Genomic DNA, 227,964 nt, shown 5'->3' with positions numbered 1-227,964 from the left:
GATGCCGAGGATCTCGCCCTTCTTCACCGTCAGCGAGACGCCGTCGAGCGCAGGCGTCGCGCCAAAGCGGCGCTTGAGGTCGACGAGGCGTACGACATCTTCTTGCCCGGCCGATATATTGACCGGACCGGATGCCTCGGCCGTGACGTGCTGGTTCATCTCACTGTCCGTTTCAACGCTCGACAAATGCGACAGCGGCCCGCTCAACAGCGGGCCGCCTGCTCCTGACAACCAGGCGCCAATCAATAGGCGCTGATCCCGGTGCCCTTGTAGACCTTGTCGAACTCGGCCTTGACCGCCTCGTTCTGGTAGGACGCGACCAGCGTCTTCACCCACGCCTCGTTCTCGTTGCCGGATTTCACGGCGATGAAGTTGCGGTAGGGGTTGTCGGCCACTGGCTCCTGGGCGATGCGGTTGTCCGGGCCGAGACCGCTCTTCAGCGCCCAGTCGGTGTTGACGACAGCCGCGTCGAGATCCTCGACCGAGCGGCCGACAATGCCGGCGTCCAGTTCCTTGATGACGACCTTCTTAGGGTTCTCGGCAATGTCGGCGGTGGTCGCCAGGATGCCGGTGCCGTCCTTCAGCTTGATCACGCCTTCGTTCTGCAGAACGCGCAACGCGCGGCCCTCATTCGAGGGGTCGTTGGGCAAGCCGATGACGGCGCCTTCGGGCAGGTCGGCAACCTTGGTGTATTTCTTGGAGTAGAGGCCGATCGGCCAGACGCCGGTGTAGCCGACGCGCACGATGTGGTACCCTTGGGTCTTGATCTGGTTGTCGAGATAGGGCTGGTGCTGGAAGGCGTTGGCGTCGATCTCGCCGCGCTCGAGCGCCTCGTTGGGCTGGGTGTAGTCGTTGAACACCACGGTCTCGACGGTCAGGCCTTTTTCGGCGGCCTGGGCGACGACGACGCGCCAGACATCCTCATCCTCGCCGCTGATGATGCCGACCTTGATAGACTTCTTGTCCTCGGCGAAGGACGGCGTCGGCTGAGCCAGACCGGCAAGCGTGACGGCCGAGGCAAAAAGTGCCGCAAGGGCAGCTCGCCGGCTGATGGCTGAAAAAAGAAGAGAGCTGGAAGCGTTTCCGCGTTCGGACATTGTCGATCCCTCGTAATCCTGAAGTCATTGCGGCGAGGTGGAATACCAAGCCTTGACGACATCATCGGCAATGCTGCTTGCCGGATCAAAGAACCGCATTTCTTCTCAAACACGAAGCCGGGAATATTCTCTCAAAGATTTCGCAATTGCGAGAACGGTCACGCCGGACCGGTCAGAATGTCTCGACAAAGGGCCGCAGCTCGACCTCGAAGCTCCAGGCGCTGCGATGCTGGCGATGGGTCGCGAGATAGGTCTGCGCGATCGCATCGGGCGACAGCTGGCTGTCCGGTCGCTCGGGCTTCGTCCCGACCGGCTCGATCTGGCCGTCGATAATGAAATGGGCGACATGGATGTTCTTCGGGAAGAGTTCGCGCGCCATCGACTGAGCCAGACCGCGCAGGCCGAATTTCGGCATGGCAAAGCCGGCGGAGTTGGGAAAGCCCTTGATGCTGGCGGAGGCGCCGGTGAAAAGAATCGAACCGGAGCCGCGCGCAAGCAGCCGCCGCGCCGCTTGCTGGCCGACCAGGAAGCCGCCATAGGCGCCGACAAGCAAGGCTTGTTTGACCGCATCGGGATCGACCTCGGCGATCGGGCCGCGCGTGCGGCCGCTGGCATTGAAGACGGCAAGGGCCAGCGGGCCTTGCTTGTCGGCGGCGTCAAACAGGCCGGCGACGGAGGCCGGATCGGCGACGTCGGTTTCGACGGCCAGCGCGCCGGTTTCCCCGACCAGCGCCGCGAGTTTGGCCGTGTTGCGGGCGGCCAGCACCACACGATAGCCTTCCGTGGTGAGAAGGCGTGCCAAAGAGGCGCTCAGGCCCGCACCCGCGCCGGCGATCACTGCGACTTCGGATGCCATGTCGTTTCTCCTTGGCGATGACGTGTTCGTCTCATAGCTGGCGTCTTGAGCGGCGAGACGCAAGAACGGCGTTGCTCGATTTTCGCTGTTCGGTGAAAAACTCTGCCGGCAGGTTCGGAGCAATCGACCGCGGCCAGGGTCTTGCCTGGCGAGACAATCCGTCCGACAGGTGATTGCGTTGGAATCGCAAACGGTGTCGCAAGGGAGTCGACCGTGGAACCAATCTGGGCCGTCGGCCTGATGACCGGCACCGTGCTTGACGGCAATATCGACGTGGCGCTGATCAAGACCGATGGCGAGCGGATCGCCGATTTCGGCACCTATACGCTGGCCCCCTACCCCGCAGCGATCCGTGCCTTGCTGGAGGAGACGCTGCGTCAGGCCCGGGTGTGGAATTTCGACGGGCCCGAGCCGGCGATCTTTGCCGAAGCCGAGGAGGCGCTGACGCGGGCGCAGTCGGCGGCGGTGAAGGACCTTGTCGAAAGCTACGGCCTAACCATAGGCGATATCGGCGTGGTCGGTTTTCACGGCCAAACCGTGCTGCATCGTGCCCCGCAACCCGGGCGGCGCGGCGATACGCGCCAGTTGGGCGATGGCGCGCTGATGCATTCCATTTTGGGCGCCAAGGTCGCCTATGATTTCCGCTCGGACGATGTGCGCGCTGGCGGCCAGGGCGCACCACTGGCGGCTGCCTACCACGCGGCGCTTTTGAGGGAAGCCGACGCCAGCGGGGACACCGCTGTGCTCAATCTCGGCGGTGTCGGCAACGTCACTTGGTGGGACGGCAAGGACAACATCGTCGCCTTCGACACTGGCCCGGCCAACGCGCCGCTCAACGATTTCATCAAGGCAAACGGCCTCGGCGAGATGGACCGCGACGGCGCACTGGGCGCGGCCGGCACCGTCGATGAAGTGCGGCTGGCCAAATTGCTCCAGCATCCGTATCTGACCAAGCCCTATCCGAAATCGCTCGACCGTTTCGACTTCGGCGCCGCCATGGCCGACGGCCTCAGCGCAGAGGATGGGGCGGCGACGCTGACGGCCTTCACCGTCTCGGCCGTCGGCAAGGCGCTCGATTTGTTGCCGCGCCGGCCGAAGCGCCTAGCGGTCAGTGGCGGCGGCCGCCGCAACCCGACGATGATGGCGATGCTGGCGAGGCGCGCCAACGTCGAGGTGGTGCAGGCCGAGACACTGGGCTGGAAAGGCGATGCGGTGGAGGCCGAATGCTTTGCCTTCCTTGCCGTGCGCGTGCTGCGCGGCCTGCCGATCAGCTTTCCCAGCACCACCGGCGTGCCGCGGCCGATGCAAGGCGGGCGGCTGGCAGGTTAGAGCTTCTTCTGCAGGAAGATGCGGCTGCGGCCGATGGGAAAGTCAGGCAGCTCGCCGAAACGCCGGTAGCCTTGCCGCTCATAGACTTTGGCCGCTGTCGGATTGAACGTGTCGATCCAGGCGGTCTGGCAGCCCCGGGCGACTGCTTCGCGCTCGGCAGCGTCCAGCATGTCGCCGGCCATATGCTGGCCGCGCAGGCGTTCGTCGACCCACAGCCATTGCACATAGAGCCAGCCCCAGGCGGTGTATCCCGAAATGCCGGCGACGACAGCGCCGTGCTCGTCACGAACGAAGACCGCGATCGGCTTGCGGCCGGAGGGGCCGACATCGCCGTCATTGAACGCCGTCAGCCGCTCGGCCAGGAAGGCGAGGTCGTCTGACGAGGGGTCGGCAGTGGTTTCAAGCGTCGTCTTCATCCGGGCGGGGCTCGCATGGCAAGCCAAGCTCTAGCGAAGGACGGGATGAGGACGCAAGCTTTACGGCTTGATGGGCGGCGGCGACCGCCATGACCCCGCTGCTGCCGCAACCAGCATCAGCACGGCGGCAACGATCGCGCAGATGGCAAAGCCGAATGTCGAATAAAGCGGCCCGAAGCTGGTGGTGCCGATGAAGACGGCGAGGTAGGTGACCGAGCTGTTCAGGCCCATGATGGTGCCGCGGCGCGACGGATCGAGCGCGGTAAGGCGCATCACCAGCACGTTCAGGCCGAAATGATTGGCAAGGCCCCAGATGGCGATCATAGCCAGGATCAGCACGAAATTGCTGCTTGCGAGCGCGATCGCGACATAGACGACGGCGACCAGCAGATAGGCGAAAGGCATGACGCGCCGTGCGCCGATGCGGTCGATGACGCCGTCGAGGAAGGCCGCGGCGCCGAAGCCGGCGCCATAGGCGAGCGCGGCCAGCGCATTGGCGCTGACGGGCTCGCCCAGATCCTGGTGCAGATGATCGCCGAGATAGCCGTAGACGCCGTAAAAAGCGGTCATGAAGGCGGTGCAGGCGATGAGCAGCGGCACGATCCCCGGAATGGCCAGCGCAACGAACGGCGACGGCGCCGGGCCGCCCTTCCTGACGTCGCTGAGCGAGGTCATCGACAAGGCAGCAAGCGCAATGGCGGAAAGCACCGCGACGGCGGCGAAGACGGCGCGCCAGTGCACGAGATCGGCAAGCACGGCCGACAGCGACACGCCGGCCACCATGGAGACCGTCCAGCCGGTCAGCACGACGCCGATCGTGCCGCTTTCACGGCCGGGCGGCGCAATTGCCGCTGCACTGGTATAGATGGCCGGCATGGCGACGCCCGCGGCGATGCCGGCGACGGCCTGGGCCGCGACCAGCATGATCACCGTCGGCGCCAGCGCGCTGGCGAGAAGGCCGACCGCCAGCAACAGCAGAGCGCCCTGCAGCATGCGGCGGGCGCCGACGCCGTCGATATAGCGGGCGAGGAACAAAGCGCTGGCGGAAGTGCCGAGACCGAAGGCAGCCGACGCGGCCATCACCGCCGGCACGCTGGTGCCGAAGGATGCGGCGACTGCCGGAGCAATTGGACCCAGGACCAGCGAGTTCGAGCCGATGACGGCGATGCAGCCGGTCAGGAGGTAGGCCAGCGCCGGAATCGGCTGATGGAGCGTTGCAGCTTGATGCGCGTTCGTCATCGGGTCATAATGGCCGAACTGAATTCCGCGACAACAAGGAATTTCGATATGGACGAAGAAACAGATGGGGTTCTGCAGAACAAGGTAGCTCCCCGCGAGCTCGACGCAATCGACCGAAAAATATTAGGCGTGCTGGTCGAGGATGCGACGATCAGCTACGCCGAACTTGGCGAACGCGTCTGCCTTTCGCCGCCTGCGGCGCATGAGCGGGTCAAGCGCCTGCGGCGCAGCGGCGCCATCCGCGGCACCGCTGTGATCATCGACCCGAAGGCGGTGAAGAAGCCGCTGCTCACCTTCGTGCATATCGATACCAAGGGCTGGGGCAAGACACCGGAGCTGATGGCCGTCTCCCAATATCCTGAGGTCGAGGAAATCCATTCGGTGGCCGGCGACACCTGCATGCTTCTCAAGGTCCGCACCGAGGACACCAGGGCGCTCGAAGGCCTGCTGGCGCGTCTCTACGAAACGCCCGGCGTCACCTCGACGCGAAGCTATGTCGTGCTGTCGACCTATCTCGAGCGCCCGGTGCAGCCCGAGATCACGGCGCAATGGCCGACGCCCCGGCATATGGCCACGCCGTTGTACTGATCTGCGCTATCTTCGTCTTGCCGGGGCCACAACAATCCTTCACAAACGGCACCCTATATTGATGCCAGGCATTGATTTGGGGTGACGAGAGGCGCGGCTTGGAATTCGAACTGAAAACCATCGAGGCGCTGGCCCCCGATCAGGCGTCGCTAAGCGCCGCCTCGAAGCTCACCAAGCGCTCGAACTGGCCGCGGCTGGAGAAGAACGAGCAGCAGGCGCTGATCTGGGGCGAATGCCAGGGCTCGGGATCCAACCCCTATCGCACCGTCGTCGACACCGGCGACCACGGCTACAAATGCACCTGCCCGTCGCGAAAATTTCCCTGCAAGCACACGCTGGCGCTGATGTGGATCGCCGCCACGGCGCCGGCCAGCTTCACATCAGCCGAAACAACGCCGGAATGGGTCAATGACTGGCTTGGCCGGCGCAGGAAGACTGCGCCCCCGCCGGTCGACGCAAAGCCTGGCAGGGGCGCGTCTGGCAAGAGCATTGGCGAGGCCTCGCAGGCGGAGGAAAGCACCGTCGATGACGCCGCCGCGACGGAGCGCCGCGAGACGGCGCAGCGCAAGCGGGCGGAAGATACGCGCACCGTGGTGGCAGGCGCGCTGGACGAACTCGACCAGTGGATTGCCGACCAGCTGCGGCTCGGCCTTTCCGCCTTTGCCGACGCCAGCAGCGAGCGCTGCCGCCGCATTGCGGCGCGGCTTGTCGACATGAAGGCGACGGCGCTTGCCGGACGCATCGACGAAATCCCGGCCCGGCTAATGGCGCTGCGCAGCGAGGAACGGCCGGACGCGGCGATCCGCGAACTCGGCAAGCTGGTGCTGCTGGCCAAAGCCTGGCGCTCGGCGCCCGACGATCCCGAGCTGAAGCGACTGGTGTCGGCGTCCGAAACCCGCGACCAGGTTCTGTCCAGTCCCGACGTGAAGCAGGTCGACAGCCATTGGGAGGTCGTCGGCGAGAAGATCGAGACTCGCCGCGACGGTCTCGTCAGCCATTCGACCTGGCTGCTCGATCTGAAAAGCCCGACGCCGCAGTTTGGGCTGCTGCTCGATTTCTTTCCGGCTTCGGCCGGCCGCCGCTCGGCGGCGTTCACGCCCGGTGACCGGTTCCACGCCCGCCTGGTATTCTACCCGTCGCGCCAGCCACTGCGGGCCTTGGTGGCGGAGCGCAAGAGCGACGTCGTGTCGGGCGCCTGGCCGGATTTCGGCCTCGACGCTGTCAAGGACCCGCTCGCGGCGCATGCGGCGCACCAGGACGCAGCGCCCTGGTCGACCGATAGCCCGCTGATGCTGCCTGCCGGCGCGATCCTGCTCGATGAGCGCGGCACCGCCTGGTGGCAAGCGGCGCACGACCCGCAAGGGATCGCCCTGCCTGTTAGCGGGACCGTCGATCAGACCGTGCTTGGCCTCGACCTCGCGGCCACGGCAGCGCTTTGGAACGGCGCGCGGCTCGATCTGCTGGCCGCGCAAAGCGGCTTCGGGAGGCTCGATCTGTCATGAACGAGCTCGAACTAACCGGCCTGGCGACGATGCGCGACTGCTGGATCACCGGCGGAACCGCGTTCGATCTGGCGCCAACCGCCTGGAAGGAGATCGCGGGTGGCGCAAGCCCAGACGAACGGGAGCGACGTCTGCTGGCGATCGCGGCGCAGGCGCTCGATGTCGGCCTGCGGCCGTCGGCGCCGAAGACGCTGAAGCAGCGCCCGCCGCTGCCGAGGCTTGGCCTGCCGCTGCTGCCGGAGCGGTTGCGGCGGCTGTTGCGGGCGGCCCTGAAGAACGCCGCCGATGCGCAGCGCAAGTCGCGTGTCGCGACGCTCGTCGCCAGCCGCGGCTATGTGCTGCATCCGATGGACTGGATGCCGTCGGCATCAGACCAGAACAGCCCTGACATTTATGCGCCGTGGATCGACTGGCAGGCCAGCGTCGAGGGGCTGAAAATTGCCCCGCAGGAGCAGCTGACGGCGCAGAACTGGGATGACTTTTACCCCGCCGCGCGCCGTATCGCGTTGGCTGAGATGCGCCGTCGCGATCCGGCCACGGCCCGCAGCCTGATGGAAGCCAAGGCGACGGGCGAGCCGGCTGAAGTCCGGCTGGCGCTCATCGAACTCATGCATTTCAACCTGACGCCCACGGACGCGCCATTCCTGAAAAGCCTGGCCACCGACCGCTCCGGCAAGGTGCGGGAGCTGGCGGGCCGGCTGCTGGCAAGGCTGGGCGAGCATGGCCGGCCGGGCAACGACGGAGCCGACGACCCCGTTGCCGAACTCGCCGCCTTCATCACAGAAGGCAAATCCGGCTTCATCCGCCGCCGCACCACCTACACGCCGGCAAAGCTCAAATCGCCGGCGCAGGAAAAGCGCCGCGCCGAATTGTTCGAGACCTGCAACCTGGTCGACCTCGCTTCCCGATTTGGGGTCAGCGAACCCGATTTCATTGCAGCCTGGCAATTCGGTGCCGACAAAAATGCGGACATCCAGATCTCACGAATGGTCGCAGCGTCGGGCAGCGACGCTGCCGTAACGCAGATGGCCGACACACTAGTCGCCGGGGGAGGCAAGCCGGCACTATTCGTGCTGCACCTGACACCGCGCCTGGATAGCCGCAGGAAGCGTGTCCTGGTCAGACTGATCCTGAAAGATACGCCGCAGTATATTAGCGCGCTCACCCTTGCCGAGGGCTTCGAAGCCAACTGGCTGGAATGGCCCGACATGACGAACGGCCAGGGCTTGGCGGCATTGCGTTCGGCTGTCGCCGGCGATGATGACGCTATGAAGCGAACCGCCGACGACCTGCTGGAAACGATGGGCTTTCTGGCCACTGCGGCGACAGCGGAAAAATTGATCGAGCATGTCGTTGCGGCTGGCATGCCGCCGGCGGCAGCCTCGCTCGCTTTCCTGCGCCTCAACGCGGCCCTGACGGGAACCAACACATGACAATCCGGAGAACAGCACCATGAACGCAGCCATCCGCCTCCCTGTCGAGCAGGCCTATGCCGCTGAACTGCAGGCGCTGGCGCGCAATGACGAACGCCAGAAGCCGGCCGGATGGAGCCTGTCGCCGAAGGCCGTGCTGACCTATCTGCTCGGCGGCAAGGCAAGCGACGGCACCGTGATATCGCCGAAATATGTTGGCCGCCGCCGGCTGATGGAAACCGCGGTGGCGACACTCGCTACCGACCGCGCGCTGCTGTTGCTCGGCGTTCCCGGCACCGCCAAGTCCTGGGTGTCGGAACATCTCGCCGCCGCCATCATGGGCAACTCGACGCTAATCGTGCAGTGCACGGCCGGCACCGACGAGAACCAGGTCCGCTACGGCTGGAACTATGCGCAGCTTTTAGCCAAAGGGCCGAGCCAGGAGGCGCTGGTGCCGACGCCGCTCTACCGCGCCATGGAGAGCGGCAAGCTATGCCGCCTGGAAGAGTTGACGCGCATGGGCTCCGATGTACAGGATACGCTGATCACCGTGCTGTCGGAAAAGATGATGCCGATCCCGGAACTCAACACGTCGCTCTATGCCCAGCGCGGCTTCAACATCATCGCCACCGCAAACAACCGCGACAAGGGCGTCAACGAGCTGTCCTCGGCGCTGAAACGCCGCTTCAATGTGGTGGTGCTGCCGCTGCCCGAGGACATGGCGGAAGAGGTGGCGATCGTCTCCAAGCGGGTCGACGAGATGGCCGGCGGGCTCGACCTGCCGGTGCCGAAAAATGTCGGCGAGGAGATCGCTCGCGTGTTGACCATTTTCCGCGAGCTGCGCTCGGGCGCAACCGCCGACGGCAAGGTGACGCTGAAGACGCCTTCGGGTTCGCTCTCGACCGCCGAGGCGATCGCCACCATGGTCGGCGGCCTCAGCCAGGCGGCGTGGTTCGACAGCGGCAAGCTCGGCGCCGAAGGCCTCGCCGCCAGCCTTGTCGGCGCCATCGTCAAGGACCCGGTGCAGGACAAGGTGGTGCTGGAGGAATATCTCGAAACGGTGCTCAAGAAGCGGCCGGACTATGCCGGCTATTACGCGGCGCTGAACGCAGCGATCTGAGGTCATGAGCGACGTCGCCTATTTCGGCATCCGCCATCACGGGCCGGGCTCCGCCGACAGCCTGGTGCAGGCGCTGCGGGACTTGCAGCCGGTCGCGGTGCTGATCGAAGGGCCGAGCGACGCGTCCGCCCTGCTGCCATTGCTGGCGCGCCCGCAGATGCAGCCGCCGGTGGCGCTGCTCTGCTACCCCGAGGACGATCCGGCCGCGACAAGTTTCTGGCCGTTCGCCGAGTTCTCGCCGGAATACCAGGCGGCGGTGTGGGCGGTGGAGAACAAGGCGGCATTGCGGTTCATCGACCTGCCGTCATCGGCACGGTTCGCGGCACCGGCAACCGACGACACCGACAAAACGGCTGACGCCGACAAGCCCGAACCCAAGGACGAAACCGGTGAGGATGGCGAGCCCGCATCGCATCGCGACCCGATCGGCACGCTGGCTGCGGCCGCCGGCTATGAAGATGGCGAAAGCTGGTGGGCCGACATTATCGAGCAGAATCCGCAGCCGGGTCCAATCTTCGCTGCCATCACCGATGCGATGACGACGCTGCGCGACGGCGAAGGTGCGATCGCGCCGTTCGAGGCCAAGCGTGAAGCGCATATGCGATTGGAAATCGCCGCCGCGCGCAAGGAATTCGCCGGACCGATCGCCGTCGTCTGCGGCGCATGGCATGTGCCGGCCCTGCAGGCCGCGCACACGCAGAAGAACGACCAGGCGCTGATCAAGGGAATTGCCCGGCGCAAAAGCATCATGACATGGGCGCCATGGACCGGGCCGCGTCTTGCGCTGGGCTATGGTTATGGCGCTGGCGTCGTCGCGCCCGGCTGGTGCAAGCATCTATGGCGCACACGAGGGCGGCGCGACGCCGCGACGCTGTGGCTGGCGACGATCGCGGCGGTGCTGCGGGCGAAGGGCCATCTGGTGTCGACCGCGTCGCTGATCGAGGCCGAGCGGCTTGCGCGCACACTGGCTGCCATTCGCGAGCGGCCGAAGCCCGGCTTCGAGGAATTGCGCGATGCCGCGATCGCGGCGCTGTTCAACGGCGAAGCGGTGCTGTGGGCGCTGGTCGAGGCCGAGCTGCTTTTGGGCGCGGATGTCGGCGAGATTCCGCCCGACACGCCGCTGGCGCCGCTGATCGAGGACCTGCAGCGCAACCAGAAGGCGGCGCGGCTGAAGCCGGAGGCGCTGGAACGCGAGCTGTCGGTCGATCTGCGCAGCGAAAGCGGACTGTTTCGTTCGACATTGCTGCACCGGCTGGACGTGCTTGGCGTGCAATGGGGCAGGCTGGCCGACGCCGGCCGCAGCCGCGGCACCTTTCGCGAAAAATGGACGCTGGCCTGGGAGCCGGAATATGCCGTGCGCCTGGTCGAGAACCTGATCTACGGCCCGACTATCAAAAAGGCCGCCAATGGCCGCCTGATCCAGATGCTCGGTGCGGCCGCGAGCCTCGACACGCTTGCCGCCCTTGTCCAGAGCGCCATTACGGCGGATCTGTCGGAGGCCGCGAGCGCCGGCCTTGTAGCGTTGGAGGCGCGCGCAGCGCACAGCAGCGAATGCCTGGAGATGCTGGCCTCGGTGCCGCCGCTTGCCGACATCATCCGTTACGGCGAGGCGCGCAAGACCGAAACCAACCGGCTGTCCGGTTTGTTGGAACGGTTGATCGTCGAAGGCGCGATCGCGCTGCCCTATGCGGTGCGCGACCTGGACGAGCAGGCCGCCACCACGCTGGTCGGTGCTGTGCGCAAGGCCGACACGGCCATCCGGCTGGTCGAGCCCGGCGAAGGCGTGCTCGATGCATGGCGCAACGGCCTGACCGGCGTGCTGGAAGGTCCGGGCTCGACGGCGCTGCTCGCCGGCTGCGCCGCGCATCTGCTCTATGAAGCCGGCCAACTGTCGGCAGAGGACGCCGCCGGGCTGCTCGGACGCAGGCTGTCGCCGGGGACGCCGGTCGCCCAGGCAGCGGGGTTCTTCGAAGGTTTCTTCAGCACTGCCGGCCAGCGGCTGATCTACGACGAGGGCCTGCGCGGCGCCGTCGATGGGTGGCTGAAATCGCTCGGCGAGGACGCTTTCATCGCGCATCTGCCATTGCTGCGCCGCGTCTTCTCCAATCTGGACTCGATGGAGCGGCAGCGGTTGATCGAGGCCGTGCTCGGCCGCACCGCAAGGTTGCCGGCCGGCCTGACGCCGGCGCCGGATGGCGGCGAGGGCTGGCGCCGTCACCTGGAGCGGCTTGGGCCATTGCTGGCGGGCGGAGTGTGACAATGGATGACGAAGCCGAAGTGCCCGAACCCGGCCCAGCATCCTCCGATAGCGGGCGCGAGCGCCGCTGGCGGCTGGCGATCGGCGCCGATGACGAGGCTTCCTCCGCCCTTTCCAGTGATGACAAAAAACTGTCTTCGGCGCTCGATGCGCTTTACGGCGACGGCGCCAATGCCGATGCCGACCCGCGCAAGCGGCGCGGCGGGCTCGGCCGCTCGGCGCCACGCGTGGCGCAATGGATGGGCGATATCCGCTCCTTCTTTCCCGCCCAGGTGGTCCAGATCGTCCAGAAGGATGCCTTTGAGCGGCTGAACCTGAAGCAGATGCTGATGGAGCCGGAATTCCTCAAGGCGATCGAGGCCGACGTCAACCTCGTCGCCGACCTGATCTCGCTGCGTTCGGTGATGCCGGCCAAGACCAAGGACATCGCCCGCACCATCATCGCCGACATCGTTGCCAAGCTGATGCAGCGGCTGGAGCAGAAGACCGCCGAGGCGATCCGTGGCGCGCTCGACAAGTCGCGACGCACCAACCGGCCGCGCCAACGCGACATCGACTGGCCGCGCACCATCTCGGCCAATCTTCGCCACTACCAGCCTGAGCACAAAACCGTCGTGCCGGAAAAACTGGTCGGCTTCATGCGCAAGCAACGCCGGCTGGTCGATCTCGACGAAGTGGTGCTGTGCGTCGACCAGTCCGGCTCGATGGCGAGCTCGGTGATCTACGCCTCGATTTTCGCCGCGGTGATGGCGTCGCTGCCGGTCGTGCGCACCAAGCTGGTCTGTTTCGACACGGCCATCGTCGACCTGACCGAAGAGCTCAGCGACCCGGTCGAGGTGCTGTTTGGCGTGCAGCTCGGCGGCGGCACCGACATCAACCAGGCGGTCGCCTATTGCGCCGACCGCATCGAGCGGCCGACCAAATCCCACTTCGTGCTGATCACCGACCTCTATGAGGGCGGCAACGGCCAGGACTTGCTGCGGCGGCTTGCGGCGCTGGTCCGGTCCGGCGTCAATGTCATCGTGCTGCTGGCGCTGACCGATCAGGGCCGGCCGGGCTATGATCCGGCGATGTCGGCTTCGGTCGCGGCACTGGGCATACCGGTCTTCGCCTGCACGCCGGACCTGTTTCCCGACATGATGGCGGCGGCGTTGCGGCGCGAGGATATCGGCGCCTGGGCAGCCGGCGCCGACATCAAGCTGATCCGCGCCGAGACGGAGCCGAGCAGTCAGGCCTGACTATTCGAACGAATAGGCAAACCCGTCAGTGGAAGCGCTGACGGTCACCTTGGTCATCTTCTCGCCGTCGAGCGACCGGTTCAGCACGCCGCGGCTGAGTTCCGGCAACAGCGTGTTGGTGAGGATGGCGTCGATCATGCGGCCACCGGACTCGATTTCGGTGCAGCGCGCCTTGACCAGCGCCATGACGCCGTCGCCGATCACCAGTTCGGCGTCGTGGCTGGCGCGCAGCCGCCGCGCGATCTTGCCGAACTGATGGCGGGTGATGGCCTCGATCATCGAATCCGAAAGCGGATAGTAAGGGATGGTCACGACGCGGCCGAGGAAGGCCGCTGGAAACACCTTCAGCAGTGGAGCGCGCAGGGCAGCATCGAGGCCGTCGAGCCCTGCCCTCACCGTGCCGTTGCCGGTCCGCTCCATGATGACTTCGGAGCCGACATTGGACGTCAGCAGGATCAGCGTGTTCTTGAAGTCGATGCGCCTTCCCTCGCTGTCATCCATCATGCCCTTGTCGAAGACCTGGAAAAAGATCTCGTGGACGTCGGGATGCGCCTTCTCGACCTCGTCGAGCAGGATCACCGAATAGGGTTTTCGGCGCACGGCCTCGGTGAGAATGCCACCCTTGCCGTAGCCGACATAGCCGGGCGGTGCGCCCTTGAGCGTCGAGACGGTGTGCGCCTCCTGGAATTCGGACATGTTGATCGAGATCAGGTTCTGCTCGCCGCCATAGAGCGTCTCGGCCAGCGCCAGGGCCGTCTCGGTCTTGCCGACTCCCGAGGGGCCGCAGAGCAGGAACACGCCGACCGGCTTTTCCGGCGCTCCGAGCCCGGCGCGGCTGGTCTGCACGCGCTTGGCGATCATCTCCATGGCGTGATCCTGGCCGACGACTCGTTCGGACAAAGTGTCGGCGAGCTTGAGCGCCTTTTCGGTCTGGCTGGACAGCATCCTGCCCGTCGGGATGCCGGTCCAGTCCTGGACCACGGCAGCGACCGCATTGCGGTCGACCGACGGCAGGATCAGCGGCGTCTCGCCTTGCGCGGTGGCAAGCTCGGCCATGAGTTCACGCAGCCGCGCCAGATCGGCGGCAGGATCTGGCGCAGCTTCGGCAGCCGGCGCTTCGGTCTCGAACGCTTTGGCCTTCGGCTTTTCAGGCTTGGACGTTTCGGCCTTGGGCGGTTCAGCCTTGGGCACCTTGGTCTTTTCTTCGTCCGGCGCTGCTGGTTCGGCATCGGCCTCGGTTGTCGCCACCGCATCGAGCGGCACGCCGTCGCCGCGCAGCCGCGCGCGCAGTTCGAGGATCTCGGCAACCAGCGCCTTTTCGCGCTCCCAGCGCTCCTCGGCGGCGGCGAGCATGGTCCCGGCCTCAGTGAGCCCGGCCTCGACCCGCGCCTGCCGGTCAGTTACTTCGATGCCGATCGCGGCCTCGCGGCCGATGATGCCGCTTTCGACTTCCAGCGCCTGGCGGCGCCGCAAAATGTCCTCGACCTCGGCCGGCGTCGCATGCTGCGAGATCGCGACCCTGGCGCAAGCGGTGTCGAGCAGGCTGACCGCCTTGTCGGGCAATTGCCGCGCCGGGATGTAGCGATGCGACAGGCCGACCGCCGCCTCGATCGCCTCGTCCAGGATCTGCACTTCGTGATGCTGTTCGAGCACGCCGGCTACGCCGCGCAGCATGAGCACGGCGACCGCTTCCGACGGCTCGTCGATCTTGACCACCTGGAAACGGCGGGTCAGCGCCGGGTCCTTTTCGATGTGCTGCTTGTATTCGGCCCAGGTGGTTGCAGCGATGGTGCGCAATTCGCCGCGCGCCAGCGCCGGCTTCAAGAGATTGGCGGCGTCGCCGGTTCCGGCGGCACCACCGGCGCCGATCAGCGTGTGCGCCTCGTCGATGAACAGGATGACCGGCGTCTCGGAGGATTGGACCTCGTCGATGACCGCCTTCAGGCGCTTCTCGAACTCGCCCTTGACGCTTGCCCCGGCCTGCATCAGGCCGACGTCGAGCATGCGCACGCTGATGCCTTGCAGCGGCGGCGGCACGTCGCCCTGGGCGATGCGCAGGGCAAAGCCCTCGACCACCGCGGTCTTGCCGACACCGGCCTCGCCGGTCAGGATCGGGTTGTTCTGCCGGCGCCGCATCAGGATATCGATGATCTGCCGGATCTCCGGGTCTCGGCCGACGACCGGGTCGATCTTGCCGTCATGGGCGCGCTGGGTGAGGTCTGTGGCGTATTTGGCCAGCGCGGAATCCCCGCCCGGAGCTCGCCGCGGCGCCTCCGCGGTGGGAGCCACTGCTGCCGTGGCGCCGGCTTCGAGCGAACCGTCCACCACCTCGGCAAAGCGGGCGATGACCCCGTCGGCGTCGATCTTGTCGAATTCGCCGCTGATCTTCGCCACCAGGCCTTCCAGCACCGGCGTCTTCAGGCAGGCGAGCACGACATGGGCGCTGCGGACCTCCTCCATGCCGAATTCCAGCGTCGCCAGGTTCCAGGCCTCCTGGATGGCGTGAAAGATGTGGTCGGAAAATTCCTCGATCGAGGTGGCGCCGTAGGGCAGCTTGTCGACGGCGCGGGTCATTTCGCTGGTAAGCCGGCTGGCATCGACGCCGGCATCGGCAATGATCATCTGCACATCCGAACGCTCGGACAGCACCAGTTGTTCTATGAAATGGACGAGTTCGACGTAAGGATTGCCGCGCAGCTTGGCGCTGTCGGCGGCGGCCTTGAAGGCGCGCAGGCAGACCGGATTGAGCTTGCCAACCAGTTCCTTGCGTTTGAACCCCTGCGACGACCGGCGCTGTTCCATCGAACGTGCTCCTGCAATCTGCCCGTCGACAGCCTGCCACATAAGCAGCCGCTTGACAAAGCGCTTGATGCAGCCGGCCTTTTCCCTTTGTGGAGAGTCCCGCGCCGCCAAATGCAGACAACCACGATTTTTTCTAATCCTATGCGATGCGCTTCACATACGAGGTTGGCCAAGCACGCCATGAATTGCGCCATCCGAGACGCAGTTGCACCGACATTCATTAGCGCTCGTTAACTTTTGAGCGGATGGCGAATTGTGGGAATATGCAACCGTGTGCTAACGTTGGGTCACGTACGGTTTTAGAGCCGGTCGCCGGGGGTATCTGTGATCGATCTCGCACTCTGGCTTGCTCCGCTGGACGGTGAAAATCCGTCAGGCGAAGACTTGCGCAACGATCCGGCTTTTCATGAGCTGGAGCGGCTCACGGAGCCGCAGGTCAAGGTCGTCCATGACGGGCGCAACAAGCCAGCCGCGCAATCGACCATTCCGGTCGACTGGCCTGCCGTGCTCGGCAAGGCCGAGGAGTTGCGTTCGCATGGCCGCGACCTGCGCCTGCTTGTCATTGTCGCCCGGGCGCTGGCCAATGAAGAGGGGCTGGCCGGACTGGCACAGGGCCTGACCCTGATTGCAAGGACCTTCGAGACGCATTGGGAGACGATGCACCCGGCGCTGCGGGCCAGCCCCCAACCACGCGAGGCCGCCCTGCGCCGCCTCAACGCGCTGGCCGACCTGCAGAACGGCCAGGAAGGCCTGCTGGCGAACCTCAGGCAGATGGTCTTCTTCGCGCCGCGTCCCATCGGGCCGATCAGCGGACGCGATCTCGAACAGGGTGCGCTCGACGATCGCGTCATGCTTCAGGAAGCGGCGTCGGGATTGAATGCCACGGAGAAGGCAGCGCTGGTCAGCGCGCACGGACAGCTCCTGAACCGGGTGGGCAGCGGTTGTGCCGCCCATCAGGACCAGGCCGGTGAACAGATGACAGCGCTCATCGCCGGGGCGCACGCAGCGATCGAGGCGCTCGACGCGGTCGATGCGGCCCTGAATGCCCGTCTTGACAGCAACGGGGCCGCCGTCCCGGACCTGAAACGATTTTTGCAGCGCGTGCTGACGACGCTGGAACGCAATACGGCGGTCGAGACCACGGAAGAGGCAGCGACGAAGGGGGCTGCCAGCCCGGCTGCTCCCCCGGCAAGCCCGGCCGCGCCGGTCAGAAACGGTCATGGAGCCGAGACGATGGCAAGCTACGCGGAGACCGGTGCGGGGCTCCCGGACAGGATTTCCTCGCGCGACGATGTGGTGAAGTGCCTCGACCTTGTGGTCGCGTTCTACGACCGCACCGAGCCGTCGAGTCCGATCCCGCATCTCGCCCGCCGGGTGCGCAGGATGGTGCACATGGATTTCGTTGAACTGATGGAAGACCTCGCCCCGTCGGGGCTCAAGGAATTCCGGCTGCTCGCCGGCGTTCCCGACGCCAAGAAGACTGCCCAGAAGGATGAAAGGTAGCAACACATGCCAGCCGAAAGCAAAGCGAAGGTCATCGAGCGAAATCGCGCCCCGCGCGTGCAGATCGCCTACGATGTCGAAACCTACGGCAGCCCGACGACGATCGAACTGCCGTTCGTCATGGGCGTGATGGCCGACCTGTCGGGCGCATCGCAGACCAGGGAAGCGTCCAAGACGGTGCTCGAGCGTTCCTTTGTCGAGACCGATGCCAACCGCTTCCCCAAATTCATGGAAGCGCTGGGACCCAGGGTCAAGGCGCGGGTGAAGAACACGCTGCCGCAGGCCGAGGGACAGGAGCGCGACGAAGAACTGGCGCTTGACCTGACCTTCACCAAGATGGGCGATTTCGCCCCCGACAAGATCGCCGAACAGGTCCCGCAACTGGCCGAAATCCTCAAGATGCGGCGCCAGCTCGAGGAGCTGCTCGGCTTCATGGACGGCCGCGTCGATGCCGAAAAGCGCATCGCCCAATTGCTGAACAATCAGCCGCTGCTTGGCCAGATCGCCGCCCAGGCGCTGTCCGACGACAAGGGTGAGGAATAGATCATGGCCGAACAGCAAAAGACCGCAGCATCCGTCGCCGAGGCCGAGGCCGTCGATCTCGGCGAATTCAGCCAGCTCTTGGAGAAGGACTTCAAGGTCAAGAAGGACGACAGCGAGAAGCTGCAGCAGCTGGTTCGCAACCTGGCTCTGGCGGCGCAGTCGCGCTCCGAGACGACGACGATTTCGTCCAACTCGATCAAGTCGATCAAGTCGTTGATCGCCGGCATCGACAAGATGCTGACGACCCAGGTCAACGAAATCCTGCACGCGCCGGAAGTGCGGCAGATGGAAGGCACCTGGCGCGGCCTCTGGTACCTCATCAACAACACCGAGACGGATCAGAAGCTGAAGATCCGGGTGATGAACATTTCCAAGGAGCAGCTGGCCGATACGCTCGAAGACTATGAAGGCCAGATGTGGGACCAGAGCCCGATCTTCAAGAAGGTCTACACCGACGAGTATTCGATGCTCGGCGGCGAACCGATCGGCTGCGTCATCGGCGCCTACGAGTTCTCCAACCACCCGCGCGACGTCGGCCTGTTGCGCAACATCTCCGGCATCTGCGCCTCGGCGCACACGCCGTTCATCGCCGCCGCCTCGCCACGGCTGTTCCGCATGGACAGCTGGCAGGAACTGCCCAACCCACAGGACCTGCAGCAGATCGTCTCCAACCCGGCCTACGCCTCGTGGCAATCGCTGCGCGAGAGCGAGGATGCGCGCTATATCGGGCTGACCATGCCGCGCGTGCTGGCGCGGCTGCCCTACGGCTCGGAGACAGTCCCGGTCAAGGGCTTCTCCTTCGAGGAGGAAGTGCAGGGCGATCACAACAAATATGTCTGGATGAACGCTGCCTTCCCGATGGGCGTCAACATCAACCGCAGCCACAAGCTCTATGGCTGGGGCACCCAGATCCGCGGCGTCGAAAATGGCGGCACTGTGCTTAACCTGCCGGTGCACTCCTTCCCGACCGATGACGGCTCGATCGCGATGAAATGCCCGACGGAAGTCGCCATCGACGACCGGCGCGAGGCGGAACTGGCCAAGCTCGGGCTGATGCCGATCCTGCATCGCAAGAACACCGATCTCGCGGCCTTTATCGGCGCCCATTCGCTGCAAGATGACGAGACGCGGGCGGGCCGCCTGGTCGACCCCGACGCCCAGTCCAATGAGCGGCTCTCCGCCAACCTGCCCTATCTGTTCCCGGTCTCGCGCTTTGCGCACTACCTCAAGGCGATTGCGCGCGACAAGGTCGGATCGTTCAAGGAACGCACCGACATGCAGATCTGGTTGACCGAATGGATCAACCGGTACGTGCTGGCCAACCCGGCCTTCGCCGACGACAAGGCGCGCGCCAAGCGTCCGCTTGCCGCCGCCGAGGTGCAGGTCGACAGCGTGGAGGGCCGGCCGGGCTACTACAACGCCCGCTTCTATCTGCGCCCGCACTACCAGCTGGAGGGCATCAACGCCTCACTCAGGCTGGTGTCGGAATTGCCGTCCGTGAAGACCTGATTGCAGCAACCAAACCTTTGTTTGAAAGCGGTGGAGAACGAAAATGCCCACAATGAAGATCGACGGTTTTCTGAAAGTTCCGGATATCAAGGGGCCCAGCACACGCGACGGCCATGACGACGAGATCGAAATCCATGGCGTCGATTACAAGATGGTCGCGCCCTACGACCCCAATTCCCTCTCGCGCCGAGGCCGCGTGTCGATGGGCATGATCAAGTTCACCAAGCACTATGACAAGGCCTCACCCTATCTGGCCAAGGCCCTGTTCGAAAACAAGGCGCTGGACGAGGTCAAATTCTCCGCGCGGCGGACCATCGACGGCGAGAGCAAGGACTATCTGGTCGTTACCCTGACCGACGCCTCGATCATGGAATACGACATGTCGCAGGCCGATGATGAAGCCGACCTGATCCAGGAGGAAGTCTCCTTCGCCTACAAGAAGATCAAGTTCGTCTATGACGACAATGACGAAGCCGAAATGGATGTCTATGTCGGCAAGTGAGGGGCGAGCAAAGCGCCCTGCCGCCGACAAGGTACAGGCGGGCGGTTCACGGGCCAAGCGCGAGGCGGTACAGCCTTCGCTGTGGGACCGCCTCGTCAACGATCTGCCGGGCCTGAGCTCGGAGATAGACGGGCTCAGGCAGGCTCTGCAGGAGGAGCTTGGCGCAGAGCGCCTGGACGAGCTGCTGGCAGACGGACCGAGGCGCATCGACGCCGATGACGCATTGAACCCCGATCAGAAGCGCCGGCTGCACCGGCTGGCGTTTCAGAACCGGCACCGTGGCGAGCTTGAAAGCCGAGGCATCGTGGTGTCGCCCGATGTGCTGCGCGAGGCCGTGCGGCGCGACATCGAGGCGCTGTTCAACACCGAGCGTTTCGAATCCGCGCCGCTGCTATCCGATCTCGAGGCCGAGCAGATGACCGACCGTCCGACATCGCTGGCCGACTTTCCGGAGGTGCGCCGCAGCGTTGTCAATTATGGCGTGCCGTCCTTCTCCGGCCGGTCGTCGCGCGACTTCGATCGCGATGTTCTGGCACGCGAGATCCGCGCCGTGCTCGCCGCATTCGAGCCGCGGCTGAAGGAGAGCGCGACGAAAGTCACGGTCAACCTCGGCGACAAGACCGGCCTGAAGATCGAGATCGACGCCGTGCTGATCATGACGCCGACGCCCGAGCGCATGCGCCTGCGCACGACGATCAATCTCGACAACGGACTGGCGCGCACCGAGTTCAGGGAAGCCTGAGAGATGGACCGGGTCTTCGTAGAATATTACGAGGAGGAACTGTCCCACATACGCGGGCTGGCGGCGGAGTTCGCCGACATGCATCCGGCGGTTGCCCGCAATTTGTCGCTGGATACGGTGCCGTGTCCCGACCCCTATGTGGAGCGGCTGCTCGACGGCGTCGCCTTCCTCGCCGCGCGCACGCGCCTGAAGGTGGATGCCGAGCGCTCGCGGTTTTCGCGCAGCATCCTCGACGTGCTTTATCCCGATCTCGTCACGCCGGCGCCGGCAACCGCCATGGTGGTGCTGAAGCCCGGCCAGCAGGTGCAGACAATGCTTGCCGGCCACGTCGTCAAGCGCGGCACGCGGCTGGTCTCCAGCCTGCAGGCCGGCCTGTCGACACGCTGCACCTTCACCACCGCGCAGGACATGACGCTGTTTCCGATCGCGATCAGTTCGGTCGGCTATTTCCAGGACCGCAGCGCGCTTGCCGCCGCCGGCATCGGCCCGATCGCCGGCAAGGCCGGCGAAGCGGCACTTCGCATCACGCTGGCGCGGACCGGCAAAGGCAAGCTCGACGAACTGGCGCTCGACCGGCTCGACTTCTATTTCGCCAACCGCACCAAGGCGCCGCTGATCTTCGACGCCATCTTCGGAGTCTGCTCTGGTGTCGGCGCTCGACCGGAAGGCAAGACCAATCCATTGTCGCCGCTACCGCCGCCGGAGATGGTCGGCATTGCCGATGCCGAGGCGCTGATGCCGCGCACGCGGCCGACCTTCGAAGGCTACCGCCTGCTGCGCGAATATTTCATGATGCCCGAGCGCTTCCATTATGGGCGCGTCACCGGCTTGCTGCCGGTCGTGCGCAAATGCCAGGCCGGGCTCGAAATCATCTTCCTGTTCCGGCGTCCGGTGCCCGAACTCGCCGATCTGACGCCGGCGGATTTCGATCTCTTCGCCACCCCGATCATCAATCTCTTCGAGCGCGAGTGCAACATCGTCGAGCTCGACCAGCGCAAGACGCGCCAGGTGCTGCATGCCGACCGCACGCGGGCGCGCGACTTTGAAATCTACCGCGTCATCCGCGTCGAAGACGCCGATGCCGAGGGACCCGACGCGGAGATACCGGAACTCTTCAGCCTTGGGCAAAATCGCGGCAGCGGCTGGGTCTATTCGACGGAGCGGCGGCCGCGCCGGCCGACCGAGGACGAGCGGCGCCAGGGCGTGACGCGGACCTCCTATGCCGGCGACGACGTCTTCCTGGCGGTGTCGCGCCCAGTCAACAGTCAGGCCAACCGGCCGCTCAAGCGCGTCGATATCATGGCGCTTTGCACCAATCGCGACCTGGCCATCCTCGACGACACGCCGACCCTGACGCTGGAAGCCGGCGACCCTGTGGAGACGGTCCGGCTGCTCGGCGCGCTGCGTTCGCCGCAGCCGGCCATCCCGGCAGCGCTGCCGACCGGCGCCGACAGCGAGTCGCGCGCCGACGACCTGGCCTGGCGGCTGGTCTCGCAGCTGGCGCTGAACTTCCTCAGCCTGGCCAAGGAAGGCCGCGGCGTCGATCCGCTGCATGCGCTGCTCGATCTCTATGCCGAACGCGGCGATCCCGGGCTTGCCCGCAATGTACGCTCGATCGTGCGCATCGATTCGCGCGCGGTGATCGAAAGGCTGGCGATCGAAGGACCAATGTGTTTTGGGCGCGGCACGGAGGTGACGCTGCATGTCGACCAGTCGGTGCTGGCGGGACAGAGCACTCTGCTGCTGTCGGGCCTGCTGTCGCGGCTGTTTGCCCGCCATGCCGGCATTAACGGGTTCGTGCGCACGCGCACGCGGTTGCTCCAGAAACAGGAGGATGTGCCATGGCCGATGACGCCCGGCAATCGCTACCTGATCTAGAGCGAGCCGCAACCCTGTCCGAGAGTTTCGACTTTTTCGAACTGCTGCGCCGGCTCGAACGGCAAGGCGGCCTGTTCGGCCATTCCGGCCGGCCGGACCGCGAGCCGGCAAGGCTCGGCCAGAATGTGCGGCTGTCCTTCGCAGTGCAGGACGTGGTGGATTTCCGCGAGCCGACCGACAAGTCGCCGGCGCGGGTGACGGTCAACAATCTCGGCCTGCTCGGGCCTGAAGGGCCGATGCCGCTGCATCTGACGCGCTGGGTGCTCGATCGGCTTTCGCAGCGCTGGTATGCAGGCGCCGAGGCGCGGCAAACGAGCGACACGACCTTCGTCGATTTCGTCAACATCCTGCAGCACCGGATGATCGCGCTTTATTATCGCGCCTGGGCGGATGCGCATCCGGCCGTGCAGGTCGAACGCGGTGTCGGCGGCCGCGTCCGTTCCATGCTGGAAGCGATGGCCGGCATCGGGCTGCCGGGCACGCAGGATGCCGAACTCGATACAGTAAAACTTCGCCAGGCCGCCTCGCTCGCCAGCCAGGTCGACGGTCCCGAGCGACTGACGCTGTTCCTGGCCGAAGCCTTCAAAGTGCCGGTGGTGCTGAAGGAGTTCGTCGCGGCCTGGATGACCATCCCCAAGGCGCTGCAGACGCGGCTTGCCGGCAGCTATGCCACGCTCGGCCGCAGCGCCACCATCGGCCCGCGCAGCTTCAGCCGGCAGAGCCGCATCGAGCTGCGCATCGGCGCGCTCAGCTATATCGATTACAAGGCCTTCCTGCCGGGCGGCGAGCGGCTGAAGCTGTTGAAGCAGGCGGTGCGCGACCTGATCGGCGAGACCATCGATGTCGATCTCAGGATCGTGCTTGCGGCAAAGGCAGTGCCGCCGGCGAAGCTCGGCACCGTCCAGCTTGCCCGCACCACCTGGCTGGCGCGACCGGTCGAAAAGGGGGACGCCGACGACATGCGGTTGCGGACCATCGTCGGCTGGCGGGAAGAGGTTGCCTGATGAGCCTGCTGCTGACGCTCGAACAGGGACCCCGCGCGCAAGTCACGCGGCAGGCACGGCTGGACGAGGGTGAGCTGGTGATCGGCCGCAGCGCCGACGCCGACTGGCAGATCAACGATCCCGACATGTTCGTCTCGCGCGCCCACTGCAAGATCACCAGCAAGCAGGGCGGCTATTTCGTCACCGATACCTCCAGCAGTGGGTTGTTCATCGACGATGCCGCCAGCCCGCTCGGCGCGGGAAATACCGCGCGCCTGCAAAGCGGCATGCGACTGCGACTGGGCGACTATGTGGTGTGGGTCGATTTGCAGACGGCGAAGACCGAGGCGCCGGCCTCCAGGCCTTCAGCGCCTGCCAGTAAGCCGGCGGCGTCGCGGGCGCCGGTCAGCCTCGGCGGCGACGATTTCTTTTCGTCCACCACGGAAGAAGAGCCGGGACGGCCACGCCCTGCCAACCTGCCCGATCCATTCGAAAAGCCGGTGCCCGGCGCATTCGCGCGTGCGCGGTCCGATGAACGCAGCTCGCAGGCGTTCGACGATCCGTTCAGCCTCGACCCTGTGGCAACGCCGGTGGCCGAGACCGCCCCCGACAAGGGTGTTGGCAAGCCGCTGTTCGACGATCCCTTCGGCCTCGATTCCGCACCGCTGTCGAGAGAGCCTAGCAGATCCAATCCTGAGAAGCCGCCGGCCTTCGATGACGGGTTTGGTTTCGGCCCTGCCGAGTCCACCAGCCTCGACGCCGGCGTGACGGATGGCGGCGCAGTGGATGCGCCCTCGCCTGCCCCGGCGCCCTGGGATCTGCCGGTCCGCGCGGCCGAGCCATCGCCACAGCGGCCACCGCCAGCCCCGCCTCCACCGCCACCACGCGCGCCTGTCCGGCAAGCTGCGGCGCGGCCGTCGGCCGGACAGGCGGACGCGGAATTGCGCGCCGCTTTCCTGCGCGGCATGGGCATGGACGAGGCCGGTTTTCCCGGCAGCGATCCGGTGGCCGACATGGAGAAGTTCGGCCGCGAGTACCGGCTGATGATGGATGGGCTGATGCAGCTTTTGCGCAAGCGCGCCGAAGAGAAGGGCAACGCTCGCGTCGCGCAGACCGTGGTTGGCGCGTCCGAGGTCAACCCGCTCAAATTCCTGCCCTCGGTCGACGATGCGCTGGTGACCATGCTGGCCGAGCGCAGCCCCGGTTTCCTCGGCGCCGAAGCGGCGATCAAGGACGCGGTGCGCGATCTGGCGCAGCATCACGTTCGCGCCTGGCGCGGCGTGCAAGGCGCGCTCAAGCGCATGATCGACCGCTTTGATCCGGCGGCGATCGAGCAGGAACTGAAGTCGAGCTCGGCGATCGGCAATCTGCTGACCGGCGGGCGCGGCGCCAAGCTCTGGGAATTGTACCAGAAACGCCACCGTGAAATCGCTCACAGCGCCGAGACGCGCTTTCTGGGCGAGATCGGCGCTGATTTTCGTGATGCATATGAGGAGGACTGAGACATGATCGACAGACGCGAATTTATCCTTGCCATCGGGGCGACGGGACTGCTGACGGCTTGCCAGAGCGGCCCGCCCAAACCATCCGTCATCACAGTGAATCTTGCCGGCGGCGCCGGCATGAACCCGGGACCGGGCGGCGGCGACAGGCCGGTGACGGTGATGATCTTGCGGCTGAAAAGCACCGGCGCCTTCAATTCGGCCGATTATTTCGCCCTGCAGGGCGGTGCCGGCTCCGCACTTGGCGGCGATCTCATCGGCTCCGACACGATTTCCGTCGGACCCGGCAAGACCGCATCGAAGACCATCACGGTCGAACCGGAAGTGGCCGCACTCGGCTTCGTCGCGCTGATCAGGGAACCCACCGGACGCAACTGGCGCACGACCAAGTCGGTGTCGCCGGGATCGAAGTTCACCGTCAATGTGAAGCTCGGCAGCGGCGGCATTTCCGCCTAGCGGCGGCGGGTCCGCAAAGCCGCGCCAAGGTGACGAGCAGGAAGCAGAGAGTGCCGGCATGAACGATGCAAACAGGGTGCTGTGGTCGGAGGGACTGTTCCTCCGCACCCAGCATTTCCAGCAACAGGACCGCTTCTTCGAAGCGACGGTGCGCGGCGCCTTGCAGGCCGGGCATCTGCATACGTTCGGCTTTCGAACGCTGACGCTCGATCAGGCACAGCTCGATGCCGGCCAGATTTCGGTGCTCTCGGCACGCGGCATCTTTCCAGACGGGACGCCGTTCGCGATCCCCGAGACGATGGATGCGCCGCGGCCGCTGGCGGTGACGCCGGAAATGGGCGCGGGACCGGTGCTGATCGCGCTGCCGCTCGAACCGCCCGGCGGCGTCGGCTTCGACCCCGCTCATGCCGAGCCGTCCGGCGCGCGCTATCGCGGCCGGATCGTCTCGGTGCGCGACGCCGTGCATGGCGGCTCCGATCCCGAGGAAATCGAGATTGCGCGGCCGCAGGCGCTGTTGCTGGCGCCGGGCACGGCCGTCGGCGGCTACACCGCGCTGCCGGTGGCCGAGCTCAAGGGCGTGCGCGCCGATGGCGGCGTGGCGCTCGACGACACCTTCCTGCCGCCGACCTTGGTCATCGGCGCGGCCTCCTGGTACAGCCGCCTGCTGCAGGAAGTGGTCACCGGCCTCGACCAGATCGCCGAGGCGCATGGCAAGATGGTGCTGGGCGGCCCCGGGCGCAGCGTCGAGGATCTTCTGATCCTGAACCTGGTCAACGCCGCGCGGCCGCGGCTGGCGCACATGCTGGCGCAGGACGTGTTCCATCCGGCCGAGGTCTACATGGAACTTGCCGGCCTTGCCGGCTCGATGGCGACCTACGGCTCGAGCGCAAGGCGGCTCGGCGAACTGCCCGTCTATGACCACATGGCACCGGGCCCCGCCTATTCGGCGCTGGCCGACGCGCTGCGTTCGCTGATCCTCAGCCTGCGCTACATCGAGCCGAAATCGCGCGCGCTGCCGGTCATGCGCCATGCCACCAATGTGTGGAAGATCCGCATCGACAACCCGAAACTTCTGGTGGCGAGCCGCATCGTGGTGCGGATCGGCTCCGAACTGTCGGAGGATGCCTTGCGCAAGATTTTCGTCAACCAGGCGACCGTCGGCTCGGCCAGCGAATTCGAAGGGCTGTGGAAATCACGCCTGCCCGGCATTCCGCTAAAGCCACTGCATTCGCAGCCGCGCGAAATTCCCTATGACGGCGACCGGCTGTGCCTCGAACTCGACCAGAAAAGCGAGCACTGGGCTTCGCTTCTCGAAGCGCCCGGTTTTGTGATCGGCGTTTCGGGCGTGCTGCCCAGCGAACCGCAGGTCGACTGCTACTCGGTCAACAGGTGAGATGATGAGCAGGGACGATCCATTCGGACTGTCCGAGGATCGGGAGCGGACGCGCATTCGGCTGAGCGGAGCGCCAACGCCGCGCGCCATGCCGCTGCCGGCGTCGGGCGTCACCGCGAAGCGCTCCGCGCGCGCGCATCCGAACGTGCTCGTCAATGCGTTCTCGCCGCTGCTGGAGTTTGCACCCGAACTGGAAAACGCGCAGCCGCCGGAGAACCCGGAAGCCCTGCGCACCAGGCTGCTGGAGGAACTCGTGCGCTGCCGCGACGCCACGATGGTGCAGGGCTCCTCGCTCGAGCGAGCCGACCAGGCGGCATGGCTGGTGGCTGCGTTGCTCGACGATCTGGCGCTGAATACGCCGTGGGGCGGAGCCAGCGCATGGCCACGCCAGCCGCTGGTGGTGATGCTGCGCGGCGACGTCGATGCCGGCGCGCAGTTCTTCGCCCGGCTCGAAGAGCTTGAACGCCATCCCAATCGCGACCGCGAAATGCTGGAGTTGCAATATCATTGCATGGCGCTCGGCTTCCGCGGCAAATATCGCGTGCCTGGCCGCTCCGGCGACCGTTCGCTCAATGCGGTGCGGGTGGCCGCGGCGCGTTTCCTGCGCGACAGCGACGCCGAAGGCGCACCGCTTTCGCCCAACTGGAAAGGCGTGATCGCCTCCGACGAACCGCAGCGCTTCATCGTGCCGATCTGGGTGATGGTTGCGGCGGCGGCGGTGATCGCGACAGCCATCCATATCGGCCTGTCGATGAGCCTGAGCAGCCAGGCGGTCGAGCTTTCGGCGCTGGTGCGCGCACTGCCGCCGCCGACGCGTACGGATGTCACCCGCGCTTCGCCGAAGGTCGACGCGCCGCCGCCGGTGGCGGTCGATTTCGCGCTGCTGCCGGAATTCCAGGCGGCGGCGCCGGATGAGCTCAAGAGAGCGCTGAGCGGCACGGAGAGCGTGTCGCTGGCGCGGCTGGTCATCCAGGCCTCCAATCCCGAACTCTTCCAGTCGTCGCGAGCACAGCTGACAGACGGCTTCGATCCGCTCATCGCCTCGGTCGCCAAGGTGATCCTCGAGAATCAGGATCTGATCGGCGATATCACCGTGGTCGGCCACACCGACGGCGTTCCCTTGCAAAAGACCAACCCACTGTCCACCAACCAGCGGCTGTCTGAAGCCCGCGCCGCGGAAATTGCCGATATCCTAGTTCAGAACGGCGTGCCTAAGGAGCGCGTGCGCTCCGAAGGCCGGGCCGCCACCGATCCGGTGGCCGACGACGGCACACGCGAAGGGCGGGCCTTGAACCGCCGCGTCGAAGTGCTGGTCGAAAAGAGGCTGTGACATGTTCATCCTGCGCTTCCTCTGGGCGGTCCTGACTTCGCGTTTCCTGTGGACGCTGATCGGCCTGGCGCTGCTGTCGCTGATCATCTGGGTATTCGGCCCGATCGTACGGGTCGGCGACTATGTGCCGATGGCGTCGGAGACGGTGCGCATCGTCATCATCGCGCTTTTGGTGATCTTCTGGCTGATCTGGCTGATCGTCGCGCAGCGCCGCGCGATCCGCGCCAACCGCATGTTCGTCGCCGAGATTTCCGCCCCGGTCGAGGAAAAGCGGCTCAGCCCGGGCGAGGAAAACGTCGCCGCGGTCGGCGCCAAGTTCCAGGACGTCATGGTCGAGTTGAAGCGCCGCAAGCTCGGCGGCCGCAAGTTCCTGCGCGAGATGCCGTGGTATGTGATCGTCGGCCCCCCGGCGACCGGCAAGACGACGGCCTTGCGCCAATCCGGCCTCAACTTTCCGATCGACCTCACCGACGATCTGCAGGGCATCGGCGGTACCCGCAACTGCGACTGGTTCTTCTCCGAAAACGCAGTGATGATCGACACCGCCGGGCGCTATGTCCAGCAGGAAAGCCAGCCCGATGTCGACGCCGTGGAATGGCTGGGTTTCCTCGATCTGTTGAAGAAGCATCGTGGCCGTCGTGCGCTCAACGGCGTCATCGTTGCGCTTGGGATCGACGCGCTGTCCGAGGGCGACGAAGCCGTCAAGGCGCATGGCCGCAAGATCCGCAGGCGCTTGGCCGAGCTCGAGGAGCGGCTGGAAATCCGCTTGCCGGTCTATCTCATGCTGACCAAGGCCGATCTGATCAGAGGCTTCGAGGCCTTCTTCAGCGGCCTGTCGACACAGGCGCGCGAACAGGTATGGGGGACGACCTTCCCGCTCGATGCACGCGTCGACGCCAAGACGATCGCGGGCGAAATCACGACGCTGTCGAGGGAGCTGGAAAAGCGGTTGGTGCCGCGGCTGGAAGACGAGGACAAGCTGGCCGAACGGGCCGAGATCTTCCGCTTTCCCGCACAGCTGCAAAGCCTGTCCGAGCCGATCCAGGTGCTGGTCGAGGCGATGTTCGGCGAGAGCCGCTACGAGGAGGCGGCCTGGCTGCGCGGCCTCTATCTGACCTCGGCGACCCAGGAAGGCGCGCCGATCGACCGGCTGACCGCGGCGCTCGCCTCCTCCTTCGGCCTGCCGGCACGACGCACGATGCCGGCGCAGCGCTTCGAGAAGCGCAGCTTCTTCCTCAAGAACCTTTTGGCCGAGGTGATCTTCAAGGAGGCCGGACTCGGCACTTTCGATCCGCTGGCGCAGCGCCGCCGCAGCTGGATCTGGCGCGGTGCCGCCGCTGCCAGCGCGGCTGCGGCCATACTCGCCGGCGGCCTGTTCACCTGGTCCTACTACGACAATCGCAACGCCATCGCCGCGCAAGCCGGCCAGTTCGAAGCGCTGCAGGCGCCGCTGACGTCGACCGCGGCGACGCCCGCCTCGGTGCTGCAGCCGGCGATGGACGTTGCCCTGACCGCCATGGACGAAGTCGTCAATGCCAGGACTGCGCCTCCGAACAAGGCACAGGACCTGCTCGGACCATCGGCTTCGGCCGAGATGATGCGGGCGCAGACCGACACCTATGACCACGCTCTGCGCAACGTGCTGGAGCCGCGGATGGTGGCGCTGCTCGAAGCGACCATGTGGCGGCAGATCCGCGATCCGGACTTCATGCTGGGCGCACTCAAGACCTACCGCATGATGACCGGCCTGTCTCAGATGGACTCCGACTTCGTCGAGAATTGGTGGGTGAACGACCTGCCCGAATTCGCGCCGGCCGCGCCCTTCCCGACCGCCGATGCGGAAGAACACCAGTTGGCCGCGATCCGGCGCATGGCGGTTGACGACAGCTACATCGCGCCCGACCAGGCGCTGGTCGCCGAAGCGCTGAAAACGGTCTGCACGATCTCGCTGCCGGCGCGGGCCTACAAGCAATTGCTGGCCGATCCGGCGGTGGCCGGATTGAAGGAATGGATCCCCGCCAATTTCGCCGGGCCGAACGGCGCCAAGGTGTTTTCGCGACGCTCCGACAAGACGCTGCGCGTCGGCATATCAGGCGCCTTCACCTATGACGGCTTCCACGACGCGATCCTCGACCGGGTCGAGGATGTGGCCGCCCAGGCGGCACTCGACCGCGCGGTGTTTGCCGGCGGTTGCTCGGAAAATTCCGAGACCTCGGTGTCGGCGCTATCGGAAGATATCCTGAAGCTCTACTATGACGATTACATCGCGCAGTGGGACAGTTTTTTGCGCGACATGCGGCTGGCGCCGCTCAGCGACCTCAACATTGCCAGCGAGAATCTGAAAGACCTTTCCAGCGCCGATTCCGCGCTGAAGCGGCTGCTGACGGCGGTGGTCCAGGAGGTCGACCTCACCCGCTCGGACGAGGCGCCGACCGACGACAAGGCGGCGGCGAAGGGCGGCTCGAAACTGCTGGGCAAACTCGGCAAACTGGGCAAGATCGTCAAGACTGGCGCCAAGCTGCTGCCGCGCGCAGGATCGGCCAGCGAAGTCGACCTGACCGGCACGCTGGTGGCCGAACACTTCAAGCCGCTCAAGAGCACGATTGCCGAGGTCGACGGCCAGCCGCCGGCGCTCGATGCCGCGGTCGTTGCGCTGACGGCGCTGTCCAATGTGCTGCAAACGGTGACCGCCAATCCCGACCCGCAGGACGCGATCAAGAAACAGGGCGGGCTGGCCGAACTGACCGGCGCCGTCGCCCGCCAGGCACAGATCCTGCCCGACCCGGTCAACACCTGGCTGAGCGGCATTGCCGGCGACACCAGCGGGTTGACGCAGAAGGCCGTGGCCTCCGAGCTCAACGCCATCTGGCGCGCCGATATCCTGCCCTTCTGCCAGGCCGCGCTCAACGACCGCTATCCGTTCAGCCCAGACAGCGCCGTCGACGTCAATGTGCGCGACTTCGCCCGCCTGTTCGGACCGGCGGGCATGATCGACGGCTTCATCAACGACCATCTGCTCGGCTATGTCGACACATCGGCGCAGCCATGGAAATGGCGCGCCGATTTCGGACTCGATCCGTCGGCGCTTGCCGCCTTCGAGCAGGCGCGGCGCATTCGCGACGATCTCTTCCCTGGCGGCCAGGGCCCGGTGATGGCCTTTACGCTGGAGCCGACAGACCTGTCGCCCAACGTCACCCGTGTCACGCTCAATCTCGACGGCCAGAACCTGGTCTATTTCAACAATGCGACGCGGCCGCAACCGATGACCTGGCCCGGCAAGGACGGCACCGGCGTCATCTCGCTCGCCTTCCAGCCGATCGACGGCTCGCCCGAAATCATGCTCAACGAGACGGGTAGCTGGGCGTGGCTGAGGATGCTGCGCGGCGGCCGCTTTACCGGCACCTCGCTGTCCGACGTCTACAGCCTGCGGCTGGGGACGAAAGGCATGTACGCCGACTTCAAGCTGAAGGCGGCCAGTGTCGAGAACCCCTACAACCTCCAGATGTTCAAGAAATTCTCATGTCCGCCGCAGATATGACCCTGCCCGGCTACTACGGCAAAATGCCCGCCACCGGCGATTTCGTGACACGTCGGCTGACGGGCGACTTCGTGCGCGTGTGGGACCGCTGGCTGGCGCAGCATCTGGTGCCGCTGTTTGGCCAGGATATCTGGCCGCCCGCCATGGCGCTGCGGTTTGTGGCAGGCCCGAATGCCTTCGGCGCGTCGGCCGGCATCATCCTGCAGAGCGCCGACAAGGTCGGCCGGCAGTTCCCGCTGAGCGTCGTTGCGCAGCTGCCTGAAGCATCTGCCATGCTGACGCATGCCGAAGCCTGGTTTGCGGGAATCGAAGAAGCGGCGATCAGCGCCCAGCAGGGCGCGCTGACGCCCGATGAACTGGATATTGCACTGGCGGCCCTGCCAATGCCGCCGATCGAGCCGGGCGAAGAGCTGATCGCCGACATGGTGATGTGGACCAAGCACTCCGACATTTTCGACATCGATCCGCAGTCACCGCAAGCGACGCTGGAGCAGATGCTCGCCGCCAGTTGGGAGACCAGCTGATGGGGGAGCAACTCTGATGTTCGTCAGCCAGAACACCACTCCGTTTCTCGCCGAGACTTTTCCATATCAGGACAAGCATTGCGTGAAGCATTGCGTGGCCGTGATCAGGGCGACGTACGACGTCGATGAACAAGGCAACTGCACTCCCAGCAAGGAACAGTCACCTTTCGTCTACGCCGATACCCACTACGGCGATCCGGAAGTCACCTCCATCCGCGTCGAGACCGACTTTGCCCCTGTCAAACCGAAATGCGAGGTTCTGCTCGATGCCATGGCGGTCGCGCCGAAGGGGCGGCAGGTGGAAGCGATCGAAGTGCGCCTGGTTGGGCCGGGACTGGACAAGCGCGCGGTGGTCACTGGCCAAAGGCGCTGGTTCAGAGGTGGCTTAGGTATCCAGCCCTCGCGCCCGACCCCCTTTGTTTCAATGCCGTTGGCGTGGCATCTCGCATTTGGCGGCACTGACCGATCCGATCCTGATCCTGCTAAGCATCGTGGCGACGCCGTCAACCCGATCGGCAGCGGCTACCTTGTCGGCCAGGGTAATATTGACGGCACGCCGCTGCCTTGTGTCGAGCACCCGCAATCGCGCATGGCGATCTGGAACGACAGGCCCAGGCCGATCGGCTTTGGTCCTGTACCACGCTTCGCCAAGGAGCGGGCGAGATATGCCGGCACCTATGACAAGCATTGGATGGACAACGTGCTGCCCTTCCTGCCGCAGGATTTCGACGACCGCTACTTCCAGGCGGCGCCCCAGGACCAATGGCTCGACAGATTGGACGAGGGCATGGTCTTCGGCTGCATCGGCATGAACGAAAGAGGTCGGTTCGGGGTAAAACTGCCGAGACTGTCCGTGCCGGTGCGCTTCGTGTTCGACGACCATTTGGAACGAAAAACGATGGTGCCTGATACGCTCATCATCGTTCCGCACGAGAGCAGAATCGTGCTGGTGGGCCGGGTAAGCACGAAGCTGCCGCGCAAGTTCGTGAGACTTGAGGAGGTTCAAGTCGGCAACGACCTCATCCCCCGCGACGGCGAGAAGCCGCACTATGCGGGGCTGAAAGTCGCAGTTGCCGCCCTGAAGGAAATAAGGCGGCTAAAATGACGGTCATTTCCTGCCTCAGCCTCGTGTCGCCGGTCGGCTATTCGGCGGGGAGTACGGCGGCCGCGATGCGGGCAAATATAGCGGCGTTCGCCGAACTCTCCTATCGCGACGCCGACGGCGAGCCAATACGTGGCGCGTCAGTGGATGCCCTGCCGGCGACGATGCGCGGCCGCGATCGCGTTGCCGCCCTGACGCGTCTGGCCGCCGATCAGGTGGACCCAAAACAGGCGGACCGGCTGCCCTGGGGCGAGATGCCGATCATCTTGTGTACGCGTGAACCGCAGTTTCCGGGCGCGCGCCTCAACGGCATTGTGGGCGGGCTGGCGCTGCCCAATGGGGCATCTCTTGTCGGACCGCATTCCGTGCATGTGACGGAAGGGGCAGTGTCCACCTTCGTCGGCATCTGGCACGCGCGCAAACTGCTCGCCGAACGCAAAGTTCCCGCCTGTATCATCGTGGCCGTGGATACGCTCATCGATTCGCGCACCCTCGGCTGGCTCGACAAGGCGGGCCGTCTAAAAACGAGCATCGTCACGGATGGCCTCATTCCTGGCGAGGCGGCGAGCATCTCCGTCGTCAGCGCTCGTCCGCTGCTCGAATCACATGTGACGGTGCATGGCCTCGGCTTGGCGCGCGAGACCGCGACAGTGCTCAACGAGGAGCCGTTTCGCGCAGATGGCCTGGCCTCTGCGCTGCGGACGGCCCTGGCGGAAGCCAGGGTGGAGATTCACGATGTTGCCTTCCGCCTGTCCGACGTCGCCGGCGAATCCTATGCTTTCGAGGAGTTGGTGGTGGCGCAAATGCGGGTGATGCGCACAGTCAGGCCGCAACAACTGGTCTGGCTGGCGGCGGGCTGCATCGGCGACTGCGGAGCGGCCGCGGGTTCCATCCAGTTCGCATGGGCCGAGCAAGCCTTCAGGCGCGGCTATGCACCCGGGCCTTCCGCGGTGCTTTACGGCAGTTCGACGTTTGGTGGCCGGGCAGCGGCGATCGTTACTGCATAGGCCGAGAGAGATGACCAAGAACGTCTTCGCGGAAAAATGGGAGATTGCTGGAGAGAACGGCATGAACAAGTCGATCGCGCGGTTTCCGGATGTCTGCCTGTCGCCGCCATCCCCACCGGCCGGGCCTATCCCAATTCCCTACCCGGACACGTCGTTCTCCAACAATCTGAAGGAAGGCTCCGAGACCGTGCTGATCGGCGGCAAGCCCGCCGCGCTGGCGCAGAAATCCTACTACAAGGAGCCGGTGCTCGGAAACGAGGCCGCAACCCGCACGTTCGGATCTTCGGTCGTGACCCACCAGATCACCGGCAAAACCTACTTTCAGGCCTGGTGCATGTCGGTGAAGTTCGAAGGCAAGAACGTCTGCCGGCATTTTGACATCACGACAAGCAACCATACGTCCTACGTTGGCGCGACGCCGCCGGCGCCGGCGCTCGAGTCGCTGAATGCAAAGGCTGCCAAGGCGGCCGTGAAGGCCGGGAACTGCCCGTGCTGCGGTGGCCCGCTGCACGAATGGCAGAAGGATGCTTCCGGCAAGCCATATCCCGTGGTTAAGGAAAAGACGTTCTGGACGAACAAGATCAAGAAAATGAGGACTGGGGACGCCGCGCAGATTGCCAAAAAGGCTGATTTCGAGGTCAAGCTAAAAAAGATGCTCAAGCTGAAGGCGAAGCATCGGCGCTTGCGAAAGGCTGGCAAGCCGGCGTGCCCAAACGTCCACAACAATGACAATCAGGGCTGCGCCATGTATTTCGACATTCCGAAGGGCGCGAGAACCTCTGGGGGTGTCAATACACCGGCGCAGGAAGCCAAGATGGCCTTCGACTCTGGAGTGAAGGCCGGCTGTATTCTGGCCTGGGAAACTGCAAAGGGTTCACCCATCAGAAGAGGGACAAACGCTGACCCCGCCAAGAAGCCCTACCATTCCTTGAACCACACAACGCCTCACATGGCCGGTGGGTGCAATAACCCGTCAAATGTAGTCCCCCAAGACATTATGGATTCGGGCGATTGCCAGGAGATCGAAGATTTGCAAAGCGACCTCGAGAAGGTCAATGACTCAATCCCGTAAGGTCCTGCTATGGCAAAGTACACATCGATTCCCGATACGAAACTCAAACAGCTCTCACTGGGATTCTTTGTTCCTGGTGTAGACTTGGCCTCTTATGATCCGACGCGTCTTCTTCAAAGCGACGAGGTATGGGAACAGATCGCTGGCCTTTTTTTGGCCTGCGAATTGGGCAACTTTTCCGCGCTGCACCACATTCCCTCAATCATGAAGGACAGCGATGCCTATCTCGTCTGGCAGGCGGGTACCAATCTGGCTGGCCTGGCTGGCAACCTCGGTGTTGTGAAGGACGTCTTCAAGCCGTTCGAAAAAGACGGCTCTGGCGCGGAATATTTCATGACAATTGCGTTGGGCCAGACGCTGAACCCTGACGCGATCGAGATGTTGCTGACGTTACACAATGATGCATCGGACGAAGAGACCCGCTATCAGATCGAAAGGGAGTTGTCGTATCTGCTCGAGGACACCAACGGACCGATAATCAGCGGTGCCGACGAGTCCATCGAATCCGAGGATGAAGATACTGTTCACATCATCAATCGGCAGGACTACTTTCCCAAGGTGACGGCGGCGTTGTCGCTGGTGCGAGAGCAACTCCCGGTCCCCAATACCCCCATCCTCGGCGGCAAGGTTTTCGACGTGGTCAAGTTCGCAAGGCGGCTGCTTGAACGGGTGGGCAGCGCAGCACCGGAGATAGGCCGCATCCACCGTCACCGTCTCATCTTCGAGGCCGCCACCGGCGTGAATTGTGCCGCCTTCTTTGACGACCCGGTCAAACTCAATTCGCTTCAGGCGACGGCAATTCTGGAGGCATTCCTCGATAGCGACGACGTCAGAAGATTTGTCCCGGGGCAGAGGTATTTCTTCGGCCATCCCATTGGCGCCTGATCCGACTGGAGATGACAGCTGTAACGTCGCTTCAGTCGCGTAGGACGCCGGCCGCTTTGCCCCATTCAGCTACCTTATCGGCGAGCGGCACGCGTACGATGCTGTCGCTGAAGTAGTCGATGAAGTCCGGGCCAACCTCTCCCATGTCGGCGGAAGACAGCTCACCCCAAGGAGCTTCTGGGAACAATTCCACAAATGACGCGCCCGCTGCGATCGATACCGGCGGCTCGCGCATCCTCTCAACAAGCCAGGCAAGCCGGCCGCGATCGCCCAACATGCCGATGCTGCGAACCGCGATTGAGGCGGTCTGGGGCGACTGCATTAATCCGCCGAGCCATGCCCGAACTTCCGTTTCAGGCCCGCCCTTGATCGCGGCGCGGAGCGCTATCAGCCTGTCCTTCCCCGGCGTTTCAACCGCTGCTCTCAATGCGTTTTGCGCCAACCCGGCATGACCCAGTTCAACCAGCGACCAAGCCGACCAGAATCGCGCATCTTCGTCGGAATCGTTGAGCGCAGCGTTCGCCTCGCCGGCAAGATCGGTTCGTTTGAGAACGCCCACCAGCCGTAAGCCCGCCACACGAACGCGGGGATCGGGATCGCGAGCTAGCCGCGGCAGCAGGTTCTTTGGATCGACCGAATGCACCAGACATGCCGAAACGCCGAGAAAGCGTTTGAAGGCGTCGGCATCGGTGATCCAGTCCCTCACATGCGGTCCGATTCGGTCGGCCGCATGCCACCGCAGCGCGCCGATGAACCCGTCCGGGCTCGGTGTCAGTTCGCGGGCATGCCCCACCGCTTCTGAAAGCCTGACTGGATCGTTGAACTCGATCGCGGTCCAGGCAAAGGCAAACAGTTCCCCACTGTCAGGATAGTCTTGCAGTTGCTGAAGCAGGCTCGGCCACGCGGCCTGGTCCGCGATGCGCAGTCCGTCCATGTTGGCTTCGATACGGTCGTCGATATCCTTAGCCGCCACCAACGCGGGCGGCTCTTGCGCAAGAAGGCTCTCGCGCTGCACCCAAAGAAAGGCAACCAGTTCCGCGTGCTGCCTGACCACAAGGCTGGCGATGCGCGGGCGATGGAAGCTTTCGACGGGCGACATCAGTTCAGATTGATCGAGCCGCCACGGATATAATTCGGCCCGCTGGAGTGGCTGACCAAGTATGTACCGCGGATGACGATCTGCCCATCACTATCCATCACGATGGATGCCTTGCCGCAACGCAGTTCGAGCCGGTCATTGGCGCGGATGCGTACACGCTTGCCGTCGCGGATAACCTCTACGCCGGGCCTGCGCGCCGGCTCGACGATGCGACCGACGATCAGCGGCTTGCGCGGATCGCCCTCCTGGAAAAGCAACGCCACTTCCTTGCCGACCATATCGGAAGACAATTCGCTGAGGCTGCGCGCAGGCTGCGCCGTTTCCTCGGGATTGCCGGCAAAGACCACGAGGGGCACGCCTTCTTCGCCGAACCCCATGAAAACTCCGATCACAACGCCATCGATTGCACTCTTGACTCTGGCCATCGCGTCCCTCAATTCTCGTTGATCTTCGAGCCTTTGATAATGACATCGCTCGACGCCTTGACGTTAATTTTCCCTGAACCCGTCACCGTGATGTCCTTGCCGTCGATGATGATGGTACCGTCCTTCTTCATCACGATCTTGGAGCTGCCGCACTTGAGGGTAATGTCGTCGGCTGCTTCCACTGACAGGCTCTTACCGACCTTGATGCCGGTATTCTCCTTTACGTCGGTAAGGCTGCCCTTCGCTACCTTCAGGATGTAACCGCCGCCAACGTCGGTGCTGTCGTTCGACTTGATGTTGGCAGCGCGGGAGGCGCCTACGTCCGTCGTCTGGGATGCGGCGATCGCAACCGACTGTCCGGCACCGATACTGATGTTCTGTCCCGCGCCTATGGTCCATGTATCACTGGTGCCTATGCTGTGCGTCTGGCTGATGCCCACGCTGACAGACCTCGTCGCGCCGATCGTGTTGCTCTGGAGTCCGCCGACGGTGCGCTGTTCCGCTGCTCCGACAGTATCGACGCGCGCCGCCCCGACCGTGACCGTCTGCACAATTCCGACGGTCTGCGAATGGTTGGCGTCGATGTTCTCCGTCGAATTCGACATGACGTGAATCGTCTCATTCGCCCCCACCGTCAGCGCGCGGTTGACCCCCACCGTCTCGGTGTCGTTCGACCCGATATTGGTGGTCTGGTCGACACCGACCTTGACCGTCTTGTTGTTGCCGACGTCCTCGTCGAGGTTGTGGCCGACGGAGTGCTTGGCGTCGTGGTCTATGCGGTCGGACTGGTCGTGCTGGACCAGCTTCTGGCGATCATTCTTGATCAGAAGGTGATGGTCCTTCTGCGCCTGGAAATTGACCAGTTCGGAGCCGGCCTTGTCCTCGAACATCAGCTCGTTGTAGCCGCCACCGCCCTTCGACGAGTTGGATTTCCAGCCCGACTGCGTGGCGTTGCCGGGCAGCCCGTAGGGCGGCATCTGCGAGGCGTTGTAGACCCGGCCGGTGATGATCGGCAGATCCGGATTGCCTTCGATGAAATCGACGATGACTTCCTGCCCGATGCGCGGGATCTGGATGAAGCCCCAGCCGCTGCCGGCCCAGGTCTGCGACACCCGCACGAAGCAGGAGCTCTTCTGGTCCTTCTTGCCGAGGCGGTCCCAGTGGAACTGCACCTTCACCCTGGCATATTTGTCGGTGAAGATCTCCTCGCCGGACGGACCGACCACGGTCGCCGTCTGCGGCCCGCGCATGATCGGCCTTGGCGTGATGCGCGGCGGCCGATAAGCAACTGAGGTCGGCGCCACACCGAGCACCACCTTGAAATTCTCGCCATCGGTGTCGACGCCGGCGCGATAGCCCGGATCGAACAGCCGGTACTCGGCGCTGATCACCAGATACTCCTTGTTCTGGTCGTCGCGCGGAAAGCCGTCGAGCTTGAAGGTGCAGCCGGAGAACAGGCCGCGCACGGTGCCGACAGCGGCAATGCGCATATGCGGCGCCTGGATTTCTTCGCGCCTGATCGCCGCCAGGCTGTCGCCGCGCCCGACTTCCAGATGCGCGCCGGGGTGGCGATAGTTCTCGCCCGCGGCCTGCTTGTGGCCGAAGGGCTGCGCCGACTTCGCCATCAAATCGGCGGCGGGTTTTTCGAAGTCATAATCGGTGTGGGCATAGGCGCCGGGGCGCACCGCGCTGCCTGGAATCCAGTCGGTGATGTACTCGACGTCGCGGCGCGAGCCCTGCCCTTCGAACTGATAGAGCACCGTCTCATAGCCCGGCGCTGGCTTCAGCTTGCTCATGGCGTCGGCCAGGATCAGTGTGTGCTCACCCTCGGCATGCTCGAAGAAGTACATTATGCCTTCATGCTCGAGCAGCCGCTGCACGAAATCGAGGTCGCTCTCGTCGTACTGCACGCAATATTCGCGCGGCGGATAGGAGCCCTGCAAGCGCTTCTCGAACTTGGCGATGCCGCCATATTTGGAGAAAATCTCCTCCACGATCTCGACGGCAGTCTTGTCCTGGAAGATGCGGCAGTCGGTGGTATTGCCGAGGAACCACAGCCACGGCCTGACGACCGCCTCATAGTGAGCCAGCCGATCTTCGATGCGGGTAAGGCGAAACTCGGCGATGAGGCCGCTGAACCAGCGCTTGGGGTCGGCCTCGCCTTCGATCGAAACGGTGCCGCCCAGCATCTTCAGCGGGTCGACATCGGCATTGGTCGAGACAAATCCAACGGTGTAGGCAAGGCAGCGGCTGATCTCGTCGCGGCCGACGAGATGCGTAAAGGTCAACAGCTCGGCGCCGACCGGCGTCTGCACAAGCGCGGCGCGTTGTTCACTCGGCATGGGTCGTGCCCCTCCTGAGCGCTAGTGTGGCAGGTTCGAAGCCCTTCTTGTGTTAACGACCTCACGTTCAGGGATATTTCGCAACTTGCCACCCAAGCCATGTTGAGCCTACCACATGTTCAATGGCAGACCAAAGAGGACAAGCGGCAGGCCGTTGCTGTTTGCGCCGCTTTCGCCAGTGTGAAACGCCGCTCTCCCGCTGTGCCCGCAAGCTGCTAGACTGTGGCACATCGGATCAATGGAAACGGCAGCGGTCGACGGTCCATAGCGCATGTTCATCAGTCTGCAGATCAGCAATGTCGATGTCCTGCCTGCCGGGCTGCCGCCCGGCTACGCATCGCGCGACCGCGGCTTCGAGATCGGGCGGGAGAACTGCGCCTGGACCTTGCCCGATCCGGACAAGTTCATCTCCGGCCGACATTGCGAAATCCGCTACGAAGGCGGCGCCTTTTTTCTCCACGACGTCTCGCGCAACGGCACATTCGTCAACGGGTCGAGCCAGCGCCTGACCGGCCCGCATCGGTTGGCGCAAGGTGACCGGCTCCGGATCGGCCGCTATATCGTCTCGGTGTCGATCGATGACGGGAACCCAGCCTTCGGTGGCCATGGTTCGACGCAACGGCAGATGCCCGTTGCCGGATCCTTTCCAGACCATGTCGCATCGCCACGGTCACCGACCGCGCCACCCGCTTCGGTCTCCAGCCGGCCGCAGCAAGCCGACGAGATCCTGCGCGCGATTGCCGCCGGCGCCGGCATTCCGCCAGAGGTGCTTTTGCTGCGCCAACCGCAGGAGGTAGCCGGCGAGATCGGCGCGGTGCTGCGCATCCTCGTCGACGAGCTGGTGTTGCTGTTGAAGGCGCGCGCCGCTGCAAAAGTCCTGGCCAAGACCAGCGACCGGACCATGATCAATTCCGCCGACAACAATCCGCTAAAGTTCGTGCCCGGGACAGACGAAATCCTCGACATCATGTTCGCGCGGCGCAGGGCCGGCTATCTCGATGCCAGGCACAGCATCGAAGACGCTTTCCACGACCTCAAAACACATGAATTCGCCACCTTCGCCGCCATGCAGGCAGCGCTGTCGCGGTTGCTTGACGATCTGTCGCCCGAGGCGATTGCGAAAAAACTGCCGCCATCCTCCTTTGCCTCGAAGAAAACGCGCGCCTGGGACGCGCTGGTCGCGACCTGGCGGGCCAAGGAGGAAGCGCACGAGAACGGCATGCTGGACATATTCCTCACCTATTTCAGTGAAGCCTATGCCAAGGCCGCCAAACAGAAGACCGGCAAGGGCTAAGCCCGCGCACCGCTGAAGACACCGTGAAGGCGACCCGAGCACGGGCCGGCCACCAAAATTGCGCCGGGTTTCCATCGCAACCTTCTGAGACTACGATCACATACGACGATTGAGCACGCGGGTACGGTTGGTCGACCTCGGGGGTCTGCGGCACATGTCATGTCACGGCGAGATAGCGTCCTGCGGTCCGCGTTTGCGCGGACATGGCGCTGTGCGTCGCGGCGCGCGGGCGTAGAGGCAGGGATCGGCGATGAGCTCGAAGGATGATCCTTTCGATCCGACCGGCAAAACCGTCATCCGCCCCAGCCGCCCCAATCCCGGCCGCAAGCAAAAGACGGTTCTCGCCCGCGATGCGCCGGCCCCCGGCAGTACGGTGATCGCCCCTGCCAGCGTCCCGGAACCCACGGTTTTCGATCCCAACGCCGGCCGCCAGCCGCCGTCCGACGTCACGGGGACGGTGATCTATCAGGGAACGCCACTCGCCAACGCGCCGGCCGATCCGCCCGTTCACGGCTCAGCCGGGACGGCGGGGAAAACGCCATGGGATGCGCTGCTCGGCGCCAGCGATGCCGTCGATTATGGCGCGGCCAACCCGATCGTCGCTGCCGCGGCGCCCTTGCTGATACTGCTTGGGCATCTGCGGCTGATGGCTGTCGAAAGACCGGCCGAGCCGCTGGCGCAGCATGTCGCCGGCCTGATCGAGGATTTCGACCGCAAGATCGCCAGGACCGATACCTCGGAAGAGGATGCGCGCATCGCCAGCTATGTGCTTTGCGAAACCGCCGACGATATCGTCGCCAATCTGCCCGGTTCCAGCCGGGATGCGTGGGCGCAGCACGCCATGCTGCAGCGCTTCTTCCAGGTCAAACCCACCGGCGCCGGTTTTTTCCAGGCGCTGAACACGGTGCTGGCGACGCCGGAACCTCATCGCAATCTCATCGAGCTGATGCATGTCTGCCTGTCGCTTGGCTTCGAAGGCCAGTATCGCGGCCAGCCGCGCGAGAGCCTCGAACGGGTCCGCCGCGACGTCTACGAGACATCAGCCTATTTCCGCGTCCTCGGTGACGACGACATCTCGCCGCGCTGGCAAGGCTTGTCGGTCACATCGGCGCAAGGCTCCAGGCGGGTTCCGCTCTGGGCCATAGCCGCTGCAACCGCGGCAGTTTTGACCGCAGCCTTTTTCACGCTGCGCGTGCTCATCACCAATGATGGCGAGGCTGTTGCCGGCGAGTTGCTGGCGCTCAATCCGGCGACGCCGGTCACCATCGAGCGCACCGGTTTCGTGCCGCTGACCGAGGAGGTGAAAGTCGTCGCAGCGCCAACGACGATTGCGCAGGTCGATCGCATCCGCACTGCCTTGGCCAAGGAGATCGAAGGCGGCGGCGTCAGCGTCGGCACCAAGGGTGATTTCATCATCGTGGAAATCAGCAACGCCCTGCTGTTCCAGTCGGGACGAGCCGAGGTCAAGCCGGAGTTCGAGCCGGTGGCCGCCAGCATCGCGGCGGCTCTCGACGCGGAGCGCGGGCCGATCCGGATCGTCGGCCACACCGACAACGTCAAACCGAAGAAGACCAGCGCCTTCAAATCGAATTTCGACCTCTCCGTCGCACGTGCCCAGTCAGTGGAAAAGATGATCGCAGCGCATTTCAGCGATCCGTCGCGGACAAAGGTCGAGGGCAAGGGCGAGGACGAGCCCATCGCCGACAATGCAACGCCGGACGGCCGCGCCAAAAACCGCCGTGTCGATGTAATGATCCCGCGGGAGGAGATGCTGTGACCGGCTGGCTGCTGCGCATCTTCAGCGCGCTCGCGCTCGCCGGCTTTGCCGCCGCGGTCTGGTACGCCGGCCCGTTAATCCGCTTTGCCGGCGCCCGGCCGTTGGATCCCATCTGGCTGCGGGCAGCGATCATCGGCATCGTCGTCGGAACGGTGGCGATCATCTATGCAATCCGGTTCTGGCGCAGGCGCAAGGCGCAGAAGGCGCTGGAGGCCGCCATGGCCAGCGCCGAGGATGACGGCAGCGATGCAAAGGTGCTGGAAGCTCGCATGAACGAAGCAGTCGCGACGCTCAGGCAGTCGAGCGGCAAGCGCAACTTCCTCTACGACGTCCCCTGGTACATCGTCATCGGCCCGCCGGGCGCCGGCAAGACCACCGCGCTGGTCAATTCCGGCCTGAACTTTCCGCTTGCCGGGTCGGGCCAGGCGCAGCCGGTGGCGGGTGTCGGCGGTACGCGCAATTGCGACTGGTGGTTCACCGACGAGGCGGTGCTGATCGACACGGCCGGGCGCTACACGACGCAGGATTCCCATGCACGGACCGACAGCAAAAGCTGGCTGGCGTTCCTGTCGCTGCTCAAGCGGCACCGGACGCGTCAGCCGATCAATGGCGTCATCCTGGCGATCAGCCTTGCCGATCTGATGGCGGACGGAGAGCAGGCGGCCCGTGTCGCCGAGATCCGCAGCCGCCTGCAGGAAATCCACGAGGTCCTGAAGGTCCGCTTTCCCGTCTACGTGCTGTTCACCAAGGCCGACCTGGTCTCCGGATTCATGGAATATTTCGGCGGTTTCGACGAAGCACGCCGGCGCAAGGTGTGGGGCGCGACCTTCCAGACCGCCGAGCGCGGCCTGAACATGGTCGCAGAAGCGCCAGCCGAATTCGACGCGCTGGTGAAGCGCCTGACCGAAGAGATGAGCGAGCGGCTGCAGGCGGAGACCGATCCGGTCGCGCGCATCGCCATTTTCGGCTTCGCCGCGCAGCTCGGTGCGCTGAAAGGCCGGATCGTGAATTTCCTCGAGGGCGTTTTCGAGCCGACGCGCAAGCAGCTGAACGCCCCCCTGCGCGGCCTGTATTTTTCTTCCGGCACGCAGGAAGGCACGCCGATCGACCAGTTGCTGGGCAGCATAGGCCGCAGTTTCGGCAGGAATGCCCAGGCGCATCTTTCCGGCACCGGCAAAAGCTTCTTCCTGCACGATCTGTTGAGCCGCGTCATTTTCGCCGAGTCCGGCTGGGTGTCCTATGACAGGGCGGCCGACAGGCGCGTTGCGATCGCCCGCTACGCCGGCCTGACAGCGATCGCGGCCATAGCGATCGCCGCGCTTGGCGTTCTCGGCCTGAGCTTTACGACCAACAAATCGCTGGTCGCCGCGACCGGCCAGGCGGCAGGCCAATACCGCGCGACAGCCGCGCCGCTGCTGGCCAGCACGACGGTGTCGGATGCCGACCTCGAAACCGTCATCGGCGCGCTCGATGCGCTGCGCGGCCTGCCGGCCGGCTACGATACGAGAGACCAGCCCACCCCGGCCACGGCGACGTTCGGCCTCAGCCAGCGTGAGCGTATCCTTTCGGCCTCCGAGACCGCCTACCGGCAGGGGCTGGAGCGGATGTTCCGCTCGCGCCTGCTGTTCCAGCTCGAACGCACGATCGAGGCCAGGATGGCCGATCCGATGGCGCTGTACGAGCCGCTGAAGATTTACCTGATGCTGGGCGGCAAGGCGCCGAAAGTGGATGACGAGCTGGTCGTCACCTGGCTGAAACGGGACTGGGAACAGAACCGCTATCCCGGCGCCCACAATCGCGACGGCCGGGCGCAATTGGAGAAGCATTTGCGCGCCATGCTGGCGCTCGACAACGACCAGGATCCCTCGTTCGAACTCAACCGCACGCTGGTCGAATCCGCCCAGCGCTCGCTCGGCCGCATGAGCCTTGCCGATCGCGCCACCGCTCTCATCCAGTCGGCCACCTATGCGGCGGCGCTGGACGATTTTTCGGTGGCCTCGCAAGCCGGCCCGGAAGCGCCGATGCTGTTCGAGCGCAATGACGGAAACGATCTCGCCGGCCTTCGCGTCCCCGGTCTCTACACCCATGCCGGCTTCGACTTCTATCTGGCGCAACTTGCCAGGAGCGCGCAGGCGCTTGTCGACGATCAATGGGTGATCGGCTCGAGCGGCGAGCAAGGCGGCTTCGACCAGGAATTGCTCAAGCTCGGCCCGGAACTTCTCGACCGCTATGGCAAGAGTTTTGCGGCGGCGTGGAACGAGGTGCTCGACAGGTTGAAGTTCAAGGCAATGGCCGCCGACAAACCGCAATATCTGGCGCTGTCCGCAGCGGGATCACCGAGTTCGCCGCTGATGCAGCTGTTCGAGGCGATCGCGCGCGAAACAGCTTTGACGCAAGAGCGCAATCCGGCTGCGCCGTCTCAAGACAGCGACCAGGAAATCGCCGCGCGCGCCAAGGGCCTCGCCCGCATCGGCATCGAGATTGCGGCGCGCAAATCGCAGAGCCGGGCCGGGACCGCCTTTGTCAGCACCCAGAACCAGGATCCCGGCGCCAACATCGAAGCCCAGTTCCGGTCTTTCCAGGCTTTGGTGGCCGGGGCGCCGGGGCAGCGGCCGCTCGACGCCCTGACCCAGAATTTCCGCGAAATCTATCAGAGCGTGCGGCTGGCCGCCGATGTCCCCGCCCAGACGGACCAGGCCAACGCCAATCTGCAGCTGCAGATATCGACTCTACGCGCCAACGCCTCGCGGCTGCCGAAGGCGCTGGCCAGGATGGTGAGCGCGGCGGCGGACGATTTCGAGGGCACCGTCGCCGAAACATCGACCACGCATCTCAACGAGATGCTGGAGGAGACCGTCGGCCGTCCGTGCGAAGAGGTGATTGCCGGGCGCTTTCCATTCGCCCCCGCCGGTACCGACGATGTCGCCATGGCGGATTTTGCCAGATTGTTTTCTCCAGGCGGGGTTCTCGACCGGTTCTTCGCGCAGAACCTGGCGTCGCTGGTCGACATGAGCGGCCAGGACTGGGACTGGAAGCAGGACACCAGGTTCGGCCGCAATCTGGCGAAGTCGACGCTGAAGAACTTTCAGCTCGCGGCACAAATCCGCGCGGCTTTCTTTCCGCTCGGCGGGCCGGTGCCGTCGATCAACATCACCTTCACGCCGCTGTCGCTGCATGGCGATGCCGACATGGCGCTGCTCAATATCGACGGCCAGGTGCTGCAGGCCACCCAGGCCGGCAACACGCCGGGCCTGATTCCGTGGCCGGGCAAGACCGGTTCGGCCAGTCTCAGCCTGACGCCGGAGCTGCCCGGCCGCGAGTCCGCAATCAAGTTCGACGGTCCCTGGGCTTTGAAACGATTGCTGGACAAGGGGCAGGTCACCGCCAATGGCGACAGTCTCGAAGCGCATTTCGTCATCGGCGGACGGGATGTCGCCTACACGATCAAGACCGGGGAGGACGGCAACCCATTCACGCTGCCGGCGCTTTCCGCGTTCAGCTGTCCGAAGGCTTTCTGATGGGGAATTGCATGGCAGGACCAGCGATTGGAGGACGCAGAGACAGCGGCGGCACCACACGGTCCGTCATCAGCGGCTTAGATTTCGATACTCTAATGAATGGGGCTGTGGCAGACTGGCCAGGCACGTCGGCCAAGGCGTTGCGGAGCGTAGGCAAGTGAACGATGCCGCCTTTGAGAGCTACGGCGTGAGCCACAAGGGCTGCGTGCGTGACCACAATGAGGACAGCTTCCTGGTCGAGCCGCGGATCGGCCTCTGGGTGGTGGCCGACGGCATGGGCGGGCACGAGGCCGGAGAAGTCGCTTCGGCAAGCATTGTCGAGCATCTGGCGACGATCGGCATCGCCAGTTCGGCGCCGGATCTGCGCGCCCGCTTTGAGGATCGGCTGAACCGGGCGCATGCCGAGATCCGCCGGATTTCGCGCTCGCGCGGCGTGACCATCGGCTCCACCGTTGCCGCACTGCTGGCCATGGACGGCAGGTTCGCCTGCCTGTGGTCGGGCGACAGCCGCGTCTATCTCGTGCGCAACGCCGCGATCGCGCAGATTTCGCGCGACCACACCGAGGTCCAGGAACTGCTCGACAGCGGCGCGATCAGCGCGGCCGAAGCGGAGAACTGGCCGCGCCGCAACGTCATCACCCGCGCCATCGGCGTCAACGACGTAATCGCCATCGACTTCCAGCAGGGAGAGACCCTTGCCGGCGACATTTTCATCCTCAGCACGGACGGCCTGACGGCGCATGTCAGTGACGCGGAGATTGCGGCTGCAGTGCTCTCGGCAGCGCCGCAGGCTGCCTGCGAAAAGCTGCTTTCCATGGTGCTTGAGCGCGGCGGCACGGACAACGTCACCATCGTTCTGGTCAAGATCAGAGACAAAGGCAATGGCCTGTCCCGAGCAGAAGGCCGCGACCGATGAGCTCCGACGACAAGACCCGGCTATTGCCCAACATGGCGGATACCAGCGTCGGCACGCAGCTCAGCGGCATCTACGAGCTCGACGAACGCATCGCGTCGGGCGGCATGGGCGAAGTCTATCGCGGCCACAACATCCAGACCGGCGATCATGTCGCGATCAAGATCGTGCTGCCGGAATTCGCCCGCGATCAGACGATCCTGTCGCTGTTTCGCAAGGAAGCCTCGATCCTCAACCATCTGTCGCATGACGCGGTCGTGCGCTACCACGTCTTCACCATAGATCCCGGCATCGGGCGGCCCTATCTGGCGATGGAATTCGTCGACGGCCAGTCGCTGTACGACGTCATGCGCGGCGGGGCGATGGCGACTCCGGATGTGCGCAAACTGTGCCACCGGCTGGCCTCGGGCCTGAGCGCCGTGCACCAGGCCGGCGCCATCCACCGCGATCTGTCGCCCGACAACATCATCCTGCCGGGCGGCCGGGTCGAGCGGGCAAAGATCATCGATTTCGGCATTGCGCGATCGGCCGCGGTCGGTGGCGAGACGCTGATCGGCGGCAAGTTTGCCGGAAAATACAATTACGTCTCCCCCGAGCAGCTCGGGCTCTATGGCGGCGAGGTCAGCGAACAGTCCGACATCTACAGCCTGGGGCTGGTGCTGGCGGCGGCGCTGCGCGGCAAGCCGATCGATATGGGCGGCTCGCAATACGAGATCGTCGAAAAACGGCGGACCGTCCCTGATCTCTCCGGCATCGATGCCGATTTCAGGGACATTGTCGAAGCGATGCTGCAGCCTGACCCGGATGATCGACCGGCCAGCATGGCCGAAATCGCCCGGTCAACGCGCGACGACAGCGACGCGACCTTGCCGCCGGCATCGCTCGCGCCCCGGCCCGGTCTGCCGCGAACCGGGCAGACCGCAGGGCCTGTCTCGAAGGTCGGGGACTCGCCGGCCCAAGGCTTCGGTTCGGCCCCGCCAAGCGGCACGGCGGAGCCGTCTTTCGTGCCGCACGTGCGCCCGGCGCACCTGTCGCAGCCGAAACCGGCTGCTGAAACTCCCAAGCGAGCAAGCACACCACCGAAGCGTGCTACTACAGGCAGAAATCTGACGATCGCGGTGCTGTCGGCGGTGGCCGTGGTATCGCTTGGAGGGCTCTATGCATCGGGTATCGTGGGATTCGGAGACCGGCCTCGCGTCACCGACACCGGCAAGCCGCTCCAACCCGAACTGACAAAGCCGATCGTCGCTGACAAGCCCGTTCCGGACACTGCGCCGGTCGAGAAGACGGTGCCAAAGCCGCAACCAGCGGAGACTCCGGCTGAAGATCAGGCCAAAGCGCCGGTCGAGCCGCAGCCGACGCCGCCAGTCGCGTCGAGCGCTACGGCCCCGCTGCCGGCCGCACCAACCGACAAGACCGTCGCGCTGCAACCGCCATCCGGCCCGTCACAGTCCGATGCCGCGAAGAACCCCGAGCCTGTCAGTCCGCCGGTAGAGCCCAAGGCGACAGCGCCGGCCACGCAAACACCTGAACCAACGGCCGAGGCACCCACGCCCACAGCACCGGCGCCGGAACCCACCGCTCAAGCGCCCGAGCCCAAGGCGCAGGCGCCTGAACCGACCGCGGAGCCTAAGCCGAGCCAGCCCGATATCGCCAGCGGTGAGCAGGCCGACAAGCCGGCAGAGCCCGACATTGCCATGAACGTGCCCAAGCCGGAGGTGCCGCCACCGGCCGATGCGGCCGCGGAGCGGGTCACCTGGGTACGCGCCTTCAATGGTGGTGATTGTTTTTTTGCGACGGTGACGTCGGCCGCCGACAAGGGTGTCGCGATCGAGGGCTTCGGCACGTCGGTGCCACCCTTCGAACAGTTGCTTGGGGAATTCCAGGCGAAGTTCCATGTCGAGCCGGATATCAGCGTCCGCCTTATCCAGCCCCCGCAATGCGGGATCACCGGCTTCCTGCGTTTCATGGGCGCGAGCACGGCCGACAGGCCGCAGCTTGTCCTCGACCAGACATCGGTGCCGGACGGCTCGCCGATCGACGGCACGCTGGTGACGCATGGCGGGCTGGTGTCGAGCGTGTTCCTGATCGACCACAGGGGCATCGCCTTCAACCTCGACGACCATGTTGTCGTACAAGCTGACAAGGCGACCTTCTCGATCCCGATCGGGCTCGGCACCGCCGACAAGGCGGCTGGCAAGGCGTTGCCGCAGATCATCATGGTGATCACCGGGCCGCAGGACATTAAGGCGGCGGACTTCACAACGCCGACGCCGGCCTCGGTGCTGTTGCCCAGGATACTCGACGAGATCGGCGCCAGGAGTTCGGCATTTTCGGCGACCGCCAAATATTTCCGCCTCGGCGGCTAGCACCGACGCCGATGCAACGTCGTCGCCGAGATCCCGTCCTGCTTGCCCGGAACGTGCGGGTGAAGCTCGCCGCGAGCGCGGTCGCGACGCTGTTGCTGGCGCTTCTTTCCACCGGGCAAGCGCGCGCCGAATTCACCGTCTGCAACCAGACGCTCGACGTCGTCAATCTTGCCGTCGGTCAGAAGGTCGACGATGCCGACCAGACCGATGGCTGGTGGACCATCGGCGCCAATCAATGCGTCAACGTCATTCGCGAGGAGCTGACCAACCGCTACATCTACATCTACGCGACGGATGTCTTCGGCCACGCCATCCTGGCAGGCTCCACCGACATGTGCATCGAGCGGCGGCGGTTCTCGATCCGCGGCATCGATGAATGCTGGCAGCGCGGCCATATCGCGGCGAAGTTTCTCGAAGTCGACACGCAGGAACAGGTGCGCTGGACCTTCTTCCTGACCGGAAGCGCACCGTGACGCACAGCATCGACACCAGCTTCAAGGCAAAGAAGCAGGCGCGCGCCGCGCTGCGCAGGCGCAGGATCTGGCTCGGGCTGGCGGCTGGCCTGGCGACAATCGTCCTCGCCGCGATTGCCACCGGCTTCTATCTTACCGCCGACTACTGGTCGTTCGGCGACGAGGACGAGGAACTGCATGCCGTCGAAGGCTCGGACGACGTGCCGGCCGACGCATCGGTCTACGTGCCGGCCATCATCGACCTTGCCGGCGACCCGATGTGGATCACACTGGCGCCGGAGGCCGGCGCCGCGAAGAGCCGCGAGATGCCGCGCCCGACGGAGCTCGACCAGGCCGGCATCTCCCCTCAGATCATGGTTCTCTCCGACGTGATGCTGAGCGCCAGCGAAAAATTCATGACGACGATCCCCTCGACGCAAGAGGATTTCGCTTTCTTTCAGGCGCAGCGGAAGACCGCGGTCGCGCCACCCGCCGAACCCAACGATCCGCAGAATGACCTGCAGAACGATCTTCGACCATCGCCCGGCGCGGACGGGGCTCCGGCGGCCTCCGGCCCAGCTCCTGACCCGCAGGTCGCTCCGGGTGCATCGGCGGCGGCCGATGACCCCGAGGCCGGCTGGGGCGAGACCATCGATGAGGGCGAAGCAGCACTCCCCGCCTTTCAGAAGACACCGGTCGAAAACAACACCAGCGTTGCCACCGTCAGCTCGGAATACCAGCGCTTCGAGGCGACCCAGGACATTTTCGTGAAAATCCTCAACGACCGCAGCCTGGACAGCGTGGCGCTCGATGCGCATTTTTCCGCCGACGACGCAAAGCTTGCCGGCGAGAGGCTGAAGGCGCTGTTCGACAAGGACGGCCTGCAGCCTGGCTATGTCGTGGCGATGCGCGGCTTCAGGCCGACGCGCGAGACCACGACGATGTCGCTGATGCAGGTCTCGATCTACGCCAGGAACGTCTTTGTCGGCACGCTGACACGCAACGCGGCCGGCGCCTTCGTGTCGGGCGTCGACCCCTGGGTGCGCGAGGACCTGTTCAATTATTCGGGCGCCGAGACCGAAGGCACGCAGAAACGGCAATACCGCCTGCTCGACGCGATCTACTCGACGGCTGCCCGCAACAATGTGCCGAGCGGCATCATCGGCGAAGCCATCATGTATCTGTCGCGGGGACAGGATCTGGATGCTTTCGCCAGCGAGGACCAGCGCCTTGTGCTGATCTATTCGCAGACGCCGCGCGGCAAGAACGAGACCGACGGACGGGTACTCTATGTCGGCATCCAAGGCACGCAAAAGAGCTTGGATTGTTTCGTTTTCCAGCAGGGCGACGGCCAGTTTTCCTGCGTCTCGGGCGCTGACCAGGTGCGCTCGCTGACGGTGGCCAACGGCATGGTGACGCCGGTCAACGGAGTCATGACGTCGACCTTCGGGCCGCGCAAGCATCCGATCCTGGGCGTTGTTCGCATCCACAAGGGCGTCGACTGGGCAGCACCCGTGGGGACCCCGATCGCAGCAGCCTTCGACGGCGAGATCATCTTCCAGGGCGACGGCGGCGGCTACGGCAATGTGGTCAAGATCGCCCATGGCGGCGGCCGCGAGACGCGCTACGCGCATATGTCGAAATTCGCCATTGCCAGCGGTGTCGGCACCAAGGTGAAGGCCGGCGACATCATCGGCTATATCGGCACCACCGGCCTGTCGACCGGGCCACATTTGCATTTCGAACTCTATCAAAGCGATCAGGCGATCGATCCCCTCGGAACAGTGACCGCTGCAATCGCCGTCACTTCCAGCGATCCCGCCGTCGAAACGCTGACCGACCGTATCGTCCACGTCGAATCGGGCGGTAGCGCGCGGGCCAAGAACCCGCTGTCTTCGGCGACAGGCGCCGGCCAGTTCATATCCAAGACCTGGATCCGGATGATGAACACCTATCGTCCCGAACTGGCGCGCTCGCTGTCGACCGCAGACCTGCTCGCTTTGCGCTACGACGCCACCATCTCGCGTGAGATGGTGCGCAATCTGGCGCGCGAGGGCGAAGCCTATCTCAAGGCGCGTGGCCACCAGATCACCGCCGGCCGGCTCTATCTCTGCCATTTCCTCGGTATGGAAGGCGCCCATCAGGTGCTGGCGTCGCCGGGATCGGCGCAGTTGAGCGCCGTGCTCGGCTCGTCCGTTATCCAGGCCAACCCGTTTCTTGCCGGCAAGACCGCCAGCTACGTCGTCGACTGGGCGGAACGGAAGATGGGCCGCAAATTGCCGACGCCCGCCACCACCGATGCGGGCCAGCAGACGACGACGGAAGTCCGCCAGACATCGCCGGAGTTCGAAAAATACAAGCAGGCGATAACGGCAATGGTCGGCTCGATCCAAAATACTCTTGAGCCGGGCTAGAGCTGGCAGTTCGCCCCGGCTTTCGCCAAGCCGATTGGTTCTGAGGCCGGCGAATGGTATGTTTGCGGATATTTGGGAAGGTTTTTGGGTCCTTGTGAACCAAAACTGTGGCTGGGATCACATACGCCCAACAGCCATTTTGGCAGAAGCGATACAGTCGCTGGTGAAATTTAGCATGCGCAGCCATCAATAACGCGCCCCATTGGGGCGGAGGGCCGATCCCATGAAAGCGTTTGCCGTCCTTTTGAGCGGATTTTTTCTGTTAATGCTGACCGCGCTTGGCACCGTCCAGGCGGCGGCGCCGGATGCCGGTGGCGTCAAACGCGTCGCGCTGGTCATCGGCAACAGCAAATACGTCCATGCCGTCGAATTGCCCAATCCGGCCAATGACGCGCATCTCATCGCATCGACGCTGCGCAATGCCGGCTTCGAGGTGATCGAGGGCGTCGACCAGGACAATGCCGGCATGCACAGCCTGATCAGCAAATTCACCGAGCAGTCCTACGATGCCGACCTCGCCGTCATCTTCTATGCCGGCCACGGCATGCAGGTCGACGGCAAGAACTTTTTGATCCCGGTCGACGCCGAACTGACGTCACCTGCCTATCTCAAGACCCGCACCGTCCAGATCGACGACTTCATGGCCGCATTGCCGCCCGACCCGGCGGTCGGCGTCATCATCCTCGATGCCTGCCGCGACAATCCGCTGGCACGCACACTGGCGGCCGCGATGCCGAAGACCCGCTCCACCGCGCTGGGCACCGGCCTGGCGCCGATCGACCCTAAATCAGAGGGCGTCGGCACCGGCGGCATCCTGATTGCTTATGCCACCGACCCGGGCGCCATCGCCTTTGACGGCAACGGCGTCGACAGCCCCTACTCGACCGCGCTCGCCAGGCACCTGACCGAACCCGGCATCGAGATCCAGAGCGCGCTGACGCGGGTGCGCGGCGAAGTGGCCGAGACCACGCAAGGCCGCCAGCGGCCATGGCACAACGCATCGCTGGGCCGCGAGGTTTTCCTTGGCAAACCGGCCGCCGAAGCCGTGCCGGTGGCAAAACCGGCCGCCGACGACGCGAACGCCGCGACAGCGCCCGCCCCTGCCCCCGTCACCAGCGAACCGCCTTCGTGGGAAGTCGAGCAGCGGCTTTGGGACGAGGCCTCGAAGCGCAACACCGCGCCATTCTACGAAGCCTATCTCGAACAGTTCCCGAATGGCCGCTTCGCCACGGTGGCGCGGCTCAACATCGATGCGCTGAACGATCCGAAAGCCCAGGAACGGGACATCGCCGCGCTTGCTGCCGAAGAAGCGAACTCGGGTTCTGCCGTGCGCACCTCGGTAGGCATTTCGGACGACATGAAGAAGGTGCTGGGCACCGAGGCGACGGAGAACGCGATCGGTCTCGATCGCCAGGGCCGCATCGACCTGCAATTGCGCGTCGAGGCGCTGGGCAACGAGCTTGGCCGCGTTGACGGCAATATCGGCGCCAAGACCCGGCAAGCGATCGGCGACTGGCAAAAGGGGAACGGGCTGCCTCCGACCACCTTCCTGACGCGCGAGCAGCTGGCGTTTCTGATCATCCAGACGGATCCGATGATGGAGGCCGTGCGTGCCAAGCATGAGGCCGACCAGGCCGGCGTGGACAAGCCGAGAAAACAGGTGGTGCAGAAGGCCCGCACGCTGAAGCCCGCGGTGGAAAAGCCACGCAAGAAGCAGTACGTCCAGAAGCCGCGCCGGCAACAGCAGTTCGTGCAGAAAAGGCGCAACCGCGAGGTCGTGCGCGAGGATGAGCCGCCGCCGCGGGACAATAATGATTTCCTGACCAAGGCGCTGATCTTCGGCACCGGCGTAGCGGTCGGCGGCGTGCTCAAGAACTGATCGATCATGTCAAACAATAAAAACGCCGCGTGTCCGTTGGACGCGCGGCGTTGTGTTTGACGACGGCCGGAAGACGCAGCCGGCGAAGCTACTGCGCCTTGATCCGCATCTCGACCCGCCGGTTGACGGGATCGTAGGGATCGGGATTGCGTGGATTGGCCTCGCCGAGACCGACCGCCTTGATGCGGGTGGATTCGATGCCGTTGGATTCGAGGAAGGCGGTGACCGATTGCGCCCTGCGCTGCGACAGGCCTTCATTGTAGGTCGCCGAGCCGGATGCGTCGGTATAGCCTTCGACGACGAAGGACAGCTTGCTCAGCCGATCGTCCTTCAGCGCCTTGGCGAATTCGTCGAGTTCGCTGCGCGCCTTGGCGTCGAGCTCGGACGAATCCAGGCTGAAATTGATCAGCATATCGAGGCCGGTCTTCTCCGGGGGCTTTTCTTTCTGGCTGGTCTTGCTCTTGCACTCGTCCTCGGTGCCGACACAAATCCCGCGTGCCGCGCCGTGATCGATCGCGCCGGCAAAGAACTTCACAATGTCTTCCGATCTCTGAAGTGGGTCGGCATAGACGTGAGTCGAGAAAAGCACGGTCGCCAATGCCAAGACTGAAATGTGCCGCTGCATAACGGTTACTCCCGTTTCGAGCATCCGATTTTCACTCAGGCCCGATCCATGGATCCGGGCCAACTCTTCCTGTTCGACAGTGATCTGTCGAGATCACGGTCGGCTGTGGAATATACCAAACCGTGAGGCGTTTGTCTGTGAACAACGTCATGGACATGTGGTGGTCGACAGACTTGACCCGCGCCTCGCAGGCGGGTTGAGTGAGGCTGGGGGAGGATAACAGCAGCGATGGTCAACGGGCTTCGATTCCAGACCGCACGCGATCTCTTCGCCGCGAACACGGCTGTCGCCCGGGACATGACGGCTGTTCCGACCGACCAACCCTCGCTCGAGTTCTGCCGCCGGCTGATGGCCGGGCGCATCCCGGAGGAAGCGATTACCTTTTGCGCCTATCTCCTGCCTGACCGGGCCGCAATCTGGTGGGGCCATGAGTGCCTGGGGCATCTGACCGAGCTGCTCGAAGAGCAGGACCTCGCAACGCTGGCACTGATCCAGGAGTGGGTCGGCGACCCCAACAATGCAACCCGCCGGGAGGCTGTCGCCGGGGCGGCGATGACGCAGCAGCACACGCCTGCCGGCTGGATCGCGCTAGCGGCGCAACGGCACATCAATGGCCTGACGCCGCAGACCAACGGGTCGAGGCTGCGGCCGCTGCCGGCTGCGCATGCCGTCAATGCCGGCATACTGGCCGGACTGGCGCGGGTTGCGGTGGCGGACCGTTTCTCCGTGCTCACCGCCTTTGTCGAGATGGGCATCCATCTGGCCGAAACCGAGGCGCTGCGCCGAGCCTGATTGCTCTGGATCGTGATGAGATTTCATTGAAATCTGATCCAACCCGTTGTTGGCGGTCTCATTTGCAGCCGTTTTGCGCCCATTTGCCGAGTGCCACCTTGAAGCGCGTGCCCAGCGGGTGTTGCAGGCGCAACACCGAGACATCATTGGTGACGTAGGTCTTGGCCTGGTCGCACAGCCGCTCCTCGGTCCATTGATGACAGTTGCTGCACTGGTTGTCCCAGACGGACTTTTCCAGGCCCTCGACCGGACTGAAGTGCGGCTTGCCCTGGATGAGTTGGGCGATGCTCTTGCCGTCGATCGCCGGGTCGCCGAAATTGACCGGAACGTCGAAAAGGACTGGCGCGTCGGAGCCCAGCTTCGGAATTTCCTCACGCAGCTGTTCCAGCGCCTGCTCGCCGGCGTCCGTACCCGGCGGATTGGCGGCCGCGCCGGTGCGCGCCTGCGTATCGCCTTCGGGCGCAGCCGCGCCGGAATCGCCGACGATCAGCGGCGCCTTGAGATCGACCTTGTGAAGCACGACATCGGTGGTCAGCGAAACGTTGACCCAGGGCTGCTGGCGTCCGGCTGTGGCCTTGAACACATCCGACGTAACCCGGTTCATCGCTTCGGTGATCGAGACGTTGACCTCGCCGATATGGGCAAGCAGCGCCGCCGAAAATGGCGAGTGCTCGCCCGGTCCGTCATAGGCGAGCTGGTTGGGACTGGCAGCGAAGGCGACCAGCGTGCCGGCGCCGCCATTCTCGATCGGTATTTCGGCAAGGCCGCTGCTTGCCGTGCTGTCGCCGCCAGTCTCCTTGGCAAGCACATCGGCGAGCGGGTTGTCGCGGCAGGCGTCGAGGAACACCAGCCTGATGCTGGTCTCGCGCGACATCTGCCGCAGGATGAAGTCCACCTGCACGGCTTCGAAGTCGAGCGAGGTCTCGTCCTCCAGCGCCGCATCGACAGGCAGCAGGTAATTCCTGCCCGAGACCTGCAGGCCATGACCGGCATAGAAGAACAGCGCGATATCGGCGCCACGCACCTGCCGCGCGAATTGCGCGATCTTTTCCTGCGTCTGCGCCTTGGTGAGATCGAGGCCGGAGACGATTTCGAAGCCCAGCCCCTTCAGGCGATCGGACATTGCCTGCGCATCGTTCACCGGATTGGGCAGCACCGGCGCGTTCCGGTAATGGGAATTGCCGAGCACCAGGGCGATGCGGCGTTCGGCACTGGCCGCGGTCATGGTAATGGTCATGGTCAACGCAAGCGCCAGCACGGCGAGGCCGATGCCGCGCATGAAGTTGCCGCAACTTGCAATCATGTCCAAACGCACCGGATTCCTTTTCGGTTGACGGGCCTTCTCAGTTAAGGACCGGCTCAGTTGGCGAGCGGCATGGCGGAGAACTCGATCCGCCGGTTCAGCGCCTTGTTCTTCGGCGTATCGTTCGGCGCCACCGGCTTTTCCTCGCCATAGCCGGAAGCCGTGATCTGCGCCGATGGAATGCCCGCAGCGATGATCGCGTCGGCGACCGCCTTGGCGCGCCGTTCCGACAGGTTCTTGTTGGCCGTCGGCGAGCCGTCGGAATCGGTATGGCCCGAAACCTCGACCTTCAGTTTCGGACATTTGCCGACGACGCCGACCACCTCGGCCAGCAGTGGGCGGCTCTTTTCATCGAGCCGAGCGCTGGCTGGGCGAAAATAGACGGCGCCGGTGCGCGACAGCACCTCGAACCTGTTCAGGCATTCATCGTCGCTGAAGGACGTCTTGCCTGCATCTGTGGCGACCGGCCCGGCATCGGCTGGGGCTGCGGCCGCGACGGCAGGCGTGGCCGCAGGCTTGGCGCCATCAGCGGTGAAGACGAAGTCGAACGACACCGAAGCCGTCGGGACGATGCTGCTGACATTGGCCGCCTGCTGGAGTTTTTCGATGTTGGGCAACAGGCCGAAATCCTCGACATGCACGGCGACCGGCGCCTCCGAGGCGATCGACACCATGCTGTCGGTGATCATGGTGACCACGACATTGGCCTCAAGGTCCTTGTCGACGCCGTGCAGGCTCAGGCGAAACGGGATATGCGCGCTCATGCGCCGTTTGGTGGCGAGATCAGCAAAAGCGGCGGGATCGACTTTCGCCGTCACTTCCGCCGTCGGGAATTTGAATGTCTCGAAGAACAGGAACCGCATGCGGACATTGCGAAGGTCGATGCCGGTGTCGACCGAGTTGAGGTCGAAGGTGACCTTGGCGGCGCCATCCGATGTCAGCGTGCCCGAGAGGTTCCTGATCTTGTTGGTTTCGACAATGGTGTTCTTCTTCACCGATTGATAGGTGAGCGTCGAATTCGCCGGATCGAGCGTCCAGTTCGGCTGCGCGTTGGCCATTTCCGGTGCAAGCAGCAACAGCCCGAATAAAGCGGCGACCAGAGCAAGGGCGCCGACGATTCGCCGGCCCTTTGAGATCGACATTTGTTGCCGAAAAAATCCGCCGACCTCGAACATGGACGCCCCCGTCTCAGGACAACAGACCTCAGTGCCGATCACTGCGGTCGAACGCAGTGATGCCGGCGAGCATAGAACATATGATTTGGTTTTGCGAGTAGCTCCGCGTGTCTGCCCCAGGGGAGAAGATCCCTCAAAAACCTGTCATCTGTTGCGGATGAACAGCGTCAAAATTCAGAGGCACCTTGCACAATCACGAGCGTCTCGGTGGCGCCCATCGAAAGCGCAGAGAACGCCAGGGGTTCCTTTCACAGCTTTGTTTATATTAGAATATTAGCAACTTCTTGACAACCGCCCAAAGCTCTGATTTTCTTGACATATTAAACAAAGTTCGTTGCGTTTTTTACGGACGGGGTGCACATGTCGACCTTGGTAGTCGCGGACCCGCGGGGGGTGTATCTCGCCGGTCTGGAGTGGGTTTTGCGGAAGGCGGGACACGATGTTGTCGCCCAGTGCCGCCGCCTTGTCGACGTTCTCCCTCATGTAGAGCGCCATCGGCCTGATATCGTCATCGTCGGCTTGGATATCGCTGACCCGCAGACGGCTGCACTTTCCTCCCGGCTGAAGGCCGGCAACAGCGCTCTCGGCACAATCTTCATCGTGCAGCCTACCGGCAGGCTGGATATCAAGGAAATACAGGCACTCGACGTCGACGGCCTGCTTCTGGACGGCATCAGCCACCGATATCTCGTCGAATGCGTGAACGCGGTGGCAAGCGGCAAAAAATGGATCGACAACATGATCGTCCAGCAACTGCTGATGCCCCGATCGCAGCCGCAGCCGATGTCCAGGCTGACCGGGCGGGAGACCGAAATCGCCGATCTCGTCTCGCGCGGGTTGCGCAACAAGATCATCGCGCAGCGGCTGCACGTATCCGAAGGCACGGTGAAGATGCACCTGCATCACGTCTACGAGAAGCTCCGGCTCGGCAGCAGGGCGGAACTCGCCTGGATGGCGCATGGCAAAGGCGCCGAGCGTCCAGGAACGGGCCGAACCGCCCTGCTCTGACCCCTCTCCACTCGCACCGACATTGTACGCGCGGCAACGGCCGGGAAGCCGTCTGGCGGCACCTGCCTCGTGCCGGCGCGGCCTCTCCCAGCGCCCGCCAGCCTGATCTATCGAAAGATATATATCGTTCGATCAGGTGCGGACATTGACCGCAATACTATCTAAGCGGGAATGGACGCGCCATCTGCGCCGGCGGCACTATGGAGGATTACAGGCCGCAATTATGTGCGCCAGCGGATGCACTCGGGGTAGAGGCATCCGCCATCAGGAGAGGGGGGCCCTTTTCTTGATGCGTTCAAAAAAAGGGGAGAATCTCCATGGCACTCGACATCTTGGCTCAAGACATCATCATCGATGAGACCACCGGACTTCAGGACAGTGATGTTGACCCGTCCGTTGCGCCACACCTTAGCAACACCACGCTGCAATATCTCCTGGGTCTCGACGATCCGGGCGGGCTGACCTCGCCGGAGGTCGCCTTCAAGGCCAACTTCGTGGTGGCCTCGGCGAGCGCGAGCGAAACCATCAGCTCGGTCGTTCTCTCCCAGGACCTCAATGGAACCCCGTTTTCCACCACCGTCGGTGTGAACAGCGGGATTCGGACGGTCGATGGCAATTATGTCTGGCTGTTCCAGGACCTAACTCATCCAAACGTCGTGATCGGTGTCATTGGCACCTCTGACTTGCACGCCCCGCCTGCTGCGGACGGGCCGCTCGCCTTCTCGCTTGCGCTCATCAGCACCAGCAACACCAATGCGGACCTGTACACGGTCGAGTATGTGCCGTTGCGCCATCCGATCACGACCAACCCGGACGACCGCATCGATCTGACTGATCATGTGTTCGCATCGGTCACGGGGACCACCGTGGCCAATTTCTCAGGCCAGAACGCCGCGCCCGGCAATCATGATTTCTACGCGATCAATTCGTCCGGTGGCGCTTCCAACCAGCTTCTGGTGACAGGCTTCCTGGGGGCGAACAATGCCACAGCCAACGTGAGCACACAGGGCTTCGGCGTCAACAACCAGAGCATTAATCCGACCGAAACGCTGCAGGTCGACTTTATCACCGGCAGCACCCTGGCCGCGGGCACTGCCTCGCAAATCTCTTACGGCAGCCATCTCAATAACATCGTGAACGCCGGGTTCACCATCAACCAGATCACGCCTTCCAATCCGAATTTGCGGGTGGACATCAAGATCACGGCCCTCGACGTTACGGGCAACGAGCAAGGCTTGAACTTCTATGACGGCAGCCCGTCGACCGCCGCGCCCATTACCAGCGTCACGTTGACCGGGCAGTCGGGGTTAGCGTCCCCCATCACCGCCAATGGCACCTATGACGTCGCGGGGAGCGTTGACGTCACCGTCAGCGGGCTCGGGACCAACGTCGTCACGATCACCGGGCTCGATAACATCACCACCGTCAATATCACCACCAGCAGCCAAATGGATCGGTTGCTGGTTACGGGGGTCGATTCAAATGAAGGGTGCGACATCACCGAGTTCCATTTCTCGACGACGAGCACCAACGCCCACACCGAAGAGGTCGGCTCGTTCATCAACTTCGACGACGACGGCCCGACGGCGGCGATCGTGACGACCGGCAACAGCGTGGTGATGGACGAGTCGATCGGCGAGCGGCCGGCTAACTCAGCCGGCGCGGCGGATGCCAACGACACGGCGGACGACAATGTTGCGGGCAATCTGTTCCCGGCGGGCTACGGCACGCCGATCGGACTGCGGTCGAATGTCGACCTGGTCGACACCACGACGTCGACGGGCTCGGACAATGAAGGCGCGACGACGCATGTGACACTGTCGATCGCGGGCGGCAACGGGACGGATTCCTTGCTGCTGACGACGGACAACAGCCAGATTTCGCTGTTCAACGAGAGCGGCGTGATCGTCGGCCGGGTGGACAATCCGAACGGCACATCCAATGCGGCCGGGGCGGTTGCGTTCGCGATCTCGATCAACGATCTGGGCGAGGTTACGGTCGCCCAGTATCTGTCGCTCCATCACCCGACTTCACCGGACAATTACGACGAGTCGGTCAATCTCGGCAGCCTGGTGAACGCGGTCGTGACCGTGACCGACGGCGATGGCGACATCGCCACCCAATCGATCGGCATCGGCAACGCGCTCCAGTTCCAGGACGACGGCCCGACGGCGGCGATCGTGACGACCGGCAACAGCGTGGTGATGGACGAGTCGATCGGCGAGCGGCCGGCTAACTCAGCCGGCGCGGCGGATGCCAACGACACGGCGGACGACAATGTTGCGGGCAATCTGTTCCCGGCGGGCTACGGCACGCCGATCGGACTGCGGTCGAATGTCGACCTGGTCGACACCACGACGTCGACGGGCTCGGACAATGAAGGCGCGACGACGCATGTGACACTGTCGATCGCGGGCGGCAACGGGACGGATTCCTTGCTGCTGACGACGGACAACAGCCAGATTTCGCTGTTCAACGAGAGCGGCGTGATCGTCGGCCGGGTGGACAATCCGAACGGCACATCCAATGCGGCCGGGGCGGTTGCGTTCGCGATCTCGATCAACGATCTGGGCGAGGTTACGGTCGCCCAGTATCTGTCGCTCCATCACCCGACTTCACCGGACAATTACGACGAGTCGGTCAATCTCGGCAGCCTGGTGAACGCGGTCGTGACCGTGACCGACGGCGATGGCGACATCGCCACCCAATCGATCGGCATCGGCAACGCGCTCCAGTTCCAGGACGACGGCCCGACGATCAGCGCCTCCGGCACGGAGCCGACGCTGACCGTCGACGAGTCCAGCTTGGGTGACAATAGCGCGAGCTTCTCGGCGGCCTTCACCTCGAATGCCGGTGCCGATGGCGACGCCATCAGCTATGTGCTCGACATCAACCAGGTCACCAACGATAGCGGCCTAACCGACACCTTAACCGGTGAGGCGGTCCTCCTCTCGGTCAATGGCGGCGCCGTTGAAGGCCGCACCGCCTTCACCGACGAACTCGTGTTCACGGTCAGCGTCAGCGCCGCCGGCCTCGTGACACTCGATCAGGCGCGTGCTGTCATACACTCACCCGACACCGGCCCGGACCAGGAAACAACGTTGGCGTCCGATGATCTCGTCACTTTGACGGCGACCATCACCGACGGTGACGGCGATCAGGCCTTGAGTAGCGTCAACATCGGCACAAACCTCGTCTTCAAGGACGATGCTCCAACGATCACGGTGCCGTTCGACGGTGATGCATCTGGTGGTGGTAGCGACGGCACTCCCGAGAGCCTGGCCAACACGCTCAACGCGTCGGCCAGCGGAGCCTTCGGCTACGACATCGGCGCGGACAGCCGCCCGGATACGTTCTACGACGACACGCACTCTGATTTCGTCGACACAGACGACGTCCTCGCCGGTGTCCAGATCGCACTCACCGGTTCGATCACCGGCGGCGGCGGCGGAGATATCATCAGCCCGGAGGTGACGCTCGCGTCGGAGACTTCCGACACGGCGACGTTCGACTTCACCTTCGACTACCACAAGTCCTCAGCGGATGACACCCTGATAGGCACGGCGGGCGGCACTCTCGTCTTCGACAAGGTTCACGACACTTACACCATCAACCTGACCGACCCGCTCGAAGGCTTCAGCTTCGACCTTATCCACACCAGTGAGCTGTTGTCCAAGCTGCCCACGAGCAACGTAGGCCACCCACAGATCGTGGTGGAACAGTTGCAGGCGGATGACGGGACCACGTCGACTGACGAAGACTTCTACGTGCAGTTCACCGCTAACGCGATCAACAGAGCCAACCCGTTCAGCTTGACGAGCAATGGCGAGGGGAAATCCAGCGACACCACGTTCAACGCGGAACCGCCATCGCCAGCCGGCACCCACGATATGGTGAGCAACGACAATGAAACTTGGGTGTCCGCGACGCAGAGCACCAACGGCGTCGCCGGTGACACGATCCAGAAAGGCGAACTGCTCACGTTGCGGTTCTTCGACAACAGCGTCGGTATCGCAACAGAGGTGCAGCAGACGCCACAGACCTCGGCCTTCGCCGGCAGCATGGCCATCAAGTTCGACGGCATCGGCAACAGCGAGGACCTGATGCTGATCCTCAACCTGGCCGGCAGCGGTGCCGACAACATCTTCGGCACCGCCGACGACACCTCGATCACGCGGGCTATGTATGTGTCGAACGACGACATCTTAAAGACGGGTCACGTCCCGTCCCCGTACAGCAGCGAGTTCACGCTCGACAACAATGACGGCCTCGTGATCATCGAGCAGAACGACTACAACGCAGCCGGCGAAGAGTACTTGCTGCAGGGTGTCCAGATCATGCAGTCGGGCAATGGGATCACCGGCTCGGCGATTGAGCTGAACGGAGCGGTCGGGGTTGGCAGCACTACGACCACCGGCTTCGACAGCGTCGACAACGACGTGCTGAAGATCACGGACATCGCCTTCAGCACGACCGTGACAGAGACGCCATCAGCCAGTCTCGACTTCGCCTTCGAGGTGGCAGACGCGGATGCTGACCAGACATTGACGCAGCACATACTTGTCGACGTCGGCTGACACCTGACCGACGGGGGCGGCCAGCGCCGCCTCCGGATCAGCATCCGCGATCAGTTGCATGGGGGACGTCGTCTCAATGAAGAAAAACAACCAACAGCCCCCTGCCCTGCAGGTGGTGATGAAGGAGGCCAGACGCGCCATCCGGCCGCTTATCTGGTTCAGCGGCGGCATCAACGTGCTGATGCTGACCGGGGCGTTTTATATGCTCCAGGTTTACCACCGCGTGTTGTCCAGCCACAGCCTGGAGACGTTGGTGATGCTGTCGCTGATGGCGGCAGGGGCACTGGCGACGATGGCGGGGCTGGAGGTGGTGCGCGGGCGTCTTCTGGCCAAAGTCGGATCGTGGATGAACGCGCGGTTGGGACCAGTTCTCCTGACCGCATCGGTGGAATATGCCGCCTCGGCGCCCGGTCAGGCCAACGCCCGCCCGCTGCGCGACCTGGACCAGGTGCGGAATTTCTTCACCAGCCCGAGCATCTTCCCGATCCTCGACGCGCCCTGGGCACCGCTGTTTTTCGCCGCCATATTCTTGATGCACCCGTGGCTGGGCTGGTTGGCGCTGTGCGGCGGAATCGTCCTGTTTGCGCTGGCGTTGCTCAACGAATACATCACACGCAAGCCGTTGACCGAGGCCGCAAACGCACAGTCGCGGGCCTATGTGCAGGCCGAGGCGGCGATCCGCAACGCCGAGGTCGTACAGGCGATGGGCATGTTGAAGCCACTGATGGAGGGCTGGAAGGCGCAGCAGGACGAGGCAAACAAAGGACAAGTTCTTGCCGCCAACCGCGGCGGCGTCATCGCGGCCATCGCGCGTTGTCACCGGCTGGCCCTGCAAATGGCCATACTCGGCCTCGGCGCCTATCTGGTGCTTCGCAACGAGGCTTCGCCCGGTATCATGATCTCCGCCTCGATCCTGATGGGGCGCGCCTTGTCGCCGGTCGAGCAAGCGATCGGCACATGGAAGGCGACGGTCGGAGCGCGCGCCGCTTACAAGCGCCTCACCGCGGTCGCCGGACAGCATCTGGAGGCCACGCCGGTTATGCCGCTGCCGCGACCGAAAGGCAGGTTCGAGGCAGAGAACCTTGTGCTGGCCCGACAGGGTGGCGAGTCTATCCTGAAAGGGATCAGCTTCCGGCTCAATCCGGGTGAAGCAATGGCGTTGATCGGCCCGAGCGGGGCCGGCAAGACGAGCCTGGCGCGAATACTGGCCGGTGCCTGGCGTCCATCCGGGGGGCGTGCGTTGCTGGACGGCATGGACGTTGCCCAATGGGCGGCGGAGGACCGGGGTCACCATGTCGGTTACTTGCCGCAGGACATCGAACTCTTCGCCGGCACCGTCTCCGAAAACATCTGCCGCTTCGCGACACTCAACCCGGCGGTCTTCAACAACGTCGTCAAGGCCGCGCAGTTGGCGGGCGTTCACGAACTGATCAAGGGACTGCCGAAGGGTTACGCCACCGAGATCGCCGAATCCGGCGCGGTGCTGTCAGGCGGGCAGCGCCAACGCATCGGGTTGGCGAGGGCACTCTACGGCGACCCGGCGCTCATTATCCTGGACGAGCCCAATTCCAACCTCGACCGCGACGGTGAGGACGCCTTGATCGCAGCCCTCGGCACTGTCAAGGCGGCGGGCACGACTATTATCCTGATCGCGCACCGGGCGAACATGATAGAGAAGGTCGACAAGATATTGGTTCTCAACCGGGGTCAACAAGACCTCTACGGTTCGCGCGACTATGTCTTCAACGAACTCTCCTCACGCATTCGCCAGGTAAATCAAATACCAGCGAGTCCGACGCCAGAGATATCCACCGCCGCGATCGGCGTCAGCAATGGTCCACGTCCCTCTTCAAAGCGTACGTCGCGTGCATTGGGCACGACGGTAGTGGCGAACCAGGCATGAAACGAGAACCGATATGAACGTCGTGCCGTTATCCCTTCCGCCACCCTCCCTGCTGGAACCGGTACCCCTGCGTCTTGCGGGCGTGACGTCCACCGGGTTCGCGATCATGTTCCTATTCTTCGGCGTGGCCGGGGGTTGGGCGGCGCTGGCGCCGTTGGACAGCGCCGCGGTTGCGCCGGGCGTTGTCAAGGTCGCCGGCGACCGCAAGCTCATCCAGCACCTCGAGGGCGGCATCATCGCGGAGCTGAACGCCGCCAACGGCGATATCGTCAAGGCGGGCAAGGTCCTCGTCCGGCTAGACGACACGCAGGCAAGGGCGCAGCTCGACCTGATCCAGAACCGGATAGCAACGCGTGAGGCGCTGGCCGCGCGTCTGAGGGCTGAGCGTGACGGCAAGGCCGAGATCGCGTTTGATCCGGCGTTGCTCGCAAACCCCGCCACTGCCGTAAGGGACGCAGTGGCCGCACAGCGTGACGTGTTCGCGGCGAAGCACCACAATCTGAAGGACGAGCGGGAAATCCTCAGCCAGCGCCGTCAGCAGACCCAGGAAGAGATAACGGGACTTGAGCAGCTTATCGTCACCAAGGACACGCAGATCGAGGCAATCGAGGGTGAGACCAAAGACCTCGAGAGCCTGCTCAAGAAGGGGCTGACCACCCGCGAGCGGAACCTGTTGCTCAGACGACAACAGCAGGAAATCGAGGGGGAGCGCGCTACCAACGTCGCGGCGATCGCTCGTGCCAGAAGCGCCATGGCCGAGATCGATATGCAAATCCTGAACCTCGGAACTGTGCGGCTGAACGAGGCCGTCGAGGAGTTGAGCAAGGTCGAGGCGGAGTTGTTTGACCTCAGACAGGAGGAGCGTGCCGCCAGGGACGTGCTTACCCGTACCGATGTCGTCGCACCAGTTGACGGCATCGTCATGGACCTGAAGGTCCACACGGCGGGCGGTGTCGTGCAACCCGGCGAGACATTGATGACAGTCGTGCCGCTCGAACAGCAACTCGTGGTCGAGGCTATGGTCAAACCGGAGGATGTCGAGACGATCGCCGCCGGTCAGCCCGTGCGCGTCAGCTTCCCTGTCTTCGCCCGCTATAACCTGCCGCCACTCGAGGGCGTCGTGGAGACCGTGTCGGCCGACCGCATGGTGGAGGAGCGTAGCGGGGCGCCGTATTTCGCCGCGACCGTGTTGATCGACAAGGGCGAACTCGCCAAGCTGGAGGGCCGCAAGCTGCTGCCCGGCATGTCGAGCGAGGCGATGATCCGGACAGGTGCTCGCACCGTGCTTGCTTACCTCGCCGAGCCGATCACGCAGAACTTCCGCCGGGCAATGCGGGAGAAATAGCCGCAGGCCGTCCAAGCCTTCTTTGTCTGACCGGACAAAGACCGCCGACCAGAGCGTTTCACCGTTTCACGGAAACGGCGAACCGCTCTATCTCTTTGTTTTTACGCAATTCCGGACGGAAAACCGCACACACTTTTCCTGGAATTGCTTTAATTCCCCGGCCTGCGTCGCCACCCAGGCCACAAGTCCGCCGCCATGCGCGGACCTGAAGCAATCCGTCCCACTGCGCTCAGCCTGACGACAGGCCAGGATCAGGCCGCTCGGCTGGCCCACAGCACCCCACGCTCGAAGATGGTGCGCATTTGCGGGACGGAAAACTCATCCGCGGTGTGGCCGAGCGCGCTGAAGAAGACGCGGCCCTTGCCGTAGCGGCGCTTCCAGACCACGGGCATGACGACGCCGTCGATGAAGTCGAGATGCTCACCGCTGAACGTCGTCGTCGCCAGCACCTCGTTGCTCGGGTCGACATGCATGTAATACTGCTCGGAATGGTAGGCGAAACCCTCGATACCCCTGACGATCGGATCGTCGCTGATGATGTCGACACGGTAGTCGATGATGTCGCCGGGGTGCGCGACCCATTGGCCGCCGGTCATGAACTGATAGGCCGGCTCGTTGCGAAAACTGTCGCCCATTGTGCCGTGGAAGCCGGCAAGGCCGGTTCCGCCGTTGACGGCGGCGGTGAGGTTTTGCAGCTCCGGTTTCTCGATCGTCGACATGGTGATCACCGGCACGATCAGATCGATGACCGGGAGCTGCGGATCGGCGAGCGCGGATGTGCCCTCTTCTATCCGCACCTCGAAGCCATGCCCGGTCAATATCTCGCTGACGACAGCGGCGCTGCGGGCCGGCGTGTGACCCTCCCATCCGCCCCAGAAAATCAGTGCCGTCTTGCTCATGCTCGTCTCTCCTTTGGTCGGCAATATTGATAGGCAAGCGGAACGCTTTTGTCTTCCCTTCCATGATGGGCATTCTGGGACGGGCATTTCTGGTCGGAAATCACGACCCGGCGATGAATTCCGTGGATGAGGACCGATTGGCCGCGCTGGCGTCTTGTTTCAATGCCGGGCTGCACTCAAATCAGCTGTCTTCGCGTTTGCGCAGACATCGGTCCGATCCGCCGCAACCAGCCGGAGCCTTCCGGGGAGACCGCTCTATGAGTTTCGACCAGACGACTGTCGCCGCTTATCTGGAAGTCATCACCATCAACCTTGTGCTGTCTGGCGACAATGTCGTGGTGATCGGCATGGCGGCCGCAGGCCTTGCCAAGGCGTTGCGGCAGAAGGCGATCATCGCCGGCATTGCCGCGGCGGCGGTGATCCGCATCGTCTTTGCGGTGATCGCGGTGCAGCTGCTTGAAATTCCGGGCATCATGCTGGTCGGCGGCATGCTTTTGTTCTGGGTGTGCTGGAACATGTTCCAGGAGTTGCGCTCGGCCGGCGACGGCGAGGACGTCGACAATGAAGCCGCAGCACTTGCGACGGCGCGGCCGGCCAAGGCGCTGCGCACCGCGATCCTGCAGATCGTCGTCGCCGATGTCTCGATGTCGCTGGACAATGTGCTGGCCGTGGCGGGCGCCGCCGCCCACGACATGAATGCGCTGGTGTTCGGTCTCATCCTGTCGGTGGTTCTGATGGCGGTCGCCTCGACGCTGGTGGCGGCGCTGCTTGCCAGGTATCGCTGGATCGGCTGGCTCGGTCTGGCAATCATCGTCTATGTCGCGGGAAATATGACTCTGGACGGCGTCGAGCAGATGAGAACGGTCGGCTTCCACGCGCTGCTCTCGCCAGTTGCAAGCTAGATCCTCCTGGCGATCAAATGATATCGAAAATCCGCCCTGGGTTGAGAATGTTGTGCGGATCGAACGCCACCTTCAGCCGGCGCATGGCTGATAGTTCGGCGTCGCTGCGCACGAGGTTCAGCCATTTCTTCTTGTCGAGGCCGATGCCGTGCTCGGCCGAGACGGCGCCACCGCATGCCGCCACGCCGCGATAGATGATCTCATAGGCGGCCGCCGGTTCCGTGGTGTCGACCTGATAGTGCAGATTGCCGTCGCCGAGATGGCCGAAGACGTAGATCTCGGCGCTGCTGTCGACGGCGTGGATCGCGGCTTCGGCGTTGCGCAGGAAATCCGCCATGGCCGCCAACGGGATGCTGATGTCGACGCCGAGCATTCCCTCGATCGCAAACAGGAATCGGTTAGCCTCTTCGCGCACATCCCATAGCGCACGGAATTCGCGTGGCGACTGCGAGACGACCACGTCGTCGACGATGCCGTCCTCGACCGCCTGCATCAGCACCGAAGCGAAACGCTCGCCGTCCAGCTCGGCCTGGCTGCCCTGGATCTCGGCCAGCACATAGACGGGCGCGCCGACAGGCAGCGGCGCCGGCGCCGCCATGCCGGCAATCATGGAGCCGTAGAGCGGCGAGAAATTCACCTCATAGGCTGACAGCAAGGGACCGAGCCGCTGCTTGAGCAACCCCAGCAACGCAATCGCCGCTTCCAGCGAGCCAAGGGCGCAAAAGGCGGCAACCTCGGTGGCGGGCTTGGGATGCAGCCGCAGGCAGGCGCGAGTAACCACGCCCAGCGTGCCTTCGCTGCCAATGAAAAGCTGGTTGAGATCGTATCCCGAATTGTCCTTGGCCAGGCCACGCAACGAAGTCAGGATCGAGCCGTCAGCAAGCACGGCCTCCAGCCCCAGCACCTGGGCGCGGTACATGCCGTAGCGCAGCACGCGAATGCCGCCGGCATTCGTGGCGATGTTGCCGCCGACCGTCGCCGTGCCGCGCGCGCCGATATCGACGCCGAACATCAGGCCGGCTGCATCGGCCGCTTCCTGCACCATTTGCAGCGGCGCGCCGGCCTCTGCGATGATGGTTGCCGCGGCGCGGTCGGGCGCTCCGACCGCGGTCATGTGCTCCAGCGACAGCACCGCTTCGCCCGGCTGCACGCGCGCGCCGCCTGCCAGCCCGGTGCGGCCACCATGGACGACCAGCTTCTGGCCGATACCACTGCATAGGCGCAGGATTTCGGCGACGTCGGCGGCGTTGCGCGGACGCAAGACCAGTTCGGGCTGGCCGCCGCCCTTGCCGGAGAGGTCGTCGCTGTAGCGCGGATCGATAGCATCGCCGATCACAACCGCGGCGGCATCGAGCCGACGATAAAGCTGAGAAAGAAGCCGATCGATCTGTTGTGTCATGGTGCCTGGACTGTTTCAGCGCTCTTTGTGACCGAGACTTTGATGCGCGACAATTTTCGCGTCAATTGAACAAATTTACGCACGGTATAATCTGTCATTGCGCGTTGAACCCACTGACGTTTCCTGTAAATTTCGTCTGCCGTTGCGTGGCGGACGCGCCGGCTGCAGGACCCTGGGCAGCGTCAAGGGATGACCGAGGTTCTGGCGCGTGCCAGACGAGGGATTGAATGCCGATGACGCACAAGACGATGGAGGATTTCGCCCGCTCCTGCGGCGTCTCCAGGCCGACGCTGTCGAAATATTTCGACGATCCGACCAGCGTCAAGCCGGCAACGCGCAAGCGCATCGAAGAGGCGTTGCGCTCATCCGACTACCAGCCCAATCTGTTTGCCCGCAACCTCAACCGCAAGCGCACCCGCGCCATCGGCATTGTCGTACCGACGGTCACCGACCCCTTCTATTCCGAAATGGTCAGCCGCATCGAACTTCGGCTGCGCGACGAGGGCTACTGGCCGATCGTCATCTCCTCGCATGGCTCGACCGAGCTCGAAATGGAGGCGACACGTACCATCCTGTCGCTGAAAGTTTCGGGCGCGCTGATCGCGCCGCTCGGCTTGCGCTCGGACCGGCGCACGCTGGAGAAGCTGACTCAGACAATGCCGGTCGTCTATTTCGATACCTATCTCGAAGGCGGCACGCCCTTTGTCGGCAACAACAATGCCCAGAGTGTCTCGACCATCGTCGACTATCTCTGCCGCTCCGGCGACGCCCCGGTCTATTTCGATATCCCGCATGTCAATCACAATTCGCCGGAGCGGCTGAGCAGCTATGTCGACGCCATGCATCAGCTTGGCCAGGACCCGGTGGTTATCGGCAACACCCGAGACTACACATGGGATTTCGAGCGCATCGGCTACGAGCAGATGGAACAGATGCTCGGGGCCAGCGGCCTGCCGGGCAAGACCAGAGGTCTGCCCGGCAAGACCGGGGGTCTGCCCGGCAAGACCATACTGTGTGCGAATGACCGCCTGGCCTTCGGCGTGATGGCGGCAGCCTTCGCGAAAGGGCTGAAGATCGGCCGCAAGGCCGATTGCGACCTGCGTATCGCCGCCCATGACGACCATCCGCTGAGCCGCTACACCTGCCCCGCACTGACCACCATCGCGCAGGATTTTGCCGCCATGGCGGGGCGCAGCGTCGAGACACTGCTCGCTTTGCTCAACGAGGATAGGGCAAACGTCGCGCCGAAGGTCAGCCTCGACGCCGCCCTGGTGATGCGTCAGTCCGCTTGAGCCTTTCCAAAGGCAGGATCGAAGCTTCGCCACGCGGCAATGGCGGCGGCAACCGCCTGTCTCGCTGCCGGGCCGTGACGGCCCATCGAGACGAAGCCGTGGATCTGACCGGGCCAGTGTTCCAGTACGACCGGCACGCCGGCCTGCTGCAGACGCCTGGCATAGGCCTCGCCTTCGTCGGCGAGGATGTCGTGACCGGCGATGGCGATGAAGGTGGGCGGCGCACCGGCGAGGCTTTCCGCCTTCAGCGGTGAGGTACGCCAGTTGCCGATGTCGGCGGCATTGCGGATATAGTGGTCGCGGAACCAGGCCATGGTCGAGGCGGTCAGGCCAAAGCCTATGGCGAAGCGGCGATAGCTGTCCGTCGTCTGCCCGGCATCGGTGTTGGGATAAAACAGCAGCTGCGCTGCCGGCGGATTTTTGTCCCCCCGCGTGAGCAGGCCGAGCACCGTGGCGAGATTGCCGCCCGCGCTGTCGCCGGCAACCGCGATGCGGGCAGCGTCGATGCCGAGTTCGTCCGCGGCGCTTTGCATGAAGGCAAGTGCCGCTCGGCAATCCTCTATTGCCGCCGGGAATTTGTGTTCCGGCGCCAGCCGGTAGTCGACGGAACCGACGACAGCGCCTGCCTCGTTGGCGAACCAGCGGCAGATCTCGTCATGCGAGTCGAGATTGCCGATCACCCAGCCGCCGCCATGGAGATAGAGCAGCGCCGGAGCGCCTGCCGAAGGCGCGCCCTGCCCGCGATAGATCCTGAGCCTCAGCGGATCGCCGGGTCCGGCGATGATGCGCTCGCTGAGTGCTGCGACCGGTTCACGCTCGCCTTGCAGGTTTGGGAAGCCCTCATTGTAGGCGCGGCGCGCCTGTTCAGGCGTTCCCGTTTCGAACGGCGGCGCGCCGGCCTGGCTGCCGAGCTCGAGCACATGCCGGGCCTCCGGATCGAGTGTCGGCAGGGACGGTGGCAATGTCACGGACGAACCTCCCGTCAGGCAAGCAGGGTTGCCGCTTCGTCTTCGCCAAGCAGCGGCGGCTGGTCGACCGTGCCGTTGACGGCAACCGAGCCGCGGCTTTCGCCGGAAGCCAGGATCGCCTCCATGATCTCCAGCACGTGCAGCGCCAGCTCGCCCGAGGCGCGCGGCTTTCTGCCAGTGGCCAGCGCGCGCGCCAGATCGGCGACGCCGAGCATGCGGTAATTGGCACGGTCGGGCGCGGCATAGGGCCAGTTGCGGGCGCCGTAGAGTTCGCTCTCGCTGGCGAAATCGGCCCAGTCGGCGCCACGTTCCGACAGCGAGACCGTGCCGCCGAACGTGTCGGGATCGGGCAGCCTGAGCGAGCCTTCGGTGCCGTGCAGTTCGATCGGATGGTTGGAGTGTTTGAACACGTCCCAGGAGGCGCCGAAGGTGACGGTGGCGCCGGAACGGAATTCGAGCAGCGACACTATGTTGGTCGGCGTGCCGACCTTGAACGTCGTGTTCTTGAACGGCCCGTCAGCCGTGATCAGCCTCTCCTCCTGGCCGCGCGTCGCCATCGCCATGACGCGCTCGACCGGCCCGAGCAGATTGACCAGCACGGTCAGGTAATAGGGACCCATATCGAAGACCGGGCCGCCACCGGGCTGATAGTAGAATTGCGGATTGGGATGCCAGTGTTCCATGCCGCGTCCCATCATGAAGGCGGTGCCGGTCACCGGCTTGCCGATGGCGCCGTCATCCATCAGCCGGCGAGCGCGGCGGCCGGCGGCGCCCAGGAATGTGTCCGGCGCCGAGCCGATCAGCAGGCCGCGCTTGGCCGCCTCGGCGACAAGCCGGCGGCCGTCGGCGGCAGAGGTTGCCAGCGGCTTTTCGGTGAAGACATGCTTGCCCGCCGAGAGCGCTGATAACGAAATGTCGAAATGCGCCGCCGGGATTGTCAGGTTCAGCACGAGGTCGATATCGGGGTCGGCCAGCAGCGCGTCAACGCCGAGGGCGCGGATGCCGTATTCCCTGGCGCGCAGCTCGGCCATGTCAGCGGAAATGTCGGCGCAGGCGCGTAGCTCGACACCACCGAAGAGCGCTGCATTGCGCAGATAGGTCATCGAGATGTTGCCGCAGCCGATGACACCGATGCCGAGCTTTGTCTCTGATTTTCCGTGCATTTCCAGCTTTCCTCCGAAGCCAAGGGCATGCTGCGCGAACCGTTGCAGTTCCCACGATCCCCCAGCAATCCGCTATACAGGATTTTAAATGTTGACGCGCGTAAAATTTTTATAGAGCTTATGAGAATTCTGGCGCGCACTGGGAGGCGGCCAGCGTGAGGAGGAGAACATGACCTGCATGAAAAACGGCCGACGGCCGCTGCGAAGCCCGTGGGTGATGCGCGTCTTCCGTCGCGCATCAGAGACCGGGACGGCTTCAGGCATAGATCACCTTGGCCCCGACCCTATCAAGCTCGCTGCGTATTGGACCGGGCAGGCCATCGTCGGTGATCACCACATCGACGGCCGACAGCGAAAATGCCTTGGACGTCCCGCTGACGCCCCATTTGCTCGAATCGGCGAGCAGGACAACGCGCCGGGCCATGCGAACGAGGTTTCGCTTCGTCCGCGCCATGTCTTCGTTCACGTCGACCACATCCAGTGACGAGTCTATCGCATGCGCTCCAACAAATACCTGATGCGCTACCAGGCCGCCGAGAGCCGTATCGGCATCGGTGATCAGCGTGCTCACCGTGTCGGGATAGACCCGGCCGCCGATCATATGAACGTCGAGCCCGGGACGATGCATAAGATGCTGCACGATATTCATGGCCGTGGCCGCGACCACGACATTGCTGAGCGGCGGTAACTGCATGGCAAGCTGCATCAAGGTCGAGCCGCCGTCGAAGATGACCGATTGGTTGTCCTCGAACAGGTCCAGCGCCGCCCGGGCGATGCGCTTCTTTGCGTCGAGGTTCGTTTGCATCCGGCGGGCGAACGCGGCCGTCGTCGAATCGGTGGTCCGGGTCACCGCCCCTCCACGGGTCTTGGTCAGCAGTCCCTTGCGGTCCAGTATTTCGAGGTCGGAGCGCACGGTGACCTCCGACACGCCAAACCCGTCCGACAGGTCCTTGATGCGAACCTGTCCGCTGCGTTGCACCTCGCCCAGGATCGATTGGCGTCTCTGCTCCGACAACATTGCCCTGCCCTTGCCTGCCTGCGCCGAGCAATCGCGCCGGCCTCGGCTCACCTTACCGGAAATATGCAGATTCGAAAGCTTTCGAAAGATTGTTTTTCTTTTTTCTTTCGGAAACACTGGATCGAGCATTTTTAAATCAACCGATCAGGGAATTTTGGACTCATGAGCCTAGGAACCAAGGTGCGCCTCGCGCGCCTCTTCTCGCATCCATCGGGGAACCTTTTTGGCGGCGCGGTCGACCACTTCGTCGGCTATGGCGACGTGCGCAAAGGCGGCCTTGCCGACCTGCCGGGTGCGCTCGCACGCGTCATGGCGGGCAAACCCGACTACGTCAGCATCCAGCCTGGCACCGCGCGCCATCTGTGGCCGCAATATGCGGGCAAAGCTTCCCTGGTGATTCAGGCGGGCTGCTTCACCGCGGACGATCGCATCAGCGAGTTGATCGCAACGCCCGAGGACGCGGTGCGCGCGGGGGCCGATGCGTTGGCCGTGGCCATTCCGGTGCGCGGCGCGACGGAGGGCAAATACATACGCTGGCTGACCGATTCGGTGAATGCGGCGGCCCGCTACGGCATGCCTGTGGTGGCGCATATCTACCCTCGCGATTTCACCGACGGAGCAAAGATCGTCTTCACCCCCGACGAGATCGCCTATGCGGCGCGCATCGGTTACGAGTCCGGCGTCGACGTGATCAAGATCGGCTACACCGGCGATTTCGAGTCGTTCCGGGAGACCGTCCGGACCTGCCCGGTGCCGGTTGTCATCGCGGGCGGTCCAAAGACCGATACGCTGCTCGGCGCGCTTCAGCAGACGGCGGACGCCATCCGTGCCGGCGCGCACGGCGCCGTGGTCGGCCGCAATCTCTGGGGGCACGGCGATCCGGAGAAGGCAGCGCTTGCCTTTCGCGGCGTCATCCATGACGGCCTTTCGGCGCAAGACGCCCTGGCGAAGGCGGGCGCCTGAACGATGCCCACCGTCCCCGCCACCCTCGGCTTCGGCGCTATTGCGATCGACGACATCGTCTACGTCGATCAGCCATTGTCGGCGGGCAAGGGTAAGGTTCTGCAAAGTACCCGCGCCTTCGGGGGAAATGTCGCGACGGCGCTGGCCGCCGTCGCGCGGCTCGGCGGAACCGCCGGGTTCGTCGGATGGCTGGCCAGTGCCGCGGACGACGCGGTGCAGCTCGATCTCGTGGCGAGCGGTATTGAAACCGCATTCGCGCCGCGCCATCCCGACGCGCGCCCGGTGCACTCGCGGATCACCGTCGGCTCGGACGGGGAAAGGTTCATCGCGTATGACGACGATGCGATGCTGGGCACCGCTCCGGACTTTCCGGACGATATCCTCAGCCGCGCGACCGTCCTGATCGTCGATAGCTATGCGACCGGGTCGCTGGATGTAGTGGCTCGGGCTCGCGATCTCGGCCTTGCGATCCTCGGCGATATCGAATGGAGCAGCGGCCCCGCCACGGAGCGGCTGATCGCGCTCTGCGACCATCTCATTCTTCCACTTAGCTTTGCACGCACTGCCACTGGGCGCCGATCGCCTGCCGAGATGCTCGATGCCTTGTGGTTGCCATCGCGATCCGCCGTGGTTCTGACCGATGGAGGCAGGGGTGTGTACTATCGCGGCCGTGAAGAGACAGGTCTCTGGCACCTGCCCCCGCACCGGGTTGCGGTCGTCGACTCCACAGGCGCGGGTGACTGCTTTCATGGCGCCTATGCCCATGCGTTGACGCGCGGAGCCGACACCGCGGGCCGGATCGCATTCGCGGCCGCGGCGGCGGCCGTTTCGATAACGGGGCGTGGCGGGCGCGAGGCGCTTCCGACCGAGGACCAGGTCACGCAACTCCTGGCATCGGCGAACGCGCCGTCAGCAGTCGACCTGAAAAATGCGCATGTGGATGCTGGAGCATGAACTGAAACGATCCGACGAAACATTTCGCAGGCGAACACAAGCCCAGGAGAATCATAAAAATCAGGGCTTATACTTGTGGAGGGAGGAATATGGCAGAAGTCATTCTTGAGAAGATCTGCAAAACCTACGGGAACAGTTTTCGCGCAATCGACCAGTTGAACCTGTCGGTCAAGGACGGCGAGTTCTTGATCCTCGTCGGGCCTTCCGGCTGCGGCAAATCCACGGCGTTGCGAATGATCGCGGGGTTGGAAGACATCACCAGCGGCAGCCTTCGGATCGGCGGGGTCGACGTCGTCGACATGCCGCCCAAGGACCGCGACATCGCGATGGTGTTCCAGAGCTACGCGCTCTACCCGCATATGACGGTATCCGAAAACATCGCCTTTTCGATGCGGCTGGCAGGCAAGCCGAAGGCCGAGCGCAAGAAGCGCGTGGACGAGATCGCCAAAACTCTTCAGCTGACGTCTTTGCTGGACAGCAAACCCGCGAACCTGTCAGGCGGGCAGCGTCAACGGGTTGCCATGGGCCGCGCCATGGTGCGCGAGCCGGCCGCCTTTCTCATGGACGAGCCGCTTTCCAATCTGGATGCGAAACTGCGTGTGCAAATGCGCGCCGAAATCACCAGCCTGCAAAAGCAGCTCGGCGTCACGACCATTTACGTGACCCACGATCAGATCGAAGCGATGACGATGGGCGACAGGGTCGCGGTGCTGAAAGGCGGTGTGCTGCAGCAGGTCGACACACCCAAGAGGCTCTATGAATCGCCGGTTAACGCCTTCGTTGCCGGCTTCATCGGCTCTCCTTCGATGAACCTTTTCGAGGCGACCCTGAAGGGCGGCGAGCTCGCTTTTCGCGACTTCGCCGTCCGGCTGCAGGATGCAGCCTTCGTGCGCAGGCCGGCCTTGAGGTCGTATGCGGGGCGCAAGGTCGTGTTCGGGATCAGACCGGAGGATCTTTATGACAGCAGCCTTGAATCCGGTCGCAAGTATCAGACGATACCGGCCAGGGTGACCTCGATCGAGGAACTCGGCTCCGAACAGATCGTCCACATGAACATCGACGCGGTCCGGGTGGACTCCGGCGATCCGGATGCGGTGGACGATTTCGGCCTGGCATCGAACGCGGTGGCGAGGTTCGAGCCGATCAGCGCCGTCCGCTCCGGCTCGGAAATCCGGTTGGCCGTGGATGATGCCAAGTTCCATTTCTTCGATCCCGAAACGCATCTGGCGATCTGAAGATCTGCGGAAGACCGCGGGCGGGAGCGAGGTGCCTGCGGAAGATACAAGAAGGCTTCTGAATGAACAGACGACCGTCCGCATTGTGCGGCCGATCTTGAAGAAGGAGGAGAAAATGATGTTTCGGATACGACCCGCGATGCTGAAAATAGCCGCGGCCGCATGGTTGCTTGGTGCAACCGGCGCCATGGCGGACACGACGCTGGAATTCACCCAATGGTGGGAGCCCGAATTGCCGGCGGGATCGCTCAGGGCAATCATGAACGACTTCGAGGCTGCAAACCCCGGCATCAAGGTGACGCTGGTCAGCGGTCCCTATGCGACCACGCGAGACCAGATCTCGGTCGGCGCCGCAACCGGAACGCTCAGCGACGTCGTCGGTCTCGACGGCGCCTGGGTGAACAATCTGAACGCGCAGGGTGCGCTGGCCGACATGAACCCGATGATGGATGCGAGCGGGTTCGACAAGACCCAGGTCGCGGATATCATCAAGGTGGACGGCAAGGCGGTGATGTTTCCCGTGGCTTCGTTCGTCTATCCGGTCTTCGTCAATCTGGACCTCGCCGCCCAGGCAGGCGTGACCAAGCTGCCGTCGACCCGCGCGGAGTTTCTCGAAGCCGCCAAGAAGATGACCCATGCCGACAAGAACCAGTATGGCTGGGTGCTGCCGCTGTCGCTGCAAACGCCGTCCGGTGTCCAGAACGACCTGATGTCGTGGGTCTGGGCCTCGGGTCAATCGATGATGGTTGAAGGCAAGCCGGCTCTCGAGGGCAAGCCGGTCGTCGATATGCTCACCTTCGTCAAATCGCTGAACGACGCCGGCGTCATCTCGCCCGGCATTGCCACCAAGACCGAGCAGGAAAAGGTCGAGGAATTCGTCAACGATCGGGTCGGAATGATGATCGACTCGCTCGCGCATGTGAATCTCATCCGCAAACGCAATCCCAAGCTGAACTTCGACCTGATCCCGGTTCCGGTCGTGGCGGACTACAGCGGCAAGCGCGGCCTTCCCTATGCCTCCTGGGGCATCGGCATCTCTGCCGCCTCGAAACATCAGGATGAAGCCTGGAAGCTCGTCCAATATCTGATGAGTGAAAAGGTGAATGCCAAGCTCGTGTCGCTTGCAAACGCCTTCCCGGGGAACGTCAACGCCAAGCCCGATTTCGTGACCTCGGACAAGGCTTTCGCCAAGGCTTTCGAAATCTTCAAGACCGGCTATCTCGCCAACGAGTTCACGGGCCTGCCGGTGGCTGAAGACCTGATGACCCAGTTCGACGTGGAGGCTCAGAAGATGCTTGCCGGCGAGCAGTCTCCGGAACAAGCCGCAACCAACGCTCAAAAGGGCTGGATGGCGAAATTCTGAGCGGCCCATTGCCCGTTTGCTATCTTCCACCGGGTGGCCCGGCCTCGCCAGGCCACCCGTCAACAACGGATCGGCAATTTGAGATGGACCTTTTTTTGAAGCGCACCTTCCTCTTCAAGGCACATCCCAGGGGTCGCACATGACCGGGCAGAAGCGCTCCCACCATCGACTGAAACGAGCGGTCGCACCCTATCTCTATCTGTCACCCTCGCTCCTCATAATCGGCCTGTTGATGCTGCTGCCGATGGTGACGGTGATTGGCTATTCGTTCCAGAACAGCGCGGTGCTGCGTCGCGACCCGTCCTTTGCCGGATTGAAACACTACCAGGCGATCTTTGCCGATCCGGTGTTCTGGGCCTCGCTGTGGCACACGCTCTACTTCACCTGCATGAGTGTCGTCTTCCATATGACCATCGGCATGCTCTTCGCACTCATGCTGAACAGCGACCGCATCAATCCGACGCTGCGCAATGTCCTGCGCGTGCTCTACATACTGCCCTGGCTGTTCACCGCGGTAATTATCGCGGTGATCTGGCGCCTTCTGCTTGAGCCGAATGGTGTCGTGAACAGTGTTCTCATGCAGATGGGCATCATCGGTTCCAAGGTCGAGTGGTTTTCCTCGCCCGCGACCGCGCTGCACGCCGTCACCTTCGCCAATATCTGGGCGGGCTACCCGCTTTTCATGGTCAGCCTGCTCGCAGGCTTGCATGGCATTCCCAAGGATTTCTACGAGGCCGCCGATATCGACGGCGCGAAGGCCTACCAGAAGCTGATCTTCATCACCATTCCGCAGCTGATGCCGATCATCATCAGCATCTCGCTGCTCGACTTCATCTGGACCATGCAGGTCTTTCCATTGATCTGGATAACGACGGGTGGCGGTCCGATCTACTCGACCGAGGTCCTCAGCACCTACACGTACAAGCTGGCGTTTTCGAGCTACAACCTATCGCAGGCCTCGGCGAGCGCCGTGGTCATCCTGCTGATCTCTCTCGGCCTGACGCTGTTCTACATCCGCTATCAAAAGGCTCGGTAGTCACATGAGGAAAAGGCACACGCCGAAAGACAGGCTGATCACCGCCGCGCTCCATGTCGCGCTTGCCGCAGGGCTCTTTTTCGCGGCCTTCCCGATCTACTGGATGCTGAGCAGCTCGTTCAAGTCGAACACCGAAATCTTTGCCCTGCCGCCAACCATCCTGCCGAAGGCCTTCACTCTGGAAGCGTATGCGGCCATCCTGGGCGACCCGGTAAAGCTGCGCTTCTTCTTCAACAGCTACTTCGTTGCCGGAGCGGTGACCGTGCTGACGGTGCTGATCGCCTTGCTGGCGGCCTATGGGTTCAGCCGTTTCAATTTCCGCGGCAAGGGCAGCCTCAACACTCTCATCATCAGCACGCAGACGATCCCGCCGATCACGCTTTTGATCCCCTTCTTCGGGCTTGTCGTCTCGTATGGCATCTTCGACACCTATGTCGCGCTGATCCTGACCTATCTGGTGTTTACGCTGCCCTATGCGATCCTGCTGATGACGGGATATCTGAACACCTTGCCCCGCGACCTCGATGAAGCGGTGGCTGTCGACGGCGGCACCAGTTGGACCGCACTGTGGCGGGTGATCGTCCCGATTTCACTGCCTGGTATCGTGGCGACGTCGGTCTACACTTTCCTGTTGTGCTGGAACGAATTTCTCTTTGCGCTGACACTGACGAAGTCGACGTCCATGCGCACCGTCCCGATCGGCATCCAGTTGTTGATGGGGCAACACGCCTTCGAATGGAACCAGATGATGGCGATGAGCGTGCTCGGCTCGCTGCCGCTCCTGGTCATCTACCTGGTTGCCCAGAGGTTCTTCCTCGCCGGCATGACCGCAGGGTCGGTCAAGTAGGATGTCCCTCCAACGGAGGTGGATCAAGGAATGAAAGGATGACCGTGAAAGACCTGAAAGTCGGCTGCCAGACCTTTACCTGGGAAATGCTCGGCGACCGTTTTGCCGGCGGCCCGGACGATCTGCTCAAGGCGATCGCCGATGGCGGCTATGCCGGCATCGAGATCACCGACACGATGATCGGCCGCTATGCCGGCAAGCCGGCGGAGTTCGCGGCCGCGCTGAAATCATCCGGACTGACGCTCGTCTCCTTCGCCTTCGGCTCGAAGAGCGGTTTCACGCTCAGGGATGAGATCGGCGCCGACCTCGAGACCGCCAAACGCTGGATCGACTTCGCCGCCGCCTTTCCCGGCGCGCTGGTGTCGATGGGCTCGGCCACGATCGTTTCCGACGGGCCGCGCGACGGCAAGTTTGCCATCGCCGCCGAGGTCTACAACAAAGCCGGCGAGCTCGGGCGCGAGGCCGGCGTCCAGGTCGCGGTGCATCCAAGCTCGCATCACAACACGCTGCTGTTCGACCGCGCCGACTACGACCGCATCTTCGGGCTGCTCGACGCCTCGCTGGTGGGCTGGGTGCCCGACACCGGCCACATCTCGCGCGGTGGCCAGGACATGGCGGATACGCTCACCACTTATCGCGACCGCATCCGCTATTTGCATCTGAAGGATGTCGACGCGAATGGAACCTGGGCGATGCTCGGCAAGGGCGTCTGTGACACGGCGAAGGTGATCGAGATCGCTGGTGCTGCACCCAATTTCAACGGCTGGCTGGTGCTGGAGGAAGAGTCCGAAACGGCCGCCGCCGACCCTGCCGGCGCCGTCAAAACCAACCGCCAGACAATGCGCGGCTACGGAGCCTGAGACGATGACGACGAACAAGCCCCTGTCCGGCCCCGCCGCAATTGCCGCCCTGCCGCGCAACCGGCTTATCGGCGAGTTTTCGCTGTGGTCGGCCGACCTCGCCAATATGGAGCGCGATTTGAAGCGCATCGAGACCCATGCCGATGTCCATCATATCGACGTCGCCGATGCCCGCTTCACCCCTGGCTTCCTGTTCTTCCCGGATCTGGTGGCGCACATCGCCAAGCTCACCGCAAAGCCTATCCATGTCCATTTGATGGTCGAAGCCGAGATCGTCGAGGAACAGACGCGCCAGTTCATCGAGGCCGGCGCCGACCTGATCAGTGTGCACGCCGAAAACGGCGAGACCGGTCTGCGTGCCGTGAAACTGGCGCGTGAACTCGGGGCCGAGGCCGGCGTGGTGCTGCGGCTGGAAACACCGGTCGCGGCCGTCACGCCGTTCCTGCCGGAAGTGGCGTTCGTGACGCTGCTCGGCACTTCCATCGGCGTCAAGGGCCAGAGCCTGTCCGATCAAGCGTGTCCGCGCCTGATCGAGGCGCGCGCGCTGATGCGCAAAGCCGGCCGCGAGGCCGACATCGTGCTTGCCGCCGATGGCGGCATCCGCCACGAGACCGTGCCGCTGCTGCGCGCCGCAGGTGCGGAGACCGTGGTGCTGGGCTCGCTGGCCTTCGGCGATCCCGACCTTGCCCGGCGCATGGCCTGGCTGCACGGGCTGGAGGTCGCCGCCTGATGACCAAGCTTGCGCTCGCCTTCGATCTCGGTGGCACGGCGCTGCGCGGTGCGCTGGTCGAGAGCGATGGCCGTATCGTCGCTCATGCTTCGGCGCCGACGCTTGCCGGTGCGGGATCGGAGGCGGTGATCGGCCAGATCGTCGCTCTGGCAGGCACGCTGCTTAGGGAACACCCGCAGGCAAACGTCGCCGGCATCGGCGTCGGTGCGCCGGGGCCACTCGACCCCAAGGCGGGGATCGTCATTGCGCCGCCAACGCTGGCCGGCTGGCACGACGTGCCGCTGATCGACATTCTGGGGCGGCATTTCGGGCTGCCGGTGCGGCTGGAAAACGACGCCAATGCGGCGGCGCTCGGCGAATGGCGTTTTGGCGCCGGACGCGGCAGCGGATCGCTGGTGTTCGTGACCGTATCGACCGGCATTGGCGGCGGCGTCGTCGCCGATGGCCACATCTATCACGGCAGGCGCGGACTGGCGGCTGAGATCGGCCACATGACCATCACCGGCGAAGGCGACCGCTGCTTCTGCGGCGCCATCGGCTGCTTCGAGGCTGTCGCATCGGGAACCGCGCTTGGCCGCCGCGCGACGCGATTGACCGCGCCCGGCGACGGCTCGCTCTTACGACGGCTGTCAAATGACGGCGACGTCTCGGCCAGGCATGTCGTAGAGGCTGCCAAGGCCGGCGACGCCAACGCTCTCGACCTGATCGAGGCGGAAGCACAATGGCTGGGCATCGGCTTCACCAATCTCTTGCATCTCTATTCGCCCGATCTGATTGTCATGGGTGGCGGCCTTTCCAACGGGTTCGACCTTCTGGCACCGTCGATCAGAGCGGTCATCCAGCAGCGGGCGATGCCGGCCTATCGCGACGTGCCGATCGTGCAGGCTGAACTCGGCGACCGCGCCGGGCTGATCGGCGCTGCCAGCCTGATCCTCTGGGAAGGCGAACCGGGTGCGCCGCTGGCGATGGCGCAGGACGACAAGGACAGAGGCGCGACCGCCGATGCCACGGAGGCACGCCATGGCTGAACTCGAGCTGCGCGGCGCGCGCGAAGATGGTGAATGGTCCAGTTTGAATGCAGCGCCAAGGTCCCCGAAGAGGACCCCTACCCTTCGCGATTCCAGCTGGCGTATTTTCGGATCGTTTGCCGCTTGTCTTCCGACAAGCCAACAAGGAGATTCTCCTCGAGATAGCCTTGCCGGATGAGATTGGCGAAGACCTGTATTAGCTGTGAATAGCGATAGTCGAACATCTGGTCGATCTTCCGTCGCTGCTGCCGCAGAAAGTCTTCGACATCCCATATTTTGGAAGGCGTTGCCGCAACGTGGGCCCTGCTCTTGAGTTCAGCCAACGTCTTGTCGAGCGCCACCTTCAGCGCTGCGTCATAGGCAGTGCGGGCGACTTTCTTTTCGGACGGAGACCATTTCTCACCAGCGGTCATCGACTGTCTCTATCGTGTTCGCGGCGGCCGTCATCCGGTAACCCTGGGACGCAGGACCCCGCCTTTGGCACCAATCTACTTTCCGCAATGGTGATCGTTGACCTTGTTCAGCGCATTCGCGTCCGGCCCGACCCGGTCGTAAGAGCACGGGCCGGCCGCCGTGGTGATCAGCATTTTGTCATAGTAGCGCGGGCCGCCGAACAGGGCGTAGATGAGGTCGCGATGGGCGGGGACGTAGCGTTCGGGTTCTGGCTGACGATGGCGATGCTTGTCCTTGGCGACACCCGCTGTGGACAGGCTGCAGCCGACAGCGAGAGCGAGCATGCAGGTCGCAAAGATCTTGGTGGTCATCGGCAGTACCCCTTCTGACGGTTCGGAATCGCAGCATATCCAAAAGCGCCTGCCGAACAAAGGTTCCCTCGCCGGCATTGCCGGCCGGTGCCGAAATCAGCCCGCACTGCGCGCCCGCCGCCTTTCCGCCGCAACCAGCAAGTCGACGAAGGCGCGCACCTTGGCCGGCCTGAAGCGCGCCGGCGGGAAGACGGCGTGGATGCCCCCGGACGGCAAGGTCCAATCCGCGAACACCCGCACCAGCCGTCCCCGCGCAATGTCGTCGGCGACACTGTAGTCCGGAAAGATGCCGAGGCCGATGCCGGCCAGCACGCAGGACAGCACGCCCGGTGTCTTGTCGCAGCTGACGACAGGGTTGAGTTCGGCCAGCACCGTTTCCGTGCCCCTCGAGAACAGCCATTGGCCGACCCCGCGCAACTGGGCGTTGCCGACCCAGGGCAGCGACTTCGCCTGCCTGGGGCTGGCTTCCCCAGGCAGCCTGGCGGCCAGTTCCGGGCTGGCGACGACGAATTGCTGCAGGCTGCCCAGCCGCCGCGCCAGATTGCTGGAATCGGCAAGCCAGCCGACGCGGATGCCAAGATCGACCTGCTCGTCGACCAGGTTGCTGACCGCATCGTCGAAGATCGTCTCGACCCGCATTTTCGGGTATTTTCTGATGTAGGCGGCGATGGTCGGCGCCACGACCCTCTCGCCATAATCGAGCGGCGCCGTCAGCCGCAGCGTCCCCGTCGGCTGCGCCGCTCGCTGCGAAATGTCGCCATAGGCTGCCTCCGCCTCGCGCAGGATGATCGCGGTCCGGTCATAGAACAGACGACCCTCTTCGGTCGCCGTCACGCGCCGGGTCGTGCGCCGCAACAGCGTAGCGCCAAGCTCTTCTTCGAGCTTGCCGACCTGATGGCTGACCACAGCCTTGGCAACATCGAGACGGTCGGCAGCGGCCGTGAACGAGCCGGTCTCCACCACGGTGGCGAAGTAGACGAGCCGGTTGAGATTGAGGAGTTCGGTCACAGGCCGCTCATTGTCTGGTTTTATCAGACAGTTTGTATGATTGATCGCTATTTTTCGCAAGCGGTCCAGCTGTCATCTATCGGGCAACAGAATGAGGCCGCCATGACCAATGCAACCCTAACCTATCTTTTCGACCCGCTCTGCGGTTGGTGCTATGGCGCCACGCCGATGCTGGATCGACTGGCCGCCGGCGGGACCGCGCTCCAACTGCTGCCGGTGGGGCTTTTCTCCGGTGCCGGCGCGCGGCCGCTGGATGCTGGTTTTGCCGCCCACGCCTGGGACAATGACCAGCGCATCGCGCGGCTGAGCGGACAGCGCTTCAGCCAGGCCTATCTCGACAATGTGCTCAATGTCAGCGGCACCTTGCTCGATTCTTCCGCTGCCACCATGGGCATCAACGCCGCCGGGCTGGACGACTGGCGCAAGGAACTTGCGGCACTGAAGGCGATCCAGCATGCGCGCTATGTCGACGGCCGCGATATTGTGACGGTTGACGGCGTCGCCGCGGTACTGACCGACGCCGGCATGAGCGACGCGGCAAAGCTTTTGAAAGCGCCGACGCAGGCGTTTCTGGCGAAGCATGACGACCTGGTCAGCCGCGGGCGGACATTGTTCCAGCGGCTGCATGTCAATGGCGTTCCTGCGCTCGCGGTGATCGGCCAAACGGCGCCGCGCCTGATCGGCGCCAACGCGCTGTTCGGCAGCTACGACAATCTCGTCGCTCACATCGAGGCGGCGTAGTCCCAGAAATTCTCCCCAGACGAAATTCTCCCCAGACGAAAGGAAAATCCCCATGAAAATCGCACTTATCGGCGCGTCCGGCCAGGTCGGCTCGCGCCTGCTTAAGGAACTCTCCGATCGCGGTCACAGCGTCACCGCCATTGCCCGGCATCCAGACAAGATCGCGGCACTTCCGGGCGTGACTGCCAAGAAGGGCGACGTCTTCGACAAGGATGGACTTGCCGCCCTGATCAAGGGTCATGACGCGGTGATCTCCTCGGTTCATTTCCTCGACAGCGATCCCGATACGCTCATCGCAGCCGTGCGTGCTTCCGGCGTCAAACGCTACCTCGTCGTCGGCGGCGCCGGCAGCCTTGAGGTTGCGCCCGGCAAGCGCCTGGTCGACACGCCGACCTTCCCTGATATCTACAAGGCCGAGGCGCAGAAGGGCGCCGACTTCCTCGACACGCTGTGGACGGTCGACGATCTCGACTGGACCTTGCTGTCGCCTTCGGCGCTGTTCGTCGCCGGCGAGCGGACCGGCAAATACCGCATCGGCAAGGACACGCTGCTGACGTCCGACAAGGGCAGCAGCATTTCCTTCGAGGACTACGCCATCGTCATGGCCGACGAGATCGAAAAGCCGGCGCATATCAAGCAGCGCTTCACGGTCGGCTACTGAGCGCACTTCATTGACAGGCGGGCACTCGACGGAGCGGCCCGCGTCCGTTGCTATCGACGATAGTGCCATCGGAGCCTCCGATGGCACTATCGCTTTCTTCCGTTTCCACTCCTGCCGCCGGTCTGCGACTCTCGCCGGAGCGGTTCAGGACAGGAACGGAAACATGGCAGACATCGCAAAATCGAAAATCGCTATCATTGGCGGCAGCTCCGGAATGGGGCTCGCGTTGGCAAGGCGGTGCCTGGACTCAGGCGCCGAAGTCATCATCGTCGGCCGCAGTGAAGCCAGGCTCAAGCGTGCCGGCGAGGCGCTGCGGAACCATGCCGGTCTGAGCGCCATCGCGGCCGATATTGCAAGGGAGGATCAGGTCGCTGACCTGTTCAGGCGGATTGGCCGGCTCGACCATATCGTCAGCACCGCCGCCGATATCGAAGGCGCCTATGAGTTATTGCCTGCGATCGACCTGCAGGCGGCGCAGAGAGTCGTCGAAAGCAAATTCTACGGGCCGCTGCTGCTCGCCAAGCATGGCGCGCCGCAGCTTTCGGCCAACGGCTCCATCACCTTCACCTCAGGCATTGCCGCCTACCGGCCGGCGGCGCGCGGCTCGGTCGTTGCCGCTGTCAACGCTGCGCTGGAAGGGTTGGTGCGGGCGCTGGCAGTCGAGCTGGCGCCGGTCCGTGTCAACGCCGTCTCGCCGGGCTGGGTCGACACGCCGATCTGGAGTTTTGTGGCCGGCGACAAGAAGGACGAGACGCTCGATGCAATGGCCAGGCGCCTGCCGGTCGGCCGCGTCGGGCAACCGGACGACATCGCCGATGCCATCGCCTTTCTGATGGGCAATGGTTTTACGACAGGGACGGTTCTGCATGTCGAGGGCGGTCACCGGCTGATCTGAGCGCAGCGAAATTCCTGGCCGCGGCCGCCAGCAGCAGTTTCAGCGCCGGCGGCTGAACCCGCCGGCGGCGCCAGATCAGGACCAGCGACGCCGTGCGAGCCGACCCCGGCCACGGCAATTCGACGATCTCGCCGCGATCGAGCGCGTCGGCAACGGCCAGCCGCGGCACCAGGCCCATGCCGACACCAGTCGCCACCAGGCCCGCAATGGCGCCGATGCTGCCGACTTCGGCGGCAAGTTCTGGCGCTGCCATCTCGTCAAAGGCAGTGTCGAACAGATGCCGGTAGACGCATCCGGTTTCCGTCACCACGAAACGCATCGCGGCGAGCGCGGCCAGGTCGCTCTGCCCCGATGCGGGCGCATGTTCGGGTGAGGCGACAAGGACCAGCGGCTCGGCCGATATCGTGCGCCGGGCCAGACGTTCGTCCAGACCGCCCTTGTCGAAACAGAAGGCGACGTCGATCTCGCCTTCTTCGAGCTGCCGCAGCAGGGCATCGCTGCCGGCGATTTTGAGCCGCAGACCGATCTCCGGGTGGTCGCCTCGAAAGGCCGCCAGCCATTGCGGAAGTTTGACAGTGGCAATCGTCTCCAGCGCGCCGACCGTAACCGTTCCGGCGGTCATTCCCGTCGTTGCCTCGACGGCAATACGCGCCTCCTCCGCCAGCTGCAGAATCTCTTCCGCATAGGGTTTCAGCGCGTCGCCGGCCGTCGTCAGGTCGAGGCCGTGGCGCGAGCGGATGAAGAGGACGACGCCAAGTTCGCTTTCCAGCGACTGGATCTGGTCGCTGACGCTCGACTGCGCCAGATGAACCTCCCGCGCTGCGCGGGTGATATTACGGTGCCGCGCCACGGCGAGGAAGGTCTTGAGCAATCGTGGGTGCATGCCGTTTCCGGATCTGTCTCTGTTCGACATTTCGGGCTTGGCTGGTCCATTTGCAACCCTGGTCCATTTGCAACCCCGGTCCATTTGCAACCCATTGACGCCGGCGTCATCAGGTTGCGGCAGACCGAAGGGCCAGAATTTCGCGGCAATGACCCGCAAGTTTTCCCACGGCCGGCGCGGTGGCCCAAGAGATCGCCTCTGGCAGATCGCATCGTACGTATGCTCTATGCCAAGCTGATTTCCAGCACCGATGGAAGGACCGACATGACCCGCCCGCAAGGAACCATCGCCCCGATCCTGACACCGTTCGAAAATGACGGCCGGATTGCTCGTGACTTGTGGATCTCACACGCCAAATGGGTGCTGGGCCAGGGCGCGCATTTCCTGTCGCCGTTCGGCACCACGGGCGAGGCACTGTCGCTCTCGCTCAATGAGCGCATGCAGGCGCTGGAATGGCTGATCGAGGCCGGCATTTCGCCGGCGCGCATGATGCCCGGCACCGGCGTCACCGCACTCCCCGAAACCGTCGAACTTTCGAAGCACGCGGTCGGCCTCGGCTGCGCCGGCGTGATGGTGCTGCCATCATTCTTCTACACGGCCGCCGGGGATGAAGGCCAGGCGCGCTACTACAGCGAGCTGATCGAACGGGTGGCCAACCCGGCGCTGAAGATGATTCTCTACCACATCCCGCAGAACTCCGGCGTGCCGGTAAGCCCTGCCCTGACCGCCCGGTTGAGCGCGGTGTTTCCAGAGACGGTCGTCGCCTACAAGGATAGCGCCGGCGACTGGAACAACACGGCGGCGGTGATTGCCGCCGCACCCGACGTCGCGGTGTTCCCCAGCTCGGAGGCGCAACTGACCAAGGGGCTCGCCAGTGGTGCTGCGGGCTGTATCTCCGGGACCGTCAATCTCAACGCTGCGGCCATCCGCGCGCTCTACGACGCGACGATCGCTGGCCAAGACGTCACGGAAGCGGACGCCGCGATCAGGGCGTTCCGCAAGGTGATCCAGGATGCAGGCCTGATCCCGGCGATGAAGGCCGTGCTGGCGGTGCGCTCCGGCGACAAACGCTGGCTCAACCTGCGCGCGCCGCATGAGAATGCGACGCTGGAAAGCGGCAAGGCGCTGCTCACTGCGCTCGGTCCCGCAGCCGATCACATTGGCCGAGGTCACGCATGATGGCGGTTGGCGCAACCCACATGCTCGCATCTTTTCAATCGGCCTAAAGTGACGAGCCTGCCGCCTCTAACGCCGACACGGGCTTAAGCGGTCGCGGACGATCAGCCCCTTTCAGGCACAGTGCAATACCGCCATTGGCCCTTGAACGGTCAAAATCGAGGCGTACCATCGCGGTATCTGAAACTGAGTCTGTTTTCATTCGTCTGGGCTAATGTCCGGATCGGATTGGGTATTTTCCTTGGCAATGGATGCAACCCGCGGCGCAGCGATGCGCGGCAAATCGTTTGCCCATGTGGCGGAGGCGTCCTGGGGCAAGGGCCTCAGCACGCTGCTGCGCATCCTGCGCATGACGTTGCGCCATCCCTGGCAGGTTGCGATCACCATCGCCTCGACCTTCATCGCCGCGACGCTGCAGCTGTTCATCCCGCGCCTGCTGGGCCACGCCATCGACCAGGCGCAAGGCGTGATGGCTGGAGGCGGCGGCGCGGCGGCTGAGCAGGCGCTGTGGACCACGGCGATCACCTTGCTCGTCGTCAGCATTCTGCGCGGCCTCTTCACCATGGCGCAGAATTATTATGGCGAGGCCGTTGGCCACCGCACCGGCTATGAGCTGCGCCTGGCCTTCTACGAGAAGATCCAGCGGCTGAGCTTCTCCTTCCATGACCGGGTGCATACCGGCGACCTGATTACGCTTGGCCTGCTCGACCTCGACGGCGTGCGCATGTTCTTTTCCACCGGCATATTGCGCGTGGTGCTGCTCGGCGTGCTGATCGGCGTCGGCTCCTATCTCCTGATCAGCACCGATCTCGAGCTCGGGCTGCTCAGTCTGAGTTTCGTGCCGTTCGTCGCCTGGCGCTCCTCGGTCACACAGCTCAGGCTGCGCAGCACCTGGCTGACGCTGCAGGAGCGGCTGTCAGTGCTGAGCCGGGTGATGGACGAGAACCTCGGCGGAATCCGCGTCGTGCGCGCCTTTGCGGCGCAGCGGCATGAGCTGGAAAAATTCGACCGCGCCAAGAAGTCGGCGCTGGAGCTTGCCGACCAGCGCGTCGACATCCGCGTCTCCAACACCAGCGCCATGAATTTTTCCTTCCTGGCGGCCATGGGCCTGGTGCTGTGGTTCGGTGGCCAGAAGGTGATCGCGGGCCAGATCAGCGTCGGCACGCTGGCGCAGTTCCTCACCTTCATGACCATCCTGCAGATGCCGGTGCGCCAGCTCGGGCTGATGGTCAACTCGTTCGCCCGCGCCTCGACCTGCGGCACAAGGCTGTTCGAACTGCTTGACGCCGAACTTGACATCGAGGATGCGCCTGATGCCAAGGATCTCGTGGTCACCGAAGGCTTGCTGCGCTTCGACAATGTCGGCTTCCGCTACGCGGGCGCCGGCGGCCGGCCGGCGCTGTCGGGCATTTCCTTCGAGGCCAGGTCCGGCGAGACCGTCGGCATTGTCGGCCCGCCGGGCAGCGGCAAGTCGACCATGGCGCATCTGATCCCGCGCTTCTACGATGTGAGGTCAGGCGCGATCACCATCGACGGGCAGGATATACGCGAGGTCACGCTGCAATCGCTGCGCAAGGCGGTCGGCGTCGTGCAGCAGGACGCTTTCCTGTTCACCACCTCGATCGAAAACAACATCGCCTATGGAAATCCCTGGGCGCGCGAGACCCGCATCGGGCAGGCGGCTGAATACGCCCAGTTGCACAATTACATCATCGGGCTTCCGGCCGGCTACACCACGGTCGTGGGCGAGCGCGGCTCATCGCTTTCCGGCGGCCAGCGGCAGCGCCTGACCATCGCCCGCACCCTGATGCTGCGGCCTTCGGTGCTGGTCTTCGACGATTCCACCGCGGCTGTCGACGCCGGCACCGAGCAGCGAATCCGCACCGCGATGAAGCGCTTCGCCAAGGACCGCGTGACGCTGATCATCTCGCACCGGCTGAGCTCGCTGATGCATGCCGACCAGATCCTGTTCGTCGAGAATGGCCGCATCTCCGAGCGCGGCACGCACCAGGAATTGTTGGCGCTGGGTGGACGCTACCGCGCGCTTTACGACCTGCAGCTGCGGCCGGACGACGATTTGCCGGTGGCGGTGGGAGCCGCATGATGTCGACACAGAACGACGACCAGAAGGAAGACACCAGCCGGCGGCCCACCAGGGCCGTCATCGGTTCGCACCGCGACGAGGAAGAGGTCTTCGGCAAGGTCTACGATCCGCGTATCGTGCGCCGCATCTGGAGCTTCGTGAAACCGTATCAGGGCCGGATCTTCATCTCGGTTGCCGCCGTGCTGGTGTTCACGCTGACGCAATTGGCGATCCCGCTGGTCATCCGTTACGCCATCGACCACGGCATGGCGGCGGGCAAGGCCGACAGCTCCGTCATGAACTGGGCGATCGGCGCCTTCGCCCTGATCATCCTGATCAACTATGCCGCCAGCTATATCCAGGAAAGCGTCGTCGGCAAGGTGGCCGAGAATGTGCTGTCGGATTTGCGCCGCGCCATGTTCAGCCATCTGCAGCGCGTCTCGCTGAGCTTCATGGACAAGACCGAGGTGGGCCGGCTGATGTCGCGCCTGCAGGGCGACGTCAATTCGATGCAGGAATTCCTCGAGACATCGGTCATGTCGGTGGGCGACATCGTGCTTCTTTTCGGCATTGTCAGCGTGCTTTTGTGGCTCGATTTTCGTCTCGGCCTGTTGACGCTGTCGACCATGCCGGCGCTGTTCATCGTGCGCCTGTTCTGGCTGCCGCGCGCCAAGGTCGCCTTCATGGCCGCGCACGAAACCAATTCGATTGCCAATGGGGCGCTGGCGGAAGGCATCCATGGCGTGCGCACTGTGCAGAGTCTCGAACGCCAGCACGTCAATTTCGACCTCTATGACGAGAAGGTGCTGGCCAATCTCAGGGCTCACCTGACCTCGGCCAAATATGCGCAGGTGATGGTGCCGATCGTCGACACGCTGACCGGCATTGCGATGGCGACGGTCATCGTCGTCGGCGGTTCGATGGTGCTGTCGCACAGCCTCGACATCGGCGTCATGGTGGCGTTCCTGTTCTACATCCAGCGCTTCTTCGACCCGATCCGCTCGCTCACCATGCAGTACAGTGTCATGCAGCGCGCCATGGCGTCGGGCCAACGCATCTCCGAAGTGCTGGACGTGCCGGTCGACGTTAGCGACAAACAAGGCGCGGTGGCGCTGACGCGCGACATGGACGGTTCGGTCGAGTTCAGGAACGTCACCTTCGGCTACCGGCAGAACCAGCCGGTGCTGAAAAACATCTCCTTCCGCGTCAATCCGGGCGAGACGGTTGCGCTTGTCGGCCCGACCGGTTCGGGCAAGTCGAGCTGCATGGCGCTGGTGCACCGCTTCTATGATGTCTGGTCGGGCGAGGTGCGGGTCGGCGGCCACGACGTGCGCGACGTGACGCAGGATTCGCTCGGCGACCAGGTGGCGATGGTGTTGCAGGAGCCATTCCTGTTTTCCGGCACGGTGCTGGAGAACATCCGCTACCACAAGACATCGGCTACCCGCGAGGAGGTGGTGCGCGCGGCGCAGGCCGTCGGCGCGCACGACTTCATCGAGCATCTGCCCGATGGCTACGACACCGAGCTCGAACAGCGCGGCGGCAATCTCTCGCTCGGCCAGCGTCAGCTGATCAGTTTTGCACGCGCACTGGTCGCCGATGCGAAAATCCTGGTGCTCGACGAGGCCACGGCGAGCATCGATTCCTACACCGAGATGCTGATCCAGAAAGCGCTGGTCACGCTGCTGGAAGGCCGCACCGGGCTGGTCATCGCGCACCGGCTGGCGACCATACGCGGCGCCGATCGCATCATCGTTCTACAGAACGGCGAGATCGTCGAAAGCGGCAACCACGAGCAGCTGATGGCGGCCAAGGGCCTCTATGCCAGGCTCTACAACATGAACTACGCATCGTTCGACGATATTGCCGAGGAAGACATAGGCGCGCCGGCCGGCAAGGCGACGTGAGCTGCTGCCGGTTCGGCTCGACTGGAAATGGTGCGGGGCCAAAACTCGTCGTCGACCAATTCGGCTTTCAGATGCCGACACGTTTCATCTCGCCTTCCAGCGTAAGCCCGGCGTCACGCCTGCCGGCGCGTTCGGGTGGACGAGCCGCCGGTCGCCTTGAGGGCGATCCCGCCTAAATTCTGAATTCTACGCGCCGCCCAGCGCGCGCGATGGCACGCGCAGCTTGCGCCTGAACCTCAGCAAACGCCGTCATGATGGCTTTCGTTCCTTAGCCGTCGGATGAAAATCGCCGGGGAACAGGAAGGCTTGCTGGGAGTTTAGTTCTTCGAGCCGCGCCGTGAACGGCGCGGCAGCGAAGGAGACGGCATATGGGCCTGGGTACCATTCTTATTATCATCCTGATCATCGCGTTGCTCGGCGGCTTCAGCGGCCTCGGCGGCGGCCCGTTCTACGGCACTGGTTACTATGGCGGCGGTGGCCTCGGGCTGGTGCTGATCATCGTGATCATTCTGGTTGTTCTCGGGCGAATATAGCGTCGCCATTGGCGGCCGCCGAGTTTCTACGGCGGCCGCGTTTTCGCCTGACATCGAGGTTTGAAGACATGGCAGCTGAAGACATTGCTGGTCCGGACTGGGCCGGCGTCGGCGCGAGCGAGAGCGAACGCGACGAGCTGGGATATCCTAATGGTGGCACTATCCGAAGGCGGCGGGCGTAAGCTGCAGACCCCGACACCCGCCTGGCGGCCGTGGCGTTCATCGAGGCGGATCGGACGCTTCGAGAAACCCAGGACGGCGACGAGGCGGGTCCGGCCTTTCTCGCTATTGTCGACAAGGGCAGCATCGGCCTGAAGGCCGCAATGGCAGGCACGCCTTACGCCTGAACGCGGTCAACCCGCCGTAACTCCGCCAGCAGAAACACCACCAGCACGCAGCACAGCAGGCCAAGCGACAATGGCAGTCCCTGATGTCCGGTCAGTTGCATCGCCAGCCCGGCCACGGGTGAGCCGACGATGCCGCCTACCCCCCATACGAACGCGAAGGCGGCATTGCCGGCGATCAAGGCTTGACCGGTGAAACGCTCGCCGAGCTGGATCAGCGACAGCGTGTAGATCCCGAACGAGACCCCGCCCCAGACGAAGAAGAGCGGCCAGACAAGCCATGTAGCGAAGAGCAACGGCAACAGCAAACAACCGGCCAGGCAAGCCAGGACACAGAACAGCATCATCGGCTTCGAGCCAAACCGTTCGGCGGCGCGCCCAAGCACGACCTGCAGCACGGCATTGCCGGCGATGAAACAGGTGATGAGCGAAGCGATGCGCTGCTCAGTGCTGCCGAGCGCGGCACCATAGACCGCGAACAGCGAAAGCAGGACTTGCTCGAAGGCGGCAGCCGTGAAGACTGCGAACAAGAGCAGCGGCGCCAGCGCGAAGAAGCCGCCGACCGACACCGCTTCGCCCTCACGCGGCATGTCGGGCAGGCGTGGCGCGACGGCAAGCACGATCAGGCCGCAGACAAGGAAGGCCGCGCTGCCGATGATGAAGGGTGGCCATCCTTGCGTGCCGACCAAGCCTAGCGACAGCGGGCCGAGGCCAAAGCCGGCGGAAACGATGGAGGAGTATAGGCCCATGATGCGGCCTCGGCGTGCGGCGGGTGTGATCGAGACCAGCCAGGTTTCACTGATCACGTAAAGCGGATTGGCAAAGAAGCCGAGCAGGAAGCGCAACGGCATCCAGGCCCATACATCCTGCGTCCAGGCAATCGCGATCAGGACGGTTGCTGCCAGGATCGAACACACAACCGCAAAGCGCGCCGCGCCCACCCGCCGGACCAGCGCCGGCGTGAAGAGCGACGATATAATGAAACCCAGAGGCGTCATCGCGGCCGAGAGGCCGATGAGGCCCGGTGTCGTCCCTTGCCGTTCCAGGATGAAGCTCAGCAGCGGATACGTCAGCCCCTGTGCTATGGCGAACACCGTAACTGTCGCGATGATGCCGGCCATCGCGGCCCATGCGATGTGGTTCTCCGGCGGTGACGTCGCGTCTTCGGCGCTCATGCCGACTTCGAAGCAGGATCGGCACGTTCCGGCAAGTGCAAATGCCGGCAAAACGCCGCGGTACGCCCAAACAGGCGGGCGGGTCTTATCCGCGACATCAGCTCACACTTGCCAGAAGCGTTTGACGATTTCGGCCTCGAGCTGGCGTCTGGTCAGACCGATGTCGTCGATCAGGTGCGGATTGGCCTCCGCCATCTGCTTGAGGTCCCAGCGAAAGCGTATCCGCTCGCGCCAGGCCGCGATCATGCCCCGCGGGCCCGTCGGACGCCGGCCCGATGACACCGCCTTTTCCGGCAAGGCTGCACGAGCAGAAGCAAGGGTATCGTTCATGGCAACCTCCATTCGGTTTGAGGAGCGACAGCCCTCGGCTTGCAAGAGGTTGAACTCTGCCGCATGCGGACGGCGCCGTAATTAAGCCCGGCCAAATAGTTCTCAAAAGTTCCAAACCGGCTAGAGCACCTCGCCGTTTCATGGAAACGGCGAGGTGCTCAACTCTTTGTTTTGACGCCATACGTCCGTGAAGCGCTCCGCCGCGCTTTCCCGTGGGAAAACCGCCTTCACACCTTTCCTGGAATTGCTCTATAGATGCGCGTTATGCAGGGATCGCGCTTTGCCTTTGGTCCGTTCGTGCTTGATCCGGGTGCGGGAACGCTCCTTCGGGACCAAGTTCCCGTAGCCGCCGGCCACCGCGGACTGCAGCTGCTGGCGGCGCTCGTCGCCCGGCCCGGCGAGATCGTGGCCAAGGCCGAGTTGATGGATGCGGCATGGCCAGGCACCGCCGTTGAGGAAGGCAACCTCACCGTCCAGATTGCGCAATTGCGCAAGCTGCTGGGTCCGGCCACGAACGGCGGAGAATGGATATCGACCGTTCCGCGCGTCGGCTATCGCTTCACCGGCGCCATCGAACAGCTCGGCGACGAGAAGCGACAGGCTTTGCCGCTGCCTGCCAAACCGTCGATAGCCGTGCTGCCCTTTGCCAATTTCAGCAACGACCCCGAGCAGGAAGCCTTCGCCGACGGGTTGACCGAAGACCTGATCACCGACCTGTCGAGGATCGGCGGCCTGTTCGTCATCGCGCGCAACTCGACCTTTGCCTACAAGGGCAAGGCGGTGGATGTGCGCGAGGTCGCCAGGGAACTTGGCGTGCGCTATCTCTTGGAGGGCAGCGCCAGACGCGCCGCCGGGCGCGTGCGCATCAACGCCCAGCTGGTCGACGCGCTGAGCGGCGAGCATTTATGGGCAGACCGCTTCGATCGCGGCCTGGAAGATATCTTTGCCGTTCAGGACGAGGTGACGGCCAAGATCGTCGAGGCGCTGCTTGGCCGGCTGCGCGCGCCGCTGCCGCGCAATCGGCCCCGAAATCTCGAGGCCTACGATCTGTGCGTGCGGGCCCGCAACCTGATCGACGTCTCGCCGGAGACGGCGCGCGAAGCGCATCTGTTGCTGACGCGCGCGCTTGCGCTCGATCCGGACTATGCCGAAGCCTATCGCTGGCTTGCCATGAACCACTGGATGGGATGGGTGCATTGGGGAGAGCCCATTGAGCCTGCCCGCGGCCTTGCCCTGGAACTGGCGCGCAAGGCTGTGGCGATCGATCCCAACGATGCCGGCTGCCACTGGGTGCTTGCCAACCTGCTTGCCTATGAGCGCAGATTCGACGAAGCGGATGTGGGATTTGCCAAGGCGTTCGAGCTCGACCCGAACGAGGCCGATGCCTGGGCGACATTGTCCGACATCGCGGTCCTGGCCGGGCGCGTCGAGGAGGGCCTCGACTATATCAGCAAGGCGTTCCGGCTGAACCCGTTTCCGGCAAGCTGGTACTATCTGACGCTCGGCCAGGCGCAATATGCGGCGCGCGACTATGAAGCCGCCGTCGAGACGACGCGCCGGGACGAGACGTATCGGACAAGCTCGCGCCGTTTCCTTGCGGCAAGCCTTGCGCAACTCGGCCGGATCGACGAGGCGCGCGCCGAGGTCGACCTGTTCCTCGTCGCGAACCCACATTTCACCACCCGTCACTGGGTCGAGACGGAGCCGTTCCGCGACACTGCCACGCTCGACCATTTCGTCGATGGCTTCCGAAAGGCCGGCCTTCCGGAGTGACGGACCGGCGTGCTCGATCGATGCCAGGCACCGTCGGTTGCGGATCAATCCTGCCAATGTTTGCACGTCGCGAGGCCGCTCGACCGATCTTGCTTCCGCGAGCAGTCATCCAACAGCGATTGCAGCGAAGCGGCGCGCGAAACCTCTGTCACGGTGAAGCCGGCTGGAACGGCCACGATCGATCCGGCCACGGGTGAGCGCTGGGTGGCGGCTGGCGACTGCCTGTTGCGCTCTCGTCTGCAATGCCGGCATCACGGTCGCCGTGGGCAATGATCGGCTTGCCTCATTGAGCTTTTAGCGACGCGCTCCGACAACTCGCGATGATTTTTCTAGATGCCATTTGTCGAAGCACAATCTTTTCCGAAAGCCGGTTTCCACTTTTCGGGACCATGCTCTAGCGGCTGTCTGTTTCTTGTTGCTGGCGCGATCGGAAGTCACCCGCACAACCTGGTTATCTGAGCGCCCTTTAGCTTTCCTTGTTTGAGGTCGGCGGCGGGAGTAATAGTCGCCAAGGAATTGCGAGGAGGAAGAGATGACGCTGAACTTCGACCCGAAGGCGAAGGCCACGGCGTTGTACCATGGCGAATTCCGACCGATGTTCATTGGCGGCAAGTGGGTCGCCGCGCAGTCCGGCCAGGGCATGCAGGCACTCAATCCGGCAACAGGCGAGGTGCTGGCGACAGTGCCGCGCGGCGGGGCTGCCGATATCGACTCGGCGGTGGCCGCCGCGCGCGCGGCCTTCGAAGGCCCATGGTCCAAATTCTCGCCCTACGAGCGGCAGTGCGTGCTGCTCAGGATCGCCGATCTGTTCGAGACGCATTGGGAAGAGCTCAGCGTTTCCGACACGCTCGATATGGGACTGCCGATCACGCGCACGCTCTCCAACCGGCGCCGCGTCATCGGCATGCTGCGCTTCTATGCCGGCATGGCGACGGCGCTGCATGGCGAGACGATCGACAATTCGATTCCCGGCGAGATCGTCACCTTCACCCGGCGCGAGCCGGTGGGCGTCGTTGGTGCGATCATTCCCTGGAACGCGCCGACCGCCGCCTCGATCTGGAAGATCGCGCCGGCGCTGGCGACAGGCTGCACCATCGTGCTGAAACCGTCCGAGGATGCGTCGCTGACGCCGCTGCTGATCGCGCAACTGATGCAGGAAGCCGGCGTGCCCGACGGCGTCGTCAACGTCGTCACCGGCACCGGGGCCGAAGCCGGTGCGCGGCTCGCCGAACATCCAGACGTCAACAAGATCGTTTTCACCGGATCGACGCTGACCGGCCAGGCCATCGCGCGGGCAGCCGTGGCCAACCTCAAACGCGTTTCACTGGAGCTCGGCGGCAAGTCGCCGATCATCGTCTGCCGCGACGCCGACATCGACAAGGCTGTTCCGATCGCGGCGATGGCGGTGTTCGTGCATTCGGGCCAGATCTGCATTGCCGGCTCGCGGCTGTTCGTGGCGCGCGAAATCCATGACGAGTTCGTCCGCCGGCTCGCCGATTTCGCCGGCAGACTGCGGATCGGCCATGGCATCGAGGCAGAGACGGAAATCGGACCGCTCATCAATGCCAGGCAGGCAGGCAAGGTGGAGGGCTATATCAGGGCCGGCAGCGACGAAGGCGCCGAACTGGTCGCCGGTGGCTCGCGGCTGACCGGCGAGCTCTACGATGGCGGCAACTTCATTGCGCCGACGGTCTTCGGCGCCGTGTCGGACCAGATGACCATCGCGCGCGAGGAGATTTTCGGCCCGGTCATTTCGGCGATGCCCTTCGACACGCTCGACGAAGCGGTGGCGCGTGCCAATGCGACGCCCTATGGCCTGGCCGCCGGCATCTTCACCACGCATCTGGGCACCGCGCACAAGCTTGCGCGCCGGGTCAAGGCCGGCTCGGTCTGGGTCAACATGTACCATGCCATCGACCCGGCGGTGCCGTTCGGCGGCATGAAGATGTCGGGTTATGGCCGCGAGGGCGGCATCGAACATCTGCACGAGTATCTGGAGACCAAGTCGGTCTGGATCCAGACCGACTGATATTCGCGCGGCGTACTCTGCGAAATCACGATGAAACCACAACGGCCAGGACGGCGGCGCAGTCACCGGCTTTGACCAGGCCGGGGAAATGCCGCGCGGCCAGAATGCCGGACATTTTTGCCCGGATTTCCTGCGGAGCGATGCCGGTGCGGCCGGTGGAATGGATGCGCCCCAGCACCGAGCCTTCTTTCACAGGCTCGCCGAGATCGACCATGGTTTCGATCATGCCGTCGTCCTCGGCGAAGGAGAAGCAATCGCCCGACGGCATGTCGAGCCACTGCGTCGGGCTCTTCTCTACTGCACCGGCGACAATGCCGGCATGACGCAGCACATTGCTGATGCCGCGCCGCGCAATCCGCACCGTCTGTGCGCGCGAGGTGCCGCCGCCGCCAAGCTCGGTGCTGACGAAGACCTTGCCCATTTCCTCCGCCGCCGTGTCGTACATGCCGACGGAGTCGATCTCGATCATGCGCATGGAGAACGGAGCCGCGAATGCGGCGACCGCGTCGAAGGCTTTCTGCTCCAGTGCCTTGTCGGGCACCGTGTGCGCGGCACAGAAGGGCACGAAATCCAGCGTCCTGCCGCCGGAGTGGAAATCGAAGACGAGGTCGGCGCGCGGCAGCAGTTCGCGTTGAAAGTAGTCGGCGATCTTCTCGGTCACCGTGCCGTCGGGGCGGCCGGGAAAGCTGCGGTTCATATTGCCCTTGTCGATCGGCGACGTCCGCGTGCCGGCGCGGAAGGCCGGATAGTTCATCGCCGGCACGATGATCACCGTGCCGCTGACCTGTTTGGGATCGAGCGTGCGGGCGAGATCGTAGAGCGCCAGCGGCCCCTCATACTCGTCGCCATGATTGCCGCCGGTGAGCAGGGCAGTCGGCCCCTTGCCGTTGCGGATGACGCAGATCGGGATCATCACCGAGCCCCACGCCGAGTCGTCGCGGCTGTAGGGCAGGCGCAGGAAACCATGTTGCACGCCGTCCTTGTCGAAATCGACGGTCGGGGCGATCGGGGATGGGCGAAGGCTAGGCATCGGGCTCAATTCTTCACCACCAGTTTGCGCGGTACATTGGCGAGGCACTCTACACCGGTTTCGGTGATCAGGATGGATTCGGTGATTTCCAGTCCCATCGTCTCCAGCCACAGGCCGGTCATGAAATGGAAGGTCATGCCGGGCTTGAGTTCGGTGCGGTCGCCGGGGCGCAGGCTCATGGTGCGTTCGCCCCAATCCGGCGGATAGGATAGGCCGATGGAGTAGCCGGTGCGGTTGTCCTTGACGATGCCATATTTCTTCAACACGGCGAAAAAGGCGTTGGCGATGTCCTCGCAGGCATTGCCGGGCTTTGCCGCCGCCAGCCCCGCCTCCATGCCTTCCAGTGTCGCCTTCTCGGCATCGAGGAATTCCTGTGTCGGCTTGCCGAGAAAGACGGTGCGCGACAGCGGGCAATGGTAGCGGTTGTAGCAGCCGGCGATCTCGAAGAAGGTGCCCTCGCCCGACTTCATCGGCTGGTCGTCCCAGGTGAGATGCGGCGCCGAGGCGTCGGCGCCCGACGGCAGCAGCGGCACGATCGCCGGATAGTCGCCGCCGACGCCATCGACGCCGCGCGTGCCGGCATCGTAGATCTCGGCGACCAGATCGCATTTGCGCATGCCGACCTGGATCTTGTCGACGATGCGCTGGTGCATGGCTTCGACGATGCGGGCCGCCTTGCGCATATAGTCGATTTCAGTCGGGCTCTTCACCGCGCGCTGCCAATTGACCAGCGCTGTCGCGTCGACGAAGCGGGCGTTGGGCAGGTGCTTCTGCAACGCGGCGAAGGCGGCAGCCGAGAACCAGTAATTGTCCATCTCGACGCCGATGGTCAGCTTGCCCCAGCCGCGATCACTGAGCACTCTGGCCAAAAAATCCATCGGGTGGCGCTCGGTCGACTGCACGTAGTGGTCGGCATAGCCGACGATGTTGTCATGCGCGAGATAGGCGGTGCGCTTGGCGCCATTGGCATCCTGGCCGCGACCGTACCAGACCGGCTCGCCCGATGGTGGCACGATCACCGCCTGATGCACATAGAACGACCAGCCATCATAGCCGGTCAGCCAGGCCATGTTGGATGGGTCGCTGATAACAAGCAGATCGACGCCTTTCCCCTCCATGGCTTTTCGCGTCTTGGCGAGGCGATCCGCAAATTCGCCACGCGAGAATTTTAGGTTCGGCTGCATTGTTCTTGGTCCTCGTTTGTTGGGCCTGGAGCCTGTTTCAACTTTGTTGGAAACAGGCTCGTCGTTCTTGTTTGAACGTGATCTCTGGGAAAACCGGGTTCCACTTCCGGATCACGCTTTGGCCAGCATCAGCTTTCAAAAATGGTTCCGGCATTGGCCGCCCGCGCCCGGTCGCGAGCGAGCGTGGCGATCGCCGTATCCTGCACGCCGGTGCCGGTGAGGTCGGCAATGGTGATATCGCTGGGTGAGCGCCTTCCGTGCCGTTCGCCGGCGATGATCTGGCCGAGTTCGGTGACCGCGGCATCGGCTCCCATCACGCCCGATGCGATGGCGTGATGCAGTTCTCCCAGACGCCGTGTCTGCTTGGCGCTGTCGGCGACATAGAGATCGGCCATGCGCAGGATCGCCGGCGCGATCTCGTTCTTGTGTTCGGCATCCGAGCCCATGGCGGTGATGTGCTGCCCGGCAACGACAAAGCCGGCCTTGATCAGCGGCTCGGTCGACGGCGTGGTGGTGACGATGATGTCGGCGCCGATGGTTGCTTTGGCTGCATCCGGCTCGGCGCGCACGAGAATGCCGAGCTTTTCGCGCAGCGCGCCTGCGGCCGTCTCCGCCTTGACCGCATCGCGCGCCCAGATACGTGCCTCTGCGATCGGCCGCACCAACATGAGCGCTTCGAGTTGCAGCCCGGCTTGCACGCCGGCGCCGAAGATTGCGGCGACGGACGAATCCGGCCGCGACAGATGCTTCGCCGCGACGGCGCCGGCAGCAGCGGTGCGGACATCTGTGAGATAGCCATTGTCCAGCAGCAGCGCCTCGACCACACCGGTTCTTGCCGAGAGCAACACCATCATGCCGCCCCCGCTGGGCAGACCGAGCTTCGGATTGTCGAAGAAGCCGGAGCTTATCTTAACGGCGAAACCGTCTATTCCAGGCACATAGGCCGACTTCACATCGACCTCGCCGCGCTGCTCGTGAATGTCCAACCGCAGGATCGGCGGCATCGCCACCGGCAATGTGGCGAGCGCGCGGAAAGCGTTTTCGACGCAGGCGACCGCGTCGAGATCGAGCGGCACGATTGTGCGCAGTTCCTTCTCGGTGAGGATGGTCATCGGACTCATGTGTCGCGCTCCGTACTAGCGCGCACCACGAAGGATAGTGTTCCGTCACACCCCCCTCTGGCCTGCCGGCCATCTCCCCCGCAAGGGGGGAGATTGGACTGCACTCCTGCCTTCGCCAATCTCCAGCGCAGCAAGAATAGCGACCGCATCGAAGCTGCCGATCTCCCCCCTTGCGGGGGAGATGTCCGGCAGGACAGAGGGGGGTGGGCGGGAATTCGGCGTGGGAGAGTTTTCATGCCGCGCGCTCCGCGATTGCGTCACCGCAGACGATCTTGCGATGCGTGTTCATGTCGATATTGCGGCCCGAGAGGAGAACCACCACCGGCCCGGTCGCCCTGACCTTGCCGGCGAGTAGCGCGGCGATGCCGACCGCGCCGGCGCCTTCGACGATCTCGCGCTCCTGTTCATAGGCATGCCGGATGCCGGCGGCGATCTCGTCCTCGGTGAGCAGGATGACGTCGTCGAGCAGATCGCGGCACATGGCGAAGGTCAGCCGGTTGTCGAGACCGATGCCGCCGCCGAGCGAATCCGCCAGCGTCGGCAACTCCTCGACCTCGACCGGACGGCCGGCATCGAGGCTGGCCTTCATCGCCGCGCCGCGCGCCATCGAAACGCCGATGATTTTTGTCCCGGGGCTGACGCCCTTGACGGCGGCGGCGATGCCCGAGGCGAGTCCACCACCGGAGAGCTGCACCAGGACGAGAGCGGCATCCGGGACCTGCTCGATCATCTCCAGTCCAAGCGTGCCTTGCCCGGCGACGATGGCGGGATGGTCGAAGGGCGGCAACATCACCAGTCCCTCCTGCGCCACCAGCCGTTCGACCTCCTGCTGCGCCTCGTCCTGACTGTTGCCGATGATGCGGACATCCGCGCCAAGCCGACGGATTTCGTCGAGCTTGTTGCCCGGCACCAGTCGCGACATGCAGATCACCGCACGCATGCCTTCGAGCTTCGCGGCATGGGCCAGCGCACGGCCATGATTGCCGGTCGACGCCGCGACCACGCCGCGCGCCTTCTCCTCGGCGCTCAGCGAAGCAACGGCATTCGAGGCGCCGCGCAGCTTGAAGCTGCCGGTGGTCTGGCGGTGTTCAAGCTTGAGGTGGACGGGGATGCCCAGTCGTTCGGAAAGGCTGTGAGATAACCCTGTCGGCGTGCGTTCGATTTTGCCGGCAACTCGCTCCCGGGCGGCACGAATATCGTTAAGGGTGACTGTCGTCATGATCGTCAATCGCGCGGCAAAGGCAGCGTCATCAGACGGCCAAATTCGGGATGCGACGTCCCGTCGCCACACAACCGCAAACAATTCCAGGCGCTGGCCTGATTGCTGGTGACGACCGGGCGGTCGATCGCCTGTTCCATGCCGGGAACCGCGAGCGCTCCGCGCAATGCGGTGCAGGACACGAACAGTGCATCGGCCTGCGCATGCGTCGCCTCACGAGCCAGGTCGACGATCGCTGCCGGCGCAATGCGCGCCATCTCGCGATCGTCCTCGAAACCGAGACAGGTGAAGCTGAGGATATCGAAGCCACGTGCGGCGAAGTAAGCCGCCATCGGCCTGGAGGTTTGGACGGTGTAGGGGGTGAGGATGCTGATCTTTTTCGCGCCCAGCACCTGCAGCCCGCGCAGGCCGGCCATCGGCGGCGTGACCACAGGAACACCCGGCTTGGCAGACTGGATTGCGGCCTCGATTTCAGCGTCGCCAATCACCACCGAGGCCGAGGTGCAGGAGTAGCAGATCGCGTCGAGGTTTTCGTCGGGCAGGATCAGCGCCGCGCCCGCCGCAAGCTCCGGCTGCATCTTGCGCAAATTCTCCGGCGTAGTTGGATTCTTGTAGGAAATGCGCGCGACATAGACGCCGACCCGCTCGCTCGCCACCATGCGGCGAAAGTCCGGCTCGCTGGTGTGGTCGGTGGCAAGGATGATCAGGCCGACGCGCTTTTCCAGCGGACGCGCGTCGAGCGCCGGCATTGTCGGCGTCAGCCTGATTTTGGGCAGCGGTTTCATCTTGAGAATTACCTTTCGATCTTGCCGTAGCGATGTTCCAGCCAGCGCAGCAGCACGACCGAGAAGAGGCTGATGACGAGGAAGAAGGCGCCGACCAGCGTGATCGGCTCGATGTAGCGATAATAGGTGTTGGCGACGCTCTTGGCCTGGTTCATCAGCTCCAGCACGGTGATCGCCGACAGCAGCGGCGTCTCCTTGAACATGGCGATGAAATAGTTGGCCAAAGCCGGGATCATCGGTGGGATCGCTTGCGGAATGATGATGTTGGTCCAGGTCTGCGTGGCGCTCAGATTGCAGGCCTTGGCCGCCTCCCACTGGCCGCGCGGCACGTTGTCGATACCGGCGCGATAGACTTCCGCCGTGTAGGTGCCGTAGTGCAAGCCGAGCCCGATGACGCCGGCGACCAGCGGCGGCAACAGGATGCCGAAATCCGGCAGCACGTAGAAGATGAAATAGAGCTGCACCAGAAGCGGCGTGCCGCGGATGAATTCGGCCGCCCAACCAACGGTGCGCGACAGCGCCTTGTTGGGCGAGCGTCGTGCTAGCGCGATGCCCAGACCCACGACAGCGGCCAGCACGGAGCCGAGCAGCGTTGCCAGGATGGTGATCTTCACGCCCTGGATCAGCGTCGGCAGGATCTCCCAGACGAAGTTCCAGTCCCAATCCATCAGACGCGCACCCCGTCGAGGCCGCGCGCCATGCGGCGTTCCAGAGAACGCACGCCCCAGGAGATGATCAGCGCCAGGGCGAAATAGATGATCAGGATGGTGGTGAACGGCGCCAGCGTGTTGCCGGTCTGCGAGCGCACGACCTGCGCCTGAAAGGTGAGATCGGCGAGCGAGATCAGCGACACCACGGAGGTCGCCTTGAGCAGTTCGATGGCATTGTTGCCGAAGGTCGGCAGCATGACCAGCAGCGCCTGCGGCAGGATGACATGGCGCATGCCTTGCCAGCGGCCGAGGTTGAGCGCGATGCAGGCCTCATATTGTTCGCGGCCGACCGACTGGATGGCGCCGCGTACCACCTCGGCCGCATAGGCGCCGACATTGAGGCCCAGCGCCAGCACACCCGCCTGCAGCGGCGTCAGTTCGAGGCCGATCAACGGCAACACGAAATAGGCAAAAAACAGCTGCACGAAGATCGAGGTGCCGCGGAAGAATTCTATATAGGCGGTGGCCAGCCAGCGCAGCGCAAAGAAGCGCGACACGCGGCCCATGCCGGCGAGGAAGGCCATGATTAGGGCGAGCACCGACCCCATCAGCGTCAGCTCGATGGTGACAAGCGCTCCCTGCAATATCAGGCCGAGGTAGCCGGACCACTGGGTCATTCGGGTTCCAACGTTGGCGGTTAGCTTCCTTCTCCCCGTTCACGGAGAGAAGATGCCAGTCTACCCTCCGTAGCTGCAGCGCAGCTGCTGCGAAGGACGGGCAGGCAGATGAGGGGCAGCGCTAAATTCTCAGAACCTGGCGCCGCCCATCATCCGGCCCTTCGGGCCACCTTCTCCCCGTGAACGGGGAGAAGGCAAAACGGCCCTATTTCGCCGCGCAGAGCTTGTCCCGCGTGGTCGACATCGCGGCTGCGGCCGAGAAGCCGTAGGGCTCGATGATCTTGGCGAACTCGCCGGATTTCTTCAGCTTGGCGAGCTCGACATCGAAGGCATCGCGCAGGGCCTCATCGCCTTTCTTGAAGGCGGCGCCGTCGCAATAGACCGGGGCGCCGACCACTGGGGCAATGACTTCGAGGTTCGGATCGTTGGCTTTCTTGACGAGGTCGTTGATCGACAGGACGGGCAGCGAATAGGCGTCGATGCGGCCGTCCTGCAGCATCTTCAGGCCGCTCTGGCCGTCCGGCACGACGATGACGCGCTCGCGCGGCACGCCGGCGTTGAGCGCCAGCTTCTCCTCGGTGCCGCCACCGGGCGCGCCGATGGTGGCTGACGTGTCCTTGGCGACGTCCTCGTAGCTCTTGAAGCCCTTCGGATTGCCCTTCTTGACCAACATCGCCTCGGCGTCGCACAGCACCGGCTCGGAATAGACGACCGCCGCGCAACGCTCCGGCTTCATGAACAGGCCGGCGGTGACGACGTCGAAGCGGCCGGCCTGCAGGCCGGGGATCATCGCGCCATATTCGGAGATCGAAGCGACGATGTCGGCAACACCGAGACGCTTGAAGACCTCGCGCGCCACGTCGGGCGCCGCACCCGAAACTTTGCCGTCGGCGGCGACCGCCGTATAGGGCGGCTCGTTGGCGATCGCGACGCGGGCAAAGCCCTGCGCCTTCAATTGCTCGAGCTTGCTGTCATCGGCCGAACCGGTGCTCGACGCGGCGAGCACCGCCGTCAGTGCGAGACCGGCGACGCCGGCCAGAATGCCAAGTTTCTTCATTGTTCCCAACTCCTTTGTTGTCTTCTTGGTTTTGTCTGGGGCGGTCTTCCGCCCCGCAAAGCGGTCAGACACGATGTCCGGCCGCGATGATCTTCTTCAGGAAGCCTTGCGTGCGCTCCTGCTTTGGATGGCGGAAAATCTCGTCTGGTTTGCCCTCTTCGACGATCTTGCCGCGGTCGAAGAACAGCACGCGGTCGGCGAAGTCGTGGGCAAAGCCCATCTCGTGGGTGACCAGCAGCATGGTCATGTCGGTCTCTGCGGCGAGCTTGCGCATGACATTCATCACCTCCTCGACCAGCTCCGGATCGAGGGCCGACGTCACCTCGTCGAACAGCATGATCTTGGGCGACAGGGCCAGCGCGCGGGCAATCGCCACGCGCTGCTTCTGGCCGCCAGACAGCTGCGCCGGCATCGACTTCGCCTTGTCGGCCATGCCGACCATGTCGAGCAGTTCCATGGCCCGCTTTTCAGCGGCGGCGCGAGGCGTGCCCTTGGTCAGCATCGGCGCCAGCGTGACGTTATCCATGACGCATTTGTGCGGAAACAGATTGAACAGCTGGAAGACCATGCCGATCTTCTGCCGCATCTTGGTCAGGTGCCGCTCGTCGGCGGGCAGCAGCTGGCCATTGCGCTCCATGTGGTAGAGCTGCTCGCCATCGATCTGGATATGGCCGCCGTCGATCTTCTCCAGCGTCATCAGGATGCGCAGGATCGTCGTCTTGCCCGAGCCGGACGGGCCGATCAGCGCCAGCTTCTCGCCGGGCATGACCTGCATCGACAGGCCGTCCAGTACCTTGAACGAGCCGAAGCTCTTCGAAATGGCGTCGACCTTGATGATGGGTGAGGACAAATGAATTTCCCCTGCTGGAGAAGCCTGTGCCCTTAACGATGCGGAACGCGCCAAATCATGTCAATTGGGAAAATAAAATCATGACAATATTTCCGGCACTGCATGATTCCAGAGCAATTCCCGCTTAGATTGCGAGCAGCAGATGCTCCGGATCGCCAAGCAGCAACTTGGTGACAACGCCGAGGCCGGCGCGCAGTTCCCCCTCGGTGGTCGAGCCGAGCGAGATGCGCACCGCCGGATGCCAGGGCGCATCCGAGATGCGGAAGGAGGTGCCGGGCGCGATCGCCACGCCTTGCAGGCGGGCCTGGGCGACGAAGCTTTCCTCGGCACGGTCCGCGGGCAGTTGCAACCAGACATGCAGCCCGTCGCGCCTGGCGCGATAACCAACCCCGCCCAGCACCTCGGCTGCGATGTCCTGGCGGCGGCGCAATGCCGCGCGCTGCCAGCGAACGAGTTCCATCGCCGTGCCGTCGGTCACCCATTTGGTGGCGATCTCGGCCACCAGCGGCGTCGCCATCCAGTTCGACACCAGATGCCGGTTGGCAACGGCGGCGACATAGCGGTCGGGCGCCGCGAGATAGCCGATGCGCAGGCCAGGTACGGTGATCTTGGTGAAGGAAGTGACGTAGAGCGTGCGCTCCGGCGCAAAGGCGGCGACCGGCGGCGGCCGGTCCTCGACCAGCGGACCCAGCACATCGTTCTCGATGATGGCGATGTCGTGCTTGCGCGCGACCGCGGCGATCTCTTCGCGCCGCCGAGCGTCCATCAGCGTCGCCGTCGGGTTGATCACCGACGGTTGCACGAATACCGCGCGAATGTCGGTGAGCCGGCAGACCTCGTCCAGCGCCTCCGGGATCAGGCCATTGCCGTCGATCGGCAGGCCTTCCAGGTTGAAGCCGAGATAGCGCGCCAGCGGCACCAGCGTGTGGTGGCCGATAGCCTCGGTGGCGACAGTCGATCCCGGCGGCGCAACGCTCATCAGCGCCACGGTCATCCCGGCGGTCGCGCCATTGGTCAGGCTGATATTCTGTGCGGAGGTGTCGAGCCCACACAGTTTCAGCCATTCGACAGCCACCGCGCGGTGACGCGGGAACACCATGTTGGGCCGGAACGACAGCGCCGAACTCGATGGCAGGTTTTCGGCCAGCCAGCCCAGCGCCTGCTTCAGCCGCTCCAGATGCATCGGCTCGCAGACCGGCTTCAGGATCGATAGGTCGATGACCTCGCCGAGGCGCTCCGGCAGATAGGGCGGCTCCGGTTCACGGCGCTGCGTCTGGACAAAGCTGCCGCGGCCGATCTCGCCCGAAATCAGGCCGCGCCGGATCAGTTCTTCGTAGGCGCGGCTGACCGTCTGCACCGACAGTTTTAAATCGTCTGCCAGCCTTCGATGCGTTGGCAGCCGCGCGCCATTGGCCAGCCGCCCGTCATGAATGGCGCGGGCGAACTGGTCGGCCAGCGATTGATAGGCTGGCCGGCGGAGGAGCGCAGGGTCGGGTTGCCATAATGTCATGACTTAATAGAGATCGAAATCAGTGCAATTGACAATCGAAATAATGCGCCGTCATGGTGATGCCGACAAAAAGCGGACGCCGATGACATCGAAACTCGACGCGGTCGACCTCAGGATACTCGACGCCATCCAGCGCGACGGGCGCATCACCAAGCTGGCGCTGGCCGAACAGGTCGGGCTGTCGCCGACGCCGTGCTGGATGCGGCTGCGCAAGCTGGAGAAGGCAGGCATCGTCTCGGGCTACCACGCCAGGATCGCCATGCGCGTGGTGGCGCCGGTCGCCACCGTGTTGATGGAGGTGACGCTGGCCAGCCATCGCCAGGCCGATTTCGACCGCTTCGAACGCGTCATCCGCGACATCCCCGAAATCGTCGCCTGCTGGTCGGTGGGCGGCGGCGTCGACTATGTGGTCAAGGTGATGACGCGCGACATCGACGCCTATCAGCGGCTGGTCGACGACCTGCTGGAGCGCGAGATCGGCATCGACCGCTACTTCACCTACATCGTCACCAAGACGGTGAAGGACGAAATCGTGCTGCCGATAGCCGATCTGCTGCCGGCGTCGGCATAAGCCCGGAGAGAATGTCTGTCGGGACGGCACAATAGAGAGAGTCTCTCTCCTTCAGGGCGTCGAAACAGTCTCTCTGTCTGCATGTGACGGATAGTCTTCCCGCATCGTCCGAACCGGGAGGCCTCGACCATGTCCGCGCATTTTGCCCGCTCGCATCGCCATGAGGCGCTCGACCGCCTCTCCGACCGCCGGCTGCTGCGCGAGCTTGCCTATGTCGATGGGCATTGGACCGCGAGCGAAGCGGCCGAAAGCTTTGAAGTCACCGATCCGGCCACAGGCGCGACGGTCGCGTTTGTCGCCGCGCTCGATGCGCAGCAAACGACAAGGGCAATCGGTGCCGCCGCGCGTGCCTTCCCGGCTTGGCGGTCACTGCTGCCGCAGGAGCGGTCCAGAATTCTGCGAAAATGGTTCGAGCTGATCGTTGCAGCCAAGGATGATCTGGCCCTGCTGATGACACTGGAACAGGGCAAGCCGCTGCAGGAATCGTTTGGCGAAATCGACTACGCCGCCTCCTTCGTCGAGTGGTATGCCGAAGAGGCAAAGCGCCTCAACGCCGAGAGCGTCACCAGCCATCTGCCCAAAGCGGAAATGATGGTGCGACGAGAGCCGCTCGGCGTTGTCGGCGTCGTCACGCCCTGGAATTTTCCGGCGGCGATGCTGACCCGCAAGGCGGCCGCCGCACTCGCCGCCGGCTGCACCATCGTCGCACACCCATCCTCGGAGACGCCGCTGTCGGCGCTGGCGCTGGCTGAACTCGGCGAGCGCGCCGGCCTGCCCGCCGGTGTCTTCAACGTCATCACCGGCAAGGCAGCGACGATCGTCGGGCGCATGTGCGAAGACCCGCGCGTCCGCGCCATGAGTTTTACCGGCTCGACGGAGATCGGCCGGTTGATCGCCGCACAGTGTGCTCCGACGATGAAGCGGCTGGTGATGGAGCTTGGCGGCCATGCGCCGCTGATCGTCTTTGCCGACGCCGATGTCGACAACGCAGTGAGCATTGCCATCGATGCCAAGTTTGCAACGTCAGGCCAGGACTGCCTTGCCGCCAACCGCATCTATGTCCAGCGCCCGATCTACGATCGCTTCTGCGCCGCCTTTGCCGAGCGCATCGAGGCGCTGCGGACCGGCAATGGGCTTGTCGAAAAGATCGATATCGGACCGCTGATGCATGAGCGCGCCGTGACCAAGGTCGAGGAACAGGTCGCCGATGCCGTCGCCCATGGCGCGCGCTGCCTCACCGGCGGCAAGCGGCATCAGGCCGGGCCGCTGTTCTACCAGCCGACGTTGCTGGCCGATGTCAGCGACGAAGCGCTGATCATGCGCGAGGAGACCTTTGGGCCGGTCGCCGCAGTCACGCCGTTCGACAGTGAGGACGAGGTGATCGCCCGTGCCAACGCCACGGAATATGGCCTCGTCGCCTATGTCGTTACCGAGAATGGCGCCCGCCAGCAACGTATGGGCCGCGCGCTCGACTACGGCATGGTCGCCATCAACCGCGTCAAGATCACCGGCGCGCCGATCCCATTCGGCGGCGTCAAGCAATCCGGCATCGGTCGCGAAGGCTCGCGCCATGGGCTCGAAGCTTTCGCCGATCTGAAGTACCTCTGCCTGGACGTCGCATAAGTCCGTCCGGCCATCCCTCAAGGAATCAAAAAATGCTCGACCAATCCAACGAACTCAATGCCTGGGATCGCGACCACTTCTTCCATCCTTCGACCCATATGGGCACGCATGCGCGGGGTGAATCGCCGACCCGCATCATGGCCGGCGGCGAAGGCGTCACCGTCTGGGACAACAATGGCAGGAAGAGCATCGATGCCTTTGCCGGTCTCTATTGCGTCAATGTCGGCTATGGCCGCCAGAAGATCGCCGACGCGATCGCCACCCAGGCGAAGAACCTCGCCTACTACCACGCCTATGTCGGCCACGGGACCGAGGCCTCGATCACGCTGGCCAAGATGATCATCGACCGCGCGCCGAAGGGCATGTCGAGGGTCTATTTCGGCCTCTCGGGTTCGGATGCCAACGAGACCAACATCAAGCTGATCTGGTACTACAACAATGTGCTGGGACGGCCGGAGAAGAAGAAGATCATCTCGCGCTGGCGCGGCTATCACGGCTCGGGCGTGATGACGGGATCACTGACCGGGCTCGACCTGTTCCACAACGCTTTCGACCTGCCGCGCGCGCCGGTCCTGCACACGGAGGCGCCCTATTATTTCCGTCGCGCCGACCGCTCGATGAGCGAGGAGCAGTTCTCGCAGCATTGCGCCGACAAGCTTGAAGAGATGATCCTGGCCGAAGGTCCCGAAACCGTCGCCGCCTTCATCGGCGAGCCGATCCTCGGTACTGGCGGCATCGTGCCGCCGCCGGCCGGCTACTGGGAGAAGATCCAGGCGGTGCTGAAGAAGTATGACGTGCTGCTGGTCGCCGACGAGGTGGTGACGGGCTTCGGCCGTCTGGGCACCATGTTCGGCTCCGACCATTACGGCATCAAGCCAGACCTCATCACCATCGCCAAGGGGCTGACCTCGGCCTACGCGCCGCTGTCGGGCGTCATCGTTGCCGACAAGATGTGGCAGGTGCTGGTGCAGGGCTCCGACAAGCTCGGTTCGCTCGGCCATGGCTGGACCTATGCCGCGCATCCGATCTGCGTCGCCGCAGGTGTCGCCAATCTCGAACTGATCGACGAACTGGACCTGGTGACGAACGCCGGTGAGACCGGCGCTTATTTCCGCGCCGAACTGACAAAGGCTGTCGGCGGGCACAGACACGTCGGCGACGTGCGCGGCGATGGCATGCTGGCGGCGGTCGAATTTGTCGCCGACAAGGACGACCGGGTGTTCTTCGACGCCTCGCTCAAGATCGGGCCGCAAGTGGCGACAGCACTTGCCGCCAGCGGCGTCATCGGCCGCGCCATGCCGCAGGGCGACATACTAGGCTTCGCGCCGCCGCTCTGCCTGACGCATGAGGAAGCCGACATCGTCGTTTCGAAAACCGCCGATGCCGTCAACAGCGTGTTTTCCAATCTCTGAGATCGACCCATGAATGCCATGACCAAGACCCTCCCCGCCACCATGGCCGCCGTGCTGCTCACCGGGCATGGCGGACCGGAAAAGCTCGTCTATCGCAGCGATGTGAAAGTGCCTGTGCCTGCCGCCGGCGAGGTGCTGGTTAAGGTCAGCGCTTGCGGTATGAACAACACCGATGTCTGGGTACGCCAGGGCGCCTATGGCACGGAGGAGGACGCTGCCGCCGTGTCGACGTGGCGGCGGCAAGGCAACACGCTTACCTTCCCGCGCATCCAGGGCACCGACACGGTCGGCACCATCGCTGCCGTCGGCGAAGGCGTTTCCCCGGGCCGTATCGGCGAACGGGTAATGGTCGATTTTTCGATCTACAACCGCGACGACGATTCCCTCGCCGACATTGACTATATGGGGCACGGTCGCGACGGCGGGTACGCCGAGTACCAGACGGTGCCGGGCGAGAATGCGCATTTCGTCGATACTGACATGAGCGACGTCGAACTCGCCACCTTCTGCTGCGCCTACCTCACCGGCGAACAGATGCTGGAGCGCGCCGGGCTGAAAGCCGGCGAACGCGTGCTGGTCACCGGCGCCTCGGGCGGCGTCGGTTCCGGCATCGTGCAGCTGGCGCGGGCGCGCGGCGCCATTCCCTATGCGGTCGTCGGCAAGGGCAAGGAGCAGGCGGTGCGCGACATTGGCGCCGAAGCGGTCATTACCCGTGGGGTTGCCGATCTTCCCGCCGCCGTGAATGAAGCCACTGGCGACCAGCCGATCGATGTGGTCGCCGATCTCGTCGGCGGCGCGATCTTCAACGACCTGCTGCGCATCCTGCGACCTGAAGGCCGCTACACCACCGCTGGCGCCATCGCCGGCCCGGTCGTGCAGCTCGATCTCAGGACCATGTATCTCAAGCAGCTGCAACTGCACGGATCGAGCCAGGGCACGCGCGCCGACTTCCGCCGCATCATTGGATACATCGAAGCGAAGAAAATCCGGCCGCTGGTCGGCGGCGTCTACAGGCTCTCCGATTTCCACAAGGCGCAGGCCGACTTCATCGCCAAGGATTTCGTCGGCAAGCTGGTGGTTGTGCCGGACGCCATGTGGAACATCCGCGCATAACGGCTCCCAACGTCAGAGCGCGTCGTAAACGGCATCAATCAACACCTTGCGGCGTGGATCGACGTCGTCGAAACCCAGCATGCGGTTGGTGACGTAGCCGAATCCGACACCGGCGCCGGGATCGGCAAAATCGAGGGCGCCGCCCCCAGCCGCCATGGCCGAGGGATTGCGGCGACGCGCGGCTGGCATAGGCGGCGTCCTCGAGCTGAAAGCCGGCGGCGAATTGCCGGCGCTTGAGACATAGCGCGCATGAGGCGAACCGGAATCATCGCAACGAATGCAAGCCACAGGCGGCAACCAGACCCTGCATCTTGACAGACGAGGCGAAAGCCAAAAGAGTGAAACCGGTTTCACTGGGGACCGCCGGTGCATTTCGATCTGTCCATTCTGCTCCCGCATCTGGGTTTTCTGGCGCGCGGCGCCGAACTTACGGCGGCGGCTTGCGCGCTGTCGCTGGTGGGAAGCGTCGTCATGGGCGCGTTGGTGGCGATCGCACGCACCTCCGCCTCGGCACTGCTTCGACGGATCGCCTTCGTCTACGTCGATCTCTTCCGCAATGTGCCGTTCATCGTCCAGCTGTTCTTCTTCTATTACGGCCTGCCCGAGCTCGGCATTTACATCGACGCCTTCACCACCGGCGTCGTGGCGCTTTCCATTGCCGGCGGCGCCTATGCCTCCGACATCATTCGAGCCGGCATCCTCGCCATCGACCAGGGCATCATCGACGCCGCTGAAGTGAGCGGCCTGTCCAGGCGCAAGGTCTTTACCCGCATCGTGCTGCCGATTGCGCTGCGCACCTCCGTGCGACCGCTCGGATCCGTGCTCATCAACATGATCCTTACGTCCTCGATCCTCTCGACCATCACGCTCAACGAGCTCACCGGCTCAGCCCAGATCGTCGTCTCGCAGACCTATCGGCCCTTCGAGGTCTATGTGGTGCTGCTCTGTGCCTATGCGGCCCTGACCTATCTGGTCTCGCTGGGCGTCACCCTGCTCCACCGCCATCTCAATCGGGACATGATGGAGGCGGTCGACTGATGCGGTTCAGCGACTTCACCTCCTACGACCTGATCCTGCTGGCGCAAGGTCTCGGCACCAACATCGCGCTGTTTCTCGTCACCTCTCTGATCGGACTGCTGATTGGCCTGAGCTGGGCACTGGTGCGGTTCTACCGTGTGCCGGTTCTGGCCCAGGTCGTCACCTTCCTGTCGGAGCTGTTGAAGAACTCGCCGGTGTTGGTGCAGCTGTTCCTGGTGTTCTTCGGCCTGCCGGCCCTGCTGCATATAAGGGTGACGCCGGTCACCGCAGCGACCATCACTCTGTCGGCGAACACCGCGGCCTTCGTCTATGTCATCGCGGTCTCGGCGATCGAGTCGATCGAACGCGAGCAGGTCGAGGCCGCGCGTGTCTTCGGCCTGACCCGGTGGCAGGTCCTGCGCCATATCGTTTCGCCCCAGGCTGCCGCCTTCGCGGTCGGCCCGCTCGTCGCGCTGCTGGTCAACCAGCTTCAGGTGACGTCGCTGATTTCTGTCATCGGCGTCGTCGACCTGACCAAGATCGGCCACATCCTCAACATGCGCACCTTGAAGCCGTTCGTGGTCTGGACCGTCGTCGGGCTGCTCTACTATGGCGCGGCAAAGCTGGTCGCCCTGCTTGGCGAGCGTCTTGAAAACCGCCTGCGGGCGCACAGCGCCTGGCGGGGGCTTTAACATGCTCAAGATCGAAAACGTGCACAAAGCGTTCGGCGAGGTCACTGTGCTGGACGGCGTCGACCTGACGATCGCGCCCGGCGAAGTGGTCTCGATCCTCGGGTCGTCGGGGTCCGGCAAGTCGACACTGATCCGTTGCATCAACGGCCTCGAAAAGCTGAAGTCGGGCCGCATCACGGTCGACGATTTCGATGTCAGCAAGCCGAAGGAGCTGGCCGAGGCGCGCAAGCGCTCAGGCACCGTCTTCCAGCTGTTCAACCTCTATCCGCATATGAGCGCGCTTCAGAACATTACGCTCGCCCCGATCGAGGTGCTGAAGATGCCGCGCCCTGAGGCCGAGGCGCTGGCGCGCAAGCTGCTCGAGTCCGTCGGCCTCGCCGATCGGGCCAACGCCTACCCGGCGCAGTTGTCGGGCGGGCAGCGCCAGCGTGTCGGCATCTGCCGGGCGCTCGCCATGCAGCCGCGCTATCTGCTGCTCGATGAAGTCACCAGCGCGCTCGACCCGGAAATGACTTCCGAGGTGCTGGCCATCCTGGCAAAGCTCGCCGCGCAAGGCACGACGATGCTGTTCGTCACCCACGAGATCGAATTCGCGCGCGAGATTTCCAACCGCATCGTCTTCCTCGACAAGGGCAGGCTGGTGGTCGATCTGCCGACGGATCGTTTCTTCGCCGCGGACGGCGGCCGGGCGCAGCCGCGGGTTGCGCAGTTTCTCTCCAGGATGCGCAAGGACTAGGAATGCTGCTGTTAGCCAACAACGAAGCATGGCCGGGATTCGAGACCTCGGTGCAAATGCTGCGCGATGGCGCCGTCAGCCTGGACGCGATGGTTGCCGGCATCGGCATGGTGGAGAAAGAGGTCAAGGTTCGAAGCGTCGGCTATGGCGGCTGGCCGAACATGCTGGGCGAGATGGAGTTCGACGCCGGCGTCATGGATGGCAATACACGAGAGGTCGGTTCAGTCGGCGCCGTGCCAAGGGCCTTGGCGGTCGCTGCCCTGGCGCACCAGGTGATGAAGCGCCTGCCGCATGTGATGCTGACCGGCGAAGGGGCGCGGCGCTTTGCCAGCGAAATCGGTTTTGCCGAAGACGAAGTCTTGTTCGAGGACTCCAGGCGCGTCTGGTGGGAGCGGCTGCAACAGGAACTCACACCGCAACAGCTGGCGAAATTCCCCGATATCGATCTGGCGCCGCTCAGCCGTACTATAACCGATCCCGAGCGCGTCCGCGACACCACCGTCTTCCTGTCGGCGGATGCGCGGCGCGGCATCCATGCCGCGACTTCGACCTCGGGCTGGGCCTGGAAATATCCGGGCCGGCTCGGCGATTCTCCCATTCCCGGCGCAGGCTTTTACGCCGACAGCCGCTATGGTGCGGCGGCGTGCACCCATACCGGCGAGATGACGATGCGCTGCACGACCGCGCGGACCGTCGTGCTGGCCATGAAGCTTGGCCGATCCTTGTCGGATGCGGTCGCGCTGGCGGTCGAGGAACTCGGTGAACTCGACACCGGCTTCCTAGCCGGCGTGGTCATCCACGCCGTCGACGCCGAGCAGAACCATGAGGTGGTGAATTTCAGATGCGAGGGCGAGGTCCGCTACTGGCTCTGGAAGGATTGCATGTCCGCACCCGAATTGCGGGCAGCAAAGCGTGTCACTTGAAAATAAGGAGAGGAACCATGAAGACCCTACTGCGTGCCTTCGCCGCGCTGGCCATCGTGGCCGGTTCGGCATTTCCAGCCCTTGCCGGCATGATTGACGACATCCGCTCACGCGGCACCATTCGCATCGGCGTATCGCTCGGCGGCGAGCCGATCGGCTTTCGCGATGCACAAAACAACCCTGTCGGCTACGATGTCGATGTCGCGACGCTGCTGGCGCAAAAGCTCGGCGTGCCGGTCGAGTTCGTCGACGTCTCGGGCGATGCGCGTATTTCCATGTTGGTGTCGGGACAGATCGATGTCGCGGTCGCAAACACCTCGGCAACGCTCGAGCGGGCCAAGACCGTCAACTTCACCATCCCCTACAACCGGGCCGGGCTGCGCGTCATCGTCCAGAAGGATGCCGGGATAACCGACCTCAAGGGGCTCGCCGGCAAGAAGGTTGTCGTCGGCCGCGGCACCACGGGCGAAACCTTCCTCAAGGCGGCCGTGCCGGAAGCAGAGCTCGTCTATGTCGACCAGTTCGCGCCCGACGGGGTTCTGCAGCTGCAACAGAAGCGCGTCGATGCGGCGATCGAGGATTCCTCGCTGCTCGATTACCTCGCGACCAAGACACCGAGCCTGGTGACGCTGCCTGGCCTCTATTCCAACGATCCGATCGGCATCGCGGTCGCCAAGGGCGATCCCGAATTCGTCCGCTGGCTCGACATGTTCGTGTCCGACTTCATCCAGTCGGGCACCTATGAGACGACCTACAAGAAGTGGTGGGGGCCGGACTCCAACCCGCCGGCGCTCAACCCGCTGTGGTGACACCCACTACCGGTAACCGATCGGCGCACACTCGAGGCGCCGTCGCAACGATCGCCGATGTCGCGCGGCTGGCAGGCGTGTCGCGTGCCGCGGCCAGCCGTGCGCTGTCGAGCGGACCGCGACCGGTCTCGGCGGACAAACGCGAACGTGTCGTGCAGGCCGCCGCGCAGCTCGGCTACAAACCCAATCTCCTGGCGCAAAGCCTGACCACCAAGACCGTCAATCTGGTTGCCGTCGTGGTCAACCACATTCACGACCTTTCAGATCTCGACCTGTTCGACCGGCTGCTCGACGCAATCCAGTCGATCGGCAAGCAGGTCATCCTCATCCGCATCGGCTCGGCGGAAGGGGTCGAGGATTTTCTGCGCAACGGCGTTGCCTATCATGTCGATGCCGCCGTGGTGTTCTCCGACTTTGCCGATGCAGCGACGGTGCGGCGCATGTTTCGCTCGGACCTGGTCATCATGCTGAACGGACTGCATGACGATCTGTCACCCACCGTCATTCCCGATGAAGGCGTCGGCATCGCCGAGGCCGTGGCGGATGCGGCGGCCAAGCGCGCGCGCACGGCCAGCCTGCTGACCGGCCGTTCGTCCTCGCGGGTCGAACAGCTGCGCATCGGCCACTACCTCGAAGCGTTCCGGCATCATGGAATTGAACTGCTGCAGACGGTCCAGGGAGACTATTCCTACGAGTCGGGCTATGCGGCAGCCGCCGGCCTGACGGGACGCGGCTGTCCCGATGCGGTCTTTTGTACGTCCGACGCGATGGCCATGGGTGTTCTGGATGTCTGCCGGGCGGATTTCCCCGACAACCGGCCCAGCCGCTTCCGCCTCTATGGCTTCGACAATGTGTCCCTGACCAATTTCGACGCCTACCCGATATCGTCAATCGGCTACGACAAATCAGACTATGTGGGTCATATCGTCGGCGCCCTCTCCAATCCGCAGGTCTTCATGCCCGGCCAGCCGCCTGTCGTTATATTGACCCGGCTGATTTCGCGCTTGACCGCGTAACTAGCGCCGATGTTGGACTGCTTGTCCGGCGTCGATCTCCCAGAGATCGAACGGAGATCGCGCCGGACAATGTACCGGCGCCTACTGCAATTTCGCCTGCAGCGCGTTGACGTCGTCGGTTGTCATTTCACCGTCGGTCGTCACCTTGCCGTCGACGATCTTCCACAGCCGGAACGGACCGGTGATGTCGCCATATTTGTCGAAGCTGACCGGACCGATGACGCCTTCATAGCGGATCGGCTTGCCGTCCTTGATCAGGCCGAGCGCCTTGGCGAACTCGTCCTTGCCGGCATAGATCGGTGTGCCGGCAGGATCGACCGCCTTGTACATGGCATCCTTGATCTTGGCTGGATCCTCGGAACCGGCAATGGCAATGGCGAGACCGACAATGGCGCCGGCATCATAGGAACGGTCGGCTGCCGGGTTCGACGGTTCGATGCCCGAAAACTCCTTGTAGTTTTTCAGGAAATAGTCGGTGGATGCCGTCGGGCTGGTGCCGGAAGAGGTACCATAGGCATCCTTCAGATAATCGGCGCCGACGGATTCGATGAAGTCCGGGCTGTTCATGCCGTCATTGAGCAGGAATTTCTGCACGCCGCCCTGCGATATCCAGGTGCGGGCGACCGTTGCGCCGTCGACCGGCGTGCTGACGAGGTAGAGTCCGTCCGGCTCGCCTCCCATCGCCGCCGTCACTTCCGAAGCATAGCTCGACTGCTTTTCATTATAGGGCGTGTCGGAGACGATGGTGCCGCCGAGCGCTTTGTAGGCACGCGAGAATTCGGCCACCATGTTGACGCCGAAGTCGTTGTTGACATGGATGATCGACAGTTTCTTGAAGCCCTTGTCGATGGCGTATTTGGCGGCGGCCACGCCTTGCAGCGCATCCGACGTGATGGTGCGGAAGAAGATGCCGTTGGTCTTGCCGTCGCGGCCAAGGGCGGTCAGCGTCGGCGAGGACGAAGCCGGCGACACCTGCACGATCTTGGCCGGCCCGGTGACCGAGGTCAAAATCGGGATCGACACCGAGGAGATGATGCCGCCGATGATCACCGGCACCTTCTTGACCTGTACCAGCTGGGTCGCGGCATCGACCGCGATATTGCCCTGGCTCTGGCTGTCGCGCGTGTCGGTTGCGAGATCGCAGCCGCGTACGCCACCGGCTTCATTGATGTCGCGGAAGGCCATTTCGACGGACTTCGCGCCGGCCTGGCCGTATTCGCCGGCCGGACCGGTGAGCTCCATGACCAGGCCGACGGTGATCTTGCAGTCCGCTGCGTGTGCGGCGCCGGCCATCGTCACGAGAGCCAGTGCTGTGGTGATTTGAAGTATCGTCTTCTTCATTGCCGTTCCCCTTTTCTTGTTTGAACTTTTGCCTGTTCAGCCTTCCGGCGCCTGCAGCCAGGTCTCATGCAGATGCCGCCATTCGACGCCGTTTGGTGCCGATGAACTGGTGGTGAAGACCGCACTGGACTGCCGGCGACTGTGTTTGCCGGCGCGCAGTTGCGCCTCGATGTAGAAGATGACGATCGTGTCCGCGTCCTGCCAACCCGGCCTGATGTCCTCGATCGATATGGCAAAACCGTCGTCGCAAGTGGCGCGGCTTGTCCGGACATGATCTACGACCGCGTCGCGATCGAGGATCTGGCCATTCGGCGCCACCATGGTGAGGCCTTCGCCCATGACAGCCTCGAAGCGGCCGAACTCCACAGCGTCGGCTCGCGCGGCGACAAACCAGTCGACGAAGAAGCGATGCAGGTCGATGATTTCAGCGCTGGCACGCGAAAAAAGGGAAGGCTCTCCGCTCATTTCTTCCCCGCATTGAGGTTGTAATGCATGATCGAGCCGTGGCGGCCATGACGGTCGCGCTCCAGCGCGTAGACATCGCCCGCGAGGCCGGTGCCTTGTGCGATGGCGGCAGCAATCCGCGCGCGATCGTCGGCGTCGAGCGCGACGTCCATGATTTTCGTATTGGCCAGCGCATGTGCCTGGTTGCGCGCACCCACAATGACGGCCGCGACCTGCGGCTGCTCGAGCACCCATGCCGAGGCGATGGTGGCGATGTCGACGCCGTGGCGATCGCCGACCGCTTTCAGCGCCTTGAGCAGGGACTGGAACAGCTCCCAGCCGCCGAAGTCGTCGATGATCAGCTTGTATTTGACCAGCGAGCGGTTTTCGAGCGGCGTGGAGGGCTCGGCCACGCCAAGCCATTTGTCGCTGAGGAAGCCGCCCGCCACCGAGCCGTAGCAGAGGAAGCGGACACCGTTCTTAGCGGCAAGGTCCGCAAGGCTGTTTGCCGGCCGCTGGTCGAGCACTGAATATTGCAGTTGCTGGCTGACCAGCGGGATGCCCGCGGAGAGGATTTCGGCTAGCCTCGGCGTATCGAAATTGGTGGTGCCGAGATTGCGCACCTTGCCTTCCAGCCGAAGCTCGTCGAGCCAACCCATCGCCTCGACGTAACGAGGCTGGTCATAATCCCACCAGTGAAACTGCACAAGATCGATCCGCTCCGTCTTCAGCCTGCGAAGCGACTGATTGACGATGCCCCTGATGTAGTCGCGGCTGATGCTTGCCAGTCGTTCGAGGTCCGGCACCAGCTTGGTGTGCACCTTCATCCTGGCCGCAACATCGAGACCGCGCTCGCCGGCCAGCCGCAGGCGCGCGGCGCCGATCAGTTCCTCGACGCCGGTGTAGATGTCGGCGCAATCATAGGTCCAGATGCCGGCATCGAAGGTGGCGATGAGGTCGGTCACGGCCTGCCTGCGGTCGATAGCGCCATGGCCGCCGGCCAGCTGCCAGCCGCCGCGGATGACGCGCGAGATCGTATAGCCGGGGCTGAGTTCGACGGTCCTGGCGCTCATCTTTTGTCGGTCTCCTTCGGCAGCGGCACAGCCGTGGTTTGGGCATGGCTGAACCGCCGCTTGGCCAGCCTGACGATCCGCAGCCGGCTGGCGCAATTGGGATCGGGACAGGCGATCTCGGCATCCGAGGTCATCCAGTCATTTGCATGCGTCGGGCGCTGCTTTGCCGCCAGGAGCGGCAACACGGCGGAGATCGAGTAAATCGAAAAACCCTGCCCCGCCGGCAGCGACAGCATTTCGCCCTTGAGTTCGAAATAGTCGCCGGCCCTGGCGCCGCAATAGACCGGCTTGCCCTCGGGGATGACCGCTTCGACGCGCAGATCGAAGAGTTCGAAACTGTCGTCGGCCATTCAGGCCTCCACCAGGCTGAAGGTGATGTCACAGGCGCCGTTGCGGCGGATGACGCCGCAGGCGGCGGCAAACTGATCGCGCTCTCCGGCAAGCACTTGCGCGACCACGCTGCCGGCCAGCCAGCCGATCGGGAACAGCAGCCGCGCCCCCTGCCCGTAGTACAGGCCGATATCGAAGATGGCATTGGGATTGCCGCCCCACACGCGTGGCGGCACATAGGACAGCACGATATCGCCGGGCTGCGGCGTCAGCGTTGCATTCTCCGGTGGCAAAGACTGGGCATAGGCCTGGCCGTGGAGATCGGCTGACGGAACCGGGCACGAGATTTCCGGTCCTGTCCACATCGCATGGATGCCTGGGATGATGCGTGGCTGCGCCAGATAAGCCAGCAGGAAGGCGGCATTCTCCGGCGCCTTTTCGGGCAATAGCAGCGCCGTCACGGAAAGCTTCGAGCGTGGTTCTGTGATGCCGATGGCGGGCTTGGGCATGTCAGTCCTTCGCCGATTGAAGTTTGTCGCGCAGGAAGGCGAAGGGGCGGCTGATGTCGGCTACCAGCGCCTCGCGCGCCGCTAGCGCATCCTGTTTGGCAAGTGCCGCGACAATGCCGCGGTGATAGTGCGCGGTATCGACCTCGCCGGCCTCGGAGAAGGCATAGATGGCGACGCGGATGCAGGGTCCCGATTGAAGCCAGAGGCTTTCGATCATCGGGATCAGCACAGCCGAGCCGCAGCAGCGGTAGATCTCAAAATGGAAGCTCTGGTTGAGCGTCGCTTCGCGGTCGATATCCTTCTTGTGCTTCAGGGCCCGCATCTCGTCCCACTCGCCCAGCATGGCTTCGATCGAAGCGATCTGGCGCGGGCTCATACGCGTGGCGGCAAGCGCGATCGCTTCGCCTTCGATGAGTGAGCGGGCGCGCAGGAGGTCGTCGATGCGCTCCAGCGTGATCGGCGGCACGCGCACCGAGCGGTTGGGCAGCGCCTCCAGCGCCTTTTCCGTGATCAGCCGTCCAAGCGCTTCGCGTACCGGCATGGTCGAGGTGACCAGCGCATCGGCGAGACCGCGGATAGTCAGCACCTGGTTTGGCTCGAAAAGGCCACCGATCAGAGCACGGCGCAACTCGGAATAGACGCGATCCTGCACCGTCTCGCGGCCGACCGGCGTAAGCTGGGCTGCGATCGTCCCGTTGTTCTTGTCGATGGCAGCCTTCTGCATTACCGGCATTTGCCCCGTTTTCGGCTTGCGAATGAAATTAAAGCCGAATAGCGTGATCAACGCAAGTGTGATCACAAATCAAAAATCAGGAGGCGACAACGATCGTCTTCGGCCAGAGGGTTTGATGAGCGATGCAGCGGAGCGCCAACGGCAGGAGACCCGTGCGCCAGTTCTGACGGCACGAAACGTCGTCAGGCGTTTTGGCGGCCTTGTCGCCGTCAACGATGTCTCGTTTGATGTCAAAGCGGGCGAAATCCTCGGCCTGATCGGGCCGAATGGCGCCGGCAAGACGACGATGTTCGATCTGTTGGCGGGCAGCATATTGCCAACCAGCGGCGATATCCTGCTCAATGGCACGCGCGTCTCCGGCGAAGCCGCTCATCTGCGTATCGGCCGTGGTCTTGGCCGCACCTTCCAGATCCCGCGCCCCCTGCCCAATCTGACGCTGATCGAAAACATCATGCTGGCGGCGCAGGGCCAAGCCGGCGAAAAATTGCTCGCCAACTTCGTCACGCCGTGGCGAGTGGCGGCACAGGAAAGAGCAGCCAGGGCAAAGGCACTCGAGCTGCTGGAGCTCGTCTCGCTCGCTCGGCTGGCGCACGAACCGGCGCGCGTGCTTTCCGGGGGCCAACGCAAGCTGCTCGAACTCGCCCGCGTCATGATGGCCGATCCGGCGATCATCCTGCTCGACGAACCGGCCGCCGGCGTCAACGCGACGCTGCTCGAGATCATCATCGACCGCATCCGCGACATCAACGCGCACGGCATCACCTTTCTGCTGATCGAGCACAATATCGACATGGTGACGCGGCTCTGCCACCGCGTGCTGGTCATGGCGAGCGGCCAGTTGCTCAGCGAAGGCACGGCAGAGGAAGTCGCCCGCGACCCGCGCGTCATCGAGGCTTATCTCGGGGGCGCCACATGAACGAGACCGTCCTCGACGTGCGCAACCTCGAAGCCGGCTATGAGCTTGGCGTGCCGATCGTGCGCGGCGCCTCGATCACCGTCGGCAAGGGCGAGATCGTCGTCGTGCTCGGTCCCAACGGCGCCGGCAAGTCGAGCTTCATCAAGGCGATCGCCGGCCTTGTCCCGATCACCGGCGGCACCGTATTTCTGGACGGCAAGGACATCACCGCCGCTCCCGCGCACACCATGGTTCGGCTCGGCCTGGCCTTCGTACCGCAGACGGAGAACATCTTCCCGCTGATGTCGGTCGAGGACAATCTGAAGGTCGCCTGCGGCATCCTCGAGCGACGCGAAATCCCTGCCCGCATCGAGGAAATGTATGCGGCCTTCCCCGACCTCGTCCGCCAGCGCCGCACCGCCGCCGGCAATCTGTCGGGCGGACAGCGGCAGATGCTCGCCGTCGCACGTGCGCTGATCGTCCATCCCAAGGTGCTGCTGCTCGACGAGCCATCGGCCGGCCTCTCGCCGAAATTCGTATCGATGGTGTTCGAGATGCTGGCCGGCATCCGCAGGTCCGGCGTCACCATCCTGCTGGTCGAACAGAACGCCAAGGCAGCGCTGGCCATCGGCGACCGCGCCTATGTGCTGGTCGAAGGCAAGGACCGGCACGAGGGTGTGGCGTCCGAATTGTGGAACGATCCTGTCGTCGCCGAACTCTATCTCGGCCAACGCCCTCACGCCGGCAAGGGAGGCGCGGCATGAGCCTGCAATTTGTCGTCGATGGGTTGCTGACCGGTTCGATGATCGGCCTCGGCGCCATTGGCGTGACGCTCACCTATTCGATCCTGCGCTTCTCGAACTTCGCCCATGGCGACTTCATGGCCTGGGGCACCTATGCGACGCTCGCCGTCGTCAGCACCATCGGCGCGATGTTCGGCAAGGTGGAGCCCATTGGACCGCTGTCCTTCGGCTGGTCGCTGCTGGTTGCGCTGGTTGTCGGCATGATTTTCACTGCCCTGCTGGCGCTGTTGCTCGACAAGGTGCTGTTTTCGCGGCTTCGCTCGCAGGGGCAAGCCATCATCGTGGTGATGGCGAGCTTCGGCGCCTCGATGGCGCTGCGCAGCCTGCTCGAATTCACCTTCAGCTCACGGCCGACCTATTTCAGCCGCGCGATCCAGATCGCCATGCCGGTCGGCTTCGGCATCCGCATCACGCCCGATCAGATCGCGCTTCTGCTGCTGACCGCCGTGCTGGTGCTCGGCGTGCATCTGTTGATGACACGCACGCAGACCGGCCGCTCCATGCAGGCGCTGAGCCAGAATGCAGCGCTGGCCCGCATCGTCGGTATCGACGTTGCCTCCGTTGTGCGTGTCACCTGGATCATCGGCGGGGCGCTGGCCTGCGTGGCCGGCGTGATGATCGGCATTCTGGTGCAGATCCGCCCGTTCATGGGCTTCGACATGCTGCTGCCGATGTTTGCAGCAGCCATCCTCGGCGGCATCGGCAGCATTCCGGGCGCTGTGCTCGGCGGCTTGATCATCGGTCTTGCCGAAGCCGGTGCGGTGCAGCTGATCGGCGCCGAATGGCGCGCCGCAATCTCCTTCATCATCCTGATGGCGGTGCTGTTCGTTCGGCCGATCGGCCTGTTTGGTGTGAGGGAACGCTGATGGACCTGCTCGGCTACGGCGCCTTCTTCCTGACCACCGCACTGATCTTTTCGCTGGTCACACTGGGGCTCAATCTGCAGTGGGGGCTGACTGGCCTTTTCAATGTCGGCCTTGCCGGATTCGTCGCCATCGGCGCCTATACATCGGCGCTGCTGACGACCCCGGACGATGCCGCGCGCTTCGGCGGCTTCGGTCTGCCGATCCTGGTCGGCTGGGCGGGCGCCATGGTCGTCGGCGGTATCGCCGCAGCACTTACCGGCATGGCCACGCTGCGTCTGCGATCCGACTACCTGGCGATCACCACCTTCGGCGTCGCCGTCGTCGTGCAGCTGGTCGCGCTCAACGCGCAGAAACTCACCGGCGGCCCGTTCGGCATCGGTTTCATCCCGCGCCCGTTCGGCGGCCTTGCCGAAACGCCGCTGCTGTTCAACCTGTCGAACCTCGCCGTCGTTTCGGCTGTGACGCTGATCGCCTATCTCGCTCTGGAGCACCTGTCGCGCAGCCCCTGGGGCCGCGTGCTCAAGGCGCTGCGCGAGGACGAGCGAGCGGCGATTTCGCTGGGCAAGAGCGCGCGCTTCTACCGCGTCCAGGCCTTCGCCGTCGGCGGCGCCATCATGGCGCTGGCCGGCGCTTTGCAGGCGCATTTCACCGGCTTCATCGCGCCCGATAACTATCAGCCGATCCTGACCTTCCAGGTCTGGGTGATGCTGATCGTCGGCGGCTCGGGCAGCAATGCCGGCGCCGTTGCCGGCAGCATCCTGGTCTGGGCGATATGGGCGGGGTCGGGCACGCTGACCAGCGTGCTGTTTGCGCCCGAGCAGCAGGCACGCGCGGCCTCACTGCAGATCGTCGCCATCGGCGTCATGCTCTGCGTCATCCTGCTGATCCGGCCTAACGGATTGTTCGGCGACCGGCCGCGCCGACCGAAGCCCGGCACACAGACAAAGGCGGCGGCCAACGAGAACGAGGCCGGATCATGAATGCCATGATCCGGCAGCAAGCGTATGGCGTTTCGCTCTGGCATGCCGTCAGCCGCAACCGCCGCGACCGGGGCGCGCTGCAAGGCGGACTCGACGTCGATCTCGCGATCGTTGGCGGCGGCTTTTCCGGCCTGTCGACGGCATTGCATGCCTCTGAGAAAGGGCTTTCGGTCGCGGTCCTCGAAGCCGAATTCATCGCTTGGGGTGCGACCGGCCGGAATGCCGGCTTCGTCGTTCCGAACTTCGCCAAGCGGGATCCAGACGACATCATCACCGAACTCGGACCCGAGCGCGGCGGGCGCCTGGTTGACTTCGCCGCCGGCAGCGCTGATCTCGTCTTCGGCCTGATCAAGAGGCACGGCATCGAATGCGACGCTGTGCAGAATGGTTGGATCCAGCCGGCGCATTCGTCCGCCGCGCTGGAAAAGACGCGATCGCGCGCCGAGCAATGGGCGGCGCGGGGCAGGCCGACCGTAACGCTCGATGCCAAGGCGGTCACGACGCTCACCGGTATCGGCGGCTACGCCGGCGGTTGGATGGATAACTCGGGCGGCGTCCTCAATCCGGTCGAGTATGCGCGCGGCCTGGCCGATGCCGCCGAAAAAGCCGGCGCGCGGATCTTCGAGCAGACGCGCGTCGCTTCGATCGACCGCGCTGCGGATGGCTGGACCTTGACGACCGCATCCGGCGCCGTGCGTGCGGGCAAGGTGGTGATCGCCACCAACGCCTATGGCGGGGCACTGAACCGGACACTGGCGCGGACCTATATCCCGCTGAAAGTCTTCCAGATCGCCACTGCGCCGCTGTCGCGGGCCATACGCGCGCGCCTGCTGCCCGGCGGCCAGGGCGTCGGCGACACCAGGCGCAACCTGTTCACGTGCCGCTTCGATGGCCAGAACCGGCTGATCAGCGGCGGCATGCATGTCGTCGGAGCCGGCGCTGAGACGCGCATGCCGCAAACGATCTGGCGACGGCTCGCCAGGCATCTCGGTTTGCCTGACCTGCCGCCGCTTGCCTACTGCTGGACAGGCGTGGCGGCGGTGGTGCCGGATTTCCTGCCGCGCCTCATCGACCTCGGCCCGGGCCTGATCGCCGGCTTCGCCTGCAACGGCCGCGGCATCGCCATGACCACGGTAATGGGCAAAGTGCTGGCGGACTGGGCGAGCGGAACGGACGCCCGATATCTGCCGCTCCCCTTCGCACCGCCAGCGCCGATCCCGCTGCACAACCTCGTGCGCTATGCACCGAATATGCTGCTCCCCTGGAGCATCCTGCGCGACCGGCTGGATTAGACAGCCAAGCCAGGTGATCCTCCTGCCGGCGCGCTCACAGCGACCCGAAAAGGACCGCCACACCTTCCGCAATCGATGACGTGGTGGCCCAAGAGGATATAGTCAGATCCCCTCCCCATCCAGCCGCATCTACTCCGCAGCCTGAACCCGATTTGCCTGGATGACCGCCCGGATCTCGGACCGGCAGGAGCCGCAATTGGTGCCGGCCTTCAGGGCGCCGCCTATGGCTTCGACTGTCGCGCACCCGGCTGCCACTGCCGCCGCGATCTGGTTGACCCCGACGCTGAAACAGGAGCAGACGGTCGCGCCCGCATCGGGCCGATCGGCGCCGGCGCGACCGGCGACGATCCTGAAGCGTTCGCGCTGGCTGGTGTGAACCTCCTGGAGTTGCTGTGCCGCCCAACCCCGCGAAACCGCCACCGGTCCCGACGCGATAAACAAAGCCCCGGCGAGGTGCTGGTCGTCGAAGGCAGCAATACGATGCTGGCCGGTATCGCGGTCGTGATAAGCGAGCGTATCGGCTACGGGAACATCGAAAAGCGAACCAGCAAAACCAGCCCAGTCGATGTCGTCGTCAGCAAAGGCAAGCTCCACCCGCCAGCCGCCCTTGCATTTGGCCACGGCCCAGTAATCTGCTGCGACCGCCACCGGCTTGCGGCGCACCACGGCGAAGCCGAACGCTCTCGCGGCGAACTTCTCGATGCGGGCGCCGACATGTTTCAGCGCAGGCTGACCGGAAACCGGATCGGTCAGAGGCGCGGTCAGCGTGTCGAGCCGGCCTTTTGCCGAAAACTGGTCAGTCCAGTGCATCGGCGCAAACACGCTGCCCTGGCGCTGGCGTGCCGTCACCAGCGCGCGCACCAGCACATCGCCGCGCGGGCTGGAGACGCGCACGATGTCGGCGTCGCCAATGCCGTGATGCGTGGCATCCGCCGGGTGGATCTCGACGAAGGGCTCGGCCATGTGCTGGGAGAGACGTGGGCTTTTGCCGGTGCGGGTCATTGTGTGCCAATGGTCGCGAACGCGGCCGGTGTTGAGGATCAGCGGATAGTCCGGGCTGGTGCGTGTCTCGACGATGGGACGAATGGCGATGAAGCGGGCCTTGCGGTCGGGATTGTAGAAATTGCCGTTGGCGAAGAAGCGGGTGTTGGAAGGGTCAAGTCCCGCTTGAACACCCCCCTCTGTCCTGCCGGACATCTCCCCCGCAAGGGGGGAGATTGGCAGCTTTGACGCCGGCATATCTTCTGCATCGTTGGTAATTGGCGAAGGCCGAGGCGACGGCTGATCTCCCCCCTTGCGGGGGAGATGGCCGGCAGGCCAGAGGGGGATGGCTGGGCTCGGCGCCGGCCATTGGAAAGGCTCAAGCGCTGCATAGGCCTCCTTATCAACACCAGCATAACCACCAATATCGAAATCCCGTGCGCCGTCATTCTCGAACCCGGACAGCGCGGCGTGTCCGGCGAAGATTTCCGCTGGCGACGAATAGGAAAACGCCTCGTCAAACCCCATCCGCTTGCCCACCTCGGCGACGATCAACCAATCCGGCCGCGCCTCACCGGGCACAGCAAGAAAGCTGCGCTGGCGCGAGATGCGGCGCTCTGAATTGGTCACGGTGCCGTCCTTCTCGCCCCATGCGGCGGCGGGCAGCCGCACATGGGCGTGGCGCACGGTGTCCGTGCTCGCCAGCACGTCCGACACCACGACGAACGGGCAAGCCTTGATCGCTGCCTCGACGGCATCGGCGTCCGGCATCGAATCGACCGGGTTGGTGGCCATGATCCACAATGCCTTGATGCGGCCGGCGGCGATCGCCTGAAACATCTCGACCGCCTTCAGACCGGGCTTTGGGGCGACGGCCGGCGCATTCCAGAAACGCTGCACGCGGTCACGGTGCTCGGGGTTTTCGATCTCCATATGGGCGGCCAGCATATTGGCCATGCCGCCGACCTCGCGGCCGCCCATGGCGTTGGGCTGGCCGGTCACTGAAAACGGTCCTGCCCCAGGTTTGCCGATGCGGCCGGTGGCGAGATGGCAGTTGATGATGGCGTTGACCTTGTCAGTGCCCGAAGACGACTGGTTCACTCCCTGGCTGTAGACCGTGACGGTTTTCGCAGTCGCGGCGAACAGGTTGTAGAAGCGGGTGAGCTCGTCCTCGCTCAGGCCGGTGGCGGCGGCGATGCCGGCAAGGTCGAGCGCCGATGCGGCGAAGAGAGCTTGGCCGAAGCCGGTCGTGTGTGCGGTCACATAGCCACGGTCGAGTGCGTTGTGCCGGCCGAGCCAGGCGAGCAGGCCGGTGAACAAAGCAACGTCGCCATCCGGCGCGATCGCCAGGTGAATGTCGGCGATATCAGCGGTCATGGTGCGGCGCGGGTCGACCAGCACGACCTTCATCTCCGGTCGTTTTTCCCGGGCCGCCGCGATGCGCTGGAAGAGCACGGGATGGCACCAGGCGAGATTGGAGCCGACCAGCACGATCAGGTCGGCGAGCTCGAGATCCTCGTAGGTGCCGGGCACGGTGTCGGAGCCGAAGGCGCGGCGGTGGCCGGCAACCGAGGAGGCCATGCATAGCCGCGAATTGGTGTCGATGTTGGCCGAGCCGATGAAGCCCTTCATCAGCTTGTTGGCGACATAGTAGTCTTCGGTCAGCAACTGGCCGGAGACATAGAAGGCGACGGAGTCAGGACCGTGCTCGGCGATGGTTTGCGAAAAGGTCGAAGCGACGCGGTCGAGCGCCTCGTCCCAGCCGGCACGGCGACCGTGGACTTCGGGGTAGAGCAGCCTGCCGTCGAGGTCGATGGTTTCGGCCAGGGCCGAGCCCTTGGAGCAGAGCCGGCCGAAGTTCGCTGGATGGTCGGGGTCGCCGCGGACGCTGACTTCACCGTTCGCGGCGACTTTCGCCAGCACGCCGCAACCCACCCCGCAATAGGGGCAGGTGGTCCTCACCTCGCGCGCTTCGCCCAGTTCCATGCTTCAGGCCGCGCGGCTGGCCAGCGCTTTCAGCGCAATGAACAGGAGCTCGCCCTCGATCCGCACAGGAATGGTGCGCACGGCGCCCTCGTCGGCGCCGAGCGCCTTGCCCGTCTCCAGCGAGATGACCCAATTGTGCAAGGGACAGGTGACGGCGGTGCCGTGGACGATGCCTTGGCTCAGCGGCCCACCTCTGTGCGGGCAATGATCGTCGATGGCGTAGACCTGATCGTCCTGCGTGCGGAAGACGGCGATCTTACCCTCGGGTGTGTCGACGCAGCGCGCGCCACGCCGCGGGATGTCGGAGAGTGAGCCGATCGATATCCAGTCCATTTTGATCACTCCGCCGCCTGCGCAAACCCGACAGAAGCCATTGGCCGGAACTCGTGCTTGTCCTTGCCGGAGACGCGTTCCGACCACGGGTCGACCTGGGCGAATTTCTGGCTGAAGACGAAGCGCTCGTAATAGGCCTTGCGCTTTGCACCGTCGTCCATGATCTGGCGCTTGATCTCGGGGATGCCGATGCGCTTGGCCCATTTGTAGATGCGCTCGAGATAGCGGCCCTGCTCGCGATACATCTGCGTCAGCGCCACGATATGCTCCAGCGCCTCGTCCTCGGTCTTGACCAGGCCAAGCACTTCGGTGCCCTTGATGTCGAGGCCGGCGGCGCCGGCGAAATGGATCTCGTAGCCACTGTCGACACAGATCACGCCGACATCCTTGCAGGTCGCCTCGGCGCAGTTGCGCGGACAGCCCGACACCGCCATTTTGACCTTGGCCGGGGTCCACGAGCCCCACATGAATTTCTCGATGCGAATGCCGAGGCCGGTCGAATCCTGCGTGCCGAAGCGGCACCAGTCGGAGCCGACACAGGTCTTCACCGTGCGCAGGCCCTTGGCGTAGGCATGGCCTGAGACGAAGCCGGCCTGGCCGAGATCGGCCCACACCGCCGGCAGATCCTCCTTGCGGATGCCCAGCATGTCGATGCGCTGGCCGCCGGTGACCTTGACCATCGGTATCTCGAACTTGTCGACGACGTCGGCGATGGCGCGCAGTTCGGCGGCGTTGGTGACGCCGCCCCACATGCGCGGCACCACCGAATAGGTGCCGTCCTTCTGGATGTTGGCGTGGACGCGCTCATTGATGAAACGCGACTGGTAGTCGTCGGCATAGTCATCGGGCCAGTCGCAGACGAGGTAGTAGTTGAGCGCCGGCCGACATTTGGCGCAGCCGCAGGAGGTCGTCCATTCCAGTTCCTGCATGACGGCGGGAATGGTCTTCAGGCTCTTGGCGATGATCAGCCGGCGCACCTCGTCATGGCCGAGCGTGGTGCAGCCGCACATCGGTTGCACGGCGGCCGGGTTGTATTTGTCGCCGATGGTCAGCACCATCAGCTTCTCGACCAGCCCGGTGCACGAACCGCAGGAAGCCGATGCCTTGGTGTGGGCGCGCACGTCGTCGAGCGAAGCCAGGCCCTTGGCCGTGATCGCGCCGGTGATCTTGCCCTTGCAAACGCCGTTGCAGCCGCAGATTTCCGCATCATCCGGCAAGGCTGCAACGGCCGCCATAGGGTCCAGCGGGGCACCCCCCTGGTAGGACTGGCCGAAGATGAGCGTGTCGCGCATCTCCGATATGTCGGTCTGCTTCTTCTTGAGGTCGTTGAACCAGGCGCCGTCAGCTGTCTCGCCATAAAGCACGGTGCCGATGATGCGGTCGTCTTTCAGGACAAGGCGCTTGTAGACGCCGGCGGCGGCATCGCGCAGCACGATCTCCTGGCGGTCCTCGCCTTCGGCGAAGTCGCCAAGCGAGAACAGGTCGATACCGGTGACCTTGAGCTTGGTCGGCGTGTCCATGTGGACGAAGGCCGCTGCCTCGTTGCCGGCCAACTGGCTCGCGGCAACACGCGCCATCTCGTAGAGCGGCGCGACCAGCCCGTAAACCTGGCCGTAGACCTCGGCGCATTCGCCGAGCGCGTAGATGTCGGGGTCGTTGCTGCGCATGCCGGCATCGACGACAATACCACGATTGACGGCTATGCCGGCCTCCCTGGCCAGCGCCGCATTCGGCCGGATGCCGACCGCCATCACCACCAGCGTTGCCGGGATAATAGTGCCGTCGGCAAGCTCCACCTGCCCGACCTTGCCGTTGCCGGTGATCGCCTGGGTGTTGGCCTTGGTGATGACCTTGATGCCGCGCTGTTCCACCGCGCGCTGCAGGAGATAGCCGGCGGCTGGATCGAGCTGACGCTCCATCAATGTCGGCATGACATGCAGCACGGTGACGTCCATGCCTTGGGCGTTCAAACCTGCTGCCGCCTCCAGCCCGAGCAGGCCGCCGCCGATGACCACGGCCTTGGCGCGCGACTGGGCGGCAAGCATCATGGCCTGAACATCGTCGAGGTCGCGATAGGTCAGCACCCCCGGCAGATCATGGCCGGGCACCGGAATGATAAAGGGCACCGATCCGGTGGCGATGACGAGCTTGTCGTAAGGCTCGGTGACGCCGTGGTCGGAGGTGACGGTCTTGGCCGCCCGGTCGATGGCGACGATCTTGTGACCCTTGTAGAGGGTGATGTTGTTGGCGATGTACCAGCCGTCGCCGTGGATGATGATTTCCTCATAGGCCTTTTCGCCGGAGAGAACCGGCGACAGCATGATGCGGTCGTAGTTCACCCGCGGCTCGGCGTTGAAGATGGTCACGGTGTAGCGGCCCGGCGCCTGTTCGAGCAGATGCTCCAGCATGCGCCCGGGGGCCATACCGTTGCCGATGATGACGAGTTTTTCGGTCATGGCGTTACTCCGCGGCTTCGACGAAGCGATGACGTTCATAGAGGAACTTCAGCACCGCTTCGCGGCAGCGCAGGAAGGTGCGGTCGGAAGAGAGTTCGACGCGGCGACGCGGCCGCGCCAGCGGCACCGCCAGCACCTCGCCGATGGTCGCCGCTGGACCGTTGGTCATCATGATGATGCGGTCCGACAACAGCACCGCCTCGTCGACATCGTGGGTGATCATGATCGTCGTCGAGCCAAGCCGGGAATGGATGTCCATCACCGCATCCTGCAGATGGGCGCGCGTCAGCGCGTCGAGCGCTCCGAACGGCTCGTCGAGCAACAGGATCTTCGGCTCCATGGCAAGCGCCCGGGCAATGCCGACGCGCTGCTTCATGCCGCCCGATATCTCGGCCGGCCGCTTGTCCTTGGCATGGGCCATCTGCACGAGATCGAGATTGCGCATGATCCAGTCATGCCGTTCGGTCCTGCTCTTGGAACGACCAAAGACTTTCGATACCGCCAGGCTGATGTTTTCGTAGACGGTGAGCCATGGCAGCAGGCTGTGGTTCTGGAACACCACGGCGCGCTCGGGTCCGGGGCTGTCGACCTCCTTGTTTTCAAGCAGCACGGCGCCGGCGGAAACCTTGGTCAGCCCGGCGATCAGATTGAGCAAGGTCGACTTGCCACAGCCGGAATGGCCGATGATGGAGACGAATTCGCCCTTGTCGATGGTCAGCCTGATGTCTTTGAGCACCTCGCTGACCTGACCGCCGCGGGCAAAGGATTTGTCGATATGGTCGAGCTTCAGATAGGCCGTCATCGCCCTCTCCTCACTTTGCCGTTGTGCCGCGGGTGACGAAAGCGCCGACCGCAGCGACCAGGCGGTCGAGGCAGAAGCCGGTGACGCCGATATAGGCGAGCGCGACGATGATGTCGGGCAGCCGCGACGAGTTCCAGGCGTCCCAGATGAAGAAGCCGATGCCGACGCCGCCGGTCAGCATTTCGGCGGCGACGATGGCGAGCCAGGACAGGCCGATGCCGATCCTCAAGCCGGTGAAGATGTAGGGTGCGGCGGCCGGAACCATGATCTTGACGAAGAATTCGAACTGGTTGAGCCGCAAGATGCGCGAGACGTTGCGGTAGTCTTCCGGAATGTTTCGCACGCCGACGGCGGTGTTGATGATGATCGGCCAGATCGAGGTGATGAAGATAACGAACAGCGCCGACGGGCTGGAATCGCGGAAAGCAGCCAGCGACAGCGGCAACCAGGCCAGCGGCGGCACGGTGCGCAGTATCTGGAACACCGGATCGAGGCCACGCATGGCCCAGATCGACTGGCCGACCAGGGCGCCGAGCGCGACGCCGACGATCGCCGCCAGGCCGAAGCCGATGGCGACGCGCTGCAGAGAGATCAGCACCCGCCACGCAAGGCCGATATCCTGCGGGCCGTTGTTGAAGAACGGATGCGCGATCAGGTCATAGGCCTCGTTCCACACCTGGCTGGGCGGCGGCAGGCTGGCGGTCGGCGACGAGCAGGCGATCTGCCACACGACCAGCATGAAGGCGATAACGATGACCGGCGGCACCAGGGCGGTGGCCAGCCTGCCGGCGATCGCGATCGGGTCGAAGCGGCGCCGCGCTTTGGCGGTGAAAGCGATGACCGCGGCAGGCTTCGCGGGGAACGCCTTCACCGTGGTTTCCTCAATGGCTTGGATGGACATGTCTGGGTATAACTCCGGGGTCGATGCGGGCGACAACGGCGAAGCGCCGTTGCGCTGGGGGCGACAAACGGCGCAACGCGCCGTTTGCGCTGGTCAAGCCGATGCCTTGATCTTCAGGCTGTCGAGATAGGCCGACGGGTTGGCCGGGTCGAAAATCTTGCCGTCGAAGAATGTCTCGACGCCACGCGACGACGAGGCCGGAATATCGGCTGCGGCAAGGCCGAGATCCTTCGCCGCCTCGCGCCAGATATCCTCGCGATTGACCTGGTCGACCAGCGTCTTGATGTCGGTGGTCGGCGCGAATTTTCCCCAACGGATGTTTTCGGCGAGGAACCAGCTGTCGTGGCTCTTGTAGGGATAGGAGACGCCACCCTTCCAGAATTTCATGTAGAGGTCAGTGCCGGTGGCCACGCGGCCATTGCCGTAGTTGATGTCGCCCTTGAGGCGGCCGATAATGTCGGCGACAGGCACGTTCATCCATTGCCGCTTGCCGATGATGGCGGCCATCTCGTCCTTGTTCTCCGTGGCCTCACACCATTGCTGGGCCTCCATGACGGCCATCACGATCGCCTTGGTGGCGTTCGGGTATTTGTCGATGAATTCGGCGCGGAGGCCGAGCGCCTTTTCGGGATGACCCTTCCACAGTTCGCCGGTGGTGGCGGCGGTGAAACCAACGCCCTGGTGGACGAGCTGTTCGTTCCACGGTTCGCCAACGCAGAACACGTCCATGTTGCCGACTTTCATGTTGGCGACCATCTGCGGCGGCGGCACGACAATGGTCGAGACGTCCTTGTCGGGATCGATGCCGCCGGCGGCCAGCCAGTAACGGAGCCACAAATCATGGGTGCCGCCCGGGAACGTCATGGCGGCCTTGATTTCCTTGCCGGCCGCCTTCTTGGCGGCGAAGGCGTCCTTCAGCTTGGAGGCGTCGAGGCCGACACCGGTGCCGGCGTATTCCTGCGCAACCGAAATGCCCTGGCAGTCGTAGTTGAGCCGCGCCACGATAGCCATCGGCATCGGCTGGTTGTTCTGCGTCACCTTGCCGGTGTGCATGAGATAGGGCAGCGGCGTCAGGATGTGAGCGCCGTCGATGCCGTTGGCTGCGCCGCCGAGCATCAGATTGTCGCGCGTCGCGCCCCAGGAGGCCTGCTTGAGCACCTCGACGTCGGGCATGCCGAACTTGGCGAACAGCCCCTTCTCCTTGGCGATCATCAGCGGCGCCGCGTCGGTCAGCGCGATGAAGCCGAGCTTGGCGCCGGTGACCTCCGGAGCGGTCGTGGCGGCATAGGCGCCCGAGGGGAAGAGCTTGCGGGCCGCCACGAACAGGCCGGCCGTCATGGCGCTGCTGACAAGAAAATCGCGGCGCGTCACATCCTTGAGCGATGTTCCCGTCCCGATCCATTTCCCTATTTTTTCTTTCATCGTGATCTCCGGTTGAACGCGAGGGCTTCGTCGAGTGGCCAAAACAAAAAAGCCGCCGTCCAGGCCTCGCGCGTCCGTACATCCGGGATCGCGTCGTTGACCTGAGCGGCAGCTTTGCCTGTGGCGCCCGCCATTGGACGCCTGTTCCGTGACCCGCGAAGGGCCTGACTAATTCAAAGCAGGAACCGTGCCAGTTTTGGGTGAAACGAAAAACCTAAATGAAATCAACATTACGCGCCAGATGCCGGCACGCGAGCCGACATCGCAAGCAGATCAAAGATTGTTCACTACAGCAATCGCACGCACATTTTTTGTGCAATGCACAAGAATGGCGCGAGAATGATCAGGCTTCCGCGCGAGCGGCTTTCTGGCGCGCTATATAGCCGTCGATCTCGTCGGGGTCGAAGGTCTGACCGTCGAAGAAGCCGTCCGGCCCAAGCACCAAGCCTGCCCCGGTCGCACCGACAGCCGTGGCGACCTTAAGCGCGCCCTCGACCTTCGCATTGGCGCCGGGAAGTGCAACGCCAAGCGGCTTTAGCGCCGAGCGGTAGAGGTCCGGACGGTAGCAGTCACGGGCGATAGCAAGGTTTTCCGGCGTGTGCTCGACATGCCCCCAGCGCACCATCTGCGTATAGAACCACAGCGCATGGCTCTTCCACGGAAAGTTCGCCGCCTTGTCGAAGGGCAGGAAGAAGTCGTCGACATCCAGTTCGGCGCCGCCGCCCAGTTCAAGATGGCCGGTCAGGATCGGCATCTGGACAGCTGGTGGCAGGCCCAGGAAGCCAGCTTGAGCCATCACACCAGCCAGTTCGGCGTGGTTGCCCCGATCCTGGCACCAGCGCGCCGAATGATGCAGCGCGCGCAGCAATGCTGCCAGCGCGACCGGGTTCTCCTGCGACCAGGCCTTGCGCACGCCGATCACCTTCTCCGGACTGTTGCGCCACAGCAGCGCCTTGACGGTGACGATATGGCCGGTGCCGGCGGCGACCGAGGCGCTGTTCCAGGGCTCGCCGACGCAGTAGCCGTCGATCCGCCCGGCGACCAGCGCATCGGCCATGAAGGGCGGTGGCACGATGACGATCTCGATCTCGCGCTCCGGATCGATGCCGCACCCGGCAAGCCAGTAGCGCAGTTCGTAATTATGCCCCGAATGCGGGTGCACCACGGCAAAGCGCAGCGGATCGCCGCCAGCCCCGGCGCGGTCGCGAATGAAGGCACCGAGGGCTGCGCCCGCGCGCGCGGGCTCGAGATCGGGTATGGCGCCGTGTGCCGCCATGCCTTCCCAGACGGCGTTGGAGATGGTGACGCAATTGCCGCCAAGCCCGAGCGAAAACGGCACGATGGTCTCGGAAGCAAGCGGCGTCAGCCCGAGATTGCAGGCGAGCGGCATCGGCCCCAGCATGTGCGCCAGGTGGAAATGGCCGATGGCGATGCGGTCGCGGATGTTGGCCCAGGAGGTCTCGCGGTGAAGTGTGAGATCGATGCCCTCGCGCGCGGCAAATCCAAGCTCACCCGCCGCAACCAGCACGGCACTGTCGAAGAGCGGCATGAAGCCGGCGGTGATCTGGTGCTCGGCGCTCATGCTCATTCGTCCTCCGACGGCCCGAGCAGCCCGGCGGCAGTCACCAGGCTCTGGGCAATGTCGCCGATCTTGCGGTTCTGGTTCATCGCCGTCTTGCGCAGCAGCGTGTAGGCGGCCTCTTCGGTCAGGCCGCGCGACTTCATCAGGATGCCCTTGGCACGGTCGATCACCTTGCGGCTCTCAAGCTCCCCTCGAACCTCTTCCAGCTCGCGCGCCATGCGCGAGAAAGCGTTGAAGCGGCTGACCGCCATGTCCAGGATCGGCTTGACGCGCTCTTGCCTGAGGCCGTCGACGACATAGGCCGAAACGCCGGCATCGACCGCCGCTTCGATCGATGCCTGGTCCGATCGGTCGACGAACATGGCGATCGGCCGCTTCACCGCACGCGACAGCTGGAACATGTTTTCCAGCATGTCGCGGTTCGGGTTTTCCAGGTCGATGACGATGACGTCCGGCTCGATCTCGGCGATGCGCCGCACAATGCCGGTCACGTCGTGGATGACGGTGACCCGCTCATGGCCGGCCTCGCGCAAACCTGCCTCGATGATCGCGGCGCGGATACGGTTTTCGTCGATGACCAGGACGGCGAGTGAGCTGCGGACCATGCGTGCATTGTGGGCAAGGTCGCAAAATTGTGCAATGCGGCATGGTCACAGGCTCCCGCCGCGGAGCAACCGACGACCGACAACGACCCGGTCTAGGTGGTCGGGACAAGGAACGCAGCGCAACGCTGGCGCTGGTGATGACAGCCTTGCCGGTCCCCTGGTGCCCTACCCAACGGTCTAGGTGCGATGAGACTTGCACCGCAACATCGGCTTGTTAAAGGTGGGGGCAACGACGGACATAGCTGTCCTTGCTCGCCGATCTGACCGGAAGGTTACCGCACGATGCTGCTCATGAAACGACGATTGGGAGCCAGCAAGCTGGCGCGCCCGGCACGGCGTCTCGGAGGCCTGACGACGATGTTCGTCCTGATAGCCGGGCCACTCGTCCTTGGCATCGCCCTCCTGCTGGCTGGCCCGGCACAGGCGCAGTCACCGGCCGCCGTCGCGCCCGACAAGGTCAAACAGCTGTTCGAGCTTCTCGACGATCCGTCGGTGAAGGCCTGGGTGGCCGAGCAACGAAATCCGGCCGCTGGATCAACGGAAGCGCCTGCCGAGGCTGGCGCTCCGCCGGCCGACGCCGTGGCCGCACCGAGCCAGATGAATACAATGGCATCCTCGACGCTCGATCGGATCAAGCATCACATCGAGAAAATCGTGCGAACCGTGCCCACACTGCCGGGCCAGTTCGCACGCGTCCGGGCCCAGACAATGGACGATATGTCCAGCAAGGGCCCCGTCAGCATATTGGTGCTGATTGCGATCTTTATCGCTGCCGGCCTGGCGCTCACCTGGGCAATATACAAGCTCACCCGTCCATTTCGTCTTTGGATCATCGCGCAACCCAGAGATACGCCCATCGGGCGGGCCAAGAAGATCGGCGGCCGCACGCTTTATTCCAGCATGATGATCGGCTCGTTCGCGCTGGGCAGCGCCGGTGCGTTCATGCTGTTCGACTGGCCAGCGCTCATCCGCGAGATTGTGCTGACATTTCTGATGGCTGCGGTCTTTACGTGGGCTGTGCGCCTATACGTGATGGCCACGCTCGTCCCTTCTTTCATGGAGGTCGAGCACGCCATCGAGGTTCGTGCCCTGCCGATCACCAACGGAGCTGCTGACCATTGGGCTTATTGGCTGCCCCGGATCGTCGGCGTTTTCGCCTTCTTCGCCGCCGCGTTTGTCCTCTTGCCGGGTCTCGGCATAGACCAGGACGGAATGATGGTCCTGTCCGTCGGCGCCGATTTCATCCTGCTGTTGCTCTTCCTGCTGGCCATTTGGCGTCGGCCAAGGACGCAGCGAGACGGCGCGCGCCACAGCGGTCACACGGCAGTGACATGGTTGTTGACGGCTTATTTCGTCGTTCTGTTCCTCGAACGCATTGCCGGCCTCTACACATTCTTCTGGTTTACCTTCACCGCATTCTTCCTGCCTTTGGCAATTGTGCTGACAGAGCGCGGGGTTAATTTCGTCCTGCGGCCCGGTTCGGAAGATGCGGGCCGGCCGACGATCCCGGCGGTGACGATCGCTGTCATCGATCGCGGTATCCGGATGATTTTCATCCTCGCGGCGGCTTACCTTCTCGCACGCGTACTGGGCCTGGACATGCAATCCATGCGCGGCAGCGATACGACCACCATGCTCATATTGCGCGGCTTGATCAACGTCGTGGTCATTGCCCTTGCTGCCGATTTCGGCTGGTCGATCATCAAAGCCTTGATCGAACGAAAGCTGGGCGTCGCGATACCGCAAGCCGTGATGGGCGAGGAGGACATCCTCACCCTCGATCCGCATCAGGCGCGGCTGCACACGCTGTTGCCGATCATTCAGAACATTCTGCTCGCGGTGATCATCGTGATGGCGGTGCTGATGATGCTCGCTTCGATCGGAATCCAGATCGGCCCGCTGATCGCCGGCGCCGGCGTCGTCGGCGTCGCCGTGGGTTTTGGCGCGCAAACCATCGTCAAGGACGTGATCTCTGGCGTGTTTTATCTGCTCGACGATGCTTTCCGTGTCGGCGAATACATTTCATCGGGCAGCTACAGGGGTACGGTGGAGAGCTTTTCGCTGCGCTCGGTGAAGCTGCGCCACCATCGTGGTCCGCTGTTCACGATACCTTTCGGTGAACTCGGCGCCGTGCAGAACCAGAGCCGTGACTGGGTCACCGACAAATTCAACATCACCGTTGGCTATGACACCGATATCGACTTTGCTCGCAAACTGATCAAGCGAATTGGCCTGGAACTGGCCGAAGATCCGGAGTTCAAACACTGGGTGATCGAACCGATCAAGATGCAGGGCGTGCAGGAGTTCGGCGAGTACGGCATCGTCTTGAGGGTCAAGGTTACGACCAGACCTGGAGGCGCCTTCAGCATGAAAGGCAGGTTCTTTTTGCGCCTCCGCCAGGCCTTCAAGGAGCAGGGCATCGAGCTCCCATTCCCGACCGTTCACGTCCAGGGGCTGCAAGACCCGCATGGGACAGAGAATGCGCCTTTGGAGATCACACCCGAATTACGAATGGCCGTCGCCCAGTCGCACACCAATCGGCGCAGAAAAAAAGCGAGCACAACGGAGTAGGACGCCGTGATACCGGCCGGCCGCAACACGGCTTTCCGCGCAAAACCAGGACCCACGACACCACGCTAGTCGGAACTGCCGATAGCGGTGACGCGATCGCCGCCAACCAGCACCAGCGTGGCGTTTCTGAGGCCAAGCTTGACGAAAAGAGCAGATACGCTGGCCTTTCCGCAAGGCTCAGAGCGCAATCCAGGCGGTCTTGAGGTCGACAAATTTCTCCAGCGCATGCAGCGACTTGTCACGGCCGAAACCGGACTGTTTGACGCCGCCAAGCGGCACGGTGATATCGGCTCCGCCATAGGTGTTGACGTGGACGACACCGGCGTTGATGGCGCGCACCATGCGATGGGCCGTGGAAAGATTGGCGGTCCACACCGCCGAGGCAAGTCCGTAGACAGTGGAGTTGGCGAGATGCACCGCCTCCTCCTCGGTCTCGAAGCGCATCACGCCGAGCACCGGTCCGAACACCTCCTCGCGCGCCAACTGCATCTCTTGCGTCACGTTCTCGAAGATCGTCGGCGCCATGTAGCTGCCGCCAGTCTCGGTCAGTATCCGTTCGCCACCGGCGACGAGACGGGCGCCTTCGGCTTGCGCCATGGCGACGAAGCCGAGATTCTTGTCCAGCTGTTCGGCGCTCGATACCGCACCGATATCGCTGGCGAGATCGAGCGGGTCGCCGACCTTGAGCCGCGTGGTTGCCGAGACAAGTTCGTCCATGAAAAGATCATAGACCGACGACTGGACGAGCAGACGCGAGCCCGCCACGCAGACCTGGCCTGAATTGCGGAAGATGCCGTTGGCCGAGACGACCGCCGCCTGCTTCAGGTCCGGAGCGTCGGCAAAGACGATGTTGGGCGACTTGCCGCCAAGCTCGAGGAAGACCCGCTTCAAATTGGAACGGGCGGAGTATTCGAGCAGCCGCCGGCCGACCGGCCCCGATCCGGTAAAGGCGATGGCGTCGACATCCATGTGGAGGCCAAGCGCTTCGCCGGCGACAGCACCATGCCCGGTAACGACGTTGAACACGCCTTCGGGAAGTCCAGCCTCGCTTGCGAGTTCGGCCAGCCGCAGCAAGGTCAGCGAGGCGATCTCCGGCGGCTTGACGACGACGCTGTTGCCGGTGGCCAGTGCGGGCGCAATCTTCCAGGCGCCGATCATCAGCGGGAAGTTCCACGGCACGATGACGCCGACGACACCGAGTGGCTCCCTGTGGATCAGCCCGAGCACATTGTCGGCCGTCGGCGCGATCTCGCCATAGACCTTGTCGATCGCCTCGGCGTAGTAGCGGATGGTGCCGGCCGCCGACAGCGGCTCGGCCTTGTAGGCCATGCCGATCTCGGTGCCGTTGTCGCGCACGCCAAGCACGGCCAGCTCATCGACATGTTTTTCGATCAGCTCGGCAAATTTCGTCAGCACCTTCTTGCGAAAGGCAGGGGCGGCGCGCGACCATGAACCCTTCTCGAATGCTTTTCGCGCCGATCGGACCGCGCGATCGATGTCGGCGGCATTGCCGTCAGCGATGCTGGCAAAAGGGCGGCCGTCGATCGGCGAAATCACCGCCAGCGTCGCGCCGCTCGTCGCTGCAGCCTGTACGCCGTCGATAAACAAGCCCCGCTCGCCGATCTCCGTCTTGCGCAGCGCGTCGATGGCATTCTGGCTGATCATTGGTGGCGGACTCCCAGGGAAACATACAACGTGGTTGGCGCGCGGAATTCCCAGCCGCGAAACACCGGCACCTTGCCTGGCACCAGGCTGACATCGGGGAAGCGCAGGAGCAGCAGCCTTAACGCAAGGCACATCTGCTCGCGCGCGAAAAACCGGCCCGAACAGAAATGATGACCAAAGCCGAAGGCGGCATGATTGCCTTCCCTGCGGTTGATGTCGAAGCGGTCTGGATCGGCAAAGCGGCTCTCGTCGCGGCTTGCCGAGGAGACAAGTGCAGCGACCGCGGCGCCGGCAGGGATGGTTACGCCGCCAAGCTCGACCGCCTGCGTCGTCTGCCGCGTCTGGGTTCCGATCGGCGCCACCCAGCGCAAGCCTTCATCGACAGCCCTGGGCACAAAGGTCTCGGGATCGGCGAGCACCTGCCGCAATTGTTCGGGATGCGCAAGCAGGCCGGCGAGGATCGAACCGGCACCATGTCCGGGCTCCTGCATGCCGCCAAGCAGAATGACCTTGATGCTCGGCATCAAGAAATCGATCGGCCGCGTCGTGCCTTCCGGCATGCCGTCATGCAGCATATGCGACAGCGCCGAGCCGTCGGGGGCGCGCGCCAGTCTATCCAGAGTCGGCCGGATGGCTGCGCCGACCTCGGCGCTGATCGCGTCGGCGATCTCTTGCCGCTTCGGGTCGTTCTCGAAATTGATGGCGCCCTGCGCAAGGCCATAGAACCAGCGGCGCAGCGTCGGCATGTCGATGTCGGCAAGGCCAAGCGAGCGCGCCAGGCTGAGCGTCGACACCGGCTCGAAATAATCCGCCATCAGCTCGGCGGAGCCTTGTTCGGCGATCCGGTCGAGAAAAGGTTCGGCAATCGACCGTACGAGATCGCCGGCATAGGCGGCGACGGTGCGCGGCCGGTATTTCGGATCGACGCCTTGGCGCAGCTGTCTATGCGTTTCGCCGTCGGTGGTCAGGATGGTCGGCTTGCCGAACGAGCGTTCGACCGGAGACGTACCGACGACGGCGGAGAAGATGTCGGGTGACTTTGCGACGGTCTCGACGTCCTTCCAGCGGGTGACGAACCAGAGATTGACCGCCGGCACGAAAGCGACAGGCGCACTGCGCCGCAGTTCCGCATAGATCGGATACGGATCGGCTTCCAGCGCCTCAACGGTGATGCTCTCGGCAAAGCTCAACGCCGTTACTCCCTTGCGATGGAAAGGGGCGGCGCCGAACGCGCTACCCCCTTGTCCTTTGTCCTAGTCCTTCAGCGGCACGCCGAGATTTTCGAAGGCAACCGGATCCCGGCTCTTCAACGCACCGGCAAGCAGCAGGCCGACCACCGCGGCAATCAGCACCAGCCCCGGCAGCAACACGCCAAGGAAGCCACCGGCCCCGGACAGGCCACCGAAATTAATGACGATCAGGTAGATGATGACGACGAAAGCGATGAAGGCCAGCCCAGGCAGGATGGTGGTCTTCAGCGCATTCTCCTGCGTCGACGGGTTGGCGCGGAAGTACATCACCACGGCGAGCGAGGCCACCGCCATCATGACGATGACTCCCAGCGTCGCGACATTGGTCAGCCAGGAAAACAGCGCCAGAACCGGATCGAGGCCGAGTATCGCGAACAGTCCGATGACGATCGCTGCCAACACGCTCTGGATGACGGAAGCGACATGCGGGCTCTGGTGCACTGAATGCGTCACGCCGATCGCTTCAGGCAACAGCTTCTCGCGGCCCGAGACGTAGATGTAGCGGGCAACCGCGTTGTGGAACGCCAGCACGCCGGCAAACAGGCTCGACACGAACAGGATGCCCATGGCGTGCGACAGCATGGTTCCGGCGTAGCGGTCGGACAGGCCGAACAGGAAAGTCGTCGGATCCTGAAGCGCCTGCAGTGCGGGCAACAATTTGTCGACGCCGGCGCCGACCGCCATCAGCCAGGCCGTGACCATGTAGAAGACGCCGATCAGCAACACTGAGAAATAGGTGGCGCGCGGAATCGTCACCTTGGGGTCGCGGGCTTCCTCGGCGTAGATCGTCGTCGCCTCAAAACCAATGAAGGCGGCGAAACAGAACAGGATGGCGATGGCGGGCGAGCCGCTGACGATCTGGCTCCAGCTGAACGGCGCCGCCGAGAGACCACTGTCGCCACCGGTCTTGAGGATGGCGAGGTCTAGCACCAGCACAACGATGTATTCGCACAACACCAGCACCGTCAGGATCTTGGCCGACAGGTCGACCTGGCGGTAGCCCAATACCGCGACGATGGCGACGGCGATGAAGCTCCACACCCACCAGGGCAGGTCGATGTCCCAGCCGGCGAACAGGCCGGCGGTCGCGGCCCCCAGCAGGCCCATGACCCCGATCTGCATGGCGTTGTAGGACAGGATCGCGATGATTGCGGTTGCGCCGCCGGCAAAACCGCCCAGCCCGCGCGCGGCATAGGCATAGAAGGCGCCGGCATTGCCGACATGGCGCGACATGGCGACATAGCCGACCGCAAACAGCAGCAGCAACACGGTCACGATAAGATAGGTGCCGGCAAAGCCCGCCCCATTGCCCATAAGCATGCCGAGCGGCGTGCCGCCGGCAACCGCGGTGAGCGGCGCCGCCGCCGAAATCACCATGAAGGTGATAGCGCCGACGCCAAGACTGTTCTTGCGCAGCCTGTTGGGGGGCGCCTGTTCCGAAACTGCTGACATTTGTCCCTCCAGTCTTACGAACCCCTGGGTTCGCGGCCGCTCGGCCTGTTCCCTGAATGCCATCGGTTCATTATTTGAACCCTTATTTTGAATATAGACTTGCAAAGAATGCCGATGCCTGTCAAGTTAATTCACACATTAAGTTTCTATCCGAGCGGGAGGCTGGATGGGTGCGGTCGGCAAGGCGATTTCACTTCTGGAACTGTTCACGGTGGACGAGCCCGAGCTCGGACTTTCCGATCTCGGGCGGCGGTGCGCCTTCGACAAGGCGACGACGCGGCGGCTGCTGATGGCGCGGGGCGGCCATGGCTTCGTCGAGCAGGATGCCGGCACGCGGCACTATCGCCTCGGCGCCGGCCTGTCGCGGCTGGCGCGTATCCGCGAAGCCTGCTTCCCGTTCCTGCAAACGGCAATTCCCGTGGCGCAGGATTTGGCGGGTTCGACAACCGAGACGGTGCATCTGTCGGAATTCGGCGTCGACAGGCTGATCACCGTCCATGTCGAGCATTCAAGCTGGGCAAACCGGGTGAACATCGATGTCGGCCAGCTTCTGCCGCTGCATTCCACCGCCTCCGGCATCGCCTATCTCGCCTTCGCCGACAACGCGACCGTGAAAGCATGCCTGACAGGTTCGCTTGAGGCCTTCACCGATCATACCCTCGTCGAGCCGGCCGCCATTTCAAAGTCGATCGGCGAGGCGCGCGACCGCGGCTATTCGATCTGCGACCAGGGCCATGAGGACGGCGTGATCGGCGTCGCGGCTGCAATCGGCGCCGCCAACGGACTTGCGCTGGGGACAATTGCGGTGGCAGCCCCGAAGGCCAGGACGACACCGGCTGCGATCGTGGAACGAGGGCTTGCGGTTGTGACCGCGGCACGGGAGATTTCGATGCGCCTCAATGGCGAAAACCTGCAAACCCTGAGGAGGCAGGCCTGATGTCTGCAGATATGGCGACGCCCCGCATCCTGGTCATCGGCACGGGCGACACCAAGACCGACGAACTGCTGTTCATGAAAGCGTGTATCGAGGCATCCGGTGGCCGCGCCGTGATGATGGACGTCAGCGTGCTGGGCGACCCCGCCTATAGTCCCGATCACGACAAGCATGCCGTTGCGCGGGCCGCTGGTGTGACGATGGCCGAAATCGTCTCGAGCGGCGATGAAAACACCGCCATGACATTGATGGCCGTCGGCGCCGTTCAGCTCGTGCGCCAGCTTCATCAGCGCGGCGACATCGACGCCTTCATCGCCATCGGCGGTTCGATGGGAACCGATTTGGCGCTCGATGTCGCGCTGTGCCTGCCGCTCGGCGTGCCGAAATTCGTCGTCTCGACCATCGCCTACTCGCATCTCATTCCGCCCGAGCGTGTCGCGCCCGACCTGATGATGATCCTGTGGGCAGGCGGGCTCTACGGCCTCAACACCATCTGCAAGCTGGTCCTTTCCCAGGCCTGCGGCGCGGTGGTCGGTGCGGCGAAGATCGTGCTTGCATCCCGTGCTTCGGCCCCGGCGGTCGGACCGACGATCGGCATGACTTCGCTGGGCAGCAGTTGCCTGCGCTATATGAAGACGCTGAAGCCGGCGTTGGAGCGGCGCGGCTATGATGTCGCGGTCTTTCACACCACCGGGATGGGGGGCCGGGCCTTCGAATCGATCGCCAGCCAGGACCATTTCTGCGCGGTGTTCGACTTCAGCCTGCAGGAGATCACCAATCATCTTGCCGGTTCGGTCGTCAGCTCCGGCGCCGACCGGCTCGAGAATGCCGGCGCCCGCGGCATTCCGCAGATCGCAGCCCCTGGCGCCGTAGACATGGTCGATTTGCCGACCTGGCAGGCGCTGCCGACAAAGTTCGCGCAGCGGCCATTCCATGCTCATAACAGGTTGATCGGCTCGATCACCGTCGATGCCGCCGACCGCCGTGAAGTCGCCAGGACCATCGCCGCCAAGCTCGGTGCGTCGAAGGGGCGCTCCGCTTTCATCCTGCCCTCCGGCGGCATCCAGGAATGGGATGCGCAGGGCGAGCCGCTGTACGAACCCGAAGCCCTCGCGGCGTTCACCGATGAGATGCGCAAGGCCATTCCCGCCGGCGTCGAGTTCCACGAGATCGACGCCCACATCAACAGCGACGAGTTCGTCGGCAAGGCGCTCGAAATCTTCGACCGCTGGGTCGAGGAAGGCATCATCCCGCGCGGCATGCCGGCCAAGGGAGTGGCTGCGTGAGCGCTGTTCCTGCCCAGGCGCTCGTCCTCGATTTCGGCGGCGTCGTCACCCGGACCCTTTTCGAAACCCATGCCTTGACCGAACAGGCGCTCGGCCTCGCGCCGGGAACGCTGCAATGGCACGGGCCGTTCGACCCGGATTCAGATCCGCTGTGGCGCTCCATGCAGGCCAACGAGATCAGCGAGCGCGATTATTGGCGCACCCGCACCAGCGAAGTCGGCCGGCTCGTCGGCGAGGACTGGGAGGCAATGGAGACATTCGTCCAGCGCGCACGCGGAGCCGAGCCGGAAAAGATCGTGCGGCCCGAAGCCGTCCGCGCCATCCGGACCGTGCATGCGGCGGGATTTCGCCTGGCGATCCTGTCCAACGAGCTAGATCTGTTCTATGGCGCCGGCTTCCGTCAGCGGCTGCCGCTGCTCGAGCTGTTCGACACCATCGTCGACGCCACCTATACCCGCATCCTCAAGCCCGATCCGCGCGCCTATGCCTTGGTGACCGAGGCGCTTGGCCTGCCTGCCCGCGCCTGTGTGTTCGTTGACGACCAGCAGCGCAATGTCGATGGCGGCCGTGCCGCCGGCATGCGCACCGTTCATTTCGACGTCGCGCGGCCGGCACTTTCCTATGCCGAGGCCCTCGGCCATTTCGACCTCATCTCCTGAGACATTTGCGGAGCCTTGCGATGCGCGACATCAATTTCCTCACCGAGAAAAACGCCAAGCCGATCTGGCATCCGATGGCACACCCGGCCGAGATGCGGGCCAACCCGCCAAAGGTGATCATGAAAGGCGAAGGCGTGATGGTCACCGACATCGACGGCAACACCGTGCTCGATGCGGTTGGCGGACTGTGGAACGTCAATCTCGGCTACTCCTGCGACCCGATCAAGAAGGCCATCGCCGACCAGCTCAGCGCCCTGCCCTACTATTCCGGGTTTCGCGGCACGTCGACCGGCCCGTCGATCGAGCTCGCTTACGAACTCAGCGAATGGTTCGAACCGGAAGGCATGGTGCGGACCTTCTTCACCTCGGGCGGCTCGGATTCGGTCGAAACCGCACTGCGGCTCGCCCGCCAATACTGGAAGATCCGCGGCCAGGGCGACCGGACAAAATTCCTCGCGCTGAAGAAGGGCTATCACGGCACCCATTTCGGTGGCGCGTCAGTCAACGGCAACGCCAATTTCCGCCGCAACTATGAGCCGCTTATGCCCGGCGTCTTCCACATTCCCGCACCCTGGACCTTCCGCAATCCGTTCGATGAGACCGATCCGGCGCGGCTGGCCAAACTGTGCGCCAAAGCGCTGGAGGATGAGATCGCCTTCCAGGGCGGCGACACCATTGCCGCCTTCATCATGGAGCCGGTTCTCGGCGCCGGCGGCGTCATCGTTCCGCATGACAGCTTCATGCCGCTGGTGCGCGAGGTATGCGACCGCCACGGAATCCTGCTGATCGCCGACGAGGTGGTCACGGGCTTCGGTCGCACCGGCGCCTGGTCGGGTTCGCGGCTGTCCGGCGTGAAGCCGGATTTCATGACCATCGCCAAGGCGATCACCTCGGGCTATTTCCCGCTCGGCGCCACCTTGATCGGCGCCAAGGTCGCCGACGTCTTCGAGGCCGACAAGACCAGCTTCGGGGCGATCGGTCATGGCTATACCTATTCCGGCCATCCTGTCGGCTGCGCGGCAGGGCTGGCTGCACTTGCCGAGACCAAACGGCTTCGCCTGGACGAGAACGCAGCCGCGCGCGGCATCGAGCTGGCGGCGACGCTGGAGGGGCTAAAAGCCAAGCACGCGATCGTCGGCGACATCAGGTACAAGGGCCTGATGGCTGCGCTAGAGCTGGTCTCCGATCGCACGACGAAAAAGCCGGTGGACAAGAAGACCATGGCCGTGGTTTCGGAAGCCACTTATGACGCCGGCGTCATGCTGCGCGTGTCCGGCAACAACATCATCCTGTCGCCGCCGCTGATCATCGGCGCCGCCGACGTGGCAAAGATCGGCGAGGCCATCGATGCAGGTCTGTCGAGGGCCTGATGGACCCGCTGACGCAATGGAGTTTGGTACGCAATGACCCAATCTGAGAAGAACCCGAGCGAGGAAGCGCTCGTCAAGCGGCGTGCCCGCCTGCTCGGCGCGAAATCGCAATTGTTCTACGACGAGCCCGTGCACCTGGTGCGCGGCGAAGGCGTCTGGCTCTACGATGCCGACGGCCGCAAGTATCTCGATGCCTACAACAACGTCGCCCATGTCGGCCATTGCCACCCGCATGTGGTCGAGGCCTTGTGCCGTCAGGCAAGCCTGCTCAACACCCACACACGCTATCTGCACACCGCAATTCTCGACTATGTCGAGCGGCTGACGGCGACCTTCAATGCAAGCCTCGCCACCGCAATCCTGACCTGCACCGGCAGCGAGGCCAACGACATCGCGCTGCGCATGGCGCAGGCCGCCTCCGGCAATATGGGCATCATCGCCACCGACGCCACCTATCATGGCAACACGACGGCGGTTTCGCAGCTGAGCACGCGCATGCCTCCGATCCGCGGCCGCGCCCCCCATGTCAGGCTGGTGCCGGCCCCCGACAGCTATCGCCATCCCGATGCGATGGCCAATGGCAAGGCCTTTGGCGACGCCGTGCTTCAAGCGATCGCCTCGCTGGCACAGGATGGCATTGGCCTGTCTGGCATCATCTTGTGTCCGCTGCTCGCCAATGAAGGTTTCCCGGCTCTGCCCACCGGATTTTTCGACGACGCCTTGGGGGCCGTGCGCGAAGCCGGTGGTCTGGTCATCGCCGACGAAGTGCAGCCCGGCTTCGGCCGCACCGGCAGCCATTTCTGGGGCCATCAGCGCGCCGGCTTCGTCCCCGACATCGTCACCATGGGCAAGCCGATGGGCAATGGCCATCCGATCGCGGCCGTGGTCACCACCAAGGAGATACTGGCGACCTTCCGCGACGCTTTCCGCTACTTCAACACCTTTGGCGGCAACCCGGTCTCCTGCGCAGTCGCCAATGCCGTCCTCGACGTCATCGAACAGGAAAACCTTGTCGCCAACGCGAAATACGTCGGCGCCTATGCGCTTGGCCTGCTGCGCCCGCTGGCCGATCGGCATGAGTGCATCGGCGAGGTCAGGGGGGCCGGACTGTTCTTCGGCGCCGAGCTGGTCCACGACCGCGACACGCGCGAACCGGCGCCCGACATTGCCGAGCAGGTCGCCAATCGCATGCGCCATCGCGGCGTGCTGATGGGCAAGACCGGCATCCACGGCAATGTGCTCAAGATCCGCCCGCCCATGCCGTTCTCGCGCGACAATGCCGAGTTCCTGATCGGCCTGCTGGACGAGGTGCTGGGCCAAGTCGGCGGAGTGCCGGCGTGAATTCTGTTTCCACCCAATCCGAGCCCGAAACGGCAGCCGATGTCACGGAGCTCGCCAGGCGTGCGCTCGAACATTGGGGCGTCCGCAACTCTGAGCCGGAACTTCTGAAGCACCGCGAGAACGCCGTCTTCCGCGTGCGGCTGCCGGATGGCCAGCCGGCAGCCATGCGCATCCACCGGCTCGGCTACCACACGGACGCCGCGCTGCGTTCGGAACTGCAATGGATGGGCTTCCTGCAATCCGCCGGCGTCGCCACGCCGTCTTGCGTCGCAACACAGGCCGGCGATCCGTTCGTGCTTGTCAGAATGGCCACCTCGGCGCAGCCCCGGCAGGCCGATTGCCTGAGCTGGCTGGAGGGCCGCGCCGTGGGCGCACGCGGCGTGCCACTGGTCTACACGGCCGACCAGTCGGTCCAGATCTTCACGGCGATCGGGCGGACCATTGCCCATATGCACAATGTCACTGCCTCCTGGACGCCGCCCGCGGGCTTCGCGCGCCATGCCTGGGACTTCGACGGCTTCTTCGGGGCGAACCCGGTCTGGGGCCGGTTCGAGACCTCGCCCTTTCTCGATGGTCCTCGCCGCGCGCTGGTCTTGCAGGCGCGCGACAACGCAGTGAAGGCGCTGTCGGAACATGAGCGCAGCGCGCGCAATTTCGGCATCATCCACGCCGATCTGGTGCGCGAGAACGTGCTCATCCATGACCGTGCCGTACGCATCATCGACTTCGACGATTGCGGCCATGGCTGGCACATGTACGACCTTGCCGTCGCCCTCTACCAGAACCGCGAGGAGGCGATCTACCCGCTGATCGAAACCGCTTTGCTTGACGGCTACCAGCAAGAGCGTGCGCTGACCCCGCAGGACATCGCCGCATTGCCTCTATTCGCCGCCTTGCGTGCCTTCGCGTTCCTTGGCTGGGTGCAAAGCCGCGTCGAAGGCGACATCACCAGGGATGTCGGCTTGCGCATGTCGACCATCGCAGCCGATGTGGTGATTGACTACCTGCGCGGTGAACAGCCCAACTGACGAGCCGATGAGAGCCGTCAGCTCTTGGCGAAATGGATACTGACCGTTCCCGAGCTGCCGAAGTCGGCGACGATGGTATCGCCGGGCCGCGCCTCGACCGGGCGCACGAACGATCCGGACAGCACCACCTCGCCGGCCGCGATGGACATGCCGTAGCGGGCGAGCCTGTCCGCCAGCCAGGCAATGCCCATCGCGGGATGGTTGAGCACGCCGGCGCCAAGCCCAGTCTCCTCGACCTCCGCATTGCGCGAGACGATGGCGCCGATCCAGCGCATATCGGCTTCATCGGGTCGTTGCGGCTGGCCGCCGATGACAATGCCGGCATTGGCGGCGTTGTCGGAAATCGTATCGAAGAAAGTGCGCGCCTTCTTTGTCTCGGCATTGACGCGTTCGATGCGCGTGTCGAGGATTTCGAGCGCCGGCGTGATATAATCGGTGGCGTTGAGCACGTCGAAGATGGTCACGCCTGGGCCCCTCAGCGGCGCCTTCATGACGAAGGCTATCTCGGCCTCGACGCGCGGCTGGATGAAGCGGCCGACGGGTATCGTCGCGCCGTCGTTGAAGAACATGTCGTCGAACAGCACGCCCGAATCCGGCGTGTCGATGGCGAGCGCATATTGCATCGCCTTCGATGTCAGGCCGATCTTCCAGCCCTTCGGGGTCAGCCCGGCATCGGTCTTGCGTTTCACCAGCGCTGCCTGGACGCGATAGGCATCCTCCATCGTCGCGTCGGGAAAATCGAGGCTGAGCAGACGGATCTGGCGGCGCGAACGCTCGGCTTCGAACAGCCTTGCCGCGGCATCTTCAACTTGCTCGGGGGTCACGATGCTGCCTCGTCGACGACGCCGTTGCGGAGCACGCCGATGCCGTCGGCTTCGACTTCGATCACGTCGCCCGGCTTCAGCCAGATCGGCGGGTCGAAGCGGGCGCCGGCGCCGGTCGGCGTACCGGTGACGATGATATCGCCTGGCACCAGCGTGGTGAAGGTGGAGACATAGGCGATGATCTTGCGGAACGAGAAGATCATCCGGCTGGTGCGGTCCTGCTGGCGCAATTCGCCATTGACGCGGGTGGTCAGCGCGATGTCGGCAATCTGCGCCTCGTCGGTGAACGGCACCAGCCACGGACCGAGCGAGCCGGTGCGGTCGAAATTCTTGCCCTGCGTGACGTTGAACTTGGCGTGCCGTACCCAATCGCGAATGGTGCCTTCGTTGCACAGGGATAGTGCCGCGATATGGTCAAGCGCATCCCTCTCGGCGATGCGTCGTCCACCCTTGCCGATGACGATGACGATCTCGCCCTCATAGTCCAGCTGCGGCGATTCCGGCGGCCGCACCAGCGGCGCATCGTGGCCGACGAAGGAGCGGGGGAAGCGGATGAACAGCGACGGGTTGGAAGGCGCGGCCTGGCCGTCCTTGTACTCTTCGTTGCGGTCCGGGTAGTTGACGCCGACGCAGATGATCTTTTCTGGCGACGGCACAGGGATTTCATAAGCGATGGCGCCGACTGGAAAATCGACGGCGTAGGCTTCGGCCTCTTCCGCCAGCCGCCGTAGCACGCCGGCCTCGATCACTTCGCGCAGCGTCGGCCACTGGCTGTGCCGCGCCGACAGGTCGACGACGCCCTTATCTGTGACCACGCCATAGCGCGTCTTGCCGCCGACGGTGAAGGTGGCGAGCCGCCCATGTGCAGTCATCCCGGTCTCCGTCAGGTTCGCGTCTGTGGTCACGGTGCGATGATCGGCGACGCCGCCAAATCCGGTTGGCGTGCGGCCGCGCCGGCAAAGGTGCTGCCCTCCTCGAACCAGCTTTTCGGCGCCGGCGCGCCCCATAGCGTCTGGCGCTGCGGGTCCTTGAGGTCCCATTTGATCGGCTCCAGATCCGGATCGACCGTCTGGTAGTCCGAGCAATAGATCTCGATGCGGTGATTGTCCGGGTCGCGGACATAAAGGAAGAAGGCGTTGGAAATGCCATGCCGGCCTGGGCCGCGCTCGATGTTTGCGAGGTAACCGGTCGTCGCCATCAGATCGAGCAGGTCGATGATGTTGAGCGGTGTCGGCACCCAGAAGGCGACGTGATGCAGGCGCGGACCCACACCGTTGGTGAAGGCGATGTCGTGGACACCGCCCTTGCGGTGCGTCCAGGCCGCCCACAGCTTTCCGCTACTGGCATCCTCGGTGTATTCGGTGACGCGGAAGCCAAGCTCGTTGTAGAAGGCGACGGACTCGTCGACATTGGGCGAGAAGCAGTTGAAGTGGTCGATGCGCAGCGGCTTCACGCCCTTGTAGAGCGCATATTTCTGATGAATCGGCGGCAGCCTTTCCATTTGGGCAAAGAACTCGAGCGGAATGCCGTGCGGGTCGCGGGTGCGGAAGGTGCGCGACTGGTACGGTCGCTCGACCCACTCGACCGGCAGGCCTTTTGCCTTGAAGAAATGCTCGGCCTTGTCGAGATCCTCATCCGAGAAAACCTTGAAGCCGAGATCGCGTGCTTCGGCGCTGCCGGCCCTCTTCAGCACGATGCAGTGGTGTCCGCGCTCTTCCAGGGCCCTTAGATAGATGGCGTCCGATGTCTCGTCGGTAACCTGCAGGCCGAGCGTGTCGACATAGAAGGCGCGGGATTTCGCAAGGTCGGTGGCCGCCAGTTCGACATGGCTGAGGCGCACGATGTTGAAGGCGGGATAGAGGTTTGGTTTGGGCAGTGGCATGCGATGTCCTCCGGTCAGCCGCCGAGTTTCTGGATCGTGTGCGCTGAAGTGGCGAAGGCGATGTTCTTCGTCTCCATGTAGAAATCGAAGGAATGGTCGCCGCCGTCGCGGCCGATGCCGGAATTCTTGACGCCGCCGAACGGCGTCGGCAAATGCCGCACATTCTCCGAATTGACCCAGATCATGCCGGCGTCCAGCGCATCGGTGAAGCGGAAGGCGCGGGTAACATCCGACGTCCAGAGATAGCCGGTCAGGCCGTATTGGGTGTCGTTGGCCAGCGCCAGCGCTTCGGCCTCGTCCTTGAAGGAAATGGCGGTCAGCACCGGCCCGAAAATCTCTTCCTGGGCAATGCGCATCCTGTTGGTGGCGCCGGTAAACAGCGTCGGGCTGACATAGCAGCCACCTCCCGGACCGGCGAACTTGCCGCCGCCGGCGGCTACCACCGCGCCTTCCGATTTGCCGATCTCGATATAGGAAAGCACCTTTTCCTCGTGCACCGGATGGATCAGCGGACCAACCACCGTTTTGGGATCGAGCGGATGGCCAACCTTGATGCGCTTTGCCTTCTCCGCAACCAGATCCGTGAATGTGTCGTAGACCGAGGCTTCGACCAGAAGCCGCGACGATGAGGTGCAGCGTTCGCCGTTGAGCGAGTAGATCATGAACACGGCCGCATCCGCCGCACGTTCGAGATCGGCGTCGGCGAAGACGATCACCGGGTTCTTCCCGCCCAGTTCGAAATGCACGCGCTTCAGCGTATCGGCGCCTTGTTTCATGATCATCGAGCCGGTGCGGCTCTCACCGACAAAACCGATCGCCTTGATGTCAGGGTGCTCGGTCAGCGCCTTGCCGGCGTGCTCGCCGAGGCCGTTGACCAGGTTCCACACGCCTTTCGGCAGGCCGGCCTCCTCCGCGATCTCGACCAGCAGGCGAGCGGTCAGCGGCGAAAATTCGGCCGGCTTGTGGACGACGGTGCAGCCTGCCGCCAGCGCCGGCGCGATCTTCCATGTCGACAGCATGAACGGCGTGTTCCACGGCGTGATGATGCCGACCGGGCCGATCGGCACGCGCGTGGTGATGTTGACCTGGCCTGTCGTGCGCAGCGTCTCGCCGTCGCGCGCTTCCGGCGCGCGGTCGGCGAAGAAGCGGAAATTCTCGGCGCCGCGCAGCGCGGCCTTGGCCATGAATTTCAGCGCCTGGCCGGTGTCCATGCACTCGACGAAGGCGATCTCCTCGGCGCGCGCTTCGATCGCATCAGCTATCTTGTGCAGCAGCTTCTTGCGCCCGTCGCCCGGCATGGCGGCCCAGGCCGGGAACGCCGCCTTTGCCGCCTTGGCGGCGCGGTCGATATCGGCGGCGCTGCCACGCGCGACCTTGGCCAGCGGCTTGAGATCGACCGGCGACATGGCCTCGAAGGTCGAGCCATCCACCGCCGGCACCGCTTCGCCGCCGATCTGGTTCAGCACGCCGTCGCGCTTGAAACGGGCCAGATAGGCCTCGGCCTTTTTCAGATTGCCTTCGAGGTCGGACATATCAGCTTCCGTCACTTGCCGCGCAGTCGCGGGTGGATTGCATTTTTCTTCCAGCTCAGGACCGGATCGATTTCCCTGATCTCCAGGGAAAGAGCGAAATGCGGGGTCTCGAACAGGGGGGCGAGGTATTCGCTCACGGCGGAGAAGACCGCCTCCCCGGTTCGTCTCTTGTCCTCGGCACTGCGGCCGGTTCCAATGCGAAACGACATGTCGAGAAAGGCGTTTTCCGGTAAGCTGTCGGCGATCGCATAGGCCTCCGCGCGGAAGGCCCGCACCCGCACCGCGCCGGTTTCAAACAGCCCGGTGCCGAGCACGGTGCGCAACACCAGCGCGCACAATTCGCTCATGTCGACCTTGGCATCGAGGTTGGCCGAATACTCGATGGAAAAGTGAGGCACCGCGTCTCGTTCCCCGGATTGTTCCACTGTTGTAGTTAACGCGTTAATTACATGCAGCATCACTGAAGTCAAGCCTTGCATCCAAGTTGAGGCGACGATACGGGATGGAAAGGTCAGGTTTTGGCGTGCGGTCCCGCCGACCGCCCGCATCATTGGGGACGCTGCTTCTTGCTGCCTGAAAACACCCGTCGTTCTCTGCCGATGGCGCTGCTCCATGCCCGCGAAGTGGTGATGGCGCGGTTTCGCCCTATGCTGGCGGCGCATGACGTGACCGAACAGCAATGGCGTGTGCTGCGCGTTCTGAGCGAGGCCGGCCCTGTCGAGGCGACGGAACTTGCCGATCGCGCTTCGGTGCTGCCGCCCAGCCTGACACGCATCATCAAGACGCTCGAGGGCCGAAAATTCATCACCCGCAACAAGGCGGAAGGCGATGGCCGCCGTGTCGTGCTGACGATCGCCCCGGCGGGTTCCGCCCTGATCGATGCCTTGTCGCCGGAACGCCTCGTCATCTACCGCGACATCGAACAGCGCTTCGGACATGAGAGGCTCGAGCAATTGCTCGATCTGCTGGAGAGCCTGATCGCCGGCGAGAACTGACTGCTCCCGCTCAGCCGCCAAAACTGCCAAGCCGCGTCGGCTGCGTGTAATTGCGGTCGACATAAAGCAGCGCCGAGCCGCCGCTGCCGTGCCTGACATCGATGACGCGGCCGATCATGACATTGTGCGTGCCGACGATGTGCACATCCTCGATCTCGCAATCGAAATTGACGATCGCGTCCGACAGCGCCGGCGTCCCCGAGGTCAGCGTTTGCCAGCGCGCCGCCGAATAGCGCGCCTCCATGTCCCTGGTCGCCCCGGCGAACTTGCCGGCCAGGTGCATATGGTCATGCGTCAGCACGTTGACGCAGAAGCGCCGGTTGGCGAGAAACATGGCCGCCTGCGTCGAGCGGCCGTTCATGCACACCAGCAGTGTCGGAGGTTCGTCCGACACACTGCACATGGCGGTGGCGGTGAAGCCGCCGCGCCCGGCCGGGCCATCTGTCGTGACGATGTTGACCGGCGCGCAGACCCTTGCCATGGCGTCGCGGAAATCGGCCTTCGAAATCTGCGTGGCCATCTGACATCACCCGGCCGTAGAAGCGAGCGGATTGAGCCAGGTATCTCCCGTCCAGCCATTCTCGTCATAGTCGGCCATGCAGGTATCGACCAGTTCTTCCATGGCCTTCAGCCGGCCGCCGCGTTCGGCGCCCTTCAGCACCTGCAGCCGCACCTCTTCCGGCGCACCGGCATAGTTGAGTTCGTAGAGCGCGTGGCGGCCGCCGAACTCGGTGCCGGTCGCGTCCCACAACAGTTTCATGATCTTGATGCGCTCGACATGGCCCATGTCGTTGGAACCGCGCACATACTGCGCGAGGTATTTGTCGATCTCGGGATTGTTGAAGTCGCGCACCGATGACGGCAGGTAGATCAAGCCGGAGGCGATCACCCGGCGCACCGTGTCGATGACGCGCGGATAGGCTTCCGACATGAAAGTCCGGTAGGCAAGGGCTGCTTCCAGGTTGGGCAGGACAGCGCCATTCGCCCAGGGGATCGGATTATAAGCCATGGCGTTGGAAAAGCTCCAGAACATGTGCCTGAGCGCGATGACCTCGCCCAGCGCCGCCTGGTTGCCGCGGAAGGCATCGCCGCCGGTGGCGCGCAGCGCCTTTGCCAGCAGGCCGGCGAGGAAGTCGAGCTTGACGGCAAAGCGTGTGCAGCCCTGGAAGCAATAGCCATGCATGAAGCCCGAAGCCGGATGGAAGGACAGGATTTTCTGCGCCTCGCGCAGCACCAGCACGTCCTCCCAGGGGATGAAGACATTGTCGAGCACCAGGATGGCATCGTTCTCGTCGAAGCGCGACGACAACGGATAGTCGAACGGAGCCGCCGCCGTGTTGGCCGTCTGCTCATAGGAGGCGCGGCAGAACATCTTTACCCCCGGCGCATTCATCGGCACGATGAACATGACCGACAGCGACGGATCTTCGGTGACCGTCGCCGAACTCTGCGCCAGGAAATTGTAGTGGGTCAGCGCCGAGGACGTCGCCACCACCTTGGCGCCGGAGACATAGATGCCGGCGTCGGTCTCCTTGGTGATGTGGACGAAGACATCCTTCACCTGTTCGGCCGGCTTGTGGCGGTCGATCGGCGGGTTGACGATGGCGTGGTTCATGAACAGCACGGCTTCCTGCGCACGCTTGTGCCAGGCGAGCGCATTGTCCTTGAACGGGCCGTACCAGTCGGCATTGGCGCCGAGCGTGTTCATCAGTGCCGCCTTGTAATCGGGCGTGCGGCCCATCCAGCCATAGGACATGCGTGACCACTCGGCGATCGCGGTCTGCTGGGCCGCGAGTTCGCCGGAGGATTTGGCGACGCGGAAATATTTGTGGGTGTAGCCGCCCGAACCGGTATCGGTAGGCGAGGTCAGCGTGCCCTGCCGCTTGGGATCGTGCAGCGCATCATAGAGGCGCGCCAGCGACCGCGCCGAATTGCGCATCGCCGGATGGGTGGTGACATCGGCGATGCGCTCGCCGTTGATGTAGACCTCGCGGCCGTCGCGCAAGCTCTCCAGATACTCGGCCCCGGTGAACGGGCGCCCATTGTCGGCACGAAAGTCTTCCGATCGCATGATGTTCCTCCACTTATGGCATCAACTCTAGCGCTCCTGGCAAGGATCGGTTAGGACGTAACGGCAAAACCGATTGGACTTTTTCCGGCGCCATGAGCCTCAATTCCATTCCTGATTTCTTTGTCTATGGCGAGCCGGTGCGGCCGCTTGATGTCGGCTTCCTGCATGTCGAGACGGTGCTTGCGCGCAGCAACATTCATCTCGGCCAGGTTGCCGCGCACAAGCATCCGCAAATGGGCCAGATCACCTACTGGACCAGCGGCTCCGGCACCTACCGCATCGAAGACCAATCCTGGGACTTTTCGGCACCGGCCGTCAGCTTCGTGCCGAGCACCATCGTGCATGGCTTCTCGATCGGGCCCGGCACCGACGCCATCGTCGTTTCGGTCGCCGATGATGCGCTTGCGGCAATAGCCGCTCACAGCCTGCTGCCATTGGACCGGCCGGTCTTTGCCGATAGCCTTCCTCAGCACGTCGCGTGGAAAAGGCTGGCGGCGGTGCTGGAGATGATCGCCGCCGAATATGCCGAGGCGCAGGCCGGCAGTGACAAGACCCTGCCGGCGCTGATCGCCGTCGCGCTCTCGCACATCGCGCGCCTTGGTCCCGAGGTAATGGATGCCACCGGTTCTTCCGATGCTGCATTGGCGCGCGGCTTGCGCCGTCTGGTCGATGCGCATTTCCGCGACAACTGGCCCGTCGACCGCTACGTCGGGGCGCTGGCCACGACACCGCATCTTCTCGACAAGGCCGCCCATACGGTGCTTGGCAGCGGCGTCAAGCGGCTCATGGGCGAGCGACGGTTGCTGGAGGCCAAGCGGTTGCTGCTGTTCACCGTGCGCACCGTCGAGGACATCGCCTACGAAATCGGCTTCGAAGATCCGGCCTATTTCTCACGCTTCTTCCGGGAGCGGGTTGGCCAGGCGCCCGCCGCCTGGCGCCGCGCGCAGCTGGGGCAGAGTTGAAGCTTCCGCGCCGGCCAGGATCAGGCGTTTGGGCCGACACGCCGGCCAGGCACGGCGCCGCCGAGTTGATCCACCTGTTGATAGGTGTTGCCGCGCAGCATCACCCCGCACGGCGCGGCGCATCGAGATTGATGTCGCCGCGAAACTTGCTGGTGTTTTTTGTCGCTTCCAAACGGTTCGTTATTTGAACCACCAATTTACGTGCTATGAGCGGACTGCAAGGTGGATTGGCTTCCGTCCCATGCGAAGTATCTTGAGGATGCACGATGAGCACAGTCGGCAAAGCGATATCGCTGTTGGAGCAGTTCACGCTCGGCGAACCGGAGATCGGCCTGTCCGAGCTCGCCCGCAAAACCGGCCTCGACAAGGCAACGGCGCGGCGCCTGCTGATGGCGCTGGCCGACCACCGCCTGATCGAACAAGAGCCGGCAAGCCGCCGCTACCGGCTCGGCGCCGGCCTGTCGCGGCTGGCCCGCTTTCGCGACGCGCATTTTCCCTTCGTGCGCGTGGCAGCACCTGTGGTTCGCGAGCTGGCGCTGGAAACCGGCGAGACGGTGCATCTGTCGGAATTCAGCGCCGGCGCACTGCTGACGGTCCATGTCGAGCTCTCGGCAAAGGCCAACCGGGTCAATGTCGATGTCGGCCAGGTGCTGCCCTTGCACGGCACCGCCTCCGGCATCGCCTTTCTCGCCGCTTCGCCTCGGGAAGCGGCCGAGGCCTATGTCGACAAGCCGTTGCCGACCTTCACGCCACACACGGTGACGCAGCCCGACAGGCTGATGAAGGCGATCCGGCTTGCCGCCAAGCGCGGCTATTCCTCGAGCTCCCAAGGCTATGAAGAAGGCGTGCACAGCATAGCCGCGGCAATCCTCGGCTCCGATGGGCGTCCTCTCGGTGCGCTCGCGGTGGCCTCGCCTGTGTCACGCGCCGATGACAGCATGGCAGCCAGCCAGGGCGAAGCGGTGATCCAGGCGGCGCGGCTGATTTCAGCGCGCCTGGCCGGCGAAGCCTGACATCTCTACCGTCGCAGGGGAGATGATTAGCGGGTTAAGTTCCCAGCGGCGCACCGGCCTTGCCGCGAGACCGGAACGCTTCGTCTGGGACAGGCGGCTGGAGCGCAGCAAGGAAGAATTGTTGTCGCCCGCCCGCGCGTCGCCCACGATCTCGGAAATCGCCTTTGCCTGCGGGTTCAATTCGAGTGCGCATTTTTCGCGCGCGTTCGAGAGCCGGTACGATGTGGCCCGCGGGAGTTGCGCCAGAGGCTGAGGGCGGTGGTGCATTAAGGGGTGGGCCGTTTGCCGGATCTTGGAGAGCGCCGTAGCTCGCCGAAAGCCGGCATCCGGCAGCAAGTTCTACATATTGGCAGCGGTTGGCCGCACGATCACTTCGTTGACGTCGACGCCATCGGGTTGATCAAGCGCAAAACGGATCGCCCGTGCAATGGCGTCCGGTGTGAGCGACTTCTGCCGCCATTCTTTCAGAGCCGTGGCGACCTGAGGATCGCTGATATCGTCGCCCAGTTCGGTTGCGGTCACTCCGGGGGAGATGATCGTGGCGCGGATGTCGTCATGCTCCTGCCGCAGCCCCTCCGTGATTGCCCAGACGGCATATTTCGTGCCGCAATAGACCGCCGCGGTGGGCAGCACGATATGCGCGCCGACCGAGGCGACATTGACGATATGCCCATTCTTCTGGGCGACGAAGCGCGGCAGCACCGCGGCGATCCCGTTCAGCACGCCGCCGATGTTGACATTGATCATGCGAGACCACTCATCGCGCTTCAGCGCGGCAAGCGGCGACAGCGGCATGACGCCGGCATTGTTGACCAGCACATCGATCTGCCCGAATTCGGCATGAGCGGCATCGGCAAAGGCGTCGAAATTCGCCGCGTCAGTCACGTCGAGTTCGCGCCACGCCACGCCTTTGCCTATTTCTGCGGCCAGCGCCTTGAGCCGCTCGGTGCGGCGGGCCCCGATGAACAGTCTGGCGCCGGCACCGGCAAGTTCCCGAACCGTCGCTTCGCCGATGCCGCTGGAGGCGCCGGTGATGAGTACAACCTTGTCTTTAAGTCCCGTCATGATCGTTCCTTTTTCGCTGCGGTGACGGGGAGATAGATGGCGCGAACCGGCAAAGGCCGGTAGCGTGATCGTCCAAAGAGTTTGCACGATCCTCCAAATGAACTCGAAATGCCTTGCAACATTTCGCGCCATGAAGATTTATGCGGCATGGAGAAAATCAATGAACTCGCCGAGCTGATCACCCGCTTTGCGCCGAAATCTGGCATGGCCGGCACTGCGGTGCCGCGGCTGTCGCTCATTCGCGCCAACCAGCCCAGTGCACCCGTGCCTGCGGTCTACGAGGCGTCGCTTTGCATAATCGCCCAAGGATCGAAGCGCGTCTCGCTGGCCGACCAGAGCGTGGTCTATGACGCATCGAGCTACCTGCTCGTCTCGGTCGACCTGCCGCTGGTCGGGCATGTGTTGGAGGCGAGCCCGGCGGCGCCCTACCTCTGTTGCAAGATAGATTTTGATTCCACCGCGCTGGCCGAACTGCTTGTGAAAGAAGGACGTGCATCCCCCAGCAGGGATCTGCCGGTGTTAGCTGCCTATCCAAGTGACCCCGACCTGATTGATGCCGCCTGTCGGCTTGTCAGGCTGCTCGATCGCCCCGAGAGCGTCACCGTGCTGGCGCCGCTGATCGAACGCGAAATCCTTTACCGGCTCCTCACCGGACCGCACGGTGACACGCTTCGCCAGATGGCGTCGGTGGACAGCCACCTGAACCAGGTCAGCCGCGCCATCGCCACGATCCGCAATCATTTCCAGGCACAACTGCGCATCGAAGAGATTGCGGCGGCATCAGGCATGAGCGCGTCGTCCCTTCATGCCCATTTCAAGGCGATTACGCGCATGACCCCGCTCGAATACCAGAAGCAGCTGCGCCTGCAGGAGGCGCGAAGGATTATGCTTGCCGGCGGCGCAAACGCAGGCACGGCCGGGTTCGCGGTGGGCTATGACAGCCCTTCGCAGTTCAGCCGAGAATATCGTCGCCTGTTCGGTGCGCCGCCCCGGAAAGATATTGACCGCCTTCAGGCAACACCCAGTTCGGCTGCGGCTTATTGAGTTTTCCGAGCGGCATGCGCCAGCCATGGCTGGTCAGGAGCCAGCCGCCTCCAGGTGGCGAAGCGTCCGATCATGCTCGGTAGAACTCCCGGTACCATTCGACAAAGCGCGGAACCCCTATTTCGATCGGGATTTTGGGCTTGAAGCCGGTCGCCTCCTCGAGCGAGCTGACATTGGCGAAAGTTGCCGGAACGTCGCCTGGCTGAAGTGGCCTGAGGTTGCGGTTTGCCTTGCGTCCCAGCGCGTCTTCGAGCACCTCGATCAATCGGTTCAGTTGAACGGGCGAATTGCCGCCGATGTTGTGAATCCTGAACGGGGCGTTGCTGGTCGCTGGGTCTGGCGCGACACTTTTCCACTCAGGATTGGGTGTCGCGGGTTGCTGCATGACGCGGATAATACCTTCGACAATGTCGTCGATATAGGTGAAATCCCGCTGCATGTTGCCATAGTTGAAGACCTCGATCGGCTCGCCGGCGAGGATAGCCTTGGCGAAGATGAACAGCGCCATGTCCGGCCGCCCCCACGGACCATAGACGGTGAAAAAACGCAGCCCGGTGGTCGGCAGTCCAAACAGATGGCTGTATGTGTGCGCCATCAGCTCGTTCGCCTTCTTGCTTGCGGCGTAAAGGCTGAGCGGATGGTCCGCCGGATCGTGCACGGAAAACGGCATGCGGGTGCTGCCGCCATAAATCGAACTCGACGATGCATAGACCAGATGGCCGACGGACGCCTGCCGGCATCCTTCCAGGATGTTGACAAAGCCGCTGAGGTTGCTTTCCACATAGGCGTGCGGATTGCTGATCGAATAGCGTACGCCGGCTTGCGCCGCGAGATTGACGACAACCTCCGGCGCGGCCGAAAGGAAGAGCTCCGAAATACGGTCCCGCTCCGTGAGATCGGCATGCTCGAAACAAAAATTCGAAAACGCTTTCAGCCGCTCGAGACGAGCCTGCTTCAGGCTGACGTCATAATACTCGTTCATGGAGTCAAGGCCGATAACCTGGCGTCCTTCGGCAAGCAGCCTCAGGCAAAGATGAAACCCTATGAACCCGGCTGCGCCGGTGATCAGTATCGGCCTGCTTGATGTCACTGCATATCCTAGCGTTAATTTCAGGCGAGCTTTACAAGCTCCAGTATTTTATGTTGTCGGGAACTTCATCGGGCTTGATGGCCGACTTGACATCGAACAGTGTCCCCCCCGGCCTGATCATTTGAAAAAGACGCGCTCTTTCGTTGGTGAGATATTGCCTGTGAGGCACCGCCAGAACAAGCGCCTGCAAATCGTTTATCTCATCGAGCGGCAGGATTGTTTCGCCGTGATCAAGCCGAGCGGTTTCGACATCGGCAAGGGGATCATGGACTTTGGGGACAATTCCGAACTGCCTTAGTTCCTTGACCATGTCGAAAACGCGGCTGTTGCGCAAATCCGGCACGTCCTCCTTGAATGTCAGCCCGAGAATGCCGACAGAAGCCCCTTTGACGGGCGTGTCAGAACCAATCAGCCGTTTGACAACCTGCTGGGCGACGAAGGCCCCCATGCCGTCATTGATGCGACGTCCGGCGAGGATGATCTGCGGATGGTAACCTTCGGCCTCGGCCTTGGCGGTCAAATAATATGGATCGACGCTGATGCAGTGGCCGCCGACGAACCCCGGTTTGAAGGGAAGGAAGTTCCATTTCGTCGACGCAGCATCAAGAACATCCTGCGTCCGGATATCGAGCCGCTCGAAGATCATTGCCAGTTCGTTCATCAGCGCGATGTTCAGATCGCGCTGGGTGTTCTCGATAACCTTCGCTGCCTCGGCCACCTTGATCGACGGGGCGCGGTAGACGCCGGCATCGATGATACGGCCATAAACGTTCGCGACGCGCTCCAGCGTCTCGTTATTCTCGCCGGAGACGACTTTGACGATCTTTTGCAGCGAGTGTTCCCGATCGCCGGGGTTGGCGCGTTCGGGCGAATAGCCGAGGGCAAAGTCGCGGGGATGTCGCAGGCCGGAAACCTGCTCGATGATCGGCCCACAGAAATCTTCGGTCACACCTGGATAGACTGTCGACTCAAAAACGACGACGGCGCCTTTGCTCACCGCCTCGCCGACGAGTTCGGACGCCAGTTTCAAAGAAGCTAGATCGGGAGCGCGATTTGCGTCGATAGGGGTTGGCACGGCAACGATGAAGAAAGTAGCGCCTTTCAACATCTCCCGGTCGGTGGTCAGCCCTATCGAGGTCTCCTTGAGCGCCGTTGCATCAACTTCTCCCGTACGATCGACGCCGCCACGCAATTCCCCGATCCGACGCTCGCTGATGTCAAAAGCTATGGTGCCGGGGAAAACCTTCCCGAAGGCGATGGCTACCGGCAGGCCGACATAACCCAGGCCGATAACTGCAATGCGTTCGGACATCCGTGGGGTTCCTCGAGCCACCTGTTGAGCCGACGTGCTTGTATGGCAGGCTGTAGGCCAATTCAACGATGCTCTATCGCGAAGAAGAATGTCTCACGCAAATAGGCGTCACCGTTTTTTTCATGTTGCCATCCGCCGATGCCATCGATGTTGTGGATAAAATCCAGCAGGATCGGGTCTCGAGCCACTCTCTGCTGCGGATTGGGGTGAACCGTCAGGTTCTGCCGGCCATCTACGCAGCGGCGGCCCTGACGACAGGGCTGATATTCTCTGCTGCCAATCCATAGGCCACTATCGGCCTCAATCGTGCCTTCTGATCAAACCAAATGCCCGGATCGGAATTCGCATCGGCACCGAGCGGATCTGTGAAATTTCAGTTTGGTCTTTGTGCATTGGCTGCGGACACGTCGTATCCTGCGTGTGGCGACCGATATCTGGTCGATCAGCATTTGCCTGGGAGCAGAAATTGGCCAGACTCTATGACAGCCGCAGACGCATTCTCGTTACCGGGGGCGCAGGGTTTATCGGCTCGCATCTTATTGACCGCCTGTTGGAACGAGGCGACGAAATCTTGTGTGTCGACAACCTTTTCACCGGATCAAAGCGCAATATCGACCATTTGGCCAAGCATCCCCGCTTCGAATTCATGCGCCATGACGTGACCTTTCCGCTCTACGTCGAAGTCGATGAGATTTACAACCTGGCGTGTCCGGCCTCGCCTGTTCACTACCAGTACGACCCGGTTCAGACGATCAAGACCGCCGTGCACGGCGCCATCAATGTTCTTGGACTGGCAAAGCGGCTGAAATGCAAAGTCTTTCAGGCCTCCACCAGCGAGGTCTATGGTGACGCGTCTGTGCACCCGCAGCCCGAGAGTTACTGGGGCAATGTAAACCCGATCGGGCCGCGCTCATGCTACGATGAAGGCAAACGCTGCGCCGAAACGCTGTTCTTCGACTATCACCGACAACATGGCTTGTGGGTCAAGGTCGCGCGGATTTTCAATACGTTCGGGCCGCGCATGCACCCGGCAGACGGCAGGGTTGTCTCAAATTTCATCGTGCAGGCGCTTCGTGGTGAACCGATAACCATTTTCGGCGACGGCTCACAGACAAGGTCGTTTTGCTACGTCGACGACCTGGTGAGCGGCATGCTGCGCCTCATGGATACGGGGCCGGAGGTGACCGGTCCAGTAAACATCGGCAATCCAAGGGAAGTAACGATCAGGCGCTTGGCCGAACTGACGACGCAGATGACCGGATCAGGTTCGGATATAATTTACCGCGATCTTCCGCAAGACGATCCGCGGCACCGCCAGCCCGATATCACCCTTGCCAAAAGGCTTGTCGGCTGGGAGCCGACGGTGACTTTGGAAGCCGGGCTGCAACAGACGATCGACTATTTCAAAGCCCTGCTGCCGAAGGTTTCCACAAACTCGCCTTGACCCGGCACCGCAGTGCAACCGTCAAGTCTGACCGATCACCGTCGTGGTAGCGACGCCTTTTGCAGTCGACTCCGGTAGGCTTGAAGTTTTTTGAATTCTAATTATTTTAAGCTTGAAATTATTTGAAGAACCCCATGGCGCTTCATCCGTCCGAGCCGGGACACCGGCATTTGGCGGAGAGCAGAAGGAGGAGGAAGATTTGCCGTCGTTCCGGGATAAAACTCCATGAACACAGCACGATTTTCCGAGAGTGTCACAGGCAAGATCGTCGATGGCGTTCTCGTCGTCACGATCGAAAATCCGCCGGTCAACGCGCTGTCCTTCCATGTCAGGGCCGGACTGATGGCTGCGCTTGGGCGTGCGGCGTCGGATGAAGTGTCTGCCGTGGTGCTGACCGCCATTGGGCGCACCTTCATCGGTGGCGCCGATATCAAGGAATTCGGCAAGCCCGCTATCGGGCCCACACTGCCTGACGTGATCGAAGCGATCGAGAGCTTCGCGAAACCGGTCGTCGCGGCAGTTGGCGGCGCGGCGCTCGGCGGCGGCTGCGAGATTGCGCTGGCCTGCCACTACCGGGTGGCCAGCAAGGCGGCCAGCTTCGGCCTGCCCGAGGTCAAGCTCGGGTTAGTGCCCGGGGCCAGCGGAACCCAACGCCTGCCCCGCCTCATCGGCACGGTCGCCGCAATTGACCTGATCGGCACGGGTCGGCCCGCAAATGCCGACGAAGCTCTCGCTCTCGGTCTGATCGATACCATCGCGGACGATCTTCCCGAAGGCGCGCTCGATGTCGCCCGCCGTCTCGTTGGCCAACCGCTGCGGCGCACGGGCGCGCTTTCCGTGCCGCGCTCGCAACCTGAGGCCGACGCGGCAGCCGCAAGAAAGGTGCTTTCCCGCAGCCGTGGACAGATCGCGCCTGCAGAAGCCGTGAGACTGGTCCGGGCCGCGTCCACGGCCAGACTTGAGGACGGTCTTGTGCACGAACACGCGACCTTCCTGCGCCTCCGGGATTCTCGCGAGGCGGCAGCGTTGCGCCACGTCTTCTTTGCCGAGAGGCAAGCCAGCAAAGTCGACAGGCTGGAGGGTGTCACGCCTCGCAAGGTCGAGACCGTCGGTATCGTCGGAACCGGCCTGATGGGTGCAGGCATCGCGGTCTCGGCCTTGAATGCCGGCTATCGCGTAATCGGCATCGAGCAGACCGACGACGCCGCGGCAAAAGGATACGAGCGGATCGCCGGCCTTCTCGACAAGTCGGTCCAATCCGGCCGACTCACCGATCATGCCCGCAGGGAGGCGCTGAGCCGGTTTGAAGCGGCCAGCGACGCCGGCAGGCTGGTGCAGGCCGATCTGGTCATCGAGGCAGTGTTCGACGATCTCGCGGTAAAAACCGAACTCTTCCGGAAGCTTGATCGTATCGTCCGCCCCGACGCCATACTGGCGACCAACACCAGCTACCTCAACCCCGACGAGATCGCCTCTGCAACCGCCCGGCCCGAACGGATCGCCGGCCTGCATTTTTTCTCCCCGGCCAACGTCATGCGGCTCACCGAAGTGGTGGATTGCGCGGCGACGGCGCCCGATGTGCTCGCCTCGGCTATCGCGTTCGTCAGGAAGCTCGGCAAGCTGCCTGTCGTGTGCGGCGTTACCGAGGGTTTCATCGGCAACCGCCTCTATTCGGCCTACCGCCGCGAGGCGGAGTTCATGGTGGAGGATGGCGCAGCACCGGAAGAGGTGGATGCCGCGCTGGAGGCCTGGGGCTTCCCGATGGGGATCTTCGCGGTCAACGACATGGCTGGGCTGGAGATAGCCTGGGCGCGGCGCAAGCGACAGGCGGCGATGCTCGATCCGCAAGCACGTTATGTCGAGATCGCCGACCGGCTGTGCGAGGCCGGTCGCTTCGGCCGCAAGACCGGACGCGGCTGGTACGATTATTCGGACGGCGAGCGCAGGAGCGACCCGCAAGTGGCCGCGCTGATCGAGGCCGTTCGGGCGGCCAAGGACATCGTGCCGCGCCGCTTTTCGCCCGATGAGATCGTCACGCGCTTGCTGGCGGCAATGGCCGAAGAGGGCAAGGCCCTGCTTGCCGAAGGCATCGCGGCGCGTGCCTCCGACATCGATCTGGTGATGATCAACGGCTATGGCTTCCCGGCCCACAAGGGCGGGCCGATGTTCCACGCCGGAGACATCTGACGGACAAGCTACGACAGCTTGGCTACGACGGCGCGCAACGCCTGGCCGAAACGCCTGACCTCGTCGACCGTGTTGTAATGGACCAGCGAGGCGCGGATGGCGCCGCTGTCCATCGACAGGTTGAGACGCTTCATCAACCGGGGCGCATACATATGGCCGTCGCGGATGCCGATCTGCATCTCAGCCATTTCCTCGACGATCCGCTGCGGCGACAGCTTGCCGATGTTGAAGCAGAAGGTCGGCACGCGCTCGTTGATGCGGGTCTCTTCCGAAACCCCGTAAATGGTCGCGCCGCAAGCTTTGAGCACCGCGAGCATCTCACGCGCCAGGAGCACTTCGTAATCGCGGATGGCGCCCATGCCGGCAACGATGTTGTCGCGCCGCGAGCGGTTGTTGGAGGGCGCCAGATTGCGGCCGATCAGTTCCAGGTACTGCACCGCGGCATCCATGCCCGAGACGTTTTCGTAGATGAAGGTGCCTGCCTCGACCTTGTAAGGCGGCTCGTCGGGGATGAAATCCTCGCGGAAGGTCGGCAGCCGCTTCAGCGTTTCGAAGCGGCCCCACAGAAAGCCCATATGCGGCGAGAAATTCTTGTAGCCGGAGCAGACGAGATAATCACAGTCCCAGGCCTGCACGTCGATCAGCCCGTGCGGTCCGTAATGCACGCAGTCAAGGAACACTTCGGCGCCGGCCGCATGCGCGATCGCGGCCACCGAAGCGACGTCGACGATCGAGCCGATCGAATGCGCGGTCACCGTGCAGGCGACGAGACGGGTGCGATCGGAAACCAGCGGCTTGAGGTCGTCGACATGCAGGTTGCCGTCCTCGCGCATGCGCCACCATCTGAACTTGGCTCCGGCGGGCTCCAGCGCCAGCCACGTGGCGATGTTGGCGTCGTGGTCCATATCGGTGATGACGATCTCGTCGCGCTCTGTGTCCTTGGCCAGCATCTGGCCGATGCCGAGGCTGACCAGGCGAATGAACGAGGTGGCGTTCATGCCGAAGCAGATTTCCGACGGACTGTAGGCGTTGATCAGCAAGGCCACGCTCGTCCGAGCATCCGCAACCGATTGGTCGACCGTGACCGAGCGCCCATAGCGACCACCACGCTGCACATTGTGCGAGACCAGGTGATTGGTCACCGCGTCGAGCACGCTCTGCGGGATCTGCGCGCCGGCGGCGTTGTCCATGAAGATGAAATCACCAGCGCGCTGCAAGGCCGGAAACATGGCGCGGATGGTGTCGACCGGAAAGCAGCCGGCGGCTTGGGAATTGCTCAACTGTATCTCCTGCGAATGGCTTGGGAAGCGGGACGGTTGATGAGGTCAGCGCGTCTTCTCGGTCTTGAAGCGGTCTTCGAGCAGGCTGACGAGGCGGACCATGGGCCAGAGGAAGATGAGATAGACCAAAGCGGCGCCGATCAGCGGCGAGGGATTGGCATAGAGCGATTGCGCGTTGGTCGCTTCCTTCAACAGTTCAGGCAGCGCAACGGTGGAAGCGAGCGACGTGTCCTTGAACATCGAGACGCAATTGCTGGTCATCGGCGGGATGACGACGCGGATCGCCTGCGGCAGCACCACCTTGCGCAAGGTCAAAAGGAAAGGCAGGCCGAGCGCCTGTGCTGCCTCGAATTGGCCTTTCGGAATGCTCTCAATGCCGGAGCGGAACACTTCTGCTGAATAGGCCGACATGATGATGGCGAACGCCGTCACGGCGGAGGCCCAGGACGACAGACGGATGCCGAGGAAGGGCAGCGCATAATAGATCAGGATCAGCACCACCAGCACCGGCAGGGCGCGGAAGATGTCGGTGTAGCCGACCGCCAGCCAGCGCAGCGGCTTCGGCGCATAGAGCCGCAACAGGCTGATCCCCAGGCCGATGGGAATGCCGATGCCGATACTCAAAATGCCGAGCAGCAGCGTGTTCAGGAAGCCACGCAACAGCGCCGGCAGGCTGGACATGATCACGTCAGGATTGAAGAAGGTGTCGATTAGCGACATGGGAGCGTTCCCGAACCCCAGAGCAAAGGATGCTCAAGTTAAAACCAATCGACCTTGCCTCCCATGAGGCTATCGGTGCGGCAGCAGGCGCCGGAGCGTGAAATGAATCGTGCCGGCCCGGGAGCCGGCACGATTTAAGTGCATTGCCGGTCAGGCCTTGGGCAGCGGCATTTCCTTGACCGTCGAGGAATCGGCTGGCGCGTCGCTGCCGAACCACTTCTTGTGGATCGCGGCCAGCGTTCCGTCCTTCTTCATCGCGGTCAGCGCGTCGTTCAGCTTGCCGAGCAGCGGATGGTCCTTGCTCATCATCAGGCCGTACTGTTCGCCGGTCTTGATGCGCTGCTTGACCTTGAGGTCCTTCATCTTGGTGAAGGAGTATTCCATGCCCGGAATATCGCTGACGGCGGCGTCCACGCGGCCCGCGCTGAGGTCGAGCAGCAGGTTCTGCTGCGTGTCATAGCCCTTCACGTCGCTGTAGCCGTCAGCCTCCTGATGCGCCTTGACCCAGGTCTCGCCGGTCGAGCCTGAAAGCACGCCGACGATCTTGCCCTTGAGGTCGGCCTCGGTGTTAACAGCGCTATCGGTCTTCGTCGCAATGCCCATGTCGGAGTCATAATAGGGCTGGGTGAAGGACAGCGTTTTCAGTCGCTCCGGCGTGATGGTGATCGAGGAGATCGCGACATCGATGCGGTTGGAACTGACAGCCGCGAACAGCGCCTGGAAGCCGAGGTCGGCAATGTCGGTGGTCATGCCGGCACGCTTGGCCGCTTCGTTGACGATGTCGACTTCAAAGCCCTCGAACGTGCCGCTCTCGTTCTTGTATTCGAAGGGCGGATTGGTCGGGTAGGCGCCGACATTGAGCACATCGGCGGCAAAGGCGGTGGCCGGGCCGGCAGCGATGCCGATCGTGGCGGCGAGAAGAAGCAGGTTGCGACGAGTGAAGCTCATTTTGTGTTCCCTCTGGTTGTGATCGGGCGGGTTAGCTCCCGCACGGTTTGTTGCCGTCCCACCTCCCAGCGGGGCGTCAATTCATGGCGGCGACCATGCGCTCGAGCGCGGTCGCTATCTGGTCGCGTTCACGGCACACGCACATCCGCAGGAAGGCCGCTGCCGAATTTCCAAAGAGGTGGCCGGGAGCCAGCCCGACGCGCGCCGTCTCCAGTATCCTGGCGCAGGCCTGCCGGGCGTCGCTTTCGCCGTCCATGGCAAAGAAGGCATACATGCCTCCGCGCGGTTTCGTCGGCAGGATGATGCCGGGAATCTGGGCCAGCCTGTCATAGGCAAGGTCGAGGCCGGTTTTGATCCGCTGTCTGATCTCCTCGACCAGCGGCTCGCCTTGGCGAATGGCGGCGACAGCGCCGGCCTGGATCGGCGCGGCGGTGCCGCTGTTGACATACTGCGTCATGGCGCCAAGCTGGTCGGCTACCCCCGACGGATGCGTCAGCCAGCCGATGCGCCAGCCGGTCATCGCCCACGCTTTCGAAAAACTGTTGACCGACAGCACCCGGTCGCCATCCTCGGCGATCTGCAGGATGGAAGGCGCAACATTGCCCTCGAAATAGAGCCGGCCATAGACCTCGTCGGAGATGATCCAGATGCCGGTGCGCCGGCTGAAGTCGAGCAGCGCCTGCATCTCATCGCGCGACGCGGTCCAGCCGGTCGGGTTGGACGGCGTCGACAGGAAGATCGCGCGGGTACGCGCATCGCAAGTGGCGAACAGCCGGTCGAGATCGAGATGCCAGTCGCCCTTGAAGTCGAGCGAAAACGGCCGTGGCTCGCCGCCGATCAGATGGATGGCGTTGTGGATGTTGGGCCATTGCGGCGCGACATAGACGACGGTGCTGCCGGTATCGACCAGCAGTTCCAGCGCCAGGTACAGCGCCTGCATGCCGCCGGGCGTGACCGTGGTGCGCGCAATCGGGATCGTCCGGCCGTGAATGCGCGTTTGGTATTCCGACAGCGCCTCGTTCAGTAGGGGGTGCCCACGCATGTTAGGGACGTAGAACGTCTGGCCTTCATCGAAGGCGGCCTTCGCCGCGTCGCGGATGAAAGCGGGCGTCACCATGTCGCCTTCGCCGTACCAGAGCGCGATCACGTCGCCCAGTTCTCGGGCGCGCACGGCAAGGTTGGCAATGTTTTCGGTGTGCAGGTCACGGATCTGGGCACGTACGCCGTCGAAAGCATAACGCGCGCTGGACGATGACTGGGGCAGTATGAACGACAAGGACTGAAACCCCTCCCACCCGGAGCACCGCGACGGACTGCCCGGCAAGCCCCACCGGCACGACAGTCGCCATCGAGTTTGGATGCTATCCAATGTGCTGCGCTTTTCAAGGAAAAAGTTTTAAGCTTAAAAAGTTTTTGCCCGATCCCGCCCGTCTACCGCAGCTCGGCGCGCGCAGCGGTGCAGTTGGCCGCAGCGCCGGCGCCAAGAAACATCGTATCGCTGGCCAGCACGAAGAAGCTCGCGCCGATAGCGGCCCACTGGCTGATCGTCTGTGGGCTGGCGCAAAATATACCCGATGTCCTGCCATGCGCGACGGTCGCGCGGATGATCCTTGTGATCGCCTCATTGAGCTTGTCCACGCCTTTCGGCCCGATCGCATCGATCGACACGGAGAGATCGCCGGGGCCGACGAAGACCACATCGATGCCGTCTATGGCCGCGATCGCCTCGATGTTGGCCAGCCCCTCCGATGTCTCGACCTGGACCGCGACGACCACCCTGTCATTGGCCGCGGCCAGATATTCGGGAATGCGATAGCCATAGCCGGCCGCGCGGCCAGGCCCGACGCCGCGCTCGCCCAGCGGCGGATAGCGCGAGGCCTTCACCGCCGCCTCGGCCTGAGCAGCGGTCGAGACGCGCGGCACGAGCACGCCTTGTGCGCCGCTGTCGAGCGCCGCCTGGATAGCTTCCGGCGCATGACCGGGAACACGCACCATGGCCGGCACGCGATGCACGTCGGCCGCGCGCACCATGGTTTCGATCGTGTCGCGCGCGATCTGGGCATGTTCCCAGTCGATGCAGACGAAGTCGAGGCCGGTGAGCGCCATCACTTCGACGGCGACGGGATGGGGAATAGCGGCGAAGGAGCCGACGAGATTGGTCTTGCCGATGCACTTCTGACGGAACGCGCTCATATCCATCCCCTTTTCCCCTCCAAATTCATATCCGCAATCGGCGGCGAGGCGAAGCTATTTCAGGCTTGAAATATTTTTGCGCGGGCCTAGCGTGTCGGTCTCCCGCCACGAGTTCCCATGATGATCAAAACGCATCCCCTGCACGGCTCGAACAAACTGAAGCTCGGCGTCTTTTCGACCAATGCCGATGGCGGTCTGGCCATCACCGATGTGCCGGAACGCTGGACGGCAAGCTGGCAGGACAATCTGACGGCGGCGCAGATCGCCGACCGCGCCGGGCTGGAATTTATGCTTCCGATCGCGCGCTGGCGTGGCTTTGGCGGCCGCAACAAGGTGCGCGAATGGTCGTTCGAGACCTTCACCTGGGCAGCAGCTCTGGCGGTGGCCACCGAGCAGATCGGCCTGTTCATGACCGTGCATGTGCCGCTGGTGCATCCGCTCTATGCCGCCAAGGCGCTGGCAACTGTCGACCATATCAGCCAGGGCCGCGCCGGCTTGAACATCGTCTGCGGCTGGAACCCGAAGGAATTCGGCATGTTCGGCACGCCTTTGGTCGAGAAGGGCTACGACCAGGCCGCCGAATGGATCGAAATCCTGGAAAAGCTCTACGCCTCGGACCAGCCTCTGGACTATGAAGGCACCTACTATCGGCTCAAGGAGGCGGTGAGCCGGCCGGCGAGCCTGCAGGTTCCACGCCCAGTGACCATGAACGCTGCTTTCGGTGGCCCGGGCCGGGATTTCGCCGCCGCCCGATGCGATTATCTGTTCACGACCTTTTCGGAAATGAGCGATGCCGGCAAGCATGTCGCCGACATCAGCGAGCGGGCCGACAAGGTTGGCCGCAACGTCGGGGTCTACACGGTGGCGCATGTCGTCTGCCGCCCAACCATGGAAGAGGCGCAGGCCTACTACACGCGCTATGCCGTCGATCTGGTCGACCACGATGCGGTCGATGCTCATATGGCAGGCAAGAAGGAGTTCTCGCAGTCGCATGACCCGCATGACTATGACCGCTACCGGCAGCGTTTCGCCGGCGGCGCCGGCACCTACCCGCTGGTTGGAACGCCGGAGACGATTGCCGCCGAGATGGCGGCAATAGCCGGGCATGGCTACCAGGGCATCGCGCTGTCGTTCGTCAACTACACCCAGGAACTGCCCTATTTCTGCGACCACGTATTTCCGCTGCTGAAGCGGGCGGGGCTGCGCTGCTGATCAATCCGGGAATAACGAATTCGTTAATCCGGAATGACGGCGGTTGCCTGAATTTCGATCTTGGCGCGATCTTCCACCAGCGCCACCACCTGCATGGCGGCCATCGCTGGAAAATGCCGGCCGATCACCTCGCGATAGGCCTCGCCTATACCCTTGAGATTGCCGAGATATTCGGCCTTGTCGGTGAAATACCAGGTCATCGCGGTGATGTGCCGTGGCTCCGCGCCGGCTTCCGCCAGCACGGCGACGATGTTTTGCAGCGTCTGCCGCACCTGGCCGGCGAAATCGTCGGTCTCGAACTGGCACTGCCCGTTCCAGCCGACCTGTCCGCCGACGAAGACGAGCCTGCCGCGCGCGGCAATGCCGTTGGCGTAGCCTACCGGTTTCGCCCAGCCCTCCGGCTGCAGGATCTCGTGCATTTTCAAGCCTCCCCGGTATTCTTAAAACCAAATCTCAAAATCAAATACGTCGCTGTCAGGCCGCGCCCATCACCTGCCGTGCGATCACCACCTTCTGCACATCGGATGCGCCCTCGTAGATGCGTAGCGCGCGGATCTCGCGATAGAGGCTCTCGACGATATGGCCCTTGCGGACGCCGTCCCCCCCATGCAGCTGCACAGCCTTGTCGATCACCTCTTGCGCCTTGTCGGTGGCGAACAGCTTGGCCATCGCCGCCTCGCGGGTGACACGAGCCGCGCCCATGTCCTTGGTCCAGGCAGCGCGGTAGACCAGCAGCGCTGCGGCATCGATGTCCAGCGCCATGTCGGCGATATGGCCTTGCACCATCTGCAGCTCTGCCATCGGAGCGCCGAAAAGTTTGCGCTCGGCCACCCTGCTGATGCTTTCGTCCAGCGCCCGGCGGGCAAAGCCGAGTGCCGCCGCGCCGACCGTGGAGCGGAACACGTCAAGCACCGACATGGCGATGCGGAAGCCGTCTCCCGGTTTGCCGATCAGCGCCGAAGCCGGCACCCGGACCTGATCGAAGGAAAGCCGCGCCAGCGGATGCGGCGCGATCACTTCAAGGCGCTCGGCAATGCCAAGCCCCTTGGTATCAGCGGGTACGAGAAAGGCGGAAAGTCCCTTGGCACCCGGTGCCTCGGCGGTGCGGGCAAAGACGACGTAGAGATCGGCAATGCCGCCATTGGAAATCCAGGTCTTCTCGCCGCTGAGGATATAGAAGTCGCCATCGCGGCTCGCCATCATTTCGGTGTTGGCGACATCCGACCCGGAGCGTGGCTCCGAAAGCGCGAAGGCGGAAATCGTCTTGCCGGCCCTGGTCTTTGCCAGCCATTGCTGCTGGTCGGGTGTGCCGAACAGGCTGAGCGCGCCGGTGCCGAGCCCCTGCATGGCGAAGGCGAAGTCGGCCAACCCGTCATGGCGCGCCAGCGTCTCGCGCGTGATGCACAAGGTGCGGACATCGAGCGGTCCCGGATTGTCGGTATCGAGCGCCGTCGGCTTCAGCCAGCCGTCGCGGCCAAGTTTCGCCACCAGCTCGCGGCAGGCGGCATCGACGTCGTGGTGATCGACGGGCAGGTTCCTGGCGCACCAGGCATCAAGGCGTTCGGCGAGTTCGCGATGCCGGTCTTCGAAAAACGGCCAGTTGAGGAAACTCTTGTCAGCCATCAATTGCCCTCGAACACCGGTTTCTCCTTGGCGAGGAAGGCCTTGTAGGCGCGCTCGAAGTCACGCGTCTGCATGCAGATCGCCTGCGCCTGCGCTTCCGCTTCGATCGCCTGGTCGAGGCCCATCGACCATTCCTGGTTGAGCTGCGTCTTGGTGATGCCGTGCGCGAAGGTCGGACCCGAGACGATGCGCGCCGCCATCTCGAGCGCGTCGGCCTCGAGCACTGCGGCATCGACCAGCCTGTTGTAGAAGCCCCAGCGCTCGCCTTCCGCTGCCGTCATCGTGCGGCCGGTGTAGAGCAATTCGGCGGCACGGCCCTGGCCGATGATGCGCGGCAGGATCGCGCAGGCGCCCATGTCGCAGCCGGCAAGGCCGACGCGGGTGAACAGGAAAGCGGTCTTGGCCTCCGGCGTGGCGATGCGGATGTCGGCGCTCATGGCGATGATGGCGCCGGCGCCGACCGCGACACCGTCGACCGCCGCGATGATCGGCTTGCCGCAGTTGAGCATCGCCTTGACGAAATCGCCGGTCATGCGGGTGAAGGCGAGCAATTCCTTCATGTCCATCTTGACCAATGGGCCGATAATGTCGTGGACATCGCCGCCCGAGCAGAAATTGCCGCCATTGGGCAGGAACACCACGGCGTTGACGTCGTCGGCATAGACGAGATCGCGGAACGTGTCGCGCAGTTCCGCATAGCTGTCGAAGGTCAGCGGATTCTTGCGCTCCGGCCGGTCGAGCCGCACCTTGGCGATCCTGCCTTCGACTTCCCAAAGGAAGTGCTTCGGCTTGAGGCCGGCCATCGAACTCATTCGCGTCCCTCCCAGTTGCTGCGGAACGAGGTCAGCATGCCGGTCAGCCGGCGCGCATCCTCCTCGCTGACCTTGGCCAGCAATTCTCCGATCCAACCCTCATGCGCCGCGGCCATTGCGGCAAAAGATTTGGAACCCTCGTCGGTCAGTCGCACCATGGATGTGCGGCGATCGCCATTGCGGCGCGCGCGCGCGACCACCCCTTCCGAAACAAGCCGGTCGACGATGCCGGTGACATTGCCGTTGGATACCAGCAGGAAGCGCGACAGATCGCTCATCAGCATGCCTTCCGGCGCGCGGTAGAGGGCGGCCATGACGTCGAAACGCGGCAGCGTCGTATCGAATTCCTTCTTCAGGCGCTCGCGCAACTCCGCTTCGATCGTGCGCGAGGCGCGCAGCAGCCTGATCCAGAGACGCAGCCGGTCCTTGCCGGGTCCCGACGGCGCGGGCAATGGGCCGGCTACCATGTTTCGCCTCCTGAGATCGAAATTGCTTGTCCGGTAATCGACGCAGCCGCATCGCCGCACAGCCAGAGCACCGCTGAGGCAACTTCCTGCGGCTGGATGAAACGGCCTTGCGGGTTGGTCGAGGCAAGGCTCGCCCGCGCCTGCTCGACTGAGCGGCCGGTCTTTTCGACGACGCGCTGAATGGACTCCTCCAGCATGCCGGTCTCTACGAAGCCCGGGCAAACGGCGTTGACGGTCACGCCGGATTTCGCCGTCTCGGCGGCCAGCGCCCGCATCAGCCCGACGACGCCGTGCTTGGCCGCCACATAGGGTGCGACATAGGCGTAGCCTTTCAGCCCTGCGGTCGAGGCGACGAAGACGATCCGGCCCGCCTTGCGCGCGGCCATGCCGGCCAGCGCCGGCTTCACCGTCAGGAAGGCGCCGGTCAGATTGACGTCGAGCGTGCGCTGCCAGTCGGCAAGCGAGGTCCTGTGCGCCGGCGTGCTGCCGGCCATGCCGGCATTGGCGACGACGATGTCGAACGGGCCGCGCACGGCTTCCGCTTGCGCGTAGAGCGATGTCACCGCCGCCTCGTTGGCAACATCGGCTGACATGGCGTGGATGCGGTCGTTCTCGCCAGCCACCTTGGCAAGCTCGGCCTCGCGCCGCCCGCATATGGTCACCTCTATGCCGGCCTCGGCCAGCACGAGTGCTATGGCCCGGCCGACGCCGGAGCCGCCGCCAGTGACCAGCGCATGTTTGCCTGAAATCGCCAAGGCCGTCGTCATACTTTCAGCCCCGCCGCCGCATCGCGCTCGGCCAGCCGGTAGATCTGGTCGCGTCCGGGAAGATAGGGATCCGGCCATTTGACCCCACGGTCAGTGAGCCTCACCGCCGCATGCAGCGTCCAGTAGGGATCGGCGAGATGCGGCCGTGCCAGGGCCACCAGGTCGGCGCGGCCTGCCATCAGGATCGAATTGACATGGTCCGGCTCATAGATGTTGCCGACCGCCATCGTCGCCATGCCGACCTCGTTGCGGATGCGGTCCGAGAATGGTGTCTGGAACATGCGGCCATAGACAGGCTTGGCGGCAATCGAGGTCTGACCTGCCGAGACGTCGCAGATGTCGACGCCGGCTTCGTGCAGCATGCGCGCGATCTCCACCGCATCGGCCGGCGTCACACCCTCGATGCCGACCCAATCATTGGCCGAAATGCGCACCGAAATCGGCTTTCGCGCCGGCCAGGCGGCGCGCACCGCATGGAAGACTTCCAGGGGATAGCGCATGCGATTTTCCCGCGAACCGCCATACTCATCCGTGCGCTGGTTGGTGACCGGCGTGATGAAGGACGACAGCAAATAGCCATGCGCGGCATGGATCTCGAGCATGTCGAAACCGCAGCGATCTGCCATCTCGGTGGACGCGACGAACTGGTCACGCACCTCGTCCATGTCGGCGCGGTCCATGGCTTTCGGCACCTGATTCTCAGGCGACCATGCAATCGCCGAGGCCGCCATGACCGGCCAATTGCCCGAGGCGAGCGGCACGTCGGTGCCTTCCCACCCGACACGGGTCGAGCCCTTGGCCCCGGAATGGCCAATCTGGGCGCAGATTTTCGCCTCGGTCTCGGTGTGGACGAAATCGACCAGCCGCTTCCACGCCACCTCATGTTCGGACGCATAGAAGCCGGGACAACCGGGCGTGATGCGTCCTTCCGGGCTGACGCAGGTCATCTCGATATAGACAAGCCCGGCGCCGCCCTTGGCACGCTCGGCATAGTGGGCGAAATGCCAGTCGGTCGGGCAGCCATCGACTGCCTTGTACTGCGCCATCGGCGAAACGACGATGCGGTTGTTGAGCTGCATGTCGCGCAGTTTGAACGGCGCGAACATCGGTGCCCGGCGCTGCCTGTTGCCGCCTGCCCCTGCCTGGCGCTGGAACCATTCCTCGGCGCTTTCAAGCCATTTGGCATCGCGCAGCCGCAAATTCTCGTGGCTGATGCGTTGCGAGCGGGTCAGCAGCGAATAATTGAACTGCACCGGATCGAGGCCGAGATAGCGCTCGACCTCCTCGAACCACTCCAGCGAATTGCGCGCCGCCGACTGCAGCTTCAGCACCTCGGTGCGGCGCGCATCCTCATACTTGCGGAAGGCGGCGTCGAGGTCCGGTTCGGTTTTGACATATTCGGCCAGCGCCACCGCGCTTTCCAATGCGAGCTTGGTCCCGGAGCCGATCGAGAAATGTGCCGAGGCCGCCGCGTCGCCCATCAGAGCCAGGTTCTTGTAGGACCAGCGTTCGCACAGCACGCGCGGGAAATTGATCCAGGCCGAACCTCTGATGTGATTGGCATTGGTCATCAGCGCGTGGGCGCCGAGATGTTTCTCAAAGATGCGCTCGCAGACGGCGATGGATTCCTGCTGCGACATGGCGCCGAAGCCGAAGGCAGCCCAGGTCTGTTCGCTGCACTCGACAATGAAGGTCGCTGTCTCGCTGTCGAATTGATAGGCGTGCGCCCACACCCAGCCATGCTCGGTCTTCTCGAAGATGAAGGTGAAGGCGTCGTCGAATTTCTGGTTGGTGCCGAGCCAGACGAATTTGCATTTGCGGGTGTCGATGTCGGGCTTGAAGACTTCGACGAAGGTGTTGCGCGCCCTTGAGTTCAGCCCATCGGCGGCGACGACCAGATCATGCGTCTCCATATAGGGCTGAGGGTCGGCGATATCGCTCTCGAACATCAGCCTCACGCCAAGTTCGCGCGCGCGTCGCTGCAGCAGGACCAGAAGCCGCTTGCGGCCGATGCCACAGAAACCGTGGCCCGACGAGACCGTGCGCACGCCGTCATGGATGACGGCGATGTCGTCCCAATAGGCGAAATGCTTCTTGATCCAGACAGCGCTGACCGGGTCGTTTTTGGCAAGGTTGTCGAGTGTTTCGGCCGACAGCACGACGCCCCAGCCGAACGTATCGTCGGCGCGATTGCGCTCGAACACCGTGATCTCGTGGGCGGCGTCCCGCAGCTTCATTGAAATGGCAAAGTAGAGGCCGGCTGGTCCGCCACCGAGAACCGCAACCTTCATCCGTGCGATCTCCTCTTCGCTTGCTGCATATCAAGTATCGCGCCGGAGATAAAATATTTCAAGCTTAAAGTTTCATGTTGGAACGATTGCTGGAAACGGGTGGCGCGCCTGCGGGCTGGCCCCGCAAGCGCGCTCTGGAAATCACTTGTCCGGGTTCTTCGGGCTCCACAGCACAGTCTCGGCACCCTTCTCATAGGCCATCCCATCGGGATAGCTGATCGCCTCCAGTTGCAATCCCCATGGCGCCTGGAAATAGAGAATGGTCTGGCCGGCCGCCGGACCTTCCTTGACCGGCAGCGGACCCATCCGCGTCTTCGCCCCCTTGCCGTCGAGATAGGCTTTCGCCGCGGCGACATCATCGACATACATGGCAATGTGGAAGCCGCCGATATCGCTGTTCTTCGGAGTCAAATCCTTCTGGTCAGGCGCGGTGTATTTGAACAGCTCGATGTTCGATCCATAACCGCAACGCACCATGGTGACCTGCTCGATGACAGCCTTCGGATCGACGCCCAGAAGATCCTGCATGAAGGTGCCCTTGTCATCGGCGAACGGACCAAACGACATCGCCTTCTCGCAGCCGACGACTTCGGTGAAGAAGTCGACTGCCTGCTTCATGTCGGGCACCGTGATGCCGGTGTGGTCGTGGCCGCGCATGCCGGGGATCGCATCGGCCGAAGCCGTTCCCATCGAGCAGAACAGGATCGCGGCAAGCATCGTGCCGCGGGCTGCGTAATTCATATTACCCTCCGTTCGCGGGCTGATTTTGCCCTCATGCACGTCCGAAGCCCGCTGTTCGGCGTGGTGGGTGAACAGTCCTATGCCGGCGCTTTCGTTGCTGGCCGCAACCAGTCCGCGTCGATCTCAGGCAGTGGGATGGCGGCAAGCAGGTCGCGCGTGTAGGTCTCCCTGGGATTGTCGAACAGCGCATCGGTGGCGCTCGCCTCGACGATCCTGCCCTCGCGCATCACGATCACTTGTTGGCACAGCCGCCGGATGACCGACAGGTCGTGGCTGATGAAGGCGACCGTCAGCCCCATCTCCGCGGCCAGTCTCTCCAAAAGGGTGAGGATCTGCGCCTGCGTCGATACGTCGAGGCCGGAGACGATCTCGTCGGCCAGCACGAATTTCGGCGAAAGCGCCAACGCGCGCGCAATTCCGACGCGCTGGCGCTGCCCGCCCGACAGTTCATGACGATAGCGACTAGCGAAGCTTTGCGGCAGGCCGACGCGATGCAATGCCTCGGCGACGCGTTCCCTAAGCCTGTCGCCAAGCCCATTCTGCTTGAGCGGCGCGGCAATGATGCCGGCGATGGTGCGACGCGGGTTGAGCGACGACATCGGGTCCTGGAAGATCATCTGCAGGTCGCGGCGCAGAGGTCGCAGCTCCGCATCCGGCAGATGGGCGATATCGCGGCCCTCGAAATGGATGCTGCCGACGCTCGGCTCCAGAAGTCTGACAAGCGTGCGGCCGAGCGTCGATTTTCCGGACCCGGATTCACCGACGATGCCGGTCACCGAACCTCTCGGCAGATCGAAGTCCAGTCCTTTCAAAATCTCGGCCAGCGGCGCGCGGCCGATCAGCGGCTTGCGGGTCATGTCGGGCAGCGCCACCTTCAGCCCGCGCACGGAAAACAGCGGCTCAACCATGCGGCCGCCTCCACGCCTGGTCTGCCGCGCCGATCTCGGCGGCAAGCCCGGCCAGCACGGTCTCGTCCACCGGCTTCAGCGAGGCCAAGGGATGGGTGTAGCGTGGCGTGGCGGCTATCAATGCCCGCGTATAGGGATGCTCAGGCGCGGCGAAGAGAGCGGCTGTATTAGCCTCTTCCACCACCTTGCCGGCGTAGAGCACAGACACTTGCTGGCTGATCTTTGCAACGACGCCGAGATCGTGGGTGACGAACAGGATCGCGGTGCCATGCTCGCGCTGCAACTCGGCGATCAGGCGCAGGATCTGCTTTTGCACGGTCACGTCGAGCGCGGTTGTTGGCTCGTCGGCAACGATCAGCCGTGGCTCGGCGGCGAAGGCGGCGGCGATCAGCACACGCTGGCGCATGCCGCCGGACAGCTCGTGCGGATAGCATTTCAGCACCCGGTCGGGATCGCGGATCTGCACCTCATCCAACAATTGCCGGATACGCTTGTCCGCCTTGTCACCGTTCCAGCCGAGAATGCGCACCAGCCGGTCAGTCATCTGCGGACCGATGCGGCGCGACGGGTTGAGCGCAGTCAACGGATCTTGCGGGATCAGCGCCGTGCGAGCGCCGATCAGCGTGCGCCTTGCCTTGGGCTGCAGCCTGCCGAGGTCTTCGCCTTCGAGCTGCATGGCGCCTTCGACGATGCGCACGCTTGACGGCAGCACACCGAGCACCGCCTTGCCGATCATCGTCTTGCCGGCGCCGCTCTCGCCAACAAGAGCACGCACCTCACCCGGCTGCACGGAGAGCGACACCGACCGCAGCACGCGCTGGCCGTTCGGCAGCACGGCGCTCAGATTGGCAATATCCAGGCAAGCGCTCATCGCAGCACCGGATCGAAGCGTGTCTTCAGCGCCTCACCGAACTGGCTGAACGACAGCACGGTGAGGATCAGCGTGACAAGCGGAAACACCAGCACCCACCAGGCCTGATGGATCGACAGCCGGCCCTCGGCGATGATGCCGCCCCAGGTCGGATCGTCGGTCGAGATCGACAGATTGACGAAGGACAGGATGGCCTCGACGATGACGGCGATGCCCATCTCCAGCGACAGCAGTGCCACGATCGACGGCACCACATTGGGCAGCACCTCGCGCAGCATGATGCCGATGCGGCCATAGCCGGCGATGCGGGCGTTCTCGACATAGTCCATGCGCGACTGGCCCATCGCTTCGGCGCGGATCACCCGGCAAAAGCGCGTCCAGTCGATGATGGCGATGGCGAGGATGACGGAGCTGAGACCAGTGCCGAGCACCGCGACCAGCAGGATGGCGAACAGCACCGGAGGAAATGCCATCCAGACATCGACGATGCGTGAAATGATGCGGTCGGCCCAGCCGCCGAAATAGCCGGCGACCAATCCGAGCGTCGAGCCGACAAGGCAGGCGGCAATCGCCGCAGCGAAGGCGACGATGAAGGCGATTTGGCCGCCGAAGATAAGCCGCGACAAGAGGTCGCGGCCGAGGCTATCGGTGCCCAGCCAATAGCCGGGCTCGGCGCCATCGAGCCAGAAGGGCGGCAGCCGCTCCAGCATCAGATCCTGCGCCAGCGGGTCCTGCGGCGCCACCAGCGGCGCGAACATCGCCGCAAGAAGTACCAGCAGCAGCCAGCCGCCGGCCAGCCACAGCCTCAGGCCCAATCCGCGCCGGGCCATGCGTGCCTCACCCATGGCGCAGCCTCGGATTGAGCAGCGCATACATCATGTCGACTGCAAGATTGATCAGCACGAACAGCAGCGCGAACACCAGCACGATGCCTTGGATCAGCGGCAGGTCGCGGTTGATGACGGCATCGATCGCCATGTTGCCGAGCCCTTCGTAGGAAAACAGCCGCTCGACGATGACCGTGCCGCCGACAAGGAAGGTGAACTGGACGCCGACGAGAGTCAGTGTCGGCAAGGCAGCGTTCTTCAGCGCCTCGCGCAGGATAACCTGCGTTTCCGAAAACCCCTTCACCCGCGCCAGCACGACATAGTCGAGGTCAAGCACTTCCTTCAGCGACTGTTTCAGCAACTGCGCGATGATTGCCGCCAGCGGCAATGCCAAGGCTACTGCCGGCATCAGCATGTGTTTCAGCAGATCCCAGGTCAGGTCGAAGCGCAGCCGAAGCAAGCTCTCGAAGAAATAGAACTGGGTGACGAAGGGCAGATCGAGCTGCGGCGACACGCGGCCGGAGATATCGAAGATCGGCACCAGCACGCCAAACAAAAGGATCAGCACGAGGCCCCACAGGAAATCGGGAATGGAAAGGGCGGCGCCGCTGGCGATATCGATGCCGGCTTCGACCGCCGTGCCGCGCTCGCGGGCTCCGAGGATCGCCGTCGTGCCGCCGAGCCCAACCGCCATGACGAGCGCGATGATGGCAAGTTCCAGCGTTGCCGGCAAACGATTGAAGACAAGGCTGAGCACATCTTGCCTGAGCGAAATCGAGGTGCCAAAATCGCCCCTGACGACGCCGGACAGCCAGATGAAGAATTGCTGCACGATGGTCTTGTCGAGCCCGTAGAGTGCACGCAGCCGGTCGATGTCGGCATCTGTCGCACCGGGGGGCAGCATCATGGCGATCGGGTCACCAGGCGCGACGCGGATCACGACGAAGACGACGACAGCCACGCCGAACAGCGTGATCAGCATCGTCAGCAGACGGATCAGGAATCGTTGCAGGAGCATTCTGGTGTTGGCCCAGTGCGTTTCTAACGAAGAGCCCCCTCATTCGTCCGCTTCGCGGCCACCTTCTCCCCGAGGGGAGAAGAGGTCACGGACAGCTGAGCTGGTCTCTTCTCCCCAGCGGGGAGAAGGTGGCCCGAAGGGCCGGATGAGGGGGCCGCTCAGCGAAGGGTGGCGCCCACAAGCCGATATCAGGCAGGGGTCATCAGCGCCGGCAGCAGCGCGCCGGACACATGCTGCACCACGTTGACGCCCTTGGCATGCACGATAGGTTGCGCATACTGAATCAGCGGCAGCACATAGGCCTGCTCGGCGATATACTTGTCGACAGCCTTCCAGCCGGCGATGCGCTTGGCCTCGTCCTTCTCGCCCCAGAGCGGATTGATCATGTCGATCAGGTCCTGGCTGTCCCACACCGAATGCGGGCTCGGCCCATACATGGCAAAACCAGTCGACGTTGTCGGATCGCCGATGGCGTTGCCCCAATTGTAGAAGGCGGCCGGCGCCAGCTTGTCGGCGGCGCGCAGTTCATAGTGCTTGGCGATCTCGTAGACCTCGATCGTCGCCTCGATGCCGACCTTACGCCACATGCCGACGATCGCCTGGATCATCTCATAATCCTTGGGCTTGAAGCCCTTGGTCGTCTGGATGGTGAACTTGACCGGTTTTTCCGGCGAATAGCCGGAAGCCGCGAGCAGCTCCTTGGCCTTTTCCGGATTGTGCTCGACCTTGATCGAGGCGTCGAAGGCCGTGTACTCCGGGGTCTCCAGCGTAGCGATCGGTTGGCCATAGCCGCGCAGCAGCCGCTTGACCAGAAGCTCCTTGTCCACAGCCATGACGGCGGCCTGGCGGACGTTCTTGTCCAGCATCGCTTCGATGTCGTTGAAGAAGATCATGCCGATGTCGGAAACGGGCTTGCACGAGCCGGCAAGCCCGTCCTTGGCGATCAGCCGGTCATACTCTTCATAGGGGACCTCCAGCGTCACCTGCGAGGAACCGGATTCGATTTCGGCAACGCGGCTCGCCGCATCAGTGACGAACTTGATCGTCACATTCTCGAAGGCCGGCTTGTCGCCCCAATAGTGCGGGTTGGCCTTCAGTCGGAGGAAAGCATTTCGCTCGAATTTTTCCACCATGTAAGGGCCGGTGCCGATCGGCGCCTTCTCGAAACCTTCGGCGCCGACCTTCTCATAATAGGCCTTCGGCAGGATGTAGCCGGTCAGGAACGACATCCATTTAAAGTAGACCGGATCGAACTGCACGACGTCGCCGGTGATCTTGTTGCCGTCGATCTTGAAATTGTTGACGTTCTTCCAGACGAACTGGATCGGATTGCCGGTCTTTTCGTCGCCCGCCCGCTGCAGCGACCAGACCACGTCCTCGGGCGTGAAGGGCGAGCCGTCATGCCAGGTCACGCCTTCGCGCACCGTCATCGTCACCTTGGTGCGATCCTCGTTCCAGCCCCATTCGGTGAGCAGGCCAGGCGCAAAGGACAGGTCCGGCTTTTGCGGAATGAACTGGTCGAACACTGACTGGTAGAGGCCCTGGATCGTCGGGTTGACGGCCGAGGGTCCGGTGGTCGGATCCCAGGACGGCAGGTTGACGTTATAGGCGATGGTCAGCTCGCCCGCTGCCGCCTTGGCGATCTCAGGCAGGCCGATCGCCGCCACCCCAAGTGCCGCGGCACTGTATCCCAGCAATTCTCGTCTGTTGATTGTCATGGTCGTTCCCCTTGTTGGTTTTGTTGTCTTTGCGCGGCACTATCAGTTTATCGATCCGGGCTTCGTGGGCAGCAGCGCCTTGCCTCTCGTCGCCTTCATGAAATCTTGCGAGCTACCTCCCGCCAAGCTGTTGCGCGAGCATGAAGCCGGAGGCCGCGCCGGTGCCGGCGCCGGGCCATGTCGCGGCGCCTATGAGATGCAGATTGCCGACCGGCGTGTTCCAGCCGGCATAACCGCGCGCCGGGCGGAACAGGAAATTCTGTGCCAGATGGTGGCTGCCGCAGACCTGGTCGCCACCGACGAGATTGGGGTTCTCACGCTCGAGGTCGATTGGCGAGAACACTGCACGGCCGAGGATTTTCGCGTGCAGTCCGGGTGCGTAGATCTCGATGGTGTCGAGCACGCGTTCGGCATAGACGTCCTTGACCTGATCCCAATGCGCGGGCGCGATCTTGCCGGCCGCATCGCCCAGGATTTCGGCGGGCAGCATGCGCACCTGCACCCACAGCACATGCTTGCCCTGCGGCGCGCGTGACGGATCGACCGCTGTCGGCTGGCCGACGACCAGCACCGGTTGGTCCGGCAGCATGCCCGCCATCGCCTGCTGATAGGTGCGCGACATCGCGTCGAGCGAGGGCGACAGATGCACATAGGCGAACTGCCGCAGCTCGGCCCCGGCGCGCCAGTCCGGCAGGTCGTCGAGCGCCAGATGGATCATCATCGTGCCCGGCGCGTGCCGGAACTTCTGCATAGCCGTGTCGAAGCCGGTGTCGCCGGAACCGTTGGGCAGCAACTTGCCGGTCAGCGCCCTGGGCGCGACGCCGGCAATGACCGCCTTGGTTACCGTATGCGTCTCACCGGACGCAAGCCGCACGCCGGTCGCCTTGCCGGCGGAAACGGTGATTTCGGCAACCTCTGTCCCTGTGACGATCTTGCCGCCCGCCGAGGTGACCATACCTGCCAGCGCCCGGATGATCGTGTCGGCGCCGCCCTTGCCTATCACCATGCCAAAGGTCTGGTTGGCCATGGATTCCAGATAGGGGAACACGGCGCCGCCGGCGGTGTCGGGTGCAAAGTCGAGATGCATGCCCCAGGTGGCAAGCGTTGCCCGCACATGCGCGGACTCGAAATTTTCCTCCAGCCAGGCGCGCGGCGATGACAGCAAAAGCCGAGCGGTGTCGAATGCGCCCGACATGCCCTTCTTGCGCCACAGGTTCCAGGCGGTGCCGGCAAGCGCGCGGGCACTCATCGGCGAGCCCAGCAGCCGGAACAGATGCTCGGCCTCTGCCGGGAAGGCGGCGACCAGTCTACGCCAGGTCGCGGCATCGGCGGCGGAGAAAGCGGCCATGCGGCCGGTGGTTTTTTCCAGATCGTTGCTGACGCCGAACCAGCGTCCGTCCGGGAAGGCGCTGGCAAAACAGTCGGCGACCGGCGCGAACTCAAGACCCTGTGCTTTCAATTCATTTGCATATTTCCGGTGGAAGGCGGAGCCGGCGAACAGGCTCAGATTCATTGCACCGAAATCGTGCCGGAAGCCTGGGAGGGTGTATTCGTGGGTCTGGACGGCGCCGCCGATTGCTGCACTGCGCTCGAAAATCCCGGTTTTCCAGCCTTTGAGCGCCAGATGCGCAGCGCACGCCAGACTGTTGTGGCCCGCCCCGACAAAGATGGCGTCGAACTCGCTCACGCCCCGTTCCCATTTCCTTTATGCTTAAAGATAATTGCAGATGCATATGTTTTCGTCTAGTAGGATATTAAGGGCCGAGACGAGCCTTGATCTTCACCAGAAGAGGGAACTTCAGACCATGGACACGCAAAAACTCCTCGGCGAAGTCGCCGGCCAGCTGCTTTCAGGCGCCATCAGGGTGGTCGACCTCTCTGCGCAACTCGGACCCGATACGCCTCTTATCAAGCTGCCGCCGGAGCTTGCCGTCGACACGCCAAAGGTCGAGATCCATAACATCTCCCGTTATGACAAGAACGGCCCGTGGTGGGCATGGAACTGGCTGAAGCTTGGGGAGCATTCGGGCACGCATTTCGATGCGCCGCAGCATTGGATCAGCGGCAAGGACTATCCGGACGGCGCCACCGACACCATTCCGGCGCAGAATTTCGTCGGTCCGGTCAATGTCATCGACTGCTCGAAGGAAGCCGCCGCCGATCACGATTTCCTGCTCACCGTCGACCACATCAAGGCGTGGGAGGCCAAGCATGGCGCCATCAGCCCTGGCGAGTGGGTGGTGATGCGCACCGACTGGTACAAGCGCAATGGTTCGGAGGCTGAGTTCCTCAACGCCAATGAGACCGGCCCGCATACGCCAGGTCCGACGGCCGAAGCCATCCAGTATCTGATCAGCAAGGACATCAAGGGCTGGGGCTCGGAGACGATCGGCACCGATGCCGGCAAGGCCGGCGGCATGGAGCCGCCATTTCCGGCCCACACGCTGATGCACAAGGCGAACCGCTATGGCCTCGCCAGCCTCTGCAACCTCGACCAGTTGCCTCCGAAGGGCGCCATCCTGATCGCCGCACCGCTCAAGATCGAACATGGCACCGGCAGCCCGATCCGCGCGCTGGCGCTTGTATCCAACGGCTAGGTGAGAGCACGCCACGGTGAGCCAGCCGGATCACATCATCGTTGGCAGCGGCATCAACGCGCTGGTCTGCGCGGCGATGCTCGGCGGCAAGGGCGCGAAGGTGCTCATCCTCGAACGCAACAACCGCATCGGCGGTTGCATGCGTACCGAGGAGATCACCGCACCCGGCTTCATCCATGACGTGATGGCAACCACCTTCGTGCTGTTCATCACCTCGCCGGCCTTTGCGGCATTGGGCGGCGACCTCGCGCGGCATGGGTTGGAGTTCTGCCACACCGGCACGCCAACCGGCGTGCTGCGGCCGGACGGCAGTCATGCAGTGCTCACCACCAACCGCGCCGCCAATGTCGCGGCAATCAATGCGATTGCCGCCGACGATGGCGACCGGTATGCGGACGATGTCAGCGGCATCGAGCGCAATGCCGGCCTGTTGTTCGGCCTGCTCGGCGGCAGCCTGTGGTCCTATCCGACGGCGAAACTGCTGGCCGGCGATGCCTGGCGGCGCAGCCCACGCGGCCTTGCCGCCTTTCTCGGCGAAGCACTGGTGCCGGCGCGCAGCTGGCTGGAAAGCACCTATCGGTCCGAGACAATCCGCGCGCTGTGGGCGCCCTGGGTGCTGCACGCCGGGCTCGGACCGGAAGACGCCTTCTCAGGGCAGATCGCCAAGGTCATTGCCTTCGCGCTGGAAGCGGCCGGGGCGCCGATCGTCAAGGGTGGAGCGAAGACCCTGCTCACCGCCTTCGAAGCTCTGATAAGGGAACGTGGTGGCGACATCCGTACCGTCGCCGATGTCGCCTCGATCGTCCAGAGCGGTGGCCGCGCGACCGGCGTACGGCTCGCCTCGGGCGAAACGATTACAGCAAACAAGAGCGTCATCTGTTCGGTCACGCCGACGCAGCTTTACCACCGGTTGCTCGGCAGCGAGGCTCCCAAGGCCGATGTCGAAGCGACACAGAAATATCGCTACGGCAAAGGCAATTTCCAGATTCACTATGCGCTGAACAAGCCGCCGGCATGGCGCGGTGCTGGCCTGGACCAGGTGGCATTGTTGCACCTGACGCCGGGGCTCGATGGCGTCTCGAAAGCCTGCAACGAGGCGGCGCGCGGCATGCTGCCCGAAGTGCCGACCATCTGCGTCGGCCAGCCGCATGCGCTCGATCCGTCGCGCTGCCCGGAGGGCAAGGCGATCCTGTGGCTGCAACTGCCCGAGGCGCCCAGGCACATCAAGGGCGACGCCGCAGGCACGCTGCATGCACCGGCTGACGGACAATGGACCGAGGCGCTGCGTGAAGCCTACGCCGACCGCGTCGAAACCATTCTCGCCAGCCACATCGATGGCTTCAAGGGCAGCGTGATTGCGCGCCGCGCCTATTCACCGGCCGATCTCGAAGCGATGAACATCAATCTGGTCGGCGGCGACCCGTATGGCGGGTCGTCCACCATCGACCAGTCGTTCCTGTGGCGGCCGTTCAAGACCAGCCGCAACCATCAGACCGGCATCAAAAACCTCTATCACATCGGCGCCTCCACCCATCCGGGTGCAGGGCTCGGCGGCGGCTCCGGCTTTCTTCTGGCGGGCAGGCTGTGATGGAGCAGAAGGTCGCAGAAAAACGCCAGCGCATTTCGACGCTTGGCCAGATCGGCCTGCAGCAATTCGCGCCCTATCTGATGAACCGCATCATGGGGCGCTACAACGCCACCTTGCGCGACGATTTCCGCAAGCAGGGCCTGACCATTCCGCAGGTCCGCACGCTCGCCGTGCTGTCGGTCACCGACGGTGTCACCGTCAACGACCTCTCGGTCTACACCGTCATCGAGCAGTCGACCTTGAGCCGCACGCTCGACACGCTGGAAGGGCAAGGCTTCGTGCGGCGCGAGCAAGGCGTCACAGACAGCCGCATCCGCCATGTCTTCCTGACCGATGACGGCCGCGCCGAGTTCGCGCGCGCCTGGCCGGCAATGCATGACGCGTTCGAGGCGATGTTCGACGATGTCGACGACGCCGAATACGCGGCGCTGATCGCCACATTGCAGAAGATGCTGAAGAACATTCGCAAGCACGACATCTAGACGTTAGGCGCCGGCCGCACCGCCGGCAACGGAAGGTTGGAAAAATGGCCGAACGCTCTTTTGCCAAGGAAGTCGAAAAACTCAGGCTCGGCGCCGGCGAGGAATTTGCGGGCGAAGGCATTCTCGCCATCACCAAGGCGCTGCTGCAATGCGGCGTCGGCTATGTCGGCGGATACCAGGGCGCGCCGATCAGCCATCTGATGGACGTGCTGGCCGACGCACAGGAGATTCTGGGCGAACTCGGGGTGCATTTCGAGGCGAGCGCCTCGGAAGCCACCGCCACCGCCATGCTGGCGGCCTCGGTGCATTACCCCATTCGCGGTGCGGCGACCTTCAAGTCGACCGTCGGCACCAATGTCGCGTCCGACGCACTGGCCAACCTCGCCTCCGGCGGCGTCACCGGCGGCGCGCTGATCATCGTCGGCGAAGACTATGGCGAAGGCTCCTCGATCATGCAGGAGCGCAGCCATGCCTTCGCCATGAAGAGCCAGGTCTGGCTACTCGACCCGCGCCCCAATTTGCCGTCGATCGTCAAGGCGGTGGAGGATGGTTTCGAGCTGTCCGAGGCATCCAACACGCCGGTGATGCTGCAGGTGCGCATCCGCTGCTGCCATGTGCATGGCCATTTCATCGCCAAGGACAACAAGCGCCCGCCGATGACGGTGGCCGATGCGCTCGACGCGCCGCGCCGCGACACCGGCCGCATCGTGTTGCCGCCCGCCTCCTTCCTGCACGAGAAGGAGAAGGTGCAGAAGCGCTGGCCGGCGGCGGTGGAGTTCATCGCCAAGAACAAGATCAACGAATTCTTCGGTTCGGACCATGGCTCGGTCGGCATCGTCATGCAGGGCGGCATGTACAATTCGGTCATCCGCGCCTTGCAGCGGCTCGGCCTTGCCGACACCTATGGCGAGACGGATGTGCCGCTCTACGTTCTCAACGCCGTCTATCCCCTGATCGATGACGAGTTCCTCACCTTCTGCGAAGGCAAGCAGGCGGTGCTCGTGGTCGAGGAGGGCCAGCCCAACTACATCGAGCAGGCCTTTGCCGCCATGCTGCACAAGGCCGGGCGCGGCACCAGGCTGGTCGGCAAGGAGTATCTGCCGATGGCCGGCGAATATACCGGCCAGGTCATGCTGGACGGCATCGGCGCCTTCCTGCGCGCCGAGGCCCCGCATCTCTTGCCGGGTGAGGTGCGCGCGCCCAACAAGGTCGGCGACGGCGTTGACGCCGCGGACCTGATCAACGTCGTGCCGGGACGTCCGCCAGGCTTCTGCATCGGTTGCCCGGAGCGGCCGATTTTTGCCGCGACAAAGCTGGTCGAGCAGGAACTCGGGAACCACCACATCGCATCCGACATCGGCTGCCATTTGTTCTCGATCATGCCGCCTTTCGAGCTCGGCGCCACCACCATGGGCTACGGGCTGGGGCCGGCATCGGCATCGGCGTTCAATTCGCCCGACGCCAAACGGCGGTCGATCTCTTTCGTCGGCGATGGCGGCTTCTGGCACAATGGCCTGACCTCCTCGATCGGCAACGCGGTCTTCAACAAGAACGACGGCGTCATCGTCATCGTCGACAATTTTTACTCCGCCGCCACCGGTGGGCAGGACATCCTGTCGTCGCGTGCGGGCAACAAGACCAAGTCGACCAAGCATCCGATCACCGAGGCGGTGAAGGGCATGGGCGTCAAATGGCTGCGCCATGTCGACCGCACCTATGACATCACCAAGATGCAGGACACGTTACGTGAGGCGCTGACGACGGACGAAAAGGGTCCCAAGGTCATCGTTGCCTCGTCTGAATGCATGCTCAATCGCCAGCGCCGCGAAAAGCCGCTGGTCGACAAGGCGATCAAGGGTGGGACTCGCGTCGTCAAGCCGAAGTTCGGCGTCGATGAGGATATCTGCACCGGCGACCACGCCTGCATGCGGCTGTCCGGCTGCCCGTCCCTGTCGGTGAAATCGCTCGACGATCCCTTGCGTGACGATCCGGTGGCATCGATCGACCAGAGCTGCGTCGGCTGCGGCAATTGCGGCGAGGTGGCGGACGCCGCCGTGCTGTGCCCATCCTTCTACCGCGCCGATGTCGTGCACAATCCGGGCCGCTGGGACCGCTTCCTGGAAAGCGCTCGCCGCGCCGTGATCGGCCTGATGCAGCGCCGCCGCGAGAGCCGTAGGTTGACGTTCGCCGATGCTTGACCAGGCTTCGCCCTTGCGCCCGAAATCCGGTGCCACCGATACCGAGCCGGTGATCAAACTCGCTTTGCTCGCGGTCGGCGGCCAGGGCGGAGGCGTGCTCGCCGACTGGATCACCGATGTCGCCGAGCGCAATTCCTATGTCGCGCAATCGACCTCGGTCGCCGGCGTCGCCCAGCGCACCGGCGCTACGATCTATTACGTCGAGATGGCCCGCGACACCGGCCGGCTGCCGGTCTTTGCCCTTTCGCCTTCGCAAGGCGATGTCGACATATTGATCGCCGCCGAGCTGATGGAAGCCGGCCGCGCCATCATCAGGGGCTTCGTCACGCCCGATCGCACCACGCTGATCACCTCCTCGCACCGTATCGCCGCGGTGTCGGAAAAGATCGAGCCGGGTGACGGCCGGGCCTCGTCTTCCAAGGTACGCGCGACGGCGGAAGCTGCATCGAAACGCTTCATCGCCTTCGACATGGAAAAGATCGCCGCGGACAATGGCTCAATGATCTCGGCCAGTCTGCTTGGCGCGCTGGCCGGCTCCGACGCATTGCCGTTCACGCGTGAAAGCTATGAGCAAGCGATCGGCGCCGGCGGCCGAGGCGCGAAAGCCAGCCTCGCTGCCTTCGCCGTCGCCTACGACCGCGCGCGCGGTACGACGGCCCCCGCGCCACAGCCGGCAGAACCGGCCACGGTCGACCCCGCTCCGGGTGCAGGGCGCGTGAGCGGTCCGCAGAACCTGCTGCAGGGTTGGCAGGCGCTGGCCGCCCGCATCGACCTGATGCCCGCGGCGGTGCGCGACATGGCGCTTCGGGGCCTGAGAAAGGTCGTCGACTACCAGGACATCGCCTATGGCCGCGACTATCTCGACCGGTTGGACAAGGCCGTTGCGCTTGATGATCCCGGCCATGCCCATGCATTGTCCATCGCTGCCGCCAAGCATCTGGCCAACGCCCTGTGCTATGACGACATGATCCACGTCGCCGATCTCAAGACTCGCTCGACCCGCGCCCAGCGCGTGCGCCGCGAGGTCGGCGTCAAGAACGGCTCCATCCTGCAGGTGACCGAGTATTTCCATCCGCGCATCGAGGAGTTCTGCGGCACCTTGCCGGCGGGGCTGGGCAACTACATTGAGAGCCGGCCGAAACTCGCTGCTTTCCTTGATCGTCGCATCAACCATGGCCGGCGCATTCGCACCGACAGCTTTGCCGGCTTTGCGGTCCTCTGGTTCATCGGCGGCCTGCGCCGCTGGCGACGGCGCCTGTTGCGCCACAAGGTCGAGACGGCGCATCTGGAGCGGTGGTATGCATTGGCAATTGGATATGTGCCCCAGGATTACGCGCTCGCCGTCGAAATCCTGAACTGCCGCCGGCTGATCAAGGGCTACAGCGACACCCACGTCCGCGCCCAGTCCAAATTCGATCGCGTGCTGTCGGCGCTCGATCTGGTCAAGGGCCGCGATGACGCTGCCGACTGGATCAGACGGTTGCGCGAAGCTGCGCTGAAAGACGAGAAAGGCGACATGCTCGATGGCGCGCTGAAGACGGTGGCATCGTTGTCTGATCATGGTGTGGGAAGAGGTCGAGCTTAGGCTGGTACCTCTACGCTACTGCCGCCGTTTCCTACTCCCACTGGATTCGCGGATTGAACACGCCGCTTCAGGCGATCGCAGCTCGGCTTCCACCCGGATGCGGGAAGCGTTGCCGGCGGACCTGCCGGGCGTCAGTCGCGCGATATGGACAGCCCCGAGAGAAGCGGAGCGTACGCGGCGAGCCTGCGGGATACGAACTCCGTGAAGAGCCGCACCCGCTTCGTCTTGCGTGTCTCGCCTTGCGTGAGAAGCCACAGTGTCCCATGCATGGGCACGTCGATCCCCGGCACCCTCACCAGCAGGGGGTCGGCATCTCCGACGAAGCACGGCAGTTTCGTTATCCCAATCCCCTGGTGCGCCGCGATGATCTGCGTCTCGGCGTCAGGTGTCCTGAACGGTACTCCCGTGACGTGAACTTCTCCCTCGCGCGCCCAGTCCGGAATTCCATGATTGTCTATGCCTATCCACCGGATGGGATCAGGCGTGCCCGCACGCCACGCGGCTAGTCGATCGCGAGACATGTAGACGCCGCTGAACAGCTCCGGTCCCTTCAGGCCGTGAAGATTGAGCGGCAGGGTCTTGCGGTCGGCGACAATGCGGATCGCGACGTCGGCCTCTCGGTTGGTCAGATTTGCCAGCTCACCGGACGACAAGATTTCCATCTCGATGTCGCGATGCAAACGCGCGAAGTCGGCGAGATCCGGCATGAGCAGGTGTGTGGCGAGGAACGGTGGAAGCGTCACCCGCAAAAGCCCGCGCGCGCTCTGGTCACGACCGAAGACTCGCGTCTCCAGCTGGTGCGACGACGCTTCCATCTGGGTCGCGAGATCGAGGACCTCTTCGCCCGCAGCCGTCAGGCGGTAGCCGGAAGGCAGCTTTTCGAACATCTGCGCCCCGAGGCGTTCCTCGAGCTGAGCGATGCGTCGCAGCACGGTCGAGTGGTTCACACCGAGGTGTGCGGCGGCGGCACGCACCGAGCCTACGCGCGCGGCAGCAAGAAAGTAGCGAACGTCATCCCAGTCGATCATGGTGCATTCCTGCGCAGCGAAGTGCGGCTTGCAAAAGCCCATACTAACACGATCAGCCGTAAGTTCGTGCGGTCATCGTGGCGTTCAATCATCTACTGGATCGTTTTCGCACCAGCGATGTGCGCGATTGCGCACTCACCGCCCGACTTCGGCGAACCCATCTTGAGGCTCTCGCGGGACTTTCCCGTACAGCCAAAGACACGAGACGGCGAAACGAAGGATGCATGACATGAACAGACTGAATGGAAAGACCGCTGTGATAACCGGCGGCGCTACGGGCATCGGCCGCGCCGCAGCCAAGCGCTTTATCGAGGAGGGCGCCTTCGTCTTCATCTTCGGCCGCCGGCAGGAAGCGCTCGACGCCGCCGTGGCTGACCTTGGGCCTAATGCCCGCGCGGTTATGGGCTCGGTCTCGGATGAGGCCGACCTCGACCGACTCTACGCTGCGGTGAAGGCCGAGCGCGGAAGCCTCGACATCGTCTTCGCCAATGCCGGGGCGGGAAGCCCGCTTCCGCTCGGCCAGATCACCGCCAGGCACATTGACGAAACCTTCGACACCAATGTGAAGGGTACGATCTTCACGGTCCAGAAGGCGCTGCCGCTGATGAGCCAGGGCGGTTCGATCATCCTGACCGGGTCGAGCGCCGGCACCACGGGCGCTCCGGGGTTCACTGCCTATAGCGCGAGCAAGGCGGCAGTGCGCAACCTGGCGCGGACCTGGGCGGAAGACCTGAAGGGCACCGGCATCCGCGTAAACGTGCTGTCGCCCGGAGCGACGGCGACCGAACTCGCGAAGGAGGCGTTAGGCGAGGAAGGCCAGAAGGCCTACGGCGCGATGACCCCGCTCCAGCGCATGGCCGATCCGGCGGAGATCGGGGCCGTGGCCGCCTTTCTCGCGTCGCCGGACAGCAGCTTCATGACCGCCAGCGAGGTCGCCGTCGACGGCGGCCTGGCTCAACTCTGACCCCCAGCGCGGTCCGTACCTGGCCCGTGCGCAACGAAAGACAAAGAATTATGAAAAAACTCGAAGGCAAGATCGCAGTCATCACGGGCGGAAGCAGCGGGATCGGATTGGCCACAGCCAAGCGCTTCGTAGAAGAAGGAGCGCGCGTCGTGATTACCGGGCGAAGAGAGAAGGAGTTGAAGGAGGCCGCAGCCTTCATCATGAAAAACGTTACGACGGTCGTGGGTGACGTGTCGCTCCTGGAAGATTTGGATCGCCTCTATGCCGTCGTGAAGGTGAAACATGGTCATATCGACATTCTCTTCGCCAACGCCGGCGCGGGGACGATCGCACCGCTCGCCGTCGCTACCGAGGCACATTTTGATCAGACCTTCGATGTGAACGTGAAGGCTCTGTTCTTTACGGTGCAGAAGGCCCTTCCCCTGTTCAAAGACGGCGGTTCGATCATCCTGAATTCTTCAGTGTCGAACGTGTTGGGGCTTCCAGGGTTTAGTACCTACGCCGCGAGCAAGGCGGCTGTACGCAACTTCGCGCGCGCTTGGACACTGGAATTCAAAGACCGCAAAATCCGCGTCAATGCAATGAGTCCGGGACCAATCGAGACGCCGGCCTTGGAGACAACGACTGGCCTTACCCCTGAGCAAGCCGAGCAAGCGGCCGCCCAGTTTGCGTCACAGATCCCAATGGGTCGCAGGGGCAAACCAGAGGAAATCGCGGCTGCCGTAACGTTCCTCGCCTCCGATGAAAGTTCTTTCGTCACCGGCGTGGATCTCGCCGTCGACGGAGGCATGGCGCAAGTCTGACCCCGGCATTAGCACCAGATCGGAGAAGTACTATGAACTATGCAATCGTAGGATTCGGCAATATCGGACGGGCCCTTGCCAAGGCGTTTGCCCGAAACGGCATCGAAGTTTCCGTTGCAACCACACGCGACCCGGAAAGCTTTGCCGCCGATGCGGCCGCGATCGGACCCACCATCATCCCCAAAAAACTGGCGGAAGCCATCAAGGCGGACATCATCTTTTTGGCTGTCCGCTTCGAGGCGCACCCGAATGTTGCGAAGGCGCTCCCCACCTGGCAGGGGAAGACGATCATCGATGTGACCAATGCCTATGGCGTGCCCCCTGAGGAACTGGGAGGACAACCTTCTTCCAAGTTCATCGCGCAGGCCTTCTCTGGCGCAAAACTGGTCAAGGGCTTCAACCATCTGGTCGCCCCGGTGCTTGATCAGGATCCGGCCGTACATGGTGGCCGGAGGGTCGTGTTCTTGGCAAGCGACGATGATGCTGCCGCAACACAGACTGGGGAGCTTGCGGAAAATCTCGGTTTCGCGCCGATCAAGCTTGGCGGGGTGTCGGAAGGTGGCCTGCTGGTCCAGGCGCGCGGAGACAGCTGGGGTCATCTGATCTTCAAGGACTTGGTCAAATTCGACTGACGAGCGCGACGTCCCCACCGGCAAAGAAACCACGCACTCGATCGGAACTCGGATCGGATCAAGCGCGATCCGATCCGAGCAAAATGGAGAAATCACTATGAGCACCGAGAAGAATATCCACTCCTAAGGAGATTTCGATGTACGACCAATCCAAGGTATCCGAGTTAATCCGGTTCGCACGAATCGAGGCGGGCTCCACCGTGATCGACGTCTACCCTGGCGACGGAGACTGGACGCGCCTCTTCTCCGACATCGTCGGATCAGAGGGGCGGGTCTACAGCTTCGTGCCGGCCGAAGTCGCCCACTTCAAGAACGATCCGGTCGGCCTCATGCGAACGCTCGCGAAGGAGCCGGGCCGAGAGAACGTCGAAGCCGCCTCGGCGGATCTCGTCGCGATGCCGGAGGTCACGCCGCCAGCGGATGTCCTATGGCTGCACCTGTTTTACCACGATCTTCACACCGCCCTGGTCCAGAAGAAGGGTGCGACGGCGGCCGACTTCAATCGAGCTGTCTACAAGCGGCTGAAACCCGGTGGGTCCTACGTCATCGTCGACCACGCCGCCGCCGCTGGGTCGGGCACGAGCGACACCCGGTCGCTGCATCGGATCGACCCTGCATTCGTCGGCGAGGAGGTGGAGGCGGCCGGCTTCGTACTGGACGCGGAAAGCACCGTGCTGGTGAATAAGGATGACCCGCACTCGACCAAGGTGTTCGATCCCGCGATCAAGGGCGAGACCGATCGCTTCGCGTTTCGGTTCGTGAAGCCCTGACAGCTCCCGGGCGCCGACTTCATGTCGACCTCCCATTGAGTCCATCAACTCGGGTTCGCACCCGTCAAGCTGGGAAAGCTCAACGAGGATGGCGCGCTGGTGCACGCACGCGATGCGGCAGCGCCTTGAAGGCGTCCGAGGTGATGATGGCACAAGGTTCTGGAGCACACCTGCCGCAGGTTCCTGATCTGAACTTGATGAAATGACGGAAGTCGCCGCGCCGTTGAGGGAGCCGGCGCATCCCCTCAGGGATGCGCCGGGACAAACGGTTCAAGAATGGTGGATTTCCGTTCCCAGCACCTTCAGGCATTCACGGATGAACGCCGCAAGCGCGGTCCAGCCTTTGGCTGAAACCATGGTCCCATCGACATAAGCGTCGGTGGGAGACAAATCGATATAAGTGCCGCCGGCAAGCGTCACCTCCGGCTCGCAAGCGGCGAGCGCCGCCACCTTCTTGCCGCGCACGACGCCGTCGACCGCGATCAGAATCTGGACGCCATGGCAGATCGTGAAGATCGGCTTTTTCGCCTCGTGGAAATGGCGCACCATTGCCTGTATCCGCTTGTCGGTGCGGATGTATTCGGGGCCACGACCGCCGGCGCAATAGACAGCGTCGTACTGGCTCAGCTGCTTCTCGGCGTCGGCAAAGGTCTTGTTGATCAGCGCGTTGTGGCCGGGCTTTTCGGTGTAGGTCTGATCGCCCTCGAAATCGTGCAGCGATGTCTTGATCATGTCTCCGGCGCTTTTGTCGGGGCACACGACATGAACGGTGTGTCCCACCGCTTCCATCGCCTGCTGATAGACGAAGATTTCATACTCCTCGGTGAAATCACCGGTCAGCATCAGGATTTTTTTGGCTGGCATGTCTTTTCCTCTCGGCTTGTTTCAGGGGCGAGGTGCACTGCGCCTCCTTCCCGGTATCGAAATCGGCTCAGAACGGGGAGTAGAATTCGTAGGCGGCAGGCTGGGCGAACAGCGGCGCGCCGCGCTTGAGGGTGCCTCGGGCAAGCAACATCGCCAGGCTACTCGAACGCAGGCAGGAGCCTGTCCCGCGAATTTTCGATGTGCGCACGCATGGCTTTTTCGGCGGCGTCCGGATCGCCCGCGGCAAAGGCAGCGAGAATAGCCTCGTGCTCGTCGAGCGCCTCTTCGGTCACCCTGGAGTGATACATCAGGCGGAAGATATGGAAGTGGGTATGCTGGTGATTCAGCGTCTCGCGAATGAGTTCGTTCTGGGCGAACTCGACGATCTTGTCGTGGAAGATCGCATCCTGACGGGCGAAGTTCGAATAGCGCAGGCGTTCGTCTTTCCCCACCCGCCGAGCCATGACGCCGGCCGTCTCCTGCAGCGCGGCAAGGCGCTCGCCGTCCATTGTTGCGGTGGCTTTGGCCGCGGCGGCAGGTTCAAGCAATAGACGCAGCTCGTAAAGCTCGTCGAAGCGCCGGCGGGTGATTTGCGGGGCGGCGCGATAGCCGATCAGGTGGGTTTTCAGAACCAGCCCTTCCCCCTCCAGCCTGCCAAGCGCTTCACGAATGGGGGTATGCGAGACGTTGAATTCCTTGACGAGATTGTCGACGGTGATGCGCGATCCCGGAGCAATCCTCAAAGACATGAGCTGCGCGAAGATTGCTTCGTAAACGTCGCCAGCCAGACTGTTGGCGCGCTGAATACGACCGGTCGCACGGGCTTCATTGTCAACCGTCAGGTCCGTGTTCTGCATCGTTTGCCTCTTGACAGAACCACCCACTAACATGATGCTCCGCGAAACTCAATCCTATATCCTATACGATTTTATGAGGATATCGCATGATCATGACCTGCAGCGCCGAGGTCGGCCTCTGGCACGAAGCCAAGCCTGTCGGCTTCCAACCCGTCTTCGCAGGATCTTGTGCATGAGCTTGTTTGCAGCGGCGCGCCTGCCGAGCGAGATTCTGTTCGGCAAAGGCCAGCGCCATGTCCTGCCTGCCATCGCCGCCAAATATGGGCGCCGCGCGTTCGTCTGTACCGATGAGCGCTTCGCGGCGACGTCGCAGTTCGCCGAGATTCTCGCTGGCTTGCACAACGCGGCGATCGAGACGTTGGTCTTCGACCGAACGCTGCCGGATGTGCCGCGCGACAGCGTCGCCGCCTGCATTGCGCAAGCGAAAGATTTCAAGCCGGACATGGTGATCGGCATCGGGGGCGGCAGCTGCCTCGACATGGCCAAATGCGCTGCACTTCTGCTCAGCCATGGCGGCAAGCTCGAGGACTACTATGGCGAGTTCAAGGTACCCGGCCCTACCCTTCCGGTAATCGCAGTGCCGACGACGGCTGGAACAGGCTCCGAGGTGACCCCCGTCGCCGTGATCTCCGACCCGGATCGGACGCTGAAAGTGGGTATCGCCAGTCCGCATCTCATCGCGGCAGTGGCGCTTTGCGATCCGGATCTGACGGTGACCTGTCCACCGTCCTTGACGGCGATCGCCGGCGCCGACGCGCTGACGCACGCAATCGAGGCCTTCACAGCGGCCAAACGCGGCGCCGACCCTCATTTGCCGCAACAGCACGTGTTCATCGGCAAGAGCGCTCTGACCGATCATTTCGCGCTTCTGGCCATCAGGCTGCTCGGCCGCAGTCTGGAAAAGGCATATCGCGACGGATCGGACGAGGATGCGCGCGCCGACGTCATGATGGGAGCGCTGGCCGCCGGTTGCGCCTTCGGTACGGCGGGAACGGCCGCCGCCCATGCGGTGCAGTATCCCGTTGGCGCGCTTACCCACACCCCGCATGGCCTGGGGGTCGCCACCATGCTGCCCTACGTGATGACCTACAATCTGGCCGCAGCAGCCGCGGAGATTGCGGAAGTCGGCACTGCTCTCGGCCTTTCCCATCAGGGCGGCGGCGACGCCGATGCCTTGGCGCACGCCACCATCCGTGAGGTGAGCCGGCTGTTTGGCGCCATCGGCATCACACCGACATTGGCCGAACTGGGTCTTCCCGAAGACAAGATCGACTGGACGGCCGAGCAGGCGCTGGGCATCGACCGGTTGATCAAGAACAATCCCCGCCCGTTCGACCTTACCGCGATGCGACAGCTGGTCAGGGCTGCTTATGACGGCGACATGTCCGCCACCACGATGTGATCGACCAGGAGCTCATCCAAAATGAACATCGCCGCAGGCATATCCGACGAGGATCAAGATATGTTCGACTACGCCACGGTCTCGCACGGTCTCTACATTGGCGGACGCTGGCGCCCCTCATCGGAGGGCCGCGTGATCGAAGTGGTCGATCCCTCGACCGAAGCCGTAATCGCTGCGGTTCCCGATGCAACGCTCACTGATGCCGCCGCCGCCGTCGACGCTGCCGCGAAGGCGGCGGCCGGCTGGCGCGAGACCCCGCCACGCAGGAGATCGGAAATCCTGCGGCGCTGCTTCGAACTGATGACCGAACGGATGGAGACGTTGGCTGCGCTGATCTCGCTGGAGAACGGCAAGGCGCTGCGCGATGCGCGCGGTGAAGTCGCCTACGCCGCTGAGTTTTTCCGCTGGAACGCCGAGGAGGCGGTCCGCATCAGCGGCGAGTTCGGCCTTGCACCCTCGGGCGCGAACCGGATCATTGTCGACTACCAGCCCATCGGCATTTGCGTGCTCATCACGCCATGGAATTTCCCAGCCGCCATGGCGACACGTAAAATCGCTCCGGCGCTGGCGGCCGGCTGTACGGTGATCCTGAAGCCCGCCAGCGAGACGCCGCTGACGGCCTATGCGCTTGCGGCGCTCTACGAGGAGGCCGGCGTGCCGCCCGGCGTCGTCAACGTCCTGACGACCTCGACCCCCGGGCCAGTGACGGCGGCCATGCTGGCCGATCCGCGCGTGCGAAAGCTGTCCTTCACCGGCTCGACCGGCGTCGGCCGCGTGCTGCTGGCCGAAGCCGCGAAACACGTCATCTCCTGTTCCATGGAGCTTGGCGGCAACGCACCCTTCATCGTCTTCGACGACGCCGACCTGGAAGCCGCCCTTGACGGTGCGATGGTTGCCAAGATGCGCAACGCCGGTGAAGCCTGCACGGCCGCCAACCGGCTTTACGTCCAGGCCGGCATCCATGATGCTTTCGCGGAAGGCTTGACCAGACGCATGGCAGCACTCAACCTGGGCCCGGGCACAGACTCAGACACAGAATGCGGGCCGATGATCACCAGGAAGGCTGTGCACAAGATCGACCGGCTTGTGCAGGACGCCGTTGCCCGCGGCGCCAAAATCCTGTGTGGCGGCGGCGTATCTGAAGGCAGAGGCTTTTTCTATCCGCCAACGGTGCTCAAGGACGTGCCGGCCGACGCCGCCATGCTCCACGAGGAGATATTCGGTCCGGTGGCGCCGATCATGCGCTTCGACAGCGAGGCGGAGGTCATCGCCAAGGCCAACGACACAGAATACGGTCTCGCGGCCTACATCTACACGCGCGACCTGGCCAGAGGAATGCGCGTGGCATCAAAGATCGAGTCGGGCATGATCGCGCTCAACCGCGGCCTGATGTCGGATCCGGCGGCGCCCTTCGGCGGAGTCAAGCAAAGCGGGTTGGGGCGAGAAGGCGGCCAGAAGCATGGCGTTGCCGAGTTCATGGAGGCCAAGTACATCGCCGTGACCCTGTGAGCGGACATCACGCCAAAGATCCGTTTCGCATTCGCGATCATGTGGTCGAGTTCGACGACATGGTCGCCGAGATCGTTCGCAGAAGCGAGGACACCAGGGCGAATGTTCCCATGGTCGCCGATGTCGCCTACGGGGCTGACGCCACCGAAACCGTGGATCTGTTCTTTCCCGAGGGCAAACGGGACCGCCTGCCGGTGCACATGTTCATCCACGGGGGCTATTGGCGCATGTTCTCCAAGCGCGACTATTCCTACGTCGCCGAGACCGTTACGAACGCAGGCGCGATCGCGGTCATTGTCGACTACGCGCTGATGCCGACCGTCAGGATGGCCAGGATCGTCGACCAGGTGCGCCGCGCCAAGCGATGGGTATTTGACAATGTCGCACACCATGGCGGCAATCCCGGCCTGCTGACCGTTAGCGGTCATTCCGCCGGTGCGCATCTGGCAACAATGCTTTTCGACGGTGACGAGCGGCCTTCCGGCATCAAAGCTGCGCTGCTGCTTGGCGGCCTTTACGACCTGAAGCCATTGCAGATGTCGTTCCTTGCCGCGGAGATCGCGATCACCGACGAGGAGGCCCGCCGATTCTCGCCGATCGACCACAGTTTCGATCCATCCGTGGGCGTAGATATCTTGGTCGGCGCCGATGAAGCGCCGCCGTTCCACAGCCAGGCCGCACTCTTCACGGACCACCTTGACACACAGGGACTGACTGTTTCGCGCACCACCCTTGGTGGGGCCAATCACATGAGCAGCGTCCGTGACCTTGGCTTGGCTGGTACCGAGGCCGCGTCACTGCTGGCCCGCGTCGTGGCCGCCTGAGACTTCCGCCAGAAGCGCTGCTGGGCGCGACCGTTCTTCAAAGTAGCGTCGCAGCATCGAGGTGCCGACAGCGGTGGCAAATCTTCCGCACCGGTCGCCATACCGTAAGCCCGCCGGCGATGTTGACGTCGACGTGGTTCATGCTTTCCAGCGTGATTGAGCTTGATAACCGATGTCGGCGATCGCCGTCATGCAGGCAGCCCAGTTGAGTTCTCAAGGCTGGCCGGCCAAAGACGCCCTTCAGGGGAGAGCGGGCCGACGTTCCGCAACACCGGCCCGCAACCTTCAGAATATGATAGCCCGCGGCACCCCGGAGAAGGGAATCTGCGCTCTCACACCAGCATCGACTGCTGGGCGAAGATGCCCGCCATCGCGCCGTGCGATATTGCCAGGGTGACCGATGGCGGCGTGAGGGGGTTGGCGAGGTCGCCCGCGGCGTAGATGCCGGGCATGCTGGTTTCGCGGCGCTCGTCGACCTTGAGGATTACGCCGAGGGGCGTATCGACCGTGGCGAGGCCCAGTGATTCATGCAGGCTTGCGGACGGCTTGTTGCGCGGATGCGCGAACAGGATGTCGACCGCGACCTTGGGGCCGGTATCGAACTTGACGGTGGCGTTATGCCCCCCGTGATGGGCGATCTCGCTGATCCGGCCGTCGACGACAGGTATGTTGCGGCGCGCCAGACCGGCCCGGATATCGGGCGGAATGTCGTGACCATCAGCGAAGACCGTCAACCTGTCGGTCCAATCGTGGAACAGCCTGACCTGATTCATCGACTGTGGGCCGGACCAGACGAGGCCCCAATGCTGGCCGGCGACTTCAAAGCCGTCGCAATAGGGGCAGGGCACGATGGACGTGCCCCAACCTTCGGCAAAGCCCGGAACATCAGGCATCTGGTCGGCGACGCCATAGCTCAGGATCAGCCGGCGCGCGCCGAGGCTTCCGCCATCGCCAGTGAGGACGGAGAAATCGTCGATGGCCCCGGAGAGGCTGTCGGCCCGGGCATTGACCAGCTTGATCGTGGGATAGCGCGCCAGCTGCCGCCGCGCCTCGGCCAGGATGTCCAGCGGTGGCTTGTGATCGTGGCCGAGCAGGCCATGCGAGTGGCCGGCGAAGCGGTTGCGCGGCAGGCCGGTATCGAGAACGGTGACCTTACGGCGGGCACGGCCGAGTTGCAGGGCGCCGGCGAGACCGGCAAAGCTGCCGCCGATGATGATGACGTCATCCATGATGGGCTCCGTGTTGTGGATGAGGGGCTGGTTGGACCTGGTTGAAAGCTACCCATCGGCTTGCGCATTTCAGAAACTACATGGTATCGTAATCCGAGAATTTGGATACTGTCAAGGACTGGAATTGTCGTGACCGAAAATAGCCAGGGCCGGCGCGGCCGGCCCGCCAACGAGGCGCTTGGCCAAACGATACTCGACGCTGCGTCCGAACTCTTTGTGGAATTGGGTTTTCAAGCGACCACATTGGACAAGGTCGCCCAGCGGGCGAAGATATCCAAGCTCAGCATCTATCGGCATTTCGAGAACAAGGAGGCGCTGTTCAGCGCGGCCATCTCGGCCGGCTGCCATCAGTTGTTTGCGCCACTGGCCCTTCTTGAAGGCGTCGGCGGTTCGGTCGAAGATCAGCTCATGGCGGTGGGATCATCCCTGCTTCGGACACTGTTGAGATCAGACGTCCGCAGTGTCGAAGCCATGGTCATGGCCGACCAGACGAATCCAAGGTCGTTAAGCAAGCTCCATTTCGAAGCCGGCCCCGCCCATGTCATCGCCCAAATCGAGGTCCTGTTGCGTCAGTTGCACGCGAAGGCGGTTCTGAACGTGCCCGATCCTCTCCGGTCCGCCCGCTTGTTTGCCGCGCTTTTCAAAGGATCCGATCTTTTGATTATCGCACGCTTCGATGAGGCGAGAGCGGCGGACGACAACGAAATCGAATCCTATTGCCGGTCGGCCGTCGCCATGTTCATCGCTGCGCACGGCTAGCAGTCCGCCCTGCCCGCTAATCATTGTATTTCTGCGAAATACTCCGCTAGAGTCGCCGGCGCGATGGCGCCCATCCACCCCATGTCGATCGCGTCGGGTCGGGCTGCGCGCCCGCCGGTGAGCGGCATCTCCTACCTGCTCCGGTCACACAGCGCTGACCCTTGAGCGCCTCCGCCGACCTGTGAGGGCGAGGAAGAGAATGCCGGTTATGGCCGCGAGAATCGAGCAGATGAGGTGTCGATCGCCGCGAAGGGACACCTGCGGACGGACCTTCTTTGGTACACTTGAGTACGTCCATTCGTGGCTCGGGCTCCGGCGGTTCGTGCCCCGACGCGCCCGCGAAGGCCGCTGGTGCCCGCGACAGATCCTTCCAAGGTGCGGGTCTGGAATGGCCCAAAAATTCTCTCGAGCTCCCGGAACATCGGTCCGCCCCTGTGGTTCGACAAGCAGCGGCACAGTCGATCCAACCAGGCATCGGCCCGCTTAGGACAGGCGCGAGGTCCCTACCCACAGATCTTGCGAAAATAGGAGCAAGCTATGCGAGCGTTGGTCTGGCACGGCAAGGAAGACATACGCTGCGATCAGGTTTCGGACCCGGAAATTGAGGATGAACGTGACGCGATCATCAAGGTGACGAGTTGTGCCATATGCGGCTCCGACCTTCACCTCTACCACAACTATGTGCCAGCCATGCTGCCCGGCGACATCATGGGCCACGAGATGATGGGAGAGGTCGTTGAGGTCGGCAAGGGCGTCAACGGCGCTCTGAAGGAGGGAGACCGCATCGTCGTGCCGTTCACCATAATCTGCGGTGAGTGCGACCAGTGCAAGCGACAGAACTTTTCGGTTTGCGAACGCACAAACCGCAAGAAGAATCTCGGTGACAAGGTGTTCGGGCACACCACCGCGGGTCTGTTCGGCTACACTCATTTGACCGGCGGCTATCCCGGGGGACAGGCGGAATACATGCGTGTGCCGTTCGCCGATGCCACGCACGTAAAGGTGCCTGACAGCCTTACCGACGAGCAGGTTCTCTTCCTCGGCGATATTTTTCCTACCGGATGGCAGGCGGCGGCACAGTGCGACATTGAGCCCACCGATACAGTTGCGGTGTGGGGCTGCGGCCCAGTCGGGCAGATGGCCATACGCAGCGCCCTGCTGCTCGGCGCCAAACAGGTGGTGGCGATCGATTGCCTGCCGGAACGGCTTTCCATGGCCGCGGCCGGCGGCGCCATCGCCATCAATTTCGCCGAGGAAAGTGTCGTCGAACGACTGCGGGAACTCACCGGCGGAAAGGGCCCGGAGAAGTGCATCGATTGCGTCGGCATGGAAAGCCACGTCTCGCTGGCCCAGCCCGATACCGTCTACGATCGCGCAAAGCAGTTGATGCTGATGGAAAATGATCGACCGCACGTTCTGCGTGAGATGATCTATGTCTGCCGGCCGGCCGGCGTGATCTCGATCCCCGGCGTCTACAGCGGGCTGGTCGACAAGATTCCGATGGGACAGGCAATGAACAAGGGGCTCACCTTCCGAATGGGGCAGACCCATGTCAACCGTTGGACCGAGGATCTGTTGCGCCGCATCGAAGATGGCCAGATCGACCCATCCTTCGTCATCACCCATACCGTGGGGCTCGAGCAGGGACCCGAGATGTACAAGGTGTTTCGCGACAAGCAGGACAGTTGCATCAAGGTTGTACTGAAACCGTAGGGAAATCGTCATGAACGTGATTGCCAAACTTACCAACATCACCCGATCGCCTGGCGATCCCAAAGTGCTGAAGACTGGGCAGAGTGCGGTCGCGGCCTCCGATGGCCTTGCCCGCAAGCTCGGCTGGTTCAGCATCGCGCTTGGCGTCGCCGAGCTGGTTGGCGCCGAACGGATTGCCGGCGCGCTCGGCATGCGCGGCAAGGAAGATCTGATCCGCGCTTATGGGGCGCGGGAAATAAGCAGCGGCATACTCTCGCTTTCAGTGGACAAGCAGGCCGGGCTTTGGAGCCGGGTGGCCGGCGACGGCCTGGATATCGCGACATTGCTGACAGCATATCGGCATGGCAACCCAAAGCGCGATAATGTAGGCCTTGCGCTTGCCATGGTCGCCGGCATCACATTGCTCGACATCATCGGTGCGAAAAGCGTGACCGCGCGCCACTCTCGGAGCAGGACCAAGCCACGCGACTACAGCGATCGAAGCGGCTTTCCCGGAGGCACTGCCGCAGCCCGCGACCGCGCCCGCTCGCAGCGCAGCCAGGAGGCCGGCGCAGCCTGATAGAGATTTCCGAACCCTGGCGCCATGCGACCTGGACAGGTGGCATCTCGTCGGGCCCTAACGCCAGAGGTGGTTGCTCTCGGCGAGCCGACTTTGCTGGAACAGAGTGGACCGTCGAGTGGCCGTTCTCGCCGTCCCCTGGATCACCGCCGCGCATGGTTGTGTGGCCGGTGCGTTAAAGGCAGGAAGCAAGCAGCGATGCGACCAGGCGTCTAGCCTTCCATGTCTCTTACCTTGGCCAGGTTCCGGCGATCCTCAGGCCGAGCCGCGTTCGGGAAGCTCGGTCTCTTCCGCCACCCCTTTCCGCAGGTCTCGGCGCAAGCGTTCCGCTTCGTCGGAATTATTATCGTCGTCTGTCCGCTCGAGTTCGCGATCGATTGTCTCGCGCGACCCCTCTGCCGGATCCTGTTGCGGAGATGTGTTCGGGCCGGTTTCGATCTTGCCGTCGCCGGGAACGGTGCGGTCGCGAGACTTCGTCATCTTCAGCTTCCCTTTCATCTGTCATCTGCCTCGGCATCTCCGATGGCATGAATTTTGGCCGCTTCCCTGCCGAACCGGATCGTCGACGCTTTGTTCCGGGAAAGCCCCCCGCAGGTTCGTGCTGGTCGGCCCCGGGGCATTGGTCGATGCCCTTGCCGGGAAGCATCCTATGCCAACGAGGTCGGCGGCAGCCTCATCAATGTCGTTATCAACATATGGGCTGTGAAGGCGTTTTCGGCCCGGACACGCGAGCACGCCAGGCTCGCGGCGAGTTTTCGAACCGAAGCAGATGCGCAGCGTAACAACTGGATGTATACGGAAAAGGCTGGCTCATCCACGACATCGCGCTTTCGGTAATGGCCGGCGGCATGCTCGCCTGGGCGGTCCGGCAGCTGGTAGCGAACTGGTCATAGGCCTTTGCAAAGCCGCGTCGATGAAGCGGGTGCGGTAGCGCTGGTCGGTGTAGCGTCGAGGCATCTGTCAATCGGAGACAAGCGCGACCACTTTTGGGACCTCACTGTTTTTTCCACCGGGACTCGACATCTCACTATCATAGTTGATTGTGGCTGCCGGTGACCCTGCGTAATGGATAGCCATTCCAACTCTCCAACAGGAAAACGGTATGTTGTATCCGGGTCGGTTTTTGGGGCCAAGCGAGATTGAGATGCTCGCCCAGGTTTGTCACACGGTCTGCAAAGAGCGCGCCCTACCTCTTGCTTCGCAGAACGGAGAGCGCATAGCTGCGCATATACTCAGGCTGTTTATGAATGGCTTGATCGAGCAGAATGAACTGCTCGATGCTGAGAGGAACTGGGCTCTTCGGCCTGACCGTTCGGTCCAGCAGACGATGTCAACTACGCGCACATGAGAGACCGCGGGACCCAGTTTGGTTCTTACAGCCGAACACCCGCGGCTATCTGAGATATGTTGCGGGGTTTTCTTCGCCGCGGAGTGATCCGATACAGTGCGCGGAAATCATGGCAATCCTGTTCGCAGTGATTCTATTGAGCGTAGTCGCAGTCGCATTCTTGGTCGTCGGAAAGCCGCCAAGGCCAGTTGGGAACAAACCTGACGTTTAAGCGTTTGTAGAGCCCTTCCACCGGGCAACTCACCGAAATGCTTCTTGCCGTGCATGATGGAATATCGACGGCCGTTTTGGCGGGCAGGAGCGCCAATGCGGAGATAGTAGGCGTGGTCGACCTCACCAACAAAGCTGAGGTCGACATCGGCATCACCAGCTTGGGAAGAGCCATCCAGTTCGTGGCCAACGCCTCGGTGCTTGGATACGACATTCGCGGCGCCATGGTCTTCTATGGCGCGCCCGGCACCCCGAGCCTAAGGGCGAGAGAGTGCGAGCGCTTGTGGGCGCAGTTTGGCGGCGCGCTTCTACAGCCGTAGCTCTATCAGGACGTTCGCCCCGCCCGTTCTTGGTATGAACGCGTACGGAACTGAGGCGCTACCCAGCCGCAGCGGGAATGGCTCAGTGGTAGCTCTAGCTGGCGACCGCACTAAGCAGCTTTTCGGTGATGGGCTTTGAGCGGCTGAGCCAGCGTGAGAACGTTCGGCCGCATATCTGCCGGTGCCTGCTTTCATGTGACTGGGCGAGGCTATTGGGGAGCCGGGTTGACCACTGGCCCTTAGCCGAGGGAAGCACAGTACGGCAACCTCGCTCTTTGCTGGCTAACATCCTTCCGCTCTCAGGGACCGGACCATGCGCACAACAACAGGGTCATACGGTTTCTTTTCGGATTTCCGATAATTCATTGTGAAAAGCGCGGCACGCTGGTTGCAGACCATAATTGCACGGACGTAGCGAATCTCGCCATTCTTGACCCCGGAGTAGCTGGCCCATTTCGGGGCTAGGCGCCGATAGGTCAGTCGCCAACCGGCCTTTTCGTCCTCGATCATGCGATGTTCAATCTCGGCGCGAAAACTTGCTTTGCCAAGTCGCGCGCCCCAAACGACCAGAAACGCGTCTCTTGGGCCCTGAAAAGCCGCGCCCTGCTCCGAATTCTGGGTCAGGACGAAATTCGGAGGAATATCGAAACTAAAGCCAAGCTGTCGGACGCCGAAGGGCTGCCACGCCTCGGCCTGAAGCAACGTGGTCCAAAAGAGAAAAACTGTAAGTCCCAGCAGGAGGCGTCGCATTGCTCTGATTTAGCGCTGGCTAACATGGTGTCCAGACGGACAGAGGTCCGTGACATAAAAAATATGCATCATGGCCGCAGCATATGGACGCGGGATTCGCGATTGACGGCGTGCGGTCGAAACGGCTTCCGTCCCACGAAAGGAGAGGACGTAGAGGGAATTGGTGCGTCGGTATGATCGATTGGCAGAAAATTGGCGAGGCCGAATGTCCAACGTTCATTGCCCGCAAAAATGGGCGCCGGTTCCTCTTGTGCCTAGGGAAGAGGAGCCGAATTATTCCCTGGCGAAGACCCTGATCTACCTCAGACGGGGGCATGCCTCAGTAACTTCGCCGTGACCTGATCCCTTCGGGGAACAATCACATCGAGCTCCAGTTTGGCCTTCCAAGCGAAGGCACTGATGGAGCATGCCATGAGATTTCCACACAGCACGACGGCCGCGGCCGCCGTTTTCATTGCCCTGACCTCCCCCGCGCTCGCCCAGACAAGCGGAACACCATCACCCTCGACACCTGCACCCGCTCCGGCAACCGAACCGCCGGCCGCCGGACAGTTGCCGGATGCGACCGGACAAGCGGATGGACCAACACGCGAAATGATCCGCCAGATGGTTGAGCAAGCTGTCCGTGAGCGACTGCAGCAGGATCGCGGTTCCGAAGAGGGTTTCCGCGAGGAAGATAGTCGCAACTATCAAGGCGATCGCAACGAGGATGCTGACCGCCACGATGAAGATGGCGACCGTTGGCAGAACCACGGTGACCGCGATCGTGGACACAGAATGGCTGGACGCTGGCATCATCAGATGATGCGCGGTGCCGGCATGCGACTGATGTTCGGGCTGTTGGACACCGATGGCGACGGATCGGTGTCCGAGGACGAGGTTCAACGCGCGGTGGGCAGGATGTTCAGTAGCATTGACGAGAATGGTGATGGCAAGATCGATGTGAACGAGATCCAGTCCTTCATGCATGGCTCCAGCATGCATGGCACTGATAGCGAGGACACGCCGTAGCTGTCTTCAAAGGGAATGCCCTCCCTCGGACAAAGCGGGCGCGTGGCGGCCGATCCCGAAGCGGTGTCCGGCCAGCACCCTTTAGGCTTGAGCTATTCCCGCAGTCCCGCTAGACGCCAGCCGTGACAAAAAAGGCTTCGCATTGCTGATCGAGGAACGATCGAAGCCGACCAACGCAAGGTCACTCGGGCGCTCGGTCTTCCAGCAGAACGAAGGATGCGGCGATCAAGTCGTCGCCATTGATACGTCCTTGGCTGTCCTCCAACATAGTTGCAACCTTGTGGAAGGCCATCATTTCACCCGCGTCAATCTGCGCTTCACGCATCTTGGCTGTGAGATCAGCCACGCGATTTCCTAACGAATGTGATTTTGCAGTCTCGCAATTCGACATGATTAGTCATCCTTTGCCTTGGGGTTTCACGCTGCCGAACGCAATGCTTCAGCGGATGTTCCGAATTTGGCATCAGTCTTATGGGATAGGACTTACGTCTGATTGCGGTTGGAAGAAGCCCGAACGGCGGAACACGCAGCCGGACGCCGAATTGGAAACCCACCGTCGGTCGAAGTCCCTTGTCGCCGGTTGAGATCCCGCCATCTTCACTGTCGAGAGGGTGGCGGGATCGCCTTCCGAGGAGCGAGCGCATATGAGGTAATAGATATTTGGCAGATGTACTCACGGCCATCCTGCTCGCTTCTTTTGTCTGCGCATGTTCATTCTTTTCGGGAAACCCCATCTCTCCAACAACACGCAACAACCGCGTTGCTACCCACGATTGATGCGATGACAACTGCATCAACAAAGCAAAGCCTCTTCGCCTAAGGTGCGATTGCCGCGGGCTTTTTCGACTTGAAGGTCGTCCAACGCGCCCGGTGGTCAGGCCATGGCGTTCAGCGGGAGCCAGGTAGACTCATCGCGAAAATCCCGCAGCGAGGCATGTCGCAAGTCCTCCTCGCCGCGTGCGGATACTGGAATCCGCCTGGCTCGTTGTGACAGGCATGCGAAGATGAGTGTCGGCGCATGGACGCGGAAAAACCCGCCAGCGTGAGCCAGCGGGCCTTGTGATGGGATGGCCCGCGCGTGCGGTCAAGGCTGCGCGGGCCGACCATGATGAATGAGGGGACATCTTGGTCACCGGCACGACCGATGAAGAACGAGCCGGGTGTGACAAAACACCCTTGGAGCGAGGATGTTCCCGTCCGCACAAAAAAGCCCGCCGGCGTGAGCCGGCGGGCAGCCGCTATTTTGCCGTCAAGCGGACAGACCGCTTGCGGCCCACCCACTGCAGCATTTTCCACTTTGAGCCGGAATCATTCTCAACTATGGTTCGCCAGGCTTAAGGCATGGGGGATTGCCGATGGTTTTATCACGCAGGGGTGTCGTGCTCGGCGGTCTGGCGCTGGTCGCGGTCGGTGGAACCAGCAATATTGTTCAAGCCGCGGGGGCAAAATCCTTTTTCGCCGGTACCGCCAGCGATAACGATTTCGTCTATCGCAAGACCAACTTCGCCAAGATCGACAAGAGATGGCATCGCCAGATCGTCAAGTATTTCAGCAGCGAGCCGGTCGGCACCGTCGTGGTCGATACCCGCCACCACTTCCTCTACCTCATCATGGAAAACAAGACTGCCATCCGCTACGGCGTCGGCGTCGGCAAGGAAGGCTTCAAATGGTACGGCCGCGCGACGATCGATCGCCGCGCGCTGTGGCCGCAATGGGTCCCGCCCCCCGAAATGCGTGAGCGCAAACCGGACTTACCGCCCATGATCGCAGGCGGCGCGTCCAACAATCCGCTCGGGCCGCGCGCGCTCTATCTGTACCGCGATGGCGCCGACATCGGCTACCGCCTGCATGGCACGCTGGAGCCATGGAGCATCGGCACCGACGCTTCCAGCGGCTGCATCCGCATGTTCCCCGAAGACATCATCGACCTCTACCAGCGGTGCCCGATCGGCACCGCGGTGGAGGTCCTGCCGCACATCGCCGACCAGGCGCCCGCTTCCACCACTATCGAATGATTGGCGCATCATGAACCGCATGATTGAAAACACGCGCCGGCTGCTCGCCGCCGGCCTGCTGGTTGTGGCCACATCCTGCTCGACCAGCAACACGCTGGCCCCGTCGACGCCCGACGTCACCAACGCCGAGATTGCCGGCTTCCAGAACGTGCAGCCGGGCAGCGAGGAGGATTTTATCCTCAATGTCGGCCGCCGCACCTACTTCACGAAAGGTTCGGCCGCGCTCGATTCTGTCGCCAAGGCCACCCTCGACACCCAGATCGCCTGGTTGACAAAGCATCCGCGCTGGCTGCTCAAGCTGCAGGGTTTCGCCGACGATCCCGGCGCAAGTGAAACGGCGCTGTCACAGCAGCGCGCCGATGCGGTGATGGACTACCTCGCCGCCGGCGGCATAGACCGGAACCGCATGTGGGCCAAGGGCTACGGCAAGGACAGGCTCGTCCGCGACTGCCCCGACTCCGCCTGCAGGTCGCAGAACCGCCGCGTTGTGTCTAATTTGCGCGATGAGAGGGACGAGTCGTAGAGGCTGCTGTTTTGCTGGCCGCCAAATCAGTCTCACAACGCGACGGCGGCATGGCTGCAATGCGCCTATCAGGGACATTCACCCAGCGTTTGCCCCTCCCCGAAAGCTGACGCTCCGGTTGAACCCGGAATGAAATCAGCTTCCCGTCTACCAACCTCCGGTTCAGGGTCTGGTGGGAGGCTTCGGCATCCGCCTCGACCAGTTTGCGGACGTGGCGGTTGTCCGCGATCGTGATCGGCATGAGCCTCGCCACATGTCGGTGTGCTACGGGGAGTGGGCGCCGTGGAGCTGGCAGGTACGCTCGCTCAAAGCATCGGCCGTCCGCCGGTGACCTCGTAGAGTGCGCCGGTGGTGTAGCTCGATCCTTCCGAGGCAAGCAGCACATAGGTCGCTGCAAGCTCTGCCGGTTGCCCGGGACGCTTGAGCGGCGTGTTCTTGCCGAACTCCTTGACCTTCTCAGAGGGCATTGTCGACGGGATCAGCGGCGTCCAAATCGGCCCGGGAGCGACCGCGTTTACCCGAATGCCGCGTTCAGCTACCAGACCTGCAAGTCCGGCGGTGAAGTTGGCGATCGCTCCTTTGGTAGTGGCGTAGGCAAGCAGTGCCGGCGAGGGACTGGTCGCGTTGATTGAGGATGTGTTGATGATGGTCGAGCCGGGTTCCATGTGCTTCACTGCTTCCTGGGACAGATAGAACATCGCATAGACATTGGTGCGAAAGGTGAGATCCCATTCCTCCGCGCTGATGTCCTCCAGCTTCTCGAACGACGCCTGGTGGGCTGCATTGTTGACGAGGATGTCCAGGCGCCCGCATTCATCGATAGCTCGCTGCACAAGCGACCGCGCGAAGATTTCGTCCGAGATGTCGCCGGGTGCGAGCACCGCCTTGCGCCCCGCTTCCTCGACCAAGCGCGCCGTCTCCTGCGCATCTTCGTCCTCTTCAAGATAGGAGATCATGACGTCGGCGCCTTCGCGTGCAAACGCGATAGCCACCGCCCGGCCGATGCCCGAGTCCGCGCCGGTGATCAGCGCGACGCGGTCCGTCAGCTTACCGCTGCCGCGATAGCTCTCCTCTCCGTGGTCGGGCCGTGGATCCATCTCGTCGGTGTAGCCGGGCATGTCCTGCTGCTGTTCGGGAAGCGGCGGCCGAGGATATTTCTGCTGGGCATCCTGCATGTCAGCTCCTTTTTTGGCTGGAGTTGCGGTTGTGTCGATCCGGTTCCGTGATCGGTCCCTTGGCGGCTTTCGAGCCACCGCCCCATTCCTCGGACTCGCACGCTTGGTCGCCGCCCATGAGGTCCGGCGAACCGCGATTTGCGGTGCCGCTGTCCGTCTTCTTCAACTCGTGCTCCTTCTTGCGTGGCTCGTCATTCTTTCTCGCCAGCGGTAATCATCGACCTCAGCGGCTCTTGCGCCACATTCGCCTCGATTTCCGCGCGTCCGGGGGTATCCGGTAGCGCCTTGCGGAAATTTTTCGCATAATCCGGCGGCATCTTCGGTGGCATCATCGGTTCGTACGGGTCGACCACGGCCTCGATGACCACCGGACCCTCAGCAGCCAGGGCAGCGTCGAGAACGCCTTCCACCTCCTCGGAGCGAGAGACGCTGTAGCCAATGCCGCCCATGGCTTCGGCGGCCATGGCGAAGTCGATGGGCTGGAGTTCGCAGGCGAATTGCGGGTTACCGAGGAACATCATCTGCTCCCAGGCGATCTGATTGAGCATGCCGTTCTTGAGCACGAGCACCTTGAGTGGGACCCGGTACCGAACTGCCGTCGAGAACTCGCCGAGTTGCATCGCGAGACCGCCGTCGCCGACGACCGCGAAGACCGGCCGGCCGGGACAGGCCAGGCCCGCGGCGATCGCATAGGGCAGTCCGCATGCCATCGAGGCCAGCGCGCCCGAGACGCCGAAGGCCTGCCCGTCACGCAGCTCGATATGGCGGGCCGCCATCTCGGTGTTCTGGCCGGAATCGGCAACCAGGATCGCATCATCGGGCAATCGTTTCCCAAATGCGCGTGTAACCACCTGGGGCTTGAGCGAAGTGGCGGCCTTTTGCTCCGACTGCGCCATCATCTCGCGCCAGCGTCGCATGCCCGCCTGCGCCTTCTCGAGGAAGCTGCGATCATCCTTGCGCTTCAGGCGCTTGTTCAGCAGTCGCAGCGTCACGGCGGCATCGCCGGCAAGGCCGGCCTCAATGGGATAGCGCAGGCCGATGCGCTGCGGGTCGCGCTCGATCTGCACCCCGCGCGCCTGTCCCGGCTTCGGGTAGTATTCGATGTAGGGAAAGGTCGAGCCGACGACGAGCAGCGCGTCACATTCCTCCATGATTTCCTGCGACGGCAGCGTGCCGAGAATCCCGATGCCGCCGGTCGTCAGCGGGTGATCGTCGGGCAAGGCAGCCTTACCGAGCAAGGCCTTTGCGACGGGGGCACCAAGCAGCTCCGCCGTCTCTTCCAACTCGTGCCTGGCACCAAGCGCGCCCCGACCGGCGAGGATCGCGACCTTTGTCGCCCCGTTCAGGATCTCGGCGGCTTTCGCAAGTTGTTCTTCGTCGGGAAGCCTGCTTCCTTCGAACCAACGATCCGGCGTATGCGACGGTTTGTTGCGCTTCGAGCGCTTGGCTTGGTCGAGCGTGTGCTCCTGCACATCGCTGGCGATCGACAGATGCGCAACGCCGCGACGTGCCAGCGCCGACCTGCAGGCGAGACCGGCCAGGCTTTCCATATGCGCCGCGTCGGAGACCTGCGCGTTGAAGACGGCGACATCGCTGAAGACGCGCGTCAAGTCGACATCCTGCTGGGTGAAGGTCTCGATAAGGTCGTGGAACTGCATGCCGGTAATGGCGAGCACCGGCGCTTGGTCGAGCTTGGCATCGTAGAGTCCCGTCAGGAGGTGTGTGCCGCCAGGGCCGGAAGTTGCGAGGCAGACACCGAGCTTGCCTGTCCATTTTGAGTAGGCGCACGCCATGAACGCCGCGGATTCCTCGTGCCGCACCTGAATGAAGCGGATGCGGTCCTGCCGCCCGCGCAGCGCCTCCATGATGCCATTGATGCCGTCGCCCGGCAGGCCAAAGATGATATCGACGTTCCAGTCGATCAGCGTCTCGATGAGGATGTCCGCGGCGGTCGGCATGTCTCAGTCCTTACCGCGATGCGGATCCCGCCGCCTGGCTGCTCTTGTTCGCGGTCTTGTCAGTCTTACGCTGGTCTTTGTTGCCGCCGCGATTGCCGCCATGCAACTGGTCGGAAGATTGAGCGGTCTTGCCGTCTTCCAAATTAGTGGCCATGCGCAAAGCTCCCTTCATCCGGCCTGCCTAACCAGAAAGTCGGTGAGATGTTCCGTGCCCGAAGGCAATGCCGCCTACTCAGGTGCCCAAGGGAAACGTGTCAGGTATTACCCTCGATGAGGCGTGTTCGGCAGTTAGCGGCTGAACAGGCGAGGTGCGATCGAACCAGACGAAGGCATCGAACTGCTGCGAGGCCGAGGATTGCACGTAGTGGCCGAGGCTGCCTGATCGCCAAAAGCGCTCGCGGCAGAGCTGGCCGATGTTCAGGTCGCGTCTTCGCAGGTCCCTATAGCCAGAGCGCAACGCCGCCCGCACCGTCCCCATAGGCGAACTCCTCGCACCCCTCGTCGACGAATTTCCCGCGCGGGATTCCGCCTCAGTGGCGAAAGGACTCGTTCGTCGCGCACACCGCGGCGGGCGATGTGCGCTTCGACCATGCGGTGCCTGGCGTGCCGGTAGTCTGGCATGGCTCCTCGATAGCTTTAAAAAGACGGCAGGCTTAGTCGTCCTGCCTGCGCTTGTGGTGCTCGCTCTCCTGGTTTTCGCCGCGGATCATCTGGCGATCGTCCTTGTCGGTCAATTCCACGCCCTCGTCGCGTAGATTGGCGCCGTCTTGCCGCGCCTCGCGCTCCTGCTTGGATCTCTTCAGCTCATCCTCGGCATTGAAATCGTCGCCGGCATTGCTGGAGTTCTCGCGCTTTTCGATGATGCGCAGCTGCTGCTCGTGGGTCTTCCGGCCGGCCATGGCAAGGTGCCTCCTACTTGTTCGTGCGTTCGGTCTGGTCAGGGTTGATGCCGCCCTGAGGCGTGACGTCGTTCTCGACATCGCCTTCGAACGTATTGTCCCCATCGAGAGCATCGCTCTCGTCGAGCATATCGCCGCCCTTGACCGCGCCCTTCGAGGTGCCGATTCCCGGGTTGTCTCGCAGATCCTTGTCCGTGGGCTGTTTAGTCTTGGGGTGTTGGTTGGTCATGGAATTTCTCAGCGCTGGTTGAGCTTGGACGAAAGACGGTCCTGGCGCTGTCCAACTTCAACGTGGAGAAAATGTTCCGGTGTCAGGTTCGGTGCGCGTAAGCGGCCAGGCGGCCGCCGTCTCGGCTAGCGAAACTCCAGGCATGCCACATTACATCCCATTCCGAGGCGAATTGGCGGGCTAAAGTGAAAATCGAGACGGTCGAAAGCTTGCAAGGAGTGGGTGCTCTGTTCCGGTGGCGATCTCGGTTGCAAGCAGTTCGCCGGCAATCAAGCCAAGTGTTGCGCCGCTGTGGCTGAAGGCGACGTAATACCCCTCGATCTCCCGCAACTGGCCGAAGACCGGCTCGCCGTCTCCGGGGATTGGCTTGGGCCCGACACCGTAGCTCTCCAATTCCAATTTCGGATGACCGTCGAGAACATTCGACGCTTCGTCGAGAAGCCCCTGGATGGTCGATGCTTTTACGCGATAAGTCCCGTCCGGATTGACTACCACCTCTTCTTCCGACCAGGCAGAATCGAGCGCGAGGGCGCCATCAGGCGTCGGCCGGATGGCGACGCGCGGCGTGTTGAGCACGGCGCGTAGCGGCAAGTCGACTGGCTTGGTCCTGACCAGCAGCGCGATCGGTGTCCCATCGGCAATACGCTGACCGGCCACGGCGACCATTCGCGGCACATCCGCACCGGTCGCCAGAAGCACCGCGTTGGCGGCGAAGCTGATCCCGCTGGTGGTGGTGACGCCGGTGGCGCGGCCGTTGGCGACGGTGACGGTAGCGCGTCCGGCCTCGGTGACCACCTGGCCGCCCCGCTCCACGAATTCCGCGATCAATATTTCGATCAGCGACGGCAGGTCGACCCAGCCCTCGCCCGGGTTGAAGATCGCGCCTTGAGGCGTGACAGCGCTTGCGCAGACACCCGGCGCGACCAACCTTATGGCGTCCGCGGACAGATGCTGCGCATCATAGCCGAGACGTTTTTCGTGAGCGAAGACATCGGCGATCTCGTTTGAGGCATCGTCCGCATCCCACGTCAGGCCACCGTCGAAACGCAGCCAGGCGGCATCCGGGCATCGCGCCGACAAACTGCGGTAGCGGTCGATACCGATCATGCGCAGGCGATGATATTCAGCCGAGCGCCTGCGCGCCGAATTGATCCAGGCGAGCGAGCGGCCGGAAGCTCCCTTGGCGAGCGGTCCATCATTGACCAGCACGGTCTCGATGCCGAGCCTTGCAAGATGAACGGCCGAGGAGACGCCAAAAATGCCGCCGCCGACAACAACGACCTTGGAAACCTGATGTGATGCAGCCATGAGATATCTTTCACTGGTGGAGGTTGGTTTGGGCGGCCGTCTTGAAGGGCTCATGCGTGATCAAAGCACTTCGGCAAGGAAGTGCTTCAGACGCGGGCTTTTCGGCGTGTCGAAAATCGCGGCAGGCGTGCCGGCCTCGATGATGCGGCCTTCATCCATGAAGACGACCTGATCGGCGACCTTGCGGGCGAAGCCCATTTCATGCGTCACCACGACCATTGTCATGCCGCGCCGGCCGAGATCCGCCATGAGGTTGAGCACACCCTTCACCAGTTCTGGATCGAGTGCGCTCGTTACCTCATCGAACAAGATGACCTCCGGGTCCATCGCCAATGCACGAGCGATTGCCACACGCTGCTGCTGGCCACCGGAAAGGCTCCCTGGACGATGGTGTTTGCGGGTCGCAAGCCCGACGTCGGCAAGGCGCGCCTCGGCGATGCGCTCAGCTTCCTGTACAGGGAGCCCCTTTACCTTGGTCAGCGACAGCATGACGTTTTCGAGCGCGGTGTGGTCGGGAAACAGATTGAACTGCTGGAAAACCATGCCGATACGCCGGCGCAGTTTTTCAGGCTTCATCGCCAGGATGCTCGCACCATCGAGCAACACCTCACCGCCCTTGGGCTCGACCAGGCGGTTGAGGCAGCGCAGCAGGGTCGACTTGCCCGAACCTGATGGGCCGATCACGCATGTGACCGTGCCAGGCTTGACTGCCAGGCTGACGCTTTTGAGAACATCGAGGTCGCCATAGGCCATGTCGAGATCGGTGATGGCGAGACTGCCGCCCTTGAAGCGGGGCAGCGCTGAGCGGGCATCAGACCCGGCCTCCGAAGGTGCACTGCCGGTGGCGCCCTCCAGTTCGCTCACTTCGGCCAGGCCGCTGATGACGAGGCCGGCCTTTTGCTTTCCGACCCGCAGCGAGTTGTCGATGTAGTTGACCACATGGGTCAACGGCACGGTGATGACGAGATAGAACACGCCGGCCAGAAGCAATGGCGAGAGGTTTCCGGTGACCACTGCCTGGTCCTGACCGACACGGAAGATCTCGCGCTCCGAGGCGAGCAGACCGAGGAAGTAGACAAGGCTTGAATCCTTGACGTTGCCGATGAACTGGTTGACGAGGGCCGGCAAGACGCGGCGGATGCCTTGCGGGATCACGATCAGGCGCATGCCTTGGCCGTAGCTCATGCTGAGCGCCCTGCAGGCCTCCATCTGCCCGCGCTCGACGCTCTGGATGCCCGAGCGAAAGATTTCGCCGATATAGGCGCCGGCGATCAGGCTCAGCGCAAGAATGCCGAGCGGAAAGGGCGAAGGCCCGAAGATTTCACGGCCGATGCGGGCAAAGCCCTGGCCGATCAGCAGGATGGTGACGATCGCCGGCAGGCCACGGAAAATATCCGTGTAGACCCGCGCCGGAATGCGCAGCCAGCGCGATTGCGAGATGCCCATGACCGCCAGGATCATGCCGAGGATGACACCCAGTACCGTCGACGCGGCGGCGAGGATCAAGGTGTTCTTCAATCCGATGGTGATCATGCTGGGCAGCACGTCCGCCATTGCCTGCCAGTCGAGGAAACTGCGCCGCAGGTTTTCGAGCCAGTTCATTCGCCCCCCTTTTTGGTTGCGCTATTTACATCGTCCGCATCATGGACGGCGGCGTAATCCGGCCGCCGGCATGAAAGCCAGCGGCCGGGTACGGTCTACTTCTTGGGAAGATACTGGTCGGGCATCGGCGAGCCGGGGAACCACTTTTCATAAAGCGTCTTCCAGGTGCCGTCCTGCATGGCCGCGTGAAGGGCGGTGTTCAGCGCATTGCGGAGCTTGTCGTTGCCCTTGCGCAGGACAAAGCCGGCCGGCGCGTCAAAGGAAGGAATATTGACCGCGATCTTCAGGTTCGGGTAGCGAAGGCCATAGTCCTTGGCGGCCTCGTAATCGAGGAAGTGGGCATCCACGGTTCCGTTGTTAAGCGCCGAAACGGCGGAGTTGTTGTCGGGGAATTTGACGAGATCGGTTCCGACAAAATTCTTCGCCGCGTAGATTTCCTGGAGCGTGCCTTGCACGACGCCGAGACGTTTGCCCTTGAGCCCGTCCGCCGACGTGATCGACTTGTCTGCGGTAAGCACGGAGAGATAGCCTGCGATATACCCGTCGGAAAAGTCGACGGTCTTTTTGCGTGCTTCCGTCGTGCCGATTGCCGCGACCGCGACATCGAAACGCTCGTTTGCAACCGAAGGCATCAGCGCCGAGAATTCCTGGCCGGTGAAGATCACCTGGTCGGGCTTGAAGCCAAGGCGGCTCGCGACGTTGCGGAACAATTCGATGTCGAAGCCGGTGAACGACCCATCGGCCTGGGTGAAAGCGTAGGGTTTGGCATCGCCCATGGTTCCGACGCTGATGACCTTCGCATCAATGAGGCCATAGGGATTGTCATCCGCGGCGGCCGCTCCTGAAACCAGCCCGGCGCCGACGCACATCGCCATAAGAGCCATTGCGCCGGTTCTGACCGGGCACATCAACGACTTGAGAATTTCTTTCCTGCTCATGTCTTTCTCCACTCTGAAGGTCTGTTCTTCTTGGTATTTGCGTCGAGCCGCCATCTGGCGCGCCGACATGCCCTTGCCGAAATCACGGTCCGTCACGCCTCTCGGCTCCACTCCTTTTAAAGAGACCGGTCTCATATTGCGTGAGACCGGTCTCTTTGTTAATCGTTATCGCCACGTTGACCTCCCGTCAACAACTCTTGTAGTCGTCATCCGATGAAAAGAACCGCCCCCAAGAGCCCGTCGATAACGGTCAGCGACGTCGCCCGCGCGGCCAATGTTTCGAAAGCGACAGCCGCGCGCGTGCTCGGCGGATACGGCGTCGTCAGCGACATGATCCGCGCGGAAGTCATGGCTGCGGCCAAGGCCTTGGACTATCGTGCGAACGAGCTCGCCCGCAGCATGACGACCGGCCGCTCCGGCATCATCGGCGTGGTTGTCGGCGACATCGAGAACCCGTTCTTCAGCCTCGCGGTACGCGGCATCAGCGACGCGGCAAAGACAGCGGGGTTCAACGTCATCCTGGCCAATTCCGGCGAGAAGATCGAGGCGGAAAAGGCGGCCGTGAAACTGCTCATCGGCAAGCGCGTCGACGGGCTGATCGTCACGCCGTCGGAATCGCGCGACATCGCGCACCTGCGCGATATCCACCGCTCGGGCCGACCGCTTGCCCTGCTGGATAGGGCGCTGGCAGATCTGGATGTCGATACGGTCACGACCGACGATCGCGGCATCGCCATGCTGGCGACCCGCTTTCTAGCCGATGCCGGCCACCGCAACATCGCCTATGTGACCGCGGTCGACGCCGAAGGGCACGAGTACCGCGATCTCGGGCAGATCTACACCTCGTCGGTCCGTGAGCGCATCGACGGTTTCCTCACCGTGTGCCGAGAGGCCGGACTTGATCGGCCAGAACGCTTTGTTCGCCTTGGCGCGACAAGCCCCACCGAAACGCGCAGGGTTGCCGGCGAGATGCTGTCGGCGCCGGATCGGCCGACGGCGATCCTCGCCTCCGACAGCGTCATTGCGCTGGAGATCTTCAAGGTGACCCGCGAGCGCGGCCTGCGGGTTCCCGACGACATTTCGCTCATCACTTTCCATGATGCGGACTGGACGAGCGTC

At 63.6% G+C, this 227,964-nt stretch carries 204 protein-coding genes and 1 pseudogene (2 of these 205 only partly in view); 109 read left to right on the top strand and 96 right to left on the bottom strand.

Features of this window, described 5'->3' with window-relative positions:
* The 3 genes from NLY36_RS24610 to NLY36_RS24600 all read right to left on the bottom strand — a co-directional run.
* Positions 1-159, bottom strand: the beginning of a protein-coding gene (locus NLY36_RS24610; protein WP_023735630.1) for a methionine ABC transporter ATP-binding protein. Its footprint begins 930 nt before the window's first position; only the first 159 of its 1,089 coding nucleotides appear in the window; the start codon lies at positions 157-159; its stop codon lies beyond the left edge, outside the window.
* Between the two features lie 83 nt (positions 160-242).
* Positions 243-1,097 carry a MetQ/NlpA family lipoprotein gene (locus NLY36_RS24605; protein ID WP_023668580.1) on the bottom strand — a complete coding sequence of 285 codons (855 nt, stop codon included), beginning with the start codon at positions 1,095-1,097 and terminating at the stop codon, positions 243-245.
* A 172-nt stretch (positions 1,098-1,269) separates the two neighbouring features.
* Positions 1,270-1,953, bottom strand: a complete 684-nt coding sequence (locus NLY36_RS24600) for an SDR family NAD(P)-dependent oxidoreductase (RefSeq protein WP_023668581.1) — start codon at positions 1,951-1,953, stop codon at positions 1,270-1,272.
* Between the two features lie 213 nt (positions 1,954-2,166).
* Here NLY36_RS24600 and NLY36_RS24595 point away from each other — a divergent pair, with 213 nt between their 5' ends.
* On the top strand, positions 2,167-3,282 hold the full coding sequence (locus tag NLY36_RS24595; RefSeq protein ID WP_023709179.1) for an anhydro-N-acetylmuramic acid kinase: 1,116 nt from the start codon (positions 2,167-2,169) through the stop codon (positions 3,280-3,282).
* On the opposite strand, the gene NLY36_RS24590 is transcribed toward NLY36_RS24595, so the two are convergent.
* Positions 3,279-3,698, bottom strand: a complete 420-nt coding sequence (locus NLY36_RS24590; RefSeq protein WP_023692175.1) for a GNAT family N-acetyltransferase — start codon at positions 3,696-3,698, stop codon at positions 3,279-3,281. The genes NLY36_RS24595 and NLY36_RS24590 overlap by 4 nt on opposite strands.
* A 60-nt stretch (positions 3,699-3,758) precedes the next feature.
* A complete protein-coding gene (locus tag NLY36_RS24585; protein ID WP_023701530.1) occupies positions 3,759-4,937 on the bottom strand; it encodes an MFS transporter in 1,179 nt (392 codons plus the stop codon).
* Positions 4,938-4,985: 48 nt separating this feature from the next.
* On the opposite strand from NLY36_RS24585, the gene NLY36_RS24580 reads away from it, so the two are divergent.
* The 6 genes from NLY36_RS24580 (at position 4,986) to NLY36_RS24555 (ending at position 13,054) form a co-directional block, all read left to right on the top strand.
* Positions 4,986-5,525, top strand: coding sequence for an Lrp/AsnC family transcriptional regulator (locus tag NLY36_RS24580; RefSeq protein ID WP_023687041.1), 540 nt, complete (start codon positions 4,986-4,988; stop codon positions 5,523-5,525).
* A 98-nt stretch (positions 5,526-5,623) separates the two neighbouring features.
* Entirely contained in the window at positions 5,624-7,027 is a 1,404-nt protein-coding gene (locus NLY36_RS24575; RefSeq protein ID WP_023735631.1) for an SWIM zinc finger family protein, read from the top strand.
* Positions 7,024-8,460 carry a DUF5691 domain-containing protein gene (locus tag NLY36_RS24570; RefSeq protein ID WP_023735632.1) on the top strand — a complete coding sequence of 479 codons (1,437 nt, stop codon included), beginning with the start codon at positions 7,024-7,026 and terminating at the stop codon, positions 8,458-8,460. The genes NLY36_RS24575 and NLY36_RS24570 overlap by 4 nt, the downstream gene beginning before the upstream one ends.
* Positions 8,461-8,479: 19 nt before the next feature.
* Positions 8,480-9,559 (top strand): ATP-binding protein, encoded by a 1,080-nt coding sequence (locus NLY36_RS24565; protein ID WP_023687038.1) that lies wholly within the window; start codon positions 8,480-8,482, stop codon positions 9,557-9,559.
* Positions 9,560-9,563: 4 nt separating this feature from the next.
* Complete coding sequence (locus tag NLY36_RS24560; protein WP_023735633.1) at positions 9,564-11,816, top strand: DUF5682 family protein; 2,253 nt, start codon at positions 9,564-9,566, stop codon at positions 11,814-11,816.
* Positions 11,817-11,818: 2 nt separating this feature from the next.
* A complete protein-coding gene (locus NLY36_RS24555) occupies positions 11,819-13,054 on the top strand; it encodes a VWA domain-containing protein (protein ID WP_023687036.1) in 1,236 nt (411 codons plus the stop codon).
* Here NLY36_RS24555 and tssH read toward each other — a convergent pair whose 3' ends face one another.
* Positions 13,055-15,856, bottom strand: a complete 2,802-nt coding sequence (tssH, locus tag NLY36_RS24550; RefSeq protein WP_023735634.1) for a type VI secretion system ATPase TssH — start codon at positions 15,854-15,856, stop codon at positions 13,055-13,057.
* Positions 15,857-16,180: 324 nt separating this feature from the next.
* Between tssH and tssA the strand changes: the two genes are divergently transcribed.
* The 17 genes from tssA to NLY36_RS24465 are packed head-to-tail and all read left to right on the top strand — an operon-like array spanning position 16,181 to position 36,325.
* Positions 16,181-17,359 (top strand): type VI secretion system protein TssA, encoded by a 1,179-nt coding sequence (tssA, locus tag NLY36_RS24545; RefSeq protein WP_023687034.1) that lies wholly within the window; start codon positions 16,181-16,183, stop codon positions 17,357-17,359.
* Positions 17,360-17,365: 6 nt separating this feature from the next.
* Positions 17,366-17,902, top strand: a complete 537-nt coding sequence (gene tssB, locus NLY36_RS24540) for a type VI secretion system contractile sheath small subunit (RefSeq protein ID WP_023735635.1) — start codon at positions 17,366-17,368, stop codon at positions 17,900-17,902.
* Between the two features lie 3 nt (positions 17,903-17,905).
* The gene (tssC, locus tag NLY36_RS24535) at positions 17,906-19,411 is read left to right on the top strand and encodes a type VI secretion system contractile sheath large subunit (protein ID WP_023682611.1); all 1,506 of its coding nucleotides are present in this window, start codon (positions 17,906-17,908) and stop codon (positions 19,409-19,411) included.
* A 52-nt stretch (positions 19,412-19,463) separates the two neighbouring features.
* Complete coding sequence (locus NLY36_RS24530) at positions 19,464-19,913, top strand: Hcp family type VI secretion system effector (RefSeq protein ID WP_023673716.1); 450 nt, start codon at positions 19,464-19,466, stop codon at positions 19,911-19,913.
* Positions 19,900-20,655, top strand: a complete 756-nt coding sequence (tssE, locus tag NLY36_RS24525; protein ID WP_023714850.1) for a type VI secretion system baseplate subunit TssE — start codon at positions 19,900-19,902, stop codon at positions 20,653-20,655. The genes NLY36_RS24530 and tssE overlap by 14 nt, the downstream gene beginning before the upstream one ends.
* A 3-nt stretch (positions 20,656-20,658) precedes the next feature.
* Positions 20,659-22,533 (top strand): type VI secretion system baseplate subunit TssF, encoded by a 1,875-nt coding sequence (tssF, locus tag NLY36_RS24520; RefSeq protein WP_023735636.1) that lies wholly within the window; start codon positions 20,659-20,661, stop codon positions 22,531-22,533.
* Positions 22,497-23,537: a type VI secretion system baseplate subunit TssG gene (gene tssG / locus NLY36_RS24515; RefSeq protein ID WP_031201661.1), complete on the top strand. Its 1,041-nt coding sequence runs from the start codon at positions 22,497-22,499 to the stop codon at positions 23,535-23,537. Before tssF ends, tssG begins: the two co-directional genes overlap by 37 nt.
* Positions 23,537-25,018 (top strand): type VI secretion system-associated FHA domain protein TagH, encoded by a 1,482-nt coding sequence (gene tagH, locus NLY36_RS24510; RefSeq protein WP_023735637.1) that lies wholly within the window; start codon positions 23,537-23,539, stop codon positions 25,016-25,018. Before tssG ends, tagH (NLY36_RS24510) begins: the two co-directional genes overlap by 1 nt.
* Positions 25,019-25,021: 3 nt before the next feature.
* Positions 25,022-25,474 (top strand): type VI secretion system lipoprotein TssJ, encoded by a 453-nt coding sequence (tssJ, locus tag NLY36_RS24505; RefSeq protein WP_023735638.1) that lies wholly within the window; start codon positions 25,022-25,024, stop codon positions 25,472-25,474.
* Between the two features lie 58 nt (positions 25,475-25,532).
* Entirely contained in the window at positions 25,533-26,867 is a 1,335-nt protein-coding gene (gene tssK / locus NLY36_RS24500; RefSeq protein ID WP_286461549.1) for a type VI secretion system baseplate subunit TssK, read from the top strand.
* 4 nt (positions 26,868-26,871) lie between these two features.
* The gene (gene icmH / locus NLY36_RS24495) at positions 26,872-28,197 is read left to right on the top strand and encodes a type IVB secretion system protein IcmH/DotU (RefSeq protein WP_023735639.1); all 1,326 of its coding nucleotides are present in this window, start codon (positions 26,872-26,874) and stop codon (positions 28,195-28,197) included.
* 1 nt (position 28,198) lies between these two features.
* Complete coding sequence (tssM, locus tag NLY36_RS24490) at positions 28,199-31,735, top strand: type VI secretion system membrane subunit TssM (RefSeq protein ID WP_023735640.1); 3,537 nt, start codon at positions 28,199-28,201, stop codon at positions 31,733-31,735.
* Entirely contained in the window at positions 31,717-32,259 is a 543-nt protein-coding gene (gene tagF, locus NLY36_RS24485; RefSeq protein WP_023709962.1) for a type VI secretion system-associated protein TagF, read from the top strand. Before tssM (NLY36_RS24490) ends, tagF begins: the two co-directional genes overlap by 19 nt.
* 16 nt (positions 32,260-32,275) lie before the next feature.
* On the top strand, positions 32,276-33,364 hold the full coding sequence (locus NLY36_RS24480) for a DUF2169 family type VI secretion system accessory protein (RefSeq protein ID WP_023695286.1): 1,089 nt from the start codon (positions 32,276-32,278) through the stop codon (positions 33,362-33,364).
* A complete protein-coding gene (locus tag NLY36_RS24475) occupies positions 33,361-34,368 on the top strand; it encodes a hypothetical protein (RefSeq protein WP_023695285.1) in 1,008 nt (335 codons plus the stop codon). Before NLY36_RS24480 ends, NLY36_RS24475 begins: the two co-directional genes overlap by 4 nt.
* A 10-nt stretch (positions 34,369-34,378) precedes the next feature.
* The gene (locus tag NLY36_RS24470; RefSeq protein WP_023695284.1) at positions 34,379-35,440 is read left to right on the top strand and encodes a PAAR-like domain-containing protein; all 1,062 of its coding nucleotides are present in this window, start codon (positions 34,379-34,381) and stop codon (positions 35,438-35,440) included.
* A 9-nt stretch (positions 35,441-35,449) separates the two neighbouring features.
* Complete coding sequence (locus NLY36_RS24465; RefSeq protein ID WP_156933193.1) at positions 35,450-36,325, top strand: hypothetical protein; 876 nt, start codon at positions 35,450-35,452, stop codon at positions 36,323-36,325.
* Positions 36,326-36,356: 31 nt separating this feature from the next.
* Here the strand turns inward: NLY36_RS24465 and NLY36_RS24460 are convergent, their stop codons facing one another.
* Genes NLY36_RS24460 through NLY36_RS24450 form a run of 3 tightly spaced genes read right to left on the bottom strand, consistent with a single transcriptional unit; the run spans position 36,357 to position 40,191 of the window.
* On the bottom strand, positions 36,357-37,424 hold the full coding sequence (locus NLY36_RS24460) for a HEAT repeat domain-containing protein (protein ID WP_023695282.1): 1,068 nt from the start codon (positions 37,422-37,424) through the stop codon (positions 36,357-36,359).
* A complete protein-coding gene (locus tag NLY36_RS24455) occupies positions 37,424-37,849 on the bottom strand; it encodes a DUF6484 domain-containing protein (RefSeq protein ID WP_023695281.1) in 426 nt (141 codons plus the stop codon). Before NLY36_RS24455 ends, NLY36_RS24460 begins: the two co-directional genes overlap by 1 nt.
* Positions 37,850-37,857: 8 nt before the next feature.
* Positions 37,858-40,191, bottom strand: coding sequence for a type VI secretion system Vgr family protein (locus NLY36_RS24450; protein ID WP_023695280.1), 2,334 nt, complete (start codon positions 40,189-40,191; stop codon positions 37,858-37,860).
* A gap of 271 nt (positions 40,192-40,462) precedes the next feature.
* On the opposite strand from NLY36_RS24450, the gene tagH (NLY36_RS24445) reads away from it, so the two are divergent.
* The 8 genes from tagH (NLY36_RS24445) to NLY36_RS24410 all read left to right on the top strand — a co-directional run bounded on the left by tagH (NLY36_RS24445) (position 40,463) and on the right by NLY36_RS24410 (position 54,807).
* On the top strand, positions 40,463-41,485 hold the full coding sequence (tagH, locus tag NLY36_RS24445) for a type VI secretion system-associated FHA domain protein TagH (RefSeq protein ID WP_023695279.1): 1,023 nt from the start codon (positions 40,463-40,465) through the stop codon (positions 41,483-41,485).
* Positions 41,486-41,735: 250 nt separating this feature from the next.
* On the top strand, positions 41,736-43,262 hold the full coding sequence (gene tssL / locus NLY36_RS24440) for a type VI secretion system protein TssL, long form (RefSeq protein ID WP_023735642.1): 1,527 nt from the start codon (positions 41,736-41,738) through the stop codon (positions 43,260-43,262).
* Entirely contained in the window at positions 43,259-46,780 is a 3,522-nt protein-coding gene (tssM, locus tag NLY36_RS24435) for a type VI secretion system membrane subunit TssM (RefSeq protein WP_023735643.1), read from the top strand. The genes tssL and tssM (NLY36_RS24435) overlap by 4 nt, the downstream gene beginning before the upstream one ends.
* A gap of 157 nt (positions 46,781-46,937) precedes the next feature.
* Positions 46,938-47,696, top strand: a complete 759-nt coding sequence (locus tag NLY36_RS24430; protein ID WP_023735644.1) for a PP2C family protein-serine/threonine phosphatase — start codon at positions 46,938-46,940, stop codon at positions 47,694-47,696.
* Complete coding sequence (locus NLY36_RS24425; RefSeq protein ID WP_023735645.1) at positions 47,693-50,062, top strand: serine/threonine-protein kinase; 2,370 nt, start codon at positions 47,693-47,695, stop codon at positions 50,060-50,062. Before NLY36_RS24430 ends, NLY36_RS24425 begins: the two co-directional genes overlap by 4 nt.
* Before the next feature lie 11 nt (positions 50,063-50,073).
* Entirely contained in the window at positions 50,074-50,535 is a 462-nt protein-coding gene (locus tag NLY36_RS24420; RefSeq protein ID WP_023667922.1) for a DUF1036 domain-containing protein, read from the top strand.
* The gene (locus NLY36_RS24415; RefSeq protein ID WP_023735646.1) at positions 50,532-52,928 is read left to right on the top strand and encodes a M23 family metallopeptidase; all 2,397 of its coding nucleotides are present in this window, start codon (positions 50,532-50,534) and stop codon (positions 52,926-52,928) included. Before NLY36_RS24420 ends, NLY36_RS24415 begins: the two co-directional genes overlap by 4 nt.
* A 265-nt stretch (positions 52,929-53,193) precedes the next feature.
* A complete protein-coding gene (locus tag NLY36_RS24410) occupies positions 53,194-54,807 on the top strand; it encodes a caspase family protein (RefSeq protein ID WP_245260218.1) in 1,614 nt (537 codons plus the stop codon).
* Positions 54,808-54,895: 88 nt separating this feature from the next.
* Here the strand turns inward: NLY36_RS24410 and NLY36_RS24405 are convergent, their stop codons facing one another.
* Positions 54,896-55,432 carry an OmpA family protein gene (locus tag NLY36_RS24405; protein WP_023709975.1) on the bottom strand — a complete coding sequence of 179 codons (537 nt, stop codon included), beginning with the start codon at positions 55,430-55,432 and terminating at the stop codon, positions 54,896-54,898.
* A gap of 228 nt (positions 55,433-55,660) precedes the next feature.
* Between NLY36_RS24405 and NLY36_RS24400 the strand changes: the two genes are divergently transcribed.
* On the top strand, positions 55,661-56,224 hold the full coding sequence (locus tag NLY36_RS24400) for a DUF6931 family protein (RefSeq protein ID WP_023735648.1): 564 nt from the start codon (positions 55,661-55,663) through the stop codon (positions 56,222-56,224).
* A 58-nt stretch (positions 56,225-56,282) separates the two neighbouring features.
* Here the strand turns inward: NLY36_RS24400 and NLY36_RS24395 are convergent, their stop codons facing one another.
* Complete coding sequence (locus tag NLY36_RS24395; RefSeq protein ID WP_031249118.1) at positions 56,283-57,527, bottom strand: caspase family protein; 1,245 nt, start codon at positions 57,525-57,527, stop codon at positions 56,283-56,285.
* Between the two features lie 56 nt (positions 57,528-57,583).
* The gene (locus NLY36_RS24390; protein WP_245260219.1) at positions 57,584-58,669 is read right to left on the bottom strand and encodes an OmpA family protein; all 1,086 of its coding nucleotides are present in this window, start codon (positions 58,667-58,669) and stop codon (positions 57,584-57,586) included.
* Between the two features lie 453 nt (positions 58,670-59,122).
* On the opposite strand from NLY36_RS24390, the gene NLY36_RS24385 reads away from it, so the two are divergent.
* The 4 genes from NLY36_RS24385 to NLY36_RS24370 all read left to right on the top strand — a co-directional run bounded on the left by NLY36_RS24385 (position 59,123) and on the right by NLY36_RS24370 (position 67,535).
* Entirely contained in the window at positions 59,123-59,710 is a 588-nt protein-coding gene (locus tag NLY36_RS24385; RefSeq protein ID WP_245260220.1) for a LuxR family transcriptional regulator, read from the top strand.
* Positions 59,711-60,027: 317 nt separating this feature from the next.
* On the top strand, positions 60,028-64,287 hold the full coding sequence (locus NLY36_RS24380; protein ID WP_286461548.1) for a DUF5801 repeats-in-toxin domain-containing protein: 4,260 nt from the start codon (positions 60,028-60,030) through the stop codon (positions 64,285-64,287).
* A 76-nt stretch (positions 64,288-64,363) separates the two neighbouring features.
* Positions 64,364-66,190 (top strand): type I secretion system permease/ATPase, encoded by a 1,827-nt coding sequence (locus tag NLY36_RS24375; RefSeq protein ID WP_023735653.1) that lies wholly within the window; start codon positions 64,364-64,366, stop codon positions 66,188-66,190.
* Between the two features lie 13 nt (positions 66,191-66,203).
* On the top strand, positions 66,204-67,535 hold the full coding sequence (locus tag NLY36_RS24370) for an HlyD family type I secretion periplasmic adaptor subunit (protein ID WP_286461547.1): 1,332 nt from the start codon (positions 66,204-66,206) through the stop codon (positions 67,533-67,535).
* Positions 67,536-67,786: 251 nt separating this feature from the next.
* Here the strand turns inward: NLY36_RS24370 and NLY36_RS24365 are convergent, their stop codons facing one another.
* Positions 67,787-68,434: a ThuA domain-containing protein gene (locus NLY36_RS24365; protein WP_023735655.1), complete on the bottom strand. Its 648-nt coding sequence runs from the start codon at positions 68,432-68,434 to the stop codon at positions 67,787-67,789.
* 257 nt (positions 68,435-68,691) lie between these two features.
* On the opposite strand from NLY36_RS24365, the gene NLY36_RS24360 reads away from it, so the two are divergent.
* Positions 68,692-69,336: a YjbE family putative metal transport protein gene (locus NLY36_RS24360; RefSeq protein WP_023687004.1), complete on the top strand. Its 645-nt coding sequence runs from the start codon at positions 68,692-68,694 to the stop codon at positions 69,334-69,336.
* 13 nt (positions 69,337-69,349) lie between these two features.
* Here the strand turns inward: NLY36_RS24360 and NLY36_RS24355 are convergent, their stop codons facing one another.
* Entirely contained in the window at positions 69,350-70,735 is a 1,386-nt protein-coding gene (locus NLY36_RS24355) for an FAD-binding oxidoreductase (protein WP_031249121.1), read from the bottom strand.
* A gap of 227 nt (positions 70,736-70,962) precedes the next feature.
* On the opposite strand from NLY36_RS24355, the gene NLY36_RS24350 reads away from it, so the two are divergent.
* Complete coding sequence (locus NLY36_RS24350) at positions 70,963-72,027, top strand: LacI family DNA-binding transcriptional regulator (protein ID WP_031249122.1); 1,065 nt, start codon at positions 70,963-70,965, stop codon at positions 72,025-72,027.
* Here the strand turns inward: NLY36_RS24350 and NLY36_RS24345 are convergent.
* From NLY36_RS24345 to NLY36_RS24335, 3 genes are all read right to left on the bottom strand, one after another.
* A complete protein-coding gene (locus tag NLY36_RS24345; RefSeq protein WP_245260221.1) occupies positions 72,015-72,995 on the bottom strand; it encodes an alpha/beta hydrolase in 981 nt (326 codons plus the stop codon). The two genes, NLY36_RS24350 and NLY36_RS24345, sit on opposite strands and share 13 nt — an antisense overlap.
* Before the next feature lie 14 nt (positions 72,996-73,009).
* Positions 73,010-74,158, bottom strand: coding sequence for a Gfo/Idh/MocA family protein (locus NLY36_RS24340; RefSeq protein ID WP_023695262.1), 1,149 nt, complete (start codon positions 74,156-74,158; stop codon positions 73,010-73,012).
* 256 nt (positions 74,159-74,414) lie between these two features.
* Positions 74,415-75,176, bottom strand: coding sequence for a DeoR/GlpR family DNA-binding transcription regulator (locus tag NLY36_RS24335; RefSeq protein WP_023704789.1), 762 nt, complete (start codon positions 75,174-75,176; stop codon positions 74,415-74,417).
* Positions 75,177-75,338: 162 nt separating this feature from the next.
* On the opposite strand from NLY36_RS24335, the gene NLY36_RS24330 reads away from it, so the two are divergent.
* The 9 genes from NLY36_RS24330 to NLY36_RS24290 all read left to right on the top strand — a co-directional run bounded on the left by NLY36_RS24330 (position 75,339) and on the right by NLY36_RS24290 (position 84,192).
* On the top strand, positions 75,339-76,139 hold the full coding sequence (locus NLY36_RS24330; protein WP_023682642.1) for a beta/alpha barrel domain-containing protein: 801 nt from the start codon (positions 75,339-75,341) through the stop codon (positions 76,137-76,139).
* Positions 76,140-76,142: 3 nt separating this feature from the next.
* The gene (locus NLY36_RS24325) at positions 76,143-77,093 is read left to right on the top strand and encodes a PfkB family carbohydrate kinase (RefSeq protein WP_023695260.1); all 951 of its coding nucleotides are present in this window, start codon (positions 76,143-76,145) and stop codon (positions 77,091-77,093) included.
* A gap of 89 nt (positions 77,094-77,182) precedes the next feature.
* On the top strand, positions 77,183-78,328 hold the full coding sequence (locus tag NLY36_RS24320; RefSeq protein ID WP_023686996.1) for an ABC transporter ATP-binding protein: 1,146 nt from the start codon (positions 77,183-77,185) through the stop codon (positions 78,326-78,328).
* Between the two features lie 115 nt (positions 78,329-78,443).
* Entirely contained in the window at positions 78,444-79,691 is a 1,248-nt protein-coding gene (locus tag NLY36_RS24315; RefSeq protein WP_023735657.1) for an ABC transporter substrate-binding protein, read from the top strand.
* A gap of 139 nt (positions 79,692-79,830) precedes the next feature.
* Positions 79,831-80,727, top strand: coding sequence for a carbohydrate ABC transporter permease (locus tag NLY36_RS24310; protein ID WP_023695258.1), 897 nt, complete (start codon positions 79,831-79,833; stop codon positions 80,725-80,727).
* A gap of 4 nt (positions 80,728-80,731) precedes the next feature.
* Positions 80,732-81,574, top strand: coding sequence for a carbohydrate ABC transporter permease (locus NLY36_RS24305; RefSeq protein WP_023682646.1), 843 nt, complete (start codon positions 80,732-80,734; stop codon positions 81,572-81,574).
* Between the two features lie 38 nt (positions 81,575-81,612).
* The gene (locus NLY36_RS24300) at positions 81,613-82,434 is read left to right on the top strand and encodes a sugar phosphate isomerase/epimerase family protein (protein ID WP_023695257.1); all 822 of its coding nucleotides are present in this window, start codon (positions 81,613-81,615) and stop codon (positions 82,432-82,434) included.
* A gap of 4 nt (positions 82,435-82,438) precedes the next feature.
* Positions 82,439-83,164 (top strand): ribulose-phosphate 3-epimerase, encoded by a 726-nt coding sequence (locus tag NLY36_RS24295; RefSeq protein WP_023695256.1) that lies wholly within the window; start codon positions 82,439-82,441, stop codon positions 83,162-83,164.
* Positions 83,164-84,192, top strand: a complete 1,029-nt coding sequence (locus NLY36_RS24290; RefSeq protein ID WP_023735659.1) for an ROK family protein — start codon at positions 83,164-83,166, stop codon at positions 84,190-84,192. The genes NLY36_RS24295 and NLY36_RS24290 overlap by 1 nt, the downstream gene beginning before the upstream one ends.
* A 77-nt stretch (positions 84,193-84,269) precedes the next feature.
* Here NLY36_RS24290 and frp read toward each other — a convergent pair whose 3' ends face one another.
* The 3 genes from frp to NLY36_RS24275 all read right to left on the bottom strand — a co-directional run bounded on the left by frp (position 84,270) and on the right by NLY36_RS24275 (position 85,964).
* Entirely contained in the window at positions 84,270-84,605 is a 336-nt protein-coding gene (gene frp / locus NLY36_RS24285; protein ID WP_023709990.1) for a fluorescence recovery protein, read from the bottom strand.
* Positions 84,606-84,680: 75 nt separating this feature from the next.
* Positions 84,681-84,956 carry a hypothetical protein gene (locus NLY36_RS24280; protein ID WP_023732219.1) on the bottom strand — a complete coding sequence of 92 codons (276 nt, stop codon included), beginning with the start codon at positions 84,954-84,956 and terminating at the stop codon, positions 84,681-84,683.
* Positions 84,957-85,052: 96 nt separating this feature from the next.
* Positions 85,053-85,964 carry a LysR substrate-binding domain-containing protein gene (locus tag NLY36_RS24275; protein WP_023735660.1) on the bottom strand — a complete coding sequence of 304 codons (912 nt, stop codon included), beginning with the start codon at positions 85,962-85,964 and terminating at the stop codon, positions 85,053-85,055.
* A gap of 102 nt (positions 85,965-86,066) precedes the next feature.
* Between NLY36_RS24275 and NLY36_RS24270 the strand changes: the two genes are divergently transcribed.
* The 3 genes from NLY36_RS24270 (at position 86,067) to NLY36_RS24260 (ending at position 88,261) form a co-directional block, all read left to right on the top strand.
* Entirely contained in the window at positions 86,067-86,705 is a 639-nt protein-coding gene (locus tag NLY36_RS24270) for a DsbA family protein (protein ID WP_023735661.1), read from the top strand.
* 52 nt (positions 86,706-86,757) lie between these two features.
* Positions 86,758-87,366 (top strand): NAD(P)-dependent oxidoreductase, encoded by a 609-nt coding sequence (locus NLY36_RS24265; RefSeq protein ID WP_023735662.1) that lies wholly within the window; start codon positions 86,758-86,760, stop codon positions 87,364-87,366.
* Between the two features lie 163 nt (positions 87,367-87,529).
* Positions 87,530-88,261 (top strand): SDR family oxidoreductase, encoded by a 732-nt coding sequence (locus NLY36_RS24260; RefSeq protein WP_023735663.1) that lies wholly within the window; start codon positions 87,530-87,532, stop codon positions 88,259-88,261.
* Here NLY36_RS24260 and NLY36_RS24255 read toward each other — a convergent pair.
* A complete protein-coding gene (locus NLY36_RS24255; RefSeq protein ID WP_023735664.1) occupies positions 88,212-89,144 on the bottom strand; it encodes a LysR family transcriptional regulator in 933 nt (310 codons plus the stop codon). The genes NLY36_RS24260 and NLY36_RS24255 overlap by 50 nt on opposite strands.
* 264 nt (positions 89,145-89,408) lie before the next feature.
* On the opposite strand from NLY36_RS24255, the gene NLY36_RS24250 reads away from it, so the two are divergent.
* The 5 genes from NLY36_RS24250 (at position 89,409) to NLY36_RS24230 (ending at position 95,190) form a co-directional block, all read left to right on the top strand.
* The gene (locus tag NLY36_RS24250) at positions 89,409-90,323 is read left to right on the top strand and encodes a dihydrodipicolinate synthase family protein (RefSeq protein ID WP_023735665.1); all 915 of its coding nucleotides are present in this window, start codon (positions 89,409-89,411) and stop codon (positions 90,321-90,323) included.
* A gap of 268 nt (positions 90,324-90,591) precedes the next feature.
* A complete protein-coding gene (locus NLY36_RS24245) occupies positions 90,592-92,424 on the top strand; it encodes an ABC transporter ATP-binding protein (RefSeq protein WP_031249123.1) in 1,833 nt (610 codons plus the stop codon).
* Positions 92,424-94,310: an ABC transporter ATP-binding protein gene (locus NLY36_RS24240; protein WP_023735667.1), complete on the top strand. Its 1,887-nt coding sequence runs from the start codon at positions 92,424-92,426 to the stop codon at positions 94,308-94,310. The genes NLY36_RS24245 and NLY36_RS24240 overlap by 1 nt, the downstream gene beginning before the upstream one ends.
* Before the next feature lie 368 nt (positions 94,311-94,678).
* Complete coding sequence (locus tag NLY36_RS24235; protein WP_023667887.1) at positions 94,679-94,843, top strand: DUF3309 family protein; 165 nt, start codon at positions 94,679-94,681, stop codon at positions 94,841-94,843.
* A gap of 212 nt (positions 94,844-95,055) precedes the next feature.
* Positions 95,056-95,190 (top strand): hypothetical protein, encoded by a 135-nt coding sequence (locus NLY36_RS24230; RefSeq protein ID WP_023682661.1) that lies wholly within the window; start codon positions 95,056-95,058, stop codon positions 95,188-95,190.
* Here the strand turns inward: NLY36_RS24230 and NLY36_RS24225 are convergent.
* Together NLY36_RS24225 and NLY36_RS24220 are read right to left on the bottom strand one after the other, a co-directional pair.
* Positions 95,181-96,362 (bottom strand): MFS transporter, encoded by a 1,182-nt coding sequence (locus NLY36_RS24225; protein ID WP_023704772.1) that lies wholly within the window; start codon positions 96,360-96,362, stop codon positions 95,181-95,183. The two genes, NLY36_RS24230 and NLY36_RS24225, sit on opposite strands and share 10 nt — an antisense overlap.
* 102 nt (positions 96,363-96,464) lie before the next feature.
* A complete protein-coding gene (locus NLY36_RS24220) occupies positions 96,465-96,692 on the bottom strand; it encodes a DUF1127 domain-containing protein (RefSeq protein WP_023735668.1) in 228 nt (75 codons plus the stop codon).
* A gap of 255 nt (positions 96,693-96,947) precedes the next feature.
* Between NLY36_RS24220 and NLY36_RS24215 the strand changes: the two genes are divergently transcribed.
* Both NLY36_RS24215 and NLY36_RS24210 read left to right on the top strand, forming a co-directional pair.
* Positions 96,948-98,465: a winged helix-turn-helix domain-containing tetratricopeptide repeat protein gene (locus NLY36_RS24215; protein ID WP_023704770.1), complete on the top strand. Its 1,518-nt coding sequence runs from the start codon at positions 96,948-96,950 to the stop codon at positions 98,463-98,465.
* A gap of 532 nt (positions 98,466-98,997) precedes the next feature.
* The gene (locus tag NLY36_RS24210; protein WP_023735669.1) at positions 98,998-100,494 is read left to right on the top strand and encodes an aldehyde dehydrogenase family protein; all 1,497 of its coding nucleotides are present in this window, start codon (positions 98,998-99,000) and stop codon (positions 100,492-100,494) included.
* 25 nt (positions 100,495-100,519) lie between these two features.
* On the opposite strand, the gene doeB is transcribed toward NLY36_RS24210, so the two are convergent.
* The 10 genes from doeB to ehuR form a co-directional block, all read right to left on the bottom strand.
* Positions 100,520-101,524: a N(2)-acetyl-L-2,4-diaminobutanoate deacetylase DoeB gene (gene doeB, locus NLY36_RS24205; RefSeq protein WP_023695241.1), complete on the bottom strand. Its 1,005-nt coding sequence runs from the start codon at positions 101,522-101,524 to the stop codon at positions 100,520-100,522.
* Positions 101,525-101,529: 5 nt separating this feature from the next.
* Entirely contained in the window at positions 101,530-102,708 is a 1,179-nt protein-coding gene (gene doeA, locus NLY36_RS24200) for an ectoine hydrolase DoeA (protein ID WP_023667880.1), read from the bottom strand.
* 128 nt (positions 102,709-102,836) lie between these two features.
* Positions 102,837-103,829 carry a cyclodeaminase gene (locus tag NLY36_RS24195; protein WP_023695240.1) on the bottom strand — a complete coding sequence of 331 codons (993 nt, stop codon included), beginning with the start codon at positions 103,827-103,829 and terminating at the stop codon, positions 102,837-102,839.
* A gap of 232 nt (positions 103,830-104,061) precedes the next feature.
* Entirely contained in the window at positions 104,062-105,048 is a 987-nt protein-coding gene (gene eutB, locus NLY36_RS24190; protein ID WP_023735670.1) for a hydroxyectoine utilization dehydratase EutB, read from the bottom strand.
* 5 nt (positions 105,049-105,053) lie between these two features.
* Positions 105,054-105,833: an ectoine utilization protein EutA gene (gene eutA / locus NLY36_RS24185; protein WP_023695238.1), complete on the bottom strand. Its 780-nt coding sequence runs from the start codon at positions 105,831-105,833 to the stop codon at positions 105,054-105,056.
* Between the two features lie 8 nt (positions 105,834-105,841).
* Complete coding sequence (gene ehuD / locus NLY36_RS24180; RefSeq protein WP_023709687.1) at positions 105,842-106,501, bottom strand: ectoine/hydroxyectoine ABC transporter permease subunit EhuD; 660 nt, start codon at positions 106,499-106,501, stop codon at positions 105,842-105,844.
* Positions 106,501-107,160, bottom strand: a complete 660-nt coding sequence (ehuC, locus tag NLY36_RS24175) for an ectoine/hydroxyectoine ABC transporter permease subunit EhuC (RefSeq protein WP_023667875.1) — start codon at positions 107,158-107,160, stop codon at positions 106,501-106,503. Before ehuC ends, ehuD begins: the two co-directional genes overlap by 1 nt.
* 205 nt (positions 107,161-107,365) lie before the next feature.
* Positions 107,366-108,217 (bottom strand): ectoine/hydroxyectoine ABC transporter substrate-binding protein EhuB, encoded by an 852-nt coding sequence (gene ehuB, locus NLY36_RS24170; protein ID WP_023682674.1) that lies wholly within the window; start codon positions 108,215-108,217, stop codon positions 107,366-107,368.
* 64 nt (positions 108,218-108,281) lie between these two features.
* Positions 108,282-109,067: an ectoine/hydroxyectoine ABC transporter ATP-binding protein EhuA gene (gene ehuA / locus NLY36_RS24165; protein WP_023682675.1), complete on the bottom strand. Its 786-nt coding sequence runs from the start codon at positions 109,065-109,067 to the stop codon at positions 108,282-108,284.
* Positions 109,068-109,191: 124 nt separating this feature from the next.
* Positions 109,192-110,577: a MocR-like ectoine utilization transcription factor EhuR gene (ehuR, locus tag NLY36_RS24160; RefSeq protein ID WP_023729200.1), complete on the bottom strand. Its 1,386-nt coding sequence runs from the start codon at positions 110,575-110,577 to the stop codon at positions 109,192-109,194.
* A gap of 82 nt (positions 110,578-110,659) precedes the next feature.
* Here ehuR and NLY36_RS24155 point away from each other — a divergent pair, with 82 nt between their 5' ends.
* The 4 genes from NLY36_RS24155 (at position 110,660) to NLY36_RS24140 (ending at position 115,296) form a co-directional block, all read left to right on the top strand.
* The gene (locus tag NLY36_RS24155; RefSeq protein WP_023686966.1) at positions 110,660-111,148 is read left to right on the top strand and encodes an Lrp/AsnC family transcriptional regulator; all 489 of its coding nucleotides are present in this window, start codon (positions 110,660-110,662) and stop codon (positions 111,146-111,148) included.
* A 129-nt stretch (positions 111,149-111,277) separates the two neighbouring features.
* Complete coding sequence (locus NLY36_RS24150) at positions 111,278-112,771, top strand: NAD-dependent succinate-semialdehyde dehydrogenase (RefSeq protein ID WP_023735671.1); 1,494 nt, start codon at positions 111,278-111,280, stop codon at positions 112,769-112,771.
* Positions 112,772-112,803: 32 nt separating this feature from the next.
* Positions 112,804-114,183, top strand: a complete 1,380-nt coding sequence (locus tag NLY36_RS24145; protein WP_023735672.1) for an aspartate aminotransferase family protein — start codon at positions 112,804-112,806, stop codon at positions 114,181-114,183.
* 9 nt (positions 114,184-114,192) lie between these two features.
* Positions 114,193-115,296, top strand: a complete 1,104-nt coding sequence (locus NLY36_RS24140) for an alcohol dehydrogenase family protein (protein ID WP_023735673.1) — start codon at positions 114,193-114,195, stop codon at positions 115,294-115,296.
* 12 nt (positions 115,297-115,308) lie between these two features.
* On the opposite strand, the gene NLY36_RS24135 is transcribed toward NLY36_RS24140, so the two are convergent.
* Positions 115,309-115,485 (bottom strand): hypothetical protein, encoded by a 177-nt coding sequence (locus NLY36_RS24135; RefSeq protein WP_023692240.1) that lies wholly within the window; start codon positions 115,483-115,485, stop codon positions 115,309-115,311.
* Between the two features lie 177 nt (positions 115,486-115,662).
* Between NLY36_RS24135 and NLY36_RS24130 the strand changes: the two genes are divergently transcribed.
* The 6 genes from NLY36_RS24130 to NLY36_RS24105 are packed head-to-tail and all read left to right on the top strand — an operon-like array spanning position 115,663 to position 120,489.
* Entirely contained in the window at positions 115,663-116,334 is a 672-nt protein-coding gene (locus NLY36_RS24130; RefSeq protein WP_027050155.1) for an amino acid ABC transporter permease, read from the top strand.
* Positions 116,334-117,005: an amino acid ABC transporter permease gene (locus NLY36_RS24125; RefSeq protein ID WP_023667866.1), complete on the top strand. Its 672-nt coding sequence runs from the start codon at positions 116,334-116,336 to the stop codon at positions 117,003-117,005. The genes NLY36_RS24130 and NLY36_RS24125 overlap by 1 nt, the downstream gene beginning before the upstream one ends.
* A 1-nt stretch (position 117,006) precedes the next feature.
* Positions 117,007-117,741 carry an amino acid ABC transporter ATP-binding protein gene (locus NLY36_RS24120; RefSeq protein ID WP_023710015.1) on the top strand — a complete coding sequence of 245 codons (735 nt, stop codon included), beginning with the start codon at positions 117,007-117,009 and terminating at the stop codon, positions 117,739-117,741.
* Between the two features lie 2 nt (positions 117,742-117,743).
* Positions 117,744-118,664 carry an isoaspartyl peptidase/L-asparaginase gene (locus tag NLY36_RS24115; protein ID WP_031249125.1) on the top strand — a complete coding sequence of 307 codons (921 nt, stop codon included), beginning with the start codon at positions 117,744-117,746 and terminating at the stop codon, positions 118,662-118,664.
* A gap of 17 nt (positions 118,665-118,681) precedes the next feature.
* Positions 118,682-119,473: a transporter substrate-binding domain-containing protein gene (locus NLY36_RS24110; protein WP_023735675.1), complete on the top strand. Its 792-nt coding sequence runs from the start codon at positions 118,682-118,684 to the stop codon at positions 119,471-119,473.
* The gene (locus NLY36_RS24105) at positions 119,467-120,489 is read left to right on the top strand and encodes a LacI family DNA-binding transcriptional regulator (protein ID WP_023732245.1); all 1,023 of its coding nucleotides are present in this window, start codon (positions 119,467-119,469) and stop codon (positions 120,487-120,489) included. Before NLY36_RS24110 ends, NLY36_RS24105 begins: the two co-directional genes overlap by 7 nt.
* An 81-nt stretch (positions 120,490-120,570) precedes the next feature.
* Here NLY36_RS24105 and NLY36_RS24100 read toward each other — a convergent pair whose 3' ends face one another.
* From NLY36_RS24100 to NLY36_RS24075, 6 genes are read right to left on the bottom strand one after another with little or no spacing between them, the layout of a single operon-like run.
* Positions 120,571-121,830 carry an ABC transporter substrate-binding protein gene (locus NLY36_RS24100; RefSeq protein WP_023692246.1) on the bottom strand — a complete coding sequence of 420 codons (1,260 nt, stop codon included), beginning with the start codon at positions 121,828-121,830 and terminating at the stop codon, positions 120,571-120,573.
* A gap of 36 nt (positions 121,831-121,866) precedes the next feature.
* Positions 121,867-122,295 (bottom strand): hypothetical protein, encoded by a 429-nt coding sequence (locus NLY36_RS24095; protein ID WP_023667860.1) that lies wholly within the window; start codon positions 122,293-122,295, stop codon positions 121,867-121,869.
* Positions 122,292-123,347: an aldo/keto reductase gene (locus NLY36_RS24090; protein WP_023682685.1), complete on the bottom strand. Its 1,056-nt coding sequence runs from the start codon at positions 123,345-123,347 to the stop codon at positions 122,292-122,294. Before NLY36_RS24090 ends, NLY36_RS24095 begins: the two co-directional genes overlap by 4 nt.
* On the bottom strand, positions 123,344-123,697 hold the full coding sequence (locus NLY36_RS24085) for a TIGR04076 family protein (protein WP_023682686.1): 354 nt from the start codon (positions 123,695-123,697) through the stop codon (positions 123,344-123,346). Before NLY36_RS24085 ends, NLY36_RS24090 begins: the two co-directional genes overlap by 4 nt.
* Complete coding sequence (locus NLY36_RS24080; protein WP_023667857.1) at positions 123,698-124,186, bottom strand: DUF3830 family protein; 489 nt, start codon at positions 124,184-124,186, stop codon at positions 123,698-123,700.
* A 1-nt stretch (position 124,187) separates the two neighbouring features.
* On the bottom strand, positions 124,188-124,910 hold the full coding sequence (locus NLY36_RS24075; RefSeq protein ID WP_023682687.1) for a GntR family transcriptional regulator: 723 nt from the start codon (positions 124,908-124,910) through the stop codon (positions 124,188-124,190).
* A 124-nt stretch (positions 124,911-125,034) separates the two neighbouring features.
* Between NLY36_RS24075 and NLY36_RS24070 the strand changes: the two genes are divergently transcribed.
* Genes NLY36_RS24070 through NLY36_RS24050 form a run of 5 tightly spaced genes read left to right on the top strand, consistent with a single transcriptional unit; the run spans position 125,035 to position 129,755 of the window.
* Positions 125,035-125,835, top strand: a complete 801-nt coding sequence (locus NLY36_RS24070) for an ABC transporter ATP-binding protein (protein ID WP_023735676.1) — start codon at positions 125,035-125,037, stop codon at positions 125,833-125,835.
* Positions 125,832-126,578, top strand: a complete 747-nt coding sequence (locus NLY36_RS24065) for a branched-chain amino acid ABC transporter ATP-binding protein (protein ID WP_023667854.1) — start codon at positions 125,832-125,834, stop codon at positions 126,576-126,578. Before NLY36_RS24070 ends, NLY36_RS24065 begins: the two co-directional genes overlap by 4 nt.
* Entirely contained in the window at positions 126,575-127,483 is a 909-nt protein-coding gene (locus tag NLY36_RS24060; protein WP_023667853.1) for a branched-chain amino acid ABC transporter permease, read from the top strand. The genes NLY36_RS24065 and NLY36_RS24060 overlap by 4 nt, the downstream gene beginning before the upstream one ends.
* Positions 127,480-128,463 carry a branched-chain amino acid ABC transporter permease gene (locus NLY36_RS24055; protein WP_023729189.1) on the top strand — a complete coding sequence of 328 codons (984 nt, stop codon included), beginning with the start codon at positions 127,480-127,482 and terminating at the stop codon, positions 128,461-128,463. Before NLY36_RS24060 ends, NLY36_RS24055 begins: the two co-directional genes overlap by 4 nt.
* Positions 128,460-129,755 (top strand): NAD(P)/FAD-dependent oxidoreductase, encoded by a 1,296-nt coding sequence (locus tag NLY36_RS24050; protein WP_023729188.1) that lies wholly within the window; start codon positions 128,460-128,462, stop codon positions 129,753-129,755. Before NLY36_RS24055 ends, NLY36_RS24050 begins: the two co-directional genes overlap by 4 nt.
* A gap of 129 nt (positions 129,756-129,884) precedes the next feature.
* Here the strand turns inward: NLY36_RS24050 and NLY36_RS24045 are convergent, their stop codons facing one another.
* The 8 genes from NLY36_RS24045 to NLY36_RS24010 all read right to left on the bottom strand — a co-directional run bounded on the left by NLY36_RS24045 (position 129,885) and on the right by NLY36_RS24010 (position 140,823).
* Positions 129,885-132,722 carry a nitrate reductase gene (locus NLY36_RS24045; protein WP_023729187.1) on the bottom strand — a complete coding sequence of 946 codons (2,838 nt, stop codon included), beginning with the start codon at positions 132,720-132,722 and terminating at the stop codon, positions 129,885-129,887.
* Between the two features lie 3 nt (positions 132,723-132,725).
* Positions 132,726-133,055: a nitrite reductase small subunit NirD gene (nirD, locus tag NLY36_RS24040; RefSeq protein ID WP_023686954.1), complete on the bottom strand. Its 330-nt coding sequence runs from the start codon at positions 133,053-133,055 to the stop codon at positions 132,726-132,728.
* Positions 133,056-133,060: 5 nt separating this feature from the next.
* Positions 133,061-135,511, bottom strand: a complete 2,451-nt coding sequence (gene nirB / locus NLY36_RS24035; protein WP_023735677.1) for a nitrite reductase large subunit NirB — start codon at positions 135,509-135,511, stop codon at positions 133,061-133,063.
* A 4-nt stretch (positions 135,512-135,515) separates the two neighbouring features.
* Complete coding sequence (locus tag NLY36_RS24030; RefSeq protein ID WP_023735678.1) at positions 135,516-136,313, bottom strand: ABC transporter ATP-binding protein; 798 nt, start codon at positions 136,311-136,313, stop codon at positions 135,516-135,518.
* Between the two features lie 10 nt (positions 136,314-136,323).
* Positions 136,324-137,214 (bottom strand): nitrate ABC transporter permease, encoded by an 891-nt coding sequence (ntrB, locus tag NLY36_RS24025; RefSeq protein ID WP_023682697.1) that lies wholly within the window; start codon positions 137,212-137,214, stop codon positions 136,324-136,326.
* Between the two features lie 93 nt (positions 137,215-137,307).
* Complete coding sequence (locus NLY36_RS24020; protein ID WP_031249126.1) at positions 137,308-138,636, bottom strand: CmpA/NrtA family ABC transporter substrate-binding protein; 1,329 nt, start codon at positions 138,634-138,636, stop codon at positions 137,308-137,310.
* 343 nt (positions 138,637-138,979) lie between these two features.
* Positions 138,980-140,218, bottom strand: a complete 1,239-nt coding sequence (locus NLY36_RS24015) for a CmpA/NrtA family ABC transporter substrate-binding protein (RefSeq protein WP_031201114.1) — start codon at positions 140,216-140,218, stop codon at positions 138,980-138,982.
* Between the two features lie 2 nt (positions 140,219-140,220).
* Positions 140,221-140,823: an ANTAR domain-containing response regulator gene (locus NLY36_RS24010; RefSeq protein WP_023735680.1), complete on the bottom strand. Its 603-nt coding sequence runs from the start codon at positions 140,821-140,823 to the stop codon at positions 140,221-140,223.
* A gap of 282 nt (positions 140,824-141,105) precedes the next feature.
* Here NLY36_RS24010 and NLY36_RS24005 point away from each other — a divergent pair, with 282 nt between their 5' ends.
* The gene (locus NLY36_RS24005) at positions 141,106-143,394 is read left to right on the top strand and encodes a mechanosensitive ion channel family protein (protein ID WP_245260222.1); all 2,289 of its coding nucleotides are present in this window, start codon (positions 141,106-141,108) and stop codon (positions 143,392-143,394) included.
* A gap of 177 nt (positions 143,395-143,571) precedes the next feature.
* Here NLY36_RS24005 and NLY36_RS24000 read toward each other — a convergent pair whose 3' ends face one another.
* The 3 genes from NLY36_RS24000 to NLY36_RS23990 form a co-directional block, all read right to left on the bottom strand.
* Positions 143,572-145,059: an aldehyde dehydrogenase gene (locus NLY36_RS24000; protein ID WP_023692260.1), complete on the bottom strand. Its 1,488-nt coding sequence runs from the start codon at positions 145,057-145,059 to the stop codon at positions 143,572-143,574.
* Positions 145,056-146,249, bottom strand: coding sequence for a cytochrome P450 (locus NLY36_RS23995; protein ID WP_023735682.1), 1,194 nt, complete (start codon positions 146,247-146,249; stop codon positions 145,056-145,058). Before NLY36_RS23995 ends, NLY36_RS24000 begins: the two co-directional genes overlap by 4 nt.
* 63 nt (positions 146,250-146,312) lie before the next feature.
* Entirely contained in the window at positions 146,313-147,761 is a 1,449-nt protein-coding gene (locus NLY36_RS23990) for an APC family permease (protein WP_023695214.1), read from the bottom strand.
* Positions 147,762-147,927: 166 nt separating this feature from the next.
* Between NLY36_RS23990 and NLY36_RS23985 the strand changes: the two genes are divergently transcribed.
* From NLY36_RS23985 to NLY36_RS23960, 6 genes are read left to right on the top strand one after another with little or no spacing between them, the layout of a single operon-like run.
* Positions 147,928-148,698, top strand: coding sequence for an IclR family transcriptional regulator (locus NLY36_RS23985; protein WP_023735683.1), 771 nt, complete (start codon positions 147,928-147,930; stop codon positions 148,696-148,698).
* On the top strand, positions 148,698-149,981 hold the full coding sequence (locus NLY36_RS23980; RefSeq protein ID WP_023735684.1) for a Tm-1-like ATP-binding domain-containing protein: 1,284 nt from the start codon (positions 148,698-148,700) through the stop codon (positions 149,979-149,981). Before NLY36_RS23985 ends, NLY36_RS23980 begins: the two co-directional genes overlap by 1 nt.
* A complete protein-coding gene (locus NLY36_RS23975) occupies positions 149,978-150,640 on the top strand; it encodes an HAD family hydrolase (protein ID WP_023695210.1) in 663 nt (220 codons plus the stop codon). Before NLY36_RS23980 ends, NLY36_RS23975 begins: the two co-directional genes overlap by 4 nt.
* 20 nt (positions 150,641-150,660) lie before the next feature.
* Positions 150,661-152,010 (top strand): aminotransferase class III-fold pyridoxal phosphate-dependent enzyme, encoded by a 1,350-nt coding sequence (locus tag NLY36_RS23970; RefSeq protein ID WP_023735685.1) that lies wholly within the window; start codon positions 150,661-150,663, stop codon positions 152,008-152,010.
* A gap of 33 nt (positions 152,011-152,043) precedes the next feature.
* Positions 152,044-153,351 carry an aminotransferase class III-fold pyridoxal phosphate-dependent enzyme gene (locus NLY36_RS23965; RefSeq protein WP_023695208.1) on the top strand — a complete coding sequence of 436 codons (1,308 nt, stop codon included), beginning with the start codon at positions 152,044-152,046 and terminating at the stop codon, positions 153,349-153,351.
* A complete protein-coding gene (locus NLY36_RS23960) occupies positions 153,348-154,379 on the top strand; it encodes a phosphotransferase enzyme family protein (RefSeq protein WP_023695207.1) in 1,032 nt (343 codons plus the stop codon). The genes NLY36_RS23965 and NLY36_RS23960 overlap by 4 nt, the downstream gene beginning before the upstream one ends.
* A 17-nt stretch (positions 154,380-154,396) precedes the next feature.
* Here the strand turns inward: NLY36_RS23960 and hpaH are convergent, their stop codons facing one another.
* The 5 genes from hpaH to NLY36_RS23935 are packed head-to-tail and all read right to left on the bottom strand — an operon-like array spanning position 154,397 to position 159,015.
* Positions 154,397-155,206 carry a 2-oxo-hept-4-ene-1,7-dioate hydratase gene (hpaH, locus tag NLY36_RS23955; RefSeq protein WP_023735686.1) on the bottom strand — a complete coding sequence of 270 codons (810 nt, stop codon included), beginning with the start codon at positions 155,204-155,206 and terminating at the stop codon, positions 154,397-154,399.
* Entirely contained in the window at positions 155,200-156,075 is an 876-nt protein-coding gene (locus NLY36_RS23950) for a fumarylacetoacetate hydrolase family protein (protein WP_023735687.1), read from the bottom strand. The genes hpaH and NLY36_RS23950 overlap by 7 nt, the downstream gene beginning before the upstream one ends.
* Positions 156,076-156,104: 29 nt before the next feature.
* Positions 156,105-157,085, bottom strand: a complete 981-nt coding sequence (hpaD, locus tag NLY36_RS23945; protein ID WP_023692268.1) for a 3,4-dihydroxyphenylacetate 2,3-dioxygenase — start codon at positions 157,083-157,085, stop codon at positions 156,105-156,107.
* Between the two features lie 14 nt (positions 157,086-157,099).
* The gene (hpaE, locus tag NLY36_RS23940) at positions 157,100-158,617 is read right to left on the bottom strand and encodes a 5-carboxymethyl-2-hydroxymuconate semialdehyde dehydrogenase (RefSeq protein ID WP_023695204.1); all 1,518 of its coding nucleotides are present in this window, start codon (positions 158,615-158,617) and stop codon (positions 157,100-157,102) included.
* An 11-nt stretch (positions 158,618-158,628) separates the two neighbouring features.
* Positions 158,629-159,015, bottom strand: a complete 387-nt coding sequence (locus NLY36_RS23935; protein WP_023695203.1) for a 5-carboxymethyl-2-hydroxymuconate Delta-isomerase — start codon at positions 159,013-159,015, stop codon at positions 158,629-158,631.
* 201 nt (positions 159,016-159,216) lie between these two features.
* On the opposite strand from NLY36_RS23935, the gene hpaR reads away from it, so the two are divergent.
* The gene (gene hpaR, locus NLY36_RS23930) at positions 159,217-159,612 is read left to right on the top strand and encodes a homoprotocatechuate degradation operon regulator HpaR (RefSeq protein ID WP_023695202.1); all 396 of its coding nucleotides are present in this window, start codon (positions 159,217-159,219) and stop codon (positions 159,610-159,612) included.
* 10 nt (positions 159,613-159,622) lie between these two features.
* Here hpaR and NLY36_RS23925 read toward each other — a convergent pair whose 3' ends face one another.
* Both NLY36_RS23925 and NLY36_RS23920 read right to left on the bottom strand, forming a co-directional pair.
* Positions 159,623-160,132, bottom strand: coding sequence for a flavin reductase (locus NLY36_RS23925; protein WP_023667825.1), 510 nt, complete (start codon positions 160,130-160,132; stop codon positions 159,623-159,625).
* A 6-nt stretch (positions 160,133-160,138) separates the two neighbouring features.
* Complete coding sequence (locus NLY36_RS23920; protein WP_023695201.1) at positions 160,139-161,683, bottom strand: 4-hydroxyphenylacetate 3-hydroxylase N-terminal domain-containing protein; 1,545 nt, start codon at positions 161,681-161,683, stop codon at positions 160,139-160,141.
* Positions 161,684-161,775: 92 nt separating this feature from the next.
* On the opposite strand from NLY36_RS23920, the gene NLY36_RS23915 reads away from it, so the two are divergent.
* The 3 genes from NLY36_RS23915 (at position 161,776) to NLY36_RS23905 (ending at position 163,911) form a co-directional block, all read left to right on the top strand.
* Positions 161,776-162,645: a helix-turn-helix domain-containing protein gene (locus NLY36_RS23915; RefSeq protein ID WP_023667823.1), complete on the top strand. Its 870-nt coding sequence runs from the start codon at positions 161,776-161,778 to the stop codon at positions 162,643-162,645.
* 266 nt (positions 162,646-162,911) lie between these two features.
* Positions 162,912-163,658: an IclR family transcriptional regulator gene (locus NLY36_RS23910; RefSeq protein ID WP_023695200.1), complete on the top strand. Its 747-nt coding sequence runs from the start codon at positions 162,912-162,914 to the stop codon at positions 163,656-163,658.
* Between the two features lie 22 nt (positions 163,659-163,680).
* A complete protein-coding gene (locus tag NLY36_RS23905; RefSeq protein WP_023708113.1) occupies positions 163,681-163,911 on the top strand; it encodes a helix-turn-helix domain-containing protein in 231 nt (76 codons plus the stop codon).
* Between the two features lie 86 nt (positions 163,912-163,997).
* Here the strand turns inward: NLY36_RS23905 and NLY36_RS23900 are convergent, their stop codons facing one another.
* On the bottom strand, positions 163,998-164,723 hold the full coding sequence (locus NLY36_RS23900; protein WP_023682721.1) for an SDR family oxidoreductase: 726 nt from the start codon (positions 164,721-164,723) through the stop codon (positions 163,998-164,000).
* Between the two features lie 147 nt (positions 164,724-164,870).
* On the opposite strand from NLY36_RS23900, the gene NLY36_RS23895 reads away from it, so the two are divergent.
* Entirely contained in the window at positions 164,871-165,767 is an 897-nt protein-coding gene (locus NLY36_RS23895; protein ID WP_023667819.1) for an AraC family transcriptional regulator, read from the top strand.
* A 70-nt stretch (positions 165,768-165,837) separates the two neighbouring features.
* On the opposite strand, the gene NLY36_RS23890 is transcribed toward NLY36_RS23895, so the two are convergent.
* Positions 165,838-166,857, bottom strand: a complete 1,020-nt coding sequence (locus NLY36_RS23890) for an NAD-dependent epimerase (protein WP_023695199.1) — start codon at positions 166,855-166,857, stop codon at positions 165,838-165,840.
* A 31-nt stretch (positions 166,858-166,888) separates the two neighbouring features.
* A complete protein-coding gene (locus NLY36_RS23885; RefSeq protein ID WP_023695198.1) occupies positions 166,889-168,169 on the bottom strand; it encodes a nucleotide sugar dehydrogenase in 1,281 nt (426 codons plus the stop codon).
* Between the two features lie 68 nt (positions 168,170-168,237).
* On the opposite strand from NLY36_RS23885, the gene NLY36_RS23880 reads away from it, so the two are divergent.
* The 3 genes from NLY36_RS23880 to NLY36_RS23870 all read left to right on the top strand — a co-directional run bounded on the left by NLY36_RS23880 (position 168,238) and on the right by NLY36_RS23870 (position 171,800).
* A complete protein-coding gene (locus NLY36_RS23880) occupies positions 168,238-168,456 on the top strand; it encodes a hypothetical protein (RefSeq protein WP_023695197.1) in 219 nt (72 codons plus the stop codon).
* A gap of 179 nt (positions 168,457-168,635) precedes the next feature.
* Positions 168,636-169,613 carry a UDP-glucuronic acid decarboxylase family protein gene (locus NLY36_RS23875; RefSeq protein ID WP_023667815.1) on the top strand — a complete coding sequence of 326 codons (978 nt, stop codon included), beginning with the start codon at positions 168,636-168,638 and terminating at the stop codon, positions 169,611-169,613.
* 225 nt (positions 169,614-169,838) lie between these two features.
* Positions 169,839-171,800 carry a 3-hydroxyacyl-CoA dehydrogenase NAD-binding domain-containing protein gene (locus NLY36_RS23870; RefSeq protein WP_023695196.1) on the top strand — a complete coding sequence of 654 codons (1,962 nt, stop codon included), beginning with the start codon at positions 169,839-169,841 and terminating at the stop codon, positions 171,798-171,800.
* A gap of 8 nt (positions 171,801-171,808) precedes the next feature.
* Here the strand turns inward: NLY36_RS23870 and NLY36_RS23865 are convergent, their stop codons facing one another.
* The 5 genes from NLY36_RS23865 to NLY36_RS23845 all read right to left on the bottom strand — a co-directional run bounded on the left by NLY36_RS23865 (position 171,809) and on the right by NLY36_RS23845 (position 176,941).
* Positions 171,809-173,029 carry a cysteine desulfurase-like protein gene (locus NLY36_RS23865; RefSeq protein ID WP_245260237.1) on the bottom strand — a complete coding sequence of 407 codons (1,221 nt, stop codon included), beginning with the start codon at positions 173,027-173,029 and terminating at the stop codon, positions 171,809-171,811.
* Between the two features lie 96 nt (positions 173,030-173,125).
* On the bottom strand, positions 173,126-173,800 hold the full coding sequence (locus tag NLY36_RS23860; RefSeq protein WP_023667812.1) for an amino acid ABC transporter permease: 675 nt from the start codon (positions 173,798-173,800) through the stop codon (positions 173,126-173,128).
* 150 nt (positions 173,801-173,950) lie between these two features.
* Positions 173,951-174,748 (bottom strand): ABC transporter substrate-binding protein, encoded by a 798-nt coding sequence (locus NLY36_RS23855; RefSeq protein WP_023682726.1) that lies wholly within the window; start codon positions 174,746-174,748, stop codon positions 173,951-173,953.
* A gap of 76 nt (positions 174,749-174,824) precedes the next feature.
* Positions 174,825-176,024 (bottom strand): pyridoxal phosphate-dependent aminotransferase, encoded by a 1,200-nt coding sequence (locus tag NLY36_RS23850; RefSeq protein WP_023695194.1) that lies wholly within the window; start codon positions 176,022-176,024, stop codon positions 174,825-174,827.
* Positions 176,025-176,179: 155 nt separating this feature from the next.
* Complete coding sequence (locus NLY36_RS23845) at positions 176,180-176,941, bottom strand: HpcH/HpaI aldolase family protein (RefSeq protein WP_023686922.1); 762 nt, start codon at positions 176,939-176,941, stop codon at positions 176,180-176,182.
* Between the two features lie 120 nt (positions 176,942-177,061).
* Here NLY36_RS23845 and NLY36_RS23840 point away from each other — a divergent pair, with 120 nt between their 5' ends.
* Positions 177,062-178,153 carry an LLM class flavin-dependent oxidoreductase gene (locus NLY36_RS23840; protein WP_286462608.1) on the top strand — a complete coding sequence of 364 codons (1,092 nt, stop codon included), beginning with the start codon at positions 177,062-177,064 and terminating at the stop codon, positions 178,151-178,153.
* A 23-nt stretch (positions 178,154-178,176) separates the two neighbouring features.
* Here NLY36_RS23840 and NLY36_RS23835 read toward each other — a convergent pair whose 3' ends face one another.
* The 14 genes and pseudogenes from NLY36_RS23835 to NLY36_RS23775 form a co-directional block, all read right to left on the bottom strand.
* The gene (locus NLY36_RS23835) at positions 178,177-178,572 is read right to left on the bottom strand and encodes a RidA family protein (protein ID WP_023667806.1); all 396 of its coding nucleotides are present in this window, start codon (positions 178,570-178,572) and stop codon (positions 178,177-178,179) included.
* 55 nt (positions 178,573-178,627) lie between these two features.
* Positions 178,628-179,776, bottom strand: coding sequence for an acyl-CoA dehydrogenase family protein (locus tag NLY36_RS23830; RefSeq protein ID WP_023695191.1), 1,149 nt, complete (start codon positions 179,774-179,776; stop codon positions 178,628-178,630).
* Positions 179,776-180,588 (bottom strand): enoyl-CoA hydratase family protein, encoded by an 813-nt coding sequence (locus NLY36_RS23825; RefSeq protein ID WP_023735689.1) that lies wholly within the window; start codon positions 180,586-180,588, stop codon positions 179,776-179,778. The genes NLY36_RS23830 and NLY36_RS23825 overlap by 1 nt, the downstream gene beginning before the upstream one ends.
* A complete protein-coding gene (locus tag NLY36_RS23820; protein WP_023667803.1) occupies positions 180,585-181,055 on the bottom strand; it encodes a MarR family winged helix-turn-helix transcriptional regulator in 471 nt (156 codons plus the stop codon). The genes NLY36_RS23825 and NLY36_RS23820 overlap by 4 nt, the downstream gene beginning before the upstream one ends.
* The gene (locus tag NLY36_RS23815) at positions 181,049-181,822 is read right to left on the bottom strand and encodes an SDR family NAD(P)-dependent oxidoreductase (protein ID WP_023695190.1); all 774 of its coding nucleotides are present in this window, start codon (positions 181,820-181,822) and stop codon (positions 181,049-181,051) included. Before NLY36_RS23815 ends, NLY36_RS23820 begins: the two co-directional genes overlap by 7 nt.
* Positions 181,819-184,113: a bifunctional salicylyl-CoA 5-hydroxylase/oxidoreductase gene (locus NLY36_RS23810; protein WP_023695189.1), complete on the bottom strand. Its 2,295-nt coding sequence runs from the start codon at positions 184,111-184,113 to the stop codon at positions 181,819-181,821. The genes NLY36_RS23815 and NLY36_RS23810 overlap by 4 nt, the downstream gene beginning before the upstream one ends.
* A 141-nt stretch (positions 184,114-184,254) precedes the next feature.
* Entirely contained in the window at positions 184,255-184,854 is a 600-nt protein-coding gene (locus tag NLY36_RS23805) for a VOC family protein (protein WP_023735690.1), read from the bottom strand.
* Positions 184,855-184,931: 77 nt separating this feature from the next.
* Positions 184,932-185,762 carry an ATP-binding cassette domain-containing protein gene (locus NLY36_RS23800; protein WP_023699865.1) on the bottom strand — a complete coding sequence of 277 codons (831 nt, stop codon included), beginning with the start codon at positions 185,760-185,762 and terminating at the stop codon, positions 184,932-184,934.
* On the bottom strand, positions 185,755-186,633 hold the full coding sequence (locus NLY36_RS23795) for an ABC transporter ATP-binding protein (RefSeq protein WP_023735691.1): 879 nt from the start codon (positions 186,631-186,633) through the stop codon (positions 185,755-185,757). Before NLY36_RS23795 ends, NLY36_RS23800 begins: the two co-directional genes overlap by 8 nt.
* Positions 186,630-187,478, bottom strand: coding sequence for an ABC transporter permease (locus tag NLY36_RS23790; protein ID WP_023667797.1), 849 nt, complete (start codon positions 187,476-187,478; stop codon positions 186,630-186,632). The genes NLY36_RS23795 and NLY36_RS23790 overlap by 4 nt, the downstream gene beginning before the upstream one ends.
* Positions 187,471-188,478: an ABC transporter permease gene (locus tag NLY36_RS23785; protein WP_023667796.1), complete on the bottom strand. Its 1,008-nt coding sequence runs from the start codon at positions 188,476-188,478 to the stop codon at positions 187,471-187,473. The genes NLY36_RS23790 and NLY36_RS23785 overlap by 8 nt, the downstream gene beginning before the upstream one ends.
* Positions 188,479-188,520: 42 nt before the next feature.
* Positions 188,521-188,633 (bottom strand): annotated as a pseudogene (locus tag NLY36_RS31840) (endonuclease domain-containing protein); the annotation flags it as partial.
* A 33-nt stretch (positions 188,634-188,666) separates the two neighbouring features.
* A complete protein-coding gene (locus NLY36_RS23780) occupies positions 188,667-190,196 on the bottom strand; it encodes an ABC transporter substrate-binding protein (protein ID WP_023686913.1) in 1,530 nt (509 codons plus the stop codon).
* Positions 190,197-190,308: 112 nt separating this feature from the next.
* A complete protein-coding gene (locus NLY36_RS23775) occupies positions 190,309-191,883 on the bottom strand; it encodes a phytoene desaturase family protein (protein WP_023726249.1) in 1,575 nt (524 codons plus the stop codon).
* A gap of 118 nt (positions 191,884-192,001) precedes the next feature.
* Between NLY36_RS23775 and NLY36_RS23770 the strand changes: the two genes are divergently transcribed.
* Genes NLY36_RS23770 through NLY36_RS23750 form a run of 5 tightly spaced genes read left to right on the top strand, consistent with a single transcriptional unit; the run spans position 192,002 to position 198,646 of the window.
* Positions 192,002-192,793: a cyclase family protein gene (locus NLY36_RS23770; protein WP_023735692.1), complete on the top strand. Its 792-nt coding sequence runs from the start codon at positions 192,002-192,004 to the stop codon at positions 192,791-192,793.
* 16 nt (positions 192,794-192,809) lie between these two features.
* Positions 192,810-194,381, top strand: coding sequence for a phytoene desaturase family protein (locus NLY36_RS23765; RefSeq protein ID WP_023735693.1), 1,572 nt, complete (start codon positions 192,810-192,812; stop codon positions 194,379-194,381).
* Complete coding sequence (locus tag NLY36_RS23760; protein ID WP_023667791.1) at positions 194,381-194,863, top strand: MarR family winged helix-turn-helix transcriptional regulator; 483 nt, start codon at positions 194,381-194,383, stop codon at positions 194,861-194,863. Before NLY36_RS23765 ends, NLY36_RS23760 begins: the two co-directional genes overlap by 1 nt.
* Positions 194,864-194,907: 44 nt before the next feature.
* Entirely contained in the window at positions 194,908-197,061 is a 2,154-nt protein-coding gene (locus NLY36_RS23755) for a thiamine pyrophosphate-dependent enzyme (RefSeq protein WP_023692297.1), read from the top strand.
* Positions 197,054-198,646 (top strand): indolepyruvate oxidoreductase subunit beta family protein, encoded by a 1,593-nt coding sequence (locus NLY36_RS23750; RefSeq protein WP_023735694.1) that lies wholly within the window; start codon positions 197,054-197,056, stop codon positions 198,644-198,646. Before NLY36_RS23755 ends, NLY36_RS23750 begins: the two co-directional genes overlap by 8 nt.
* 131 nt (positions 198,647-198,777) lie before the next feature.
* Here NLY36_RS23750 and NLY36_RS23745 read toward each other — a convergent pair whose 3' ends face one another.
* Positions 198,778-199,674 carry a LysR family transcriptional regulator gene (locus NLY36_RS23745; protein WP_023667788.1) on the bottom strand — a complete coding sequence of 299 codons (897 nt, stop codon included), beginning with the start codon at positions 199,672-199,674 and terminating at the stop codon, positions 198,778-198,780.
* A gap of 229 nt (positions 199,675-199,903) precedes the next feature.
* Here NLY36_RS23745 and NLY36_RS23740 point away from each other — a divergent pair, with 229 nt between their 5' ends.
* The 4 genes from NLY36_RS23740 to NLY36_RS23725 all read left to right on the top strand — a co-directional run bounded on the left by NLY36_RS23740 (position 199,904) and on the right by NLY36_RS23725 (position 202,843).
* On the top strand, positions 199,904-200,638 hold the full coding sequence (locus NLY36_RS23740; protein WP_023699875.1) for an SDR family NAD(P)-dependent oxidoreductase: 735 nt from the start codon (positions 199,904-199,906) through the stop codon (positions 200,636-200,638).
* Positions 200,639-200,688: 50 nt separating this feature from the next.
* On the top strand, positions 200,689-201,441 hold the full coding sequence (locus tag NLY36_RS23735; protein WP_023735695.1) for an SDR family NAD(P)-dependent oxidoreductase: 753 nt from the start codon (positions 200,689-200,691) through the stop codon (positions 201,439-201,441).
* A 32-nt stretch (positions 201,442-201,473) separates the two neighbouring features.
* Complete coding sequence (locus NLY36_RS23730) at positions 201,474-202,073, top strand: NADPH-dependent F420 reductase (RefSeq protein ID WP_023695174.1); 600 nt, start codon at positions 201,474-201,476, stop codon at positions 202,071-202,073.
* A 137-nt stretch (positions 202,074-202,210) separates the two neighbouring features.
* Positions 202,211-202,843: a class I SAM-dependent methyltransferase gene (locus NLY36_RS23725; RefSeq protein WP_023682749.1), complete on the top strand. Its 633-nt coding sequence runs from the start codon at positions 202,211-202,213 to the stop codon at positions 202,841-202,843.
* A gap of 270 nt (positions 202,844-203,113) precedes the next feature.
* Here NLY36_RS23725 and NLY36_RS23720 read toward each other — a convergent pair whose 3' ends face one another.
* Positions 203,114-203,707 (bottom strand): DJ-1/PfpI family protein, encoded by a 594-nt coding sequence (locus tag NLY36_RS23720; RefSeq protein WP_023667783.1) that lies wholly within the window; start codon positions 203,705-203,707, stop codon positions 203,114-203,116.
* 158 nt (positions 203,708-203,865) lie between these two features.
* Complete coding sequence (locus tag NLY36_RS23715; protein WP_023704694.1) at positions 203,866-204,564, bottom strand: GntR family transcriptional regulator; 699 nt, start codon at positions 204,562-204,564, stop codon at positions 203,866-203,868.
* A 172-nt stretch (positions 204,565-204,736) separates the two neighbouring features.
* Here NLY36_RS23715 and NLY36_RS23710 point away from each other — a divergent pair, with 172 nt between their 5' ends.
* From NLY36_RS23710 to NLY36_RS23700, 3 genes are read left to right on the top strand one after another with little or no spacing between them, the layout of a single operon-like run.
* The gene (locus NLY36_RS23710; protein ID WP_023735696.1) at positions 204,737-205,966 is read left to right on the top strand and encodes an iron-containing alcohol dehydrogenase; all 1,230 of its coding nucleotides are present in this window, start codon (positions 204,737-204,739) and stop codon (positions 205,964-205,966) included.
* A 60-nt stretch (positions 205,967-206,026) separates the two neighbouring features.
* Positions 206,027-207,475 carry an NAD-dependent succinate-semialdehyde dehydrogenase gene (locus NLY36_RS23705; RefSeq protein WP_245260238.1) on the top strand — a complete coding sequence of 483 codons (1,449 nt, stop codon included), beginning with the start codon at positions 206,027-206,029 and terminating at the stop codon, positions 207,473-207,475.
* Between the two features lie 41 nt (positions 207,476-207,516).
* On the top strand, positions 207,517-208,299 hold the full coding sequence (locus NLY36_RS23700) for an alpha/beta hydrolase (protein WP_348524904.1): 783 nt from the start codon (positions 207,517-207,519) through the stop codon (positions 208,297-208,299).
* 332 nt (positions 208,300-208,631) lie between these two features.
* Here the strand turns inward: NLY36_RS23700 and NLY36_RS23695 are convergent, their stop codons facing one another.
* The gene (locus NLY36_RS23695; protein WP_023735699.1) at positions 208,632-209,528 is read right to left on the bottom strand and encodes an NAD(P)/FAD-dependent oxidoreductase; all 897 of its coding nucleotides are present in this window, start codon (positions 209,526-209,528) and stop codon (positions 208,632-208,634) included.
* A 129-nt stretch (positions 209,529-209,657) separates the two neighbouring features.
* Here NLY36_RS23695 and NLY36_RS23690 point away from each other — a divergent pair, with 129 nt between their 5' ends.
* From NLY36_RS23690 to NLY36_RS23680, 3 genes are all read left to right on the top strand, one after another.
* Positions 209,658-210,287, top strand: a complete 630-nt coding sequence (locus tag NLY36_RS23690) for a TetR/AcrR family transcriptional regulator (RefSeq protein WP_023704689.1) — start codon at positions 209,658-209,660, stop codon at positions 210,285-210,287.
* Between the two features lie 537 nt (positions 210,288-210,824).
* Positions 210,825-212,000: a zinc-dependent alcohol dehydrogenase gene (locus NLY36_RS23685; RefSeq protein ID WP_023682758.1), complete on the top strand. Its 1,176-nt coding sequence runs from the start codon at positions 210,825-210,827 to the stop codon at positions 211,998-212,000.
* A 10-nt stretch (positions 212,001-212,010) separates the two neighbouring features.
* Complete coding sequence (locus NLY36_RS23680; RefSeq protein ID WP_031199265.1) at positions 212,011-212,559, top strand: hypothetical protein; 549 nt, start codon at positions 212,011-212,013, stop codon at positions 212,557-212,559.
* A gap of 255 nt (positions 212,560-212,814) precedes the next feature.
* Here the strand turns inward: NLY36_RS23680 and NLY36_RS23675 are convergent, their stop codons facing one another.
* Entirely contained in the window at positions 212,815-213,039 is a 225-nt protein-coding gene (locus NLY36_RS23675) for a hypothetical protein (RefSeq protein ID WP_155922421.1), read from the bottom strand.
* Positions 213,040-214,230: 1,191 nt separating this feature from the next.
* Between NLY36_RS23675 and NLY36_RS23670 the strand changes: the two genes are divergently transcribed.
* Positions 214,231-214,437: a hypothetical protein gene (locus NLY36_RS23670; protein WP_023825912.1), complete on the top strand. Its 207-nt coding sequence runs from the start codon at positions 214,231-214,233 to the stop codon at positions 214,435-214,437.
* Positions 214,438-214,719: 282 nt separating this feature from the next.
* On the opposite strand, the gene NLY36_RS23665 is transcribed toward NLY36_RS23670, so the two are convergent.
* On the bottom strand, positions 214,720-215,187 hold the full coding sequence (locus NLY36_RS23665) for a hypothetical protein (RefSeq protein ID WP_023667769.1): 468 nt from the start codon (positions 215,185-215,187) through the stop codon (positions 214,720-214,722).
* A gap of 411 nt (positions 215,188-215,598) precedes the next feature.
* Between NLY36_RS23665 and NLY36_RS23660 the strand changes: the two genes are divergently transcribed.
* Positions 215,599-216,198, top strand: a complete 600-nt coding sequence (locus NLY36_RS23660; RefSeq protein WP_031205277.1) for an EF-hand domain-containing protein — start codon at positions 215,599-215,601, stop codon at positions 216,196-216,198.
* 181 nt (positions 216,199-216,379) lie between these two features.
* Here NLY36_RS23660 and NLY36_RS23655 read toward each other — a convergent pair whose 3' ends face one another.
* Positions 216,380-216,544 carry a hypothetical protein gene (locus NLY36_RS23655; RefSeq protein ID WP_023667766.1) on the bottom strand — a complete coding sequence of 55 codons (165 nt, stop codon included), beginning with the start codon at positions 216,542-216,544 and terminating at the stop codon, positions 216,380-216,382.
* 1,009 nt (positions 216,545-217,553) lie between these two features.
* Here NLY36_RS23655 and NLY36_RS23650 point away from each other — a divergent pair.
* Together NLY36_RS23650 and NLY36_RS23645 are read left to right on the top strand one after the other, a co-directional pair.
* Positions 217,554-218,213: a L,D-transpeptidase gene (locus tag NLY36_RS23650; protein WP_023735703.1), complete on the top strand. Its 660-nt coding sequence runs from the start codon at positions 217,554-217,556 to the stop codon at positions 218,211-218,213.
* A 10-nt stretch (positions 218,214-218,223) separates the two neighbouring features.
* Positions 218,224-218,736 (top strand): OmpA family protein, encoded by a 513-nt coding sequence (locus NLY36_RS23645; RefSeq protein ID WP_023667764.1) that lies wholly within the window; start codon positions 218,224-218,226, stop codon positions 218,734-218,736.
* Positions 218,737-219,041: 305 nt separating this feature from the next.
* Here NLY36_RS23645 and NLY36_RS23640 read toward each other — a convergent pair whose 3' ends face one another.
* From NLY36_RS23640 to NLY36_RS23600, 9 genes are all read right to left on the bottom strand, one after another.
* The gene (locus tag NLY36_RS23640) at positions 219,042-219,911 is read right to left on the bottom strand and encodes an SDR family oxidoreductase (protein ID WP_023667763.1); all 870 of its coding nucleotides are present in this window, start codon (positions 219,909-219,911) and stop codon (positions 219,042-219,044) included.
* 1 nt (position 219,912) lies between these two features.
* Positions 219,913-220,077 carry a hypothetical protein gene (locus tag NLY36_RS23635; RefSeq protein ID WP_023686884.1) on the bottom strand — a complete coding sequence of 55 codons (165 nt, stop codon included), beginning with the start codon at positions 220,075-220,077 and terminating at the stop codon, positions 219,913-219,915.
* A 25-nt stretch (positions 220,078-220,102) separates the two neighbouring features.
* Positions 220,103-221,869, bottom strand: coding sequence for a thiamine pyrophosphate-dependent enzyme (locus NLY36_RS23630; protein WP_023735704.1), 1,767 nt, complete (start codon positions 221,867-221,869; stop codon positions 220,103-220,105).
* Between the two features lie 10 nt (positions 221,870-221,879).
* The gene (locus tag NLY36_RS23625) at positions 221,880-222,041 is read right to left on the bottom strand and encodes a hypothetical protein (RefSeq protein ID WP_023695157.1); all 162 of its coding nucleotides are present in this window, start codon (positions 222,039-222,041) and stop codon (positions 221,880-221,882) included.
* 481 nt (positions 222,042-222,522) lie between these two features.
* A complete protein-coding gene (locus NLY36_RS23620; RefSeq protein WP_023686880.1) occupies positions 222,523-222,768 on the bottom strand; it encodes a hypothetical protein in 246 nt (81 codons plus the stop codon).
* Positions 222,769-222,781: 13 nt separating this feature from the next.
* The gene (locus NLY36_RS23615) at positions 222,782-222,997 is read right to left on the bottom strand and encodes a hypothetical protein (protein ID WP_023735706.1); all 216 of its coding nucleotides are present in this window, start codon (positions 222,995-222,997) and stop codon (positions 222,782-222,784) included.
* 180 nt (positions 222,998-223,177) lie between these two features.
* Positions 223,178-224,305, bottom strand: coding sequence for an NAD(P)/FAD-dependent oxidoreductase (locus NLY36_RS23610; RefSeq protein WP_023710086.1), 1,128 nt, complete (start codon positions 224,303-224,305; stop codon positions 223,178-223,180).
* A gap of 60 nt (positions 224,306-224,365) precedes the next feature.
* Positions 224,366-225,907, bottom strand: coding sequence for an amino acid ABC transporter permease/ATP-binding protein (locus NLY36_RS23605; protein WP_023735707.1), 1,542 nt, complete (start codon positions 225,905-225,907; stop codon positions 224,366-224,368).
* A 95-nt stretch (positions 225,908-226,002) separates the two neighbouring features.
* The gene (locus NLY36_RS23600; protein WP_023735708.1) at positions 226,003-226,845 is read right to left on the bottom strand and encodes an ABC transporter substrate-binding protein; all 843 of its coding nucleotides are present in this window, start codon (positions 226,843-226,845) and stop codon (positions 226,003-226,005) included.
* A gap of 213 nt (positions 226,846-227,058) precedes the next feature.
* On the opposite strand from NLY36_RS23600, the gene NLY36_RS23595 reads away from it, so the two are divergent.
* Positions 227,059-227,964, top strand: partial view of a LacI family DNA-binding transcriptional regulator gene (locus NLY36_RS23595; protein ID WP_023695152.1) — the 5' portion only. 189 nt of this gene lie beyond the right edge of the window; 906 of the gene's 1,095 nt are visible here — the first part of the coding sequence; it begins with the start codon at positions 227,059-227,061; its stop codon lies beyond the right edge, outside the window.

The organism is Mesorhizobium sp. C399B, assembly GCF_030323185.1.
GTDB lineage: Bacteria > Pseudomonadota > Alphaproteobacteria > Rhizobiales > Rhizobiaceae > Mesorhizobium.
Note: the sequence above shows the minus strand (reverse complement) of the source record. Positions and strands in the feature narration are given on the sequence as shown.

Excerpts from the sequence above, each read along its gene's own strand:
- NLY36_RS24330 (WP_023682642.1), top strand. The coding sequence starts at position 75,339 with ATGAGCCTAGGAACCAAGGTGCGCCTCGCGCGCCTCTTCTCGCATCCA.
- NLY36_RS23745 (WP_023667788.1), bottom strand. The coding sequence starts at position 199,674 with ATGATCGACTGGGATGACGTTCGCTACTTTCTTGCTGCCGCGCGCGTA.
- NLY36_RS23720 (WP_023667783.1), bottom strand. The coding sequence starts at position 203,707 with ATGCCAGCCAAAAAAATCCTGATGCTGACCGGTGATTTCACCGAGGAG.
- doeB (WP_023695241.1), bottom strand. The coding sequence starts at position 101,524 with ATGCCTAGCCTTCGCCCATCCCCGATCGCCCCGACCGTCGATTTCGAC.
- NLY36_RS23685 (WP_023682758.1), top strand. The coding sequence starts at position 210,825 with ATGCGAGCGTTGGTCTGGCACGGCAAGGAAGACATACGCTGCGATCAG.
- NLY36_RS23920 (WP_023695201.1), bottom strand. The coding sequence starts at position 161,683 with ATGCGATCGGAAGACTTTCGTGCCGACAATGGGCGCCCGTTCACCGGG.
- NLY36_RS23950 (WP_023735687.1), bottom strand. The coding sequence starts at position 156,075 with ATGACTGCACATGGGCGGCTCGCCACCTTCACCGTCGGCGGCAAGACG.
- NLY36_RS23965 (WP_023695208.1), top strand. The coding sequence starts at position 152,044 with ATGACCCAATCTGAGAAGAACCCGAGCGAGGAAGCGCTCGTCAAGCGG.
- hpaR (WP_023695202.1), top strand. The coding sequence starts at position 159,217 with ATGGCGCTGCTCCATGCCCGCGAAGTGGTGATGGCGCGGTTTCGCCCT.
- NLY36_RS24090 (WP_023682685.1), bottom strand. The coding sequence starts at position 123,347 with ATGAGCGCCAGGACCGTCGAACTCAGCCCCGGCTATACGATCTCGCGC.
- NLY36_RS23990 (WP_023695214.1), bottom strand. The coding sequence starts at position 147,761 with ATGTCAGCAGTTTCGGAACAGGCGCCCCCCAACAGGCTGCGCAAGAAC.
- NLY36_RS23750 (WP_023735694.1), top strand. The coding sequence starts at position 197,054 with ATGCTTGACCAGGCTTCGCCCTTGCGCCCGAAATCCGGTGCCACCGAT.
- NLY36_RS23615 (WP_023735706.1), bottom strand. The coding sequence starts at position 222,997 with ATGACCAACCAACACCCCAAGACTAAACAGCCCACGGACAAGGATCTG.
- NLY36_RS24000 (WP_023692260.1), bottom strand. The coding sequence starts at position 145,059 with ATGATCAGCCAGAATGCCATCGACGCGCTGCGCAAGACGGAGATCGGC.
- NLY36_RS23805 (WP_023735690.1), bottom strand. The coding sequence starts at position 184,854 with ATGAATTACGCAGCCCGCGGCACGATGCTTGCCGCGATCCTGTTCTGC.
- NLY36_RS24145 (WP_023735672.1), top strand. The coding sequence starts at position 112,804 with ATGCTCGACCAATCCAACGAACTCAATGCCTGGGATCGCGACCACTTC.
- NLY36_RS24605 (WP_023668580.1), bottom strand. The coding sequence starts at position 1,097 with ATGTCCGAACGCGGAAACGCTTCCAGCTCTCTTCTTTTTTCAGCCATC.
- NLY36_RS23630 (WP_023735704.1), bottom strand. The coding sequence starts at position 221,869 with ATGCCGACCGCCGCGGACATCCTCATCGAGACGCTGATCGACTGGAAC.
- NLY36_RS24360 (WP_023687004.1), top strand. The coding sequence starts at position 68,692 with ATGAGTTTCGACCAGACGACTGTCGCCGCTTATCTGGAAGTCATCACC.
- ehuC (WP_023667875.1), bottom strand. The coding sequence starts at position 107,160 with ATGACCCAGTGGTCCGGCTACCTCGGCCTGATATTGCAGGGAGCGCTT.
- NLY36_RS24030 (WP_023735678.1), bottom strand. The coding sequence starts at position 136,313 with ATGACGGCCTATCTGAAGCTCGACCATATCGACAAATCCTTTGCCCGC.
- NLY36_RS23800 (WP_023699865.1), bottom strand. The coding sequence starts at position 185,762 with ATGGTTGAGCCGCTGTTTTCCGTGCGCGGGCTGAAGGTGGCGCTGCCC.
- ntrB (WP_023682697.1), bottom strand. The coding sequence starts at position 137,214 with ATGTCCATCCAAGCCATTGAGGAAACCACGGTGAAGGCGTTCCCCGCG.
- NLY36_RS24020 (WP_031249126.1), bottom strand. The coding sequence starts at position 138,636 with ATGAAAGAAAAAATAGGGAAATGGATCGGGACGGGAACATCGCTCAAG.
- NLY36_RS24380 (WP_286461548.1), top strand. The coding sequence starts at position 60,028 with ATGGCACTCGACATCTTGGCTCAAGACATCATCATCGATGAGACCACC.
- NLY36_RS24215 (WP_023704770.1), top strand. The coding sequence starts at position 96,948 with ATGCGCGTTATGCAGGGATCGCGCTTTGCCTTTGGTCCGTTCGTGCTT.
- NLY36_RS24015 (WP_031201114.1), bottom strand. The coding sequence starts at position 140,218 with ATGAGCGCCGAGCACCAGATCACCGCCGGCTTCATGCCGCTCTTCGAC.
- eutA (WP_023695238.1), bottom strand. The coding sequence starts at position 105,833 with ATGAAACCGCTGCCCAAAATCAGGCTGACGCCGACAATGCCGGCGCTC.
- NLY36_RS23650 (WP_023735703.1), top strand. The coding sequence starts at position 217,554 with ATGGTTTTATCACGCAGGGGTGTCGTGCTCGGCGGTCTGGCGCTGGTC.
- tssG (WP_031201661.1), top strand. The coding sequence starts at position 22,497 with ATGGCCGATGACGCCCGGCAATCGCTACCTGATCTAGAGCGAGCCGCA.
- NLY36_RS23675 (WP_155922421.1), bottom strand. The coding sequence starts at position 213,039 with ATGACGAAGTCTCGCGACCGCACCGTTCCCGGCGACGGCAAGATCGAA.
- NLY36_RS24260 (WP_023735663.1), top strand. The coding sequence starts at position 87,530 with ATGGCAGACATCGCAAAATCGAAAATCGCTATCATTGGCGGCAGCTCC.
- NLY36_RS24135 (WP_023692240.1), bottom strand. The coding sequence starts at position 115,485 with ATGCCAGCCGCGCGTCGCCGCAATCCCTCGGCCATGGCGGCTGGGGGC.
- tssE (WP_023714850.1), top strand. The coding sequence starts at position 19,900 with ATGTCGGCAAGTGAGGGGCGAGCAAAGCGCCCTGCCGCCGACAAGGTA.
- NLY36_RS24095 (WP_023667860.1), bottom strand. The coding sequence starts at position 122,295 with ATGAGCGGAGAGCCTTCCCTTTTTTCGCGTGCCAGCGCTGAAATCATC.
- NLY36_RS24420 (WP_023667922.1), top strand. The coding sequence starts at position 50,074 with ATGCAACGTCGTCGCCGAGATCCCGTCCTGCTTGCCCGGAACGTGCGG.
- NLY36_RS23735 (WP_023735695.1), top strand. The coding sequence starts at position 200,689 with ATGAAAAAACTCGAAGGCAAGATCGCAGTCATCACGGGCGGAAGCAGC.
- NLY36_RS24295 (WP_023695256.1), top strand. The coding sequence starts at position 82,439 with ATGACGACGAACAAGCCCCTGTCCGGCCCCGCCGCAATTGCCGCCCTG.
- NLY36_RS24560 (WP_023735633.1), top strand. The coding sequence starts at position 9,564 with ATGAGCGACGTCGCCTATTTCGGCATCCGCCATCACGGGCCGGGCTCC.
- NLY36_RS23885 (WP_023695198.1), bottom strand. The coding sequence starts at position 168,169 with ATGTCCGAACGCATTGCAGTTATCGGCCTGGGTTATGTCGGCCTGCCG.
- NLY36_RS24390 (WP_245260219.1), bottom strand. The coding sequence starts at position 58,669 with ATGTCGATCTCAAAGGGCCGGCGAATCGTCGGCGCCCTTGCTCTGGTC.
- NLY36_RS24450 (WP_023695280.1), bottom strand. The coding sequence starts at position 40,191 with ATGCCGAGTGAACAACGCGCCGCGCTTGTGCAGACGCCGGTCGGCGCC.
- tssB (WP_023735635.1), top strand. The coding sequence starts at position 17,366 with ATGCCAGCCGAAAGCAAAGCGAAGGTCATCGAGCGAAATCGCGCCCCG.
- NLY36_RS23970 (WP_023735685.1), top strand. The coding sequence starts at position 150,661 with ATGCGCGACATCAATTTCCTCACCGAGAAAAACGCCAAGCCGATCTGG.
- NLY36_RS24335 (WP_023704789.1), bottom strand. The coding sequence starts at position 75,176 with ATGTTGTCGGAGCAGAGACGCCAATCGATCCTGGGCGAGGTGCAACGC.
- tssK (WP_286461549.1), top strand. The coding sequence starts at position 25,533 with ATGAACGATGCAAACAGGGTGCTGTGGTCGGAGGGACTGTTCCTCCGC.
- NLY36_RS24300 (WP_023695257.1), top strand. The coding sequence starts at position 81,613 with ATGACCGTGAAAGACCTGAAAGTCGGCTGCCAGACCTTTACCTGGGAA.
- NLY36_RS23680 (WP_031199265.1), top strand. The coding sequence starts at position 212,011 with ATGAACGTGATTGCCAAACTTACCAACATCACCCGATCGCCTGGCGAT.
- NLY36_RS24455 (WP_023695281.1), bottom strand. The coding sequence starts at position 37,849 with ATGGCCAGAGTCAAGAGTGCAATCGATGGCGTTGTGATCGGAGTTTTC.
- NLY36_RS24240 (WP_023735667.1), top strand. The coding sequence starts at position 92,424 with ATGTCGACACAGAACGACGACCAGAAGGAAGACACCAGCCGGCGGCCC.
- NLY36_RS23725 (WP_023682749.1), top strand. The coding sequence starts at position 202,211 with ATGTACGACCAATCCAAGGTATCCGAGTTAATCCGGTTCGCACGAATC.
- NLY36_RS24320 (WP_023686996.1), top strand. The coding sequence starts at position 77,183 with ATGGCAGAAGTCATTCTTGAGAAGATCTGCAAAACCTACGGGAACAGT.
- NLY36_RS23980 (WP_023735684.1), top strand. The coding sequence starts at position 148,698 with ATGTCTGCAGATATGGCGACGCCCCGCATCCTGGTCATCGGCACGGGC.
- nirB (WP_023735677.1), bottom strand. The coding sequence starts at position 135,511 with ATGACCGAAAAACTCGTCATCATCGGCAACGGTATGGCCCCCGGGCGC.
- NLY36_RS24600 (WP_023668581.1), bottom strand. The coding sequence starts at position 1,953 with ATGGCATCCGAAGTCGCAGTGATCGCCGGCGCGGGTGCGGGCCTGAGC.
- NLY36_RS24010 (WP_023735680.1), bottom strand. The coding sequence starts at position 140,823 with ATGGTCCGCAGCTCACTCGCCGTCCTGGTCATCGACGAAAACCGTATC.
- NLY36_RS24290 (WP_023735659.1), top strand. The coding sequence starts at position 83,164 with ATGACCAAGCTTGCGCTCGCCTTCGATCTCGGTGGCACGGCGCTGCGC.
- tssF (WP_023735636.1), top strand. The coding sequence starts at position 20,659 with ATGGACCGGGTCTTCGTAGAATATTACGAGGAGGAACTGTCCCACATA.
- NLY36_RS23665 (WP_023667769.1), bottom strand. The coding sequence starts at position 215,187 with ATGCGACGCCTCCTGCTGGGACTTACAGTTTTTCTCTTTTGGACCACG.
- NLY36_RS23895 (WP_023667819.1), top strand. The coding sequence starts at position 164,871 with ATGGAGAAAATCAATGAACTCGCCGAGCTGATCACCCGCTTTGCGCCG.
- NLY36_RS23715 (WP_023704694.1), bottom strand. The coding sequence starts at position 204,564 with ATGCAGAACACGGACCTGACGGTTGACAATGAAGCCCGTGCGACCGGT.
- NLY36_RS23790 (WP_023667797.1), bottom strand. The coding sequence starts at position 187,478 with ATGGGTGAGGCACGCATGGCCCGGCGCGGATTGGGCCTGAGGCTGTGG.
- NLY36_RS24480 (WP_023695286.1), top strand. The coding sequence starts at position 32,276 with ATGTTCGTCAGCCAGAACACCACTCCGTTTCTCGCCGAGACTTTTCCA.
- ehuB (WP_023682674.1), bottom strand. The coding sequence starts at position 108,217 with ATGAAGAAACTTGGCATTCTGGCCGGCGTCGCCGGTCTCGCACTGACG.
- NLY36_RS24315 (WP_023735657.1), top strand. The coding sequence starts at position 78,444 with ATGATGTTTCGGATACGACCCGCGATGCTGAAAATAGCCGCGGCCGCA.
- NLY36_RS23830 (WP_023695191.1), bottom strand. The coding sequence starts at position 179,776 with ATGGCTGACAAGAGTTTCCTCAACTGGCCGTTTTTCGAAGACCGGCAT.
- NLY36_RS24265 (WP_023735662.1), top strand. The coding sequence starts at position 86,758 with ATGAAAATCGCACTTATCGGCGCGTCCGGCCAGGTCGGCTCGCGCCTG.
- NLY36_RS23925 (WP_023667825.1), bottom strand. The coding sequence starts at position 160,132 with ATGGCCACGCAGATTTCGAAGGCCGATTTCCGCGACGCCATGGCAAGG.
- hpaD (WP_023692268.1), bottom strand. The coding sequence starts at position 157,085 with ATGCCACTGCCCAAACCAAACCTCTATCCCGCCTTCAACATCGTGCGC.
- tssM (WP_023735640.1), top strand. The coding sequence starts at position 28,199 with ATGTTCATCCTGCGCTTCCTCTGGGCGGTCCTGACTTCGCGTTTCCTG.
- tssC (WP_023682611.1), top strand. The coding sequence starts at position 17,906 with ATGGCCGAACAGCAAAAGACCGCAGCATCCGTCGCCGAGGCCGAGGCC.
- NLY36_RS24305 (WP_023682646.1), top strand. The coding sequence starts at position 80,732 with ATGAGGAAAAGGCACACGCCGAAAGACAGGCTGATCACCGCCGCGCTC.
- NLY36_RS24065 (WP_023667854.1), top strand. The coding sequence starts at position 125,832 with ATGAACGAGACCGTCCTCGACGTGCGCAACCTCGAAGCCGGCTATGAG.
- NLY36_RS23785 (WP_023667796.1), bottom strand. The coding sequence starts at position 188,478 with ATGCTCCTGCAACGATTCCTGATCCGTCTGCTGACGATGCTGATCACG.
- hpaE (WP_023695204.1), bottom strand. The coding sequence starts at position 158,617 with ATGTCCGACCTCGAAGGCAATCTGAAAAAGGCCGAGGCCTATCTGGCC.
- NLY36_RS23740 (WP_023699875.1), top strand. The coding sequence starts at position 199,904 with ATGAACAGACTGAATGGAAAGACCGCTGTGATAACCGGCGGCGCTACG.
- ehuR (WP_023729200.1), bottom strand. The coding sequence starts at position 110,577 with ATGACATTATGGCAACCCGACCCTGCGCTCCTCCGCCGGCCAGCCTAT.
- NLY36_RS23620 (WP_023686880.1), bottom strand. The coding sequence starts at position 222,768 with ATGGCCGGCCGGAAGACCCACGAGCAGCAGCTGCGCATCATCGAAAAG.
- NLY36_RS24245 (WP_031249123.1), top strand. The coding sequence starts at position 90,592 with ATGCGCGGCAAATCGTTTGCCCATGTGGCGGAGGCGTCCTGGGGCAAG.
- NLY36_RS24210 (WP_023735669.1), top strand. The coding sequence starts at position 98,998 with ATGACGCTGAACTTCGACCCGAAGGCGAAGGCCACGGCGTTGTACCAT.
- NLY36_RS24470 (WP_023695284.1), top strand. The coding sequence starts at position 34,379 with ATGACCAAGAACGTCTTCGCGGAAAAATGGGAGATTGCTGGAGAGAAC.
- NLY36_RS23780 (WP_023686913.1), bottom strand. The coding sequence starts at position 190,196 with ATGACAATCAACAGACGAGAATTGCTGGGATACAGTGCCGCGGCACTT.
- tagF (WP_023709962.1), top strand. The coding sequence starts at position 31,717 with ATGTCCGCCGCAGATATGACCCTGCCCGGCTACTACGGCAAAATGCCC.
- doeA (WP_023667880.1), bottom strand. The coding sequence starts at position 102,708 with ATGCAGCCGAACCTAAAATTCTCGCGTGGCGAATTTGCGGATCGCCTC.
- NLY36_RS23645 (WP_023667764.1), top strand. The coding sequence starts at position 218,224 with ATGAACCGCATGATTGAAAACACGCGCCGGCTGCTCGCCGCCGGCCTG.
- NLY36_RS24270 (WP_023735661.1), top strand. The coding sequence starts at position 86,067 with ATGACCAATGCAACCCTAACCTATCTTTTCGACCCGCTCTGCGGTTGG.
- NLY36_RS23640 (WP_023667763.1), bottom strand. The coding sequence starts at position 219,911 with ATGCAGGATGCCCAGCAGAAATATCCTCGGCCGCCGCTTCCCGAACAG.
- NLY36_RS24465 (WP_156933193.1), top strand. The coding sequence starts at position 35,450 with ATGGCAAAGTACACATCGATTCCCGATACGAAACTCAAACAGCTCTCA.
- NLY36_RS24225 (WP_023704772.1), bottom strand. The coding sequence starts at position 96,362 with ATGAGCGCCGAAGACGCGACGTCACCGCCGGAGAACCACATCGCATGG.
- NLY36_RS24080 (WP_023667857.1), bottom strand. The coding sequence starts at position 124,186 with ATGCCCAAGCCCGCCATCGGCATCACAGAACCACGCTCGAAGCTTTCC.
- NLY36_RS23695 (WP_023735699.1), bottom strand. The coding sequence starts at position 209,528 with ATGGATGACGTCATCATCATCGGCGGCAGCTTTGCCGGTCTCGCCGGC.
- NLY36_RS23705 (WP_245260238.1), top strand. The coding sequence starts at position 206,027 with ATGTTCGACTACGCCACGGTCTCGCACGGTCTCTACATTGGCGGACGC.
- NLY36_RS24325 (WP_023695260.1), top strand. The coding sequence starts at position 76,143 with ATGCCCACCGTCCCCGCCACCCTCGGCTTCGGCGCTATTGCGATCGAC.
- NLY36_RS24120 (WP_023710015.1), top strand. The coding sequence starts at position 117,007 with ATGCTCAAGATCGAAAACGTGCACAAAGCGTTCGGCGAGGTCACTGTG.
- tssJ (WP_023735638.1), top strand. The coding sequence starts at position 25,022 with ATGATCGACAGACGCGAATTTATCCTTGCCATCGGGGCGACGGGACTG.
- NLY36_RS24555 (WP_023687036.1), top strand. The coding sequence starts at position 11,819 with ATGGATGACGAAGCCGAAGTGCCCGAACCCGGCCCAGCATCCTCCGAT.
- NLY36_RS24570 (WP_023735632.1), top strand. The coding sequence starts at position 7,024 with ATGAACGAGCTCGAACTAACCGGCCTGGCGACGATGCGCGACTGCTGG.
- NLY36_RS24005 (WP_245260222.1), top strand. The coding sequence starts at position 141,106 with ATGCTGCTCATGAAACGACGATTGGGAGCCAGCAAGCTGGCGCGCCCG.
- NLY36_RS23855 (WP_023682726.1), bottom strand. The coding sequence starts at position 174,748 with ATGAGCTTCACTCGTCGCAACCTGCTTCTTCTCGCCGCCACGATCGGC.
- NLY36_RS23860 (WP_023667812.1), bottom strand. The coding sequence starts at position 173,800 with ATGTCGCTAATCGACACCTTCTTCAATCCTGACGTGATCATGTCCAGC.
- tssL (WP_023735642.1), top strand. The coding sequence starts at position 41,736 with ATGAGCTCGAAGGATGATCCTTTCGATCCGACCGGCAAAACCGTCATC.
- NLY36_RS24060 (WP_023667853.1), top strand. The coding sequence starts at position 126,575 with ATGAGCCTGCAATTTGTCGTCGATGGGTTGCTGACCGGTTCGATGATC.
- NLY36_RS24375 (WP_023735653.1), top strand. The coding sequence starts at position 64,364 with ATGAAGAAAAACAACCAACAGCCCCCTGCCCTGCAGGTGGTGATGAAG.
- NLY36_RS24565 (WP_023687038.1), top strand. The coding sequence starts at position 8,480 with ATGAACGCAGCCATCCGCCTCCCTGTCGAGCAGGCCTATGCCGCTGAA.
- NLY36_RS23910 (WP_023695200.1), top strand. The coding sequence starts at position 162,912 with ATGAGCACAGTCGGCAAAGCGATATCGCTGTTGGAGCAGTTCACGCTC.
- NLY36_RS24370 (WP_286461547.1), top strand. The coding sequence starts at position 66,204 with ATGAACGTCGTGCCGTTATCCCTTCCGCCACCCTCCCTGCTGGAACCG.
- NLY36_RS24195 (WP_023695240.1), bottom strand. The coding sequence starts at position 103,829 with ATGAGTCCGATGACCATCCTCACCGAGAAGGAACTGCGCACAATCGTG.
- NLY36_RS24355 (WP_031249121.1), bottom strand. The coding sequence starts at position 70,735 with ATGACACAACAGATCGATCGGCTTCTTTCTCAGCTTTATCGTCGGCTC.
- NLY36_RS23900 (WP_023682721.1), bottom strand. The coding sequence starts at position 164,723 with ATGACGGGACTTAAAGACAAGGTTGTACTCATCACCGGCGCCTCCAGC.
- tssH (WP_023735634.1), bottom strand. The coding sequence starts at position 15,856 with ATGGAACAGCGCCGGTCGTCGCAGGGGTTCAAACGCAAGGAACTGGTT.
- NLY36_RS24580 (WP_023687041.1), top strand. The coding sequence starts at position 4,986 with ATGGACGAAGAAACAGATGGGGTTCTGCAGAACAAGGTAGCTCCCCGC.
- NLY36_RS23870 (WP_023695196.1), top strand. The coding sequence starts at position 169,839 with ATGAACACAGCACGATTTTCCGAGAGTGTCACAGGCAAGATCGTCGAT.
- NLY36_RS24365 (WP_023735655.1), bottom strand. The coding sequence starts at position 68,434 with ATGAGCAAGACGGCACTGATTTTCTGGGGCGGATGGGAGGGTCACACG.
- NLY36_RS24280 (WP_023732219.1), bottom strand. The coding sequence starts at position 84,956 with ATGACCACCAAGATCTTTGCGACCTGCATGCTCGCTCTCGCTGTCGGC.
- nirD (WP_023686954.1), bottom strand. The coding sequence starts at position 133,055 with ATGGACTGGATATCGATCGGCTCACTCTCCGACATCCCGCGGCGTGGC.
- NLY36_RS23625 (WP_023695157.1), bottom strand. The coding sequence starts at position 222,041 with ATGAAGGGAGCTTTGCGCATGGCCACTAATTTGGAAGACGGCAAGACC.
- NLY36_RS23865 (WP_245260237.1), bottom strand. The coding sequence starts at position 173,029 with ATGTTTCCGGCCTTGCAGCGCGCTGGTGATTTCATCTTCATGGACAAC.
- NLY36_RS24085 (WP_023682686.1), bottom strand. The coding sequence starts at position 123,697 with ATGGCCGACGACAGTTTCGAACTCTTCGATCTGCGCGTCGAAGCGGTC.
- ehuD (WP_023709687.1), bottom strand. The coding sequence starts at position 106,501 with ATGGATTGGGACTGGAACTTCGTCTGGGAGATCCTGCCGACGCTGATC.
- NLY36_RS24460 (WP_023695282.1), bottom strand. The coding sequence starts at position 37,424 with ATGTCGCCCGTCGAAAGCTTCCATCGCCCGCGCATCGCCAGCCTTGTG.
- NLY36_RS23880 (WP_023695197.1), top strand. The coding sequence starts at position 168,238 with ATGCTCTATCGCGAAGAAGAATGTCTCACGCAAATAGGCGTCACCGTT.
- NLY36_RS24255 (WP_023735664.1), bottom strand. The coding sequence starts at position 89,144 with ATGCACCCACGATTGCTCAAGACCTTCCTCGCCGTGGCGCGGCACCGT.
- NLY36_RS24100 (WP_023692246.1), bottom strand. The coding sequence starts at position 121,830 with ATGAAGAAGACGATACTTCAAATCACCACAGCACTGGCTCTCGTGACG.
- NLY36_RS24235 (WP_023667887.1), top strand. The coding sequence starts at position 94,679 with ATGGGCCTGGGTACCATTCTTATTATCATCCTGATCATCGCGTTGCTC.
- NLY36_RS23710 (WP_023735696.1), top strand. The coding sequence starts at position 204,737 with ATGAGCTTGTTTGCAGCGGCGCGCCTGCCGAGCGAGATTCTGTTCGGC.
- NLY36_RS24070 (WP_023735676.1), top strand. The coding sequence starts at position 125,035 with ATGAGCGATGCAGCGGAGCGCCAACGGCAGGAGACCCGTGCGCCAGTT.
- NLY36_RS23815 (WP_023695190.1), bottom strand. The coding sequence starts at position 181,822 with ATGACGACGGCCTTGGCGATTTCAGGCAAACATGCGCTGGTCACTGGC.
- NLY36_RS23905 (WP_023708113.1), top strand. The coding sequence starts at position 163,681 with ATGATTAGCGGGTTAAGTTCCCAGCGGCGCACCGGCCTTGCCGCGAGA.
- NLY36_RS23835 (WP_023667806.1), bottom strand. The coding sequence starts at position 178,572 with ATGCACGAGATCCTGCAGCCGGAGGGCTGGGCGAAACCGGTAGGCTAC.
- NLY36_RS23840 (WP_286462608.1), top strand. The coding sequence starts at position 177,062 with ATGATCAAAACGCATCCCCTGCACGGCTCGAACAAACTGAAGCTCGGC.
- icmH (WP_023735639.1), top strand. The coding sequence starts at position 26,872 with ATGAGCAGGGACGATCCATTCGGACTGTCCGAGGATCGGGAGCGGACG.
- eutB (WP_023735670.1), bottom strand. The coding sequence starts at position 105,048 with ATGACGACAGTCACCCTTAACGATATTCGTGCCGCCCGGGAGCGAGTT.
- tagH (WP_023735637.1), top strand. The coding sequence starts at position 23,537 with ATGAGCCTGCTGCTGACGCTCGAACAGGGACCCCGCGCGCAAGTCACG.
- NLY36_RS24250 (WP_023735665.1), top strand. The coding sequence starts at position 89,409 with ATGACCCGCCCGCAAGGAACCATCGCCCCGATCCTGACACCGTTCGAA.
- NLY36_RS23755 (WP_023692297.1), top strand. The coding sequence starts at position 194,908 with ATGGCCGAACGCTCTTTTGCCAAGGAAGTCGAAAAACTCAGGCTCGGC.
- NLY36_RS23610 (WP_023710086.1), bottom strand. The coding sequence starts at position 224,305 with ATGGCTGCATCACATCAGGTTTCCAAGGTCGTTGTTGTCGGCGGCGGC.
- NLY36_RS24590 (WP_023692175.1), bottom strand. The coding sequence starts at position 3,698 with ATGAAGACGACGCTTGAAACCACTGCCGACCCCTCGTCAGACGACCTC.
- NLY36_RS24475 (WP_023695285.1), top strand. The coding sequence starts at position 33,361 with ATGACGGTCATTTCCTGCCTCAGCCTCGTGTCGCCGGTCGGCTATTCG.
- NLY36_RS23915 (WP_023667823.1), top strand. The coding sequence starts at position 161,776 with ATGAGCCTCAATTCCATTCCTGATTTCTTTGTCTATGGCGAGCCGGTG.
- NLY36_RS24310 (WP_023695258.1), top strand. The coding sequence starts at position 79,831 with ATGACCGGGCAGAAGCGCTCCCACCATCGACTGAAACGAGCGGTCGCA.
- NLY36_RS24410 (WP_245260218.1), top strand. The coding sequence starts at position 53,194 with ATGCTGACCGCGCTTGGCACCGTCCAGGCGGCGGCGCCGGATGCCGGT.
- NLY36_RS24400 (WP_023735648.1), top strand. The coding sequence starts at position 55,661 with ATGGTCAACGGGCTTCGATTCCAGACCGCACGCGATCTCTTCGCCGCG.
- NLY36_RS24110 (WP_023735675.1), top strand. The coding sequence starts at position 118,682 with ATGAAGACCCTACTGCGTGCCTTCGCCGCGCTGGCCATCGTGGCCGGT.
- NLY36_RS23730 (WP_023695174.1), top strand. The coding sequence starts at position 201,474 with ATGAACTATGCAATCGTAGGATTCGGCAATATCGGACGGGCCCTTGCC.
- NLY36_RS24115 (WP_031249125.1), top strand. The coding sequence starts at position 117,744 with ATGCTGCTGTTAGCCAACAACGAAGCATGGCCGGGATTCGAGACCTCG.
- NLY36_RS23795 (WP_023735691.1), bottom strand. The coding sequence starts at position 186,633 with ATGAGCGCTTGCCTGGATATTGCCAATCTGAGCGCCGTGCTGCCGAAC.
- NLY36_RS24405 (WP_023709975.1), bottom strand. The coding sequence starts at position 55,432 with ATGCAGCGGCACATTTCAGTCTTGGCATTGGCGACCGTGCTTTTCTCG.
- NLY36_RS23985 (WP_023735683.1), top strand. The coding sequence starts at position 147,928 with ATGGGTGCGGTCGGCAAGGCGATTTCACTTCTGGAACTGTTCACGGTG.
- NLY36_RS23845 (WP_023686922.1), bottom strand. The coding sequence starts at position 176,941 with ATGAGCGCGTTCCGTCAGAAGTGCATCGGCAAGACCAATCTCGTCGGC.
- NLY36_RS24125 (WP_023667866.1), top strand. The coding sequence starts at position 116,334 with ATGCGGTTCAGCGACTTCACCTCCTACGACCTGATCCTGCTGGCGCAA.
- NLY36_RS24585 (WP_023701530.1), bottom strand. The coding sequence starts at position 4,937 with ATGACGAACGCGCATCAAGCTGCAACGCTCCATCAGCCGATTCCGGCG.
- NLY36_RS24155 (WP_023686966.1), top strand. The coding sequence starts at position 110,660 with ATGACATCGAAACTCGACGCGGTCGACCTCAGGATACTCGACGCCATC.
- NLY36_RS23600 (WP_023735708.1), bottom strand. The coding sequence starts at position 226,845 with ATGAGCAGGAAAGAAATTCTCAAGTCGTTGATGTGCCCGGTCAGAACC.
- frp (WP_023709990.1), bottom strand. The coding sequence starts at position 84,605 with ATGACCGCTGGTGAGAAATGGTCTCCGTCCGAAAAGAAAGTCGCCCGC.
- NLY36_RS24340 (WP_023695262.1), bottom strand. The coding sequence starts at position 74,158 with ATGCACGGAAAATCAGAGACAAAGCTCGGCATCGGTGTCATCGGCTGC.
- NLY36_RS24045 (WP_023729187.1), bottom strand. The coding sequence starts at position 132,722 with ATGGAACTGGGCGAAGCGCGCGAGGTGAGGACCACCTGCCCCTATTGC.
- tagH (WP_023695279.1), top strand. The coding sequence starts at position 40,463 with ATGTTCATCAGTCTGCAGATCAGCAATGTCGATGTCCTGCCTGCCGGG.
- NLY36_RS23770 (WP_023735692.1), top strand. The coding sequence starts at position 192,002 with ATGGACACGCAAAAACTCCTCGGCGAAGTCGCCGGCCAGCTGCTTTCA.
- NLY36_RS23605 (WP_023735707.1), bottom strand. The coding sequence starts at position 225,907 with ATGAACTGGCTCGAAAACCTGCGGCGCAGTTTCCTCGACTGGCAGGCA.
- NLY36_RS24220 (WP_023735668.1), bottom strand. The coding sequence starts at position 96,692 with ATGAACGATACCCTTGCTTCTGCTCGTGCAGCCTTGCCGGAAAAGGCG.
- NLY36_RS23820 (WP_023667803.1), bottom strand. The coding sequence starts at position 181,055 with ATGGTAGCCGGCCCATTGCCCGCGCCGTCGGGACCCGGCAAGGACCGG.
- NLY36_RS23810 (WP_023695189.1), bottom strand. The coding sequence starts at position 184,113 with ATGAAGGTTGCGGTTCTCGGTGGCGGACCAGCCGGCCTCTACTTTGCC.
- NLY36_RS24530 (WP_023673716.1), top strand. The coding sequence starts at position 19,464 with ATGAAGATCGACGGTTTTCTGAAAGTTCCGGATATCAAGGGGCCCAGC.
- NLY36_RS24150 (WP_023735671.1), top strand. The coding sequence starts at position 111,278 with ATGTCCGCGCATTTTGCCCGCTCGCATCGCCATGAGGCGCTCGACCGC.
- NLY36_RS23760 (WP_023667791.1), top strand. The coding sequence starts at position 194,381 with ATGGAGCAGAAGGTCGCAGAAAAACGCCAGCGCATTTCGACGCTTGGC.
- NLY36_RS23660 (WP_031205277.1), top strand. The coding sequence starts at position 215,599 with ATGAGATTTCCACACAGCACGACGGCCGCGGCCGCCGTTTTCATTGCC.
- NLY36_RS24395 (WP_031249118.1), bottom strand. The coding sequence starts at position 57,527 with ATGATTGCAAGTTGCGGCAACTTCATGCGCGGCATCGGCCTCGCCGTG.
- NLY36_RS24050 (WP_023729188.1), top strand. The coding sequence starts at position 128,460 with ATGAATGCCATGATCCGGCAGCAAGCGTATGGCGTTTCGCTCTGGCAT.
- NLY36_RS23825 (WP_023735689.1), bottom strand. The coding sequence starts at position 180,588 with ATGAGTTCGATGGCCGGCCTCAAGCCGAAGCACTTCCTTTGGGAAGTC.
- NLY36_RS24140 (WP_023735673.1), top strand. The coding sequence starts at position 114,193 with ATGAATGCCATGACCAAGACCCTCCCCGCCACCATGGCCGCCGTGCTG.
- NLY36_RS24075 (WP_023682687.1), bottom strand. The coding sequence starts at position 124,910 with ATGCAGAAGGCTGCCATCGACAAGAACAACGGGACGATCGCAGCCCAG.
- NLY36_RS24350 (WP_031249122.1), top strand. The coding sequence starts at position 70,963 with ATGCCGATGACGCACAAGACGATGGAGGATTTCGCCCGCTCCTGCGGC.
- NLY36_RS24425 (WP_023735645.1), top strand. The coding sequence starts at position 47,693 with ATGAGCTCCGACGACAAGACCCGGCTATTGCCCAACATGGCGGATACC.